Annotated in this window: 209 protein-coding genes, 7 tRNA genes, 3 rRNA genes, 6 pseudogenes and 1 riboswitch (2 of these 226 cut by a window edge); of the genes and pseudogenes, 87 read left to right on the forward strand and 138 right to left on the reverse strand. The window is 51.4% G+C overall.

Annotated elements, in window-relative coordinates; all coding sequences use genetic code 11:
- Positions 1-177 carry the start of a UDP-2,3-diacylglucosamine diphosphatase gene (lpxH, locus tag MON37_RS09485; protein ID WP_039409522.1) on the reverse strand. The gene continues 531 nt to the left of window position 1, outside the view, so the window shows 177 of its 708 coding nt (coding positions 1-177); the start codon lies at positions 175-177; the stop codon falls past the left edge of the window.
- A gap of 156 nt (positions 178-333) precedes the next feature.
- Between lpxH and MON37_RS09490 the strand changes: the two genes are divergently transcribed.
- Positions 334-1,299 (forward strand): IS30 family transposase, encoded by a 966-nt coding sequence (locus MON37_RS09490; protein WP_242883630.1) that lies wholly within the window; start codon positions 334-336, stop codon positions 1,297-1,299.
- A gap of 52 nt (positions 1,300-1,351) precedes the next feature.
- Here the strand turns inward: MON37_RS09490 and MON37_RS09495 are convergent.
- The 7 genes and pseudogenes from MON37_RS09495 to rpsT form a co-directional block, all read right to left on the reverse strand.
- Positions 1,352-2,266 (reverse strand): annotated as a pseudogene (locus MON37_RS09495) (PIG-L deacetylase family protein); the annotation flags it as partial.
- Between the two features lie 146 nt (positions 2,267-2,412).
- Entirely contained in the window at positions 2,413-3,420 is a 1,008-nt protein-coding gene (locus MON37_RS09500) for an IS5 family transposase (RefSeq protein ID WP_242883637.1), read from the reverse strand.
- A 30-nt stretch (positions 3,421-3,450) separates the two neighbouring features.
- The gene (locus MON37_RS09505; protein WP_242883638.1) at positions 3,451-4,002 is read right to left on the reverse strand and encodes a hypothetical protein; all 552 of its coding nucleotides are present in this window, start codon (positions 4,000-4,002) and stop codon (positions 3,451-3,453) included.
- A 566-nt stretch (positions 4,003-4,568) separates the two neighbouring features.
- On the reverse strand, positions 4,569-6,377 hold the full coding sequence (gene aspS, locus MON37_RS09510; RefSeq protein ID WP_039407696.1) for an aspartate--tRNA ligase: 1,809 nt from the start codon (positions 6,375-6,377) through the stop codon (positions 4,569-4,571).
- A gap of 62 nt (positions 6,378-6,439) precedes the next feature.
- A complete protein-coding gene (locus tag MON37_RS09515; RefSeq protein WP_039407693.1) occupies positions 6,440-7,141 on the reverse strand; it encodes a DUF502 domain-containing protein in 702 nt (233 codons plus the stop codon).
- Positions 7,142-7,299: 158 nt separating this feature from the next.
- The gene (locus tag MON37_RS09520) at positions 7,300-8,520 is read right to left on the reverse strand and encodes a phospholipase A (protein WP_039407690.1); all 1,221 of its coding nucleotides are present in this window, start codon (positions 8,518-8,520) and stop codon (positions 7,300-7,302) included.
- Between the two features lie 240 nt (positions 8,521-8,760).
- Positions 8,761-9,024 carry a 30S ribosomal protein S20 gene (gene rpsT, locus MON37_RS09525; RefSeq protein WP_039407687.1) on the reverse strand — a complete coding sequence of 88 codons (264 nt, stop codon included), beginning with the start codon at positions 9,022-9,024 and terminating at the stop codon, positions 8,761-8,763.
- Between the two features lie 303 nt (positions 9,025-9,327).
- Between rpsT and MON37_RS09530 the strand changes: the two genes are divergently transcribed.
- Complete coding sequence (locus tag MON37_RS09530; RefSeq protein ID WP_039407684.1) at positions 9,328-10,470, forward strand: extracellular solute-binding protein; 1,143 nt, start codon at positions 9,328-9,330, stop codon at positions 10,468-10,470.
- Between the two features lie 105 nt (positions 10,471-10,575).
- On the opposite strand, the gene MON37_RS09535 is transcribed toward MON37_RS09530, so the two are convergent.
- The 5 genes from MON37_RS09535 to MON37_RS09555 form a co-directional block, all read right to left on the reverse strand.
- Positions 10,576-13,305 carry a lactoferrin/transferrin family TonB-dependent receptor gene (locus MON37_RS09535; RefSeq protein ID WP_039407681.1) on the reverse strand — a complete coding sequence of 910 codons (2,730 nt, stop codon included), beginning with the start codon at positions 13,303-13,305 and terminating at the stop codon, positions 10,576-10,578.
- 86 nt (positions 13,306-13,391) lie between these two features.
- Positions 13,392-15,170: a transferrin-binding protein-like solute binding protein gene (locus MON37_RS09540; protein ID WP_039407678.1), complete on the reverse strand. Its 1,779-nt coding sequence runs from the start codon at positions 15,168-15,170 to the stop codon at positions 13,392-13,394.
- A 137-nt stretch (positions 15,171-15,307) separates the two neighbouring features.
- Entirely contained in the window at positions 15,308-16,216 is a 909-nt protein-coding gene (locus MON37_RS09545) for a transposase (protein ID WP_242883830.1), read from the reverse strand.
- A 152-nt stretch (positions 16,217-16,368) separates the two neighbouring features.
- On the reverse strand, positions 16,369-17,373 hold the full coding sequence (locus MON37_RS09550) for an IS5 family transposase (protein ID WP_242883640.1): 1,005 nt from the start codon (positions 17,371-17,373) through the stop codon (positions 16,369-16,371).
- A gap of 157 nt (positions 17,374-17,530) precedes the next feature.
- Complete coding sequence (locus tag MON37_RS09555) at positions 17,531-17,791, reverse strand: helix-turn-helix domain-containing protein (protein WP_107986463.1); 261 nt, start codon at positions 17,789-17,791, stop codon at positions 17,531-17,533.
- Positions 17,792-18,238: 447 nt separating this feature from the next.
- Between MON37_RS09555 and ilvB the strand changes: the two genes are divergently transcribed.
- The 5 genes from ilvB to MON37_RS09580 all read left to right on the forward strand — a co-directional run bounded on the left by ilvB (position 18,239) and on the right by MON37_RS09580 (position 23,043).
- Positions 18,239-19,966: a biosynthetic-type acetolactate synthase large subunit gene (gene ilvB / locus MON37_RS09560; RefSeq protein ID WP_039407734.1), complete on the forward strand. Its 1,728-nt coding sequence runs from the start codon at positions 18,239-18,241 to the stop codon at positions 19,964-19,966.
- Positions 19,967-19,977: 11 nt separating this feature from the next.
- Positions 19,978-20,469 (forward strand): acetolactate synthase small subunit, encoded by a 492-nt coding sequence (ilvN, locus tag MON37_RS09565; RefSeq protein WP_003766119.1) that lies wholly within the window; start codon positions 19,978-19,980, stop codon positions 20,467-20,469.
- Positions 20,470-20,531: 62 nt separating this feature from the next.
- A complete protein-coding gene (locus tag MON37_RS09570; RefSeq protein WP_003674893.1) occupies positions 20,532-20,825 on the forward strand; it encodes a putative quinol monooxygenase in 294 nt (97 codons plus the stop codon).
- Positions 20,826-20,898: 73 nt separating this feature from the next.
- Positions 20,899-21,912 (forward strand): ketol-acid reductoisomerase, encoded by a 1,014-nt coding sequence (ilvC, locus tag MON37_RS09575; RefSeq protein ID WP_039407737.1) that lies wholly within the window; start codon positions 20,899-20,901, stop codon positions 21,910-21,912.
- Between the two features lie 165 nt (positions 21,913-22,077).
- Positions 22,078-23,043 (forward strand): IS30 family transposase, encoded by a 966-nt coding sequence (locus MON37_RS09580; RefSeq protein ID WP_242883531.1) that lies wholly within the window; start codon positions 22,078-22,080, stop codon positions 23,041-23,043.
- An 87-nt stretch (positions 23,044-23,130) separates the two neighbouring features.
- On the opposite strand, the gene MON37_RS09585 is transcribed toward MON37_RS09580, so the two are convergent.
- On the reverse strand, positions 23,131-23,466 hold the full coding sequence (locus tag MON37_RS09585; protein ID WP_039409615.1) for a hypothetical protein: 336 nt from the start codon (positions 23,464-23,466) through the stop codon (positions 23,131-23,133).
- A 303-nt stretch (positions 23,467-23,769) separates the two neighbouring features.
- Here MON37_RS09585 and MON37_RS09590 point away from each other — a divergent pair, with 303 nt between their 5' ends.
- The 3 genes from MON37_RS09590 (at position 23,770) to MON37_RS09600 (ending at position 27,801) form a co-directional block, all read left to right on the forward strand.
- Positions 23,770-24,621 carry a mechanosensitive ion channel family protein gene (locus tag MON37_RS09590; protein ID WP_003766621.1) on the forward strand — a complete coding sequence of 284 codons (852 nt, stop codon included), beginning with the start codon at positions 23,770-23,772 and terminating at the stop codon, positions 24,619-24,621.
- 32 nt (positions 24,622-24,653) lie between these two features.
- Positions 24,654-25,520, forward strand: a complete 867-nt coding sequence (locus MON37_RS09595) for a hypothetical protein (protein ID WP_039409619.1) — start codon at positions 24,654-24,656, stop codon at positions 25,518-25,520.
- Between the two features lie 244 nt (positions 25,521-25,764).
- Positions 25,765-27,801, forward strand: coding sequence for a M3 family metallopeptidase (locus tag MON37_RS09600; protein ID WP_039409622.1), 2,037 nt, complete (start codon positions 25,765-25,767; stop codon positions 27,799-27,801).
- A gap of 249 nt (positions 27,802-28,050) precedes the next feature.
- Here MON37_RS09600 and MON37_RS09605 read toward each other — a convergent pair whose 3' ends face one another.
- From MON37_RS09605 to grpE, 3 genes are all read right to left on the reverse strand, one after another.
- A complete protein-coding gene (locus MON37_RS09605) occupies positions 28,051-29,583 on the reverse strand; it encodes a helicase HerA-like domain-containing protein (protein WP_039409624.1) in 1,533 nt (510 codons plus the stop codon).
- Between the two features lie 176 nt (positions 29,584-29,759).
- Complete coding sequence (gene dnaK, locus MON37_RS09610; protein WP_039409629.1) at positions 29,760-31,691, reverse strand: molecular chaperone DnaK; 1,932 nt, start codon at positions 31,689-31,691, stop codon at positions 29,760-29,762.
- A gap of 303 nt (positions 31,692-31,994) precedes the next feature.
- Complete coding sequence (gene grpE, locus MON37_RS09615) at positions 31,995-32,558, reverse strand: nucleotide exchange factor GrpE (protein WP_039409633.1); 564 nt, start codon at positions 32,556-32,558, stop codon at positions 31,995-31,997.
- A gap of 171 nt (positions 32,559-32,729) precedes the next feature.
- Between grpE and cysE the strand changes: the two genes are divergently transcribed.
- Complete coding sequence (cysE, locus tag MON37_RS09620) at positions 32,730-33,548, forward strand: serine O-acetyltransferase (RefSeq protein ID WP_003759048.1); 819 nt, start codon at positions 32,730-32,732, stop codon at positions 33,546-33,548.
- A 120-nt stretch (positions 33,549-33,668) separates the two neighbouring features.
- Here cysE and MON37_RS12525 read toward each other — a convergent pair.
- The 5 genes and pseudogenes from MON37_RS12525 to pmbA form a co-directional block, all read right to left on the reverse strand.
- Positions 33,669-33,731: pseudogene (locus tag MON37_RS12525) on the reverse strand (transposase); the annotation flags it as partial.
- Positions 33,732-33,975: 244 nt separating this feature from the next.
- On the reverse strand, positions 33,976-34,587 hold the full coding sequence (locus MON37_RS09625) for a phosphatase domain-containing putative toxin (protein WP_197067789.1): 612 nt from the start codon (positions 34,585-34,587) through the stop codon (positions 33,976-33,978).
- An 83-nt stretch (positions 34,588-34,670) separates the two neighbouring features.
- A complete protein-coding gene (dusA, locus tag MON37_RS09630) occupies positions 34,671-35,675 on the reverse strand; it encodes a tRNA dihydrouridine(20/20a) synthase DusA (RefSeq protein WP_039409636.1) in 1,005 nt (334 codons plus the stop codon).
- 135 nt (positions 35,676-35,810) lie between these two features.
- Positions 35,811-36,980, reverse strand: a complete 1,170-nt coding sequence (locus MON37_RS09635; protein ID WP_039409639.1) for a glycosyltransferase — start codon at positions 36,978-36,980, stop codon at positions 35,811-35,813.
- 86 nt (positions 36,981-37,066) lie between these two features.
- Positions 37,067-38,398, reverse strand: coding sequence for a metalloprotease PmbA (pmbA, locus tag MON37_RS09640; RefSeq protein ID WP_039409642.1), 1,332 nt, complete (start codon positions 38,396-38,398; stop codon positions 37,067-37,069).
- A gap of 67 nt (positions 38,399-38,465) precedes the next feature.
- On the opposite strand from pmbA, the pseudogene MON37_RS09645 reads away from it, so the two are divergent.
- Both MON37_RS09645 and yjgA read left to right on the forward strand, forming a co-directional pair.
- Positions 38,466-38,579: pseudogene (locus tag MON37_RS09645) on the forward strand (IS5/IS1182 family transposase); the annotation flags it as partial.
- A 97-nt stretch (positions 38,580-38,676) separates the two neighbouring features.
- Positions 38,677-39,207: a ribosome biogenesis factor YjgA gene (gene yjgA, locus MON37_RS09650; protein ID WP_039409645.1), complete on the forward strand. Its 531-nt coding sequence runs from the start codon at positions 38,677-38,679 to the stop codon at positions 39,205-39,207.
- A 361-nt stretch (positions 39,208-39,568) separates the two neighbouring features.
- Here the strand turns inward: yjgA and putA are convergent, their stop codons facing one another.
- Complete coding sequence (gene putA / locus MON37_RS09655; RefSeq protein ID WP_039409648.1) at positions 39,569-43,174, reverse strand: bifunctional proline dehydrogenase/L-glutamate gamma-semialdehyde dehydrogenase PutA; 3,606 nt, start codon at positions 43,172-43,174, stop codon at positions 39,569-39,571.
- A gap of 276 nt (positions 43,175-43,450) precedes the next feature.
- The gene (gene putP / locus MON37_RS09660) at positions 43,451-44,977 is read right to left on the reverse strand and encodes a sodium/proline symporter PutP (protein WP_039409650.1); all 1,527 of its coding nucleotides are present in this window, start codon (positions 44,975-44,977) and stop codon (positions 43,451-43,453) included.
- 516 nt (positions 44,978-45,493) lie between these two features.
- On the opposite strand from putP, the gene ubiB reads away from it, so the two are divergent.
- From ubiB to tyrS, 4 genes are all read left to right on the forward strand, one after another.
- Positions 45,494-47,005 carry a ubiquinone biosynthesis regulatory protein kinase UbiB gene (gene ubiB, locus MON37_RS09665; RefSeq protein ID WP_039409653.1) on the forward strand — a complete coding sequence of 504 codons (1,512 nt, stop codon included), beginning with the start codon at positions 45,494-45,496 and terminating at the stop codon, positions 47,003-47,005.
- Between the two features lie 569 nt (positions 47,006-47,574).
- Complete coding sequence (gene ychF, locus MON37_RS09670; RefSeq protein WP_039409657.1) at positions 47,575-48,666, forward strand: redox-regulated ATPase YchF; 1,092 nt, start codon at positions 47,575-47,577, stop codon at positions 48,664-48,666.
- Positions 48,667-49,043: 377 nt separating this feature from the next.
- Positions 49,044-50,918 (forward strand): acyltransferase family protein, encoded by a 1,875-nt coding sequence (locus tag MON37_RS09675; RefSeq protein ID WP_039409660.1) that lies wholly within the window; start codon positions 49,044-49,046, stop codon positions 50,916-50,918.
- A 60-nt stretch (positions 50,919-50,978) separates the two neighbouring features.
- On the forward strand, positions 50,979-52,274 hold the full coding sequence (tyrS, locus tag MON37_RS09680) for a tyrosine--tRNA ligase (protein ID WP_039409663.1): 1,296 nt from the start codon (positions 50,979-50,981) through the stop codon (positions 52,272-52,274).
- A 67-nt stretch (positions 52,275-52,341) separates the two neighbouring features.
- Here the strand turns inward: tyrS and MON37_RS09685 are convergent, their stop codons facing one another.
- Positions 52,342-53,763, reverse strand: coding sequence for a sulfatase-like hydrolase/transferase (locus MON37_RS09685; RefSeq protein ID WP_039409665.1), 1,422 nt, complete (start codon positions 53,761-53,763; stop codon positions 52,342-52,344).
- A 58-nt stretch (positions 53,764-53,821) separates the two neighbouring features.
- Between MON37_RS09685 and MON37_RS12530 the strand changes: the two are divergent.
- A pseudogene (locus MON37_RS12530) lies at positions 53,822-53,887 on the forward strand (transposase); the annotation flags it as partial.
- Positions 53,888-54,301: 414 nt separating this feature from the next.
- Here the strand turns inward: MON37_RS12530 and MON37_RS09695 are convergent.
- The 10 genes from MON37_RS09695 to MON37_RS09745 all read right to left on the reverse strand — a co-directional run bounded on the left by MON37_RS09695 (position 54,302) and on the right by MON37_RS09745 (position 68,334).
- Positions 54,302-54,781 carry a pilin gene (locus tag MON37_RS09695; protein ID WP_039409668.1) on the reverse strand — a complete coding sequence of 160 codons (480 nt, stop codon included), beginning with the start codon at positions 54,779-54,781 and terminating at the stop codon, positions 54,302-54,304.
- A 95-nt stretch (positions 54,782-54,876) separates the two neighbouring features.
- Entirely contained in the window at positions 54,877-55,365 is a 489-nt protein-coding gene (locus MON37_RS09705; RefSeq protein WP_039409671.1) for a pilin, read from the reverse strand.
- A gap of 1,265 nt (positions 55,366-56,630) precedes the next feature.
- A complete protein-coding gene (recG, locus tag MON37_RS09710; RefSeq protein ID WP_156122153.1) occupies positions 56,631-58,673 on the reverse strand; it encodes an ATP-dependent DNA helicase RecG in 2,043 nt (680 codons plus the stop codon).
- Positions 58,674-59,022: 349 nt separating this feature from the next.
- A complete protein-coding gene (gene asd, locus MON37_RS09715) occupies positions 59,023-60,138 on the reverse strand; it encodes an aspartate-semialdehyde dehydrogenase (protein ID WP_039409676.1) in 1,116 nt (371 codons plus the stop codon).
- Positions 60,139-60,321: 183 nt separating this feature from the next.
- Positions 60,322-63,804, reverse strand: a complete 3,483-nt coding sequence (smc, locus tag MON37_RS09720) for a chromosome segregation protein SMC (RefSeq protein ID WP_039409679.1) — start codon at positions 63,802-63,804, stop codon at positions 60,322-60,324.
- A gap of 125 nt (positions 63,805-63,929) precedes the next feature.
- Positions 63,930-65,642: a flotillin family protein gene (locus tag MON37_RS09725; protein ID WP_039409681.1), complete on the reverse strand. Its 1,713-nt coding sequence runs from the start codon at positions 65,640-65,642 to the stop codon at positions 63,930-63,932.
- 473 nt (positions 65,643-66,115) lie between these two features.
- The gene (locus MON37_RS09730) at positions 66,116-66,520 is read right to left on the reverse strand and encodes a hypothetical protein (RefSeq protein ID WP_003759835.1); all 405 of its coding nucleotides are present in this window, start codon (positions 66,518-66,520) and stop codon (positions 66,116-66,118) included.
- 130 nt (positions 66,521-66,650) lie between these two features.
- Positions 66,651-67,316, reverse strand: a complete 666-nt coding sequence (locus MON37_RS09735) for a YqiJ family protein (RefSeq protein WP_003767067.1) — start codon at positions 67,314-67,316, stop codon at positions 66,651-66,653.
- A gap of 239 nt (positions 67,317-67,555) precedes the next feature.
- Positions 67,556-68,038, reverse strand: coding sequence for an OsmC family protein (locus MON37_RS09740; protein WP_039409687.1), 483 nt, complete (start codon positions 68,036-68,038; stop codon positions 67,556-67,558).
- Positions 68,039-68,106: 68 nt separating this feature from the next.
- A complete protein-coding gene (locus MON37_RS09745) occupies positions 68,107-68,334 on the reverse strand; it encodes a hypothetical protein (RefSeq protein WP_003743669.1) in 228 nt (75 codons plus the stop codon).
- A 128-nt stretch (positions 68,335-68,462) separates the two neighbouring features.
- Between MON37_RS09745 and MON37_RS09750 the strand changes: the two genes are divergently transcribed.
- Both MON37_RS09750 and MON37_RS09755 read left to right on the forward strand, forming a co-directional pair.
- Positions 68,463-68,807, forward strand: coding sequence for a hypothetical protein (locus MON37_RS09750; protein WP_009312448.1), 345 nt, complete (start codon positions 68,463-68,465; stop codon positions 68,805-68,807).
- A gap of 49 nt (positions 68,808-68,856) precedes the next feature.
- Entirely contained in the window at positions 68,857-69,306 is a 450-nt protein-coding gene (locus MON37_RS09755) for a PepSY domain-containing protein (protein ID WP_039409690.1), read from the forward strand.
- 93 nt (positions 69,307-69,399) lie between these two features.
- Here the strand turns inward: MON37_RS09755 and MON37_RS09760 are convergent, their stop codons facing one another.
- From MON37_RS09760 to MON37_RS09785, 6 genes are all read right to left on the reverse strand, one after another.
- Positions 69,400-69,855: a hypothetical protein gene (locus MON37_RS09760; protein WP_039409692.1), complete on the reverse strand. Its 456-nt coding sequence runs from the start codon at positions 69,853-69,855 to the stop codon at positions 69,400-69,402.
- A gap of 1 nt (position 69,856) precedes the next feature.
- Positions 69,857-70,519 carry a PspA/IM30 family protein gene (locus MON37_RS09765; protein WP_039409695.1) on the reverse strand — a complete coding sequence of 221 codons (663 nt, stop codon included), beginning with the start codon at positions 70,517-70,519 and terminating at the stop codon, positions 69,857-69,859.
- Between the two features lie 42 nt (positions 70,520-70,561).
- A complete protein-coding gene (locus MON37_RS09770) occupies positions 70,562-71,353 on the reverse strand; it encodes a hypothetical protein (RefSeq protein ID WP_242883642.1) in 792 nt (263 codons plus the stop codon).
- A 50-nt stretch (positions 71,354-71,403) separates the two neighbouring features.
- Positions 71,404-71,694: an NTF2 fold immunity protein gene (locus tag MON37_RS09775; protein ID WP_039409697.1), complete on the reverse strand. Its 291-nt coding sequence runs from the start codon at positions 71,692-71,694 to the stop codon at positions 71,404-71,406.
- A 101-nt stretch (positions 71,695-71,795) separates the two neighbouring features.
- Positions 71,796-72,566 (reverse strand): DUF3304 domain-containing protein, encoded by a 771-nt coding sequence (locus MON37_RS09780; protein ID WP_039409701.1) that lies wholly within the window; start codon positions 72,564-72,566, stop codon positions 71,796-71,798.
- Positions 72,567-72,693: 127 nt separating this feature from the next.
- Positions 72,694-73,194 (reverse strand): hypothetical protein, encoded by a 501-nt coding sequence (locus tag MON37_RS09785; protein ID WP_003759852.1) that lies wholly within the window; start codon positions 73,192-73,194, stop codon positions 72,694-72,696.
- Between the two features lie 190 nt (positions 73,195-73,384).
- On the opposite strand from MON37_RS09785, the gene tldD reads away from it, so the two are divergent.
- From tldD to MON37_RS09815, 6 genes are all read left to right on the forward strand, one after another.
- The gene (gene tldD / locus MON37_RS09790; RefSeq protein ID WP_209323773.1) at positions 73,385-74,881 is read left to right on the forward strand and encodes a metalloprotease TldD; all 1,497 of its coding nucleotides are present in this window, start codon (positions 73,385-73,387) and stop codon (positions 74,879-74,881) included.
- A gap of 280 nt (positions 74,882-75,161) precedes the next feature.
- Positions 75,162-75,497: a hypothetical protein gene (locus MON37_RS09795; RefSeq protein ID WP_141764181.1), complete on the forward strand. Its 336-nt coding sequence runs from the start codon at positions 75,162-75,164 to the stop codon at positions 75,495-75,497.
- Between the two features lie 127 nt (positions 75,498-75,624).
- Positions 75,625-77,898: a Tex family protein gene (locus tag MON37_RS09800; RefSeq protein WP_039409707.1), complete on the forward strand. Its 2,274-nt coding sequence runs from the start codon at positions 75,625-75,627 to the stop codon at positions 77,896-77,898.
- A 281-nt stretch (positions 77,899-78,179) separates the two neighbouring features.
- Positions 78,180-79,145 (forward strand): IS30 family transposase, encoded by a 966-nt coding sequence (locus MON37_RS09805; protein WP_242883644.1) that lies wholly within the window; start codon positions 78,180-78,182, stop codon positions 79,143-79,145.
- A complete protein-coding gene (locus MON37_RS09810) occupies positions 79,145-80,194 on the forward strand; it encodes a Fic family protein (RefSeq protein ID WP_039408238.1) in 1,050 nt (349 codons plus the stop codon). The genes MON37_RS09805 and MON37_RS09810 overlap by 1 nt, the downstream gene beginning before the upstream one ends.
- Positions 80,195-80,323: 129 nt before the next feature.
- Complete coding sequence (locus MON37_RS09815; RefSeq protein WP_039408241.1) at positions 80,324-80,665, forward strand: hypothetical protein; 342 nt, start codon at positions 80,324-80,326, stop codon at positions 80,663-80,665.
- Between the two features lie 53 nt (positions 80,666-80,718).
- Here the strand turns inward: MON37_RS09815 and MON37_RS09820 are convergent, their stop codons facing one another.
- The 4 genes from MON37_RS09820 to MON37_RS09835 form a co-directional block, all read right to left on the reverse strand.
- A complete protein-coding gene (locus MON37_RS09820; RefSeq protein WP_039408243.1) occupies positions 80,719-81,561 on the reverse strand; it encodes a class II glutamine amidotransferase in 843 nt (280 codons plus the stop codon).
- Between the two features lie 192 nt (positions 81,562-81,753).
- Complete coding sequence (locus MON37_RS09825) at positions 81,754-82,422, reverse strand: hypothetical protein (RefSeq protein ID WP_039408245.1); 669 nt, start codon at positions 82,420-82,422, stop codon at positions 81,754-81,756.
- Between the two features lie 331 nt (positions 82,423-82,753).
- Positions 82,754-83,092 (reverse strand): iron-sulfur cluster insertion protein ErpA, encoded by a 339-nt coding sequence (gene erpA, locus MON37_RS09830; protein WP_003680162.1) that lies wholly within the window; start codon positions 83,090-83,092, stop codon positions 82,754-82,756.
- 208 nt (positions 83,093-83,300) lie between these two features.
- Positions 83,301-83,993, reverse strand: coding sequence for a S24 family peptidase (locus MON37_RS09835; RefSeq protein WP_039408255.1), 693 nt, complete (start codon positions 83,991-83,993; stop codon positions 83,301-83,303).
- Positions 83,994-84,287: 294 nt separating this feature from the next.
- Here MON37_RS09835 and MON37_RS09840 point away from each other — a divergent pair, with 294 nt between their 5' ends.
- The 5 genes from MON37_RS09840 (at position 84,288) to MON37_RS09860 (ending at position 91,769) form a co-directional block, all read left to right on the forward strand.
- Positions 84,288-84,566: a hypothetical protein gene (locus MON37_RS09840; RefSeq protein ID WP_039408258.1), complete on the forward strand. Its 279-nt coding sequence runs from the start codon at positions 84,288-84,290 to the stop codon at positions 84,564-84,566.
- A 312-nt stretch (positions 84,567-84,878) separates the two neighbouring features.
- Positions 84,879-85,844, forward strand: coding sequence for an IS30 family transposase (locus MON37_RS09845; protein ID WP_242883537.1), 966 nt, complete (start codon positions 84,879-84,881; stop codon positions 85,842-85,844).
- Positions 85,845-86,108: 264 nt separating this feature from the next.
- Positions 86,109-88,418 carry a DNA topoisomerase IV subunit A gene (parC, locus tag MON37_RS09850; protein ID WP_039408423.1) on the forward strand — a complete coding sequence of 770 codons (2,310 nt, stop codon included), beginning with the start codon at positions 86,109-86,111 and terminating at the stop codon, positions 88,416-88,418.
- Positions 88,419-88,582: 164 nt separating this feature from the next.
- Complete coding sequence (locus tag MON37_RS09855) at positions 88,583-90,172, forward strand: sensor histidine kinase (protein ID WP_003765319.1); 1,590 nt, start codon at positions 88,583-88,585, stop codon at positions 90,170-90,172.
- A complete protein-coding gene (locus MON37_RS09860; protein ID WP_039408427.1) occupies positions 90,165-91,769 on the forward strand; it encodes a sigma-54-dependent transcriptional regulator in 1,605 nt (534 codons plus the stop codon). The genes MON37_RS09855 and MON37_RS09860 overlap by 8 nt, the downstream gene beginning before the upstream one ends.
- A 231-nt stretch (positions 91,770-92,000) precedes the next feature.
- On the opposite strand, the gene MON37_RS09865 is transcribed toward MON37_RS09860, so the two are convergent.
- Entirely contained in the window at positions 92,001-92,603 is a 603-nt protein-coding gene (locus MON37_RS09865; protein WP_039408430.1) for a DUF4112 domain-containing protein, read from the reverse strand.
- Between the two features lie 384 nt (positions 92,604-92,987).
- On the opposite strand from MON37_RS09865, the gene rffG reads away from it, so the two are divergent.
- The 3 genes from rffG (at position 92,988) to rfbA (ending at position 95,457) form a co-directional block, all read left to right on the forward strand.
- Positions 92,988-94,052: a dTDP-glucose 4,6-dehydratase gene (gene rffG, locus MON37_RS09870; RefSeq protein WP_039408432.1), complete on the forward strand. Its 1,065-nt coding sequence runs from the start codon at positions 92,988-92,990 to the stop codon at positions 94,050-94,052.
- Between the two features lie 53 nt (positions 94,053-94,105).
- The gene (locus tag MON37_RS09875; protein ID WP_242883648.1) at positions 94,106-94,477 is read left to right on the forward strand and encodes an adenosylhomocysteinase; all 372 of its coding nucleotides are present in this window, start codon (positions 94,106-94,108) and stop codon (positions 94,475-94,477) included.
- Between the two features lie 113 nt (positions 94,478-94,590).
- Entirely contained in the window at positions 94,591-95,457 is an 867-nt protein-coding gene (gene rfbA, locus MON37_RS09880) for a glucose-1-phosphate thymidylyltransferase RfbA (protein WP_039408434.1), read from the forward strand.
- A gap of 152 nt (positions 95,458-95,609) precedes the next feature.
- On the opposite strand, the gene folD is transcribed toward rfbA, so the two are convergent.
- Positions 95,610-96,461, reverse strand: a complete 852-nt coding sequence (gene folD, locus MON37_RS09885; RefSeq protein WP_039408437.1) for a bifunctional methylenetetrahydrofolate dehydrogenase/methenyltetrahydrofolate cyclohydrolase FolD — start codon at positions 96,459-96,461, stop codon at positions 95,610-95,612.
- Positions 96,462-96,701: 240 nt separating this feature from the next.
- Here folD and MON37_RS09890 point away from each other — a divergent pair.
- The 3 genes from MON37_RS09890 (at position 96,702) to MON37_RS09900 (ending at position 96,975) form a co-directional block, all read left to right on the forward strand.
- A tRNA-Pro gene (locus MON37_RS09890) sits at positions 96,702-96,779 on the forward strand.
- A gap of 27 nt (positions 96,780-96,806) precedes the next feature.
- A tRNA-Arg gene (locus MON37_RS09895) sits at positions 96,807-96,883 on the forward strand.
- Positions 96,884-96,899: 16 nt separating this feature from the next.
- Positions 96,900-96,975: transfer RNA gene (locus MON37_RS09900), tRNA-His, on the forward strand.
- A gap of 210 nt (positions 96,976-97,185) precedes the next feature.
- On the opposite strand, the gene MON37_RS09905 is transcribed toward MON37_RS09900, so the two are convergent.
- A complete protein-coding gene (locus MON37_RS09905; protein ID WP_039408441.1) occupies positions 97,186-97,434 on the reverse strand; it encodes a GlsB/YeaQ/YmgE family stress response membrane protein in 249 nt (82 codons plus the stop codon).
- Positions 97,435-97,636: 202 nt separating this feature from the next.
- Between MON37_RS09905 and MON37_RS09910 the strand changes: the two genes are divergently transcribed.
- The gene (locus tag MON37_RS09910) at positions 97,637-98,170 is read left to right on the forward strand and encodes an isochorismatase family protein (protein WP_039408444.1); all 534 of its coding nucleotides are present in this window, start codon (positions 97,637-97,639) and stop codon (positions 98,168-98,170) included.
- A gap of 18 nt (positions 98,171-98,188) precedes the next feature.
- Positions 98,189-98,686, forward strand: coding sequence for a GNAT family N-acetyltransferase (locus MON37_RS09915; protein WP_039408447.1), 498 nt, complete (start codon positions 98,189-98,191; stop codon positions 98,684-98,686).
- 83 nt (positions 98,687-98,769) lie between these two features.
- Here MON37_RS09915 and MON37_RS09920 read toward each other — a convergent pair whose 3' ends face one another.
- Both MON37_RS09920 and MON37_RS09925 read right to left on the reverse strand, forming a co-directional pair.
- Positions 98,770-99,186, reverse strand: coding sequence for a ClpXP protease specificity-enhancing factor (locus MON37_RS09920; RefSeq protein WP_039408450.1), 417 nt, complete (start codon positions 99,184-99,186; stop codon positions 98,770-98,772).
- A 19-nt stretch (positions 99,187-99,205) separates the two neighbouring features.
- A complete protein-coding gene (locus tag MON37_RS09925; RefSeq protein ID WP_016686519.1) occupies positions 99,206-99,811 on the reverse strand; it encodes a glutathione S-transferase N-terminal domain-containing protein in 606 nt (201 codons plus the stop codon).
- A 160-nt stretch (positions 99,812-99,971) separates the two neighbouring features.
- Here MON37_RS09925 and MON37_RS12535 point away from each other — a divergent pair.
- Together MON37_RS12535 and MON37_RS09930 are read left to right on the forward strand one after the other, a co-directional pair.
- Positions 99,972-100,079 (forward strand): annotated as a pseudogene (locus MON37_RS12535) (IS5/IS1182 family transposase); the annotation flags it as partial.
- A gap of 228 nt (positions 100,080-100,307) precedes the next feature.
- Positions 100,308-101,285, forward strand: a complete 978-nt coding sequence (locus tag MON37_RS09930) for an IS30 family transposase (protein ID WP_242883650.1) — start codon at positions 100,308-100,310, stop codon at positions 101,283-101,285.
- Between the two features lie 38 nt (positions 101,286-101,323).
- Here the strand turns inward: MON37_RS09930 and dapD are convergent, their stop codons facing one another.
- Positions 101,324-102,145 (reverse strand): 2,3,4,5-tetrahydropyridine-2,6-dicarboxylate N-succinyltransferase, encoded by an 822-nt coding sequence (dapD, locus tag MON37_RS09935; protein ID WP_036491649.1) that lies wholly within the window; start codon positions 102,143-102,145, stop codon positions 101,324-101,326.
- 11 nt (positions 102,146-102,156) lie between these two features.
- On the opposite strand from dapD, the gene MON37_RS09940 reads away from it, so the two are divergent.
- From MON37_RS09940 to MON37_RS09950, 3 genes are all read left to right on the forward strand, one after another.
- Positions 102,157-102,306: a hypothetical protein gene (locus MON37_RS09940; protein WP_155259015.1), complete on the forward strand. Its 150-nt coding sequence runs from the start codon at positions 102,157-102,159 to the stop codon at positions 102,304-102,306.
- 98 nt (positions 102,307-102,404) lie between these two features.
- Positions 102,405-105,095, forward strand: coding sequence for a bifunctional [glutamate--ammonia ligase]-adenylyl-L-tyrosine phosphorylase/[glutamate--ammonia-ligase] adenylyltransferase (glnE, locus tag MON37_RS09945; RefSeq protein WP_039407623.1), 2,691 nt, complete (start codon positions 102,405-102,407; stop codon positions 105,093-105,095).
- A gap of 90 nt (positions 105,096-105,185) precedes the next feature.
- Positions 105,186-105,698 (forward strand): SH3 domain-containing protein, encoded by a 513-nt coding sequence (locus MON37_RS09950; RefSeq protein WP_039407626.1) that lies wholly within the window; start codon positions 105,186-105,188, stop codon positions 105,696-105,698.
- 124 nt (positions 105,699-105,822) lie between these two features.
- Here MON37_RS09950 and pgi read toward each other — a convergent pair whose 3' ends face one another.
- Positions 105,823-107,451 (reverse strand): glucose-6-phosphate isomerase, encoded by a 1,629-nt coding sequence (pgi, locus tag MON37_RS09955; protein WP_039407629.1) that lies wholly within the window; start codon positions 107,449-107,451, stop codon positions 105,823-105,825.
- Between the two features lie 297 nt (positions 107,452-107,748).
- On the opposite strand from pgi, the gene MON37_RS09960 reads away from it, so the two are divergent.
- The 4 genes from MON37_RS09960 (at position 107,749) to MON37_RS09975 (ending at position 113,804) form a co-directional block, all read left to right on the forward strand.
- Positions 107,749-108,786, forward strand: a complete 1,038-nt coding sequence (locus tag MON37_RS09960; protein WP_039407632.1) for a LacI family DNA-binding transcriptional regulator — start codon at positions 107,749-107,751, stop codon at positions 108,784-108,786.
- Positions 108,787-109,005: 219 nt separating this feature from the next.
- Entirely contained in the window at positions 109,006-110,337 is a 1,332-nt protein-coding gene (locus MON37_RS09965) for an MFS transporter (protein WP_039407636.1), read from the forward strand.
- Between the two features lie 167 nt (positions 110,338-110,504).
- A complete protein-coding gene (locus tag MON37_RS09970) occupies positions 110,505-112,613 on the forward strand; it encodes a TonB-dependent siderophore receptor (protein ID WP_039407639.1) in 2,109 nt (702 codons plus the stop codon).
- 375 nt (positions 112,614-112,988) lie between these two features.
- The gene (locus MON37_RS09975; RefSeq protein ID WP_039407642.1) at positions 112,989-113,804 is read left to right on the forward strand and encodes an alpha/beta hydrolase; all 816 of its coding nucleotides are present in this window, start codon (positions 112,989-112,991) and stop codon (positions 113,802-113,804) included.
- Between the two features lie 1,014 nt (positions 113,805-114,818).
- Here MON37_RS09975 and MON37_RS09980 read toward each other — a convergent pair.
- Together MON37_RS09980 and MON37_RS09985 are read right to left on the reverse strand one after the other, a co-directional pair.
- Positions 114,819-116,594: an extracellular solute-binding protein gene (locus MON37_RS09980; protein ID WP_039407645.1), complete on the reverse strand. Its 1,776-nt coding sequence runs from the start codon at positions 116,592-116,594 to the stop codon at positions 114,819-114,821.
- 95 nt (positions 116,595-116,689) lie between these two features.
- The gene (locus MON37_RS09985) at positions 116,690-117,919 is read right to left on the reverse strand and encodes a YihY family inner membrane protein (RefSeq protein ID WP_039407648.1); all 1,230 of its coding nucleotides are present in this window, start codon (positions 117,917-117,919) and stop codon (positions 116,690-116,692) included.
- 136 nt (positions 117,920-118,055) lie between these two features.
- Here MON37_RS09985 and wrbA point away from each other — a divergent pair, with 136 nt between their 5' ends.
- Positions 118,056-118,658: an NAD(P)H:quinone oxidoreductase gene (gene wrbA, locus MON37_RS09990; RefSeq protein ID WP_039407650.1), complete on the forward strand. Its 603-nt coding sequence runs from the start codon at positions 118,056-118,058 to the stop codon at positions 118,656-118,658.
- Between the two features lie 113 nt (positions 118,659-118,771).
- Here the strand turns inward: wrbA and MON37_RS09995 are convergent, their stop codons facing one another.
- Both MON37_RS09995 and MON37_RS10000 read right to left on the reverse strand, forming a co-directional pair.
- Positions 118,772-119,395: an alpha/beta fold hydrolase gene (locus MON37_RS09995; protein WP_039407653.1), complete on the reverse strand. Its 624-nt coding sequence runs from the start codon at positions 119,393-119,395 to the stop codon at positions 118,772-118,774.
- A gap of 229 nt (positions 119,396-119,624) precedes the next feature.
- Positions 119,625-120,848 (reverse strand): sugar MFS transporter, encoded by a 1,224-nt coding sequence (locus tag MON37_RS10000; protein WP_009311112.1) that lies wholly within the window; start codon positions 120,846-120,848, stop codon positions 119,625-119,627.
- 251 nt (positions 120,849-121,099) lie between these two features.
- On the opposite strand from MON37_RS10000, the gene MON37_RS10005 reads away from it, so the two are divergent.
- The 4 genes from MON37_RS10005 to MON37_RS10020 all read left to right on the forward strand — a co-directional run bounded on the left by MON37_RS10005 (position 121,100) and on the right by MON37_RS10020 (position 124,830).
- A complete protein-coding gene (locus MON37_RS10005; RefSeq protein ID WP_003758204.1) occupies positions 121,100-121,510 on the forward strand; it encodes a YqaA family protein in 411 nt (136 codons plus the stop codon).
- Between the two features lie 104 nt (positions 121,511-121,614).
- Complete coding sequence (locus MON37_RS10010) at positions 121,615-122,808, forward strand: amino acid aminotransferase (RefSeq protein WP_039407657.1); 1,194 nt, start codon at positions 121,615-121,617, stop codon at positions 122,806-122,808.
- 102 nt (positions 122,809-122,910) lie between these two features.
- On the forward strand, positions 122,911-123,714 hold the full coding sequence (locus MON37_RS10015) for a glycosyltransferase family 2 protein (RefSeq protein WP_039407660.1): 804 nt from the start codon (positions 122,911-122,913) through the stop codon (positions 123,712-123,714).
- A gap of 150 nt (positions 123,715-123,864) precedes the next feature.
- Positions 123,865-124,830: an IS30 family transposase gene (locus MON37_RS10020; protein ID WP_242883537.1), complete on the forward strand. Its 966-nt coding sequence runs from the start codon at positions 123,865-123,867 to the stop codon at positions 124,828-124,830.
- Positions 124,831-125,150: 320 nt separating this feature from the next.
- Here the strand turns inward: MON37_RS10020 and MON37_RS10025 are convergent.
- A tRNA-Lys gene (locus MON37_RS10025) sits at positions 125,151-125,226 on the reverse strand.
- 170 nt (positions 125,227-125,396) lie between these two features.
- On the reverse strand, positions 125,397-126,476 hold the full coding sequence (gene apbC, locus MON37_RS10030; protein ID WP_039408355.1) for an iron-sulfur cluster carrier protein ApbC: 1,080 nt from the start codon (positions 126,474-126,476) through the stop codon (positions 125,397-125,399).
- Between the two features lie 178 nt (positions 126,477-126,654).
- On the opposite strand from apbC, the gene queA reads away from it, so the two are divergent.
- Entirely contained in the window at positions 126,655-127,698 is a 1,044-nt protein-coding gene (queA, locus tag MON37_RS10035) for a tRNA preQ1(34) S-adenosylmethionine ribosyltransferase-isomerase QueA (protein WP_039408340.1), read from the forward strand.
- Positions 127,699-127,896: 198 nt separating this feature from the next.
- On the opposite strand, the gene MON37_RS12345 is transcribed toward queA, so the two are convergent.
- From MON37_RS12345 to MON37_RS10060, 6 genes are all read right to left on the reverse strand, one after another.
- Positions 127,897-128,124, reverse strand: coding sequence for a hypothetical protein (locus tag MON37_RS12345; protein WP_039408352.1), 228 nt, complete (start codon positions 128,122-128,124; stop codon positions 127,897-127,899).
- A gap of 289 nt (positions 128,125-128,413) precedes the next feature.
- Positions 128,414-129,172 carry an iron ABC transporter ATP-binding protein gene (locus tag MON37_RS10040; RefSeq protein WP_039408349.1) on the reverse strand — a complete coding sequence of 253 codons (759 nt, stop codon included), beginning with the start codon at positions 129,170-129,172 and terminating at the stop codon, positions 128,414-128,416.
- A 71-nt stretch (positions 129,173-129,243) separates the two neighbouring features.
- A complete protein-coding gene (locus MON37_RS10045) occupies positions 129,244-129,867 on the reverse strand; it encodes an FmdE family protein (RefSeq protein WP_039408338.1) in 624 nt (207 codons plus the stop codon).
- A 58-nt stretch (positions 129,868-129,925) separates the two neighbouring features.
- Entirely contained in the window at positions 129,926-131,791 is a 1,866-nt protein-coding gene (locus tag MON37_RS10050) for an acyltransferase family protein (protein WP_039408336.1), read from the reverse strand.
- Between the two features lie 161 nt (positions 131,792-131,952).
- Complete coding sequence (locus tag MON37_RS10055) at positions 131,953-132,951, reverse strand: iron chelate uptake ABC transporter family permease subunit (RefSeq protein ID WP_052242828.1); 999 nt, start codon at positions 132,949-132,951, stop codon at positions 131,953-131,955.
- Positions 132,941-133,915 carry an ABC transporter permease gene (locus MON37_RS10060; RefSeq protein WP_039408344.1) on the reverse strand — a complete coding sequence of 325 codons (975 nt, stop codon included), beginning with the start codon at positions 133,913-133,915 and terminating at the stop codon, positions 132,941-132,943. The genes MON37_RS10055 and MON37_RS10060 overlap by 11 nt, the downstream gene beginning before the upstream one ends.
- Before the next feature lie 11 nt (positions 133,916-133,926).
- Here MON37_RS10060 and MON37_RS10065 point away from each other — a divergent pair, with 11 nt between their 5' ends.
- Positions 133,927-134,130 carry a hypothetical protein gene (locus MON37_RS10065; protein ID WP_141743153.1) on the forward strand — a complete coding sequence of 68 codons (204 nt, stop codon included), beginning with the start codon at positions 133,927-133,929 and terminating at the stop codon, positions 134,128-134,130.
- Between the two features lie 218 nt (positions 134,131-134,348).
- The gene (locus MON37_RS10070; protein ID WP_039408333.1) at positions 134,349-135,116 is read left to right on the forward strand and encodes a HesA/MoeB/ThiF family protein; all 768 of its coding nucleotides are present in this window, start codon (positions 134,349-134,351) and stop codon (positions 135,114-135,116) included.
- Positions 135,117-135,329: 213 nt separating this feature from the next.
- Here the strand turns inward: MON37_RS10070 and MON37_RS10075 are convergent, their stop codons facing one another.
- The 4 genes from MON37_RS10075 to MON37_RS10090 all read right to left on the reverse strand — a co-directional run bounded on the left by MON37_RS10075 (position 135,330) and on the right by MON37_RS10090 (position 138,951).
- Positions 135,330-136,115: a cytochrome c1 gene (locus MON37_RS10075; RefSeq protein WP_003765585.1), complete on the reverse strand. Its 786-nt coding sequence runs from the start codon at positions 136,113-136,115 to the stop codon at positions 135,330-135,332.
- A gap of 14 nt (positions 136,116-136,129) precedes the next feature.
- Positions 136,130-137,479 carry a cytochrome b gene (locus MON37_RS10080; RefSeq protein WP_003776257.1) on the reverse strand — a complete coding sequence of 450 codons (1,350 nt, stop codon included), beginning with the start codon at positions 137,477-137,479 and terminating at the stop codon, positions 136,130-136,132.
- 18 nt (positions 137,480-137,497) lie between these two features.
- Positions 137,498-138,079 (reverse strand): ubiquinol-cytochrome c reductase iron-sulfur subunit, encoded by a 582-nt coding sequence (gene petA, locus MON37_RS10085; protein ID WP_003761390.1) that lies wholly within the window; start codon positions 138,077-138,079, stop codon positions 137,498-137,500.
- Positions 138,080-138,201: 122 nt separating this feature from the next.
- Entirely contained in the window at positions 138,202-138,951 is a 750-nt protein-coding gene (locus MON37_RS10090; RefSeq protein ID WP_009310941.1) for a Nif3-like dinuclear metal center hexameric protein, read from the reverse strand.
- Between the two features lie 231 nt (positions 138,952-139,182).
- On the opposite strand from MON37_RS10090, the gene MON37_RS10095 reads away from it, so the two are divergent.
- The 8 genes from MON37_RS10095 to MON37_RS10130 all read left to right on the forward strand — a co-directional run bounded on the left by MON37_RS10095 (position 139,183) and on the right by MON37_RS10130 (position 145,690).
- A complete protein-coding gene (locus MON37_RS10095; protein ID WP_039408327.1) occupies positions 139,183-140,121 on the forward strand; it encodes a LysR family transcriptional regulator in 939 nt (312 codons plus the stop codon).
- A gap of 248 nt (positions 140,122-140,369) precedes the next feature.
- Positions 140,370-140,906 carry a KdsC family phosphatase gene (locus MON37_RS10100; protein ID WP_039408324.1) on the forward strand — a complete coding sequence of 179 codons (537 nt, stop codon included), beginning with the start codon at positions 140,370-140,372 and terminating at the stop codon, positions 140,904-140,906.
- Positions 140,903-141,484 carry an LPS export ABC transporter periplasmic protein LptC gene (lptC, locus tag MON37_RS10105; RefSeq protein ID WP_039408321.1) on the forward strand — a complete coding sequence of 194 codons (582 nt, stop codon included), beginning with the start codon at positions 140,903-140,905 and terminating at the stop codon, positions 141,482-141,484. The genes MON37_RS10100 and lptC overlap by 4 nt, the downstream gene beginning before the upstream one ends.
- Positions 141,465-141,995, forward strand: coding sequence for a lipopolysaccharide transport periplasmic protein LptA (gene lptA, locus MON37_RS10110; RefSeq protein WP_003766057.1), 531 nt, complete (start codon positions 141,465-141,467; stop codon positions 141,993-141,995). The genes lptC and lptA overlap by 20 nt, the downstream gene beginning before the upstream one ends.
- Before the next feature lie 92 nt (positions 141,996-142,087).
- Positions 142,088-142,822: an LPS export ABC transporter ATP-binding protein gene (gene lptB, locus MON37_RS10115; RefSeq protein ID WP_039408319.1), complete on the forward strand. Its 735-nt coding sequence runs from the start codon at positions 142,088-142,090 to the stop codon at positions 142,820-142,822.
- A 250-nt stretch (positions 142,823-143,072) separates the two neighbouring features.
- Complete coding sequence (rpoN, locus tag MON37_RS10120; protein ID WP_039408316.1) at positions 143,073-144,425, forward strand: RNA polymerase factor sigma-54; 1,353 nt, start codon at positions 143,073-143,075, stop codon at positions 144,423-144,425.
- A gap of 66 nt (positions 144,426-144,491) precedes the next feature.
- The gene (gene hpf, locus MON37_RS10125) at positions 144,492-144,806 is read left to right on the forward strand and encodes a ribosome hibernation-promoting factor, HPF/YfiA family (RefSeq protein ID WP_003757098.1); all 315 of its coding nucleotides are present in this window, start codon (positions 144,492-144,494) and stop codon (positions 144,804-144,806) included.
- 443 nt (positions 144,807-145,249) lie between these two features.
- Positions 145,250-145,690 carry a hypothetical protein gene (locus tag MON37_RS10130; RefSeq protein ID WP_039408313.1) on the forward strand — a complete coding sequence of 147 codons (441 nt, stop codon included), beginning with the start codon at positions 145,250-145,252 and terminating at the stop codon, positions 145,688-145,690.
- A gap of 219 nt (positions 145,691-145,909) precedes the next feature.
- On the opposite strand, the gene MON37_RS10135 is transcribed toward MON37_RS10130, so the two are convergent.
- The 5 genes from MON37_RS10135 to MON37_RS10155 form a co-directional block, all read right to left on the reverse strand.
- Entirely contained in the window at positions 145,910-146,653 is a 744-nt protein-coding gene (locus MON37_RS10135; RefSeq protein ID WP_039408310.1) for an ABC transporter ATP-binding protein, read from the reverse strand.
- Between the two features lies 1 nt (position 146,654).
- Positions 146,655-147,587, reverse strand: coding sequence for a FecCD family ABC transporter permease (locus MON37_RS10140; RefSeq protein WP_039408307.1), 933 nt, complete (start codon positions 147,585-147,587; stop codon positions 146,655-146,657).
- Positions 147,588-147,814: 227 nt separating this feature from the next.
- Positions 147,815-148,603 carry a heme/hemin ABC transporter substrate-binding protein gene (locus tag MON37_RS10145; RefSeq protein WP_039408305.1) on the reverse strand — a complete coding sequence of 263 codons (789 nt, stop codon included), beginning with the start codon at positions 148,601-148,603 and terminating at the stop codon, positions 147,815-147,817.
- 85 nt (positions 148,604-148,688) lie between these two features.
- Positions 148,689-148,916 carry a hemin transporter gene (locus tag MON37_RS12350; RefSeq protein ID WP_308019708.1) on the reverse strand — a complete coding sequence of 76 codons (228 nt, stop codon included), beginning with the start codon at positions 148,914-148,916 and terminating at the stop codon, positions 148,689-148,691.
- Positions 148,917-149,180: 264 nt separating this feature from the next.
- Positions 149,181-150,146: an IS30 family transposase gene (locus tag MON37_RS10155; RefSeq protein WP_242883531.1), complete on the reverse strand. Its 966-nt coding sequence runs from the start codon at positions 150,144-150,146 to the stop codon at positions 149,181-149,183.
- A 92-nt stretch (positions 150,147-150,238) separates the two neighbouring features.
- Between MON37_RS10155 and MON37_RS10160 the strand changes: the two genes are divergently transcribed.
- The 3 genes from MON37_RS10160 to ileS all read left to right on the forward strand — a co-directional run bounded on the left by MON37_RS10160 (position 150,239) and on the right by ileS (position 154,338).
- Positions 150,239-150,589 (forward strand): helix-turn-helix domain-containing protein, encoded by a 351-nt coding sequence (locus tag MON37_RS10160; protein WP_242883573.1) that lies wholly within the window; start codon positions 150,239-150,241, stop codon positions 150,587-150,589.
- Entirely contained in the window at positions 150,493-151,389 is an 897-nt protein-coding gene (locus MON37_RS10165; protein ID WP_242883576.1) for an IS3 family transposase, read from the forward strand. Before MON37_RS10160 ends, MON37_RS10165 begins: the two co-directional genes overlap by 97 nt.
- 156 nt (positions 151,390-151,545) lie before the next feature.
- Positions 151,546-154,338: an isoleucine--tRNA ligase gene (gene ileS / locus MON37_RS10170; RefSeq protein WP_039408365.1), complete on the forward strand. Its 2,793-nt coding sequence runs from the start codon at positions 151,546-151,548 to the stop codon at positions 154,336-154,338.
- Between the two features lie 237 nt (positions 154,339-154,575).
- Here the strand turns inward: ileS and miaB are convergent, their stop codons facing one another.
- Together miaB and MON37_RS10180 are read right to left on the reverse strand one after the other, a co-directional pair.
- Positions 154,576-155,904: a tRNA (N6-isopentenyl adenosine(37)-C2)-methylthiotransferase MiaB gene (gene miaB / locus MON37_RS10175; protein WP_003743791.1), complete on the reverse strand. Its 1,329-nt coding sequence runs from the start codon at positions 155,902-155,904 to the stop codon at positions 154,576-154,578.
- A 203-nt stretch (positions 155,905-156,107) separates the two neighbouring features.
- Positions 156,108-156,515: a hypothetical protein gene (locus tag MON37_RS10180; RefSeq protein ID WP_003758897.1), complete on the reverse strand. Its 408-nt coding sequence runs from the start codon at positions 156,513-156,515 to the stop codon at positions 156,108-156,110.
- A gap of 212 nt (positions 156,516-156,727) precedes the next feature.
- Here MON37_RS10180 and hemL point away from each other — a divergent pair, with 212 nt between their 5' ends.
- On the forward strand, positions 156,728-158,011 hold the full coding sequence (hemL, locus tag MON37_RS10185; RefSeq protein WP_039408367.1) for a glutamate-1-semialdehyde 2,1-aminomutase: 1,284 nt from the start codon (positions 156,728-156,730) through the stop codon (positions 158,009-158,011).
- Between the two features lie 480 nt (positions 158,012-158,491).
- Positions 158,492-159,457, forward strand: coding sequence for an IS30 family transposase (locus MON37_RS10190; protein ID WP_242883652.1), 966 nt, complete (start codon positions 158,492-158,494; stop codon positions 159,455-159,457).
- Positions 159,458-159,538: 81 nt separating this feature from the next.
- Here MON37_RS10190 and MON37_RS10195 read toward each other — a convergent pair whose 3' ends face one another.
- Positions 159,539-160,471, reverse strand: a complete 933-nt coding sequence (locus MON37_RS10195; RefSeq protein WP_039410561.1) for an AEC family transporter — start codon at positions 160,469-160,471, stop codon at positions 159,539-159,541.
- Positions 160,472-161,141: 670 nt separating this feature from the next.
- On the opposite strand from MON37_RS10195, the gene MON37_RS10200 reads away from it, so the two are divergent.
- Complete coding sequence (locus tag MON37_RS10200; protein ID WP_039410565.1) at positions 161,142-163,373, forward strand: YadA-like family protein; 2,232 nt, start codon at positions 161,142-161,144, stop codon at positions 163,371-163,373.
- 150 nt (positions 163,374-163,523) lie between these two features.
- Here the strand turns inward: MON37_RS10200 and MON37_RS10205 are convergent, their stop codons facing one another.
- Positions 163,524-164,489, reverse strand: a complete 966-nt coding sequence (locus MON37_RS10205; protein WP_242883654.1) for an IS30 family transposase — start codon at positions 164,487-164,489, stop codon at positions 163,524-163,526.
- Between the two features lie 200 nt (positions 164,490-164,689).
- Here MON37_RS10205 and MON37_RS10210 point away from each other — a divergent pair, with 200 nt between their 5' ends.
- Both MON37_RS10210 and MON37_RS10215 read left to right on the forward strand, forming a co-directional pair.
- On the forward strand, positions 164,690-166,003 hold the full coding sequence (locus MON37_RS10210; RefSeq protein WP_039409833.1) for an NCS2 family permease: 1,314 nt from the start codon (positions 164,690-164,692) through the stop codon (positions 166,001-166,003).
- 343 nt (positions 166,004-166,346) lie between these two features.
- Positions 166,347-167,312 (forward strand): IS30 family transposase, encoded by a 966-nt coding sequence (locus tag MON37_RS10215; RefSeq protein WP_242883656.1) that lies wholly within the window; start codon positions 166,347-166,349, stop codon positions 167,310-167,312.
- Here MON37_RS10215 and MON37_RS10220 read toward each other — a convergent pair.
- From MON37_RS10220 to MON37_RS10230, 3 genes are all read right to left on the reverse strand, one after another.
- Positions 167,283-168,302: an IS5 family transposase gene (locus tag MON37_RS10220; RefSeq protein WP_242883658.1), complete on the reverse strand. Its 1,020-nt coding sequence runs from the start codon at positions 168,300-168,302 to the stop codon at positions 167,283-167,285. The two genes, MON37_RS10215 and MON37_RS10220, sit on opposite strands and share 30 nt — an antisense overlap.
- 149 nt (positions 168,303-168,451) lie before the next feature.
- Positions 168,452-168,916, reverse strand: a complete 465-nt coding sequence (locus MON37_RS10225) for a type IV pilin protein (protein ID WP_039410813.1) — start codon at positions 168,914-168,916, stop codon at positions 168,452-168,454.
- Positions 168,917-169,089: 173 nt separating this feature from the next.
- Positions 169,090-169,380, reverse strand: coding sequence for a ComEA family DNA-binding protein (locus MON37_RS10230; protein WP_039410811.1), 291 nt, complete (start codon positions 169,378-169,380; stop codon positions 169,090-169,092).
- Between the two features lie 235 nt (positions 169,381-169,615).
- On the opposite strand from MON37_RS10230, the pseudogene MON37_RS12540 reads away from it, so the two are divergent.
- Positions 169,616-169,723, forward strand: a pseudogene (locus MON37_RS12540) (IS5/IS1182 family transposase); the annotation flags it as partial.
- Positions 169,724-169,827: 104 nt separating this feature from the next.
- On the opposite strand, the gene rrf reads toward MON37_RS12540, so the two are convergent.
- From rrf to MON37_RS10260, 6 genes are all read right to left on the reverse strand, one after another.
- Positions 169,828-169,941: ribosomal RNA gene (rrf, locus tag MON37_RS10235) — 5S ribosomal RNA — on the reverse strand.
- A 93-nt stretch (positions 169,942-170,034) separates the two neighbouring features.
- Positions 170,035-172,926, reverse strand: a 23S ribosomal RNA gene (locus tag MON37_RS10240).
- Positions 172,927-173,356: 430 nt separating this feature from the next.
- A tRNA-Ala gene (locus tag MON37_RS10245) sits at positions 173,357-173,432 on the reverse strand.
- Between the two features lie 5 nt (positions 173,433-173,437).
- Positions 173,438-173,514, reverse strand: a tRNA-Ile gene (locus tag MON37_RS10250).
- A 101-nt stretch (positions 173,515-173,615) separates the two neighbouring features.
- A 16S ribosomal RNA gene (locus MON37_RS10255) occupies positions 173,616-175,156 on the reverse strand.
- The 16S, 23S and 5S rRNA genes sit together here with 2 tRNA genes alongside, the layout of an rRNA operon.
- Before the next feature lie 442 nt (positions 175,157-175,598).
- Positions 175,599-176,405: a cytochrome C assembly family protein gene (locus MON37_RS10260; protein WP_039405622.1), complete on the reverse strand. Its 807-nt coding sequence runs from the start codon at positions 176,403-176,405 to the stop codon at positions 175,599-175,601.
- Between the two features lie 116 nt (positions 176,406-176,521).
- On the opposite strand from MON37_RS10260, the gene ffh reads away from it, so the two are divergent.
- Positions 176,522-177,892: a signal recognition particle protein gene (gene ffh / locus MON37_RS10265; protein WP_039405619.1), complete on the forward strand. Its 1,371-nt coding sequence runs from the start codon at positions 176,522-176,524 to the stop codon at positions 177,890-177,892.
- A 126-nt stretch (positions 177,893-178,018) separates the two neighbouring features.
- On the opposite strand, the gene MON37_RS10270 is transcribed toward ffh, so the two are convergent.
- The gene (locus tag MON37_RS10270; protein WP_039405616.1) at positions 178,019-178,606 is read right to left on the reverse strand and encodes a YdcF family protein; all 588 of its coding nucleotides are present in this window, start codon (positions 178,604-178,606) and stop codon (positions 178,019-178,021) included.
- A gap of 332 nt (positions 178,607-178,938) precedes the next feature.
- On the opposite strand from MON37_RS10270, the gene MON37_RS10275 reads away from it, so the two are divergent.
- Both MON37_RS10275 and MON37_RS10280 read left to right on the forward strand, forming a co-directional pair.
- On the forward strand, positions 178,939-179,511 hold the full coding sequence (locus tag MON37_RS10275; RefSeq protein WP_039405613.1) for a TMEM165/GDT1 family protein: 573 nt from the start codon (positions 178,939-178,941) through the stop codon (positions 179,509-179,511).
- A 10-nt stretch (positions 179,512-179,521) separates the two neighbouring features.
- Complete coding sequence (locus tag MON37_RS10280; RefSeq protein WP_039405609.1) at positions 179,522-180,145, forward strand: TIGR01621 family pseudouridine synthase; 624 nt, start codon at positions 179,522-179,524, stop codon at positions 180,143-180,145.
- Between the two features lie 128 nt (positions 180,146-180,273).
- Here the strand turns inward: MON37_RS10280 and MON37_RS10285 are convergent, their stop codons facing one another.
- The 4 genes from MON37_RS10285 to tpiA all read right to left on the reverse strand — a co-directional run bounded on the left by MON37_RS10285 (position 180,274) and on the right by tpiA (position 182,082).
- Positions 180,274-180,501, reverse strand: coding sequence for an integrase arm-type DNA-binding domain-containing protein (locus MON37_RS10285; RefSeq protein WP_239650757.1), 228 nt, complete (start codon positions 180,499-180,501; stop codon positions 180,274-180,276).
- Between the two features lie 338 nt (positions 180,502-180,839).
- Positions 180,840-180,925 (reverse strand) — tRNA-Leu (locus MON37_RS10290).
- A 13-nt stretch (positions 180,926-180,938) separates the two neighbouring features.
- A complete protein-coding gene (gene secG, locus MON37_RS10295) occupies positions 180,939-181,301 on the reverse strand; it encodes a preprotein translocase subunit SecG (RefSeq protein ID WP_039405607.1) in 363 nt (120 codons plus the stop codon).
- Between the two features lie 7 nt (positions 181,302-181,308).
- The gene (tpiA, locus tag MON37_RS10300) at positions 181,309-182,082 is read right to left on the reverse strand and encodes a triose-phosphate isomerase (RefSeq protein ID WP_003759302.1); all 774 of its coding nucleotides are present in this window, start codon (positions 182,080-182,082) and stop codon (positions 181,309-181,311) included.
- 183 nt (positions 182,083-182,265) lie between these two features.
- On the opposite strand from tpiA, the gene MON37_RS10305 reads away from it, so the two are divergent.
- The 3 genes from MON37_RS10305 (at position 182,266) to MON37_RS10315 (ending at position 183,952) form a co-directional block, all read left to right on the forward strand.
- Positions 182,266-182,769, forward strand: a complete 504-nt coding sequence (locus tag MON37_RS10305; RefSeq protein ID WP_099048406.1) for a GAF domain-containing protein — start codon at positions 182,266-182,268, stop codon at positions 182,767-182,769.
- Positions 182,770-182,871: 102 nt separating this feature from the next.
- Positions 182,872-183,528, forward strand: a complete 657-nt coding sequence (locus MON37_RS10310) for a protein-L-isoaspartate O-methyltransferase family protein (protein ID WP_039405600.1) — start codon at positions 182,872-182,874, stop codon at positions 183,526-183,528.
- Positions 183,529-183,625: 97 nt separating this feature from the next.
- A complete protein-coding gene (locus MON37_RS10315) occupies positions 183,626-183,952 on the forward strand; it encodes a rhodanese-like domain-containing protein (protein WP_019270395.1) in 327 nt (108 codons plus the stop codon).
- 68 nt (positions 183,953-184,020) lie between these two features.
- On the opposite strand, the gene MON37_RS10320 is transcribed toward MON37_RS10315, so the two are convergent.
- The gene (locus MON37_RS10320) at positions 184,021-184,248 is read right to left on the reverse strand and encodes a SlyX family protein (RefSeq protein ID WP_003742919.1); all 228 of its coding nucleotides are present in this window, start codon (positions 184,246-184,248) and stop codon (positions 184,021-184,023) included.
- Positions 184,249-185,622 carry a Na+/H+ antiporter family protein gene (locus MON37_RS10325; RefSeq protein ID WP_039405590.1) on the reverse strand — a complete coding sequence of 458 codons (1,374 nt, stop codon included), beginning with the start codon at positions 185,620-185,622 and terminating at the stop codon, positions 184,249-184,251.
- Between the two features lie 223 nt (positions 185,623-185,845).
- Between MON37_RS10325 and MON37_RS10330 the strand changes: the two genes are divergently transcribed.
- Entirely contained in the window at positions 185,846-186,811 is a 966-nt protein-coding gene (locus MON37_RS10330; protein WP_242883531.1) for an IS30 family transposase, read from the forward strand.
- Positions 186,812-187,024: 213 nt separating this feature from the next.
- Here the strand turns inward: MON37_RS10330 and MON37_RS10335 are convergent, their stop codons facing one another.
- The 39 genes from MON37_RS10335 to MON37_RS10525 all read right to left on the reverse strand — a co-directional run bounded on the left by MON37_RS10335 (position 187,025) and on the right by MON37_RS10525 (position 217,529).
- Positions 187,025-189,649 (reverse strand): sel1 repeat family protein, encoded by a 2,625-nt coding sequence (locus MON37_RS10335; protein ID WP_242883660.1) that lies wholly within the window; start codon positions 189,647-189,649, stop codon positions 187,025-187,027.
- A 45-nt stretch (positions 189,650-189,694) separates the two neighbouring features.
- Positions 189,695-192,484, reverse strand: a complete 2,790-nt coding sequence (gene polA, locus MON37_RS10340; protein ID WP_039408208.1) for a DNA polymerase I — start codon at positions 192,482-192,484, stop codon at positions 189,695-189,697.
- A gap of 206 nt (positions 192,485-192,690) precedes the next feature.
- Entirely contained in the window at positions 192,691-193,479 is a 789-nt protein-coding gene (locus tag MON37_RS10345; RefSeq protein WP_039408205.1) for a thiazole synthase, read from the reverse strand.
- A gap of 60 nt (positions 193,480-193,539) precedes the next feature.
- A complete protein-coding gene (gene thiS, locus MON37_RS10350) occupies positions 193,540-193,734 on the reverse strand; it encodes a sulfur carrier protein ThiS (RefSeq protein ID WP_039408203.1) in 195 nt (64 codons plus the stop codon).
- Positions 193,735-193,840: 106 nt separating this feature from the next.
- Positions 193,841-194,458 carry a thiamine phosphate synthase gene (gene thiE, locus MON37_RS10355; RefSeq protein ID WP_039408200.1) on the reverse strand — a complete coding sequence of 206 codons (618 nt, stop codon included), beginning with the start codon at positions 194,456-194,458 and terminating at the stop codon, positions 193,841-193,843.
- Between the two features lie 16 nt (positions 194,459-194,474).
- The gene (locus tag MON37_RS10360) at positions 194,475-195,122 is read right to left on the reverse strand and encodes a nuclease-related domain-containing protein (RefSeq protein WP_003768442.1); all 648 of its coding nucleotides are present in this window, start codon (positions 195,120-195,122) and stop codon (positions 194,475-194,477) included.
- Positions 195,123-195,262: 140 nt separating this feature from the next.
- The gene (locus MON37_RS10365) at positions 195,263-195,721 is read right to left on the reverse strand and encodes a methyltransferase family protein (protein ID WP_039408196.1); all 459 of its coding nucleotides are present in this window, start codon (positions 195,719-195,721) and stop codon (positions 195,263-195,265) included.
- A 51-nt stretch (positions 195,722-195,772) separates the two neighbouring features.
- Entirely contained in the window at positions 195,773-196,867 is a 1,095-nt protein-coding gene (locus MON37_RS10370; protein ID WP_039408194.1) for an FAD-dependent oxidoreductase, read from the reverse strand.
- A 107-nt stretch (positions 196,868-196,974) separates the two neighbouring features.
- Positions 196,975-197,084: riboswitch (TPP riboswitch) on the reverse strand.
- Positions 197,085-197,504: 420 nt separating this feature from the next.
- Complete coding sequence (gene rplQ, locus MON37_RS10375; protein WP_039408189.1) at positions 197,505-197,882, reverse strand: 50S ribosomal protein L17; 378 nt, start codon at positions 197,880-197,882, stop codon at positions 197,505-197,507.
- A gap of 24 nt (positions 197,883-197,906) precedes the next feature.
- A complete protein-coding gene (locus MON37_RS10380) occupies positions 197,907-198,893 on the reverse strand; it encodes a DNA-directed RNA polymerase subunit alpha (protein WP_003775857.1) in 987 nt (328 codons plus the stop codon).
- A 25-nt stretch (positions 198,894-198,918) separates the two neighbouring features.
- Entirely contained in the window at positions 198,919-199,539 is a 621-nt protein-coding gene (gene rpsD, locus MON37_RS10385) for a 30S ribosomal protein S4 (RefSeq protein WP_039408185.1), read from the reverse strand.
- Between the two features lie 15 nt (positions 199,540-199,554).
- Positions 199,555-199,950 carry a 30S ribosomal protein S11 gene (gene rpsK / locus MON37_RS10390; protein ID WP_002216249.1) on the reverse strand — a complete coding sequence of 132 codons (396 nt, stop codon included), beginning with the start codon at positions 199,948-199,950 and terminating at the stop codon, positions 199,555-199,557.
- A gap of 19 nt (positions 199,951-199,969) precedes the next feature.
- Positions 199,970-200,332: a 30S ribosomal protein S13 gene (gene rpsM / locus MON37_RS10395; RefSeq protein WP_003749295.1), complete on the reverse strand. Its 363-nt coding sequence runs from the start codon at positions 200,330-200,332 to the stop codon at positions 199,970-199,972.
- Between the two features lie 65 nt (positions 200,333-200,397).
- Positions 200,398-200,511 (reverse strand): 50S ribosomal protein L36, encoded by a 114-nt coding sequence (gene rpmJ / locus MON37_RS10400; RefSeq protein ID WP_003697674.1) that lies wholly within the window; start codon positions 200,509-200,511, stop codon positions 200,398-200,400.
- Between the two features lie 19 nt (positions 200,512-200,530).
- Entirely contained in the window at positions 200,531-200,749 is a 219-nt protein-coding gene (gene infA, locus MON37_RS10405) for a translation initiation factor IF-1 (RefSeq protein WP_002215452.1), read from the reverse strand.
- Positions 200,750-200,753: 4 nt separating this feature from the next.
- Positions 200,754-202,058, reverse strand: a complete 1,305-nt coding sequence (gene secY / locus MON37_RS10410; RefSeq protein WP_039408167.1) for a preprotein translocase subunit SecY — start codon at positions 202,056-202,058, stop codon at positions 200,754-200,756.
- Positions 202,059-202,071: 13 nt separating this feature from the next.
- Positions 202,072-202,506, reverse strand: a complete 435-nt coding sequence (rplO, locus tag MON37_RS10415; protein WP_003749291.1) for a 50S ribosomal protein L15 — start codon at positions 202,504-202,506, stop codon at positions 202,072-202,074.
- 1 nt (position 202,507) lies between these two features.
- Complete coding sequence (gene rpmD, locus MON37_RS10420; protein WP_003759717.1) at positions 202,508-202,693, reverse strand: 50S ribosomal protein L30; 186 nt, start codon at positions 202,691-202,693, stop codon at positions 202,508-202,510.
- Positions 202,686-203,204 (reverse strand): 30S ribosomal protein S5, encoded by a 519-nt coding sequence (rpsE, locus tag MON37_RS10425; protein ID WP_003742903.1) that lies wholly within the window; start codon positions 203,202-203,204, stop codon positions 202,686-202,688. The genes rpmD and rpsE overlap by 8 nt, the downstream gene beginning before the upstream one ends.
- A gap of 17 nt (positions 203,205-203,221) precedes the next feature.
- On the reverse strand, positions 203,222-203,575 hold the full coding sequence (rplR, locus tag MON37_RS10430; protein ID WP_009175230.1) for a 50S ribosomal protein L18: 354 nt from the start codon (positions 203,573-203,575) through the stop codon (positions 203,222-203,224).
- A gap of 13 nt (positions 203,576-203,588) precedes the next feature.
- Positions 203,589-204,122 (reverse strand): 50S ribosomal protein L6, encoded by a 534-nt coding sequence (gene rplF, locus MON37_RS10435; RefSeq protein WP_039408163.1) that lies wholly within the window; start codon positions 204,120-204,122, stop codon positions 203,589-203,591.
- A 13-nt stretch (positions 204,123-204,135) separates the two neighbouring features.
- Positions 204,136-204,528 (reverse strand): 30S ribosomal protein S8, encoded by a 393-nt coding sequence (rpsH, locus tag MON37_RS10440; protein WP_003742898.1) that lies wholly within the window; start codon positions 204,526-204,528, stop codon positions 204,136-204,138.
- A 14-nt stretch (positions 204,529-204,542) separates the two neighbouring features.
- Entirely contained in the window at positions 204,543-204,848 is a 306-nt protein-coding gene (gene rpsN, locus MON37_RS10445; RefSeq protein ID WP_003684736.1) for a 30S ribosomal protein S14, read from the reverse strand.
- Between the two features lie 2 nt (positions 204,849-204,850).
- Complete coding sequence (gene rplE, locus MON37_RS10450) at positions 204,851-205,390, reverse strand: 50S ribosomal protein L5 (protein WP_003684750.1); 540 nt, start codon at positions 205,388-205,390, stop codon at positions 204,851-204,853.
- Between the two features lie 9 nt (positions 205,391-205,399).
- Complete coding sequence (rplX, locus tag MON37_RS10455) at positions 205,400-205,723, reverse strand: 50S ribosomal protein L24 (RefSeq protein WP_039408157.1); 324 nt, start codon at positions 205,721-205,723, stop codon at positions 205,400-205,402.
- A gap of 11 nt (positions 205,724-205,734) precedes the next feature.
- On the reverse strand, positions 205,735-206,103 hold the full coding sequence (gene rplN, locus MON37_RS10460; RefSeq protein ID WP_002215434.1) for a 50S ribosomal protein L14: 369 nt from the start codon (positions 206,101-206,103) through the stop codon (positions 205,735-205,737).
- 225 nt (positions 206,104-206,328) lie between these two features.
- The gene (rpsQ, locus tag MON37_RS10465) at positions 206,329-206,592 is read right to left on the reverse strand and encodes a 30S ribosomal protein S17 (RefSeq protein WP_003707145.1); all 264 of its coding nucleotides are present in this window, start codon (positions 206,590-206,592) and stop codon (positions 206,329-206,331) included.
- On the reverse strand, positions 206,592-206,783 hold the full coding sequence (gene rpmC / locus MON37_RS10470; protein ID WP_003675882.1) for a 50S ribosomal protein L29: 192 nt from the start codon (positions 206,781-206,783) through the stop codon (positions 206,592-206,594). The genes rpsQ and rpmC overlap by 1 nt, the downstream gene beginning before the upstream one ends.
- Positions 206,783-207,199: a 50S ribosomal protein L16 gene (gene rplP / locus MON37_RS10475; RefSeq protein ID WP_003675880.1), complete on the reverse strand. Its 417-nt coding sequence runs from the start codon at positions 207,197-207,199 to the stop codon at positions 206,783-206,785. The genes rpmC and rplP overlap by 1 nt, the downstream gene beginning before the upstream one ends.
- The gene (gene rpsC / locus MON37_RS10480; RefSeq protein WP_003675878.1) at positions 207,183-207,878 is read right to left on the reverse strand and encodes a 30S ribosomal protein S3; all 696 of its coding nucleotides are present in this window, start codon (positions 207,876-207,878) and stop codon (positions 207,183-207,185) included. Before rpsC ends, rplP begins: the two co-directional genes overlap by 17 nt.
- Positions 207,879-207,887: 9 nt before the next feature.
- The gene (gene rplV / locus MON37_RS10485) at positions 207,888-208,217 is read right to left on the reverse strand and encodes a 50S ribosomal protein L22 (protein WP_003675877.1); all 330 of its coding nucleotides are present in this window, start codon (positions 208,215-208,217) and stop codon (positions 207,888-207,890) included.
- A gap of 8 nt (positions 208,218-208,225) precedes the next feature.
- Positions 208,226-208,504 carry a 30S ribosomal protein S19 gene (gene rpsS / locus MON37_RS10490; protein ID WP_002215422.1) on the reverse strand — a complete coding sequence of 93 codons (279 nt, stop codon included), beginning with the start codon at positions 208,502-208,504 and terminating at the stop codon, positions 208,226-208,228.
- A 5-nt stretch (positions 208,505-208,509) separates the two neighbouring features.
- Positions 208,510-209,343 carry a 50S ribosomal protein L2 gene (gene rplB, locus MON37_RS10495; protein ID WP_003742892.1) on the reverse strand — a complete coding sequence of 278 codons (834 nt, stop codon included), beginning with the start codon at positions 209,341-209,343 and terminating at the stop codon, positions 208,510-208,512.
- 5 nt (positions 209,344-209,348) lie between these two features.
- Complete coding sequence (gene rplW / locus MON37_RS10500; protein ID WP_002231529.1) at positions 209,349-209,663, reverse strand: 50S ribosomal protein L23; 315 nt, start codon at positions 209,661-209,663, stop codon at positions 209,349-209,351.
- Positions 209,660-210,280, reverse strand: coding sequence for a 50S ribosomal protein L4 (rplD, locus tag MON37_RS10505; RefSeq protein WP_002218573.1), 621 nt, complete (start codon positions 210,278-210,280; stop codon positions 209,660-209,662). The genes rplW and rplD overlap by 4 nt, the downstream gene beginning before the upstream one ends.
- Positions 210,280-210,924 carry a 50S ribosomal protein L3 gene (gene rplC, locus MON37_RS10510; protein WP_003675875.1) on the reverse strand — a complete coding sequence of 215 codons (645 nt, stop codon included), beginning with the start codon at positions 210,922-210,924 and terminating at the stop codon, positions 210,280-210,282. Before rplC ends, rplD begins: the two co-directional genes overlap by 1 nt.
- Before the next feature lie 313 nt (positions 210,925-211,237).
- The gene (locus MON37_RS10515; protein WP_039408057.1) at positions 211,238-212,485 is read right to left on the reverse strand and encodes an AmpG family muropeptide MFS transporter; all 1,248 of its coding nucleotides are present in this window, start codon (positions 212,483-212,485) and stop codon (positions 211,238-211,240) included.
- 167 nt (positions 212,486-212,652) lie between these two features.
- The gene (locus tag MON37_RS10520; RefSeq protein WP_039408054.1) at positions 212,653-213,867 is read right to left on the reverse strand and encodes an MFS transporter; all 1,215 of its coding nucleotides are present in this window, start codon (positions 213,865-213,867) and stop codon (positions 212,653-212,655) included.
- A 629-nt stretch (positions 213,868-214,496) separates the two neighbouring features.
- Positions 214,497-217,529, reverse strand: coding sequence for an Rne/Rng family ribonuclease (locus tag MON37_RS10525; RefSeq protein WP_203026006.1), 3,033 nt, complete (start codon positions 217,527-217,529; stop codon positions 214,497-214,499).
- 567 nt (positions 217,530-218,096) lie between these two features.
- Between MON37_RS10525 and MON37_RS10530 the strand changes: the two genes are divergently transcribed.
- The 3 genes from MON37_RS10530 (at position 218,097) to rsmG (ending at position 220,069) form a co-directional block, all read left to right on the forward strand.
- Positions 218,097-219,095, forward strand: coding sequence for an RluA family pseudouridine synthase (locus tag MON37_RS10530; protein WP_039408047.1), 999 nt, complete (start codon positions 218,097-218,099; stop codon positions 219,093-219,095).
- Between the two features lie 201 nt (positions 219,096-219,296).
- On the forward strand, positions 219,297-219,449 hold the full coding sequence (locus MON37_RS10535; protein WP_156122130.1) for a hypothetical protein: 153 nt from the start codon (positions 219,297-219,299) through the stop codon (positions 219,447-219,449).
- Positions 219,446-220,069 (forward strand): 16S rRNA (guanine(527)-N(7))-methyltransferase RsmG, encoded by a 624-nt coding sequence (gene rsmG / locus MON37_RS10540; protein ID WP_039408044.1) that lies wholly within the window; start codon positions 219,446-219,448, stop codon positions 220,067-220,069. Before MON37_RS10535 ends, rsmG begins: the two co-directional genes overlap by 4 nt.
- A 96-nt stretch (positions 220,070-220,165) precedes the next feature.
- Here the strand turns inward: rsmG and MON37_RS10545 are convergent, their stop codons facing one another.
- The 4 genes from MON37_RS10545 to MON37_RS10560 form a co-directional block, all read right to left on the reverse strand.
- Positions 220,166-221,131 carry an IS30 family transposase gene (locus MON37_RS10545; RefSeq protein ID WP_242883663.1) on the reverse strand — a complete coding sequence of 322 codons (966 nt, stop codon included), beginning with the start codon at positions 221,129-221,131 and terminating at the stop codon, positions 220,166-220,168.
- A gap of 180 nt (positions 221,132-221,311) precedes the next feature.
- Complete coding sequence (locus MON37_RS10550) at positions 221,312-222,736, reverse strand: alanine/glycine:cation symporter family protein (RefSeq protein WP_039410619.1); 1,425 nt, start codon at positions 222,734-222,736, stop codon at positions 221,312-221,314.
- A gap of 331 nt (positions 222,737-223,067) precedes the next feature.
- Complete coding sequence (locus tag MON37_RS10555; protein ID WP_029609416.1) at positions 223,068-223,286, reverse strand: hypothetical protein; 219 nt, start codon at positions 223,284-223,286, stop codon at positions 223,068-223,070.
- A gap of 18 nt (positions 223,287-223,304) precedes the next feature.
- Entirely contained in the window at positions 223,305-223,964 is a 660-nt protein-coding gene (locus MON37_RS10560) for a C40 family peptidase (protein ID WP_019271019.1), read from the reverse strand.
- Positions 223,965-224,134: 170 nt separating this feature from the next.
- Between MON37_RS10560 and MON37_RS10565 the strand changes: the two genes are divergently transcribed.
- Both MON37_RS10565 and hslO read left to right on the forward strand, forming a co-directional pair.
- The gene (locus tag MON37_RS10565; RefSeq protein WP_039410614.1) at positions 224,135-225,778 is read left to right on the forward strand and encodes an ABC1 kinase family protein; all 1,644 of its coding nucleotides are present in this window, start codon (positions 224,135-224,137) and stop codon (positions 225,776-225,778) included.
- A 159-nt stretch (positions 225,779-225,937) separates the two neighbouring features.
- On the forward strand, positions 225,938-226,843 hold the full coding sequence (gene hslO / locus MON37_RS10570) for an Hsp33 family molecular chaperone HslO (protein WP_039410611.1): 906 nt from the start codon (positions 225,938-225,940) through the stop codon (positions 226,841-226,843).
- A gap of 87 nt (positions 226,844-226,930) precedes the next feature.
- Here hslO and mscL read toward each other — a convergent pair whose 3' ends face one another.
- Both mscL and fabI read right to left on the reverse strand, forming a co-directional pair.
- Positions 226,931-227,380, reverse strand: a complete 450-nt coding sequence (gene mscL, locus MON37_RS10575) for a large conductance mechanosensitive channel protein MscL (protein WP_039410607.1) — start codon at positions 227,378-227,380, stop codon at positions 226,931-226,933.
- A 294-nt stretch (positions 227,381-227,674) separates the two neighbouring features.
- Complete coding sequence (fabI, locus tag MON37_RS10580; protein ID WP_003761373.1) at positions 227,675-228,463, reverse strand: enoyl-ACP reductase FabI; 789 nt, start codon at positions 228,461-228,463, stop codon at positions 227,675-227,677.
- Positions 228,464-228,664: 201 nt separating this feature from the next.
- Between fabI and orn the strand changes: the two genes are divergently transcribed.
- Both orn and MON37_RS10590 read left to right on the forward strand, forming a co-directional pair.
- Entirely contained in the window at positions 228,665-229,213 is a 549-nt protein-coding gene (gene orn, locus MON37_RS10585; protein ID WP_039410603.1) for an oligoribonuclease, read from the forward strand.
- A 373-nt stretch (positions 229,214-229,586) separates the two neighbouring features.
- Positions 229,587-230,686: the 5' portion of a tetratricopeptide repeat protein gene (locus MON37_RS10590; RefSeq protein WP_242883666.1), read on the forward strand. 184 nt of this gene lie beyond the right edge of the window; the window shows 1,100 of its 1,284 coding nt (coding positions 1-1,100); it begins with the start codon at positions 229,587-229,589; its stop codon lies off the right edge, out of view.

Raw genomic sequence — 230,686 nt, forward strand, 5'->3', positions numbered from 1 at the left:
AACAGTATCCGTCAATTCGGAATGTTCGTCGTCCCCTATCCAAAAATCAAATAGGTCGCCCAAAATATAAACCGCCCTCGCAGACGGTGCTTTTTCGCGCATGAAACGCAAAAACAGCTCGGTCAACTCAGGACGGGTTTCACTCAGGTGTAAATCAGCAATAAAATAAGTCGGCATAACGGCTGCAATATATGAAATCTCAAGCCATTATAAATTTTCAGACGACCTTTGTATATTTAAAGGTCGGCGGATTCGCATTTGAAGTGCAACTTTCCATAACAGAAAAAGGCCAGTATGCGGTAGCATACGGCCTTTCCTGCAAGAAAGATTGCCATGAGCTACACACAACTGACCCAAGACGAACGATACCATATCCAATACCTGTCCCGCCACTGCACCATCGCCGAAATCGCCAAACAGCTCAACCGCCACAAAAGCACCATCAGCCGAGAAATCAAGCGGCACTGCATCCAAGGACAGCAATACAGCGCCGAAAAAGCACAGAAGCAAAGCCGGCTGACCAAACAGCACCGGCGAAAACCCTATAAGCTCGATTCGCAGCTGGTTCAACACATCGACACCCTTATCCGCCGCAAACTCAGTCCCGAACAAGTATGTGCCTACCTGCATAAACACCACGGGATCACACTCCATCACAGCACTATTTACCGCTACCTCCGCCAAGACAAAAGCAACGGCGGCACTTTGTGGCAACACCTCAGAATATGCAGCAAACCCTACCGCAAACGCTACGGCAGCACATGGACCAGAGGCAAAGTGCCCGACCGCGTCGGCATAGAGAACCGACCTGCTATCGTCGACCGGAAAACCCGCATCGGCGATTGGGAGGCCGACACCATCGTCGGCAAAAATCAGAAAAGCGCGTTATTGACCTTGGTCGAACGCACTACCCGCTACACCATCATCTGCAAATTAAAGAACTTAAAAGCCGAAGACACTGCCCGGGCGGCCATTAGGGTATTAAAGGCATATAAAGCCAGAGTCCACACCATCACCATGGATAACGGCAAAGAGTTCTACCAACACACCAAAATAGCCAAAGCATTGAAGGCGAGAACCTATTTTTGCCGCCCTTACCATTCTTGGGAGAAAGCGCTGAGTGAGAACACCAACGGACTCATCCGGCAATATTTCCCCAAACAAACCGATTTCCGAAACATCAGCGATCGGGAGATACGCAGGGTTCAAGATGAGTTGAACCACCGGCCGAGAAAAACACTTGGCTACGAAACGCCAAGTGTTTTATTCTTAAATCTGTTCCAACCACTGGTACCCTAGTGTTGCACTTGAAATCCGAATCCAAGGTCGTCTGAAAACATTTCGGATTCAATCAATGCAGATGATTCTTCCCGCCTCGAGAAATAATTTTCTGGTAAGTCTCCTGATTGTGGACATCACTGATAGGAACAACATAAAAAAACTCATTACTGCGGACAAATCGGTTGATCAGATCCGAACGGATAGAGGTAAGATCGTGATACAGCAGGCTCAGACCTCTACGTAATACATGTTTCCAATCCATGTAGTTACGCGCATTCGGACGAATATCGTTCATCGCATCCAATGCCAACAATTTATGGTTTTGCGTTTTTTTATCAACGGGATGGGAATAAATTGAATGGAAATACAACATATCGCTACTGTCTTCTTCGCTAAAAAACGGCGGCAGACTCAACGCAGCACCGACATTCCCCAAAGGATAATCGTCGGTCAAATAGTGAACCGTATATAAAAACAGCGAACCGTTAGTGTAATTCAACTTTCTCAATGCCTCGACAGCGGCGATGGTAGTACATTGATGATCGGTATGGACATCAATATTCGGCGAAGGCGTAACGATAACATCAGGACGGAATGATTCGATGACGTAAGCCATATTGTCCACCAAATCATGCCAATTCGAACCACCGTGCAAACCCTCTGATATAACAGACTTATTGGCTCTCCGGAAAATACCCACATCTGCCGTTTCCAGCTTCGCAGAAGGAATTTCACGTTCAGGGTGGTTGTATAAAGTTTTCAGCGTTGTATCAAAAAAACCGAGCTGCAAAATGTTTTCAGACGATACCCCTGCCAAAAGCGGAACGGTCAGACTGTTCCAGACCCGCATCCGCCCCTTTTCCAAATATTGCTCCTTAGTTTCCGTTGGGCATTGTTTGCAGAAAAGGTTTTCATAATGGAAACGCCCCGCTTCGCTTGCCGTTACCGTTACCACCATCGCATTTGCAGCATGAGACCTTTGCAAAATTCCTTTTCCCCCGACAACCGAAACCCCAAACACAGGTTTTCGGCTGTTTTCGGCTGTTTCCGCCCCCAATCACTCCTTAATTCTACCCAAATACCCCCTTAATCCTCCCCGGATACCCGATAATCAGGCATCCGGGCCGCCTTTTAGGCTGCAACAGGCACACTTAGCCTGTTGGCCGCTTTCAACAGGTTCAAACACATCGCCTTCAGATGGCTTTGCGCACTCACTTTGAGCAGACCAAAATAGGCTGCCCGGGCGTAGCGGAATTTACGGTGCAGCGTACCGAAGCTTTGTTCGACCACATAACGGGTCTTCGACAAATATCGGTTGCGTTTGGTTTGCGCTTCCGTCAGCGGACGGTTGCGGCAGGCTTTGCGCATAATGCCGTCTAACAACTGATGCTCTTTCAGATGTTGCCGGTTTTCCTTGCTGTCGTAGCCTTTGTCGGCATAGACGGTCGTACCTTCGGCAATGCCTTCCAACAAAGGGGACAGATGGTTGCACTCATGGGTATTGGCAGGAGTGATGTGCAGTTTCTCGATATAGCCTTCCTCATCGGTACGGGTATGTTGTTTGTAACCGAGTTTGTAGAGGCCGTTTTTCTTTGTCCAACGGGCATCTTTGTCCTTACTCGGTGTGGTTTGGCCGCTGACTTGTCCTTCCTCGTCGACTTCTATGGCCTGACGCTGTTTGCTGCCGGCGGTCTGAATAATGGTGGCGTCAATGACGGCGGCGGATGCTTTCTCTACTTTTAGGTTTTTTTCGGTCAGTTGGCGGTTAATCAGTTCCAGCAATTCGGACAGGGTGTCGTCTTGCGCCAGCCAGTTGCGGTAGCGGCATAAGGTGCTGTAATCGGGGATGCTCAGTTCGTCAAAACGGCAAAATAGGTTGAAATCGATGCGGGTGATGAGACTGTGTTCGAGTTCGGGATCGGAGAGGCTGTGCCATTGTCCGAGCAGGACGGCTTTGAACATGGACAACAGTGGATAGGCGGGACGGCCGCGGTGGTCTCGAAGGTAACGGGCTCTTTGACGATTCAGGTATTGTTCGATCGGTTGCCAATCAATCACCTGATCCAACTTCAATAATGGGAAGCGGTCGATGTGTTTGGCGATCATGGCTTGTGCGGTTTGCCGGAAGAAGGTGCTCATGGGAAATCCCCTAAATGTCTTGATGGGAATTTAGGGGATTTTGGGGAATTTTGCAAAGGTCTCAGCATATTTTTCATACAGGCCGTAAGCTGCCAACTCCGCATCGTCAGCGTGCGGCGCAAGCACTAGGATTTTTTTATCATCCAAAGACATACGCGGATAAACAGTCAGTCTGACTTCCTGATTTTCCAACGATATCCTTCTGCCCCGCAAAAAAATTTCCCGACTTTCAGCATCGAACATATCGCTGAAGTTCAAATATCTCACCCCCCTACCACCGTATTCGATGTAATGTTTCCAAATACCTTTACGGGTTTCAATCTCAATATAGGGCAACAACCATTTCCCCAGCCAAGAAGTTTCAACGCTTACCGCAGCCAAGACCGTATCATTAATATCCACTTCTTGAGGTAGTTTTATAACTCCACCCTCCAATCGCGCTACAAAATGCCGGGGTAAACAGTCATAGCGATAATCCTGCGTAACGTTATAGGCAAAGCGTTTAATATGCATCCTCATGATAATCATCAAGAAGCACATTATCCCAAGAACCAACACCGCAAATATTGTAAATAACAACATTATTCACCTCTAAAATTATTTTTCATAATATTACATTCCAACTTCATCCCTTTGGATTTATTACTTAACAGTCTCCGCTAAACAAATAACATAAAAACTCAAAAACAAACGCGATATGGCGAAATTTTCTTATATTTTACGAAGTTATACAAGTATTAAAAATCAAAATAACAAAAAAATAAACAACCTTAACATTGGATTTGTTAAAAAATATTAACTGTAATAAATATTACATGATGCAAAACGTCCTATTTATATAAGTCCTTCCTGCAAATAGCGCATAATCATAAGAATAATAACAATCCTAGATTCAATATCAGACAACCTCTTTTACCACGATGCACTCCCCTTTTTTCCCTGCTTACAAAAATCAGCAACGGCTTTCGAATACATACAAATCAAACAGATAAAACTCCCCAAAGCATGAACCATGCAGCAAATCCGAATTAAAAAGCTCTTTTCCGCAATACTTTGCTACCAACAATGAAAAAGGTCGTCTGAAACCCGTGTAATTAGGTTTCAGACGACCTTTCAATCATTAGGTGTTGCCCACCTGCTTTTAAAAATTACGCTTCTTTATTTTCGGTCGCTTTTTGACGCAGGCGCAAGCTCAATTCGCGCAGTTGTTTGTCGTCCACCGCATTCGGCGCGTTGGTCAGCAGACATTGGGCGCGTTGGGTTTTCGGGAAGGCAATCACGTCGCGGATGGATTCGGCGCCGGTCATCAGCGTAACCAAACGGTCGAGACCGAATGCCAAACCGCCGTGCGGAGGAGCGCCGAATTTCAGGTTGTCCAAGAGGAAGCCGAATTTTTCCTGTTGTTCTTCAGGGCTGATTTTCAGTGCGGCAAAGACTTTTTCCTGCACGTCGGCACGGTGGATACGGATAGAACCGCCACCGATTTCCCAGCCGTTCAACACCATGTCGTAGGCGCGGGCCAGGCAGTTTTCAGGATCGGACGCCATCAGGTCTTCATGGCCTGGCTTGGGCGAGGTGAACGGATGGTGCATGGCTGCCCAGCGGTCGCCGTCTTCGTCGTATTCGAACATCGGGAAATCGACGACCCACAAAGGTTTCCATTCGTCCACGAAGTAGCCGTTTTCCGCGCCGTGTTCCAAGCCGACTTTGATACGCAGTGCGCCGATGGCTTCGTTCACGACTTTGGCTTTGTCTGCGCCGAAGAAGATGATGTCGCCGTTTTGTGCGCCAGTACGCTCGATGATTTCTTTCAGGGTGTTTTCGGACAGGAATTTCACGATTGGAGATTGCAGGCCGCTGTCTTCGCCGTTGGAAAGGTTGCTGACGTCGTTCACTTTGATGTACGCCAAACCTTTCGCGCCGTAGATGCCGACAAATTTGGTGTATTCGTCGATTTCTTTGCGGCTGAATTTCGCGCCGTTCGGTACACGCAGAGCGACCACGCGGCCACCTTTCATGTCGGCTGCGCCACGGAATACTTTGAATTCTTCCGTTTTCATCAGGTCGGTCAGCTCGGTGAATTTCAGGTTGATGCGCATATCGGGTTTGTCGGAGCCGTAGTAGAACATGGCTTCCGAGTAAGGCATACGCGGGAAATCGCCCAAGTCCACGCCCAATGCGTCTTGGAAGACTTGTTTTGCCATGCCTTCGGTAATGTCCATGATTTCATCCTCGTTCAAGAACGAGGTTTCTAAGTCGATTTGGGTGAATTCAGGTTGACGGTCGGCGCGCAAGTCTTCGTCGCGGAAGCACTTGGTGATTTGATAGTAGCGGTCGAAACCCGCCACCATCAACAGTTGTTTGAACAATTGCGGCGATTGCGGCAGCGCGAAAAACTCGCCCGGATGAACGCGGCTCGGCACGAGGTAGTCGCGCGCGCCTTCAGGCGTGGAGCGGGTCAGCATCGGGGTTTCGATGTCGATGAAACCTTGCGCGTCCAGATAACGGCGAACGCCCATGGCGACTTGATAACGCAGGCGCAGGTTGCGCTGCATCACCGGACGGCGCAGGTCGATGACGCGGTTGGTCAGGCGCACGTTTTCGCTGATGTTTTCATCGTCGATTTGGAACGGCGGCGTAGCAGCGGCGTTCAATACTTCGATTTCTTTGGCAAGAATTTCGATTTTGCCGGAAATCATTTTGTCGTTGGTTGTGCCTTCGGGACGGTTGCGCACGCGGCCGGTAATGCTCAAAACGTATTCGTTGCGGGCGGAATCGGCAGTGGCAAACGCTTCGGGCGTGTCGGGGTCAATCACGACTTGGACAATGCCTTCGCGGTCGCGCAGGTCGATAAAAATCACACCGCCGTGGTCGCGTCGGCGGTGTACCCAGCCTTTGACGGTTACGGTTTGGTCTAAGTATTGCTCGCTGATCAGGCCGCAATAGTTGGTACGCATAAAATCACCTTTTTATATTGTTCAATTTGAAAAGAAGGAAAAGGTCGTCTGAAAAAGACACCTTAATTGTTTTGTTCTGTATCGCCGTTTTCAGACGACCTGTGTTCTGCCAAAGCCTTGACCCGAACTTCATCCGGCATCACCATACCCAGCGAAATCACATATTTCAATGCTTCGTCTACGCTCATATCGAGTTCGCGCACGTCGCTCTTTTTCACCATGATGTAATAGCCGCCGGTCGGATTGGGCGTGGTCGGCACATAGACGGAAAGATAGTCGTCATCGTGCGGCAGGCTGCCTTTGAGTTTGTCGGGGATGTGTCCTGAAACAAAGGCGATCGTCCAAATGTTGGGCTGCGGGAACGGAACCAATACAGGCGTTCTGAACGAGCGGCTGCTGTCGGAAAGCAGAGACTCGGATACTTTTTTGACGCTGGAATAGATGGACTTGACGACGGGAATCCGTCCCAGCAGGCTGTCCCATGCGGCGAGAATTTGGCGTCCTAAAACGTTGGCGGCGAACACGCCGGTCAGAAACAAGACGACAATGGCGGCAATAATGCCCAAGCCGGGAATGTTGAATCCCCAGAAATATTGAGGCTGCCATTGCTCGGGCAGCAGACTGATCAGCCGGTCGGCGGCAGATATGATATAGCTGACCGCCCAAATGGTTACGGCTATCGGCAGCCACACCAGCATGCCTGTAATCAGATATTTTTTTAATGCCTTGGCAACTTTTCCGCCTTCGGCCGTTTGTTCTGTCATCTTCTGTGTTATTCCGACAAATATCGCCCAAACGTTGCATTATACGCGTTTGGGCGATAGGAAACGAGTGTTTTTAATATGGGAAGGGTGTTTGTTTTGCTTTCAGACGACCTATGTACAACATGATGTAAAAGGTCGTCTGAAAACGGGGTTGGGCGTCAAATTCCGTCCCAGTCGTTGAACATCAGGCCGATGCCGATGCCGTTTTGTTTGTGGTTGTAATCAATCAGGCTTTCGCCGTAGCCGTGAAAGCCGCGCACGACGCCTTTGAGTTTGCCTTTAATCGGGAAAGTGTAGGCGGCTTCAACCGCGCCGTGTCCGGTTTTGGGATTGTAGCGCAGCAGGGACGAAATATTTTGTTTGTCGTTCAGACGGTATTGCAGCTTCAAATCGCCATGACCCATGTAGTCGGTAATGTCGGGATTATCGTTGTTTTCACCGGTCTGATCGAATGCGCGCATCCACACGCGCGGGATAACGGTCAGCTTGCCCCATTCCATCCCTGCCATCGCGTAAACGCGGTTCCATGAGCGGGATTCGGGGCGGCTTTGTCCGTTGGATTGGTGGACAAAACCTGCACCGACCATGCGCAGTTTTCCGCCGAACGGTAAATCTGCCTTCACGGGCTGGGTCAGGAAAATTTCGGGTTCGTAATCGGTATTGCGGAACGGCGCGGATTTTCTGCCTTGGTTATAAATCTGCCAATCGGATTTTTGGGTGTAGCCGAACCACAAATCCGCGCGGGTTTTAAACAAATCTTCGGCGATTTTGCTTTTGAACGAAACTTGAAGTTTGGTTTCTATGTGTTTCTGTTCGCTGAATTTTTCCTGATTGGTCGTGCCGCGCGAAGGGGAGTGGGGATGAAGGTTGGGCGAGCTGTTGTACCATGCGGGCATCAGGTACATAGGATTGTGTTCGCGCACGCTCAATAAGCCGCGCGAGTCGTTTTTGTCCAAATCGTACATCAGGCTCAACGGCGTGTAGGCATCGGCAGTAGTACGCAGATTGTCTTCCGAAAGGGTGGATTGTTCTTTATTTTCGTCAAACACAATCGTCGCCGCTTTTTTCTCGCGGCTGGTGCTGATGGTTTTGGGTAAATCGACCGGTGCTTTGGCGGTTTCTTCGCGAATGACGGGCAGCGGGGCTTGCGGCGGCAGTTGTGCCGAATAAATGCTGTCGTAACACGCCAAACGGGTGGCATTGTCTTGAATGGAAGTGCATTGCAAAGCCGTGTCGGCGTAGGCGGCAGGGGCGGCTGCGCCGCCGACAAGAATAAGCATCAAAGCGCGCCGACATTTGGCTAATGACGGTTTTTTGTTCTTTATGGCATCGCTTTGCGCCAAATTGTGTTTCAACATCTTGTTCATCATTTCATTCATGGGGTTGCCGATTGGATGTTTTCAGACGACCTTTTGCCTGGAAATCGAGATTAATCGTGTGAAAAACAGATCAAACCGCATTTTACCGCCTTGCGCCTGCTTTACGACAGGTCGTCTGAAAAGTTTACATCAACTTGCATCACATACGGCAATGCCCCTGAAAGGTTAAGACCTCAGGGGCATCGTTATCTGCTTGCCCGTCCCGACGTGATCAAACACCAAGACGATAGACGAAAAAGATTAAGCCAATGCTTTTACTTTGGCAGACAGACGGCTCTTATGGCGGGCTGCTTTGTTTTTGTGGAATACGCCTTTGTCAGCGATACGGTCGATGACTTTGACGGACTCTTGGTAAACTACTTGAGCAGCAGCTTTGTCGCCGGCTTCAACTGCTTTCAACACTTTTTTCACTGCGGTACGGAATGCAGTACGCAGGCTGGCGTTGTGGGCGCGTTGTTTAACCGATTGGCGGGCACGTTTGCGGGCTTGTACGCTGTTTGCCATATTAAATATCTCCTGAAAAAATAAATTCTGTAAACGCGCAATTTTAAAGACAGATTTCTCTATATGCAAGTATTTTCTCTGTTTGCGCGCGCAAATCGCCCGTATTTTGCCCAAAAACGACATCTTGTGCAACGCCGTTTTCCCGAGTCTAAGAAATCGTGCCTTATTTCAATAAAAATCAGTCAGATATTGCTTTGAGTTCTCACCTACTTCCATTACAATAGCCCCGCTTTGCGCCGGGGTATTGATGGGGTGCAGAGTGTTCATTTTCTGTTAACAATCTTTCATCAGGAATATGCCCGTATGAAAAAATCCGTATTAGCCGTATTGGCGGCATTATCGCTGGCCGCTTGCGGCGGTGGCGAGAAAAAAACCGAGCAACCTCAAGCAGGCAGCGCGCCTGTTGCCAATGCCGAAGCAGCCGCCACCGATACTTTGAACATCTACAACTGGTCGAACTACGTTGACGAGAGTACCGTTGAAGACTTCAAAAAAGCCAATAATCTGAAGCTGACCTACGACCTTTACGAAAACAACGAAACCCTCGAAGCCAAAATGCTGACCGGCAAATCCGGCTATGACTTGGTCGTTCCCGGTATCGCTTTCCTGCCCCGTCAAATCGAAGCGGGTGCTTATCAGAAAGTCAATAAAGACCTGATTCCCAATTACAAAAACATCGATCCCGAATTGTTGAAAATGCTGGAAACTGCCGATCCGGGCAACCAGTATGCCGTTCCTTATTTCTCCGGTGTCAACACTTTGGCGATTACGGCGAAGGGTAAGGAGCTTTTGGGTGGTAAGCTGCCTGAAAACGGTTGGGATTTGCTGTTCAAGCCCGAATACACCAACAAGCTGAAATCATGCGGCATCGCCCTGTGGGATACGCCGAGCGAAATGTTCCCGATTTTGTTGAATTACTTGGGTAAAGATCCTAAAGGTACAAATCCTGATGATTTGAAAGCAGCGGCGGAAGTGCTAAAAACCATCCGTCCCGATGTAAAACGTTTCAGTCCGTCTATTATTGACGAATTGGCGCGCGGCGACATCTGTCTCGCAGCGGGTAACGGCGGCGACTTGAACTTGGCGAAAGCCCGTTCCGAAGAAGTGAAAAACAATGTCGGTATTGAAGTCTTGACGCCGAAAGGCATGGGCTTCTGGATCGAGTCTTGGTTGATTCCTGCTGATGCGAAAAACATCGCCAATGCCCACAAATACATCAACTACACGCTTGATCCCGAAGTGGCTGCGAAAAACGGTATTGCCGTTACCTTCGCGCCGGCCAGCAAACCGGCACGCGAAAAAATGCCTGCCGAGCTGGTGAACACACGTTCTATTTTCCCGAACGAGCAAGACATGAAAGACGGTTTCGTGATGCCTCAAATGAGCGCAGATGCGAAAAAACTGTCTGTCAACTTGTGGCAAAAAATCAAAGTCGGCTCCAATTAATCCGGAATATTCAAAAACGCCGTCTGAAATTCTTCAGACGGCGTTTCTAATTTTACCGCAATATCCGTGCCGTTCACCTATTGCCTTGATGCACGGTTACTTAGGTTAAAACTTCATCTCCAAAGTCAGGGTGTAATTTCGTCCCGGTGCGGCGTAGCGGTTATACCTGCCGACATTATTGTGCCTATTGACCGCTCCTTCGGCAGTCTGCCTTACAGACTCCCAAGTGGTATACCGGTAGTTGAAGAGGTTATACACGCCTGCGCGCAGGGTCAGGTGTTTCTTGATATTGTAATATCCGGAAACATCCGTAACATGCCAAGGCCGCGTCCGCCGTGATGCTGCTTTTTTAGCATTGGCATTACCGTTCAACAGCGCCTGGCTGCCTAGCAGTTCGTCAACAGATTTTGCCTTGGAATAAGTAAACATCGTATTGATGCCCCATATTCCGTCAGGATGGTCGTAACCCAAACCCAATACATATCGTGAAGGTTGGACGGCATCAAAGAGATATGAAGTTACAAACGTCCTGTCGGCGCGTATATCGGCATCTTTGACCTTGATACGGTTATAGGCAAGCGTGGAATACAACCCGTCCGGCAACCCGCCCCATACACCGTGCCAATCGATTTTACCCAAAATATTGATACCGGCTATCCGTGCATTTTGAGCATTTCGGTATCCGGGGTCGCCAGAAGCCGAAGTTTGCCCGTTTTGAGTTCGGGTTTCATAACCGAATGCAATCAGGTCGCGATAAGCATTGTTGAAATAGCTGGCTTCCAAATTGCCGAAGTCCCCTTTAAATACAATACCTGTCTCTCTATTAAAGGATTTTTCCGGTTTCAGATCCAACGTTTTCAAAGACTCCCCAGCTCTCCAGCCGTACATTTCGGCAAACGACGGTAGACGGAAGCCCGTAGAAGCGCGATAAGTCAAATCCATCCAGGTGAAAGGCTTGAGGACTACGCCTGCGTTCCAAGAAAGGTTGCGGTGAGTGCCGGTAGAGACACTCTTATCTTCCGAATGCGTACTGCGGTAATCGTAACGTATACCTGCTCCGACATCCGCCCACCTGCCCAAACGAACATTGTCTTGAACGGCTGCATAATAACCGTTGCCGCCGATATTCCTCGGTGTGCAGTCTGTATAGGTGTTATTGCCGAAACGGCATATCGGCGATGTATTGACCGTGGTCTTGCCGATAGACACCCAATACGGTTTGCCTTGGCTTCCGTTGGGTGACTGCGCCCCTTCCGGGATTTTCGATCCATATGCCTGAACTGCGTTTTGAAGATAATAATCGCTGTGGGACAATTGCGACTTAAAGCGGTCGTACCCTAGATTGATACTCAGATTGTGACGAATTTTGGCCGTATCAAATGCCTTTTTAAATACTGCTTGGAACAGGTTTCGGCTTTCTTCATAAATCATCCGGTCGGATTTATAGAAGGAATACGGTTTATTGCCGTCGGGACGGCAATTTTTATCCGAACCGTCGTGAGAGCAATGCGTCTGCTGCAAACGGTTGTCCAAATCTATACCTTGCCGGTCATAAGAAAGTCGGGCGTAATCGGCCCAGGTATCCTTGTCAGCATTATGGTAAACATATTCGACCCCGTACCGGTTTTTAGTATGGCGTTCATCATAAAACACGCCGGTACCGTAACCGATACCCTGCAATGTACCGCCCTCTCCCTGAACAAACAGCCTTTCGGCCTTATTATTGCCCGAATATTTGCCAAAGCCGCTCGGCGTACCGTTTCTCCGGACACTTTCATTCAGATCGGCCTCGGTAAAATAGGCAGGAACAGTCATATCCCGTGTATCAAAGGTCTGCTGCGTACGTTCAAGAACGGCTCCGACATAATGGCGGTTGTCCAAATGCCAACCCGGTCGGAACAGCCATGATTGTCTGCCATACTCAAGCGGGTCCGCAAGGAAGCGGCTGGGGCCGGTATAATCCTGCGTGCTGGCGGTTTTGCGCTCATCTTTGGCCAAAGCATCTTTTTTCGCATTGTCTTTACAGGCCGCATATCCATTGGAACACTCCTCTTCGACAATGAAATTTGCGTACGGATGGGTATCCTCGACCGGCATCAGCCGGTTGAAACTTTGCACACCTTTACCAGCATCTTTATGCGCGTGGATTTCCTTCCCCCGCCGTTTAGTATAAATAAGGAGGGCTTCCGCGCCGCCGCTGCGTCCTGCAAGCGCAAGGGACTGTGTCAGGGCATGGTCTTTTCCAGAATAGGCAGTTTTACTCTGAATGCCCCACTGTTTTCCCTCTCCGATAATGTCGGCTGCGGTTTTGGTTTGAAATGCGACCGAACCTGCCAATGCGCCGTTTCCGTATTCTGATGAATTCGAACCCTTGCTGATTTCAACGGCCTTAACGTTTTCATACTCAATTTCATTGATTGCGCCGCTGCTGCCCGCCGTCCTCGTCCCACCCAATGCCGCCTGCGCGGTGTAGGACTGTATTTGCGAAACGCCGTCTACCGTTAAGGAAACGCGGTTTTTATCCATGCCACGTATTGAATAGCCGGAACTTGCGCCCCGACCCTGTTCGACCACGGCAATACCCGGATCGTAACGGGTCAGGTCTCGGATATTCAAAACCTGTTCTTTACTTAGCGTCTCGGAAGATTTAACCAGCTTGCCCAGCCCGGTTACTTCGTTATCACGGCGGGTTTTCTGTTTTTTCGCATTGACCTGCACGGTATCGAGCTGCTTTTCCCACACTTGTCCGGACGGTAAAACATCCGCATAAGCAGGCAGCGCAGTCATCAGCGACAGGCATAAAATATTTAATCGGAACAAATGTTGCTGTTTCATATCATTTCTCTACTTACTGCCTTCAGACGGCATTTAAAGCCGATATGCCGTCTGAAGAATTTTCCTCTGTCAACCGGCAGCCCAGTTTACCGGACAAGCTGTTGGCGTTTCGTACCGAATACCACTGCCGACTTGCCGCTTTCTCCCTCCAATGTATTTCCGGAGAACGATCCGCCCATCTCAATGGCGTTTTTGCCGTAGAAGCCGCCGGACACATCTGCACGGATATTCGTCCGTTTCGGATCGATGGTATTTTTCGGATCTAATGCAAAGCCGTTTTCACCGGTTTTCGCCACACCTGAAAAACCGTTGCCCTGAATCGTGGCAGTGATGGTGAATACGGGGGCAATGCGGTCTTTCGCCGTCAGCATACCGTTGAGGGTTTTCTCGGCAAAATTAACTTTAAACTCCGCCCGGTTACCGCCTTCCTTATTGGAAGGTTCGGCACTCCAGCTCGTACCATTAACAATAGTACCCGACCATGTACCGCGATATACCGCCTCTCCCGCCGTTACAGGCATATCGGAAACCGGCGTACGGCTGCCCTGCAGGAACATATCGTGCGAACCGCCGTGTTCCAACACCCCGAAATGCAGGTAATCCAAATTGGAGCAGCATACCGACACCTTCACACCGTCTTTCTCAAATATATGCTGGAATGCCGTCTGAGTGCCTTCGGACGGCACAAGCGCAAGCTCTACGCCGTCAATCAGCAGTTTGGCCACGTTGCCGAAGCTGTCTATCTGTTTTTTCACAAAATCCGCACCGATGCGGTAAGCGTCCATAAAGGTTTCAGCCAATGGTTTTTCTGCACCGTCTTTCTGTTTCGCGCTGAATACGGCAAGCACTTTCTTATCGTTTGCCAAAAACTTGCCGCCCAACTCATCGCCCTGAGGCCCGTAGAAACCACCTTCCAGACTATCAGAATCAGAAACGAAGGGATGACCGTTCCCAGTATCTTTATCTGCAGCCAACGCCTTACCTTTGAAACGGTTACCGTGCAGGTTAGCCTGAATGTCGTAACGTTTAATTTGTTTGGCTTTATTTTCGGTTTCGTTATGGGTAATCCGGTTATTGCGGTAGAGCACGCCGGTCATGGTCTTGGCGGCGAAATCCACCTCAAACTCGCTGGTCAGCCCAAAATCGGTCTGACCTTCCGGTGCCTCGCTTTTATTGCGCAACACATCCGCTTCCTCGGCAGACAAAGCCCCGTACCTATCGCCCGCTTGCGAATTACCCAACTGGGAAAACTTCTGTTTTTCCTTGGCATCGGTTACATAATCCCAAGTGCCTTTGTAAATCGACTTGCCCATCGGCAGAGCTTGGGAAGGATTGCTGCCTTTATAGAAAAGGTAGCCGTCCGCGCCGGAAAGGGCGATATTGTTTTTGAAATCGATTTTATTGGCACCGTTGCGGTAGATATAGCCCGAGCGGACATATTGGAAATCCGTGTATCCTTCCACACGGCTTTTGCCGTCGCCCGTTGTGATGGATTCGTTCAGCGTACCCTTATCCATCGCAAAAATCTCATTCTTTTGGGGAAACTCACCCGGCTCACCCGCACCTAATTTCTCCCAATCCGCTTCTGATAATGCCTTATGATCTTCTTTATTTTTCGGGTGCCAGTTCCGACGCGGTATTTTGGCTGCAAAACCGTAAACCGGACGGTCGTTTTCCGCCGCCTGCGCTTCATCGGGTTTTGCCGGTTTTTCAGTCTGTTCGTCTTGGTATTTCGGTGCTTCGGACTGCGGGTTGTGCTGTTTCGTTTCCACGCTGTCCAAATCGAAACTGCCGCCGCCCGCGCAGGCAGAAAGCAGCAGCACAGGCAGGATACCGGCTGCTTGGGCAATAAGTGAATTTTTCATATCAACTTTTTTAAAAATGATAATAGTTTATATTTTATTAACTTAAAATGTAATTTGCAAACATTTTCTGACGTACCTTCACAAAAAACACCCGCACATCCTTACTCCGGATATGCGGGTGTTTGAGCAAACCTTGCCTAACCCAAAGACACCATTTCAATCTGCTCCATCGTCCTACCCAGAAAACGTTCGCCTATCGTTCTGAATTTCAAAGGAATATCGCTGACATAAAAACGATAGTCGGGATTATTGTTGTCAGTATTGAGTAATTCCTCCTGCGCAAGGACGCGTGCTGTTTCTTCAGCCGTCGTAATTGTAGAATCAACCAACGCGACATTACCCGCCTCCCTACCGATTAAGGGCTTGAGCAAGGGAAAGTGCGTGCAGCCCAACACCAGCGTATCGATGCCGTGTGCAAGCAATGGTTTGAGGTATTCGCATACGGTCAGGTGGGTAACTTCATGTTCCAACCAACCTTCCTCATCGGTACGGGTATGTTGTTTGTAACCGAGTCTGTAGAGGCCGTTTTTCTTTGTCCAACGGGCATCTTTGTCCTTACTCGGTGTGGTTTGGCCGCTGACTTGTCCTTCTTCATCGACTTCTATAGCCTGACGCTGTTTGCTGCCGGCGGTCTGAATAATGGTGGCGTCAATGACGGCAGCGGATGCTTTCTCTATTTTTAGGCCTTTTTCGGTCAGTTGGCAGTTAATCAGTTCCAGCAATTCGGACAGGGTGTCGTCTTGCGCCAGCCAGTTGCGGTAGCAGCATAAGGTGCTGTAATCGGGGATGCTCAGTTCGTCAAAACGACAAAACAGGTTGAAATCGATGCGGGTGATAAGGCTGTGTTCGAGTTCGGGATCGGAAAGGTTGTGCCATTGTCCGAGCAGGACGGCTTTGAACATGGACAAAAGGGGATAGGCGGGACGGCCGCGGTGGTCTCGGAGGTAACGGGTTTTTTGACGATTCAGGTATTGCTCGATCAGTTGCCAATCAATCACTTGATCCAACTTCAATAGTGGGAAGCGGTCGATGTGTTTGGCAATCATGGCTTGAGACCTTTGCAAAAAAGCCCTTCCTTCGACAGCCGGAACCCAAACACAGGTTTTCAGCTGTTTTCGCCCCTAATTACGCCTAATTTTACCCAAATACCCCCTTAATCCTCCCCGGATACCTGATAATCAGGTATCCGGGTCACCTTTTAGGCGGCAACAGACACACTTAACCTGTTAGCTGCTTTCAATAGGTTCAAACACATCGCCTTCAGATGGCTTTGCGCACTCACTTTAATCAGCCCGAAATAGGCTGCCCGGGCATAGCGGAATTTACGGTGCAGCGTACCAAAGCTTTGTTCGACCACATAACGGGTCTTCGACAAATATCGGTTGCGTTTGGTTTGCACTTCCGTCAGCGGACGGTTGCGGTGGGCTTTGCGCATAATGCCGTCCAGCAACTGATGCTCTTTCAGATGTTGCCGGTTTTCCGCACTGTCGTAGCCTTTATCGGCATAGACGGTCGTACCTTCAATGCCCTCCAGCAAAGGCAACAGGTGGTTGCACTCATGGGTATTGGCGGGGGTGATGTGCAGTTTCTCGATATAGCCTTCCTCATCGGTACGGGTATGTTGTTTGTAACCGAGTTTGTAGAGGCCGTTTTTCTTTGTCCAACGGGCATCTTTGTCCTTACTCGGTGTGGTTTGGCCGCTGACTTGTCCTTCTTCATCGACTTCTATGGCCTGACGCTGTTTGCTGCCGGCAGTTTGAATAATGGTGGCGTCAATGACGGCGGCGGATGCTTTCTCTACTTTTAGGTTTTTTTCGGCCAGTTGGCAGTTAATCAATTCCAGCAATTCGGACAGGGTGTTGTCTTGCGCCAGCCAGTTGCGGTAGCGGCATAAGGTGCTGTAATCGGGGATGCTCAGTTCGTCAAAACGGCAAAACAGGTTGAAATCGATGCGGGTGATGAGGCTGTGTTCGAGTTCGGGATCGGAAAGGCTGTGCCATTGTCCGAGCAGGACGGCTTTGAACATGGACAACAGGGGATAGGCGGGACGGCCGCGGTGGTCTCGGACGTAACGGGTTCTTTGACGATTCAGGTATTGTTCGATCGGTTGCCAATCAATCACTTGATCCAACTTCAATAGTGGGAAGCGGTCGATGTGTTTGGCAATCATGGCTTGTGCGGTTTGTTGGAAGAAGGTGCTCATGAAAAATCCCCTAAATGTCTTGGTGGGAATTTAGGGGGTTTTGGGGAATTTTGCAAAGGTCTCGGCTTGTGCGGTTTGCCGGAAGAAGGTGCTCATGGAAAATCCCCTAAATGTCTTGGTGGGAATTTAGGGGATTTTGGGGAATTTTGCAAAGGTCTCAGCACAACTCTTCGATAAGCTCTGCCTGTGTTTTTTCGTGATCGGGTTTGTCGGCGATGAAGGGGTTTTTGCGGTGTTCGGTCATGGTTTTGGATTGGGGATGTTCGAGTGCGCCGATACCGCCTTCCTGATAGGCGCGTATCCATCGCCGCAGGTGGGTTCGGGAGATGCCGTAGTGGTCTGCGGTACGCTGTTGGCTGCGTATGTGCAGGTAGTGGAGTACGGCTTGGTATTTGAAGTGTAATGTATATTTGCTCATAAAAAAACTGCACCTTGGTGGTTGGAGGGTATGTCTCCAACTTTTGGGGTGCAGTTCAGTTTTCAGACGACCTTTTCTTATGAATCAAACTGAGAAAGCACCTTTCAATCCTACATTCAAAATGTCAACAATTTTATGGACAAAGATACAAAAACCAAGAAACCCAAATCATATTTATCCTATAAAAATCAAAAAACAATCTTCACAATATTCAAACAACGTTAAAAGATGAAAGATTTTGTCTTGATTGAATAGACGGTTTGCGTTATCGTTTGCATTCTTTCATTCATAAACTCTGTGTTTCATTCGAATTGATTGGACAGTTTGACTGTCGCCGTGTTTCTTCAATGCGCGTACCCTAAACCGCTGCTTGGAGGGCTTGCATTACAGGTGCTGTGGCGAGGCGGGTTGCCCCTATTGGTTTGAAACCATATAAAAGAGGTCATTATGCAATTATCAGGCGCACAAATCATAGTGCAAAGTCTCAAAGCCGAAGGTGTAGAGTATGTTTTCGGCTATCCGGGCGGCGCAGTCATCGAAATCTACGACGCTATTTTCCAACTCAATAAATTCAAGCACATCCTGGCACGCCACGAGCAGGCGGCGGTACACGCGGCAGATGCGTATGCGCGCGTCAGCGGCAAAGTTGGCGTTGCGCTGGTTACTTCCGGACCGGGCGTGACCAATGCGTTGACCGGCATTGCCACCGCATACAGCGACTCTATTCCGATGGTGGTCATCAGCGGACAGGTCGGCAATTCGCTCATCGGTACGGATGCGTTTCAAGAGGTGGATACGGTCGGCATTACCCGTCCGTGCGTCAAACACAATTTCTTGGTAACCAACGTCAACGAGCTTGCCGAGACCATTAAAAAAGCATTCCAAATCGCCGCCAGCGGCCGACCCGGCCCGGTCGTGGTCGATATTCCCAAAGATGTAACGCAGGCAATGGCGAAATTCAGCTATCCGCAGGAAGACATCTTTATCCGCTCTTACCAACCTGTCGTGCAAGGCCATATCGGGCAGATTAAAAAAGCCATCCAAATGTTGGCTTCCGCCAAACGTCCGGTCGTTTATTTCGGCGGCGGCGTGGTATTGGGCAATGCTTCGGAAGAGCTGACTAAGTTCGTCCGCATGACGGGCGCACCGTGTACCGGCACACTGATGGGGCTGGGCGCGTACCCTTCAAGCGACCGCCAATTCTTAGGCATGCTGGGGATGCACGGCACTTACGAAGCCAACCTTGCCATGCAAAATGCGGATGTCGTGTTGGCAGTGGGCGCGCGTTTTGACGACCGTGTCGTATCCGTTCCGTCCAAATTCTTTGAAAAAGCCAAAAAAGTCATTCATATTGATGTTGACCCGTCCAGCATCGCCAAACGCGTCAAAGTCGATATTCCGATTGTCGGCGACGTGAAAAACGTGTTGACTGAAATGATCGGCTTGTGGGGCAAACAAGATACGACTCCTGCGTCCGATTCTTTAGACAAATGGTGGAAAAGCATCGAAGAATGGCGTTCGCGCGACTGTCTGTGGTTTGACAACGACAGCGAAATCATCAAGCCGCAATACGTCGTGCAGAAACTTGCCGAAATCACCAACAACTCCGCCATCATCACTTCGGACGTAGGACAACACCAAATGTTCGCGGCGCAATATTATCCGTTCGAACGCCCGCGCCAATGGCTCAATTCCGGCGGCTTGGGTACGATGGGTGTAGGTTTGCCGTATGCGATGGGCGCGAAACTTGCCGCCCCCGATCAAGACGTGTTCTGCATTACCGGCGAAGGTTCGATTCAGATGAACATCCAAGAATTGTCCACCTGCTTCCAATACCGCATTCCGGTAAACGTCGTTACCCTCAACAACGGCTACCTCGGCATGGTCCGCCAATGGCAGGAGCTGTATTACGGCAACCGCGAATCGGAAACCTATTTCGATTCTCTGCCCGATTTCGTCAAACTGGCGGAAGCATACGGACATATCGGCATCCGCGTGGACAAAAAATCCGATGTTGAAGGCGCGCTTTTGGAAGCGGTCAAACAAAAAGACCGTCTGGTATTTATCGACTTCTTGACCGATAAGAAACAAAACGTGCTGCCCATGGTCGGCAACGGCAAAGGTTTGGACGAAATGGTCCTGCCGCCGCATATGCGCGAAAACCCGAAAGCGTAAGGAGAACGACAATGCGACATATCTTATCTGTTCTGATGGAAAACGAATCAGGCGCGATGAGCCGCGTGGTCGGCCTCTTCTCCGCTCGCGACTATAACATCGACTCCTTGGCAGTAGCCCCGACCGAAGACAAAACCCTTTCACGCATGACCATCGTTACCCATGGCGACGAGCAAGTCATCGAACAAATCACCAAGCAACTCAATAAATTGATTGAGGTGGTCAAAGTGGTCGATTTGAACGAAAGCCGTTTTGTCGAACGCGAATTGATGTTGGTAAAAGTCCGCGCCGTCGGCAAAGACCGCGACGAATTTTTACGCCTGACCGAAATCTACCGTGGCAGCATCATCGACGTAACCGACCGCAGCTACACCATCGAAATCACAGGTTCGACCGACAAACTCGACTCCTTCCTCGAAACCGTCGGACGCGCCCAGATTTTGGAAACCGTACGCACAGGCGCAGCCGGCATCGGCCGTGGCGAGCGTATTTTGAAAATTTAACGCCGTCGGTTTTTCAGACGACCTAGGAGGTCGTCTGAAAACAAAAACGGCAGGAGAGATTGATGTCAAACATTAAAATCGTCGCGCTGGTTACCGTCAAACCCGAATACACGGAAACGCTGAAACCCTTGTTCCAAAGCCTGGTCAAAGCCAGCCGCGCGGAAGAAGGCAACATCAGCTACGATTTGCATCAGGAAATCGGCAAACCCGAACGTTTCGTCTTCGTCGAAAACTGGAAATCCCAAGCAGCCATCGACGCGCACAACGCCAGCGAACATTTCCAAGGTTTCGTCAAAGCCATCGACGGCAAAACCGATGCGCTCGAAATCGTTTTGATGGAAGAACTCTCCGTTTAACCCTTTACCCTCAATCCAACCGTCCGGCATCCTCAACACAAAGCCGGAATCCATTTTACCCAAAGGAAATCAAATGCAAGTTTATTACGATAAAGACGCCGACCTGTCCCTGATCAAAGGCAAAACCGTCGCCATCATTGGCTACGGCTCACAAGGCCACGCCCACGCAGCCAACCTGAAAGATTCAGGCGTAAGCGTAGTAGTCGGCCTGCGCCAAGGCGGCTCTTGGAAAAAAGCAGAAGCAGCCGGCTTCGAAGTATTGTCCGTAGCCGATGCCACCAAAAAAGCAGACGTAGTGATGATTCTGCTACCCGACGAAAACCAACCCGTCGTATACAAGAACGAAATCGAGCCCAATCTGAAACAAGGCGCGGTACTCGCTTTCGCGCACGGCTTCAACGTACACTACAACCAAATCGTACCGCGCGCCGACTTGGACGTGATTATGGTCGCCCCCAAAGGCCCCGGCCATACCGTACGCAGCGAATTCCTGAAAGGCGGCGGCGTACCTTCGCTGATCGCCGTTTACCAAGATAAAAGCGGCAAAGCGCGCGACATCGCCCTGTCTTACGCAGCAGCCAACGGCGGCACCAAAGGCGGCGTGATTGAAACCAACTTCCGCGAAGAAACCGAAACCGACCTCTTCGGTGAACAAGCCGTATTGTGCGGCGGCGTGGTCGAATTGATCAAAACCGGCTTCGAAACCCTGACCGAAGCAGGCTACGCGCCCGAAATGGCATACTTCGAATGCCTGCACGAAATGAAGCTCATCGTTGACCTGATTTACGAAGGCGGCATCGCCAACATGAACTACTCCATTTCCAACAACGCGGAGTACGGCGAATACGTTACCGGCGTGGAAGTCATCAACGACAAATCCCGCGAAGCCATGCGCAACGCCCTCAAACGCATCCAAACCGGCGAATATGCCAAAATGTTCATCCAAGAAGGCGCCGTCAACTACGCCAGCATGACCGCCCGCCGCCGCCTGACTGCCGACCACCAAATCGAAAAAGTCGGTGCGCAACTGCGCTCCATGATGCCTTGGATTGCCAAAAACAAACTGGTCGACCTGGACAAAAACTAATTCGATTCGATTCAGTAATAAGAAAACCTGCCCGACGATTCGGGCAGGTTTTTTGTCATACACAGCGTAAAAAGGTCGGCGGATTCGCATTTGAAGTGCAACTTTCCATAACAGAAAAAGGCCAGTATGCGGTAGCATACGGCCTTTCCTGCAAGAAAGATTGCCATGAGCTACACACAACTGACCCAAGACGAACGATACCATATCCAATACCTGTCCCGCCACTGCACCATCGCCGAAATCGCCAAACAGCTCAACCGCCACAAAAGCACCATCAGCCGCGAAATCAAGCGGCACTGCATCCAAGGGCAGCAATACAGCGCCGAAAAAGCACAGAAGCAAAGCCGGCTGACCAAACAGCACCGGCGAAAACCCTATAAGCTCGATTCGCAGCTGGTTCAACACATCGACACCCTTATCCGCCGCAAACTCAGTCCCGAACAAGTATGTGCCTACCTGCATAAACACCACGGGATCACACTCCATCACAGCACCGTTTACCGCTACCTTCGCCAAGACAAAAGCAACGGCGGCACTTTGTGGCAACATCTCAGAATATGCAGCAAACCCTACCGCAAACGCTACGGCAGCACATGGACCAGAGGCAAAGTGCCCAACCGCGTCGGCATAGAGAACCGACCTGCTATCGTCGACCAGAAAACCCGCATCGGCGATTGGGAGGCCGACACCATCGTCGGCAAAAATCAGAAAAGCGCGTTATTGACCTTGGTCGAACGCGTTACCCGCTACACCATCATCTGCAAATTAAAGAACTTAAAAGCCGAAGACACTGCCCGGGCGGCCATTAGGGTATTAAAGGCATATAAAGCCAGAGTCCACACCATCACCATGGATAACGGCAAAGAGTTCTACCAACACACCAAAATAGCCAAAGCATTGAAGGCGAAAACCTATTTTTGCCGCCCTTACCATTCTTGGGAGAAAGGGCTGAATGAGAACACCAATGGACTCATCCGGCAATATTTCCCCAAACAAACCGATTTCCGAAACATCAGCGATCGGGAGATACGCAGGGTTCAAGATGAGTTGAACCACCGGCCGAGAAAAACACTTGGCTACGAAACGCCAAGTGTTTTATTCTTAAATCTGTTCCAACCACTGGTACCCTAGTGTTGCACTTGAAATCCGAATCCAAGGTCGTCTGAAAACCCAAATGTTGTTCAGACGACCTTTCTTACACCTAAACTCTAAAACTGCTTACTTCACAATCTCAACCGGACCGTGATCGTCGCAGTGGTCGCCGTGTTGGTGGTGCAGGCGGCCGTTGACGATGTAGTCGGTGTGATCGCCGTGCGGTACGGCTTCATGGCCGCAACCTTCGCCGTGAACGTGGCCTTTGCAGGTATCGACGGGATGGCAGCCGTCGGGATTGGTTTCATTGACGCTTAAGCTGTGTTCGTCGTAATGGCCGTTGTGTTCGTGGTGCAGATGACCGTCGTGCAGATAGTCGGTGTGGTCGCCGTGTTTGATGGCGGTATGGCCGCAACCAGCGCCATGGGTATGGTCGTGATGATCGTGGATTTTGCAAGTCATTTTGATTCCTCGTTATCGATGGTTAATTCAAACCCTTTAGGTTACGGTCTCTATGTTATCCTTTTTTGGCAGTTCAGTAAACAATTTCTTCTTTATTAACATAGTGTTACGGTATATCATTATAGACTTTAAAGGTCGTCTGAACGCGCCATTTCGATGTTATGACTCTTGCGGATGTTTCAGACGACCTCCCCATTCGTTATCATTTATAATGTCATTTTTTAGGCGGCTCGGCAGTCCGTTCCGATAATGCGTATAGGTCGTCTGAAAACAATATCAAGATAAATATAGGATTTTTACACTATGTGGGACACAGTACGGCAATGGCTGCATACTCTGCCAGTACGCGAGGAAGTGGTGGAATCGGTGCTGATGGTCATGGCGCTGCTGGTTTTGCGGGGCGTTTTGCTGAACCTGTATCTGCGCCGCCACCCGCATTACAGCATCGAGGAAAAACGCCGCTCCTTGGTACTCAGCCGCAATCTGACGCTGATTTTAACGATTTTCGGGCTGGCGGTAATTTGGGCGACTCAAATCCAGACGCTGGCGCTGTCGATGTTTGCCGTAGCGGCGGCGATTGTGGTGGCGACGAAGGAACTGATTATGTGTTTGTCGGGCAGCATCTTGCGCTCGGTAACGAAACAATATTCGGTCGGCGACTATATTGAAGTGAACGGCCTGCGCGGGCGTGTGGTCGATATTAATCTTTTGAACACGTTGATGATGCAGATCGGCCCGAACCCGCTGGTCGGGCAGCTTTCGGGTAAAACGCTATCGTTTCCCAACAGCCTGCTTTTGAACCATTCCGTCCGCCGCGACAATATCTTGGGCGATTATGTGATTCATACGGTGGAAATTCCCGTGCCGATTCATTTGGATTCGGATGTGATTGTAGGTCGTCTGAAAGCCGTATTGGAGCCTTTGTGCCAACCTTATGTACCCGCCATCCAGCGGCATTTGGAAAACGTGCAGGCGGAGAAGCTGTTCATCACCCCTGCCGCCCAGCCGCGCGTAACCCGCGTGCCGCATGACGACAAGGTGTACCTTATCATCGTGCGCTATGCCTCGCCCGTGGCGAAGCGTTTAGAAATCCAGCAGGCGGTGCTGGATGAGTTTTTGCGCGTACAATACCGCCTGCTAAACCCTCAAGCTTAACCCCATAATCTATTAACAATCAGGAAAATACTATGTTGCCCGAATCCGCCCTTACGCAAATGTACCCCGTCATCATGACCCCCAGCCACGACGGGAAATATTTCCACAATTACGTCCTTTCGCTGCTCAATATCGTCCACACCAGCGCGCAAAACGGCTGGCCGCTGCAAGTAATGATGCAGCGCGGCGAGAGCCTGATTACCCGCGCGCGCAATAATTGCGTGGCGACCTTCTTGGAAAACAAAGAATGGACGCACCTCTTCTGGATAGACTCCGACATCGGTTTTTCCGCCGAAGCGTTCTACCGCCTGCTTTTGGCGGATAAAGACGTGGTAGCGGGCATTTATCCGTTGAAACGGGAAAACTGGCCGGACGAAGGCGTTCCTGCCGGCACGACCCAAGCGGATTTCGAGCGGATGTACACCGCCTACACCGTCAACACAGGCGATAAAAACGAAAACGGCGAAATCGTCCTGCGCGTCGATGAAGAAGGCTTTATGAAAGTCGATGACGCGCCGACCGGATTCATGGTCATCAAACGCAGCGTGTTTGAAAAAATGATGGCCGCCTACCCCGAGCTGAACTACATCTCCGACAGCGACTACAAGCGCGAAGACAAAGGGCTGCACTACCGCTTCTTCGACTGCATGGTCGATCCCGAAAGCAAACGCTACCTTTCCGAAGACTATACGTTCTGCCGCCTGTGGCAGCAAATCGGCGGCGAAGTTTATGTCGATGTACAATCCAACCTGACCCACCAAGGCGCGAAAATCTACCGCGGCGCGTTTGCCGATTCGTTGCAAACCAATGTCGCACAAGCCGTATTCGCCCCCGCCGGCACACCGATGAGCCTCGACCTCGCCGCCCCGCTCAAATCCAACCCGCGCGGCGCGGAATAGCGTAAAAACAGGGAAAGACGCTTTAAGCCTGACGCGATGGCACTATATCTCCCCTATCGTTTGCCCCGTCGTTTTCAGACGACCCCGAATCCAAACAGGTCGTCTGAAAACACAATCGGTTCGCCCGAACGGCAAACCTAAAACCCAGACACACATTATCCCCATTTTCCCATTGACTCAGGCGGCAGCCATTTTTCAGACGACCTCCGTCCGAACCCGCCACCCACACAAAGGAATCCCATCCATGACCGACAACGTACTGCTCCATTTGGGCGAAGAACCCCGTTTCGACGCCATCCAAACCGCCGACATCAAACCTGCCCTGCAAACCGCCATCGCCGAAGCGCGCGCGCAGATTGCCGAAGTCAAAGCCCAAACGCACACCGACTGGGCAAACACCGTCGAGCGTCTGACCGACATCACCGAACGCGTCGGCAGGATTTGGGGCGTGGTGTCGCACCTCAACTCTGTGGTCGACACACCCGAACTGCGCGCCGTCTATAACGAACTGATGCCCGAAATCACCGTCTTCTTCACCGAAATCGGACAAGACATCGAGCTGTACAACCGCTTCAAAGTAATCAAAAACTCCCCCGAATTCGAGACCCTCTCTCCCGCACAAAAAACCAAGCTCAACCACGACCTGCGCGATTTCGTCCTCAGCGGCGCGGAACTGCCGCCCGAACAGCAGGCAGAACTGGCGAAACTGCAAACCGAAAGCGCGCAACTCTCCGCCAAATTCTCGCAAAACGTCTTAGACGCAACCGACGCCTTCGCCCTCTACTTTGACGACGCCGCACCGCTTGCCGGCATCCCCGAAGACTCGCTCGCCATGTTTGCCGCCGCCGCGCAAAGCGAAGGCAAAACAGGCTACAAAATCGGTTTGCAGATTCCACACTACCTCGCCGTCATCCAATACGCCGACAACCGCGAACTGCGCGAACAAATCTACCGCGCCTACGTTACCCGCGCCAGCGAACTTTCAGACGACGGCAAATTCGACAACACCGCCAACATCAACCGCACGCTCGAAAACGCCCTGCAAACCGCCAAATTGCTCGGCTTCAAAAACTACGCCGAGCTATCATTGGCAACCAAAATGGCGGACACGCCCGAACAAGTCCTCACCTTCCTGCACGACCTCGCCCGCCGCGCCAAACCCTACGCCGAAAAAGACCTCGCCGAAGTCAAAGCCTTCGCCCGCGATCGCCTGAACCTCGCCGACCCGCAGCCGTGGGACTTGAGCTACGCCAGCGAAAAACTGCGCGAAGCCAAATACGCATTCAGCGAAACCGAAGTCAAAAAATACTTCCCCGTCAGCAAAGTCCTGGCAGGCCTGTTCGCCCAAATCAAAAAACTCTACGGCATCGGATTCGCCGAAAAAACCGTTCCCGTCTGGCACAAAGACGTGCGCTACTTCGAGCTGGAGCAAAACGGCAAAACCATAGGCGGCGTCTATATGGACCTCTACGCCCGCGAAGGCAAACGCGGCGGCGCGTGGATGAACGACTACAAAGGCCGCCGCCGCTTCGCCGACGGCACGCTGCAACTGCCCACCGCCTACCTCGTCTGCAACTTCACCCCGCCCGTAGGCGGCAAAGAAGCCCGCCTCTCCCATGACGAAATCCTCACCCTCTTCCACGAAACCGGCCACTGCCTGCACCACCTGCTCACCCAAGTAGACGAACTGGGCGTATCCGGCATCAACGGCGTCGAATGGGACGCAGTCGAGCTGCCCAGCCAGTTTATGGAAAACTTCGTCTGGGAATACGACGTCTTGGCACAAATGTCCGCCCACGAAGAAACCGGCGTTCCCCTGCCGAAAGAACTCTTCGACAAAATGCTCGCCGCCAAAAACTTCCAACGCGGCATGTTCCTCGTCCGCCAGATGGAGTTCGCCCTCTTCGACATGACCATTTACAGCGAAGACGACGAAGGCCGTCTGAAAAACTGGCCGCAGGTTTTAGACAGCGTGCGCAAAGAAGTCGCCGTCATCCAACCGCCCGAATACAACCGCTTCGCCAACAGCTTCGGCCACATCTTCGCCGGCGGCTACTCCGCAGGCTATTACAGCTACGCCTGGGCAGAAGTCCTCAGCGCCGACGCCTACGCCGCCTTTGAAGAAAGCGACGACGTCGCCGCCACAGGCAAACGCTTCTGGCAGGAAATCCTCGCCGTCGGCGGCTCCCGCAGCGCGGCGGAATCCTTCAAAGCCTTCCGCGGACGCGAACCGAGCATAGACGCACTGCTGCGCCACAGCGGCTTCGACAACGCGGCTTGATGGTAAGGTTGAGGTAAAAACATAGCGGATTCAATATAAAATTCCTGAATCGTCATTCCCGCGCAGGCGGGAATCCAGAACGTAAAGTTGAAGAAACCGTTTTACCCGATAAGTTCCTGTGCGTGCAGCTCTAGATTTCCGCCTGCGCGGGAATGACGACGAAGATATTTTTATTTGAAATTTACTATAAAAGGTCGTCTGAAAACCGATCGTCAGGCCTTCAGACGACCTTTGCCTTCTTTTTACGCCTTATTTTTTAAACATGTTTTTAATAATGCCCATCACGCTGCGGGAGATGGCGTTGGTCACTTGGCGGTTGATTTGGCTGCCGATGGCGTCGGCGACGTTGTAGCCCAAGCCCTGTCCTGACTTTTTACGCCCGCCGCTCAAGCCGCCGAGCAGTCCGCCGAGTATGCCGGGATCGGCATTGGCGGCTTCTTTTTCAGCGGCTTTTTGCGCTTTTTCCTGCTCTTTTGCCGCTGCTGCCGCCTCTTTCTCCGCCGCAGCCTGACTGTCGGCTTCGGCTAAGGCTTCAAAGGCGGAATAGTTGTCCACCATGTCTTTATAGGTCGGATACAAATCATCGTTTTGGAACAAGCGGTTGCGCTCTTCTGCGGCAAGCGGGGTCAAGGAAGATTGCGGCGGCAGGACGAGCGCGCGTTCTACCGGCTCGGGCATACCTTTTTCGTCGAGGAAGGAAACAAGTGCTTCGCCGACGCCCAGTTCGGCAATCGCTTCGGCAACTTTGATATTCGGATTGCTGCGGAAGGTTTCGGCAGCGGCTTTAACCGCTTTCTGGTCGCGCGGCGTGAAGGCGCGCAGGGCGTGTTGCACGCGGTTGCCGAGCTGTCCGAGGATGGTGTCGGGCAAATCGAGCGGGTTTTGGGTCACGAAATACACGCCCACGCCTTTGGAACGGATCAGGCGCACGACTTGTTCGACCTGCTCCACCAGCGCATTGGCGGCGTTGTCGAACATCAAATGCGCTTCGTCGAAGAACATCACGAATTTCGGTTTGTCCAAATCGCCGACTTCGGGCAAGGTTTCAAACAACTCCGCCAACATCCACAACAAAAACGCGCTGTACATACGCGGCGAGCGCATCAGTTTTTCCGAATTGAGGATATTGATGACACCTTTGCCGTTGTCGGTCTGCATCCAATCTTGCAGGTTGAGCGACGGCTCGCCGAAGAATTTTTCCGCACCTTCGTTCTCCAGCGTCAAAAGCTGGCGCTGAATCGCGCCGATACTGGCGGCGGAGACGTTGCCGTAGTGCGTGCGGTATTCCGAGGCGTGGTCGGAAACGTGTTTCAGCATACTGCGCAGGTCTTTCAAATCCAGAATGTGCCAGCCTTTATCGTCGGCAACTTTAAACACGAGATTCAGCAGGCCTTCCTGCGTGTCGTTCAGGTTCATCAAACGCGCCAGCAACAGCGGACCCATTTCCGAAACGGTTACGCGCACCGGAATGCCGGTTTCGCCGTAAACATCCCAAAAGCGCACGGGGAAACTTTGCAGCCATTGCTCGCCCAGACCAAACTCGGCAATGCGTTCGCCCACCTTGCCGCTGGCAGCACCCGCTTGCGCGATGCCCGACAAATCGCCTTTGACGTCAACCAAAAATACAGGAACGCCCTCACTACTGAAGGCTTCCGCCATACGGCGCAGGGTTACGGTTTTACCCGTACCGGTCGCACCGGCGATCAAGCCGTGGCGGTTCGCCATTTTGCCTTGGATTTCAAGTGTCTTATCGCCCGCGCGCGCGATGGGGAATGTCGTCATGAAGGTTTCCTTTGATTGGATGGTTTGAAAAATAAGGCTATTTTCTTATGTTTCCACACACAGGGCAACAGATAGGCAGAAGGTCGTCTGAAAAGTTTTCAGACGACCTTTTACTATAAATAATTCAAACAAAAAGCGCGAACCTTGCGATTCGCGCTTTTTTCAGACGGTCTCAATTATTTCTTGTCGTCTTTTACTTCTTCAAAGTCGGCATCTACCACGTCGTCGTCTTTCTTGGCGGAAGACGGTTCGGCTTGTGCGCTTTCGCCTGCTTGGGCTTCGGCTTGCGCTTGTGCGTAAACCATTTCGCCCAGTTTTTGGCTGGCTGCGCCCAGTGCTTCGGCTTTGGCGTCGATGGCGGCTTTGTCGTCGCCTTTCACGGCTTCTTCGGCTTCTTTCAACGCGGCTTCGATTTTTTCTTTCTCGGCTGCGTCGAGTTTGTCGCCGTAGTCGGCCAAAGATTTTTTCACGGAGTGAATCAGGGCTTCGGCTTGGTTGCGTGAAGCGACCAATTCAGTCAGTTTTTTATCTTCCTCAGCATTGGCTTCGGCATCTTTCACCATGCGTTCGATTTCTTCTTCGCTCAAGCCTGAAGAACCTTGGATGGTGATGTTGGCGGCTTTGCCTGTGCCTTTGTCTTTGGCGGAAACGTGCAGGATGCCGTTGGCGTCAATGTCGAAGATGACTTCGATTTGCGGCATGCCGCGCGGTGCGGGTGCGATGTCGCCCAAGTTGAACTGACCCAAAGATTTGTTGGCGGAAGCACGTTCGCGTTCGCCTTGCAGCACATGGATGGTTACTGCGCTTTGGTTGTCTTCGGCGGTAGAGAACACTTGCGACGCTTTGGTCGGGATGGTGGTGTTCTTCTGAATCAGCTTGGTCATCACACCGCCCATGGTTTCGATACCCAAAGACAGGGGTGTTACGTCCAGCAGCAATACGTCGCTGCGGCCGCCGCTCAATACTTCGCCTTGAATCGCTGCGCCTACGGCAACGGCTTCGTCAGGGTTCACGTCTTTGCGCGGTTCTTTGCCGAAGAAGTCTCTTACGGCTTCTTGTACTTTCGGCATACGGGACTGACCGCCGACCAAAATCACGTCGTCGATGTCGCTGGTGCTCAAGCCGGCATCTTTCAATGCGGTGCGGCAAGGCTCAATAGAGCGGGCAATCAGGTCTTCAACCAGGCTCTCGAATTTGGCGCGGGTAATTTTCATTGCCAAGTGTTTCGGGCCGGTTGCGTCCATGGTGATGTACGGCAGGTTGATTTCGGTTTGCTGGCCGCTGGACAATTCGATTTTGGCTTTTTCGGCAGCCTCTTTCAGGCGTTGCAATGCCATCACGTCTTGTTTCAAATCAATGCCTTGGTCTTTTTTGAACTCGGCGATGATGTAGTCGATGAGGCGTTGGTCGAAGTCTTCACCACCCAAGAAGGTGTCGCCGTTGGTTGCCAATACTTCGAATTGTTTGTCGCCGTCGAGGTTGGCGATTTCGATGATGGAAATATCGAAGGTACCGCCGCCCAAGTCATATACGGCTACTTTGCGGTCTTTGTTGTCGCCTTTGTCCATACCGAATGCCAAAGCGGCTGCGGTCGGCTCGTTGATGATGCGTTTTACATCCAAACCGGCGATGCGGCCTGCGTCTTTGGTGGCTTGACGTTGGCTGTCGTTGAAGTAGGCCGGAACGGTAATCACGGCTTCGGTTACTTTCTCGCCCAAGTAAGATTCGGCGGCTTCTTTCATTTTACGCAGGACTTCTGCGGAAACTTGCGGCGGAGACAGCTCTTTGCCTTGTGCTTTCACCCATGCGTCGCCGTTGCTGGCTTTGATGATTTCGAAAGGCATGGATTCGATGTCGCGTTGGACTTCTTTGTCTTCGAATTTATGACCGATCAAACGTTTGACGGCGTAGATGGTGTTTTTAGCGTTGGTTACGGCTTGGCGTTTGGCCGGTGCGCCGACGAGGACTTCGCCGCCGTCCAGATAAGCGACGACAGACGGCGTAGTGCGTGCGCCTTCTGCGTTTTCAATAACTTTGGTTTGACCGTTTTCAGAGATGGATACACAAGAGTTGGTTGTACCTAAGTCGATACCGATTACTTTTGCCATATTGATGTTGCTCCTAAAAAGATTTTTCTAAGTTAATAATCGTGTGGAACATTTTGTTCCGTTGACCTGTAAATAAGGTTGCCCGATATTTTTTCAAGGGTTTTGTTGAAATTTTTTTTATATAAAATTCAAGAAGTTAAACTATTTATCCACAGGACGGTATTTTGTTTTTCAGACGACCTTGTCTTTCTTTTCCGATTGGGCATCATCGGAATGATTTTCCAAAAGCGGGATTGGGGCTTGAGGGACGGGGAAGGGTCGTCTGAAAATTTTATGCTTGATAAACTTTATCAAGCGGTGCCTTCAGGATTCTTGTTTCGCCACGACAACCATTGCGGGACGTAATACGCGGTCGGACAGGGTGTAGCCTTTTTTCATGACGCTGACGATGGTGTTCGGCTCTTGCTCGCTGACGACCGCCTGCATTGCTTGATGTTGGTGCGGGTCGAGTTTGCCGCCGGGCTGCGGGTTGATTTCTTTGATGTGCGTGGCGTCAAACGCTTTTTGCAATTCGTTCAGCGTCATTTGCACACCCATTTTCAGCACGTCGAAATTACCGCTTTGGTCGAGCAGCGCCATTTCGAGATAGTCTTTGACCGGCAGCATTTCGGCGGCGAATTTTTGTCCGGCAAACTTGTGCGTATCGGCGATTTCCTGTTGATGGCGGCGGCGCAGGTTTTGCTCGTTCGCCAGGCCGCGCAGTTCGCTGTCTTTCAACTGCCCTTCCAACTCGGCGATACGTGCCTGCAATTCTTCGTAAGTCGGCGGTTCGGCAGCTTCGGGTTGTTCGGTATTGGGCTTTTGGGCGGCTTCTGCGTTTGCCGCCTCTTCGGTTTCGTGTTGATATTGTTCGTGATGTTCGCTCATTTCATGCATCCTTTGGAATGGTTTGAATCGAATGCTACTTTATATAAGGTCGTCTGAAAAAACTTCAAGCACACGGAAACCATCATAAGCATATTCCGCAATGCGCTATCGCAAATCGTTGATAAAAGGTAAGATACACCGACACCATCCTATTTTCAGACGACCCCCGACATGAAAAAAGACCACCTGAACACAACCGATTTCAACCTCTGGCATACCATCCGCGAAGAAACCGCAGCCGCAGCCGCAGCCGAGCCGATGCTGGCGAGCTTTTTGCACCAAACCGTATTGCGCCACGATTCGCTCGATTCCGTCCTTGCCTACCACCTTTCCAGCAAACTCGGCAGCCCGATTATGGACGTGCGCGCCCTGTTTGAAATCTACCAGCAGGCATTGGGCAGCGACGCGCGCATCAGCAATTGCGTCGAAGCCGATTTGAAAGCCATTTACGAACGCGACCCCGCGTGCGACGAATATTCGCTGCCGCTCTTGTATTTCAAAGGTTTCCACGCCATTCAGGCGCACCGCATCAACCACTGGCTCTATCAAAACGGCCGAAAAACGCTGGCGTATTTCCTGCAAAATCGTATGTCGGAAGTCTTCGGCGTCGATATTCACCCCGCCGCCCGTTTCGGTCATGGGCTGATGCTCGACCACGCCACCGGTTTCGTTGCCGGCGAAACCGCCGTGTTGGGCAACAATATTTCCATCCTGCACGGCGTAACGCTCGGCGGCTCGGGCAAGGAAGGCGGCGACCGCCATCCGAAAATCGGCGACGGCGTGATGATCGGCGCGAACGCTTCGATATTGGGCAACATCCGCATCGGCGACAATTCCAAAATCGGCGCAGGCAGCGTGGTCGTTGCGGACGTACCGTCGTCAATCACCGTCGTCGGCGTGCCTGCCAAACCGGTGGGGCGTTCGGTCAAAACCCCATCGGCGGACATGGACCAGAGTTTGCAGGGTACGGCGATGGATTTTGTGATTTGAACTGAATCGCCTGATAAGGCCGCAGATATAGTGGATTAACTTTAAACCAGTACGACGTTGCCTAGCCTTAGCTCAAAGAGAACGATTCTCTAAGGTGCTGAAGCACCAAGTGAATCGGTTCCGTACTATCTGTACTGTCTGCGGCTTCGTCGCCTTGTCCTGATTTAAATTTAATCCACTATATAAAAAGGTCGTCTGAAAACCTGATGGATAAGGTTTTCAGACGACCTTTTTATATACGGCTGACACGCTTATTTTTTTGATACGACGCCCGCTGTTAACCGCCATTCCTCATAGGATTGAATCTAATTTTGAATTGAAGATTTCCGATGGATTCCCGTCTGAGCGGGAATAATGCACCAATAAATATGTTGTCTCTAAAAATCAGCTTGGCAGCCAGAGTCGGTATTGGATGTATAAGTCAGCGTTATTGCCCCGATACTGCATTCCGTTCGTTGCTGCGCAGGCGTTCCAAATGGTTTTTGACTTCCTGTACTTTTGCTTCGGTAAACAGGTTGGCGATATTTTTCCAAATGCTGTGATAACCGTAGGGACCGTGCTGCATTTCGGCTTTTGCCTCTTCAATCTGCCAGCCTTGGTAAAGGATGCGGTACATTCCGGCAATCAGCCCCGTCCTGTCCGCACCGTGGTAGCAATGGATGAGGACTGCGCCGTTTTGTTGCTGTTTTTCAATCAGGTACAGGATTTCGGCGATGTCTTTAGGTTTGACGTTCCACGACAGCAGCGGGCGGTTGATGATGTTGATGCCGTATTGCTTGAGATAGTCGTCGTCATTGCGGTCGAAAAAGCGCAGATTGACGACGCTTTTGATACCCTGCTGTGAAATGGTTTCGCCGTCCTCGGGGACGGGCTGTTCGCTGCGGTAGAGTTTGTCGTCGATACGGTAAAGGTTGGCATCTTGCTTGACGGATACTGCCCAAAGTCGGGTATTCATGGTTCGTGTTTCTTGAGTGGATGAGGCTTGGCAGGCGGCAAGCAGGAAGGCTGAGAAGATAATCGGTATGGTTCGTTTCATCATAGGGATGGATTCAAAAGGTAAAAAGGTCATCTGAAAAAGGAATCTGTTTTCAGACGACGTGTTTGATGTTTGAGAAAATCGCTTTATTCCCATACGTTCGCCCGCTCGACCTCTTTCCACGCGTCGAGAATCAGGCTGCCGTCGTTGTCTTTCAACAGCGTCGCGTCGGAAAGCATACGCCGCCAGGTGCGGGCGTTTTTCAGGCCGTGCATCAGCCCGAGGCTGTGGCGGACGATGTGGCGCAAGATTGTGTCGCGTCCGGCTTGGATTTGGGCTTGACTGTATGTGTAGAGGCGCTGCACCAAATCGGCGTATTCAATCGGGCTGCGGGTATCGCCGTAAAACAGCCTGTCCCATTCGTGCATGACCATCGGGTTGTGATACGCCTCGCGTCCGACCATTACGCCGTCAACGTGTTGCAGGTGTCCGGCGATTGCTTCGTTGGTGGTGATGCCGCCGTTGATGATGATTTCCAGATCGGGAAACTCTTTTTTCAAGCGGTAAACGTAATCGTATTTCAACGGCGGAACGTCGCGGTTTTCTTTGGGGGAGAGTCCGTCCAGCCATGCGTTGCGGGCGTGGACGATGAAGGTTTTGCAAGCGGTTTTGTCGCGCAGCGTGCCGACGAAATCGGCGACGGTTTGGTATTCGGTCTGCCTGTCGACGCCGATGCGGTGTTTGACGGTAACGGGGATTTTGACCGCGTCCTGCATGGCGTTGAGGCAGTCGGCAACCAGCATGACTTCGTTCATCAGACACGCGCCGAACGAGCCTTTCTGCACGCGCGGGCTGGGGCAGCCACAGTTGAGGTTGACCTCGTTGTAGCCGTATTCTTCGGCGGCTTTGGCCGCTTTCGCCAAATCGGACGGGGCGCTGCCGCCCAGTTGCAGGGCGACGGGCTGCTCGCCTTCGTTGAACATCAAAAAGCGGTCTTTATCGCCATAAACGATGGCACCGGAATTGACCATTTCGCTGTAAAGCCATGTGTTGCGGGTAATCTGGCGGGCGAGGTAGCGGTAGTGGCGGTCTGTCCAGTCGAGCATGGGGGCGACGGAAAGGCGGCGGGACGGGAGGTTGGTTTGAGACATTATGTAGTGTGTAAACAGTGTTTCAGACGACCTTTGTTCTTGAAGGTCGTCTGAAAAGGAAACGGATTAAACGGATACCAAGACGGCGGAAAACCGATGCTCCAGTTGGCTTTATAGCAAAGCTTAAGGTTGCTTTTACTTTTCTCCGACGATTTGTTCAAATGTGCGGATTAAGCTTGAAGCGATAACCTCCTCGCTAAACTCCGCCAAACAATCTCGACGCAGTTTTTCATGATCGAAGCGTTCGCGATTTTCATACATTTCAATCAATGCACCGGTAAGCGCGGGGATATTTTCGGTCGGCACCAAAATACCGTTCTCGGGTGTAACGATGGATTGCGGACCGCCGCACATGGTGGCGATGACGGGCAAGCCCTGAGACAACGCTTCAATAAACACGACCCCGAAGGTTTCCGTGCGGCTGGCAAGGACGAAAGCGTCGCTTTGGCGCATCAAATCCAATACTTCGTCCGTAGTGAGCGCGCCGAGGAAGCTGACGGCATGCGTAATGCCCAACTCTTGTGCCAAACGGCGCAAATTGGCGGCTTCCACGCCGTCCCCGCCGATTTTCAATTTGAGGAAAGGATATTTTTCCAATGCTTTCGCAAAGGCCGGCAGCAGGAGGTCATGCCCTTTCAGATGGCGCAGATGCGAAACGGTACAGAAGGTGTAGTCTTGGTTTCCTTTATCGGGAAACGTGAAATCCCGTGCGAAATTGTCGCCCAGTACGTTGGGCAAGTATTCCCATTCCAAACCGTATTTTTCCTTCAGCAGGCGGCTGAAATCGCGGCTGACGGCAAAACGCGCGGCACTATGTTCGGCAGCGAGGCGCATGATCGGCCATTGGTGAGGCCGTATGAGGTTGCGGGTAATGGTGCTACTGTGTTCGGTAATGACGTAGGGAATACCGTAAGTCTTATAAATTTCGTAAGCGAGGATACCCGCGTAGTTCATGGAGTGTGCATGAACAATATCGGGGCGGCCGTTTTCACGCACATACCGCGCAAATGCCTTCATCCCCGCGCGCACCCAGCGGATGCGGTCCAAATCAATAACAGGAAAACGGGGGAAAAAATACATACTGTCGTAAGCATAGGTATTCAACCCGCCCTGATTGTGTTTCCGGATGCCGTACGGACCGGTAAAAATAGATTTGGTATGGACGCGCAAATAGCGGAACATCGGCGCAATCACCCCGACTTTCAAACCTTTTCGCTGCAAGGCTTGTGCTTGAAGACGGAAAAAGATTCCGTCCACATCGGTTTCAGTTTTGGGATACCAAGAAGGAATAACGGCAACGTGCATGAAAAAACTTTCGTAATAATCAATCTGAGGTCGTCTGAAAAAACATTCGCCGTTTTCAGACGACCTTTTTAATAACCGGGTAAAACCTACTCCCCCGCCACGGTCATGCTCTCGATCAGCACCGAACCGATTTTGTTGGAAGAGCGGCGCAGCGCGTCGTTGGCAGTGCCGACGATGCCGAGGTACATATCCTGCAAGCGGCCGGCGATGGTGATTTCTTGGACGGGGTGGCTGATGACGCCGTTTTCCACCCAAAAACCCGCCGCGCCGCGCGAGTAGTCGCCCGTGATGGTGTTCACACCCTGACCCATCAGTTCGGTAACCAACAATCCCGTGCCCATTTCTTTCAGCAGGTCGGACTGCGTTTCGTGCGTATGGTTCAAATAAAGGTTGTGTGCGCCGCCGGCGTTGCCCGTGGTCTGCATACCGAGCTTTCTCGCGCTGTAACTGCTGAGGAAATAGCCTTCGACAATGCCGTCGCGGATGACGAAACGCGGCCGCGTGGCGACGCCTTCGGAGTCGAAATAGGTGCTGCCGAAGGCGCGGGGGATGTGCGGTTCTTCGCGCAGGCTGAGGAAATCGGGCAGGACTTTTCTGCCTATGCTGTCGATCAGGAAGCTGCTTTGGCGGTAGAGCGCGCCGCCGCTGAGTGCGCCGACGAGGTGTCCGATAAGGCCGCCTGCGACGGTGGTATCGAAGAGGACGGGATAGCCGCCTGTCGGGATGCTGCGGCTGTTCAGACGACGTAAGGTGCGCTCGGCGGCGGTTTTGCCGATTTGCTCGGGGCTGTCCATATCTTGATGGCGGCAGGCGGCGTCGTACCAGTAGTCGCGCTGCATACCGTTTTCGTCGGCGGCAACGATGCTGCACGAAATGCTGTGGCGCGTGCCTTGTTGGTGGGCGGTAAAACCGTGGGTGTTGCCGTAAACGTATTGGTAATGTCCGGTCTGAACGCCTGCGCCTTCGGAGTTTTCGATGCGTTCATCCGCGCTCAGGGCGGCTTGTTCACATTGTTTTGCTAACTCGATAGCGGCTTCCGTGCTTAAATCCCATTCGTGATAACGGTCAAGGTTGCCGACGTGTTGCGCCATCAGCGAAGCATCTGCCAGACCTGCGCAATCGTCTTCGGCGGTATAGCGGGCGATGTCGATAGCGGCTTTGACGGTGTCTTGCAAGGCTTTTTCGGAGAAGTCGGCGGTGCTGGCGCGGCCTTTGCGTTTGCCGACGTACACGGTAATATCCAGCGATTTGTCTTGCTGGAACTCGATTTGTTCGATTTCGCCCAGCCGTACGCTGACGCTTTGTCCAATGGATTCGCTAAAGTCGGCTTCGGCAGCCGCCGCGCCCATGTTTTTTGCCAAATCCAAGGCGTGTCCGCATAAGCCGGTCAGCTCGGAGGCGGTGTGGTTAAACAGCATAAAAGGTTTCCTGACAGAGGTTTGCGGCATTTTAACCGTTTTCAGACGACCTCGGCAAAAATACCGCCGCAGAAGATATAGTGGATTAAATTTAAATCAGGACAAGGCGACGAAGCCGCAGACAGTACAAATAGTACGGCAAGGCGAGGCAACGCCGTACTGGTTTAAATTTAATCCACTATAAAAGATCGTCTGAAAACGCCGTTTCAACAGGGCGTTGACGTGAAACCTGCCCGAACGTGCTAAAATACCCGAAACAAAATTAAAGGTTTATCAAAATGTTTGAAAACGAAGACGAATGGGTCAGCAAAACCCAAATGAAAAAGCAGATGAACGATTTGCAGGCTTTGGGCATGGAGTTGACCAAACTCTCGACCGATACGCTGAAAAAAATCGGCTTGGACGAAGACTTGTACGAAGCCGTTGTTACCTACAAAAAAATCACGTCCAACGGCGCGCTCAAACGCCAAAGCCAATTCATCGGCAGGCTCATGCGAGACACCGACCCCGCGCCCATCGAAGCCTTCCTCGCCAAACTGCGCGGCGAAAATACCGCCCACAACGCCTTCTTGCAACGCGTCGAACAAGCTCGCACGCGCCTCTTGGCGGACGACAACGCAATCACCCAATTCATGGCGGACTTCCCCCATGCCGACGCAGGCAAATTGCGCACCTTAATCCGCAACACGAAAAAAGAGCAGGAACAAAACAAACCGCCGAAAAACTTCCGCGCCCTCTTCCAAGAAATCAAATCCGTCATGGAAGGCAGTCAGAGCGATTTGGAAGAAACGCAGGATTGGGCAGAATAAATATCGAGGTCGTCTGAAAATGGGTTGGGGGTTCAGACGACCTTTTTTCATACTTCCGGATAAACTTTATCATCAGCCCATAAAAGTCGTCTGAAACCGCCGTTGCCGTCATTCCCGCGCAGGCGGGAATCCGAGTCTTTGCATTGCGGAAATATCTCAAAGCTGCTGCAACTTCAAATTTCCGAATTCCCAGCCGTACGGAAATAACGACGATAGGTTAACCATCCATACCTGACGGAAAAACAGTATCTGCCCTGCTTATTTAATTTACAGAAAAGGTCGTCTGAAAACGGACTTAGCGGGTTTTGCTAACGTTTTCAGACGACCTTTGTTCAAACGCTCTGGCGTTTATTCAGTCCTTTTAGTCAGAAACGGCCATCAGGCTGGCGTTGCCGCCGGCGGCTGTGGTGTTGACGCTGCAAGAAATTTCTTCAAACACTTGCAGGATGTCCAAGCCTTGTTCGGACGGGAGGATGCGGATGAGTGCGCCGTCGCGTTTTGCCAGCTCTTCCTTGCGGCTGCTGTCCAGCGGGCTTAGGGCGGCGACGTGATGCACGCCTGTGTTTTCAGGTTTGCTGTTGACTTGCAGCAGGCCTTCGAGGTCGGCGGTGTAGGAGGCAAGCGGGCTGTCGGGTTCGACGACGGTTACGATGCCTGCGGCAGCAAGTTCGGTCAGGGCGCAGAAGGCTTGCAGGAGGCTGCCGCCGTGTACCCAGACGCGTTTGGGCGCGCGCCAGCTCATGGCGTTGCGTTCGCCGGTCGGTCCGACCAAGACGGATTCTGCTTGGCGCAGGGTGCGGATGCGGGCGTGTCCCAATGCTGATGCCGCTGCTTTTTTCTCTTCCGCATTAAACGGCAGCTTGTGAATCAGGGCTTCAAGGCGTTTGAGCGCGGCTTCGTCCGCTTGTCCGATGCGGCTCAACGGCGGGGCAACCCATTCGGGGATGCGGGTCAGTTTTTGCAGGTAGAACGAACCGCCTGCTTTCGGACCTGTACCTGACATACCGTGTCCGCCGAACGGTTGTACGCCGACGACGGCGCCGACGATGTTGCGGTTGACGTAAACGTTACCCGCTTCGATGCGTTCGCGGATGCGTTTGACCGTACCTTCGATACGGCTGTGTACGCCGCTGGTGAGCGCGTAGCCTTTGCTGTTGATTTGGTCGATGATTTGGTCAAGTTCGTCGGCACGGTAGCGGACAACGTGCAGGACGGGACCGAAGACTTCGCGGGTGAGTTCGTTCAAATTGTTGAGTTCGAACAAAATCGGCAGCACGAAAGTAGATTTTTCAGGATCAACATCGGAGGCGGCTTTGACTTCGTGGTAAGACTTGGCAACGCCTTTCATTTTGTTGATGTGCGATTGCAGGTTTTGCTGCGCTTCGGCATCGATGACGGGGCCTACGTCGGTGGTAAGTTGAACGGGTTTGTCGACGACCAATTCGTCCATCGCGCCTTTGATGATGGCGAGCATCTTGTCGGCGACATCTTCTTGAACGCAAAGGATACGCAGTGCGGAGCAGCGTTGTCCCGCGCTGTCGAAGGCGGAGTTGAGCACGTCCAAGCAAACTTGCTCGGGCAGCGCGGTGGAGTCAACAATCATGGCATTCTGACCGCCGGTTTCGGCAATCAATACGGGGCTGTCGTCGCGTTTGGCAAGGGCTTTGTTAATCAGTTGCGCCACTTCGGTCGAGCCGGTGAAAATCACGCCGCCGATACGCGGATCGCCCGTCAGCGCTGCGCCGACGTCGCCTGCGCCGAGGACAAGTTGCAAGGCGGAAGTCGGGATGCCTGCTTCGTGCATCAGGGAAACGGCGTAGCTGGCAATCAGGCTGGTTTGTTCGGCAGGTTTGGCGATGACGGTGTTGCCCGCCGCCAATGCGGAAACGACTTCGCCGGTAAAGATGGCGAGCGGGAAGTTCCACGGGCTGATGGCGACGATGGCGCCGACGGCTTTGGCATCTTTGGGCAGGGTGTTTTCGGCTTCGCCTGCGTAGTAGCGGCAGAAGTCGACGGCTTCACGCACTTCGGCGACGGCGTTGTTCAGCGTTTTACCTGCTTCGCGCACGGCAAGCATCATCAGCGCGGGGGTGTGCTGTTCCAGCAAATCGGCAAAGCGGCGCAGGCATTCGGCGCGCTCGGCGGCTGGCGTCGCGCTCCATTCAGGAAACGCGGCAACGGCTGCACCGACGGCTTCTTGGGCAAGCGCGGCATCGGCAAAGCTGACTGTGCCGACGATGTCGTCGTGGTCGGCGGGGTTTTTAATCGGTTGCGCTTCGCCGACATCGCGGGCTTTGCCGTTGATAATGGATGCGGCGTGGAAGTCTTGCGCGGCGGCGCGGTTGAGTTTTTCTTGAAGCTGTTGCAACACGGTTTCGTTGCTGAAATCGACGCCTTGAGAGTTCAGACGACCCCTGCCGTACAAATCGCGCGGCAGCGGCAAGGCGTTGTGCAGGTGGATGCCTTGTTCGGCGATGGTGTCGAACGGGCTGCGGATCAGCGTGTCGATGCTGATGTTTTCATCGACGATTTGGTTGACGAACGATGAGTTCGCGCCGTTTTCCAACAGGCGGCGCACCAAGTAGGCGAGCAGGGTTTCGTGTGTACCGACCGGGGCGTACACGCGCACGCGGCGGCCTAAGTTTTGCGGGCCGACCACTTGGTCGTACAAGGTTTCGCCCATGCCGTGCAGGCATTGGTGTTCAAAGTCTTTGCCTTTGCCCATTTGGTAAATCGCGCCCAAGGTGTAGGCGTTGTGGGTGGCGAATTGCGGGAACACGGCGTCTTGCGCGTCCAGCAGTTTGCGCGCGCAGGCGAGGTAGGAGATGTCGGTATGGACTTTGCGGGTGTAGGTCGGATAGCCGTCCAAGCCGTCCACTTGCGCCCATTTGATTTCGCTGTCCCAGTACGCGCCTTTAACGAGGCGGATCATCAGTTTTTGGTTGTTGCGGCGGGCAAGGTCAATCAGATAGTCGATGACGAAGGGGCAGCGTTTTTGATATGCCTGAACGACAAAGCCGATGCCTTTGTAACCGGCTAAATCGGGGTCGGAAACGAGTGCTTCCATCAAATCCAAAGACAGCTCCAAACGGTTGGCTTCTTCGGCGTCGATGTTGATACCGATATCGTATTTTTTACCCAAAAGGAACAGTTCTTTCAGACGAGGTAGGAGTTCGCTCATGACGCGTTCGTGTTGGGCGCGGGAGTAGCGCGGATGGATGGCGGAGAGTTTGACGGAAATACCGTTGCCTTCATAAACGCCTTGTCCGGCGGCGTCTTTGCCGATGGCGTGAATGGCTTGAACGTAGTCGTTGTAATAGCGGTCGGCATCTTCTTGGGTGTAGGCGGCTTCGCCCAACATATCGAAGGAGAAGCGGTAGCCCATTTTTTCGCGCTCTTTGCCGTTTTGCAGCGCTTCTTCAATGGTTTGTCCGGTAACAAACTGCTTGCCCAACAAGCGCATGGCGTAGTTCACGCCTTGGCGGATCAGGGGCGCGCCGCCTTTACTGACGAGGCGGTTCAGAGCCGAACCCATCTGCTTGTCGCTCGGCGCGGTCAGTTTGCCGGTAATCAGCAAGCCCCATGCGGCGGCGTTGACGAACAGGGACGGGCTGTTGTTCAAATGGCTTTTCCAGTTGCCTTCGGAAATTTTGTCGGCAATCAGGCGGTCGCGCGTCGCATTGTCGGGAATGCGCAGCAAAGCTTCCGCCAGACACATCAGCGCAATGCCTTCTTCGCTGGAGAGCGAAAACTCGTGCATCAGCGCATCTACCCCGCTGGCTTTGGTGCGGCTGGCACGAACCTGCGTAACCAAACGGCGCGCGAGTTCGGACGCCGCCCGACGCTCCTCATCGCTCATCTGGGCGCGTTGCAGCATATCCTGAACGGCTTCGATTTCGTCGCGGCGGTAAGCATCGGTAATCGCTTGGCGCAGTGGCGTTTGTGTCGGAAAAGCAAAGTCAAACATTTTAAGGTTCTCCAAAGTTTTTATGATGATTTTCAGACGACCCCATCCCTTTTCGAGGTCGTCTGAAAAGATTTAAAGCATATAGATAATATCTTAATAAATTTATAAGGGTCGGACAAGCAATTTATCTTAAAAACAGGATTTTTTGCTTTGATAAAAAGCAGATAAAGCCCAAAGAGTGCATTATCCGCATGAGCATCAATATAAAAATAAAACCTGATTTCCTGTATAAAAATTCAGACGACCTACGGTCAACGGCAGGTCGTCTGAAAACACTTATTTCGCCTCGCGGTATTCTGCATCCGCTTTTTCAAAACGTTCTTGGATTTCACGAGACGGCTCTTTGTCGACAAGTGAAACGATAATAGCGACCACCAAGCAGGCAATGAAGCCGGGGACGATTTCGTACATGGTCAAAAGACCGGTTTCATGTGCTGCCAAAGCAGGTTTTTTGACCCACTCCGCCCACGCCACCACAGTCAGCGCGCCGGCAATCATGCCCGACAAAGCGCCGTATGCCGTGATGCGTTTCCACAATACCGACAGAATCACAATCGGACCGAACGCCGCGCCGAAGCCTGCCCACGCATAAGACACCAAGCCCAAAACTTTGCTTTCGGGGTCGGACGCAATCAGGATGGAGATCACAGCAATCGCCAACACCATCAGACGACCCACCCACACCAGCTCTTTTTGCGGCGCATTTTTACGCAAAAAGCCTTTGTAGAAGTCTTCGGTAATCGCGCTGGAGCAAACCAAAAGCTGGCAAGACAAAGTGGACATGACCGCCGCCAAAATCGCGCTCAAAATAATGCCTGCAATCCAAGGGTTGAACAATAAAGTAGAAAGCGCGATGAAGATACGTTCGTGGTTGCCATGCATGGAAGCGGTTTGGTCGGGATTGGCACCAAAATACGCAATGCCGAAATAGCCGACCGCCACTGCGCCTGCCAGACACAACACCATCCAAGTCATACCGATGCGGCGTGCGGACACCAGTGATTTCGCGCTTTCAGCCGCCATAAAGCGCGCCAAAATGTGCGGCTGACCGAAATAGCCCAAGCCCCATGCGGCGGTGGAAATTATGCCGATGACGGTCGTGCCGGCAAGCAGGCTGTTATATTCTTTGCCCGTACCTGCGGCAACGCTTTGAATCGCGGCAGACATTTGATCTGCACCACCCAGACCCAGATACACCATTACCGGCGTCAAAATCAGCGCAAAAATCATCAAAGAAGCTTGCAGCGTATCCGTCCAGCTTACCGCCAAAAAGCCGCCCAAGAAGGTATAGGCAATGGTCGCACCCGCACCCAGCCACATCGCCTGATTGTAAGTCATGCCTTCAAACAGGCTTTGGAACAAAGTTGCACCCGCCACAATGCCCGAAGCACAATAAATCGTGAAGAAAAACAAGATAATCAGCGCGGAAACCACTTTCATCAAATGTCCGCCCGCGCCGAAGCGGTGGAAGAAATAATCAGGCAGCGTCAGCGCATTGTTGGCATATTCGGTATGTACGCGCAGACGGCCCGCCACCAAAAGCCAGTTGAAATACGCGCCGATCACCAAACCGATGGCAATCCAAGCCTCATTCAAACCGCTCAAATAAATCGCGCCGGGCAAACCCATCAAAAGCCAGCCCGACATATCGGACGCACCCGCCGACATCGCCGTAACAAACGGACCCAAGCTGCGCCCGCCCAAAATATAATCATCGAAATTGCGCGTGGAGAAATACGCGGCCAGACCAATCAAGAGAACGGCAATCAGATAGATTGCAAAAGTGATATACATGGGATTCATGTACTATTCCTCATCTAAAACTTCAAAATCACGGGCTGATGAAATTGCAGGCAATCCACGCCCAAACATTTTTCTAATTAAAATACAGCGGAAATTCTCGCGTTTTTACGGATACGCGGAACAAATCATTTTCAATTACAACAAGATAAGTAAAAAAATCCTATTGATTTGTAAATAATCCAATCCAGCATACCGTAAAAATTCCCACTTGCAAAGGCAGCGCAAACAGGTTCACCGCACAATGCGGACACGCCAATCAAAATACCATGTAAAACAAAATATTATGAAAATCTATTAAAAAATCTTGTTTTCAAACCTTGAAACTATCTTTCCTAATACCAAAACAATCCGCACAATTTTTCAGTAGTTAAACAACACCCAAAACGGACCAACCCAAATTCCGCCTTAAAACCACCTTGCTTCATTTTCAGACGACCTTTTCAAAAACCAGCCCGCCAACGGCCTGCCGTTTCCTATATAATCCCCGCATTACCGACTGTCGCGCACTATATCGTCATGAAACGGCTCAAACGCATCAAAACCATCCTCCGCACGCTTTACCTCTACCGCCTCGCCGAGCTGTTTGCCGTGCTTGTCCGTCCGGGCTGGGCGCGGACGCTGTTGAAAATGCTGCCGCAGTCGTCTGAATTGGAAAACGAACCGCCTGCCGTCCGCCTGCGCCTTGCCCTAGAAAACCTGGGGCCGATTTTCATCAAATTCGGACAGGTTCTCTCCACACGCCCTGATTTGATTCCGCATGATTACGCGGTCGAACTGGCAAAGCTGCAAGACCAAGTCCCGCCGTTTGACGCGCAGCTTTCACGCTCGCAAATCGAAAAATCGCTGGGGCAATCCATCGAAACGCTGTACGCGGAATTTGAAACCGAACCCGTCGCCAGCGCGTCCATCGCCCAAGTACACAAAGCCCGCCTGCATTCGGGCGAACAAGTGGCGGTCAAAGTTTTGCGCCCCAACCTTTTGCCCGTGATCGAACAAGATTTGTCGCTGATGCGCTTCGGCGCAGCTTGGGTCGAGCGTCTGTTTGCCGACGGCAAGCGTTTGAAACCGCGCGAAGTAGTGGCGGAATTCGACAAATATCTGCATGACGAGTTGGACTTGATGCGCGAAGCCGCCAATGCCAGCCAGCTCGGTCGCAACTTCCAAAACAGCAATATGCTGATTGTGCCCAAGGTATTTTACGACTACTGCACCAGCGACGTACTGACCATCGAATGGATGGACGGCACGCCCGTATCGGAAATTGCCAAACTCAAAGCCGACGGCATCGATTTGCACAAACTTGCCGATTACGGCGTGGAAATCTTCTTCACACAAGTCTTCCGAGACGGATTTTTCCATGCTGATATGCACCCCGGCAACATTCTGGTTGCCGCCGACAACCGCTACATCGCCCTCGATTTCGGCATCGTCGGCACGCTGACCGACTACGACAAACGCTATCTCGCCATCAACTTCCTCGCCTTTTTCAACCGCGATTACCACCGCGTCGCCACCGCCCACATCGAATCGGGCTGGGTGCCCGCCGACACGCGCGCGGAAGAATTGGAAGCCGCCGTCCGCGCCGTGTGCGAACCGGTGTTCAACAAACCGATTTCACAAATTTCCTTCGGCTTGGTGCTGATGCGCCTGTTTGAAGTCAGCCGCCGCTTCAATGTCGAAATCCAGCCGCAGCTTGTGTTGTTGCAAAAAACGCTGCTCAACATCGAAGGCTTGGGACGGCAGCTTGATCCCGATTTGGACCTGTGGAAAACCGCCAAACCGTTTTTGGTGAAATGGATGAACGAACAGGTCGGCCCCAAAGCCCTTTGGCGCAACCTCAAAAACGAAGCCCCCGACTGGGCGCAAATCATCCCTTCCCTGCCCCGCAAAATCAGCGCGCTGGTTGACGAAAACCGCCAACAGGAAATGCGCGATGCCTATATCCATTTGGTCAAAGTACAGCAGCGGCAAAGCATGTGGCTGGGCGTGATTGCGATTGTGTTGCTGCTGATTTTGCTGTTTGATTAAAAATCTATATACACAAAAGGTCGTCTGAAAACGAAATAGTGGTTTTAGAAAAACTCGCTATCCGCATTTTCAGACGACCTTTTATTATGAATTTGCATAAAACGCACATCTCAACCGTAGCGTGGGCTCCGCCCACGAAAATCAGGATATTTTGCCCCTCGTCCCAAACAAAATTGACCAACATAATTTCTCGTGGGCAAAGCCCACGCTACTTTTCTACTCGTTACCAAGGTCGTCTGAAAACACGGATTGCAGCCAGGCAAGCCCGCTATGACCGTTTTCAGACGACCTTCTATTGCGAGTTTGGATAAAATACCCGCCGCACCCGTAGCGTGGGCTCCGCCCACGAAAATCAGATATTTTGCCCCTCGTCCCAAACAAAATTGACCAACATAATTTCTCGCGGGCAAAGCCCACGCTACTTTTCCACTCGTTACCAAGGTCGTCTGAAAACGCCAAACCGTTCTCACCGTATAAAACCACGCTTTTCAGACGACCTTTACAGTTTTTGAGTCATTCCCCGATATGCTATAATCCGCCGTTAAACTTTTATCTTTTCAGGAAAAACCATGAGCTTGAAATGCGGCATCGTCGGCCTGCCCAACGTCGGCAAATCCACCCTCTTTAACGCGCTGACCCAATCGGGCATCGAAGCGGCGAACTATCCCTTCTGCACCATCGAACCCAACGTCGGCATCGTCGAAGTGCCCGACCCGCGCATGGCGGAGCTGGCGAAAATCGTCAATCCGCAAAAAATGCAGCCCGCCATCGTCGAGTTCGTCGATATTGCCGGTTTGGTTGCAGGTGCAAGCAAAGGCGAAGGCTTGGGCAACCAGTTCCTCGCCAACATCCGCGAAACCGACGCCATTGTCAACGTCGTGCGCTGCTTTGACGACGACAACATCGTCCACGTTTCCGGCAAAGTCGATCCGATTGCCGACATCGAAACCATCGGCACCGAATTGGCACTTGCCGATCTCGCCAGCGTCGAAAAAGCCATCGTCCGCGAAGAGAAACGCGCCCGCTCAGGCGACAAAGACGCGCAAAAACTGGTCGAACTGTGCAAAAAACTGCTGCCGCATCTGGACGAAGGCAAACCCGTCCGCTCCTTCGGTTTGGACGCAGAAGAACTCGCCATGCTCAAACCGCTGTTCCTGCTCACCGCCAAACCCGCCATGTACGTCGGCAACGTTGCCGAAGACGGTTTTGAAAACAATCCGCACCTCGACCGCCTGAAAGAATTGGCTGAAAAAGAAAACGCCCCCGTCGTTGCCGTTTGCGCCGCGATGGAGAGCGAAATCGCCGAATTGGAAGAAGACGAAAAAGCCGAATTCCTCGCTGAAATGGGCTTGGAAGAACCCGGCCTGAACCGCCTGATTCGTGCCGGCTACAATCTCTTGGGCCTGCAAACCTACTTCACCGCCGGCGTCAAAGAAGTCCGCGCTTGGACCATCCACAAAGGCGACACCGCCCCGCAAGCCGCCGGTGTCATCCACACCGACTTCGAACGCGGCTTCATCCGCGCCCAAGTCATTTCCTACGACGACTTTGTCTCACTCGGCGGCGAAGCCAAAGCCAAAGAAGCCGGCAAAATGCGCGTGGAAGGCAAGGAATATGTCGTGCAGGACGGGGATGTGATGCACTTCCTGTTTAACGTATAAACCCAATGCAACAGGTTTTCAGACGACCTCCCGATACTTTTTGAGTCGGGCAAGGTCGTCTGAAACCTGTTCTGAACAATTATTCGGGTTCACCTTGCCATGGAAATGGAAGCGTATAAAAACTCAAACCCGATTAAGCCCTATCTCATTAATTATAAAAATAAAATATTAAATCCACATCTTAAAACTATCACCTGAGTTTTCAATCTAACTACCCAATCAACCCGACGCCATCAACAATTATTCTAAAGCAGCCTACCCACACACTCCATACCTGATTTGAGTAACCAACCGTAATCCGATATACCATTAACCCTTATCAAAATTATCTTTCAGACGACCTCTGCATTGCCGGCTCTATTTAAAGTAAAAATATTATGAGTAAAGTCTTATCTTACCGTCCTGACATTGATACATTGCGCGCCATGGCCGTCTTATCCGTCGTAGCTTTCCATATCGAAAAGAACTGGTTGCCGGGCGGTTTTCTCGGTGTCGATATTTTCTTCGTGATTTCAGGCTTTTTGATTACGATGATTATCCATCGTGAAATGAGTCAGGGAATTTTCTCTTTTAAAACGTTTTATATCCGCCGCATCAAACGGATTCTGCCTGCATTTTTTGCCGTATTAACAGCAACTCTGATAGGCGGCTTTCTTTTATTCACCAAAGATGATTTCTTTCTTTTGTGGAAGTCCGCAGTGGCTGCTTTAGGTTTCGCATCCAATCTGTATTTCGCAAAAGGACAAGGCTATTTCGATCCGGCACAGGAAGAAAAGCCTCTGCTCCATATCTGGTCTTTATCGGTCGAAGAACAATACTACTTTGTCTTTCCGATATTGCTGCTGCTCGTCGTCCGCAAAAGCTGGCGCGTTCAGTTTGGCTTTCTCATCGCGTTATGTGTGTTAAGCCTTGCCGCTTCCTTTATGCCTTCTTCACTGGATAAATATTACCTCCCCCATCTGCGTGCCTGCGAAATGCTGGTCGGGTCGTTAACCGCCGTATGGATGCAATATCAACAACAGCAGAAACTTTCTATCGGCAAACAATATGCTGCCGCAGGTACTTTATTTTCCGTCTGCATACTGTTTGTCTGTCTGTTTGCCTACACGGAACAAACCGCTTATTTTCCAGGCCCTGCCGCTTTGATTCCTTGCCTGGCTTCGGCAGCACTGATTTATTTCAATCATTTCGACCACCCGCTTAAAAAATTTTTCCAATGGAAAATCACCGTTGCCATCGGCTTGATTTCCTATTCACTTTATCTGTGGCATTGGCCTATATTGGCCTTTATGCGCTATATCGGTCCGGACAACCTGCCTCCTTATTCAACAGCGGCAGCGATCGTCCTGATGGTGGTACTTTCCTTGATTTCTTATTTCTGCATAGAAAAACCGTTTAAAAATTGGAAAGGCTCGTTTGTACAATCTGCCTCGTGGATTTATGCCCTCCCCATGCTGATTTTGACCGTAGGCTCTTTTTTCGCGATGAAGTTGCCGTTTATGGCGCAATATGACCGTATGGGATTGGCACGCTCCTACACTTCCTGTCATAACAATACCGACAAACAATGCCTTTGGGGAGATACGGAAAAACAGCCGGAATTACTGATTTTGGGCGACTCTCACGCCGACCAATACAAAACATTCTTTGACGCCGTGGGCAAAAAAGAAAAATGGTCTGCCACCATGGTTTCTGCCGACAGTTGCGCCTATGTAGAAGGCTACTCAGCCCGAGTGTTCAAACAAAATGCCTCCTGTCGTGCCTTTTATCAGTATGCAAAAGAGCATCTGCCTCGATATTCAAAAGTGCTTTTGGCCATGCGCTGGGGCAACCAAATGCCGGAAAACAGCAATTCTATTTCTTATGATGCTGATTTCTTTCAAAAATTCGACACCATGCTGCAAACACTATCTTCTGAGAAACAAATTGTTTACCTCATGACGGACAACCAAACCTTGTCTTACAACGCCCTGCGCGCCTATATGCTGTCTTCCCGTATACCGGGTTACCGCCAAAACCTGCATTCGGACGATGAAGCGACCACGAAAGGCAATCTCCGTATTAGGGAACTGGCAGCCAAATATCCTAATGTCCATATCATCGATGCCGCAGCCCTTATCCCGAAAGATTTTAAAATCGACGGATTGCCAGTTTACTCGGATAAAGACCATATCAACCCTTACGGAGGAATAGAATTGGCGAAGCGTTTTTCCAAAGAGAATAAACTCCTCGATACGCACCATAGCCATTGATCCGATTAAATTTGTTACAATTAGCGGTTTGCAAAACCGCTAATTTTTTGAAAGATACCGATGAGCGTCATCCAAGACCTACAATCGCGCGGCCTTATCGCGCAAACTACCGACATCGAAGCCTTAGACGCTTTGTTAAACGAACAAAAAATCTCCCTCTACTGCGGTTTCGACCCGACCGCCGACAGCCTGCATATCGGCCATTTGCTGCCCGTATTGGCATTGCGCCGTTTCCAACAGGCAGGACATACGCCGATTGCTTTGGTGGGCGGCGCGACCGGTATGATCGGCGACCCCAGCTTCAAAGCGGTGGAGCGCAGCTTGAATTCCGCCGAAACCGTTGCAGGCTGGGTAGAAAGCATCCGCAACCAACTGAAACCGTTTTTGAGCTTTGAAGGCGAAAACGCCGCCATTATGGCGAACAATGCCGACTGGTTCGGCAGCATGAACTGCCTCGACTTCCTGCGCGACATCGGCAAACATTTTTCCGTCAACGCCATGCTGAACAAGGAATCCGTCAAACAGCGTATCGAGCGCGACGATGTGGGCATTTCCTTCACCGAGTTCGCCTACTCCCTGCTGCAAGGCTACGACTTTGCCGAATTGAACAAGCGTCATGGCGCGGTTTTGGAAATCGGCGGCTCCGACCAATGGGGCAACATCACCGCCGGTATCGACTTGACACGTCGTCTGAATCAAAAACAAGTATTCGGTCTGACCCTGCCGCTGGTCACCAAATCCGACGGCACCAAATTCGGCAAAACCGAAGGCGGCGCGGTATGGCTGAACGCGAAGAAAACCTCGCCGTATCAGTTCTACCAGTTCTGGCTGAAAGTTGCCGATGCCGATGTATATAAATTCCTGAAATACTTCACCTTCCTGTCCATCGAAGAAATCGACGCCATCGAAGCGAAAGACAAAGCCAGTGGCACCAAACCCGAAGCGCAACGCATCCTCGCCGAAGAAATGACCCACCTGATTCACGGCGAAGCCGCCCTGCAAGCCGCGCAGCGCATTTCTGAAAGCCTGTTTGCCGAAGACCAAAGCAGCCTGACTGAAAGCGACTTCGAGCAGCTTGCCCTCGACGGTCTGCCCGCATTTGAAGTTTCAGACGACCTCAACGTCGTTGAAGCCTTAGTCAAAACCGGCTTGGCATCTTCCAACAAAGAAGCGCGCGGTTTTGTGAACAGCAAAGCGGTATTGCTCAACGGACAAGCCGCCGAACTGAACAATCCGAACCACGCTACCGAACGCCCCGACGATGCCTATCTGCTGACCGATGCGCACAAACGCTTCGGCAAATACACCATCGTACGGCGCGGCAAACGCAACCACGCGCTCTTGGTTTGGAAATAAACCTTAAATGACAAAGGTCGTCTGAAAACACTTTTCAGACGACCTTTCCCATATTTCACCAAATAACTCAATCCTTCACTTTAAAATGTAACCAGGCAACCTGCTCCTGTTCCAAATATTTGATTGTTTCACCAATATTCTTTACAGGAGGCGGATGGTCACCGACAACAATGACTTCTACCCCCTTCATCTCCGGGCGTTTGACCAATTCTGCCAAGCCGTCGAAAAATTGAGTATGCAAACTGAAATTACGGCATAAATCTGTATCGGTAGGCAGGCCATATTGCTCACACTGCAAACGATGGTCAAACAAATCCGATTCAGGATAATCCGCATGGCTGGTCAGCGTCATCCAATAGAATAACCCTTTGTTATATTTTCCAAAGAATGATGAAACCTCATCAAACAACACACTGTCGCATACCCCGCCAAATGCCGAGCAAGTCTTTTTACCGATCATATTTTCGGCTGTTTTTACCTCCTCAAAACCTGCTTTCGGATACCAACTGAAGCGATCATAAAGCGCGCTGCTCGCCCCATGCAGGGCAAAGGTCCGATAGCCTTCTTTCTTCATAAGATTGGGCAGGCATTGGGCAAACTTCTCATCCGGAGCGCGGCGCAACCCAAAACCATGTACCCTGCTGTAAGAACAAAGCTCCCGCATCTCACCCTCCACAGTCGCTCCGATAAAATTAAAACTGCCGCCTTCCCAAACCGAAAAACGATCTTTTTGCTCCGATAACTTAGCAAGTACCGCATCCTGCAAAGCCTGCTTGTCGGGCTGTCCCCAAGATTCTGCAACTATCATAAGAATCTTGTCCGATTGTGGCTTCAGCAAATGCGATGCCGCCCTTTGCTGATTTTTCAAAGGCATAAATACAGGACTATGTAACCCCTGTCTGATAAATTCAGCATTCTGGCTGCTCGAATAAAGCAGATACTGACTTTTCGCATAATAAAAATTATTCGCCCCGAAAAGATTAAACTGCGCCGAACGCTCGTAATACTGCAAATGCCCGGTAAAATAAGCCGCAATCAAAAGCGGAGCAACCAATACCGAAACATGGAAAAAATCAGTTTTATCAGCCGTTTTGGACAAGATCAAAGGCATCAGCAAAAAATACAACAGCAAACTGCCCGTCAATACCTGATAAAGCAAAGGTGCCTTCATAATAAAGGGCGCAAGGTATATAGCCCCCAGCAAATCCATAAACGGGAACTGCTGCATCACCAGCATCAACACATCAAACAGCAGCGCAACCCAAAAAAGCAGCACCCCCGCCCATTTGGCGGGTTTCCACCCGAGCGCAAACAAAACCGCCGCTGCAATATAATCCATATTGATAATCGGACGCGCCGTTCCTGTAAGTCCTGCCAAAATCCAAAAAAGCAGATTCGGCAATACAACGAGCAATAGCGCATAAGCAAAATACTTCAGACGCAGCGACGGCAATCTAATTTGCTTTGATAAGAGAGAAGAAGGCTCCATCAGCAAACCCCTAGAAAAATCAATAATGATGAAAAAACGAAGCAAACGCCATGCCAAACAATATAGTGGATTAAATTTAAATCAGGACAAGGCGACGAAGCCGCAGACAGTACAGATAGTACGGAACCGATTCACTTGGTGCTTCAGCACCTTAGAGAATCGTTCTCTTTGAGCTAAGGCGAGGCAACGCCGTACCGGTTTAAAGTTAATCCACTATAAAACAGGGAACAAGAAGCATCCTCGACCATGTAAAAGGTCGTCTGAAAACACTTTCAGACGACCTTTTAGCAGATTAGCTTTTCAAACCCCACATTGCGGATATTCAAATTTTGTTGGGCAGCATCTGCGTGCCTCAACTGTAGTGTGGGCTTTGCCCACGAATCATGCCGAAATTTTAGACGACCTTTTCTCTGATATCATCCGTGGGCAAAGCCCACGCTACGCCGCTTTGTCGCCAGAGGCACGCACCCATGCAACGCAGCAGCCGTATAGGTGCAGCCACACACGCTATTGGCAGAAATACGACCCGCGGCTTGTTCTAAGGCGTTTTTTTCGTTCCAGTCTTACAAGAAACAGGAAGGAAATATTCGTCCATTGTGCCGCTGCAAGACCATACGGTATTACCCACAGCATTTTGACCCGGCTTCAGCTTAGAAAAACTTGGAATCAGGTAAATTTCTTTTCCCTTGATCGGTACTGCTGCCTTCTGCCCAATACCCGCGACAATCGTACCATCTCCTTCAATACGGACAATATTCACATAATTTCCCGCATCCTTTTTTTGAGGGACGGTTACCGTAATCGGCAAACTTCCCTTATCGGCAAAAGCCTCCTCAACTTCCGTCTTCATACTGGCAGCCAGCATAATACCCTCGCCAACTTGGGCGCGGGCAACATAATTTTGATACGCAGGAAGAGCAACCATCGCAAGAATTCCAATGATTCCAATAACTATCATGAGTTCTATTAATGTAAAACCTGCTTGTCGGATAGATAACTTATTATTATGTGGGCTCATCGGTTTTCCCGTGATATAAATTTATTCTTTATAAATATGAGACAAGACGGATAAATCCGTCTTGTCTTTTTTAAGCTTTCAATTTACCTGTCGAATTAATTGTTACCTGTTGCAGGTGTTGCAACATCAGGGCGGCAGGCAGCAGGACGGTATTTGGTATCGATAGTACCACCGCAAGTCCACGTGAAAGAACCAGGATTTTTAGCAGCAGAAGCAGCTGCTGCAGAAGTTGCCGGAGTTAAAGTCAACGTTTTGCTCGTCAAAGCAGAGTTAACATTTTTGGCTTTCATGGTAGCAGTAATAACACCGTTTCCACCAATGGCAACAGAGTCTACATATTTACCGGTAATCTTAGAGGAAGCAGCTACGCCGGCAGCTTCATTAGACGTAGGATAAGCACCTTTATCGGCAAAGTATTCGATTACGGCAGCTTTTTGACCTTCAGCCAAAGAGAATGCTTCAGAAACTTGGGCACGGGCGGTGTAGTCTTGGTAAGCAGGCAGAGCGATAACTGCCAGAATACCGATAATTGCGATTACGATCATCAATTCGATCAGGGTGAAACCTTTTTGGATTGCTTTCATTTAATAAACTCCAGTTTAAAAAGTGTTGTGAATAAAAAAATGTTTGTTGTTAAAAAATCCGTAATGTGTTTGGCTCTGCTTGTTTATGAGTAAAACCATCAAGTAGAAGGAATATACAGCTTCCCGGTTCGGGCTTCGTTGCTTCGTTTCCCTTGCCGGACGTAATGTATCAAGCAGGGGATGTGCCAAGTCTGGATTTTTTTGGATTTTTTGTGAAAATATTTTGTAATTTTATGTTTTTAATAGGTTTAAATTTGTTTTGAAGGATTTTTCGGGCAGATTTTGGCTTTTTTATGACGTGGGATTTTTTGGGGGGATATGACGTGTTTTGTCATTTTTGAGAAGAAAAGGGAAACGTTTTATGTCATATGACGCATTTCGTCACTTTCATACCTATTTTAATAATATTGAAATGGATTTGATAAGCGGTATCGTTTTTAGATAAGCGGTATTTTGAAGTTTTTTATATTTTTAATATGATGATTTTATGTTATTTTTTTATACAAATTTGATAGGCGGATTTTAATTCGGATAAACGGTAATTTTCAAAATCGAATTATAGATATTTAGTTTATTTTTGAACGTTTGATTTGACTAAAAACGTCGTCTGAAAATATGGCGGGTTTCGCCGGTAAAACATAAACGCCCTGTCGAGACCAATATTTCTGCAAACCGCATCCGTGGGCAAAGCCCATACTGCGGTAATCGCTGAATATTTCTGAAAATCAAAGGTCTGGATTCCCGCCTGCGCGGGAATGACGGCGCGGCTGGCAGGGATGTGGGAACTGTTTTTTTCAGACGACTTGCGGGTATCTGCAATCGGCATCCGTAGCGTGGGCTTTGCCCGCGAGAATATATAAAGACCCGCCGCAACTGATATTTCTGCAAACCATATTCGTGGGCAAAGCCCACGCTACGTCCATCGTTGAATATTTCTGAAAGCCGTAGGTCTGGATTCCCGCCTGCGCGGGAATGACGGCGCGGCTGGCAAGAGATATGAGAGGAATTTTTCAGACGACTTTATAGATTTCCGCAAGCAACTGCCGTAGCGTGGGCTTTGCCCGCGAAAATATATAAGAGACCCGCCGCAACTGATATTTCTGCAAACCATATCTGTGGGTAAAGTCCATACTGCGGTAATCGTTGAATATTTCTGAAAGCCGTAGGTCTGGATTCCCGCCTGCGCGGGAATGACGGTGTAGCAGGCAGGAATGTGGGGACTGTTTTCATAGGTAAAAATAGTGGGATTGGATTTTCAGATGACCTCACACGCCCAAATACCCTTCCCTGCTGGCAAGCCACCTTGCCAGATGCGCTTCGACGATTTCGGGGTTTTGTTCAATCAGCAAGGGGGCGATTTCGCGCGCCTGTTCCAAGAGATGCAGGTCTTCTTCGAGGTTGGCGAAGCGCAGCATGGGGACGCCGCTTTGTCGCGCGCCGAGAAATTCGCCGGGGCCGCGGATGTTGAGGTCTTGGCGGGCGATTTCGAAGCCATCGGTGTGTTCGTAGATGACTTTCAGCCGCGCTTTGGCGAGTTCGCTCAAGGGTTCGGCAAACAGGAGGACACACACGCTTTCCGCCGCGCCGCGCCCTACCCGTCCGCGTAATTGATGCAGCTGCGCCAAGCCCATGCGCTCGGCGTGTTCGATCACCATCAGGGCGGCATTGGGCACATCTACGCCGACTTCGATGACGGTGGTGGCGACCAAGACGTTCAGACGGCCTGCGGCAAACTGAGCCATGACTTCGGCTTTTTCGGCGGCTTTCATGCGCCCGTGTACCAAGCCGATGTTGAGTTCGGGCAAGGCTGCCTGAAGCTGCTCGAGGGTTTCAGTGGCGGTTTGCAGTTGCAGGGTTTCGCTTTCTTCAATCAGCGGGCAGACCCAGTATGCCTGCTGCCCTTTGCGGCAGATGTTGAGGACGAAGCCTTCGACTTCGGCGCGGCGGACGTTGTTGACGAGGCGGGTTTTAATCGGGGTGCGCCCGGGCGGCAATTCGTCGATGACGGACACGTCTAAGTCAGCGAAGAAACTCATGGCGAGCGTGCGCGGGATGGGTGTGGCGGACATCATCAGCTGGTGGACGTCGCGCCCTTTGTTTTTGAGGGCGAGGCGTTGGGCGACGCCGAAGCGGTGTTGTTCGTCCACAATCACCAAGCCCAGATTTTGAAACTCGACGTCGTCTGAAAACAGGGCGTGCGTGCCGACGGCGATTTTGACGGTGCCGTCGGCGAGTTTGGCTTTGGCTTCGTCTTTGGCTTTTTTGCGCTGGCTGCCGGAGAGCCAGACGACTTCGAGTCCTAAAGGTTCGAGCCATTGTTTGAACTTGATGAAATGCTGTTCGGCAAGGATTTCGGTCGGCGCCATCACAGCCGCCTGCGCGCCGGATTCGATGGCGGTCAGCGCGGACAAGGCGGCGACGATGGTTTTGCCGCTGCCGACATCGCCTTGCAGCAGGCGGTGCATGGGGTGGGTTTGCGCCATGTCGCGGCGGATTTCGGACACGACTCGTTCTTGTGCATCGGTCAGGGCAAACGGTAAGGCGTGGCGCAGGGCTTGGGTCAATGTGCCGTCGCCGCCCAATGCCGCCGCCGTGCCGCTGACACGCTTCTGCCGCGCCAAGCGCATGGAAAGCTGTTGCGCCAAAAGTTCGTCAAATTTGAGCCGTTGCCATGCAGGCAGCGTGCCGTCTGAAAGTTGATGAATGGTGAAACTCGGCGGCGGCGAATGCAAAAGGCGCAGGCTTTCGGCGAGGTGCGGCAGTTTCAGACGACCCAATAAGGCATCGGGCAAGGTGTCGTGCAGCGGCGTAACGTCCAACGCCGTCTGAATGATGCGGCGCAAAGTGGGCTGGTTCAAGCCGTTTACGGTTGGATAAATCGGCGTGAGGCTTTCCGCCAAACCGCTGCCCTCGGCATCGCGGATTTTGGGATGAATCATCTCGTCGCCGTAAAACCCGTGTTTGATTTCGCCCACGGCGCGGATGCGTTTGCCGGCCGCCATCTGCTTCTGATGGCTGGCGTAAAAGTGGATGAAGCGCAGAAAAAGGACGCTGCCGGAACCGTCGGCGATTTGGACAATCAGCTGCTTGCGCGGTTTGAACGTTACTTCCTGATGGATGACCTCGCCCTCGACCTGACACGGCACGCCGATCGGCGCGTCTTTAATCGGCATGATGTGCGTCTCGTCCTCGTAACGCAGCGGCAGATGCAAAACCAAATCCCACGCGGTATGGAGGTTGAGTTTGTCGAGCTTCTTGGCGGAAACGTCGGTAATTTTGAGCTGTTTCTGAGTTTCGGGCGTCATCATGGCTTTGTCCTTTAATGGCGCGTATTTTAGCTGAAAATGTAAGAAGGGGTCGTCTGAAAGGACGTTCAGACGACCTTGGAGGCATTGCACAGGTGGGTTTGATAATTTGCCCATGCCGTCATTCCCGCGCGGGAGGGAATCTCGATTTCGGGGTTTCAGAAAAATTTACAAAGTTGCCATGATTTCAAATCTCTAGATTCCCGCCTGCGCGGGAATAACGGCATAAGGTTTCTATGTAAATCACTATAAACCGTCAAATTTAAGAATCCGTCCACCCCTGCTACTTTCAGACGACCTTGATAAAAAAAGCAACGGATAAACCGTTGCTTTTTTGTTTGACCTGCAAATCTTACAGACTGCCCAACACGATGCGCAACACGCGGCGCAGGGGTTCGGCTGCGCCCCACAAGAGCTGGTCGCCGACGGTGAACGCGCTGATGTATTCGCCGCCCATGCCCAGTTTGCGGATGCGTCCGACGGGGACGGACAGCGTGCCGGTAACTTTGGCGGGCGTCAGCTCGTGGATGCTGGCTTCTTTTTCGTTGGGGATGACTTTCACCCAGTCGTTCGCGCCTGCCAAAATCGCTTCGATTTCGGAAACGGGCAGGTCTTTTTTCAGCTTCAGGGTGATGGCTTGGCTGTGGCAGCGCATAGAGCCGATGCGGACGCACAAGCCGTCGATTACGGTCGGATTGTCGCTGCGGCCGAGGATTTTGTTGGTTTCCACACCGCCTTTCCATTCTTCTTTGGACTGGCCGTTGCCCAAATCCACGTCAATCCACGGAATCAGGCTGCCGGCGAGCGGTACGCCGAAGTTGGCTTTCGGATAGTCTTCGCTGCGCAGGAAATCGGACACTTTGCGGTCGATGTCGAGAATCGCGCTGTAAGGATCGGCAAGCTCGTCCGCCACTTGGGCGTGAATCGCGCCCATGCCGCTGATGAGTTCGCGCATATTTTTCGCGCCCGCGCCGGATGCGGCTTGGTAGGTCATGCTGGTCGCCCATTCGACCAAATCGTTTTGGAACAGGCCGCCCAGCGCCATCAGCATCAGGGAGACGGTGCAGTTGCCGCCGATGTAGTTTTTCACGCCGTTTTTGAGGCCGTTGTCGATGACGTTTCGGTTGACTGGGTCGAGGACGATAATCGCGTCGTCTTTCATGCGCAGGGATGACGCCGCGTCAATCCAGTAGCCGTTCCAGCCGCTGTCGCGCAGGGGTTGGAACACGGATTTGGTGTAATCGCCGCCTTGGCAGGTTACGATGATGTCCATTTTCGCCAGTTCGGCAACGTCGTTCGCGTCCAATAATGTTTTCGCCGCCTGACCGAAATCAGGTGCCGTGCCGCCGACGTTGGATGTGGTGAAGAAGAACGCTTCGGGAATATGGGCGAAGTCGTTTTCTTCTTTCATACGCTGCATCAAAACCGAACCGACCATACCGCGCCAGCCGACGAAACCTACTTTCATGTTGAGCTCCTTAGGGGGAAATTGTTAACAAATTTCTGAATAGGGAAAAAGGAAGAGTTTTAAACCTGTTTGAGGTAAATGTAAAGTTTTTTATAGCATCTCTAGAAAGAAATAAAAGGTCGTCTGAAATACACTTTCAGACGACCTTTCCGTATCAAACTCAATCAAAATTCCCCCACCTCATCACGGTTCCGCCATTTCCAACGCCTGTTTGATGTCCACGGCAACGACGCGCGATACGCCTTTTTCCTGCATGGTTACGCCGACCAGCTGCTCCGCCATTTCCATGGTCAGGCGGTTGTGGGAGATGTAGAGGAACTGGGTTTGCGCCGACATTTCTTTGACCAGGTTACAGAAACGCGAGGTGTTGGCATCGTCCAGCGGGGCGTCGACTTCGTCCAGAAGGCAGAAGGGGGCGGGGTTGAGGCTGAACAGGGCGAACACGAGGCTCATGGCGGTGAGGGCTTTTTCGCCGCCGGAGAGGAGGTGGATGGTGCTGTTTTTCTTGCCGGGCGGGCGCGCCATGATGGACACGCCGGCGGTCAGGAGGTCGTCGCCTATCATTTTGAGGGTGGCTTCGCCGCCGCCGAACAGGGTGGGGAAGAAGGTTTGGACTTTGCCGTTGACGGCATCGAAGGTTTCTTTGAAACGCTCTTTGGTTTTGTCGTCGATTTGGGCGATGGCTTCTTCCAAAAGGGTGATGGCGGCCTGCACGTCTTCGCTCTGGCTGCGGTAGTAGCCGTCGCGTTCGCGCGCTTCTTCGAGTTCTTGCAGGGCGGCGAGGTTGACGGCGCCGAGGGCTTCGATTTGCTGGGTGAGGCTGCCGATGCTGCTGTTCAATACTTTCGGCGATTCTTTCGCCAACGCTTCGAGCGCGTCCAAATCGGCGGCGCGTTCGGTCAGGTTTTGATGGTAGCGTTTGGCGTTGATCATGGCTTCCTGCTGCTGCAACAGGGCGGTTTGGGTGGCGGCCTGAAGCTGCGGCAGCTTGGTTTGCAGGGTTTGTACGCGGGCGTATTGTTCCCTGCCCTGCTCCTGAATCTGCGCGAGTTTTTCCTGCACGGCGATGTATTCTTCGTCCAGCGTGTGTACGGCTTCGGTCAGCTCGTCGAGCTTGATGTGCTGCTCGTCGTTTTGGAACTCGGTTTCATAGGCGAGGGCAAGCTCTTGCTGGCGTTCCTGCCAGTCCAGGGTTTGCTGTTCGAGCCGGGCGATTTGCTGCTGGTAGTTTTGTTTTTGCTGGTTGAGTTTGTGGACGGCGACTTCGGCCAGCCCGTATTGGCGGTTGGCTTCCAACAGGGCAAGCTGCGCCTGTTTCAGACGGCCTTGCTGCTCTTGGCGGCTGTACGCGGTGGTTTGCTGTTGGTGTTCGAGTTCGGCGGCGGCTTCTTGCAAAGTAACGATGTCGTCTGAAAGCCCGTCGGACGTGTGTTGCAACACGGTCTGTTCTTCCGCCAACTGCGCCAGTTCGCGCTCGATGTGTTCGCGGCGGATTTGCCCTTGGTTGGTACGCGCCAGAAGTTCGGCGGCGCGTTGCTGCGCCTGGCTGTATTGGCGCGTGTGTTGCTGTTGCTGCTGCATCAGGTTTTTGTGCTGCACTTCGGACGAGCGCACGGTAGCCTCCGCCTGTTTGAACGCGGCTTCGGCGGCGAAAAGTTCGGGGGCGAGGTTTTCCAGTTCGGAAGCGATGCCGTCGAGGCGCGCTTTTTGGGCAATCAGGCTTTCCTGCGCGGGTTTGGCATAGAGCAGGACGCTGACTTTGTCGACCTGATGGCCTTCGGGCGTGAGCCAGATTTGGTGTGCGCCCAAATCGCTTTGATGCGCGAGGGCGTAGCTCAAATCGGGCGCGCACAATACGCCGTCGAGCCAGTGGTGCAACGCCGTCTGAAACGGCGGCTGCGCTTGGATTTGGTTCAGCAATGCCTGTACGGGCAGGGATTTTTTGATGCCGCCGGAGAGGTCGTCTGAAAGCCATGCCGCCTGCCCCTGCGGCAAAGGTGCGGGCGGAACGAAGCCTTGCGGCACGGCGCGGGCGTGCAGGCGTTCGGCAAGGATGACGGACAAGGCGTGCTGCCACTCGGTGGGCGCGGTGATGTGTTGCCACAGCTGCTGCGCGGCGGCGTGGTCGGTTGCCTGCCAGAAGTCGGCGGCTTCCTGCTGTTGCGACAGGATTTGCGACAACGCCTGCTGCTGCGCCTGCAAGGTGATGTGTTGCTGCTTCAGGCTTTGGAAGCGGTTTGAGGTCGTATGAAACGCTTCGCGGGCGGCGTGTAAGGCTTCTTCGGCGGCAATGATTTGTTCTTCGTAATGCTCTTGCTGGCTTTGCAACAAGGCGGCGGCTTCCTGCGCGGCGGCGGTTTCGGCTTCGTCGGGCAGGTTCAGGGCTTGGTTTTCCTGTTTCAGACGACCTTTGCGCTCTTCGTGCTTGGCAACGGTTTGTTCGGCATGGGCAAGCTGCTGCTGCTTCAACGCCAGTTCGCGGCGGATGCGGTTTGCCTCGTCCTGCTGGGTTTGGAAGGCGGCGTTAAGCGTGGCTTGGGCTTCTTCCAATTCAGGCAGACGCTCTTCGTGTTCGGCAACCTGCATCGCCCATTCCGCCAATTCGGTTTGCTTTTCCTCGGCCTGCAACTCGTTTTCTTCAAGCTGCACGCGGATTTGCTGCTGCTCCTGATGGATGCGCTGCATCTGCGCCTGCGCCGCCTGCTTGTCGCGTTCGATGCGTTGGTGCAGGTTTTGCTGATGGCGGATTTGCTCTTCCAAACGGGCAATCTGTTCGCGCAACACGCCGCGTTTGTTGCTCAATTCGTGTACCGCCTGCTGCTGCGACTGTTCGGCAGTCTGCAAGGCGTGTACTTCGTCGTTTAACGCCTGAACCTGCGCGGCGGTTTCGTCCTGCTGCGCCTGCAAAGACTGATGCTGCGCGGTCGCCTTGTCGGCGGCGGCAAGCGATTGCTGCCATTGGGCGTAATCGAGCAAATCCTGTTGTTGGTTCAACTGCGCGGTCAGGGATTTGTAGCGTTCGGCGGTTTCCGCCTGTTTCTCCAGCTTTTCCACCTGCCGCGCCAACTCGTTCTGCAAATCGCCCAAACGCTGCAAATGCTCGCGCGTGTCTTTCAGACGGCCTTCCGTCTCCTTGCGGCGTTCCTTATATTTGGACACGCCCGCCGCCTCCTCGATATAGGCGCGCAACTCCTCCGGCCGCGCTTCGATGATGCGCGAAATCATCCCCTGTTCGATAACGGCATAACCGCGCGCCCCCACGCCCGTACCCAGAAACAAATCGGTAATGTCGCGGCGGCGCACGGTCTGATTGTTGATGAAATAAGTCGATTCGCCCTGACGCGTCAGCTGCCGCTTGATGCTCACCTCGGCATACTGCCCCCACGCCCCCTGCAAACTGTGGTCACTGTTGTCAAACACCAGCTCCACCGAAGCCCTCGGCGCGGGACGGCGCGTCGCCGCACCGTTAAAAATCACGTCCTGCATACTCTCGCCGCGAAGCTGCTTCGCCGAAGCCTCGCCCAACACCCAGCGCACCGCGTCAATCACATTCGACTTGCCGCAGCCGTTCGGCCCGATAACCGCAACAAGCTGCCCCGGAACATGAATCGTGGTCGGGTCGGTAAAAGATTTGAAGCCGGAGAGTTTGATGTGGGTCAGGCGCATGGGACAAGGACGGGGAGAAAAAATAAAGTGGGATTTTATACTAAAACATCTGACAAAAGGTCGTCTGAAACCCTGTTTCGAGGTTTCAGACGACCTTTGCTTTCAGACCTTCTTAACGGCGCGGCTTATTCCTTGCCGATGCCTTTATCCAGCCCTTGCGTCAGACCGTTGATGTCGCCGCCGTTCAGGCCCAATTCTTTCAAGAGGCCGTCAACCAGCGGGGCTTGGCTGCGGTAGCGCAGGGCGCTGTTGACCATTTGGTCGGCGAGGCTGGCTTGTGTGGTTTGACCGTCCGACACGCCTTCGGAGCCGTTGGCAGCGCCGCTGAATCCGCCCAAGCCGTTGACTTGCAGAATCTTGATGTCGTCAATGTTTTCCATCGGACGCACGGATTCGCGGATGATGTCGGGCAGGTGTTTCAACAGGGCGAGGCGCACTTGCATTTCGACTTGCTCGACGCTCAGCACGTTGGCGGCTTCGTTCACGGCGCGGGTACCTTCGGCATCGACTTTGTATTGCTGCTCTTGCGCTTGTGCCAGCAGGACTTTGGCATCGGCTTCACCTTTGGCTTGCAGGCGTTGTTTCTCGGCTTCGGCTTCGGCGGCGATGCGCACGGCTTCGGCGCGGTCTTGCGCGGCCTGTTTCTCGGCTTCGGCGGCGACGGTGAGCGAAATCGCGTCTTTTTGCGCGGCTTCTTCGGCGGCAATCAGTTCTACGGCTTTGGCACGTTCGGCGCGTTCGGTTTCGCGTACGGTAATCACGCTCTCTTCTTCACGAACGGCGGCGGCACGGGCTTTGTCGGCCTCGGCTTTGGCTTCGGATTCGGCACGCGATTTTTCGGCAACGGCAATGGCGCGGTCTTGTTCGGCAAGCTCGATGGCTTTGCGGCGCTCGACCTCCGCCTGCTCGACGGCTTGGGCTTTGCGGATGTCTTCGTTTTTAATGTCGCGTTCGGCAGCGATGCGTTTCAAATCCACTTCGCGTTCGGCGGCGATTTTGGCTTCTTCCGCTTCGCGTTTTTTCTGCGCTTCCTGCTCGGCGATGCTGGCTTCCTGTTCGGCGCGGCGCACGGCGATTTCGCGTTCTTGTTCGAGTTTGGCGTATTCTTCTTCGCGCGAGATTTTCAGGCGTTGCTGCTCGGCTTCGAGGTTTTTGGTTTTAATCGCCAAATCGGTGTCTTGTTCGATTTCGTTGCGTTTTTTGCGGCGGCCTTCGATGGTTTCGGTCAGTTTGGTCAGACCTTCCGCGTCAAAGGCGTTTTGCGGGTTGAAAAACTCAAAGCTGGTCTGGTCGAGGCCGGTCAGGGAAACGGTTTCGAGTTCGAGGCCGTTTTTAAACAAGTCTTCGCTCACGACTTGTTGCACTTTCTGAACGAAATCAACACGTTTCTCGTGCAGCTCTTCCATCGCCATTTCGGCGGCGACAGCGCGCAGGGCATCAACGAATTTACCTTCGACGAGGTCTTTCAATTCGTCGGGCGACATAGTTTTCATACCCAGCGTTTGCGCGGCGGTGGCGATGCTCTCGGCGCTGGGTTTGACGCGGACGTAAAACTCCGCCATCACATCGACGCGCATCCGGTCGCGGGTAATCAACGCCTGCTGCGCCGCGCGGCGCACCTCAAGACGCAATGTGTTCATGTTGACGGGGATGATTTCGTGCAGCACGGGCAGCACCATCGCGCCGCCGTTCATGATGACTTTTTCGCCGCCGAAGCCGGTACGGACGAAGGAGACTTCTTTGCTGGCGCGGCGGTACAGGCGGGTGAGGATGAGGCCGAGTACAAACAGCGCGATGAGTATGACGCCGGCGATGATGCCGATGGAAACTAAGTTCATGGGTTTTCCTTTCTTGTTGTCGATATACCCTTGAGGGGCGTGGGTTCAGACGGTTTTTTTAGGGTTTGGGGTCGTCTGAAAAGGTTAAAAATAGCGGTTTTAAAGGTAGGTCGGATTCTTGAATCCGACAATTTCGGTTATGTGCAATACGGCTGAAGCGGAGCGGTTCGTCGGATTCAAGAATCCGACCTACCATTTCTGTTTTTTGCAAACCGTAGCGTGGGCTTTGCCCGCGACCTACTGTCGTTTGAATCAAACGATCATCCGAGATGTTTGCTTCGTGGGCGAAGCCCACGCTACGGACTACTTGAGGGGCGTCGGTTCAGACGGTTTTTTGGAATTTAGGGTCGTCTGAAAAGGTTAAAAATAGCAGTTTTAAAGGTAGGTCGGATTCTCGAATCCGACAATTTCGGTTAGGTGCAATACTGATGAAGCGGGGCAATCTGTCGGATTCAAGAATCCGACCTACCGAGCTAATTATCAACCGTATGAAAAGCAGTCAAAAACTCATTTCTTTTTAATAAGAACATCTTATGTTCAGGGGCATTCAAAGGCTTTTTATTTTCGGAGAATGCTGGAGCAATGCAACCCCATTCACCATTTCGTGCAAAATAAATAACAAAATCAATCTTAATTTCTCCCCATTGATTCGATACTTCTTGCTTCTTACCCTTATTGGCATCTACTGTTTTGATTTGGATACGGAAATAACGTTTTCCGTCCGAAATTAAAATATCCGTTTTATGCCCATGATCCAAAACGGGGGTAAAAACCTGCCACCCATCTTGCATTAACCAAACAACCACCTGATTCTCAAAAGATGTATTCAACAAAGCCTGCTTAAGTCCGTCAGAAATTGCGTCTAATCTTCTTGGCATTTCATTTTTCCTTTTTGTGAGTTAAACGATAAATTTTTTTAAATTATGCTGATAGTGGTCATTTGAAAAACGGACTGTTCAAGTATGTAACTAATTAAGGTATGTACAGGAACTTCATTTTCAGACGACCTCAATCCACCAAGCTCCCGCTCGGATTCAAAATTGCCTTAAACGTATTTCCCTCCAGCGACACCAGCAACACCGCGTCGCCTTGTTTCAACACTTCGTCGGAATCCGGTTCTGCCATCACATAATGCTGTTGACCATATACATCCTTCACCCGCACCTGCGCCGCGCTGCCTGCCCGCGCTTCGCCCAGCACCACTGTGCCTATGCGTCCGATTAGGCTTTCCTGCGAAACGGCGGTGGTTTCGTCTTTGGGCATGATTTTGTACAGTCCGCCCGCCGTCAGGCGCACCAGCGGCAGCGAAAGGAACCACACGGCTACTGCCGCCAGCCATCCGTTCAGATAGCTACCGAACACGGCGGCAAAGGTCGTCTGAAACAGGTAGCCCGTCAGTCCGTACACGGCAAGGAACACCACCATCAGCATCAACACCGGCACACGACCGACATACAGCCAGCTCAGAAACCTGACGAACACGCCCGCGTCCGCTGCGTCCAGCCCGACTTCGGCGTGCGCGGTTTCGGTCAGACTGTCGGGCAGCAGATTGTCCAGCCAGTCGCTGATGCCGCCCGCCAGCATGGAGATGACTTCCAACACGCCGAGTAAAACCATCAGCGCTATGGCGATGCCGAAGATTTCTGTTTCGGGGGCGTTGATTAAATTCCACATATTCCGTTCCTTGTTCTGTCAACTTTCAGACGACCTTAAATAGACTGCTTGCGAAAATTTGAATGTTTGATTGTCGTCATTCCCGCGCAGGCGGGAATCCAGAAGTTTGAGATGACGGCAATCTTCAAATAATACTTCTAGAATCGAGGTCTGGATTCCCGCCTGCGCGGGAATGACGGCATTAGGTATGCCTTATTTGAATTTGACCTATCCGTGCATCCCAAACAGACATTCGGTTTTCAGACAGCCTCTTCGCTCTCAATCTCAGCGCGGCATTCAATTGGAAAGTTGACCGAATTGGCGATGAAACACAGGCGGTGCGCTTCGTGATGCAGTTCCAAAGCCTTGGCGCGGTCGTTTCCTGCGGCGATGGTAACGCGCGGCTTCAACACGGCGGAGACGAAACGCCCCGGGTTCCCGCCACCGCCTTCGTCCATTACTGCTTCGGCGTGGTCGGTGTAGGCGGTAACACAGATGCCCGCGTCGGCACACAAGTGCAGGTACCATAGTTTGTGACAGGCAGAAACGGCGGCCAACAGCATTTCTTCGGGGTTCCAGCGGCCCGCATCGCCGCGGAAGGCCGGGTCGGCGGAACCGTGCAGGTCGGGCTTGCCCTCGGCGGAAACGGTAAAATTGCGCAAATAAGCGGTGTAGGACGAAGTGCCTTCGCCGAGATTGCCCGTCCATGTTGTCGCGGTGCGGTAGGTGTGTTTTTTGCTCATTTTGACATTCCTTTCAATTATTTACTGTTCGCGGCAATAAAGACGGTATCCGCCTTGAAACGCCGACTCTAGTTGAGCCAGGCATAAGCCGATGCGCCCGCCGCCAAACTGATGCCCAGCCACAGCAGGATTTTGGTTTCCGCCCATACGTCATCCCAATACCGCCCCCGTAGCGCGCTGATGATGTCGGGGGTGCAATAGAATTCGACGCATTCGACAAATTCGTCCCAATCCTTAAACATCACAAAGTAAAGCAAGACGGCGGTTAGCAAGCCGATCAAAATGGCAAAAATCATGAAATTCCCCTATTTTTCAGACGACCTGTGCGTATCGTAAAGAAAGGTCGTCTGAAACCGCTCCTAACTTTTCCCTAAGTCCTGCGTGTTTAAATGTCTATACCGACAACAGACGCAAAGGGAACGAAATGAAACATTCTCAGTCGCAATATACAAAGCCGTCCAAACCGCTTTTGAAAAAACTGCTGCTTCCTGTCGCCGCTGTTTGCGCCATTTTTCTTGCAGCAGAAGGTTTCGACCTTTACGAAGACTACGCCCAATACCGCATGGAAACAGACCCGGCGTTCGCGCAACACCACGACCGCGCTTTGTCCATCCTGCACAGCAGGGGCTATGAGGTCCACGATTCCGACACCGACCTCTATTGGGCAAGACCCGTTTTGGAATTTGAGGCCTACAAAGGCAGCTTGGAATACAAAATCGTGATGTCTTATCCCGATTTAAACATTCTCGTAGAACGCGTCGATTTATAATCCGCTTCCGAATATTCTTTACTTACCCCACGTCCCGAAAGGATACGACATGAAAAAACTCTTACCGGTATTACTCTTAGGCAGTATCGCACTGACCGCTTGTGCCGCCCCTTATCCTTACGACTATTACGATGACGACTATCGTACCGACCGCTACGAGCAGCGTTATGACCGTTACGATGACCGCTATGATGATCGTTACGACGACCGCTATGAGCGCGATTACGACCGTAATGACGACTACCGTTACCGCGACGGCAAGTATTACGATGACGACTACATCGAACACCAAATTTACAGCGATCCGTCCTTCGAGCAAAAACGCGCACAAGTGATGCGGATTCTCGAACGACGCGGCTACCAAGTTCACGAAATCGAAGCCGACGACCGCCGCGGCCGCCCCGTATTGAAAGCCGAAGCCTTCAAAAACGGACGCGAATACGACATCGTTTTCTCATGGCCGGATTTACGCATCATCAGCGAACGCATCGACTACTGATCCGTTCCGCCATGCGCCGCAAGGGCAAACTCCGCGCGGCGTTTTTCTTTTCAGACGACCTTTCCGACAAAGAAGGTCGTCTGAAAACTTGGCTTATTTTATATAACGAAGAAATGCAATCAGATTTTCATAAAACATCCAAGCCCAAAAAACATACGCAATTAGAAACGGACGATGTTTGAGGAAATTTTTAAACTTTATCCGGCTATGGCATTTCTCCTCTAATAAATCTAAGAGTTTTTGCCGCTCCGACTCTTCACAACCTTCCAAAATCTCTACTTTCAGCATTTCTATGGCTTTTTTGATATGGATTTTCCATCCATCCACGATCAATTTGTCACCATATTTTGCTTTCAAGTCATTCATGATAATAACAGCATAGAATCCCACGATTAAAATAGCAGCAACTATTGCGGGGATGGGGTGATTATCACTAAGAGACCAAACCGCAACAGTCGACAACAGCAACCATGCAGCATGGTGATTCAACATCTTATGGTAGAAAGCAATCTGCTCATCAAGCTCATAAACTCTGTCAGCAAAAAACATATTATTTCCCTGCCTTCAACGCCGCCAACCGTTCGGCAATACGGTTGTTGCGGCTCAAATCTTCCAATTCCTTCAATTTTGCCAACTGCGCCGCATCGGTGCTGCTGTGTACCGCGTTCTGACGACCCATCACGCGGTCGAAAGCGTTGCCGCTTTTTTCGGCATCACGGGCGATGCGGTTGAGGTCGCTGCCGCCTGCCGCTTTGCCTGCGCCCGTGCTTTGCTGCGCGGCACGCCAGTCTTGCAACTGCTGCTGCATCTCGCGTTTTTTCGCCTGCAAGGCGGCGATAAAGCCTTCAAGTTCTTTTTCCTGCGCGGCACAGTCGGCGATGGTGTTTTCCAAAACAGGCAGACGTGCTTCGATGTCCATTTGTTCGGCGATACCCGCCTCGGCAAGATCGTCGCGCCCAGCGGCTACGGCGGCTTGCAGGTTGGCATCGATGGCTTCGTGGCGGTTGCTCTCGTCCGCCATTTTCTTGGCGGCAAGGTGTTTCTGCGCCAACACCTTGCCCAATTCGGCACGCACCTCGTCCACTGCCCGCTCGATTTCGCGGATGCTCTCGTTCATTGCCACCTCAGGCGCAAGGTTTTCCGCCGCATCAATCAGGGCATGAAAACCGCCGCTCACCAGACGGCCCACTCTGCGGGATAGGGTTTCGCTCATTTGGATTTTCCTTTCTTTATGAAATCATGAGAAATATTGTGTTTAGCCGGCATCCGATTGCGCCAACCAGTCGTAACATTGCTCCCATGACAATGTTTCGTTTTCGTCTTCTTTGCCTTCCAGCAGGGCTTGTTCTAAAGCTCGTCTGAATGTGGCGCGGGTATCCGGGTGGGTAAACCAAGCCGACAGTCGGGCTGCGAATTGCGTTCTATTCGGACAATGCTCGGGCAGATAGCAGACTTTGTACCAATCCGGCTCATCGCTTCCATACGGAATCTCTAAATACAAGTCGACAAATTCGCGTAAAGCTGCCGTTTTATCCGCCTGCTCCGTCCACACTGCCAGCAGTTCGTCGACAACATCCAATCCGGCAAATTGAAACATATTCAGCCAAACAACCAAGCAGCCTTCGTAGCGGGGCGCAGTCAGTTGCGAGTCAAACCAAGCGACGGCGAAACGTTTTAGCCAATCGATTTCTTCTTTTTTCCAGCATTCGGGAAAATCGCAACACAACTTATCGAGCAACGTTTCATCAAGCGATCGGACATCTTCCTCGTTAACCAAAGCCTGCAAAATACGCGGCAGAAAATGTTTCATGTCGAGAGCCGTCGCGGCTCCGTCGTCCAAAGGCACGCTGCCCAAATACGCCTGCAACATATCAACAGGAATCTCGCGTAACGGATATTCCAACAACGCCTGTTGAAAATCTTCGGGAGAGCAGCTATTGCAAGTGCAGATATTCAGCGGGAAGCGCACGCTGTAAGGTGCAAATAATTTGTATGCTTCTGCTATCCATTTTTCCATCTTTGTTGCCTTGCCTTTGATATTGGACATGGGTATTCAGGATTGAGGGGAAAGCCTTTCAGACGACCTCAAACCTTGCACTACTTGCTATGCGTGATTTCTTCCAGCCGACCGTTTGCTCCGATAACGGCGCGGAAATTGCCGCCCAGCACTTTAGGTGGTTTTCCGCTGATAATCCAATGTTCCCCGTCTTTTTTCACCCGATACGGCTTTTGCGCTTGAGCGGTTTGTTCGCCGTAATGCTGCGTCACATAAATTTCAGTCAGCCGCAGGACTTGCTGCTCGGTAACAGGTTGTGCGCCGCCGTCCGCACTCACCGCCAAAGAGGGATAGATGAACATACAGGTCAGAAGCCAATGGTGGATTTTCATTTTGTTGAAGGGGTTCTATATGTATTGATATTATTTAACTCATTTGGACTTAATACAAAAGGTTGCTCTCTGCATTTCTCAGCCATTTTTGCCATCTAGTTTTACTCTCCATATTCTGGTGAACGCCAGTTGATTCTACACATTTCCTTATTGGAAACTTCTGGATATTCAAGACCTGCCAAACATTTTTTCTCCCAGTCTAAACATTCCTGTTTACTTGCAGAAACAGTAACTACTTTTTCTGGGTGACCCTCTAATACATGGCGACAATCTTTTCTCATTATTTCCGCAAACTGATCATCCACATTCTCATAATGCGGCAAATACATATAGCAGAACTTCTTCTCATTCTTTGCCATACATGCCGTCAGCGGATCTGCCTTCTCACGCCCCTTCCAACCCGCTTCACCAGCCATTGCGCTACCTAATACGAATTCCACCTGATGGTTCGGGTAAAACGCCACCGTAATGTCTTCGGGTTTCGTATATTCAGGCAACTGCGCCGTATAACGGTACGTCGTCTCGTCGTCAATCACACCCGACCCTTCCTGCCATAAAACGGTATATTTCAGATCCGGACGCCACTTGACGGGAAGGTCCGCGCAACAATTAATGCCGCCTCCCGCAAGTGCGGTCAGGTTGTCACCGCCAACGGGATAATAACCGTCCATATCGATGGGGTTGTTCGGATTCTCCTTGATTTGCGGATCGGCTTTACCGCCCACGTCATAAAGGCTGAAGGTAACGCCCCTATCGGCATTGTAATTGACGCTGCGGACGGAAACAGGGACGCTGCCGGACGGTTTGGGTTCAGCCTGCGTGCAGGATGACAAAAATAGGGAAAACAATAACAAGTAGGGGTAGGGTTTCATTAAGTATTCCTTAAAAATGGGAACAGTAACCTGAAAAAAGATGTCAGACAGCTTCTTGACAATCAAATCTACTCATTAAAACCATGTCATCTGTACCCCATATTTCAGTCAGCCCTTCCTTCACGCCTCAAACCTCGCCCGCCTGCTGCACAATCTTCGCCAGTTTCAAAGTGTTTTCAAGCTGTTGCAGCACGGTATCGTCGTATGCCGCGCCTTTGCCGGTTACGGCGAGCTGCAAGATGCTGTCGGTGAGGCGGACGATGCGCCACATCAGTTCGCGTTCGTATTTTTTCAAACTGTCTAGGTCGGCTTCTTCGGGCAAGTCGGCGGCAAGCGTCGCGCCCAAGTCGGGCAGCTGTTCAAACAAGCGCGCCACGATATGCGAATGCACCCCCGCCTGCTTTTCCGCGTGCAGCACGTCATGTTTCGCCGCTTGGAAAAACTGCTCCTGCGCCGTCAGCGCGGAACCGTAATCGCGCGTCTGAGTATGCGCCAAACGCGCCTGCTTGAGCAGCTCGCGGATTTTTTCAGACGGCGTATTCGCGCCTTCGATTTTTAATTCGGCAATAAAATCAGCGTCTTCCTGAGTAATTCGCACGCTAACTGGGATACGGTTTGTCGCATTCATATTCGTTTGATTTGTTTTGTATTCATTTGAATACAAATGTACAACATGAAATGACAATATGCAATGTTCAAAACAGTTTAATTATGTAAATACCGGTCCATCTGAGAAATCATCCCTATCCGCCCCTTGTTTTCAGACGACCCTAACCCCTTATAAATACAAACAATCGACATATCCAAAGCCATAACAAATGCCGTATAATCAAGCCCCCAGTTTCCCCAGCCTTGAAGGTCGTCTGAAAACCATGCACTCAACTTACGCTACCGTACAGCGCGATTTACTCGAAGCCAATCACCTTTCTCCCGAGCTGCTCGCCAAAAGCCTGAGCATCATCGGCGCGCATCACGTCGATTACGCCGACATCTACTGCCAGCGCACTGCTTTTGAAAGCTGGCATTTGGAAGAGGGCATCGTCAAATCGGGCAGCTTCCAAATTGATCAGGGGGTGGGCGTGCGCGCTGTTTCGGGCGAAAAAACCGCTTTTGCCTATGCGGACAGTTTGTGTATCGATTCGATCAACCGTTCCGCCCAAGCCGTCCGCGTCATCGGCGCGGCAGGCGGCGAAGCTTCTGTCAAAGTGCCGTCCGCCGCATACGGCAAATCCGTCCATGCGGTGCTGAATCCCATTATCGGTCTCGATTCTGCCGCCAAAGTTGCCTTATTGAACAAAGTGGAAACGCTTGCCAAAGCCGCCGATCCGCGCATCGTGCAAGTGATGGCGGGGCTGACTTGCGAATACGACATGATTTACATCGCCCGCCTCGACGGCAGGCACGCCGCCGACATCCGTCCGATGGTGCGCCTGAACGTTACCGTCATCGCCAAACAGGGCGACCGGCGCGAACAGGGCAGCGCGGGCGGCGGCGGTCGCTACGACTTGGCTTATTTTGATGAAACTTTGGTGCGGCAGTTTGTCGATTCCGCCGTCAAACAAGCCCTGATTAATCTCGAATCCCGCCCTGCACCCGCAGGCGAAATGACCGTTGTCTTGGGCAACGGCTGGCCGGGCGTGTTGCTGCATGAAGCCGTCGGACACGGTTTGGAAGGCGATTTCAACCGCAAAGAAACCAGTGTCTTTTCAGGCAGAATCGGCGAGCGCGTTGCCACCAAAGGCGTTACCGTCGTTGATCAGGGTGACATTGCCGACAGGCGCGGTTCGCTCAATATCGACGACGAAGGCAATGAAACACGCCGCACCGTATTGATTGAGGACGGCATCTTGGTCGGCTATATGCAGGACGAAACCAACGCCCGCCTGATGGGTACGCAATCCACCGGCAACGGCCGCCGCGAAAGCTACGCCTCCGCCCCTATGCCGCGCATGACCAATACCTTTATGGAAAACGGCGGCTACGAACCCGACGAAATCATCGCGTCCATCGACAAAGGCATTTACGCCGTCAATTTCGGCGGCGGACAAGTGGACATCACCAGCGGCAAATTTGTCTTCAGCGCATCCGAAGCATGGTGGGTCGAAGGCGGCAAACTGCAATATCCTGTCAAAGGCGCGACCATCATCGGCAACGGCCCCGAAGTTTTGAAACACGTCTCCATGATAGGTAACGATACTGCGTTGGATAGCGGTGTCGGTGTGTGTGGCAAAGACGGGCAGAGCGTTCCTGTCGGCGTCGGACAACCGACCTTGCGGATTGATGCTGGGTTGACCGTTGGCGGTAGCGAGATTTAAGGCAGGTAGCAAAGTCAAACGTCGTCTGAAAACTGTATTTAGGGTTTTCAGACGACGTTTTGTAACATATTCAAGCCAACCTATATTCCCACGCACGCAGAAATAGCGGCAAGTTTGCCGTTTTAACCGCATTTCCTATTCAGAACCATTATCCACCATGAAACACCAAAATAAAATTTCTGCCTTTTTTAACACCTTATCCATCATCTTATGGATAACATCGCTTTTTTGCACTGTCTTTTTCTACGGAGAAGGGGAAGCCCATAACGGCATCTATATCTTGACGCTAGGTTCCCTCTTCAGCTGGTTTATGGGCTTCTTCAATATTGGTTATTTTGCCGTCTATGCCAATTATTTTTGGATGGCGGCAGTCATTCTGTATTGGTATCAAAAACAAATCGAAATATGGATGATGAAATGGCTGCTCGTATTTATGTGGGTCCTCGCCATACTGACTTTCTCGCTTACTACGATTCACAAAAATTCCGAAGTTATCGGCATTACTGGCTACGGTGCCGGATTCTACTTGTGGTTTGCCGCCCTCTTCTGCGCCACCATCGGCATCTTGTTAGGAAAGGACTGGCTAAAAAAACAGAAAAAGAAAACGACAGCCTAATGCCTCACGATAAAAGTCGTCTGAAACCGATTTGACATGTATTCCAAACCGATTTCCATTTTCAGACGACTCCTCCACCCTTCTCTGCCATTGATATAATAATCACTTTTTCAGACGACCTTTCCCCATGAACATCACCCAAATCCTATCCCAAGAACTCTCCGCTACCGCCGCGCAAATCACCGCCGCCGTCGAGCTTTTAGACGACGGCGCGACCGTGCCCTTTATCGCCCGCTACCGCAAGGAAGCCACGGGCGGGCTGGACGATACGCAGCTGCGCCAGCTTGCCGAGCGGCTGCAATACCTGCGCGAGCTGGAAGAGCGCAAAGCCGTTGTTTTAAAAAGCATTGAAGAGCAAGGCAAGCTTTCAGACGACCTCAGGGCGCAAATCGAAGCCGCCGACAACAAAACCGCGCTGGAAGACCTGTATCTGCCCTACAAGCCCAAACGCCGCACCAAAGCGCAAATCGCGCGCGAACACGGTTTGCAGCCGCTGGCGGACGTGCTGCTTGCCGAGCAGCCGCAGGACGTGGAAGCCGCCGCGCAAGGCTACCTGAACGAAAACGTCCCCGACGCCAAAGCCGCGCTGGACGGCGCGCGCGCGATTCTGATGGAGCAGTTTGCCGAAGACGCGGAACTCATCGGCACGCTGCGCGACAAGCTGTGGAACGAAGCCGAAATCCACTCGCAAGTCGTTGAAGGCAAAGAAACCGAAGGCGAAAAATTCAGCGATTATTTCGACCACCGCGAACCCGTCCGCGCCATGCCCAGCCACCGCGCGCTGGCGGTTTTGCGCGGCCGCAACGAAGGCGTGTTGAACATCGCGCTCAAATACCAGCCCGACGACACGCCGATTACCCAGCAAAGCGAATACGAGCAAATCATCGCCCGCCGTTTCAAGATTTCAGACGGTCACAAATGGCTGCGCGACACCGTGCGCCTGACTTGGCGCGCGAAAATCTTTTTGTCGCTGGAACTCGAAGCCTTAGGCCGTCTGAAAGAAGCCGCCGATACCGACGCGATTACCGTGTTCGCTCACAATCTCAAAGACTTGCTGCTCGCCGCGCCCGCCGGACGGCTGACGACTTTGGGTCTCGACCCCGGCTACCGCAACGGCGTGAAATGCGCCGTGGTGGACGACACGGGCAAGCTGCTGGATACCGTCATTGTCTATTTGCATCAAGAAAACAATATGTTGGCAACGTTGTCGCGCCTGATTAAGCAGCACGGCGTGAAGCTCATCGCCATCGGTAACGGCACCGCCAGCCGCGAAACCGACAAAATTGCGGGCGAACTGGTGCGCGGAATGCCGGAAATGGGGCTGCACAAAATCGTCGTTTCCGAAGCCGGCGCGTCGATTTATTCCGCGTCCGAACTGGCGGCACGCGAGTTCCCCGACTTGGACGTTTCCCTGCGCGGCGCGGTGTCCATCGCCCGCAGGCTGCAAGACCCGCTCGCCGAGTTGGTCAAAATCGACCCCAAATCCATCGGCGTGGGCCAGTATCAGCACGACGTGAACCAAAGCCAGCTCGCCAAATCGCTGGACGCGGTGGTCGAAGACTGCGTGAACGCTGTCGGCGTGGACGTGAATACCGCCTCTGCCCCGCTCTTGGCGCGGATTTCCGGTTTGAATCAGACCCTTGCCCAAAACATCGTCGCCTACCGCGATGAAAACGGCGCGTTCGACAGCCGCAAAAAACTGCTGAAAGTACCGCGTTTGGGCGAAAAAACCTTCGAGCAGGCGGCTGGCTTTTTGCGGATTAACGGCGGCAAAGAGCCGCTGGACGCGAGCGCCGTCCACCCCGAAGCCTATCCCGTCGTCGCCAAAATGCTGGCGCAACAAGGCATTACCGCCGCCGAACTCATCGGCAACCGCGAGCTTGTGAAGCAAATCAAAGCGTCCGACTTCACCGACGAACGCTTCGGCCTGCCGACCATTCTGGACATCCTGTCCGAACTGGAAAAACCCGGCCGCGACCCGCGCGGCGAGTTTCAGACGGCCTCTTTTGCCGAAGGCATTCACGAAATCAACGACTTGCAAGTCGGCATGATACTCGAAGGCGTGGTTTCTAACGTCGCCAACTTCGGCGCGTTTGTGGACATCGGCGTCCATCAAGACGGCTTGGTGCACATCTCCGCCCTGTCCAATAAGTTCGTCCAAGACCCGCGCGAAGTGGTGAAAGCCGGCGACGTGGTGAAAGTGAAAGTGCTGGAAGTCGATGCCGCCAGAAAACGCATCGCGCTGACCATGCGGCTGGATGACGAAGCGGGCGGCGCAACCAAAGGCAACAGGCCGTCTGAAAGCAAACACTCTGAACGCCGCAACCGCAAACCACAACGCAACGACCGCGCCCCGACCAATTCGGCGATGGCAGATGCGTTTGCGAAGTTGAAGCGGTAACATTAGTCTGAAGTGCTATTTAAAGTAAAACCGTTTTGAAACAAATAAATAAAATTAAATTGTAAAAAAAATCCCGTTTTTTTATCATATCGAAGCGATATAGCAAAAAAATGGGATTTTTTTATTAATTAACCGAAAACCTAAAATGTACTCGATCGAACAATTCCCTCCCGAAGCAGACCTCGAAACGGTCGGCGGATTCGCATTTGAAGTGCAACTTTCCATAACAGAAAAAGGCCAGTATGCGGTAGCATACGGCCTTTCCTGCAAGAAAGATTGCCATGAGCTACACACAACTGACCCAAGACGAACGATACCATATCCAATACCTGTCCCGCCACTGCACCATCGCCGAAATCGCCAAACAGCTCAACCGCCACAAAAGCACCATCAGCCGCGAAATCAAGCGGCACTGCATCCAAGGACAGCAATACAGCGCCGATAAAGCCCAACGGCAAAACCGGCTGACCAAACAGCACCGGCGAAAACCCTATAAGCTCGATTCGCAGCTGGTTCAACACATCGACACCCTTATCCGCCGCAAACTCAGTCCCGAACAAGTATGTGCCTACCTGCATAAACACCACGGGATCACACTCCATCACAGCACCATTTACCGCTACCTCCGCCAAGACAAAAGCAACGGCGGCACTTTGTGGCAACACCTCAGAATATGCAGCAAACCCTACCGCAAACGCTACGGCAGCACATGGACCAGAGGCAAAGTGCCCGACCGCGTCGGCATAGAAAACCGACCTGCTATCGTCGACCAGAAAACCCGCATCGGCGATTGGGAGGCCGACACCATCGTCGGCAAAAATCAGAAAAGCGCGTTATTGACCTTGGTCGAACGCGTTACCCGCTACACCATCATCTGCAAATTGAAGAACTTAAAAGCCGAAGACACTGCCCGGGCGGCCATTAGGGTATTAAAGGCATATAAAGCCAGAGTCCACACCATCACCATGGATAACGGCAAAGAGTTCTACCAACACACCAAAATAGCCAAAGCATTGAAGGTGAAAACCTATTTTTGCCGCCCTTACCATTCTTGGGAGAAAGGGCTGAATGAGAACACCAACGGACTCATCCGGCAATATTTCCCCAAACAAACCGATTTCCGAAACATCAGCGATCGGGAGATACGCAGGGTTCAAGATGAGTTGAACCACCGGCCGAGAAAAACACTTGGCTACGAAACGCCAAGTGTTTTATTCTTAAATCTGTTCCAACCACTGGTACCCTAGTGTTGCACTTGAAATCCGAATCCAAGGTCCCTGTCTTGAAAAAACTGAATTCCGCACATCGTTATCTGGCCGAATTAAAAGGCATCTGCCGCAGCATTCCCAACCAAGGCATTCTGATTAACACGCTGTCTTTGCAGGAAGCCAAAGACAGTTCTGAAATCGAAAATATCATTACCACCCATGACGAACTGTTCCGTGCAGGAATATCGGCAAGCCAGTCTAGTCCTGCCATCAAAGAAGTGCAGAATTATGCTTCAGCACTGCATTGCGGCTTCGACCTTATCCAAGAACACGGAATGCTGACCAACAATCATATTTTGACGATACAGGCCGAGTTGGAAAAGAACCGTGCCGGATTCCGTAAACAGTCGGGGACGATGCTGAGAAACGACCGTACCGGCGAAACCGTCTATACGCCGCCGCAACATACGGACGACATCATCCGCCTGATGAGCAGATTGGAAGCATTTATCAACGACGACAACACGGAAAAACCTATCGACCCGCTTATCCGCATGGCGCTGCTCCATCACCAGTTTGAAAGCATTCACCCGTTTTACGACGGCAACGGCAGAACAGGCAGGATTATCAATGTGCTGTATCTGGTTTTAACCGGATTGCTGGATATTCCCGTCTTATACCTCAGCCGCTATCTGGTTCGGAACAAAAACGAATATTACCGCCTGCTGCAACACGTACGCGATACGGGTGAATGGGAAGATTGGCTGCTGTATATGCTGGAAGCCGTGGAACAAACCGCCAAGGACGGCATCGATACCGTGCAGCAGATCCATCAGGCGATGCTGGACTACAAACACCGCATCAGGGAAAACTTCAACTTCTACAGCCAAGACCTGATTAACCACCTGTTCAATCATCCCTACACAAAAATCGATTTCCTGATGAAAACGCTGAAAGTTTCCCGCCCCAGTGCCGCCAAATACCTGGACGAACTGACAGAAGGCGGATTCCTGCACAAAGAAAAGATAGGCAGAAGCAACTACTATATCAATATCGCGCTGATGAATATTTTATTACCAACTGATTGATAACATTTGAAACTTACCCAATATCGAATCAATATATTGCTTACCTGACGCCCGATGGCTTATCGATACGAACAGGCGTATAGTTTGAGATATTGCAAACCCATCATCACCACTCAAGGAGTCTAAACCATGAAACCTGTTTTGTTTGCTGCGCTGATTTCCTGTTTTTCCGTTGCTGCCTATGCGGCTTGTACCGACAGCCAGCAACAGTGTGTGATTTATAAAAACGGTAATGTCGCGGCTGAAGGCGGCTGTACGGTCAACAAGTGTCAGAATGCCGATGCGCAGGTGTTGAAATGGAAGCTGAAAAACGGTAAAGCCGTAACCGTGGAGATCGGGAAAAACGGCAAGGTTTTGGTGAACAAAAAACCGGGAGCGAAGGCGAGCAACAGCAACGCGGCGGGCATGGGCTTGACGTGTTATGCCGCCGATGCGGATAAACGTGAGCAGTTCTGCTCGACCAATTATTGATAAAAGCGACATAAAAAAGGTCGTCTGAACATTTTTCAGACGACCTTTCATATTTATACGGACACGCCGACTGCGCGGGCGATTGCCAACCCCTCTTCCGCACTCATGTAAACAGGGCTTTCGGGGCGGTCGCTGCGGACAATATCACCGTCTCGAAACATGACCAATTCATCAACGGCTAATTGCGACCAAGTTTCGTCGCGGGTCAAGGGCAATGTGGCAATAACGGAGACTTTGTCATTCGGGGTGGTAACTGCGGAAAAATCAATCATCACGTCATCATCCAAAAGCCGTGCCTTGCCGAAAGGAGCTTTACGCACGATATAGTGCAGCAGCGTACTGGCATGGGCAAACAGGCAGTCTCCGTTGGACATCACAAAATTGAACAATCCGAAGCGGCGAATTTCGTGAGTTAGCGCAGCAACGGCATCAAACAAAGTATCGGAATCAGGTTTCTCAGCAAAGCGGCTGCGAAGCCGGTTGAGGATATAACAAAATGCACGTTCGGAGTCGGTCGTACCGACAGCATGGTAATACTCGCCTTGTTCCGGATAAAAATCAATCAAATGCCCATTATGCGCAAAGAGCCAATATTCGCCCCACATTTCGCGCATAAAAGGATGGGTATTGGCCAAAGAGGTCTGCCCTTGCGAGGCTTTACGGATGTGGGCAATGACGTTTTCAGATTTAATTTGATAGGCGCGAACCAGGTCGGCAACCGGGGAATTTGCGCTGGGCTTGTCATCGTGGAACAAGCGTACACCTTTCCCTTCAAAGAAACCGATACCGAATCCATCTGCATGATGGTCGGTAATACCGCCGCGGCGGCGGAAGCCTTCAAAGGAAAACATAATGTCCGTTGGGGTATTACAATTCATGCCGAGCAGTTGGCACATGATTTTGACCTTTATTGCTTTAATAGGAATGGAACAATCGGATTATGGTACATTGGACAGTCCGTTTCAATAGACACGATACAGCATCCTCATAAAATCAATATAACTCTTCATAGCAGGACATCCCAATAATAAAAACCGGATTTCAAAATGAAATCCGGCCTACGATATATTCAAATTTAAAAGCATTCATCAAAGATATTTGGCTGCCAAATATCCTGCCGCTACCAAGCCGAACATAGCCAACACACCCAAAACAGAAACTAGAACAATCATATTGCGCTTGGAAGTAAGGGCTTCCAGTCTAGGATCCTGCCCCAACTCCTGCCGCAATTTGCTTTCAAGTTCGGCACGGATTTCTTTCCGCATCAACTTTTCTTCCCGCTCTTTTTCAAGTTGCAATTTGTGAGCGATTTCAGCTTGTTTTTTATGCTCAAACGCCACCTTTTCCTGCCACTCAATACGTTTACGCTGGATGATTTGCTCGGTTGCACTGGCAAAATGGAAATGGCAGACGGCACATTCCTCTGCTGCCACATCCTCCGTAATCGTCATACAAACGGGACATTGCTTTAAAGACGCTTCCTCGTTTTTACCTTCGTCCTCACTTACCTGCAACTCCATGGACTGACGCACAATAACATCAAGCCCCAAGTAGTTGAAATACTGCTGCGCATTCTCGCGCTCATCCTGCGTACAATTCTCGGCAATAATCGCTTGCGGACGTTCAGAAAGTGCCTGAACCAAATCTTCTGCTTCTTTTTCCGGCAAGTTATCATATAGGCATGCATTGATACGCTCATGATCAACATCTGGCGGATAAGAAACATAAACATCGTAAAGTTTGTCAGAGTTTTTCATTGTTATCCTAGAACAAACCGAACTTTTAATCCCATTCACGGAAACCGGCTTGATTTTGCTTATACCATGATACACGGCAGCGATCCGTCAACCTATCATCTGACTTAGACACTACTCCCGAAACTTCCTAAATTACCCAACTATCTGATAATTAGCTTTGGGTATGCAACCTATCGGCACTAAGCCGAATGTAAATCAAATAACAGATAGTACATGAGTAAATATTCCCAAAGGGAATTATAGATTATAAGACAGATGATTTTTATTGGAAAGCAATTACAAACGAAAGGCCGTTTGTATAAACAAACGGCCTTTTTTATCTACATATGGTTCAAACTGAGAAGGATGAACCACAACCGCAAGTCGTTTCCGCATTCGGATTACGAATAACAAATTGCGATCCTTGCAAACTTTCAGTGTAATCAATTTCCGCACCAACCAAATATTGGTAGCTCATCGGATCCACCAAGAAAGTTAGGCCGTTTTTCTGAATTTCAAAATCGTCATCATTTTTGATTTCATCAAAAGTAAAACCATACTGGAATCCCGAACAACCTCCGCCATTAACAAACACGCGCAATTTCAAATCGGGATTGTTTTCTTCTGCAATCAAATCGGCAACCTTGGTACAGCAGCTATCAGTGAAAATAATTGGACTTTCGTCTGACATGATGTGTTTCCTTTTATATGAATATTTTCGATATTGTCCTGCAAACCTTAACCTAAAGCAAGTCTGCCCTCAGATTGACCGGCATCAAGAGTTACAGCTTCACGGACTTCTCCATGCAAGATGGAGTCCGCCTCTATATTTATCAATAGAGATAAAAACCATAAACCACTACTTAACAAGTCGTCTGAAAATACAAGGACTACACCATTCAAATATTTCGCCCGAACCACTCGACACGCCCGATAATGGCAACATCGTCAGTCAAATTATTCAAATCAATTTCAAAAGTCGGATAAGCCTCATTGGCGGAAATCACATTCACCACTCCGCCTGGCATCAGCTGTAATCGTTTTACCAACAAATTCTCATTAAGCCTCAAAACGTACAGCCCATCCTTCGGCGCAGTCTCAGCATGATTGATTAAAATAGTATCCCCATCATTCAAAACCCCTTCCATAGAATCCCCCTTGACCGAAATAACGGAAAGGTTTTTAGTATCACGAGTAACATAATTTTCTACCCAATACCGACGGAATGCCATGGTAAAAACAGGTTTTTCATCACCTACTAACCGCCCATGTCCGGCGGCAGCCTGAATATCATAACGCGGAACAAAGACAAACTCGTCGATATCAACCGGATTACCCAATGTATCATAAGCAACTGCAGTAGAAGACGGAACTTGCACATTAGGGAACGGACTCCCCTCCCCAGTCAACAGCCAGTCAATACTGCAACCTTTCAGTTGTTTGATTTTTTTTAGAGTTTCCGATTTCGGCAAGCCGCCTTCGTTCCAAATCCTACTAAATCCCGCAATGGTCATATCAATGTCTGCGGCAATTTTGGCTTGGCGCGCTTCGTCTTTCCACAAAAACACCAATCTGTCTTTAAATGTATCCATATCGATCCTCAGGCTGAAATGCGCCTCCTACAATGAAGCACTTGTGGGTTTATTTTACCTTAGTTTTATTAAAAATGTAAGAAAAATATTAGTTGAATTAAGAAAAAGTATTGCATTTTTTGTTTTTGCTTAGTATGATTCTTCTAACGCTTCAAACAAGCCAGGCCTTCCTCAGCCATAATCAGGTAGAACATGGCATATATTACGATGATTGTAATCAGATTTTCATGAAGCAAAGGCTGTTTGACACAAGCAAGTAAGAAAAATCTTAGTTTCATTTGATTGGAGGATATAATGACCCGTTACCGTAAAAATGCATGGCTCGCCGTTACTGCCTTCGTTTTAGGATTTTTGGCATTCCCTTACAGTTATTCAGAAGCCCATCAATCTTCCGAACAACATCTCTCTGCCGAGATGTGCGACCGCCTTAGCGGAATGGCCTCCGACAAAATGGACGGTATCCAATTATCCGTCGCCCAAGAATGCGATACACTCGAAGCCTCACACGATTGGGAACAACAATACGGCGGGTTGAACGAACACGAGATAATTGCAGGCATTGTGTACGAATAACTGCTGCATTTCCGGAACTGTGCAGTTTTATAGAATGCCGATACCTACTTTTTCAAACCAAAGCTTTTCAGACGACCTTCTATGTCGTCTGAAAATACTTTCTCCGACCCAACTAGGCATTTATATCCAACGTACAGGCATGAGGCTAACAAACCGGTTGGATCCGTACTGAAATATTGACCACTACTGTATATTTAAGGGTAGTCTGAAAATTTTCAGGCGACGGCGGATTCGCATTTGAAGTGCAACTTTCCATAACAGAAAAAGGCCAGTATGCGGTAGCATACGGCCTGTCCTGCAAGAAAGATTGCCATGAGCTACACACAACTGACCCAAGACGAACGATACCATATCCAATACCTGTCCCGCCACTGCACCATCGCCGAAATCGCCAAACAGCTCAACCGCCACAAAAGCACCATCAGCCGAGAAATCAAGCGGCACTGCATCCAAGGACAGCAATACAGCGCCGAAAAAGCACAGAAGCAAAGCCGGCTGACCAAACAGCACCGGCGAAAACCCTATAAGCTCGATTCGCAGCTGGTTCAACACATCGACACCCTTATCCGCCGCAAACTCAGTCCCGAACAAGTATGTGCCTACCTGCATAAACACCACGGGATCACACTCCATCACAGCACTATTTACCGCTACCTCCGCCAAGACAAAAGCAACGGCGGCACTTTGTGGCAACACCTCAGAATATGCAGCAAACCCTACCGCAAACGCTACGGCAGCACATGGACCAGAGGCAAAGTGCCCGACCGCGTCGGCATAGAGAACCGACCTGCTATCGTCGACCGGAAAACCCGCATCGGCGATTGGGAGGCCGACACCATCGTCGGCAAAAATCAGAAAAGCGCGTTATTGACCTTGGTCGAACGCACTACCCGCTACACCATCATCTGCAAATTAAAGAACTTAAAAGCCGAAGACACTGCCCGGGCGGCCATTAGGGTATTAAAGGCATATAAAGCCAGAGTCCACACCATCACCATGGATAACGGCAAAGAGTTCTACCAACACACCAAAATAGCCAAAGCCTTGAAGGCGAAAACCTATTTTTGCCGCCCTTACCATTCTTGGGAGAAAGGGCTGAATGAGAACACCAATGGACTCATCCGGCAATATTTCCCCAAACAAACCGATTTCCGAAACATCAGCGATCGGGAGATACGCAGGGTTCAAGATGAGTTGAACCACCGGCCGAGAAAAACACTTGGCTACGAAACGCCAAGTGTTTTATTCTTAAATCTGTTCCAACCACTGGTACCCTAGTGTTGCACTTGAAATCCGAATCCAAGGACCCTTAATGTCTAAAATTCTATAAACTTCCCGCCAATGCCCAATCAAAACTCAGTACAAACTGCCCTTCTCTAACAGAAACCCCATTTTTATAGTGGATTAAATTTAAATCAGGACAAGGCGACGAAGCCGCAGACAGTACAGCTAGTACGGCAAGGCGAGGCAACGCCGTACTGGTTTAAAGTTAATCCACTATACTTTACAATATCGCCCTTTACCTTTATTTCCAGCTTCCTTATGAACGAACACGTTTCCGTCCCATCCCCTGTCGGCGAAGACTACCTGCTCTTAGGTCAATACGCCGAACGCGCCTATCTCGAATACGCCATGAGCGTGGTCAAAGGCCGCGCGCTGCCTGAAGTTTCAGACGGCCAGAAGCCCGTGCAGCGGCGTATTTTGTTTGCCATGCGCGATATGGGTTTGACCGCGGGAGCGAAGCCGGTGAAATCGGCGCGCGTGGTCGGCGAGATTTTGGGTAAATACCACCCGCACGGCGACAGTTCTGCCTATGAGGCGATGGTACGGATGGCGCAGGATTTTACCTTGCGCTACCCCTTAATCGACGGCATCGGCAACTTCGGTTCGCGCGACGGTGACGGGGCGGCGGCGATGCGTTACACCGAAGCGCGGCTCACGCCGATTGCGGAATTACTGTTGTCCGAAATCAATCAGGGGACGGTGGATTTCGTGCCGAACTACGACGGTGCGTTTGACGAACCGCTGCATCTGCCCGCCCGCCTGCCTATGGTGCTGCTCAACGGTGCGTCGGGCATCGCGGTGGGCATGGCGACCGAAATTCCGTCGCACAATCTGAACGAAGTCACGCAGGCGGCGATTGCGCTGTTGAAAAAGCCGACGCTGGAAACCGCCGACCTGATGCAGTACATCCCCGCGCCTGATTTTGCCGGCGGTGGTCAAATCATCACGCCGGCAGACGAATTGCGCCGGATTTATGAAACCGGCAAGGGCAGCGTGCGCGTGCGTGCGCGTTATGAAATCGAAAAGCTGGCGCGCGGGCAATGGCGCGTGATCGTGACCGAACTGCCGCCGAACGCCAATTCCGCCAAAATCCTTGCTGAAATCGAAGAACAGACCAACCCGAAACCGAAAGCAGGTAAAAAGCAGCTCAACCAAGACCAGCTCAACACCAAAAAGCTGATGTTGGATTTAATCGACCGCGTGCGCGACGAGTCCGACGGCGAACATCCCGTGCGCCTTGTGTTCGAGCCGAAATCCAGCCGCATCGATACCGATACCTTCATCAACACGCTGATGGCGCAGACTTCGCTGGAAGGCAATGTGTCCATGAACTTGGTGATGATGGGGCTGGACAACCGTCCCGCGCAGAAAAACCTGAAAACGATTTTGCAGGAATGGCTGGATTTCCGCGTCGTTACTGTAACACGCCGTCTGAAATTCCGTTTGAACCAAGTGGAAAAACGGTTGCATATCCTTGAAGGTCGTCTGAAAGTCTTTCTGCACATTGATGAAGTGATTAAAGTCATCCGCGAATCAGACGACCCTAAAACCGATTTGATGGCGGCGTTCGGGCTGACCGAAATCCAAGCCGAAGACATTTTGGAAATCCGTCTGCGTCAGTTGGCACGTTTGGAAGGTTTCAAACTCGAAAAAGAATTGAACGAATTGCGCGAGGAACAAGGTCGTCTGAATATCCTTTTGGGCGACGAAAACGAAAAACGCAAGCTGATTATCAAAGAGATGCAGGCGGACATGAAGCAGTTCGGCGACGCGCGCCGCACGCTGGTGGAAGAAGCCGGACGCGCCGTGCTGACACAGACCACCGCCGACGAACCCATCACGCTGATTCTGTCGGAAAAAGGGTGGATACGCAGCCGTGCCGGGCACAACCTTGATTTGAGCCAAACCGCCTTCAAAGAAGGCGACCGCCTCAAACAAACCATTGAAGGCCGCACTGTTTTACCCGTCGTCATTCTCGACTCATTGGGCAGGACCTATACCCTCGATGCCGCCGAAATCCCCGGCGGACGCGGCGATGGAGTGCCGGTTTCATCGTTAATCGAGCTGCAAAACGGCGCCAAACCCGTCGCCATGCTTACCGGACAGCCCGAACAACACTACCTGCTCTCAGGCAGCGGCGGCTACGGCTTCATCGCCAAACTGGGCGATATGGTCGGGCGCGTGAAAGCGGGCAAAGTGGTGATGACTGTGGACAGTGGCGAAACCGTCCTGCTCCCGATTGCCGTCTATGCTTCCTCGCTCATCAACCCCGACTGCAAAATCGTACTGGCTAGCAGCGACCACCGCCTCTTGGCGTTCTCGATCGGCGAACTCAAAGTCATGCCTAAAGGACGCGGTTTGCAGTTGATGTCGCTGACCGACGGCGCGTCTTTGGAACACGTCCTCGTAACCACGGCTGCGGAATTCATCGTTGAAACCGTCGGCAAGCGCGGTGCGGCGCATCAGGAAAAATTGCGCATTTGCGACATCGAGGGCAAACGCGGCAAAAAAGGGAAGGTTTTGGACATCTCAGGTCGTCTGAAAACCTTATCCGCAGCTTCCGAATAAGCAACAGAGGAAACGATAACACATTGAAAACCTAGAAAACACGGTCGTTTTATGTTATGCTGACAAAATTAAAAAAATATTTACGACCGTCTGCGGAAATATTGCAGAACGATTTCAAAAACAGGTACTAATAATGATAAAAATAAACAAAAAGGGTTGCGGATATGAGTAAGTCCGGCTTTCAGGAACTGGGAAACCTGAGCGAGCGGATACCCGGTTTAATCAATATTGCCCGCATTGCCATCGTGCTGCCGCTGTTGGTCATGCATGCTTTCGGCGTTTACAGCAATGGCACCCATATCGGCATGTCATTCCCTCCCGTCGAATTTTACAGCTGGGCAGCGCTGTATTCTTTCCTCATCTTGTTATCCGTCGCCCGTCCGGACTGGCAATGGCAGACTTTGGATTTGCCCAATGCCAGCGCAGTCGTCGATATTTCGATGATGATGATACTGGTGTATATCGCCGGCGGAGTCGATTCGGGCTTCGGCATCCTTGTCCTTCCTTTCGTCGCGACGTCCTGCCTCCTCAGCTACGGACATTACCCCATGCTGTACGCAGGCTACGCGTCCATGCTGTTCTTCTTCAATCTGCTGCTCGACGGCAGCATCCGCCTGCATCCGTTTGATTGGGATACGCAGCCCCTGATTACTACGGTCCTGCTCTGCGGCGCGTGTTACCTCGTTGCCATGCTGACTTCGTTCGCCGCCCGCTATCTGGAGCAGGCGACTGAATCCGCCAGCCGCCATCAGCTTGCCTACCGCCGCATCAGCGGGTTGAACCGCCTCGTTCTCAACCGCGTGCAGGAAGCCGTTATCGTTATCGACAGCACCCAGCGCGTCTGGCTTTTCAACAAACAGGCAAAAACCTATTTCCCCGGTTTGGTGGTTGACCAGCAGGAAGTCGTGTTCGGCGAATTGGTTACACGCTGGCAATATCACCCCGACAAACCGTTTGAAACCGATATCCACATCTTCCAACACGCCATGCACGTCCGCGCCGTCCCGCTGATTCAGGAACAGACGGAACTGCTCATGCTGTATGTCCGTTCGCTGCGTGAAGTCGCGGCAGAGGCCATGTCCACCAAGCTCACCTCGCTCGGACAGCTTACCGCGAACCTTGCCCACGAAATCCGCAACCCGATGTCCGCCATTCGTCACGCCAGCGATTTGCTGCAAGAAAGTGATGACGATGCCGAACCCGATCCCGTTAAAGCCAAGCTTTGCGGCATCATCGACAGCAACATCCAACGCATCGACAAAATGTTGGAAGACATCTCCCTGCTCAACAAACGCGACAACATCAGCCGCGAGCCGATCAACCTGATGAAATTCTGGCTCGACTTCAAACAAGAGTTCACGCTCAACAATTCCGAAGCCATCGGCTGCCTGCGCATGAACATGGACGGCAACAACCTTACCGTCCTCGCTGATGTGATGCACATCCAACAAATCATGTGGAACCTCTGCAATAACGCATGGCGGCACAGCCGTCAGGACGAAAACGCGATTACCGTCCTGATTCGCCCCAGCGGCAGGATGCATATTTCCATCGTCGTTGCCGATAACGGCAAAGGCATTTCGCCCGAAGTCCGCAACCATCTCTTCGAGCCGTTCTACACCACTGAAAAACAAGGTACGGGATTGGGATTGTACGTTGCCCGCGAACTGGCACACGCCAATATGGGTCAACTCCATTACCACCCCGAAATGAACGGATTCGAACTGATTTTACCGAGAGAACACAATGAGTAAGCTGCAAGACCCAGTATTGGTCGTCGACGACGAGGCCGACATCCGTGACTTGATGGAAATGACGCTGATGAAGATGGGGTTGCGCGTGCAGACCGCCGTCGGCGTAGAAGATGCCAAAGACAAACTCGACAACAACGACTATTCCCTCGTCTTGACCGATATGCGGATGCCCGACGGCTCCGGCCTCGAAGTCGTCCAATACATAGACGAACTCATGCTCGACACCCCTGTCGCCGTCATTACCGCTTTCGGTAATGCCGACCAAGCGGTTGAAGCGCTTAATGCGGGCGCGTTCGACTACCTGCAAAAGCCGATTACCCTTTCCCAACTGCGTTCGCTGGTTAAATCCGCCGTCTCTGTTTCCAACAGCACCGACGAAATTGCCCAGCCGCCAACCGAAAAACCGTCCGCGCCCGTCGCTGCCGCATTCAACAAGCCCAAAACTCCGCCCAAGCCGCCCAAACGCGACTTGAGCGGTTCTGTCTCCGTGCCCGAAAGCCTGCGTTCCATGAAAGAACGCTTTGCCACCGGCGAAATCGCCATGCGTGCGAACGAAGACGTGCCTGAATTGGGCGGCGAAGAAGATATGCCGCGGCTGCTCGGCAGTTCGCCCCAAATGGTCGAAGTCCGCCACCTGATCCGCCGCCTCGCCCGCAGCGGCGTGCCCGTTTATATTTCCGGCGAATCGGGTACCGGTAAAGAACAGGCGGCGCGTACCATCCACGAATTGTCCGATCGCGCCGACAAGCCTTTTATCGCGGTCAACTGTGGCGCGATTCCTGAAAATCTGATGGAAAGCGAGTTCTTCGGCTACAAAAAAGGCAGTTTTACCGGCGCCGACCAAGACCGTCTCGGCTTCTTCCAACACGCCGACGGCGGAACGCTGTTCCTCGACGAAGTTGCCGACTTGCCGCTAGCCATGCAAGTCAAACTCCTGCGCGCCATCCAAGAAAAAGCCGTGCGCCGCATCGGTGATGCCCGCGAAACTTTCGTCGATGTCCGCATCATCTGCGCTACCCACAAAAACCTTGAAGCCCTTGTTGATAGCGGTGCATTCCGTCAAGACTTATATTACCGCCTCAACGTCGTTACCCTGCACATGCCGCCCCTGCGCGAAATGCGTGAAGACTTGGGCGCGCTGATTCTGTACCTGCTCTACAAACACCGCCACGGTACGCAAACCTACAAACTCAGCCCCAAAGCGCAAGAAGCCCTGCTGCATTACAGCTATCCCGGCAACTTCCGCGAACTCGAAAACATCCTCGAACGCGCCGTCGCCCTGACTGTCGGACAAGTTATCCAGTTGGATGATTTGCAAATCCAAAACACGACGGCGCCCAAAAACGACCATCCAAACCTCAGCCTTGACGACATCGCCGATTCCGAAACACGAAAAGGTGAAACGTTGGATCACCAACCGCTTCCGCCGTTTGACCCGCGCACCATGCAGATTCAAGATTACCTTGACCAAATCGAGCGCGGCATTATCGAACAAGCGTTGCAGCAAACCCGTTACAACCGCACTCAGGCTGCCAAGCTTTTGGGCATCAGCTTCCGTTCCATGCGCTACCGTATGGAACGTTTGGACATCAATTAAATCGGTGCTTTGCCATTGCCTGCACGTTTAGGAAGCAAAACCTAAACGTATGTTTTAGATATAGCAGGTTAAGTTTAAATTAGGACAAAATCGCGGATAGTATAGACAGTAGGAAACCAGTCAACTTGGTACGCTCATACTTAGAGAGTCATTCTCTCTATACTGAGACATTGCAACACAATATTGATTTAAACTTAACCTGCTATATATCTCCATTCAGATCACAAACATTCAAAACCAACCGGCAACAGCGTGAAACAAATAAGTCATACCGCTCCACGCCCATTTACTTACTGCAACCGTTATCCAGCCCATCAAAACCAACACAATCAAACCAAAAAAATCAGGCATATGCAGATAAAACCAAGCCGCAACAGGTTTGCGCCAAAAGTCTGATTGCTGCTGTTTCTTCTCCAAAGCCGCGTGCATAAACGGACGCTCCAAATGTATGTCGTAGTCAATGCCATACTCACTGCGTACATGCTCATTGATGACTTTCAAAGTACGGCGGCTCGGCTGCAAGAAAATATCGATAAGCGTACCGACAACAGGAATCATGCCAAGCACCATATCGGCAAAAGCAAGATATATGGCAGGACGCATTTTATGTTCCGGCACGCCCAACTCCCGCCCCATACGAAAAGCCTTCATCGTCAGAAAAAGCCCGGCAATATCCCCGACCAAAGGAATCAGCGACAGTATGGCATCAACGCCGATTCCCTGCTTGGTAAAAGGAATACAAAACAAACTATCCATAGTGTTGGCATATTTAGCCAAATCACGTTCCCGTCGGATGATTTCTTGACGTTCATAAGGTATAGGTGTGTGCTTCATTATGATTTTATTGTAGTAGGTTAATAACAGAGTTTTAAACAACAAAATTTATTTTGATAAATCTTTATGTAATATTGCCAATAGCATTTTATACAAATAATCATATCAGGGACAATGCCAAATTCGGCCATTTTTTAGGTGTAATATCAACTTAAAGTTCAAATAGTAGAACTGTGCAGCCACGCCATTAAAAATAGAATGACAGTAGGCGCTTAGGATATACCACAATAATCATAGAATATACATTTATGATATTCTTAGAATTAAATGATTTGATTTCATTAAAATAACAAAATAATGCCATAATATTCAGCTATGTTTAAGATACAAAAAAATATATATACAGTTATAATTCGAGGCTGTACTGTATCTTAGAACCATCCCATGAAAAAAATCCTTGTTACCGGCGGCGCGGGCTTTATCGGCTCGGCAGTGGTCCGCCACATCATCCAAAATACCGAAGACTCCGTCATCAATCTTGATAAGTTAACTTACGCAGGCAATCTCGAATCGCTAACCGACGTAGCCGACAGCCCTCGTTACGCTTTTGAGCAAGTGGACATTTGCGATCGTGCCGAACTTGACCGCGTGTTTGCACAACACCAGCCCGATGCCGTCATGCACTTGGCAGCGGAAAGTCATGTCGACCGCTCTATTGATTCCGCCGGCGAATTCATCCAAACCAACATCGTCGGCACGTTCAACCTGCTCGAAGCCGCGCGCGCCTACTGGCAGCAAATGTCGTCTGAAAAACGAGAAGCTTTCCGTTTTCACCATATTTCCACCGACGAAGTCTATGGTGATTTGCACGGTACGGACGATTTGTTTACCGAAACTACGCCCTACGCCCCGTCCAGCCCCTATTCCGCTTCCAAGGCTTCCAGCGACCATCTCGTGCGTGCATGGCTGCGCACTTACGGCCTGCCGACCATCGTAACCAACTGTTCGAACAACTACGGTCCGTACCACTTCCCTGAAAAACTCATTCCATTGATGATTCTGAACGCGCTCGACGGCAAGCCCCTGCCCGTGTACGGCGACGGGATGCAAATCCGCGACTGGCTGTTTGTCGAAGACCACGCCCGCGCGCTGTATCAGGTTGTTACCGAAGGCGTTGTCGGAGAAACCTATAATATCGGCGGGCATAATGAAAAAGCCAATATCGAAGTGGTCAAAACCATCTGTGCACTGCTGGAAGAACTCGTTCCCGAAAAACCAGCCGGTGTGGCGCGCTACGAAGATTTGATTACCTTCGTGCAAGACCGCCCTGGCCATGACGTTCGCTACGCCATCGATGCCGCCAAAATCGGCAGGGAACTGGGCTGGAAACCGCAGGAAACGTTCGAATCCGGCATCCGCAAAACAGTGCAATGGTATTTGAACAATAAAACTTGGTGGCAAAATGTATTGAACGGCAGCTACCGCTTGGAACGTCTGGGCAAGCTGTAAACCATACCTGCCCTACATTGCAAACAACAGGCATCATCGAAAAAGGTATTTCCATGCATTCTCTGTCCCGTATAGTCTTATCGGCAACTTTGACCTCAGCCTTGTTCGTCTCTATGCCAGTTCTGGCAAAAGAAACGCGACATCATGCCGCACAAACGACTGTTAAAAAGATGACAAAAGCCGATGGCAGCACTATTGAGCGGGCAGTTGTCATCATTGAAGACGACACTATGCGCGGCATTGGCGCCGAAAACCGCTGGATTGCAGAAAATATGCCGGGATACCACAAAGTCGGACAAGCCCTGTTGCAGCAAAACGGCGGAGTCTATGACCGTATTGATGTGCAAAATGAAGCAGGCGACATCCGTTCCGTTTACTTCGATATCAAAAGCTTCTTTGGTATGGTAAACGGCAAGCCTCTTTAAAACCAAAGGTCGTCTGAAAACATTAGCCATGCACAAACTATGTTTTCAGACGACCTTAAAATCCATTTCACACATTTTGCTGATTTCAACAATCAGACAAACAAAGGACCCCCATGAAAGGCATCATCCTTGCCGGCGGCAGCGGCACGCGCCTCTACCCCATCACGCGCGGCGTATCCAAACAGCTCCTGCCCGTGTACGACAAACCCATGATCTACTATCCCTTGTCCGTATTGATGCTGGCCGGAATACGCGAAATCTTGGTCATCACCACCCCCGAAGACAATCCCTCTTTCAGACGACTGCTCGGCGACGGCAGCGATTTCGGCATCTCCATCAGCTACGCCGAACAACCCAGCCCCGACGGCTTGGCACAAGCATTCATCATCGGCGAAGAGTTTATCGGCAACGACAACGTCTGCTTGGTCTTGGGCGACAATATTTTCTACGGCCAATCGTTTACCCAAACCCTGAAACAAGCTGCCTCCAAAAAACACGGCGCCACCGTGTTCGGCTACCAAGTCAAAGACCCCGAACGTTTCGGCGTCGTCGAATTTGACGAAAACTTCAATGCCTTATCCATCGAAGAAAAACCGAAACAGCCCAAATCCGACTGGGCGGTAACAGGCTTATATTTCTACGACAACCGCGTCGTAGAATTTGCCAAGCAAGTCAAACCCTCCGCACGCGGCGAACTCGAAATCAGCACGCTCAACCAAATGTATCTTGACGACGGTTCATTGTCCGTCCAGCTTTTAGGACGCGGCTTTGCATGGTTGGACACCGGTACGCACGAAAGCCTGCACGAAGCCGCCTCATTCGTCCAAACCGTGCAAAACATCCAAGACCTACAAGTCGCCTGCCTCGAAGAAATCGCTTGGCGCAACGGCTGGCTTTCAGACGAGCGCTTGGAAGAACTCGCCCACCCGATGGCAAAAAACCAATACGGTCAATATCTGCTGCACCTGTTGAAAAAATAAAAAAAGGTCGTCTGAAATCGTAAGGGACAATCATGTACCGACTGATTTCAGACAACCTTTACCACGACATCAAAAAGCCAAGCCGGAACACGCGGGATACCGTATCCCTCCCGTGTATTCCGGCTTGGCTTTTCCATAACAATTTATATCATTCAGTCATGTAGTGCAGCCGCGTGCAAGGTATTTTCCAAAAGCGTCGCAATCGTCATCGGGCCGACGCCGCCGGGAACAGGAGTAATCATGCCAGCCCGTTCTTTTGCCACATCAAACTCCACATCACCGCACAAACTGCCATCTTCCAAACGGTTGATACCGACATCAATCACAACCGCACCGGGCTTAATCCAACTGCCTTTAACAAAATTCGGGATACCCACACCGACGACCAAAATATCCGCCGCAGCCACTTCATCAGCAAGATTTTGCGTCGCACTGTGACATACCGTTACCGTCGCACGTGCCAACAATAGTTCCAAAGCCTGGGGTCTGCCTACAATATTTGAAGCGCCGACAACAACCGCTTTTTTCCCTTTTGGATCGACCCCGTATTCTTCCAAAAGCGTCATTACACCTTTGGGCGTACATGGCCGCATCAGCGGCATTTTCACCACCAGCCGTCCTATATTGTAAGGATGGAAGCCGTCCACATCTTTATGTGGAACAATATTTTCCAGAACGGCCTGACTGTCGATATGTGCCGACAACGGAAGCTGCACCAAAATACCGTCCACAGCATCATCCTCATTCAGCCGCCCGACCAAATCCAACAACTCTTCTTGGGAAGTCGATTCGGGCAGCTCATAAGACAAAGAACGGATACCGCATTTTTCGCAAGCCAGCTTTTTATTGCGGACATATACCGCACTGGCAGGATCATTACCCACCAGAATGACCGCCAAACAAGGTTCGCGCAAACCATCTTCCTGACGCTTTACCACCGCTTCGGCAACTTTTGCCAATCTTTTGACCGACACCTCTTTACCGTTGATTAATTGTGCAGCCATAAACCTTCCTTCCCAATCAAAATGAACAATATCGGCGATTATCGCATTTTTAAACCGGTTTGACACATCCCGTAAAACCACATTCCTGCACATTCAAACTCATATTCCCATTCTGTTTCCTGGCATACTCATAAAAATAAATCTTAATAAAAAATAGAAAGATAGGAAAATAAATAAAAACAAACTTAAAAATACAGTTGACCTTTCACCAACCTATCTGTATAGTTTCATTCTTCAAGTCGGGGCGTAGCGCAGCCCGGTTAGCGCATCTGCTTTGGGAGCAGAGGGTCGTGAGTTCGAATCCCACCGCCCCGACCAATAATGCTTTAGCACGAATCGGCATGAGCGCCCGTAGCTCAACCGGATAGAGCACCGACCTTCTAAGTCGGGGGTTACAGGTTCGATTCCTGTCGGGCGTGCCAAAATTTTAGTTTTACGGTGGCTGTAGCTCAGTTGGTAGAGCCCTGGATTGTGATTCCAGTTGTCGTGGGTTCGAGCCCCATCAGCCACCCCAAAATAAAAGACCTGCATAAAATATGCAGGTCTTTTACTTTTTATATTGTTCCATTATCTATACCCCCATTTTTCTTTCAAATATATAAAGTTCAAACCAAAAAGCCCAAGCTGCCGTTCCCGCTTGTACGGGAAATAACAACATGGGCTTTTCCATTTCAATCCTAAATGCAGACCGATATTCCGGCCTGCTTTAATCATCTATATCAGATTAGCGGTTTTTCAAAAACCGTGTATAAACCGCCAAAATGATTACGGCGAAAATGGTTGAGGCAATCCATCCGGCAGGTTCACCCACGTGATACCAACCTAATTTTTGCCCCACAAATCCTGCCAACGCCGACCCGCCAATACCCAACAGAGTCGTCATAATGAATCCGAAATTTTCCTTACCCGGATGCAGGAATTTTGCCAAAGCACCAATGATGAAACCGATAATAATCGTAACGATCCATCCCATAGTATTACCTCCGTGTGATATGCAAGTTGTTTTAATTGGCTTTCCTTAGAAAGGCCTCTGTATAATACAGAACAGTTTGACCGACCGTCTTACCTCTCCCTCTTGTTTTTCTTAAAATAAACAGACTTTAAGTACTTTTACCGTTTTGATGCAGCATATACACAAACAACCTCTTCCCAAGGTCGTCTGAAAGGAAATCCAAATGAACACGGAAAATACGCTTTGCCTGATTGTCGATATTCAAGAACGCCTGCTGCCCGCATTGCACGGCAGCGAACAAATGGTCGAACATTGCCGCATCCTGCTGCAAGGCTTGTCGGCTCTAAACATACCGTTTGCAGCAACGGAACAATATCCGAAGGGTTTGGGTAAAACGACTCCCGCCATATCCCTGCTTCTGCACAATACGCCGATATTTGAAAAGACCCGTTTTTCCGCCGCATCACCCGAAGTCATGGCTATTCTGAAAGAGAAACAAATCGAAAACATCATCTTAATCGGTGCGGAAGCGCACATCTGTATGCTTCAGACGACCTTGGACTTGCTCAAGCACAATATCCGCGTCCACATTCCTTACGAATGCACCACCTCCAGAAACGCGCTTAACAAAGACAATGCCTTGCAGCAGATGCTTACTGCCGGAGCCGCCGTATCCAACGTTGAGAGCCTATTATTCAACCTGATGGGTGATGCGAAACATCCTGCCTTTAAAACCATTTCCAAACTCATCCAATAGCCGTCAGGTCGCCTGAAAATGGAATATACGATTACTCTAGCGAAAACAGAAGACCTGCCCGACATTGTCGAAATCTACAACAGTACGATTGAAGCGCGCCAATCCACCGCCGATTTATCGCCCGTCGGCATCGAAACCCGCAAGCCTTGGTTTGAAGCACATTCCGGCAAACGCCCGCTTTATGTCTTGAAAAACCATAGCGGCGAATTGCTGGCATGGGGCAGCTTCAGCGATTATTATCCGCGCCACGCGTATCACATCAGTGCGGAAATCAGTATTTATGTCCGACACAATATGCGCGGGGTCGGCGTGGGTAAAATCCTGCTGCGCAATATGTTGGAGCGCGCGCCCTCCTTGGGTATTAAAAATGTTTTGGCCGTGATTTTCGGACACAACCACCCCAGCCTGCATCTTTTCCACTCGTTCGGTTTTCAAGAATGGGGCAGATTGCCCGCAGTGTGCGATTTGGAAACATTTGAAGCGGATGTGGTTATCTTGGGCAAACGGATAACGTAATTTCCTCTAAAGAACCCAACCTGAAAGATCATGCGTATCAGTAAAAAGGTCGTCTAAAATCTACTTTCAGACGACCTTTCGTTTTATTTGACGAACTTCAATACCTTGCCCGACTTGGCAGGCTCGCCGTCAGTCGGCTTATCTGCCGCCGGCTCCTGCTGCGCCTCCTTACCGGAAGCATCCACTTCGTAAGGCTCGACTTCGAACCCCATCCCCTCCCCGCTTTCGCGTGAAAAGATACTGATGACATGGCCAACGGGAATCCAAATATCGTGCGCCACGCCGCCGAAACGGGCGGAAAAGCTGATCCAATCGTTATCGATATTCAGATTATGGCTGGCTGTCGGGCCGATATTTAGTACGATTTCATTGTCGCGGACATATTGCATGGGTACGCGGGTATGTTCGTTAACCCAAACGACCAGATGCGGCGTTTGGCCATTGTCTGTACACCATTCATATAAGGCACGAAGCAGATAGGGTTTGGTCGAAGTCGTCATGGTATCTCCTTTCGGAAGCTTATCTGCGCATGGCTTTCTCGGCGGGCGTCAGTGCTTCGATGAAAGCCTCGCGTTGGAAAATGCGCTCGGCGTATTTCAACAAAGGCGCGGCGGATTTGCCGAGCTTGATGTCGTAATGATCAAGCCGCCACAACAAGGGAGACAGCGCTACGTCAATCATAGAAAAATCTTCGCCGAGGATGTATTTGCTCTTCGCAAAAGCAGGAGCCAGCATTGTCAGCCCGTTACCGATGGCTTCGCGCGCTTTAGCCTGTTCTTTGTTGGTCGCGTTGGGGTTTTCCAAAACATGGACGAAGTTGAACAATTCTTTTTCCATGCGGAACAACACCAAACGCCCGCGTCCGCGCATCACGGGATCGCCGGGCATCAGTTGCGGATGCGGGAAACGTTCGTCGATATATTCGTTGATGATGTTGGACTCGTGCAAGATGAGGTCGCGTTCAACCAAAACAGGTACTTGATTGTACGGATTCATTACGGCAAGGTCTTCGGGCTTGTTGAAAATATCGACATCTTTGATTTCAAAATCCATGCCTTTTTCGTACAACACGAAACGGCAGCGTTGGCTGAACGGGCAGGTAATGCCTGAATATAAGGTCATCATGGTAATTGGGCTCCTGTATCCGGTTTCAGACGGCATGCGCCTGATACGACCGTTAAACAAATTAATCGCAGAATTATACGCGATTGCATACAACAATTCTAGAAAAACAGGGTAATATATTGTTTTAAATTATATTTTTTGACTTCCCCATCTTAAGTCATATAGTGGATTAAATTTAAATCAGGACAAGGCGACGAAGCCGCAGACAGTACAAATAGTACGACAAGGCGAGGCAACGCCGTACTGGTTTAAATTTAATCCACTATACAACGCAATATCGCTGCATTCCGTATAAACAAAGAGGTCGTCTGAAAACCCGAAATCCGGTTTTTCAGACGACCTTTTTCTATTCAAACAGGGAAACCGTTTGCCTGAAGCCCGTTTATGTTTCGGGCTGTTTCAGACGACGGCGGATTCGCATTTGAAGTGCAACTTTCCATAACAGAAAAAGGCCAGTATGCGGTAGCATACGGCCTTTCCTGCAAGAAAGATTGCCATGAGCTACACACAACTGACCCAAGACGAACGATACCATATCCAATACCTGTCCCGCTACTGCACCGTCGCCGAAATCGCCAAACAACTTAACCGCCACAAAAGCACCATCAGCCGCGAAATCAAGCGGCACTGCATCCAAGGACAGCAATACAGCGCCGATAAAGCCCAACGGCAAAGCCGGCTGACCAAACAGCACCGGCGAAAACCCTATAAGCTCGATTCGCAGCTGGTTCAACACATCGACACCCTTATCCGCCGCAAACTCAGTCCCGAACAAGTATGTGCCTACCTGCATAAACACCACGGTATCACACTCCATCACAGCACCGTTTACCGCTACCTCCGCCAAGACAAAAGCAACGGCGGCACTTTGTGGCAACATCTCAGAATATGCAGCAAACCCTACCGAAAACGCTACGGCAGCACATGGACCAGAGGCAAAGTGCCCGACCGCGTCGGCATAGAAAACCGACCTGCTATCGTCGACCGGAAAACTCGCATCGGCGATTGGGAGGCCGACACCATCGTCGGCAAAAATCAGAAAAGCGCGTTATTGACCTTGGTCGAACGCACTACCCGCTACACCATCATCTGCAAATTAAAGAACTTAAAAGCCGAAGACACTGCCCGGGCGGCCATTAGGGTATTAAAGGCATATAAAGCCAGAGTCCACACCATTACCATGGATAACGGCAAAGAGTTCTACCAACACACCAAAATAGCCAAAGCATTGAAGGCGAAAACCTATTTTTGCCGCCCTTACCATTCTTGGGAGAAAGGGCTGAATGAGAACACCAACGGACTCATCCGACAATATTTCCCCAAACAAACCGATTTCCGAAACATCAGCGATCGGGAGATACGCAGGGTTCAAGATGAGTTGAACCACCGGCCAAGAAAAACACTTGGCTACGAAACGCCAAGTGTTTTATTCTTAAATCTGTTCCAACCACTGGTACCCTGGTGTTGCACTTGAAATCCGAATCCAAGGACCTCCCCTTTTCTGTTCGCCGGTTAAATACCGCGCAGCAATTCGTTGACGCTGGTTTTGGCGCGGGTTTGCGCGTCTACGCGTTTGACGATAACGGCGCAGTAGAGGCTGTGGCTGCCGTCTTTGGAAGGCATGCTGCCGGACACGACAACCGAGCCTGCCGGTACGCGGCCTTGGTAGATTTCGCCGGTAGTGCGGTCAAAGATTTTAGTAGATTGTCCGATGAACACGCCCATAGAAATCACGCTGCCTTCTTCGACAATCACGCCTTCGACGATTTCGGAACGCGCACCGATGAAGCAGTTGTCTTCAATGATGGTTGGGCTGGCTTGCAGGGGTTCGAGTACGCCGCCGATGCCGACGCCGCCGCTCAAGTGGACATTTTTACCGATTTGGGCGCAAGAACCGACAGTCGCCCAAGTATCGACCATCGCGCCTTCGTCAACGTATGCGCCGATGTTGACATAAGACGGCATCAATACGACGTTTTTAGCAACAAAGCTGCCGCGGCGCGCAACGGCACCGGGTACGGCGCGGAAACCGGCGGCGCGGAATTCGTCTTCAGACCAGTCGGCAAACTTGGTCGGCACTTTGTCGAAGTATTTGTTTACGCCGTCGTTGAGGACTTCGTTGTCTTGGATGCGGAACGACAACAACACGGCTTTTTTCGCCCATTCGTTGACTTTCCATTCGCCCACGCCCAAGCGTTCGGCGACGCGCAATTTGCCTGAATCGAGTTGGCGGATGGTTTCCAACACGGCTTCTTTGACTTCGGGGGTAACGGTGGTCGGGGTGATGTCCGCACGGTTTTCAAAGGCGGTTTCAATGATGTTTTGCAAAGACATGGGGATTCCTTTTGAAGAGGGTAAAAGGTCGTCTGAAAAATTCGGATGACCTGCAAACAGGCGGTATTTTGCCATGTAAACGCTTTGCCGTCAGCTTTTGCAAAGGTCGTCTGAAAGGTGTTTTACTGTTTCAGACGACCTCCAAGATTGCTATGATATAGTGGCTTGACTTTAAACCGGTACGGCATTGCCTCGCCTTGTCCTGATTTAAAGTTAATCCACCATACCATTCCCGTCATCCTTCCAAACGGAATCCGAAATGTCCGACAACCGCCTCGACACCGCCCGCCGCCATTCCCTGTTCCTCGCCCGCCAGCTCGACAACGGCAAACTCAAGCCCGAAATTTTCCTGCCCATGTTGGACAAGGTTTTAACCGAAGCGGATTTCCAAGCCTTTGCCGATTGGGACCAAATCCGCGCGGAAGAAAACGATGAAGAATTGGCGCGGCAGTTGCGCGAGTTGCGCCGTTATGCGGTGTCGCAGATTATCGTGCGCGATATAAACCGTATCAGCGATTTGCACGAAGTTACCCGCACGATTACGCTGTTTGCCGATTTTGCCGTCAATACCGCGCTGGATTTCGCCTACGCCTATTATCGGGACATGTACGGCACGCCGATCGGGCGTTATACCAAATCGCCGCAGCATTTGAGCGTGGTGGCGATGGGCAAGGCGGGCGGCTATGAGTTGAACGTGTCTTCCGACATCGATTTGATTTTCATCTATCCCGAATCTGGCGACACCGACGGCAGGCGCGAACGGGGCAATCAGGAGTTTTTCACCAAAGTCGGACAAAAACTGATTGCGCTGCTGAACGACATCACCGCCGACGGGCAGGTGTTCCGCGTCGATATGCGGCTGCGGCCGGACGGCGATTCGGGCGCGCTGGTGTTGAGTGAAACCGCGCTGGAGCAATACCTGATTACGCAGGGGCGCGAATGGGAGCGCTATGCGTGGTGCAAAGGCCGCGTGGTTACGCCGTATCCGAACGACATCAAAGCACTGGTGCGCCCCTTTGTGTTCCGCAAATATCTGGATTACAGCGCGTATGAAGCAATGCGGAACCTGCACCGCCAAATCCGCAGCGAAGTCAGCAAAAAAGGCATGGCGGACAACATCAAACTCGGCGCGGGCGGCATCCGTGAAGTCGAATTTATCGCCCAAATTTTCCAAATGATACGCGGCGGCCAAATGCGCGCGCTGCAACTGAAAGGCACACAGGAAACGCTGAAGAAACTTGCCGAGCTGGGCATCATGCCGTCTGAAAACGTTGAAACCCTGCTTGCCGCCTACCGCTTCCTGCGCGACGTTGAACACCGCCTGCAATACTGGGATGACCAACAAACCCAAACCCTGCCCTCCTCGCCCGAACAGCAGCAACTGCTCGCCGAAAGCATGGGTTTCGACAGCTACGCCGCCTTTTCAGACGACCTCAACGCCCACCGCGCCAAGGTCAATCAGTTGTTCAACGAGATTTTGAGCGAACCCGAAGAGCAAACGCAAGACAACAGCGAATGGCAATGGGCATGGCAGGAAAAACCCGACGAAGAAGAACGGCAAGGTCGTCTGAAAGAACACGGGTTCGATGCCGAAACCATCGCCGCAAGGCTCGACCAAATCCGCAACGGTCATAAATACCGCCACCTTTCCGCCCACGCCCAGCCGCGTTTTGACGCCATTGTGCCGCTGTTCGTACAGGCGGCGGCCGAGCAAAACAACCCGACCGATACGCTGATGCGGCTGTTTGACTTCCTCGAAAACATCAGCCGCCGATCCGCCTATCTCGCCTTCCTCAACGAACATCCGCAGACCTTGGCGCAGCTGGCGCAGATTATGAGCCAAAGCTCATGGGTGGCGGCGTATCTGAGCAAATATCCGATTCTGTTGGACGAACTCATCAGCGCGCAGCTTTTGGATACCGCGTTCGACTGGCAAGCCCTCGCCGCCGCCCTTTCAGACGACCTCAAAGCCTGCGGCGGCGACACCGAAGCGCAAATGGACACCCTGCGCCGCTTCCAACACGCCCAAGTCTTCCGCCTCGCCGTCCAAGACCTCGCCGGACTGTGGACGGTAGAATCCCTCTCCGACCAACTCTCCGCCCTCGCCGACACCATCCTCGCCGCCGCCCTGCCGTGCGCGTGGGCGGACATGCCCAAAAAACACCGCGACACCCCGCAATTCGCCGTCGTCGGCTACGGCAAACTCGGCGGCAAAGAACTCGGCTACGCCTCCGACCTCGACCTCGTCTACCTCTACGACGATCCCCATCCCGACGCAGGCGACGTATACAGCCGCCTTGCCCGCCGCCTGACCAACTGGCTTTCCGCCGCCACCGGCGCAGGCAGCCTCTACGAAACCGACCTGCGCCTACGCCCCAACGGCGACGCCGGCTTCCTCGCCCACAGCATCGCCGCCTTCGAAAAATACCAGCGCGAAAACGCCTGGACGTGGGAACACCAGTCCCTCACCCGCGCCCGCTTCATCTGCGGCACACCCGAAATTCAGACGGCCTTCGACCGCATCCGCACCGAAATCCTCACCGCCGAGCGCGACCAAACCGCCTTGGCAGGCGAAATCATCGAAATGCGCGAAAAAATGTTCCCCACCCATCCGCCTGCCGACAGCAACGTCAAATACGCGCGCGGCGGCGTGGTCGACGTCGAATTTATCGTCCAATACCTCATCCTTGCCCATGCCCGAAAATATCCGCAACTCCTCGACAACTACGGCAACATCGCCCTCTTGAACATCGCCGCCGACTGCGGCCTCATCGACAAAACCCTCGCCGAACAAAGCCGCACCGCCTACCGCTTCTACCGCCAGCAGCAACACAACACCAAACTGCGCGACGCGGAAAAAACCGAAGTAACCGACGAATTGCTGGCACATTACGGCAATGTCAGGAAATTGTGGCGGGAAGTGTTCGGGGCAGAAGTGAAGTTCGGATAAGCAGGCGGACGTATTCAGCGTCAAAAGCTGCACGGCAACACAATTTACCGCCACAGCAAACGCACTCTAAACATATAAGGAAAACCAACCATGAAGAAAATGGCACTGTTTTTAACGGTTTTACTGTCGTCGGCAGCAGCCAAAGCCGCTGATTACTTTTTGCCTCATACCGAATGCGATGGCTCTGCAAACGTTCGTGTTGCTCCTGATACACGCAGCAAAATCATGACGGTACTGAATTATGAAAGCAGAAAACACAAAATACTCAGGAAACAGGGTAAATGGTTTCATATTCAATTAGATGGAATCCGTACAGGCTACGTCCATCAAAGCCAAGGTTTTATCGTGCACAATTATGTTGTCGCCAGCCCTGACGGATCGGCAAACGTCCGTAACAACAGCTACCCCGAAGAACCGATCAGCCAAGGCGAAATCATCAAAACACTCCCAAACGGAACGCGTGTACAGATTGCCCCAACTTTCAGAAAAGGCGACTGGTTGTGGTACAGCAATCAGGGGGCTTACACAGAAAAAAACGAAGACGGTAACAATGTATCAATTCAAGGATATATCCACAAAAGCCAGCTAAAACGTATAGATTAATCGTTCCACTCGCGACAATCAGCCGTAGTATGAGCATCATCCGAGTTACTCTGCCCATAACAGAGCAAAAGGTCGTCTGAAAACCCGATGTAGGTTTTCAGACGACCTTTTATGTTTGAACTGCCTATCGGTTTTGGCTGGCGCGGTAGAAGGCGATGAGGCCGTTGGTGGAGCTGTCGTGCTGCGGGTTGCCGCGTTCGAGTTCGGGTTCGATGGTTTTGGCGAGTTCTTTGCCGTATTCGACGCCCCATTGGTCGAAGGGGTTGATGCCCCAAACCGCGCCTTGGACGAAGGTGCGGTGTTCGTATGCCGCCATGAGCATGCCGAGGCGGCGGGGGTCGGTGGCGCTGAGGAGGAGGCTGTTGCTCGGGCGGTTGCCGGGGAATTCTTTTTGCGGGGCGAGGCGTTCGCGTTCGGCTTCGGGCAGGTCGGCAAGCTCGGCGCGGGCTTCTTCGAGGGTTTTGCCTTTCATCAGGGCTTCGGCTTGGGCGAAGGCGTTGGCGACGGTGAAGCGGTGTTGGCGGTTGATGCCGTAGGCGGTGGTCATGGGGACGATGAAGTCGCAGGGGATGAGCCGTGTGCCTTGGTGGAGGAGTTGGAAATAGGCGTGCTGGCAGTTGACGCCTTCTTCGCCGAAGACGATGCCGCCTGTGGTGTGAGGGACGGGACGGCCGTCGGCAGTGCGGTTTTTGCCGAGGCTTTCCATGTCGAGCTGGTTGAGCCACGAGGGGAGGTGGCGCAGGTTGTGGCTGTATGGGACGGCGGTTTGTCCGTCGGCGTGCTGGAAGTTGTTGTACCAGATGCTGATGAGCGCCATGAGGACGGGGATGTTGCGGCGGTAGGGGGTTTGGAAGAAGTGGGTGTCCATGGCGTGCGCGCCGGCGAGGAGTTCGCGGAAGCGGTCTGTGCTGACGGCGACCATGACGGGCAGGCCGATGGTTGACCAGACGGAATAGCGTCCGCCGACCCAGTCGAACATGGCGAAGACGTTGTCGGGTGCGATGCCGAAGTTTCGGGCGGCGGCAACGTCGGAGGAAATGGCGCAGAAGTGGCGGTAGATGCCGGATTCGGGCAAACCTGCATCCCGATACCATGCGCGGGCGGCGTAGGCGTTGAGCAGGGTTTCGGGCGTGCGGAAGGATTTGCTGGCGATGCTGAATACGGTGGTTTCGGGTTTGAGGTGGGCGAGTGTGCGGCTGATGTCGGCGTCGTCTGAATTGCTGACGAAGTGGACGCGGATGTTTTGGCGGTAGGCTTTGAGGGCTTCTACGCACATTCTGGGGCCGAGGTCGGAGCCGCCTATGCCGATGTGGACGAAGTCGGTGATGGGTTTGTCGGTGATGCCTCTGTGGCTGCCGTTGTTGAGTGATTCGGCGAAGGCGAGGGCGCGGTCGAGTTCGCGGTGGATTTTGGGGAGGATGTTTTCGCCGTCAACGTAAACGGGCGCGGCGTCGGGCGGCAGGCGCAAGGCGGTATGGAGGACGGCGCGGTGTTCGCTGAGGTTGATTTTTTCGCCGTTTTGCATGGCGTGCATTTGTCCGGCTAGGGGCGAGGCTTCGGCAAGGCGGCACAAAAGTTGCAAAGTGTCTTCGCCGAGGCGGTTTTTGCTGTAATCGAAGAGGAGGCCGTCGAGGGTTTCGTGCATATTGCCGAAGCGGTCGGGTTCGGCGGCGAAGCGGTCGCGCAGGTGGAGGTGTTGTGTGTCGAGCCGGTGTTGTTCAAGGGCTTGCCATGCTTCGGTAAATGCGGTCATCGGGTTTCCTTCGGGATTGGGTTCGCTCCGCTCATTTGGCGGGATGTGATTTAGTTATAGATTGTACCGCGGCTGATTGGTTCGCTACTTAATGATTTTTTTGTAGTTTAATGTAGTTTAACAAGACGGCGCGGGTTTGCCGGATACGGGTAAGCAATTCAGTTAAGAATTGTATGCAATATGCAAATGATGTGCTTGATTTTCATCAAAGTTTTTTAAAATTTTCAGTATGACACCGATGTCAGGTGTGATATGCTTCGTAATCAAATGAAACAGGGATGAGGCGGGAGTCGTAAGATGGCTACAATTTATGATGTTGCTGCTTATGCGGGCGTCTCACCCAAAACGGTCAGCCGCGTCATCAACGGCGATGCGCCGGTCAGCGATAAAACCCGTGCAAAAGTCGAAACAGCAATTGCCGCTTTGGGTTATATCCCGTCTTCGGCGGCGCGGGTGATGCGGTCGAACCGTTCGGACTTGGTCGGACTGATTACCGGCGCCATCTCGCGCACGGGCGAATACGGCGGAGTACACGGTCTGCCGGATATGTTTTTAATCAAAGGTATCCAGCAGAAAATCCGCGAAGCGGGCAAAACGCTGATTATTGCGGATACGGACAACCGCTACGAGCAAATCGACCCTTTGGTCAGGACGTTTATGGAACACCGCGCGGAAGGCATTTTGTATGTAACCGAATCGCACCGCGAAATCGTCCTGCCCGAAATGCCCAACCGCTGCCCGATGGTTTTGGTCAACTGTTTCGACGCGGCGGGTACGCCGTCGGTTTTACCGGACGACGAGCGCGGGCAATACGATTTGGTACGCAACATCATCCGTCACGGACACCGCCGTATCGCCTACATTACTTTACAGGCGGGAGCAGAAGCGACGCGGCTGCGTTTGGCGGGCTACCGCCGCGCTTTAGACGAATCGGACATGGTGTTCGATCCTGACTTGGTGCAAACCGGCATCACCGACTTTGCCAACGACAGCGAGCCTTTGATTGCGGCAGTATTGAAATTATTGTCGCTTGCCGACCCGCCGACGGTCATTTGCTGCGGCAACGACGAAATGGCGGTCCGCGTTTACGGCATTTTGAGGACGCGCGGCGTACGCGTTCCGGAGCAGGTATCGGTGGCAGGTTACGACAACCACAGCGCGATTGCCGAAACCCTGTTCCCGCCGCTGACCAGCACCGAGCTGCCCTATATGCGCATGGGCGCGCTGGCGGCGGAAATCCTGTTCGACATTATCGAGACCAAAGAAACCGCCCGTCCGCCCGTTCGGGTTGTCGGAGAAACGATTTGGCGGCAGTCGGTCACGGCATTGAAGTAAAACATTCTTTCAGACGACGTCTGCTTTATGAGGCAGACACAATACGACAACAAAAGGTCGTCTGAAAACACAAACAACGCATCACGCTATCCATTTGCAACGTATCAATACGATACGCCAAAGAATAAAGAAAGCGGCCCAACCGCTTCGATTATGCAGTGTTTCCCGCAGTTTGTTGTTCCATGTTTTCTTCTTACAAAGTCCAGGAGTCGCTTCAAAATGAAGATTTCCCCACAAGTATCGATGACGCTTCGCCAGATTATGCTGATGAACTTCGGCTTCTTCGGCATCCAATACAGCTTCGGTTTGCAGCAAACCGCCATCAACCCGATTTTCAGTTTCTTACATGCCGACCCCGGCCAACTGCCTATTCTGAATATGGCAGGTCCGATTACCGGCTTGCTCGTTCAACCCCTTATCGGTGCCATGAGCGACCGCACCTGGATTCCCGGCTTGGGACGCCGCCGCCCGTATTTCTTAATCGGAGCCATCGGTTGCAGCCTCTGCCTCTTCATCTATCCGCACGTTACCGCATTGTGGGTTGCCGTATTGCTGCTGTGGCTCTTGGACATCAGCAACAACACCGCCATGGAACCCTTCCGCGCCTTCATCGCCGATACCGTCCCCGAACACCAACAATCCACCGGCTTTTTGATGCAGTCCGTGTTCACCGGCTTGGGCATTACCCTTGCCAACGTATCGCTCTACATCTTCCAACAAATCGGCTGGCTGCAACAAACCTCCGAAGCAGGTATCCCCTACTGGGTATTCGGCTCGTTCTATATCGGCGCCGTCTGCTCCATCGGCTCTGTTTTAGTAACCGTATTGTCCACGCCCGAACACGAACCTTCTCCCGAAGAAATGGCGGCAATCAAAGCCCAACCTAGAGGCCCCGTCCACGCCGTCAAAGACATCGGCACAGCCATTAAGGAAATGCCTACTCCACTGTGGCAGCTTGCCTCCGTTTACCTCTTCCAATGGTACGCCCTCTTCATCTACTGGCAATACATCTCCCACAGTATCGTCAAATCCGTCTGGGGTTCGACATCTGCCGACCAGGCTGCCTATGAACAGGCAGTGGCATGGACCGGTTTGGTCAACGGTTTTTACAATGTCGTAACCTTCGTTTCCGCCTTCGGACTGATGTGGATGGCGCGTAAATATGCCGCGAAATATGTCCACGCCTTTGCCGTTATCCTGGCATCGCTCGCCCTCTTAACCATCCCGCACATCACCAATAAATACCTGATGTTCGCCCCGATGATCGGCTTCGGTATCGGCTGGGCAAGTATGATGGGCGTGCCGTTTATGATTGTCGTACACTCCATCCCGAAAGAACGCTACGGCGTGTATATGGGCATCGTCAACATGATGATTGTGATTCCGATGCTGATTGAAACCGTTACCTTCGGTTGGATCTATGACACCTTCCTCGGTGCAAACCCGTCCAACGCCATGACCTTCGCCGGCGTCTTCCTCGCCATCGCCGCCGTACTGACCCTGACCATCAAAACGTCAAACAAACCTTATGGCGTAGAATCGGCAAGCTGATTCAAGCAGTTGCGACAAGGTCGTCTGAAACCCAAATTGAGGTTTTCAGACGACCTTGTCGCATATTCACAAAAGATTGTCGGGAAAACGATAGTTTTTTTCCACAATGTCAGTCATCAAAAATATAAAATACAACAATTCTCATTTGTAAAAGACCGGAGAAATTGATGTTCCGTCCCAACTTGACCGCTGCCGCCGTTGTGGCCGCTTTATCTTCCACTGTATTTGCCGCCGAAACGGCCGAGCTGGATACTGTCCATGTTCAGGGGCAGCGTTCGTATAACGCGATTGCCACCGAGAAAAACGGCGATTACAGCTCGTTTGCCGCCACTGTCGGCACAAAAATCCCCGCATCTTTACGCGAGATTCCGCAATCCGTCAGCATCATCACCAACCAGCAGGTAAAAGACCGCAACGTCGATACCTTTGACCAGTTGGCGCGCAAAACGCCGGGTCTGCGCGTGTTGAGCAATGACGACGGACGCTCGTCGGTTTATGCGCGCGGTTACGAATACAGCGAATACAACATCGACGGCCTGCCCGCACAGATGCAGAGTATCAATGGTACATTGCCCAACCTGTTCGCCTTCGACCGCGTCGAAGTGATGCGCGGTCCGAGCGGCTTGTTCGACAGCAGTGGCGAGATGGGCGGTATTGTGAATTTGGTGCGCAAACGCCCGACCAAAGAGTTCCAAGGCCATGCGGCGGCAGGGTTCGGTACGCACAAACAATATAAAGCCGAAGCCGATGTTTCAGGACCTCTGAACGCCGACGGCAGCGTCCGCGGCCGTGTGATGGCGCAGACTTCGGGCGCGTCTCCCCGTCCTGCCGAGAAAAACAACCACCACGAAACCTTCTATGCGGCGGCGGATTGGGACATCAACCCCGACACGACTTTGGGCGTAGGCTATCTCTACCAACAACGCCACCTCGCTCCATACAACGGTCTGCCCGTCGGCAGCAGCGGCAATTTGCTGTCCCTGCCCAACCACACCTTTGTCGGCGCGGATTGGAACAAATTTAAAATGAACAGCCATGACGTGTTCGCCGATTTGAAACATTATTTTGACGACGGCGGATACGGCAAAATCGGTATGCGCTATTCCGACCGCGATGCCGACTCTAACTACACTTTCGCCGCCAACAAACTTTCTGCCGACAATAAGGCAAACGTCGTCGGCTTAGGCACGGAAATCAAACAAAAAGCCTTCGCAGTTGACGCAAGTTACAGCCGTCCGTTTGCCTTGGGCAACACCGCAAACGAACTCGTCGTCGGCGCGGACTACAACCGCCTGCGCAGCACCAACGAACAAGGCCGTGCAGCCGTTGCGCGTAATGTTGCCTTGGGCGATTTCCACTCTGTTCCCTATGTCAACCTGATGCAGAACGCCCGTGCCGGCGCGCGCGGTTACAGCCATACCGTCGCTACCGAAAACCTTGACGAATTCGGCATTTACGGCAAATCCGTCTTCCATCCGGTCGACAGACTGTCGCTCATCGGCGGCTGGCGTTTGGGACACTACAAAATCGAAGCGGGCGACGGCGACGAGTTGCACAAAGCCAGCAAAACCAAGTTCACCGGCTATGCAGGCGCGGTTTACGACCTGAACGACAACAACAGCCTCTACGCCAGCTTCTCCCAACTCTACACGCCGCAAACCAGCCTCGGCACTGACGGCAACCTGCTCAAACCGCGCGAAGGCAACCAGTTTGAAGTCGGCTACAAAGGCAGCTACATGGACGACCGCCTCAACACCCGCGTCTCCCTCTACCGCCTGAAAGACAAAAACGCCGCCGCACCGCTGAACCCGAACAACCGCAACACCCGTTATGCCGCATTGGGCAAACGCGTGATGGAAGGCGTTGAGACCGAAATCAGCGGCGCGATTACACCGAAATGGCAAATCCACGCAGGTTACAGCTATCTGCACAGCCAAATCAAAACCGCCGCCAACTCGCGCGACGACGGCATCTTCCTGCTGATGCCCAAACACAGCGCAAACCTGTGGACGACTTATGAAGTTACGCCCAAGCTGACCCTTGGCGGCGGCGTGAACGCGATGAGCAGCATCTCCTCTGCGGCAGGGCTGCGTGCAGGCGGCTACGCCACCTTCGACGCCATGGCGGCATACCGTTTCACGCCTAAGCTGAAGCTGCAAATCAACGCCGACAACATCTTCAACCGCCACTACTACGCCCGCGTCGGCAGCGCGAACACCTTCAACATTCCCGGCTCGGAGCGCAGCCTGATGGCGAACCTCCGCTACGACTTCTAAAAACGGGAAAAGCAAAAGGAAAACAAATCACCGCCAAAAACCAGAAGACCAACACATTACGGAAACAGACCGGACAGGCAGGGAACACCACCTGTCCGGTTTTATCATTTATGTCCATGTATTCAAATATAGTGGATTAACAAAAATCAGGACAAGGCGACGAAGCCGCAGACAGTACAGATGGTACGGAACCGATTCACTTGGTGCTTCAGCACCTTAGAGAATCGTTCTCTTTGAGCTAAGGCGAGGCAACGCCATACTGGTTTAAAGTTAATCCACTATAGAAAAAACAGCAGACGCAGCCCAAAGGTCGTCTGAAACATCCGACAACCCGATAACACAACACACCCCACCAACACAACCGACAACCCCGCCATGACCTCACGCACCGCACACTGGCAAGCCGCCCGCCTGCTGCAAGCCGAAGAAACCCACATCCGATCCGAGCACACCGGCCGCAGCTACCGCATCCAAACCGCCGCCATCGGCAACCCGCCCCCACAAGGCTATCCCGTCCTCCATATCCTCGACGGCGACGCCTTCTTTCCCGCCGCCCTCAGCATGGCGCAATCCCTGCTCATCAACCCAATGACCCGAAGCCGCGCCGCCTGCCTCATCGTCAGCATCGGCTACCCCAACGGCGAAGTCCGCGACCTAACACAGCGCGCCCTCGACTACACCCCGCCCCTGCCCGAAACCGCCACCGAAGCAGAACGCCGCCAATACGGACAAGCAGACCGCTTCGCCACCTTCCTCGACCACGAACTTGCCCCGACCCTTGCCGCCAAATACCCCGTCAACCCCAAAGAACAAGCCCTGTTCGGACACTCCTTCGGCGCATTGTTCGGACTCTATTCCCTCTTCACCGCCCCCGACCGCTTCAAACACAACCTGCTCGCCTCCCCCTCCGTCTGGTGGCACAACCGCCGCGTCCTCGACTTCCTCCCGTCCGCCCTTCCCACCGACACCGCCGTCCGCATCAGCGTCGGCGAACACGAAGGCCGCAGCAACCGCCCCGAACAAATCGGCAGAGAAATGGTCGCCCAAGCCAAACTGCTTGCCGGCACCCTCCAACACCTCGGCGCAGACGCACAATTTACCCTCTACCCCAACGCCAACCACGGCAACACGCCCTTCTACGCCCTCCCCGACCACATCGAATACCTCCGCCAAGCGTGGCAGAAGAAATAAACCGGCAGAAACGACAAGCCGTATGCCCAGCAAACAGGAATACGGCTTGAGTGATGGCAGTTGGGGATTTTCAGACGACCTTGGATTCATCTTTTATGCAATCAACGCAGGTTTTATTCAATTAAATTGGAAATCCAACCCGTAGCGTGGGCAGCGTCCACGAAATCTATCATCCAATAATCAAAATCAGACAACAGCCGAATGGGTATCCATTTTGGCTTTCATCTCGTGGGCAAAGCCCACGCTACTCGTTGTGGCAACGACAACCTGTCCCTTCCCCCGTCCGGCGGGGGAAGGTTAGGATGGGGGTGGCTTTTGAGGTTTAGGTAAAGCAAATTCGTGCAAACCGTAGAGCCACCCTCTCCCCAGCCCTCTCCCGCCAGACGGGAGAGGGGGCAGGTTGCAGGTAAAAATAAGGTCGTCTGAAAACCCTGAGAGTTGAGTTTTAGAGAAACTCGTTCACTCTCGTTTTCAGACGACCTTGTTTATTCAATCAAAACAGACTTGAGATAACCCAAGTAGCGTGGGCTGCGCCCACGAAATCTGCTGTTTAATAATCTGAATCAAACAACAGCCGAATGGGCATTCATTTCGGCTTTCATCTCGTGGGCAAAGCCCACGCTACTCGTTGCCGCAACGGCAACTTGTCCCTTCCCCCGTCTAGCGGGGGAAGGTTAGGATGGGGGTGGCTTTGTGGGTCTAAGTCAAATAAATTCGTACAACCCGTAGAGCCACCCTCTCCCCAGCCCTCTCCCGCCGGACGGGAGAGGGAGTAGGTTGCAGGTAAAAATAAGGTCGTCTGAAAACTTTGAGATTTGAGTTTTAGAGAAACTCGTTCACGCTTGTTTTCAGACGACCTCGTTTATTCAATCAATACAGGCTTGGGACAACCCAAGTAGCGTGGGCTGCGCCCACGAAATCTGCTGTTTAATAATCTGAATCAAACAACAGCCGAATGGGCATCCATTTCGGCATTCCTCTCGCGGGCAAAGCCCACGCTACGGATTTCCGCCGCTATTTCCACCACCCGCTACTCAGCGAAAAAAATACCGGGTCGTAATATTTCGGCAGTTGTTGCGGGATGCCGAGGTTGTTGCGGTAAACGACGCGGTAGCGGTCGGCGTACCAGGCGGGAACGATGATGTATTGGTGGCGGATGGTGCGGTCTAGCGCCCGGGAGGTGGTTTTCAGCTGTTCGCGGTTGGTAAAGCTGCCGAAATGTTTGAGCAGCTTTTCGACTTCGGGGCGGCACACGCCGGCGAGGTTTCGGCTGCCGGGGATTTTGGCGGCTTCGCAGCCAAAATAATCGTATTGTTCGTTGCCGGGGCTTTCGCTGTTGGCATAGACGGTAATGGTCATGTCGAAGTCGAAATCGTTGAGCCGCCTTTGGTATAAGGCGGGGTCGGTAACGCGGATGTTCATGGTTACGCCGATTTTGGCGAGGTCGCGTTGCCATTTGGCGGTAATGCGTTCGTAGGTTTTGGAGGCGGTCAGGAACTCAAAGGTCAGGGGTTTGCCTTGGCTGTCGGTCAGTTTGCCGTTTTTATAGCGGTAGCCTGCTTTTTCCAAGAGTGCGCGGGCTTTGAGCAGGTTGGGGCGTATGCCTGTTTTCGGGTCGGTTTGAGGCGGCTCGGGGACGGGTTGGTTCAGGACGGCGGGATCGAGGGTGTTGCCGAGGGACTGGAGCAGTTTCAGTTCCGCGCCTTGCGGTTTGCCTGTCGCCGCCATCTCGCTGTTGGTGAAGAAGCTGTTGCTGCGGCGGTATGCGCCGTAGAAAATGCGCGCGTTGATGCTTTCAAAGTCGAAACTCTCGACCATCGCCTGCCGCACGAGGATGTTGTCGAACGGGGCGCGGCGCAGGTTCATGACGAAGCCCTGCATGCCGGCATCGCTTTTCTGTATCCATTCGTGTTTGCCCATGCCGCGTTTGGCGAGCATTTCGTCGGAATAGCCCCGCGCCCAGTTTCGGGCGACATTTTCGTAAACGAAGTCGTATTGTCCGGCTTTGAGGCCTTCGAGGCGGACGCTGTTGTCTTTGAAATATTTGAAGCGGACGGTGTCGAAATTATATCTGCCTTTGCGGGTCGGCAGGTTTTGCGCCCAGTAGTTTTTGTCGCGCGCGTATTCGCTCATGCGCCCGATGTCTGCTTTGACGAAACGGTAGGGGCCGGAGCCGATGGGCATTTTGTTTGCGCCTTTTTCCAGCCCTTCGGGGTAGCTTTTATGAGAAAACACAGGCAGTTGCCCTAATGCCATGTGTAATTCGGCATTGCGCTGTTTGAAGCGGAAAACGACTGTCCTGTCGTCGGGCGTTTCGACTTCGGCTACGTCGCTCCAGTATATGCGATAGAAGGGATTGGCGGCTTTGTCTTGGGTAAGCAGGCGGAAGGAGGCGGCTACGTCTTTGGCAAGGACGGGGTCGCCGTTGTGGAATTTGGCTTTCGGGTTGAGCCTGAATGTTGCCGACAGCCCGTCTTCGGCAAGTGAGAAGTCTTCCGCCAGCAGCCCGTACATGGAGAAAGGTTCGTCCCAACTGTTGTCCGTAAGCATGTCCACGGTCAGATTGAGGACGCCGGCTTCTTTGTCGCCTTTGAGGGTAAACGGGTTGAACGTATCGAAGCCGCCCTGTATCGGTAGGGAAAACACGCCGCCTTTGGGCGCGTCGGGATTGACGTATTCGTAGGCGCGAAAGTCGGCGGGATATTTCGGCTCCTGCCCCAAACCCAAACCGTATGCGGCAAAAGCAGTGGCAGTGGAGAAGGAAAGCAGGAGGAGGACGAGGGTTTTCATAAGGTTCCAAACCGAGCAGGACGATGAAGCCCGATTATAGCAAAAGGTCGTCTGAAAACCGTTTTCAGACGACCTTTTATCTGTTTTAAAAATACTCAAGACTGCTGCCGTTTTTTCGCCTGAGCGTCAAACTCCGCCAGCGTCATGTTCAAAGTCTGCAAACACGGCGTCATCACCGCATCGACGGCTTGGTTCACATGATCCCTTTCCACAGGCGACGGGCGGTAAACGAAGAGCTTGAAGAGTTCGCTCAACTCAATCGAATCCGCCCCCGTTTTCAACACCCAGCCCTGACGGCCGTTGTAGATATAGCCGTGCCGCGCCAGCTTTTCCAAAAGCTCGCCCAACTCATCGTAGCCCATATTGATATGTCGTCTGAACTCCTGAACAGGCAAGGCTTTGCCCTCTTTTTGCGCCGCATCCAAAAGCAGCAGGATTTTCAACACATCGTCAAACCGCCCGCGCGAATCGAAGCCCCTGCGGAACGCCTCACCCTGCCAATAAGACAGCGACGAAGTCAGCACCGCGCCGCCCAACACCAGCGTCCACAGCAAATTCAGCCATACCAGGAAAAACGGCACGGCGGCAAACGCCCCGTAAATCGAGCGGTAGCCGTCGAAATTGCCCATATACCAAGCAAACAGGAAACGCGCCGTCTCCAAGCAAAACGCCGTGACCAAAGCCCCGATAAACGCATGATGCCCGGGCACGAAGCGGTTGGGTACGAAACGGTACAACCCCCACAACAAAAGCGTTGCGAAAAACAGCGTGCCTAAGGTTTGAAGTAACCCCACCACCCATTGCGGCGCAAACGAAGCCAGCGCAGATTCCTGCACCGACCCGACCATAAAAGAAATCCCCACGCCCAAAGACAGCGGCCCAAACGTCAGCAACGCCCAATACACCAAAAACTGCATCATCCAAGGCCGCTGCGAATTGACCCGCCAAATCCGGTTGAACGCATTATCAATCGTCCGAATCAGCATCAGCGACGTCACCACCAGCATCACACTGCCAATCGCCGTCAACTTCCCCGCCTGATTGCGGAACGCATTGATATAATCAAACACCATGTCCGCACCCTGCGGCACAATAGTCTGATTGACGAACGAAACAAAAGAATCCGACCAACGGTCGAACACAGGAAAAATCGAAGCGACCGCCACCATCACCGTCAATACCGGCACCAAAGCCAGAAGCGTCGTAAACGTCATACTCGCCGCAGCCTGCGGCACACGCTCCTCATCGAAACGCCGGACCACAAACCACGCAAACGCAAACGCCTTACTGTTCGACAAACCTTGCCACCATTTCAAAAACGGCATAATCTTTCCCGAAAAAATAACGAATTAAAAATAAAAAACAGAAAACGCCCGCAGCACATACCACGTCGTCTGAAAACACAGCCTCAGCGAAATTAACACCTATTTCCCACCAACCCCATTGTAACGGAATACCCAAATGAACCCAAATCCCCTCAAAATCCTCGTCCTCTACTACTCCCAAAACGGCAGCACCCTCAACCTCGCCCGCCAAATCGCACGCGGCATCGAAAGCGTCGCAGGCTGCGAAGCCGTATTGCGCACCGTCCCCAAAGTCTCCACCGTCTGCGAAGCCGTCGAAAAAGACATCCCCGACAGCGGCGCCCCCTACGCCACCGCCGAAGACCTCAAAACCTGCGCCGCCCTCGCCCTAGGCAGCCCCACCCGCTTCGGCAACATGGCAGCCGCCATGAAATACTTCATCGACAGCACCATCCCCCTGTGGCTTGGCGCAGAACTCGCCGGCAAACCCGCCACCGTCTTCACCAGCACCTCCTCCCAACACGGCGGACAAGAAACCACCCTCCTCACCATGATGCTCCCCCTCCTGCACCACGGCATGATCATCAGCGGCATCCCCTACACCGAATCCGCCCTCGGCAGCACCCAAAGCGGCGGCACCCCCTACGGCGCATCCCACGTCGCCGGACACGACGGCAAACCCGTCCTGACCGCCGAAGAAAACGACATCGCCTTCGCACAAGGCAAACGGCTGGCAGAACTCGCCGTCAAGTTGGCTTAAGGCGGGCAGTTTAGAAATCCAATCTGCCAAAAACTAAAAGGTCGTCTGAAAACCTGATTTCCAAGTTTTCAGACGACCTTTTTATTATTCTCAAATCCCGTCATCCCAGTTTTTTAGCCATGATTAAACCGCCCCTCGCGCAAAAATGTTGCGGTCTGCTCAGCAGTAATGTGTTTAAACAGCATACCGCTGTGGCTGACGGGCAAGATAACGTGGTCGCGCATATTCGGGCAGCGGGTTTCGCTGACCAAAACCGTACCGTCGTGTTCGCCGTGCAAACCCAATACGCGCCCCAGCCCGAGCGGCTTGTTGCCGGCGATGCTGCCCAGCTCGATATGTTCGGGCAAATCGGGCGTGCCGCCGTCGAGCGCATCGCGATAAGCGCCGCCGAGTACGGGGGTTTTCAACCCGAGCCGGAACACCCTTTGCGCCGCCCGGCTGCCTTGGTGGGGCGTGCCGAAGGTAACGATGCGCCCGGTGATTTTTTCAGGGTGGGCGGCGGCAAAGTGGCGCAACACCAGCCCGCCCAGACTGTGTCCGGCAAAATGCAGAGGCTCGCCCGTATCGTGTTTTTCAACAAATTCCGCCAACGCCTGCGTGTGCTGCTGCATGGTGTGCCAGACGCTGTAATAACCGAACAGGGCAACGTCAAAGCCCTGCTTTGCCAGCATATCCGCTAAAGGTTTCATCACCCAAGAGTGCATGTGCAGTCCGTGTAATAAGATGATTTTCGACATGAAGACCTCCTGTATTTTGCCATAAGCATTATGCCATAAGTAAGTCATGCCGTATTGCGGACGCGTTTTGTCTTTTGAAAACGGGCTTAAGCTCCGGTTAAAATCTGTTGCCGTATTTTCAGACGACCTCTGTTGGAACGGATCAGGTTTAAAAGTCCGCCGCAAAGCAAAAAGGTCGTCTGAAAACCTGATTTCCAAGTTTTCAGACGACCTTCTGTTCAAACCATGCTTACTCGTCGGCTTTATAACCTTTGAGGGCAAAAAAGACGATGTAGAGGTAGCACACGGCTGATACGACAAAAGACGACATCAGGCTGTAAGTATCGACCGCCCAACCTTGTACGACCGGAACAATCGCACCGCCGACAATGGCAGTACAGAGTACGCCTGAAGCAGCATTGGTGAATTTACCGAGATTTTTGGTCGCCAGCGAGAAGATGGTCGGGAACATGATGGAGTTGAAGAAACCGATGGCAAGCAGCGACCACATGGCGACGTCGGCATTGCCTTTACCGGTCATCATGGCGATGATGAGCAGGACAACAGCGATAGTGGCATTGAAGGCAAGGTAGCGGTTCGGCGCGATTTTCGCCATAACTGCCGAGCCGAGGAAGCGTCCGACCATGGCGCCACCCCAGTAGAACGACAGGTATTGGGCGGCGGAAGCATGATCCATCCCTTTCAGGAAGCCCAAGACATTGACCATCAATGAGCCGATGGATACTTCGGCACCGACGTAGCAGAAAATACCTGCCGCACCAAGGACGAGGTGTTTGTATTGCCACACGCTGCTTTTGCCGTCGTGGTTGTGTTCGCTTTCTTCTTCGGCGATTTTGCGCGCGTCAGGCAGGCGGATCATCTTCACGAAGACGGCGAGGATAATCAACAGACCTGCCAAACCCAAGTAAGGGATTTGAACGGAGGAAATCTGTTCGGCTTTGCTGGCGGTCTGCGTCGCATCCGCCAGAATCAGGAACGCGCCGATTTGCGGGGCGATGGTCGTACCCAATGAGTTGAATGCCTGCACCAAAGTCAGCGTAGCGGATTCTTTGCCCGGTTTCGCCAACAAGGTTACATACGGGTTGCCTGCAACCTGCAATAGGGTTACGCCTGAAGCAAGAATGAAGAGCGCGCCCAAGAAAGTCGGGTAAGAGTGACTGCCCGCAGCGGGATAAAACAGCAAGCATCCGACGGCGGTCAGCAAGAAGCCGCCGATGACGCCGTTTTTATAGCCGATTTTACCGACGAGATGCCCCATCGGAATCGACATGATGGCATAGGCGGTAAAAAAACAGAATTGAATCAGCATCGCCTGAACATAAGTCAGCTCGAAAATTTCTTTCAGATGCGGAATCAGGATGTCGTTCATGCAGGTGATGAAACCCATCATGAAGAAGAGCGTGGTCAGGACGACCAGCGCGGAATTATGGTTTTGTTGTGATGGCGCAGACATGATTTGCCTTTCGATTTATTGGAATTGACCGTACAAACAGTTAATATCCGTTAATAACGGGCCGAATCATACTGGCTTTTGCCATTCTTGCAAACACTGGAAATGCGCCGACTACATAGAGTTTCAGCAAGATTCTGTCCGATAACGCATTTTTATAGACAGAATCCGTCTGAATTTTACAATTAACCTACCCGCAAACGACTTAAAATCTTATTTCAGACGACCTTTGACCTGACGCAAACTTATCCGCCATGCCCCTCATTTACGCCTATCTCGGACTCGCCGCCTCCGCCTTTACCTCCGCCACCATCCTGCCCGGCACGTCCGAAGCCGCCTTCGCCGCGTTTATCTACACCTATCCCGAACAGGCATACGGCGCGTGGTTGTGCGCCGGACTGGCAAACGGCTTGGGCAGCATGGTTTCCTATTGGATGGGGCGGCTGATTCCGTCCAAGAAAAGGTCGTCTGAAAAGACCCTGCGCCTGCTCCGACGCTGGGGCACCCTGCCCCTTTTGTTTGCCTGGCTGCCCGTCATCGGCGACGCGCTGCCCATTGCCGCAGGCTGGCTCAGGCTCAACCCCTACACCTCCGCACTCATGCTCCTGACCGGAAAAATCCTGCGCTACGGCATCATCCTCGCCGGTATCAAAGGCATGATGTAAACCATTTGCGCAAAACCTGCCGCATTCATTTTCAGACGACCTGAAACAGCGTAAAATCCCAAAGGAAATATCCCGTCCCTTCATTTTTTGCAAAGCGAGAAACCATGTTCTTCAAGCACATCGAAGCCGCCCCCGCAGACCCCATCTTAGGCTTGGGCGAAGCATTCAAAGCCGAAACCCGTCCCGAAAAAGTCAACCTCGGCATCGGCGTTTATAAAGACGCATCCGGCGCGACCCCCATCGTCAAAGCCGTCAAAGAAGCCGAAAAACGCCTGCTCGAGAGCGAAACCACCAAAAACTACCTCACCATCGACGGCGTTGCCGACTACAACGAGCAAACCCAAATCCTTCTTTTCGGCGCAGACCACGAAATCGTCGCCAGCCGCCGCGCCAAAACCGCCCAAAGCCTCGGCGGCACAGGCGCATTGCGTATTGCCGCCGAGTTCGCCAAACGCCAGTTGAACGCACAAACCGTCTGGATTTCCAACCCCACCTGGCCCAACCACAACGCCATCTTCAAAGCCGTCGGCATCCAAGACAAGCCTTACCGCTACTACGACGCCGCCAAACACGGCCTAGACTGGGACGGCATGATTGAAGACCTGAGCCAAGCGCAAAAAGGCGACATCGTCCTCTTGCACGGCTGCTGCCACAACCCCACCGGTATCGACCCTACTCCCGAACAATGGGAAACCCTCGCCAAACTCTCCGCCGAAAAAGGCTGGCTGCCCCTGTTTGACTTCGCCTACCAAGGCTTCGGCAACGGCCTCGAAGAAGACGCATACGGCTTGCGCACCTTCCTGAAATACAACAAAGAATTGCTCATCGCCAGCTCCTATTCCAAAAACTTCGGCATGTATAACGAACGCGTCGGCGCATTTACCTTAGTCGCAGAAGACGAAGCAACCGCTGCCCGCGCCCACAGCCAAGTCAAAACCATCATCCGCACCCTCTACTCCAACCCAGCCTCACACGGCGCGAACACCATCGCCCTCGTGTTGAAAGACGCGGATTTGAAAGCACAATGGATTGCCGAACTCGACGAAATGCGCGGCCGCATCAAAGCCATGCGTCAAAAATTCGTCGAACTGCTCAAAGCCAAAGGCGCAAATCAGGACTTCGATTTCATCATCGAACAAAACGGCATGTTCTCCTTCAGCGGCCTCACGCCCGAACAAGTCGACCGCCTGAAAAACGAGTTCGCCATCTACGCCGTGCGCTCCGGCCGCATCAACGTCGCCGGTATTACCGATGACAACATCGATTACCTGTGCGAAAGCATCGTGAAAGTGTTGTAGTCCGCATCAGGCAATACCAAAAGGTCGTCTGAAAACCTAAATACCGTTTTCAGACGACCTTTCCCCACCTTTTGACACAACAACCCCTTAAAGCATCACATTATGAGACCCACACTAGACGTCATCATCCCCTGCTACAACTCCGCCGCCACCCTTCAAGCGGCTGTCGAAAGCGCCGTTTCCCAACCCGCCGTCGAAAACGTCTGGCTGATTGACGACGCCTCCATCGACGACACACGCCTTATCATGAGCGACCTCACCGCCATCCATCCGAAAGTCCGTTGCGAATACATGCTCGAAAACGGCGGCGCCGCCAAAGCCCGCAACTGGGGCGCCATGCAAAGCCAAGCCGACTTCATCGCCTTCCTCGACGCCGACGACGTCTATGAAAACAACGTCCTCAACGCCACCTACCTCGGCTTGGAAGCCTACTCCTACCTCAGCCTGGTCCGCCTCAAATTGCGTCCCGTCGGCTTTCCCGAACACTACCTCAACCACCCGCAATTCCCCACCGCATGGGAAAGGCTGCAAATGACCGGCGGCGGCAACACCGTATTCCGCCGCAGCATCTTTCTCGCCTGCGGCGGCTTTCCGCAAGACGAACTCTTCCGAATCTTCGGCGGCGAAGATGCCGCACTCAGCATCGCCCTGACCCGCAACAGCGTCGTCGGCTACCTCTTTGAAGAACGCGATCCCGCCGTCAGACACAACTACCGCCCCGGCATCCACGCCGAGCGCCTGCTCGATGCCGAACTTTTCGGCAAAACCATCCCCGGACTGACCATAGACCACCAAAACGAAGCCGAAGCCGTCACCCGCCGCATCGGCCGCCGCCTTCAAGAAGTCAAAGCACACTCAACCTTCGAAGAAGCCGGCACCATGCCGCTCTACCCCGAGTACGAATAAGCAGGCATCAACGCCAAAACCCGTCCGAACGGTTGCATCACATTGCTTAAAGCAAAAAGGTCGGCGGATTCGCATTTGAAGTGCAACTTTCCATAACAGAAAAAGGCCAGTATGCGGTAGCATACGGCCTTTCCTGCAAGAAAGATTGCCATGAGCTACACACAACTGACCCAAGACGAACGATACCATATCCAATACCTGTCCCGCCACTGCACCATCGCCGAAATCGCCAAACAGCTCAACCGCCACAAAAGCACCATCAGCCGAGAAATCAAGCGGCACTGCATCCAAGGACAGCAATACAGCGCCGAAAAAGCACAGAAGCAAAGCCGGCTGACCAAACAGCACCGGCGAAAACCCTATAAGCTCGATTCGCAGCTGGTTCAACACATCGACACCCTTATCCGCCGCAAACTCAGTCCCGAACAAGTATGTGCCTACCTGCATAAACACCACGGGATCACACTCCATCACAGCACTATTTACCGCTACCTCCGCCAAGACAAAAGCAACGGCGGCACTTTGTGGCAACACCTCAGAATATGCAGCAAACCCTACCGCAAACGCTACGGCAGCACATGGACCAGAGGCAAAGTGCCCGACCGCGTCGGCATAGAGAACCGACCTGCTATCGTCGACCGGAAAACCCGCATCGGCGATTGGGAGGCCGACACCATCGTCGGCAAAAATCAGAAAAGCGCGTTATTGACCTTGGTCGAACGCACTACCCGCTACACCATCATCTGCAAATTAAAGAACTTAAAAGCCGAAGACACTGCCCGGGCGGCCATTAGGGTATTAAAGGCATATAAAGCCAGAGTCCACACCATCACCATGGATAACGGCAAAGAGTTCTACCAACACACCAAAATAGCCAAAGCCTTGAAGGCGAAAACCTATTTTTGCCGCCCTTACCATTCTTGGGAGAAAGGGCTGAATGAGAACACCAATGGACTCATCCGGCAATATTTCCCCAAACAAACCGATTTCCGAAACATCAGCGATCGGGAGATACGCAGGGTTCAAGATGAGTTGAACCACCGGCCGAGAAAAACACTTGGCTACGAAACGCCAAGTGTTTTATTCTTAAATCTGTTCCAACCACTGGTACCCTAGTGTTGCACTTGAAATCCGAATCCAAGGTCGTCTGAAATCTTGTTTTCAGACGACCTTTATTCATATAGTGGATTAACTTTAAATCAGGACAAGGCGACGAAGCCGCAGACAATACAGATAGTACGGAACCGATTCACTTGGTGCTTCAGTACCTTAGAGAATCGTTCTCTTTGAGCTAGGCGAGGCAACGCCGTACTGGTTTAAAGTTAATACACTATAACAAACAAACCCGTATCAAAACCGTAACGGGCAGGCTGTAACAATCTCAAAACATACCGGCAAATAAAAAAGCCCGGACATTTGTCCAGGCTTTTTAAATTTGGTGGGTCGTGAGCGATTCGAACGCTCGACCAACGGATTAAAAGTCCGCTGCTCTACCGACTGAGCTAACGACCCGATAAGCTGCGAATTATAGAAGGCGGCACTTTTCGTGTCAAGCAATTTTCTCAAAACAACAAGATTAAATCTTTAAATATTTGATTTTCCGATTATTCGCTTTAGCATAATCTTCAGCACTACAAAGTCGTCTGAAACTGTTTGAAAGGCTTTCAGACGACCTCTGCCCGTTATTCCACTACGATTTTTGGGAAGCGGCTGCTGAAATCTTTGCCTTTGTCTGCAATGGTCAGGGCGATTTGGAAGGCTGCGTCGGTGTAGATTTTGGCAATGGCGGGATGTTCGTCAAACAACTGTTTCGCCGCGCCGCCGTCCATTGCTTCGCGTACGGGCAGGCTTAACGGAAGCTGTCCGAGCAGCGGGACATTCAGACGACCTGCCAAGTTTTTGCCGCCTTCCGAACCGAAAATAGCTTCGGCGTGGCCGCAGTTGGAGCAGATATGTACCGACATGTTTTCCAGTACGCCGAAAATCGGAATATTGACTTTGTGGAACATATCGACTGCTTTGCGCGCGTCAATCAGGGCAATGTCTTGCGGCGTGGTAACGACGACTGAACCGGTTACGGGGATTTTCTGCGACAGGGTAAGCTGGATGTCGCCTGTACCCGGCGGCAGGTCGATAAAGAGGTAGTCCACTTCGTCCCACTCGCTTTGGAACATCAACTGCTGCAAGGCTTGGCTGACCATCGGGCCGCGCCAAACAACGGCTTGATCGGTATCGACCAAAAAACCGATAGACATCACTTGGATGCCGCTGTCGGCTTCGACGGGAACCAGTTTTTTGTTTTGTTGGTCGGGTTTGCGGTCTTGCACACCCAACATGGTCGGCTGGCTGGGGCCGTAGAGGTCGGCATCCAGCACGCCCACGCGTGCACCCATGCGTGCCATGGCGGTGGCGAGATTGGCGGTGGTGGTGGATTTGCCGACACCGCCTTTGCCGGATGCAACGGCAATGATGTTTTTGACGCCTTTGATGGTGGCGACGCCGGGCTGTACTTTGTGCGTTGTGATTTCAGTGTCAATGCTGAGGTGGATATGCGCATCGCCCGTGATGCCGATGACGGCTTCTTGCAGGCTGTTGGCGATGTCGGCGGCGATATGCCCGACGGGGAATCCGAATTTCAGTCCGATATGGAGGCCGTCGGAACGTTCTTCCAATAGTTTGACGGCTTTTTCGCTGCCGAGCGTGCGTTCGGTACCGGGGATTTTTACTGCTTCGATTGCGGCGGAAATGGCGGGGATATTCATGTTGTTCTCTCTGATGCGGTGGCGTTTGAAACAGAACGAATGATACCGTATTGCCTTGTTCGGACGCAAAATATTGCGGGCTTGGCGTTTCAGACGACCTTTCGCATGAAATGCCAAGCCCGCGGGGAAATGCGTATAATGACCGCCTGACAAAATTTGTAAGCATCAAAATAAGATTATGGACATTTCCGATTTCGATTTCACCCTGCCCGACCGATTAATTGCCCAGCATCCGCCCGAAGTGCGCGGCAGCAGCCGTCTTTTGGTCGCACTGCCCGATATGCCGCTGCAAGACCGCGTGTTCGGCGATTTGCCTGATTATATTGAGGCGGGCGACGTTTTGGTGTTCAACAACACCAAAGTCATGAAAGCGCGGCTGTTCGGGCAAAAAGAGAGCGGCGGAAAAATCGAGGCCTTAATAGAGCGCGTTTTGGACAACCACACCGCGCTGGCGCACATCCGCTCGTCCAAATCGCCCAAACCCGGCACGAAGCTGATTTTTGAAGGCGATATTTGTGCCGTCATGGTGGAGCGTGCGGACGAACTGTTTTGCCTGCGCTTTGAAGGCGAACAAACCGTTTACGAACTTCTGGAGCAAAACGGCCATTTGCCGCTGCCGCCTTATATCGAACGCGCTGCCGGCGCGGATGACGACACACGCTATCAAACCGTCTATGCCAAACATCAGGGCGCGGTCGCTGCGCCGACGGCAGGTTTGCATTTTACAGACGAGCTTTTAGGTCGTCTGAAAGCCAAAGGCGTGGAAACAGCGGAAGTCACCCTGCACGTCGGCGCGGGAACGTTCCAGCCCGTGCGCGTGGACAAAATCGAAGAACACAAAATGCACAGCGAATGGTTTGACGTACCGCCCGAAACCGTCGCCGCCATCGAAGCCGCCCATGCGCGCGGAAACAAAGTTTGGGCAGTCGGCACCACTTCCATGCGCGCCCTCGAATCCGCCGCGCGCGAGACAGGTCGTCTGAAAGCGGGACAGGGCGACACCGATATTTTTATCACGCCGGGCTACCGCTTCCGCGTCATCGACCGCCTGATTACCAATTTCCACCTGCCCAAATCCACGCTTCTGATGCTCGTCAGCGCGTTTTCGAGCATGGAACACATCCGTTCGGTATACCGCCATGCGGTCGAACATGAATACCGGTTTTTCAGCTACGGGGACGCGATGGTTTTGGGGCGGAGAGAAATGGACATCGAGGATTAAAAGATACTGCTCCTCCTGCCGCCCTTCCCGCCCTGGAAATTTGCTTTTGAATCCGGCAACGGTTTTTAAACGCTTATTTCGTAAAATTTCCTATGGATTCCCGCCCGCGCGGGAATAACGGCAGGAACCTTATTATTTCGGTTCGCCATCAGTCTCCCGGTTCAATATGAAACCGGCTTTAATGCATGAAGTCGAACTTCAATTATTTGCATCTTCCTTTTCTTGATTGGTTTTCCTGAAAATTCGTCTAACAAAAACATAGGGAAGAAATATTGAAAGAAAATTCAAAGTCCCCTGAATAAAATTCAAATTCCAACTGTATTTATTGATATAGCCGAGAAGGAACATATCGGATAAAAAATATAGAAATTGATAACAAGCTATGACCAATATGACGAAAAATATAAACTGCTTCCAGTTTTTCATAGAATACCTCACACCATTTCCAAAAGTTCCGACGCTGCCAACGATAAATCCCTTCCCTTGCTGCTTCATGCTTTTCCTGATTGAAGCCCGTCAGTAGGTTTTTCAATAACAAATATTCATTATTGCCGATGCATTCTAAAGCTTTTTCAGACTCATCCGTACTTATTCCCCATCAAATACCCTTTACATTCAGCCGCAGCTTGATGTCGTCTGAAAACGGGGTTACGTTGAGGTTGATGATGGAAGGTCGTCTGAAAACTTTTCAGACGACCTTTTCCACATCCTCATCTCAAACGTGATGGATAACCAGCTTCTTGCCCTGATAGTCCAATACGTCCACATCTATATCAAACAAATCTTTAATATTTTCAGCGGTAAAGATGTCGTTCGGCGCGCCGGTCATGGCGACTTGCCCGTTTTTCATGGCGACGACGTGGTCGGCGTAGGCGGCGGCTTGGTTGATGTCATGCAGGACGACGACGGTAGTGCGCTTGTGTTCGCGGGTCAGCCGTTGGAGCAGCTGCATGAGGGCGCGGGCGTGGTACATGTCGAGGTTGTTGAGCGGTTCGTCCAAGAGGACGTAATCGGTGCTTTGGCAGAAGACCATGGCAATCATGGCGCGTTGGCGTTGTCCGCCGGAGAGTTCGGTCAGGTAGCGGTTGGCGAAGCTGTCCAGTTTGAACTCGGAAAGTGCGTTTTCGACGATGGCGAGGTCTTCGGGGGTCGGCCTGCCTTGGTGGTAGGGATAACGCCCGAACATGAGCAGGTCGCGTACGGTGATGCGGCTCATGACGCTGTTTTCTTGGGTTAGGATGGAGAGCGTTTTTGCCAGCTCGGCGGTGGGCGTGGTCGAAACATCTTTGCCGGCGTAGCTGATGCTGCCCTGTTCCAGCGGGCGGAGGCGTGCCATGAAGGAGAGGAGCGTGGATTTGCCTGCGCCGTTGGGACCGATGAGCGCGGTGATGCCGCCTTCGGGGATGTCTAGGCTGACGTTGTTGAGGATGGGGTTGCCGCCGATGTGGAAGCTGACGTTGCGGATGGTAATCATGATGGGTGTGATGTGTGGATTTGTTTTCAGACGACCTCCGAACATGAGAGGTCGTCTGAAAAGGATGGGCTTCAGATTTCGCGAACGATGACGAATTGGGGATTGTCTGCCAAATCAATCAAGAAGGCTTTGACACGCGCCTGCCAGAGTTCGCCAAAGCGTTTGAGTTCTTCTGCGGTGGCGATACCGCTGACGGCTTTGGGCATGATGTCGCGCATTTCGGGGGCGAAGGGCTGCATGGCGGCGTTGAGGCTGACGGCGACGGTTTTGCCGTTGTCTTTGCGGCGCAGGGTCAGCGTGCCTTCGATGTCGGCATCGAAACTCAACAGGTTGCGGCGGGCGAAGCGTCCTTGCGGGCCGACGCCGCCGAAGCCGGTTTCGGGAGCGGCGCCGGTTAAGAGTTGGACGACGGATGCGGTAACGCCGACCGTGCCTTCGTCGCGCGCGCCCTGCATGGCGGCTTCGATTCCGCCGCGCTGCGGCAGATCGCTGCCGTAAAGTGCTTTCAAGCCTTTAAGCGTCATGAGGTACGCGCCTGCGACGGTGGGGCAGGAGTGTCCGCACAGGCGGACGGCATCAGCGTAGCGATACTGCATGATGCCCTCCTCTGCCGCGCCGAGAAATTCGGCGAGCGCGTCTTGGACGGTCAGCGTCGGGGCTTGCTCGAAAAATTCGGGAAAGTGTTCTTGAGTCATACGGTATCCTTTTGCTTTAAAGAGGTCGTCTGAATCTGTTTTCAGACGACCTTTGTGCTTATTTCAACAGGGTGCGTTTATCGTTGATAAACATTTCGGCAATTTTACTTGAACCGAACGGGTTGAGGTGGTTGGTATCGAAATACACCGGCAGCCCGTCTATGAGTTTGTCCGCGGGGATGTACTGCATAAAGTCAACCCACTGCACGCCGCGGTGCTGCTTCACGATTTTTTCGACTTCGTCTTCCGACTTGGCGGAATCGAGGACCTCTTCTTTTTTATCCTCTGAAACATAATTGATGTCGATGCCGAGCTTTTGTCTCAGATAATAACGCCGCAACGGCAACTGCCCGTCCATAGGCGTATCGGCCAAAACGTACACTTTTTTTCCCGCCTTCACCAAATCCTCCAGCATTGTGTTGAACCGTTCCAAAAATTCCGGTTTGGCGGTATGGAGGAACCAGCGTTGCGAAATGATGATGACAGGATAGTCTTTGGTTTTTTGTTCGATAAACCTGTTATACGGATTGCAGCGGTCAGCGCGGCGGTCGCTGTCGGGCAGGACGAATCCGAACGCGGTGGCGCAGCTGTTGGACGTGATAACGTCTGCCGACCAGCCTTCTTTTTTGCCGACGATGTCGAGGAACGGGCTCAAATGGGCGGCATGCGAGTCGCCGATGACCAAAACTTCAGGTTTTTGGTTTGCCGCGCCGACGGCGCAGTCGGTTTTGGTCAGCGTGTCCGCGCAAATTTTGCTTTCATCAGCCTTGTACAAACTGCTTTCAAACGCGGCGGGTTTGGCGGTCATCAGGTAGGTTGCTGCAGGAATCAGCAGCGCGAAATAAGCCGCCATGCTCCATTTGAATTTCGCCGTCGTAAAATTCTTCGCCTTCCGCGCCGGTGTTTCCACAAAATAATAAGACAACACCGACAACAGCAGCATGATGATGACAGCCAATGCCGATGCGGCAAGCGGCAGCTGGGCGTCCATATAAATGTAGCGCATGAGCGCCAACACCACCCAGTGCCACAAATACAGCGAATACGAAATCAGGCCGATAAACACTACGGGCTTGAGGCTCAACAGTTTGGACGTATTGAAACCTTCCTGCATCTGCAATGATTTGCCCGAATAAATCAAACCGCCGACCGCTAGACAGCAAAGCAGCCGTTCGATGTTTCCCGCGCCGGGCAGGACGCCGTAGGGCAACACCAGAGTGGCGGCGATGACCGCCATCATCAGCCATCCGAATAGCGGCGTACTGGCTTTATCGTTTTGTTCGGCAGGCGGAATGAAGGCAAAAAGCGAACCGACAAGCAGCTCATAAGCGCGCACATGCGGCAGGAAATACGCCTCCATGCCCAAAGTCGGCAACAGCGCGGAAAACAGGCTGATGACAATCAGCAAAAGGATAAACGTCCGCACATTGCGCCGTTTGCTGAGACGGAAAAACAAAATCAGCAACGCGGGGAAAATAAAGTAAAACTGTTCTTCCAACGACAGAGACCAAATGTGCTGCAACGGCTTTTCCGTCGCATCCGCATCAAAATAGCCGCCGCGGCGGGCAAAGAACAGGTTGGCGGCAAACAGCAAGGCATAGACGGCGGATTTGACGTATTGGCGCAAATCGAAAGACAAAAAGAAAATGGCGGCAACGACCGTCGTGCAAAGCAATACACAGGCAAAGACAGGCAAGATGCGTTTGGCGCGGCGTTTGTAAAACTCAAGAAACGAAAAACTGCCGTCGCGAATCTCGCGGCTGATAATGGTCGTGATCAAATATCCCGACAACACGAAAAACATATCCACACCCAAAAAACCACCCGGCAGCCATTGGGGATCGATATGAAATACGATGACGGATAAAACGGCCAATGCCCGTATCCCGTCCAAATCAGGACGGTATTTCAACACTTTACTCATAACTCATACCTGATAGTAATCTCAGTGATGTTTACTATGAGTATAAACTCAATATTTAGTTTCACGCCCCCTATTAAATTTAAAGGGTGTACAAAATCAAAATACAGTCTGGAAATGATGAATTACCGCCTGAATTCAGGCTGGAAAAGTTTTCAGACGACCTACCGCTTGCGTTTCAGCACCAAATATAAAAACACCAGCCCGCCCGCAAATTCAACCACTACGCTCAACACCGCCTTCATGCCGAGCAGGTGTTCGAACACGGTTTGCCCGCCGACCAGCAGGATGCCGCCGACGCACACCGTCATCGGCAGCCGCACGCTATGGCGCACGCTCGGGGCAAAATGGTTGGCAAGCGCGGCAGCCAGCAGGCCGAAGAAGCTGACCGGCCCGACCACCGCCGTCGCCGTCGCCACGAGCGCGGCAATCCAAAGCAACAGCCACAAAGTATTGCGCGTGTAGTTTATGCCCAAATTAATCGTTTGGTCGCGTCCCAAAAGATGGACGTCCAGACGGTGCCGCTCGCGCCAAACCACCACCGCACTCGCCAGCAGAATCAGCGCGCCCACGCCCAAAAGCTCGCTGTGGACCGTATTGAAGTTCGCAAACATATTCGCCTGCGCCGCCGTAAATTCCTCCGGATCAATCATGCGCGTCAGCAGCGAAGAGAGGCTGCGGAACAAAATCCCGAAAATCACGCCGATTAAAATCATGCGCGACAAATCGCGTCCGCCCTGTCGGATGAGCGTGTAAAACAAAAGCAGCGAGCCGCCCATCATCATCACCAGCTCAAAGCCGAACTTGCCCGTCAGCGGCAGCGACGTATAGCCCACCCCGCCCAAAGCAAACAGCAAAAGCGTTTGCAAAAACACATACAGCGAGTCGAAGCCCAAAATCGAAGGTGTAAGGATCGGGTTGTTCGTCAACGTTTGGAAAAGCTGGGTCGAAACCCCGACCGCATACGCCACCAGCAGCAAAGCCGCCAGCTTGGTCAGCCGCAGTTGCAACACAAAATCCCAATCGCCTTGGATGTTCAAAGTCAGGAACAAGGTGCAACAAGCGAGCAGCAAGACAAACGCCGCCCACAGCGGACGGGAAGAACCCTGCATAAACGCAACCTTGTTCGGGCGAAGCGCGCTACGCTTGTTTTCAGACGACATGGGCAGGCTTCCTCAACAAAATCCACAAGAACAACACCGTACCCAACACACCGAACACGGTTGAGACCGGAATCTCAAACGGGAACACAATCACGCGCCCCAAAATATCGCACAAAAGCACCAGCGACGCGCCGAGCAAAGCCACCGCAGGCAGACTTTGGCGCAGCTTGTCGCCCATCAGGCGGCTGATGATGTTCGGCACGACCAGCCCGATAAACGGAATATTGCCGACCGTTACCAACACCAGCGACGTAATCAATGCGACAATCACCAAACCTACCCACAACACCGCCGTCCGGTTCAGACCCAGATTCACGCTCACCGTCTCGCCCAAGCCCAAAATCGTCAGTTGGTCGGCAATTAAATACGCCGCCAACGCCAAGCCGCCCGTCAGCCACAGCAATTCGTAACGCCCCAACAGCACGCCCGAAAAATCGCCCTGCTGCCACACGCTCAACATCTGCATCATCTCAAACTCATACGCGATAAACGTCGCCACCGCCTCGATAACGCCGCCGAAAATAATCCCTACCAGCGGCACCATCAACTGCGCCGTCGGCGGCAAACGGCGTATCAGCATCATAAACACCAGCATCCCCGCCAACGCCGCCGCAGCCGCCACCGACATTTTCGCCGTCAGCCCGGCAGCCGGAAACATCAGCGTCATCACCAACACACCCAACGCCGCGCTCTGACTTGCGCCCACCATAGACGGCTCGACAAAACGGTTGCGCATCAAAATCTGCATAATCATCCCCGCCACCGCCATCGATGCCCCCGTCAGCACAATCGCAAACGTGCGCGGCAGGCGGCTGACCAGCATCAATTCCGTGCTGTCAGACAAAGTCCAGCGAAACACATCCGCCCAGCGGAAATCGCCGACGCCCACCGACAGGCTGACGAGAAACAGCACCGCCAGCACAAAGCAGTTGATTAAATTTAAAGATAAAGGTTTGACGGACATAAGGAAAAAATGTGAAATATTTAAAACACGGCAACAGCCATGTTCGGCAATGTAATGCATCTTCGCCCTCTTACAGCATGAGAGGACACTTTGAATTTCGGCGTCTTTTAAAACAATCTCATCCTAAATACCTCATCGCTTCAGGATATGGCAAAGGACAAAATTGCTGTTATGGCAATCAAGGTCGTCTGAAAATAAATCAGGCAACACCTTAATAAAATTCTGATACAAACCAAAAATCGTGCTAACGATAACATTTACTACAAAAAGAGACAATATTTATTCGAATAATAACCATTCTTGATGAAAACAAAGTTTGCTGGCATAGAATCCCATTAATAGGAATCTCCGTTTCCGCACAAATCTACTGTATCTTTCCAAATCCCATTTGCTATAAAATTCCCCGATACAACCTCTTTCAGACGACCTCATCATGAACGACCACCAACTGCTCCGTTACAGCCGCCACATCCTTCTCGACGAAATCGGTATCGAAGGACAGGAAAAAATTCTTGCCGCCCGCGTCCTCGTCGTCGGCTGCGGCGGGCTGGGCGCGGCAGCACTGCCGTACCTTGCCGCATCAGGCGTTGGCAAACTCATCATCGCCGACCACGACACCATAGACGATACCAACCTCCAACGCCAAACCACCTTCACCGAAGCCGACATCGGACAAGCCAAAGCGCAAGTGATGGCAGGTCGTCTGAAAGCCGTCAACAGCGCGTGCGACATTACCGCACTGACCGAAAAGCTGGACGAAACACGCCTGACCGAGCTCATGCATACCGCCGACATCGTCCTCGACTGCACTGACAACTACCCCACCCGCCAAGCCATCAACCGCGCCGCCGTCGCCACCCGTACCCCGCTGGTTTCCGGCGCTGCCGTGCGTTTTGAAGGACAAATCGCCGTGTACCGCACCGATTTGCCTGACAGCCCTTGCTACGCCTGCCTGTTTGACGGAGATACCGCCGACGACGGCGCCTGCGCCCTGTTCGGCGTATTTTCCCCGCTGGTCGGCATCATCGGCGCCACCCAAGCCGCAGAAGCCCTCAAACTCCTCACCGGCGTAGGCGAACCGGCACACGGCAAACTGAAAACTTACAACGCACTTACCGGCAAATGGCAAGAATTCCTCTTCACTCAAAATCCCGACTGTAATGTGTGTTCTAAAGCCAAATCAGACGAACCGTACAGATGATTGCTTGAATACTTAACTTAGGTATTCCGGTCAGTTTAAACAAACATTAAAAACATTATCAGCCGCCATTTCCTGCCGACTCATCATCACTGCCACACTGTAAAGGTTGAAAGGTCGTCTGAAATTATCCGAAATGTGCAAAGTCCAAACTATTAATTCTTTAATCATAAAAAAAGGCAAACCCGATTGGGTTTGCCTTTTTTATTACAAGACTTAATGAACGTCTTTCCAATATTCTTTTTTCAGGAAGTATGCCAGAGGCAGCATCACTGCAAGCAAGAACATCAACACGATATAGCCTGTACGTTTGCGCTGAAGCTGCGCCGGTTCACCCATGTAAACCAAATAGTTCACCAAGTCGCGTACATAAGCATCGTACTCTGTTTGGACGACTTTGCCGTTTGGCAAACGACGGCTGTGCGCACCGGTAGATTCCCAATAGAGCTTGGGTTTCAATTCGCCATGTTCGTCTTTCACCATGACCGGCTGACCTTTTGCATCCAGCTCAACCGCTTGAACGCCTTGTTGCTCCCACAAGGGATGAGGCATGCCGACTTTGTCGAATACGACATTGTTCCAACCGTTCGGACGGGTCGGGTCTTTATAGAAGCCGCGCATATAGGCATACAGATAATCCGCGCCTTTAGAACGGGCAATCAGTGTCAGATCCGGAGGAGCCGCACCAAACCATTTGGCAGCATCTTTAGGATTCATCGCCGCCAACATGACATCACCGACGTTGTCTGTCGTAAACATCAGGTTTTTCTTGATTTCTTCGTCAGTCAAACCGATGTCTTTCAGACGGTTGAAGCGCATACCGCTTGCCGAGTGGCAGGATAAGCAGTAGTTGGTGAAAATTTGAGCACCGCGCTGCAAGCTGACTTGGTCGCGCAGGTCAATCTCGACTTTTTCATAGTGTCCGCCACCGCTGGCGACGGCGGCACTCATAGGCACTGCCAATAACAAGGCAGCAAACCAGTTTTTCAGGGTATGTTTCATTTTCGCTGCCCTCATCAGATATTGGTTGCAAACAGGTAAGCACCCACTGCGGTAATACCGACATAAACAAAGAACATGATTTTTTGTTTAGTGGTGCTCATGGTTACGCGTTCCGGAACCGGTTTGTTTGTATCCAGTTTGGTATAGAACGGCATACCCAGGAAAAATGCAAAATAGACGACGGACAGAATGCGCGCAACCAAAGTACGGGTATCGGTTGCTACCATCGCACCCAAAATACCCAAACCGATAAAGGCAATGATGAACAGAACCAACGCAGTTTTGAAGATTGGGCCGCGATAGCGGACGGATTTCACTTCACCTTTATCCAACCAAGGCAACAGGGCAATCAGGACAACTGCCGCGCCCATACCGATTACACCCCAAACCTGAGTACCGAGGAATGAAGGAATCGCACGCAAAATGGCGTAGAACGGGGTAAAGTACCATACCGGTGCAATGTGCGGCGGTGTTTTCAGCGCATTTGCTGCATCAAAGTTCGGGGCTTCAAGGAAGTAGCCGCCGCCTTCAGGAGCGAAGAACAATACGGAGCAGAAAACGATCAGGAATACGACAACGCCCAAGATGTCTTTGACGGTGTAGTACGGATGGAAAGGAATGCCGTCGAGCGGAACGCCGTTTTCATCTTTGAGTTTCTTGATTTCCACGCCGTCAGGGTTGTTCGAACCCACTTCGTGCAAGGCGATGATGTGTGCCACGACCAAACCGAGCAACACCAGCGGTACGGCAATAACGTGCAGTGCGAAGAAGCGGTTCAGGGTAACGTCGGAAACGTTGAAGTCGCCGCGAATCCAAGTGGATAAATCAGGACCGATAACAGGGATGGCGGAGAACAGGTTAATAATCACCTGCGCGCCCCAGAAGGACATTTGCCCCCAAGGCAACAGGTAGCCCATAAAGGCTTCGGCCATCAATGCCAAGAAAATCAGGGAACCGAAAATCCACACCAATTCGCGCGGTTTTTTGTACGAACCGTAAATCAGGCCGCGGAACATGTGCAGGTACACGACGATGAAGAAGAAAGATGCGCCGGTAGAATGCATGTAGCGGATAATCCAGCCGCCGGACACGTCGCGCATGATGTACTCTACTGCGGTAAAGGCAGCAGGCAGGTGATAGGCATTCAGGTTGCCGTCCGGTTTGTAGTTCATGGTCAGGAAGATACCGCTGACGATTTGAATCACGAGGACGAGCAGAGCCAAAGAGCCGAAGTAGTACCAGAAGTTGAAGTTCTTCGGCGCGTAGTATTGAGCCAAATGCTCATTCCACATTTTAGACAGAGGGAAACGAGCGTCCGTCCAGTCTAACAATGCTTTTGCTTTGCTATTGGTTTGGTTTGCCATAATTATCGTTCCTTATTTTTAGTCTTCGCCTACCAAGACTGTCGTATCGCTCAGATATTTGTAGGGCGGAACAACCAGGTTGGTCGGTGCAGGAACACCTTTATATACGCGGCCTGCCATGTCGAATTTCGAACCGTGGCAAGGGCAGAAGAAACCGCCTTTCCAGTCTGCACCCAAATCCGCGGGGGCAACGTCAGGACGGTAGGTCGGCGAACAGCCCAAGTGGGTACAGATACCGATGGCTACAAGGATGTTCGGCTTAATCGAACGGGTCTCGTTTTTAGCATATTCGGGCTGTTGATCCGCATCGGAATTAGGGTCGGCAACCGCGCCGTTCAAACTTTTCAGGTCTTTGAGCTGCTGATCGGTACGGTTAACCACCCAAATCGGTTTACCTTGCCATTCGGCAGTCAACATTTGTCCGGATTCGATTTTGCTGACATCGATTTCGACGGCAGCACCTGCGGCCTTGGCTTTTTCCGACGGGAAAAAGCTTGCCACGAAAGGCGTAGCTACGCCCAAAGCCGCCACACCGCCCGCGCCGCACGTAGCCAGCGTCAGAAAGCGGCGGCGACCGCTATTGATTTCTTGATTATCCATTATTCAGTCGTCCTAAAATTTTGGGAATACCGAGCCATTAAACGATGTAATTCTACCTAGTTTGCCGTGATACTCAAAGCATTATTTAAATTAAGGTAAATTTTCATGACGATTATCAAGGCTTAAGCGGGATTATCTTCGTCGAAATGACAGACTTCCAACTCAAAATGCTGTGCCACGGCTTCGCCCAGGGCGCGGATGCCGTAACGCTCCGTCGCATGGTGTCCCGCGCTGACAAACGCAACGCCTGTTTCATTGGCAAGGTGAAACTGCGCCTCCGAGATTTCTCCGGTCAGATAGGCATCAACGCCTTCGTCTATGGTCGTCTGAAAAAATCCCTGCGCACCGCCGGTACACCATGCGATGCGTTTGATTTCGCGCGACATATCGCCGACGGCTACGGGCTGCCGCCCCAACGCTGCAGCAATGTGTTGCAACCATTCAGCCAAAGTCTGCGGCGTTTTCAGACGACCTATATTCAACAGGTTCTGTTCGCCGAACCGCCTTTCGACTTCCCAACCCAACTTATCGGCAAGCTGCGCGTTGTTGCCCAACACTGGGTGTGCATCCAGCGGCAGGTGGTAGCCCGCCATATTGATTTGGTGTTGCAATAATGTTTCGATGCGCACTTTTTTCCAGCCCGTAATCGTTACCGGCTCGCTTTTCCAAAACATCCCGTGGTGCACCAAAAGCATATCCGCGCCCTGCTCTGCAGCAAAATCGACCGCCGCCTTGCTTGCCGTTACCGATGTCGCTATTTTGCCGACTTCCGCCCTGCCCTCGACCTGCAAACCGTTAGGCGCATAGTCTTTGAACATGCCGACCTGCAACACCTCGTCGCACCACGCCAAAATATCATTGCGTTTCGCCATATCATTCCTTTCAACACATAGCGGATTGAGTTTCACAGGACAAAGCGAAGCAACGCCATCCCTGTTTCAAATCAATTCACCGCATTCATACAAAATCGGACGCACATTCTAACCGCAAACCCTGACGCGTCCCAATCCCCACGCCGTTCAACACGCGCCCGCATTTACACCCCGGCATGAAATATTTTAATATTGCCCGTTTCAAGAGGTCGTCTGAAAGCGTAAAAACCAATGGATTCCATCATCGAACTGCGCCATCTCAAAACCCTGCTGGCACTCGAAGAAACCGGCAGCGTATCCCTTGCCGCCAAGCGCGTCTTCCTGACCCAATCCGCCCTTTCGCACCAAATCCGCGCGCTTGAAAACTATTACGACACCCCCCTGTTTGAGCGCAAATCCACGCCCTTGCGTTTTACACCCGCCGGCGAACGCCTGTTGAGGCTCGCACGCGAACTCCTCCCGCAAGTTTCCGCCGCCGAGCGCGACCTCGCCCGCATCATCGAAGGCGAAGCAGGCGAATTGCGGCTAGCTGTCGAATGCCACACCTGTTTCGACTGGCTCATGCCCGCGATGGGCGAATTCCGCCCCATGTGGCCGCAAGTCGAATTGGACATCGTTTCCGGCTTTCAGGCAGACCCCGTCGGACTCCTGCTGCAACATCGCGCCGATCTCGCCATCGTATCCGAAGCCGAAAAACAAAACGGCATCAGCTTCCGCCCCCTGTTTGCCTACGAAATGGTCGGCATCTGCGCCCAAGACCACCCGCTTGCCGCCAAAACCGTTTGGGAAGCAGAAGACTTCATCGGTGAAACCCTCATCACTTATCCCGTTCCCGACGAAATGCTCGACCTGCCCAAAAAAATATTGTTACCCAAAGGCATCAACCCACCGCGCCGCCGCAGCGAACTGACCATCGCCATTATCCAACTCGTCGCCAGCAAACGCGGCATCGCCGCCCTGCCCTACTGGACCGTCATGCCCTATCTCGAAAAAGGCTACGTCGTCCACCGCCAAATCACCACCAACGGCCTGCAAAGCGAACTCTATGCCGCCACACGCACCGAAGACGCCGACAAAAGCTATCTCGACAACTTCTGCCAAATCGTCCGCGAACGCAGCTTCGCCGACCTCCCCGGCTTGAGCGAACTGAAAATGCACGGGCACGATTAATGTTTTCTTGAAACACGGTGTTACAGTATCAAATCAATCTGGCTTCAATATCAAAAGGTCGTCTGAAAACCCAAATCTCAGGTTTTCAGACGACCTTTACCCGACAGACACATATTATAAAGCTATTTATAAAGCAGCCCCATGACCGTTAAACCGCATTAATCCCCACAAACACAGGCTAACCGTTTTCAGACGACCTTTATGTTAGAATAGGTCGTCTGAAACCTAGCAATCCGCAAGGAAACACTATGCAAACCTTAGACCCCGAGCTGCAACAGCGCGCGGCGCATATCAAGCTGCTGATATTGGATGTGGACGGCGTTTTGACCGACGGCCGCATCTTTATCCGCGACAACGGCGAAGAAATCAAATCGTTCCACACGCTGGACGGACACGGCTTGAAGATGCTTCAGGCAAGCGGCGTGCAGACTGCGGTTATCACAGGTCGGGACGCGCCCTCCGTCGGTATCCGCGTCAAACAGTTGGGCATAAATTACTACTTCAAAGGCATTTCGGACAAACGTGCCGCCTATGAAGAATTGCGTGCGAAAGCGGGCGTAGAAGAAGGCGAGTGCGCCTTTGTCGGCGACGATGTGGTCGATTTGCCGGTGATGGTGCGCTGCGGATTGCCGGTTGCCGTCCCCGACGCGCATTGGTTTGCGCTGCAACACGCCGCCTATATTACGAAACATGCGGGCGGCGCGGGCGCGGTGCGCGAAGTGTGCGACCTGATTATGCGCGCGAAAGGTACGCTGGGCGCGGCTTTGAACGAGTACAGCAAATGAAAGTAAGATGGCGGTACGGAATCGTATTCCCTTTGGTGCTGGCGGTCGCGCTCGGCGGATTGTCGGCATGGCTGGGGCGTATCAGCGAAATCGACATTGAAGAAGTCAAACTCAACCCCAACCAGCCGCAATATACGATGGACGGCATAGACGGGCGGCGGTTTGACGAACAAGGTCGTCTGAAAGAGCATCTGAGCGCAAGAGGAGCGAAACAATTTCCCGAAAGCAACGACGTCCATTTCGAGCTGCCGCACCTCGTCTTCTTCCAAGAAGGCAGCCGGCTTTACGACGTCGGCAGCGACGAGGCCGTGTACAACACCCAAACCAAACAACTCCTGTTCAAACACAACGTCGTCCTGACCAAAGCCGCCGATGCCAAGCGGCAGGCGGGCGTCGTCAAAACCGATCTCCTACACGTCGATACCGAATCGCAATACGCCCAAACCGACACGCCCGTTACCTTCCAATACGGCGAATCGAGCGGCAACGCCGAAGGTCTGACGTATGACCACAAAAAAGGTTTGTTGAACTTCCCATCCAGAGTGAAAGCCACGATTTATGATACAAAAAATATGTAAGGCATGTGTTTTAACCGCATTTTTCGCCACCGCCCCCGCCTACGCCCTGCAAAGCGACAGCAAGCAGCCGATACAGATTGAAGCCGACCAAGGCTCGCTCGACCAAAACAACCAAAGCACCACCTTCACCGGCAACGTCATCATCAAACAAGGCACGCTCAACATCCGCGCCGGCAGCGTCAACGTCTCCCGCAACGACAAAGGCGAACAGTTTATGAAAGCCAGCGGCTCGCCCGTCCGCTTCAGCCAGACGCTCGACGACAACAAAGGTACGGTTAACGGACAAGCAAACAACGTAACCTACTCCTCCGCCATCAACCTCGTTACCCTGACCGGCAACGCCAAAGTCCAACGCGGCGGCGACGTTGCCGAAGGCGCAGTCATCACCTACAACACCAAAACCGAAGTCTATACCATCAACGGCAGCTCGAAATCAGGCGCCAAATCCGCCGCCAAATCCGGCAGGGTCAGCGTCGTCATCCAACCGTCCAGCACCCAAAAAACCAAATAACCCGCATCTGACAACACCAAAGGTCGTCTGAAAACCAACATAGCAAGTTCCCCAAACACCTTTTCAGACGACCTCCGAACCAAGAGTCATTTATGAGCGAAAACACCAGCCACCTCGTCGTTCAAAACCTGCAAAAAAGTTTCAAAAAACGCCAAGTCGTCAAAAGCTTCTCCCTCGAAATCGAAAGCGGCGAAGTCATCGGCCTGCTCGGCCCCAATGGCGCAGGCAAAACCACCAGCTTCTACATGATCGTCGGACTCATCGCCGCCGACGCAGGCAGCGTTACCCTTGACGGACAAGAACTGCGCCACCTGCCCATACACGAACGCGCCCGCCTCGGCGTCGGCTACCTGCCCCAAGAGGCCTCGATTTTCCGCAAAATGACCGTCGAACAAAACATCCGCGCCATTTTAGAAATCAGCACCAAAGACAAAAGCCTCATCGACGGCGAAGTCGAAAAACTGCTTGCCGACCTCAACATCGGCCACCTGCGCCACAACCCTGCCCCCTCCCTGTCCGGCGGCGAACGCCGACGCGTCGAAATCGCCCGCGTACTCGCCATGCAGCCGCGCTTCATCCTCTTGGACGAACCCTTCGCCGGCGTTGACCCCATCGCCGTCATCGACATCCAAAAAATCATCGACTTCCTCAAATCGCGCGGCATCGGCGTACTCATTACCGACCACAACGTACGCGAAACCCTCAGCATCTGCGACAGAGCCTACATTATCAGCGACGGCACCGTCCTCGCCTCCGGCAAGCCGGATGATTTGGTCAACAACGAACAAGTCCGCTCCGTCTATCTCGGCGAAAACTTCAAATACTGATTTCAAATACTGACCATGACAAACCGCACAAGAAATTGTGCGGTTTTTTTAAAATGACGAAACCACCCAAAGTGAGTTGACGCATGCAGTGTAAAGTGTTGAAATACACATATCGAATAAAAAACAAAACGGCGTTCCCCAAAACGCCAAACACACCATAAAACCTTTTCAGACGACCTCTTTGCCATCGAACCAAACTCGAGGACAAATGCCGTCCGAAATATAAAAAACAATCAACATACATTGCACCATGACCTTACTCGGCCTCAAACTTAGGCAGACCCAACAACTCAACCAACGTCTGCAACAATCCCTGCGCATCCTGCAAATGTCCGGTATCGAACTCGAACGCGAGATCGAAGACTGGTTGCAGGACAATCCCCTGCTCGAACGTCCCGAAGCCGACGAATTTGCAGACGCAGAGTTCAATCACGGTACCACCATGCCGCGCAGCAACCACCTCGGCGGCGACGATGCCGAAGATGCGTGGCTCAACATCGCCAAAGAAGAAGATTTCAACCAATACCTGCACGCCCAAGTGTGCGAACACCCCCTTTCCGACAAAGAAGCCGCCTACGTCCACATCCTTATCGACTTCCTGGACGACCAAGGCTATTTCACCGACAGCATTCAAGACGTTATCGACAACACGCCCTTGGAATGGATGCTGGACGAAGACGAGCTGCAAAACGCCCTCGACCTTTTGCAGACCTTCGACCCGCCCGGCGTTGCCGCCGCCGACCTGACCGAATCCCTGATGCTCCAACTCATGCGCCTGCCCGCCAGCCCCGCGCGTCAGGCGGCCGCCCACCTCATCCAAAGTTCGCTGCACGATTTGGGCAAAAACCGCAAACAAAACATCATCCGCTTCCGCAAACTCTTTCCCGAAATCGACAGCGAAACCATAGAAGCCGCACTCGACATCATCGCCACGCTCAACCCCTACCCCGCCTACGGTTTCGCCTCCTCCGAACCGACCGCCTACATCCAGCCCGACGTTTGGGTCAAAGAAGGCAAAGACGGCTGGAAAGTCATCGGCAACGAAGCCGCCTGGCCCAAACTGCAACTCAACCGCGAATACTGCGAACTCATGAAATCCGCAGAAGACGGCGCACCCGAGTGGAAAGAAAAAATCAACGAAGCCAAGCAGCGCATCGACTCCCTCGAACTGCGCAAAAGCACCGTCATCCGCCTTGCCGAATACATCGTCAAAAATCAGGAAGACTTCTTCATCTTCGGCGAAATCGGACTCGCACCCATGCTCATGAAAGACGCCGCCGCCGAATTGGGGCTTGCCGAAAGCACCATTTCGCGCGCCGCCAACCAAAAATATTTGTCTTGCCCGCGCGGACTATTTGCGTTACGCTATTTCTTCACACAGGCAGTCAATTCCGAAGGCGACAAAGAAGGCCTGAGCCAAGGCGCGATTAAAGCCGTTTTGGGGCAGATTATCGAAAACGAAGACAGCAGCAAACCCCATTCCGACGAAACCCTTGTCCGCCTCCTCAAACAACAGGGCATAGACATCGCCCGCCGCACCGTCGCCAAATACAGGGAATCGCTCGACATCCCGCCGGCACACAAACGCAAACTTACCGAATGACAGTTTTAAACCGCAGTTTTCCCGTTCCGTTTCTGACGGACTGAACCCCACCGAAGGAGCTGTATTATGAATCTGAAAATCACCGGTCTGAATTTCGACGTTACCGAGGCCATCAAAAACTACGTTTCCGAAAAATTGGAACGCATCAACCGCCACGCAGCCAACGCCATTTCCGTTACCATTACCCTTTCCGTGGAAAAACTCAATCAACAGGCTGAAGCAGATATCCATCTGGCGGGCAAAGACCTCCACGTCGAGGCCGTTGAACAAGATATGTACGCCGCCATTGATGTTCTGATGGACAAGCTCGACCGTGCGGTGCTGAAACATAAAGAAAAAAGCGGTGATGTCCGCAACACGGTAAAACCTGCCGCAGAATAGTTCACAATCCTAAAGGTCGTCTGAAAACCTATTTTCAGACGACCTTTACATTAAATTTCCTTTTGCGGTACCAACCCGCACATCACCCCATTTCATCAACCCGCTTCTGAGTTTCTTACCCATAGTGGATTGAATTTAATAGAACACGGCAAAGCCGCCCCATTCCATTAAAACCCATCCACATATGACCCAAAATCCAACACATCCCACCTCAATGCCTTATCCCGCCACCCGCCCACTTGCATGAAAACGGAATGAAAGATAACATTCCCCTCCTTGCAGCTGGGATAAAATATATGTTGCAATCGCCGGGCAGTCGGGTAAAGGTGCAAAATGATTCTACACAGCGTCACCGCTTTAACATTCAGCACATTTTAAAACATTAGAAATTAAAACCGCCCGCTGCCGACCTATTCATTTACTTTCATTCAGGTAGTTTATTCATGGATCAAAATAACACTCCACACCCTAATGTACCCAACGACACTGCTGTCATGACCGTCAAGGATTGGATCATCACATTCCTGATACTCGCCATTCCTATCGTAGGCCTTGTCATGATATTTGTCTGGGCATTTGGGGACGGTAACAAAAACCGCAAACACTTCATGCAAGCTTATTTGTGGCTTATGCTGGTTTGTTTCATTATCATGATTCCACTAGTATTTTTTGTAATGACACGCTTTCCTGCCGCAGTAATGCAGCAACAAAATTTTGGGCAGCCTGCATATGAAGCACCAATGAACAACATGCCTTCTGAAAAATTTGATACCAACAGCCTCCCTGAGCAAGAACCATCTGCCGACGACATGTCGGAACAAGAAAACGAAGCTGCCTCAGAAGTTTCTGAAGAAGTTCCCGAAAACGCCGAAGCTGCCCAATAATCAGAATTTGCCCCGGCAAGTCAAAAGGTCGTCTGAAACAGATTTCAGACGACCTTTTAGCATGAATCAATACTGACTAATATAGTGGATTAAATTTAAATCAGGACAAGGCGACGAAGCCGCAGACAGTACAGATAGTACAGCAAGGCGAGGTAACGCCGTCCTAGTTTAAAGTTAATCCACTATAACTCACGATACACCCGCTTTTCAGACGACCCCTCACAAAGTCTCCGCTTGAAACCACGTTTTGCCGTTGGCGGTGCATTCGAGGATGCGCCAGTCGTAGGTTTGGCTGAGGCGTTCGGCGTCCATGATGTCGGCGGTTGCGCCTGCGGCGGTGATGCTGCCGTTTTTCATCAGCGTGATGTGGCCGGCGTAGTGGGCGGCAAGGTTGAGGTCGTGCAGCACCATGACGACGGTCATGCCTTGTTCGGGCAAGGTGGTGAGGTGCTGCATCAGGCTGTGTTGATAGCGGACGTCGAGATGGTTGGTCGGTTCGTCGAGGAAGAGGACTTCGGCATCCTGCAACAGCGCGCGGATGACGGCGGCGCGTTGCTGTTCGCCGCCGGAGAGGGTTTGGATGCGTTTGTGTCGCAAGTCGGCGAGGTCGAAATGCTCGAGCAGGGCTTGGGCGCGTCGGGTGTCTGCCTGTTTGGGTCGCCGATACCAAGCGAGTTTGGGGTATCGCCCGATGAGGACGTATTCGGACAGGGTCATGGGGAGGTTGAAGTGTTCGTGTTGACCGACCCAGGCGATTTTATGCTGTCTGAGCGCGTCCTTCATGGGTGCTCCACACCAGCTTGCTTGCGGATGGTAGAGGAACTGTTTGAGCAGGGTGGACTTGCCCGCGCCGTTGGGGCCGATGACCGCGCTGACGGCGCATTGGGGAAATTCGGCGCGATCCAAAGACAGGATGGTGCGTTTTCCGGCTTTGACGGTGCAGTTTTCGATGAGCAATGCCATGTCAGCTCCTTTGGTCTTTGACAATCAGCCACAGGAAAAACGGTCCACCCAAAATGGCGATGACGATGCCGACAGGCAGGTCGATGGGGTACACCACCCAGCGGGCAAACGTATCGGCGAGCAACATGAAAATCGAGCCGACGGCGGCGGACAGGATAATCAGGCGGGTGCGCGATCCGCCGACTGCCTGCGCCAATACGTTGGGTATCATCATGCCGACGAAACCGATAATACCGCCGAGCGAGACGGCGGCGCCGGTCATCAAAGCCGCGCCGATGATGGTTGCCACGCGGGTGGCGGCGACGCTGATGCCCATGGTGTGCGCCGTTTCGTCGCCCAAGAGCAGATAGTCGAGACGGCGTCCGACGGCGGTCAACACGACCAAACCCGCCAACATCACGCCGCCTGCGTAAGCAGGCGAAACAAAACCTGCTTCGGAGAAGCTGCCCGAGAGCCAAGTCATGGCGCTGCGCAATGCCATGTCGTCTGAAAGGAAGAGAATCAGACTGACCAATGCGCCGCACAAAGCGCTGACCACAAAACCCATGACCAACAGCCCCAGCTTGCCGCCGCCGACCAGACGGTGTCCGAGCAGAATGAGGATGCAGACGGCAAACGCGCCCGCAAATGCCGCCAGCGGTACGGCGATGTTCCAGCCCATCGCAATCGCCAACACCACGCCCATCGCTGCCCCGCCCGACGTACCAATCAAGCTCGGGTCGGCAAGCGGGTTTTCAAACAATGCCTGCAACGCCGCGCCGCTGGCGGAAAGTGCCGCACCGACCAGCAAAGCGACAAAAATACGCGGCAGGCGGATTTCCATCAACACGGGATCGGCGGCAAGCGGATTGCTCCACCCGCCCTCGCCCACTCCGGCGCAAAACCAGATCAGAAACAAAGATAAAACCGGCAACGCCGGAAGCCATTTTTTCATGTTGTGATTCTTTGAAGAGTATTTCAGCAGCGGCTGCGAAACGCCGACGGATTCGCTGTTGCCCGTTTTCAGACGACCTGTTCACAATAAACGAACGCAGAACGCGGCTGCCGTCATGTGTCCCCGTTCCGAAACAACGACGGCAAAAGAAGGTCGTCCGAAACCGACAAAAAACCGGATTGCCCATCTGACTTCATGCCATCACGCAACTTTCAGACGACCGCGCCTTATTTCCCTAAATCATGCAGCTTGCTGACGATGTCGGGCGTGTAGAGGCCGTAGCGCATATAGTCGTCCGCCTGCCAGAACAAGATGCGTTTGTTTTTCCCGGCGGGGCTGGAAGCGATTTCGGGGCGCGTCATGATTTTGTCGAGGCCGCCGAGGGCTTTTTCATTGTGTTTGGCGATGATGATGACGTCGGGTTTCGCATTGAGCCAGCCTTCACGCGAAAACGGTTTGAGTCCGTCCACCGAAGCCGCCGCGTTCGTCCCGCCGGCTAAGCGGATAAGCACGTCGCCGACAGTATTTTTACCCGCAACATAACGTCCGTCGTAGCTCAAGATGTAGCGTTTGCCGTTGGCAGGCTGCGCCTTGATGCTGCTTTTAAACTGCTGCGCCAAAGCCTGCGCCTGCTTTTCCTTGCCCAACAATTTGCCGATGCGGGCGAAACTTTGCTGGTATTGCTCCAGCGTTTCGTTTGAATTGACGTTTTCCGCTTTGACACCGGCGCGGCTGAGTTGGGCGTAAATACCGTCAGGTTTCGCCATCCAGCTTCCGATGACCAAATCAGGCTTTTTGGCGATGATGGGTTCGGCGGAGAAATTGCGGTAAAAGCCGATGGACGGCGTGTTTTTATAGGCGGGGTTGCGGTTGAACTCGTGGATGCCGACGACTTCTTTGTCTGCACCGAGTTTCGCGGCGATGTCGGCAACGTCGGGCGTCAGGATAACGACACGCTGCGCGGCGGCATGGGCGGCAAGCAGGGTCAGGACGGCGGCGAAGATGTGTTTTTTCATAATGTTTCCGTATGGTTTGCGGGGTTTGGAGGTCGTCTGAAAACCCAAAACAAGGTTTCAGACGAGGTGTTTGTTCAAAGAAAGATTACAGCCCGTACGTTTGGCGCACTTCGGCAATCAGCGCGCGCCACGCTTCGGATTCCGCCTCCGCATCGGCGGGTCTGCCAAACAGTTGCAGCACCAAATTGCGGCGGTCGTCATAGGCCTCGATGCTGTGGACAATGCCGTTGCTGCCCGGACGGCGGAAGAACCAAAGTTCGGCGAGCTTGGCATCGTCGAGAGTTTGGTATCGTCGAGGAAGATATCTAGAGATTTAATGATACGGATTATCATTTTATTTCAATTTATGGTCAACCTTCATCAAAAAGTAACGAAAAATCAAAGCAAATCGAGACAATGCCGCCTCGGTTTAATGTGAATCCGTCAAACCGCAAAATTTACGGCAAAACCGACTCCTCCACCCTTGCGCCGAGCATCGGCCTTTCGTCCAAACCCCTTATAAAAACAATACAATTCGGCTACAATAGCCCTTTGCATTTTTTTCAGACGACCTTGGATTCGGATTTCAAGTGCAACACTAGGGTACCAGTGGTTGGAACAGATTTAAGAATAAAACACTTGGCGTTTCGTAGCCAAGTGTTTTTCTCGGCCGGTGGTTCAACTCATCTTGAACCCTGCGTATCTCCCGATCGCTGATGTTTCGGAAATCGGTTTGTTTGGGGAAATATTGCCGGATGAGTCCATTGGTGTTCTCATTCAGCCCTTTCTCCCAAGAATGGTAAGGGCGGCAAAAATAGGTTTTCGCCTTCAATGCTTTGGCTATTTTGGTGTGTTGGTAGAACTCTTTGCCGTTATCCATGGTGATGGTGTGGACTCTGGCTTTATATGCCTTTAATACCCTAATGGCCGCCCGGGCAGTGTCTTCGGCTTTTAAGTTCTTTAATTTGCAGATGATGGTGTAGCGGGTAACGCGTTCGACCAAGGTCAATAACGCGCTTTTCTGATTTTTGCCGACGATGGTGTCGGCCTCCCAATCGCCGATGCGGGTTTTCTGGTCGACGATAGCAGGTCGGTTCTCTATGCCGACGCGGTTGGGCACTTTGCCTCTGGTCCATGTGCTGCCGTAGCGTTTGCGGTAGGGTTTGCTGCATATTCTGAGATGTTGCCACAAAGTGCCGCCGTTGCTTTTGTCTTGGCGAAGGTAGCGGTAAACGGTGCTGTGATGGAGTGTGATCCCGTGGTGTTTATGCAGGTAGGCACATACTTGTTCGGGACTGAGTTTGCGGCGGATAAGGGTGTCGATGTGTTGAACCAGCTGCGAATCGAGCTTATAGGGTTTTCGCCGGTGCTGTTTGGTCAGCCGGCTTTGCTTCTGTGCTTTTTCGGCGCTGTATTGCTGCCCTTGGATGCAGTGCCGCTTGATTTCGCGGCTGATGGTGCTTTTGTGGCGGTTGAGCTGTTTGGCGATTTCGGCGATGGTGCAGTGGCGGGACAGGTATTGGATATGGTATCGTTCGTCTTGGGTCAGTTGTGTGTAGCTCATGGCAATCTTTCTTGCAGGAAAGGCCGTATGCTACTGAACTGCACCCCAAAAGTTGGACATCCCCCCTCCAACTCACAAGGTGCAGTTTTTTTATGAGCAAATATACATTACACTTTAAATACCAAGCCGTACTCCACTACCTGCATATACGCAGCCAACAGCGTACCGCAGACCACTACGGCATCTCCCGAACCCACCTGCGACGATGGATACGCGCCTATCAAGAAGGCGGCATCGGCGCACTCGAACATCCCCAATCCAAAACCATGCCCCAACACCGCAAAAACCCCTTCATCGCCGACAAACCCGACCACGAAAAAACACAGGCGGAGCTTATCGAAGAGTTGTGCTATATGCGCGCAGAGGTCGCCTACCTAAAGGAGTTAAAAGCCCTCAGCCAAAAGCGGACCGAAAAGGACAAAGCCAAACCGTCCAAACACTGAGGGCGCAACACCCGCTCAAATACCTGCTGCACATCGCAAACCTGCCCAAAAGCAGCTTTTACTACCATCACCAAGATCGACCCGATCCCGACGAGGCCGACAAAGCCCTCCTTGTCGAAACCTACAAACGGCATAAAGGACGCTACGGACAAAGGCGCATTGCCGCAGCATTGGATTGGAACCGCAAAAAAGCAGCGCGGTTGATGAAGCAGTTGGAACTGAAAGCCCTCATACGGGCAAAAAAAGCCTACCGCCATCCCGCCATGGGCGAGATATCGGAACACCTCCTCAAACGCCTATTCACAGCCGAAAAGCCCAACGAGAAATGGCTGACCGACGTGACCGAACTCAAAGGAAAGGACGGCAAACTGTACCTCTCGCCAATCTTGGACCTGTTCAACCGAGAAATCGTCGCCTACGCCATGAGCCGCAATGCTAACAGCGAAATGGTGAAGGAAATGCTCGAAAAAGCCGCACCCCGGCTGACCGGCGAAGGAACGATGCTTCATTCGGACCAAGGCGTGCTGTACCGTACGGCGGGATATAGGGAATTGCTTGCGGAGCATTCCATGGTTCAAAGCATGTCGCGAAAGGCGAACTGCTGGGACAATGCGCCGATGGAAAGCTTCTTTGCGGTGTTGAAGACGGAGTGTTTCTATAACGCAGGAGAATTGACGGTGGACGAATTGATGAAGCAGATAGATGACTATATGGATTACTACAACCGGGAGCGTTGCAGTCTGAAATTGAAAAAGCTGAGTCCTGTCGCATACAGAACCCAGCTTGCACAGAGCGCCTGAAAAGGCTTTTATGAGTGTCCAAGATTTGGGGGCCAGTTCATACCGCATACTGGCCTTTTTCTGTTATGGAAAGTTGCACTTCAAATGCGAATCCGCCGACCTTGTTTGCAAAACGTCGTCTGAAACCGAAATACCGAAACCATAGAGAATCACAACATGACCGATTACAGCAAAACCGTAAACCTGCTCGAAAGCCCGTTTCCGATGCGCGGCAACCTTGCCAAGCGCGAGCCTGCGTGGCTGAAAAGCTGGTACGAGCACAAACGCTATCAAAAACTGCGCGAAATCGCCAAAGGCCGTCCGAAATTCATCCTGCACGACGGCCCGCCGTATGCCAACGGCGACATCCACATCGGTCATGCCGTCAACAAAATCCTCAAAGACATCATTATCCGCAGCAAAACCCAAGCCGGTTTCGACGCGCCTTATGTGCCGGGCTGGGACTGCCACGGTCTGCCCATCGAAGTGATGGTGGAAAAGCTGCACGGCAAAGACATGCCCAAAGCGCGTTTCCGCGAATTGTGCCGCGAATATGCCGCCGAACAGGTTGCCCGCCAGAAAAAAGACTTCATCCGTCTGGGCGTGTTGGGCGACTGGGACAACCCCTACCTGACCATGGATTTCAAAACTGAGGCGGATACCGTGCGTATGCTCGGCGAAATCTACAAATCGGGCTATCTCTACCGCGGCGCAAAACCGGTTCAATTCTGCTTGGACTGCGGCTCTTCGCTGGCGGAAGCGGAAGTGGAATACAAAGACAAAGTATCGCCTGCGATTGATGTCGGCTATCCGTTTAAAGACACCGCCGCGCTTGCCGCCGCATTCGGTTTGTCCGGCATCGAAGGCAAAGCGTTTGCCGTCATCTGGACGACCACGCCTTGGACGCTGCCCGCAAGCCAAGCCGTATCTGCGGGGGCGGACGTGGTTTACCAACTGATTGATACGCCCAAAGGCAAATTGGTATTGGCGAAAGATTTGGCGGAAGACACGCTCAAACGCTACGGTTTTACTTCAGACGACCTGAAAGTATTGGCAGAAACCACCGGCGACAAGCTGGAAAACCTGCACATGAATCATCCGTTCCTCGAACGCGATATTCCCATGCTCAACGGCGAACACGTTACCACCGACGCTGGTACGGGCTTGGTGCACACCGCCCCCGCACACGGTTTGGAAGACTATGCCGTCTGCAATAAATACGGTATCGAGCTTTACAACCCCGTCAACGCCGAAGGCAAATACATCAGCGAAACGCCGCGCGTCGCAGGCATGAGCGTTTGGGAAGCGAATCCCGTCATCCTGCAATGGCTGGAAGAAACCGGCAACCTCTTGGCCAGCAGCAAAATCGAACACAGCTACGCCCACTGCTGGCGCCACAAAACCCCGCTGATTTACCGCGCGACGGGTCAGTGGTTTATCGGCATGGACAAAGCCGGAAGCGACGGCAAAACCCTGCGCGACAAAGCCATCAAAGCCGTGGACGACACCGAATTCTTCCCGTCTTGGGGTCGCGCACGCCTCGAAGCCATGATCGAAGGCCGCCCCGACTGGGTCGTTTCGCGCCAACGCTATTGGGGCACGCCGATGACCTTCTTCGTTCACAAAGAAACGGGCGAGCTGCATCCGAACTCCGCCGAACTTTTGGAAAAAATCGCCCTGAAAATCGAAGAAAAAGGCATTGAAGCATGGTTCTCCCTCGATAAAAGCGAATTGTTGAGCGCGGAAGATTGCGAAAACTACGACAAACTTTCCGACACGATGGACGTATGGTTCGACTCCGGTTCGACCCATTATTCCGTCTTGAAACAGCGCGAAGAATTGGACTGGCCCGCCGACCTCTACCTCGAAGGCAGCGACCAACACCGCGGCTGGTTCCAATCCTCCATGCTGACCGGCTGCGCCTCTTCAATGGGCCGTGCCCCGTACAAACAGCTTCTGACCCACGGTTTCGTGGTTGACCAAAACGGCCGCAAAATGTCGAAATCCATCGGCAACGTCGTCGCGCCGCAAGAAGTCTATAACGAATTCGGCGCGGACATCCTGCGCCTGTGGGCGGCATCCACCGATTACAGCGGCGAATTGGCAATTTCCAAAGAAATCCTCAAACGCGTAACCGAAAGCTACCGCCGCATCCGCAACACCTTGAGCTTCCTGTTTGCCAACCTCAGCGATTTCGACCCGTTCGAACACACCGTACCGCAGGCAGACATGGTCGAAATCGACCGCTACGCCTTAGTATTGGCGCGTCAGCTGCAAGAGCGTCTGGCAGGCGACTTCTATCCGCGCTATGCCTTCCACTTCGCCGTGAAAGACATCGTCGCCTTCTGCTCGGAAGACTTGGGCGCGTTCTACCTCGACATCCTGAAAGACCGCCTCTACACCACCAAAGCCGACAGCCACGCCCGCCGCAGCGCGCAAACCGCCCTGTATCACATCACGCGCAGCCTAGTTCTCTTGATTGCACCGATTTTGTGTTTCACCGGCGAAGAAGCGTGGGACATCATCGGCGGCGGCGAAGAAGACAGCGTCCTCTTCCACACTTGGCACGAGTTCCCACCCATCAACGAGAAAGCCGAAGCCGAACTGGTGAAAAAATGGACGGCAGTCCGCGAAGCCCGCGAAGCCGTAACCGCCGCCATCGAGCCTTTGCGCGCCGACAAAACCGTCGGTTCGTCCTTGCAGGCAGAAGCCGAAATCACCGCGCCGGAAGCCACCGCCGACTACCTGAACGCCTTGGGCGAAGAATTGCGCTTTGCCCTCTTGGTGTCCAAAGTCGAAGTCAAAACCGGCAGCGAACTTGCCGTTACCGCCAAAGCCAGCGACGGCGAAAAATGCGAACGCTGCTGGCACTACACCCACGATATCGGCTCAGTCGCAGGCCATGAAACCATCTGCAAACGCTGCGCCGAGAATGTCGACGGCAAAGGCGAAGAGCGGCATTACGCTTAAGTGCTGCCGACATTTGATTTTCGAAGTGGATTTTTGTTTGAAAAGCGGCAAAATCAAGCTGGAAACCGCAGCAAGATTGGATACCTTGCGAGAATTTCCAACGCGGAAGATGCCACTTTAAGAACAAAAAGATACAGAAATTATTGAATATCGACAGACTCTCAGGTCGTCTGAAAAAAGGTCGTCTGAAAACCAAGATACAAGTTTTCAGACGACCTTTGCTATGGCGAAACGGCTTTACGCTTCAACCGGTTTGCCGCGCAGGGAGAAGGTGTAGGCTTCGGTGATTTCCAAATCGATCATTTGGTTGATCATATCGGGCGTGCCGGTGAAGTTGACCACGCGGTTGTTGGCGGTACGGGCTTGAAGCTGGTCGGGGTCTTTTTTGGAGATGCCTTCGACCAGACAGCGTTGTACGGTACCTATCATGGTTTGGTTGATGCGGGCGGTTTCGGCTTCGATGACTTCGTTCAGGGCTTCGAGGCGGCGCACTTTTTCGGCGTGCGGGGTGTCGTCCGGCAGGTTGGCGGCAGGTGTGCCGGGGCGCGGGCTGTAAATGAAGACGAAGCTCAAATCGAAGGCAATGTCTTTCACCAGCTTCAGGGTTTGCTCGAACTCGCGCTCGGTTTCGCCGGGGAAGCCGACGATGAAGTCGCTGCTCAGGCACAAGTCGGGGCGGATGGCGCGCAGTTTGCGGATGATGGATTTGTATTCCAAGGCGGTGTAGCCGCGTTTCATCGCGCTCAATACGCGGTCGGAACCGCTTTGAATCGGCAGGTGCAGGTGCGACACCAGCTTGGGCAGGTCGCGGTAGCACTCGATAATCGAGTCGGTAAACTCGCGCGGGTGGCTGGTGGTAAAGCGCATACGCTCGATGCCGGGGATTTCGTGGACGATGCGCAGCAGGGTGGCGAAGTCGCAGATTTCGCCGTCTTCCATTTCGCCGCGATAGGCGTTGACGTTTTGTCCTAACAGGTTGATTTCTTTAACGCCTTGCTGGGCGAGGTTGGCGATTTCGGTCAAAACGTCGTTCAGCGGGCGGGAGAACTCTTCGCCGCGGGTGTAGGGGACGACGCAGAACGAGCAGTATTTGGAACAGCCTTCCATGATGGATACGAATGCTGCGCCGCCTTCGACGCGGGCGGGCGGCAGGTGGTCGAATTTTTCGATTTCGGGGAAGGAAATATCGACTTGCGACAGGCCGCTGGTTTCTTTATCCACAATCATTTTGGGCAGGCGGTGCAGCGTTTGCGGGCCGAAGACGACGTCCACATAAGGCGCGCGTTTGATGATGTTTTCGCCTTCTTGGGAGGCGACGCAGCCGGCAACGCCGATGATGAGGTCGGGATTTTTTTCTTTGAGCGGGCGCACTCGGCCTAAGTCGGAGAACACTTTTTCCTGCGCTTTTTCGCGCACGGAGCAGGTGTTGAAGAGGATGATGTCGGCTTCGTCAGCTTCGGTCACTTGTTCGATGCCGCCGTTTTCCTCGGCGAGTACGGCGAGCATTTTTTCACTGTCGTATTCGTTCATTTGGCAGCCGAAGGTGCGGATAAATACTTTTTTCATGGTTTGTGTCTTTCTCAGGTAGCCCGTAATTGCGGGGCTGATTGTTATGGAAATCTTGATTTCAGACGACCTTGGGGAAGGCTTGGCGGGTCGTCTGAAACACTGATTCGTCAGGGCGCAAAAATGCGCGGTTGCGCTGCTGCGGCTGCAACAGCCAACCACGCGGTGTGTGCTTGGGTCGTCTGAAACGGGCAGGCGGCGGCTTATTGCGCGTCTTGCTTAATCTCGTCGCGGACTTCTTTTTGCGCGGTAAAACGGGAGGCTTCGTCGTCGGTCAAAACCCATACTTCGCGCACGAGGGCGTTGGTGTCGTTGTGTTTGAAGGCGATGGTTTTGCCGGTTTTTCCCGCCAGCCGCCCCATCGGGATGAAGCGGTCGTTTTCGTCGTGGATTTTGGTGAAACGGGTAATCTGCAGCTTGGCGGAATTGCCGTCGGCAAGGCCCAGCGTCAAGAGGCGCGTCCATGAGAAGCCGCCACGGCTCACTTTCAGATAAGGCAGTTCGACCTGTTTCAAAACCGCCGCGTCCATATCGCTCGGCAGCTTGCGCTGGGCGGCGTAGGAGACGGTGGAAACCAAAAGGGTAAGCATTAAAATGAATCCGCGTAACATGATGTTTTCTTTATGGTATAAATGGGTGCGGATTATAGCACAAACGCTTCAAATATGAACAGAGTGATTGTTTTTACAGAACAATTTTCATTTTCAGATACGGCGTTGCGCCGTGGCGGTTTGGGCTTTTGGGGTCGTCTGAAACGGCTGGCGCGGGCAATCTGATGATAAAATACCGCTTATTTTTCAGACGACCTCAGAAAGAACCCGCTATGAACCGTAACGAAATCCTGTTTGACCGTGCCAAAGCCATCATCCCCGGCGGCGTGAATTCTCCCGTCCGCGCATTCGGCAGCGTCGGCGGCGTGCCGCGCTTCATCAAAAAAGCCGAAGGCGCGTATGTTTGGGACGAAAACGGCACGCGCTACACCGATTACGTCGGTTCGTGGGGGCCTGCGATTGTCGGACACGCGCACCCCGAAGTCATCGAAGCCGTGCGCGAAGCCGCGTTGGGCGGTTTGTCATTCGGCGCGCCCACCGAAGGCGAAATCGTCATCGCCGAAGAAATCGCCAAAATCATGCCGTCCGTCGAACGGCTGCGCCTCGTCAGCTCCGGCACCGAAGCGACCATGACCGCCATCCGCCTCGCACGCGGCTTTACCGGACGCGACAAAATCATCAAGTTCGAAGGCTGCTACCACGGCCATTCCGACAGCCTGCTCGTCAAAGCCGGCAGCGGCCTGCTCACCTTCGGCAACCCGTCTTCCGCAGGCGTTCCCGCCGATTTTACGAAACACACCTTAGTCCTCGAATACAACAACACCACCCAACTCGAAGAAGCGTTCGCCCGCAACGGCGACGAAATCGCCTGCGTCATCCTCGAACCCTTCGTCGGCAATATGAACCTGGTCCGCCCGACCGAAGCCTTCGTCAAAGCCCTGCGCGAATTGACCGAAAAACACGGCGCGGTGTTGATTTACGACGAAGTGATGACCGGCTTCCGCGTCGCGCTCGGCGGCGCGCAGTCGCTGCACGGCATCACGCCCGACCTGACCACGATGGGCAAAGTCATCGGCGGCGGTATGCCGCTTGCCGCGTTCGGCGGACGCAAAGACATCATGGAATGCATTTCCCCGCTGGGCGGCGTGTATCAGGCAGGCACCTTGTCGGGCAACCCGATTGCCGTCGCCGCAGGCTTGAAAACGCTCGAAATCATCCAGCGCGAAGGCTTCTACGAAAATCTGACCGCCTTGACCCGCCGCCTCGCCGACGGGCTTGCCGCCGCCGCCAAAGCGCACGGCATCGAGTTCACCGCCGACAGCGTGGGCGGTATGTTCGGCCTGTATTTCGCCGCCCATGCCCCGCAAAACTACGGCGACATGGCGCGTTCCAATATTGACGCCTTCAAACGCTTCTTCCACGGCATGCTCGACCGCAACACCGCCTTCGGCCCGTCCGCCTACGAAGCAGGCTTCGTCTCCGCCGCGCACACGCCCGAGCTGATTGACGAAACCATCGCCACCGCGCATCAAGTGTTCGCGGAAATGGCGAAATAAGGCGAAGCGCATCCGCAGAAGCAGGTGTGATTTATAGTGGATTAACTTTAAATCAGGACAAGGCGACGAAGCCGCAGACAGTACAGACAGTACGGAACCGATTCACTTGGTGCTTCAGCACCTTAGAGAATCGTTCTCTTTGAGCTAAGGCGAGGCAACGCCGTACTGGTTTAAAGTTAATCCACTATACATAGCAAAGGTCGTCTGAAAACCTAGATTTAGGTTTTCAGACGACCTTTTAAATTTGAAGCGATACCCGAAAATACCTTATCGCCTCCCGCAAGTCTGATGTCGGTATTCAACAACGCTGTAATCAGGAAGCAGCCGCATCGAAGGCCAACATTCTGCGGCATACAGGAAACAAAAATCATATCTGCTTTAAAGGCAAGGTCGGCGGATTCGCATTTGAAGTGCAACTTTCCATAACAGAAAAAGGCCAGTATGCGGTAGCATACGGCCTTTCCTGCAAGAAAGATTGCCATGAGCTACACACAACTGACCCAAGACGAACGATACCATATCCAATACCTGTCCCGCCACTGCACCATCGCCGAAATCGCCAAACAGCTCAACCGCCACAAAAGCACCATCAGCCGAGAAATCAAGCGGCACTGCATCCAAGGACAGCAATACAGCGCCGATAAAGCCCAACGGCAAAACCGGCTGACCAAACAGCACCGGCGAAAACCCTATAAGCTCGATTCGCAGCTGGTTCAACACATCGACACCCTTATCCGCCGCAAACTCAGTCCCGAACAAGTATGTGCCTACCTGCATAAACACCACGGGATCACACTCCATCACAGCACCGTTTACCGCTACCTCCGCCAAGACAAAAGCAACGGCGGCACTTTGTGGCAACACCTCAGAATATGCAGCAAACCCTACCGCAAACGCTACGGCAGCACATGGACCAGAGGCAAAGTGCCCGACCGCGTCGGCATAGAAAACCGACCTGCTATCGTCGACCAGAAAACCCGCATCGGCGATTGGGAGGCCGACACCATCGTCGGCAAAAATCAGAAAAGCGCGTTATTGACCTTGGTCGAACGCACTACCCGCTACACCATCATCTGCAAATTAAAGAACTTAAAAGCCGAAGACACTGCCCGGGCGGCCATTAGGGTATTAAAGGCATATAAAGCCAGAGTCCACACCATCACCATGGATAACGGCAAAGAGTTCTACCAACACACCAAAATAGCCAAAGCCTTGAAGGCGAAAACCTATTTTTGCCGCCCTTACCATTCTTGGGAGAAAGGGCTGAATGAGAACACCAATGGACTCATCCGGCAATATTTCCCCAAACAAACCGATTTCCGAAACATCAGCGATCGGGAGATACGCAGGGTTCAAGATGAGTTGAACCACCGGCCGAGAAAAACACTTGGCTACGAAACGCCAAGTGTTTTATTCTTAAATCTGTTCCAACCACTGGTACCCTAGTGTTGCACTTGAAATCCGAATCCAAGGTCGTCTGAAAGCCTGAATTCAGGCTTTCAGACGACCTTGCCTTGCCCTCCCCTTTTAAACCATCGCTTGATACAACGCAATCATCAGCGGCATGGTGATGACGCACAGCAGCGTGGTGATGCCGTAAATTGCGCTGGCCTTACGGGCGTTCTGACCATAAACCATCGCCATTTGGGTAACAGTGGACGCGGCTGGGCTGACGGTGGCGAGGAAGCTGATAAGGACGACGGTATCGCTGTGCCCGCCGAGGTGCGCGATGCCCGAAATTTTGACAAACACCAGCAGAATCAGCGGGATAAGCATCAGACGCAGGAAGGCAACGAGGTAAATCCGTTTGGAGAGGACGATTTCTTTAAGCGGCAGCGAGGCAATCAACATTCCGGCAACGAGCATGGCGACCGGACCTATCATGCTGCCGACGGTGGCGAGCGTGTTGTCGATGATGTGCGGCAGTTTGATTTGGAAGGCAAACATGAACACGCCGATAAAGATGGAAAGGATGTTGATGTTGGTCAGTACGGTTTTCCACGCAAGATTGCCACGCCCGCAAAGCAGCAGGCGCAAGTGCGTCCAGAAAAGGAACATTTGGACGATGATGAAGCCGCTGGTGTAAATCACCCATTGCGGTCCGAAAATGGACATCACCAGCGGGATGATGAGGTTGCCGGAATTGGTGTAAACCGTGGCAGCGTGTTCGAGCGTATCGAGCTTGAACAGGATTTTGAAAAGCCTGCCCAGCGCGATCAGCAGGATGTGGAACTCGACCGCCAAGGCGACCGAGAGTTTCAACCCGTCAACGATGTCGGGCGTGTTCTCGATTTGGAAAGCGTGAATCATCACCGACGGGCTGATGAGGTAGAGCGCGATGACGGAGAGCGTGCGGCTGTGTTCGGAGGTCAGAAGCTTGAATTTCACCAACGCCATGCCCATCAGGACGATCAGGGTCAGCTCGGTGATTTTGCCGGCGAGGAGCAGGGCGGTTTCCATAGCTTATCCGTATCCGTATCTGAATATAGAAAAGGAATTTTATAGCAAATCGCAGCTTTCGTTATCCATAAAGCCCCGGTTTTCCAAGCTATATCGCCATCACTATGCAGACCCCTATAAATAAAAGGCAAAAGGGTCGTCTGAAACCTATTTAAGCCTTATGCCAGAATACCAGAACCTTGCCGACAACAAGTACATCATCCTCATACGCAAGAGAAATTCTTTACAAAAATTAAAACATTTACTTGTAGTAGTAAAATGCCAAATGCATCCTAATAGTCAAATAAAAATACCGTTCGTCGCTTTTTCCCCACAAATTGATAAAAATAGAAATTTAAAATATTTTCTACCAAACAAGGTAATACCCATCAAAAAACCCAAAAATCAAATTAAAATATCATATATTTCATATACTTATTATTCTATTGCAATTTATTGCATCAAAATACATTTCAAAAAAATCGAAGAATACAGACCTATGCGCCCCTGTTCCCACTATAAAAAATGACACAAGCCTTGATTTTTAATTTCGTACTTTTACAATATGCATTGAAACTTTTCTTGGCGATTATTAAGTTCCAGCCCGAAACGGCATAATCCTTTTACAGTTTACGGGGAGCCGCCGGAAAAGCATCAACGTCCCTACACCCACCATACAAAGGTAAAAAACATGAAAAAATTCAATGTAAAAGTATTGAGCATGGCTGTTACAGCAGCCGTAGCAAGCGGCGCAGCGGGAGCGGCTGAACAAAACTTTGCAGCAGCGGTTGGCGGCAAAGACGATCAAGGTCAAGCAGCGTTTTTTACTGTCTTCGGCGAAGGCACAACATATGATAAAGGTACCGGTAAGCTGACTTTCAAAAAAGATAGCGATGCCCTGCTTTTGAAAACCTTAGAGTTAGAACAAACCATTAATGGTTTTGCATCTGGTTCAAATTTCATCACAACTGATGCTAATGGCAACAAAACCGTCCGCGAAGCCACTAATGAAGATGTTGAAGCCGATGAGTTTAAAGGACTGGGCTTGAAAGAAGTTGTCGCAGCACACGATGAAGCATTGGGTGACTTGACTGAAACCGTCAACGAAAACAGCGAAGCATTGGTGAAAACTGCAGAAGTCGTTAATACCATCAGCGCAGATGTAAATGCCAATAAAGCAGCATTGGAAGAGCAAAAAGAAGCTAACGAAGGCTTCAACAATGCTATTGCCAGCTTGGACAAAGACATCGGTGATCTTGCCTCGGCAGGTAAAGCTGCGATGGAAGCTTTAGAAGTTAACCGCCAAGACATTGATGCCAACAAAACAGCAATCGAAACTAAAGCTGATAAAGCTGACTTCGAAGAATTGGCAAAATACACTGCCGACATGGGCAAAAAAGTTAACGACATCGGTGATGAAGTAACTGCCCTGAGCGATGCAACTAACGCAGCCATCACTCGTCACGATAAAGACATCATTGACTTGGCACAAGCAGGTCTAAAAGCAACTGAGGCTTTGGAAGCCAACCGTAAAGATATTGATGCCAATAAACAAGGCATCGTTGACTTGGCGAAGGGCTTGCAGCTTGCTGCAGAAGCTGTAGAAGACAATCGTAAAGAAATTGATGCCAATAAAGCGGCAATTGAAACTAAAGCCGACAAAGCTGACTTCGAAGAATTGGCAAAATACACTGACAATATGGGCAAAAAAGTTAACGACATCGGTGATGAAGTAACTGCCCTGAGCGACGCAACTAGCGCGGCTATTACTCGTCACGATAAAGACATCGTTGACTTGGCACAAGCAGGTCTGAAAGCAACAGAGGCTTTGGAAGCCAACCGTAAAGATATTGATGCCAATAAACAAGGCATCGTTGACTTGGCGAAGGGCTTGCAGCTTGCTGCAGAGGCTGTAGAAGACAATCGTAAAGAAATTGATGCCAATAAAGCGGCAATTGAAACTAAAGCCGACAAAGCTGACTTCGAAGAATTGGCAAAATACACTGACAATATGGGCAAAAAAGTTAACGACATCGGTGATGAAGTAACTGCCCTGAGCGATGCAACTAACGCAGCCATCACTCGTCACGATAAAGATATCGTTGACTTGGCACAAGCAGGTCTAAAAGCAACTGAGGCTTTGGAAGCCAACCGTAAAGATATTGATGCCAATAAAGCGGCAATCGCTGAAAATACTGCCAAACTTGAAGAGCAAAAAGAAGCTAACGAAGGCTTCAACAATGCTATTGCCAGCTTGGATGAAGACATCATTACTTTGAAAAAAGCAGATTTGGCTGCAGCTGATGCTTTGAAGGCTCACCGCACAGATATCGATGCCAACAAAGCAGCAATTGAGACCAAAGCTGATAAGACTGCTGTAGAAAGCGTAAGAACAATAGCTGTTGAAGCTCAAAAATCAGCTCAAGCGGCAAAAGGTGCTGTTGAAGTTGCCCAAAAATCTGCCGAAACTGCTGACAGCCACGCCAAAGCTGCACAAACCGCTGCTGCCAAAGCTCAAGAAAGTGCCGATACCAATGCGGTACAAATTGCAGCCAATACTAAGCAAATCGATACTAACAAAACCGATATTGCTGCATTGCAAACTGCAAATGGTCAACACGCTGCAGGTATTGCTAAAAACTCAGCACGCATCGATAGCCTGGATAAAAACGTAGCGAACCTGCGTAAAGAGACCCGCCAAGGTCTGGCAGCACAAGCAGCCCTCAGCGGCCTGTTCCAACCTTACAGCGTCGGTAAATTCAATGTTACTGCTGCTTTGGGTGGTTTCAAATCTGATACCGCAGTTGCTGTGGGTGCAGGTTATCGCTTCAATGAAAACTTTGCAGCTAAAGCCGGTCTTGCAGTGGGTACCTCTTCAGGCGGCTCTGCATCTTACAACGTAGGTTTGAACTACGAATGGTAATATTCTTCGTAGAACTGACCTAAATTGACCCGCAGCTTCGGCTGCGGGTTTTTTATGCATTTAATCTTTGAAAGAAAAAATGCCCAAAGGTCGTCTGAAAACCCAACTCTGATTTTCAGACGACCTTGGATTCGGATTTCAAGTGCAACACTAGGGTACCAGTGGTTGGAACAGATTTAAGAATAAAACACTTGGCGTTTCGTAGCCAAGTGTTTTTCTCGGCCGGTGGTTCAACTCATCTTGAACCCTGCGTATCTCCCGATCGCTGATGTTTCGGAAATCGGTTTGTTTGGGGAAATATTGCCGGATGAGTCCATTGGTGTTCTCATTCAGCCCTTTCTCCCAAGAATGGTAAGGGCGACAAAAATAGGTTTCCGCCTTCAATGCTTTGGCTATTTTGGTGTGTTGGTAGAACTCTTTGCCGTTATCCATGGTAATGGTGTGGACTCTGGCTTTATATGCCTTTAATACCCTAATGGCCGCCCGGGCAGTGTCTTCGGCTTTTAAGTTCTTCAATTTGCAGATGATGGTGTAGCGGGTAGTGCGTTCGACCAAGGTCAATAACGCGCTTTTCTGATTTTTGCCGACGATGGTGTCGGCCTCCCAATCGCCGATGCGGGTTTTCTGGTCGACGATAGCAGGTCGGTTTTCTATGCCGACGCGGTCGGGCACTTTGCCTCTGGTCCATGTGCTGCCGTAGCGTTTGCGGTAGGGTTTGCTGCATATTCTGAGATGTTGCCACAAAGTGCCGCCGTTGCTTTTGTCTTGGCGGAGGTAGCGGTAAACGGTGCTGTGATGGAGTGTGATCCCGTGGTGTTTATGCAGGTAGGCACATACTTGTTCGGGACTGAGTTTGCGGCGGATAAGGGTGTCGATGTGTTGAATCAGCTGCGAATCGAGTTTATAGGGTTTTCGCCGGTGCTGTTTGGTCAGCCGGCTTTGCCGTTGGGCTTTATCGGCGCTGTATTGCTGCCCTTGGATGCAGTACCGCTTGATTTCTCGGCTGATGGTGCTTTTGTGGCGGTTGAGCTGTTTGGCGATTTCGGCGATGGTGCAGTGGCGGGACAGGTATTGGATATGGTATCGTTCGTCTTGGGTCAGTTGTGTGTAGCCCATGGCAATCTTTCTTGCAGGAAAGGCCGTATGCTACCGCATACTGGCCTTTTTCTGTTATGGAAAGTTGCACTTCAAATGCGAATCCGCCGACCTTTTCTCAAACCATTTCAACCGAAATGTTGACAATTTTTCACCCGATAACAAAGCGTTTTCAGTATAATACCGCCCGCAAATTTCCTTTTTTTTGAAAAGCATAAATCATGACTACTTCAAATCAAAATGTGCTGGAGCGTATATTCAATTTACGCGCAAACGGCACGAATGTACGCACGGAGCTGATGGCAGGTCTGACCACCTTCCTCGCCATGTGTTACATCATCATCGTCAATCCGCTGATTCTCGGCGAAACAGGCATGGACATGGGCGCGGTATTCGTCGCCACCTGCATCGCTTCCGCCATCGGCTGCTTCGTGATGGGCTTCGTCGGTAACTATCCGATTGCGCTCGCACCGGGCATGGGTTTGAACGCGTACTTTACTTTCGCCGTCGTCAAAGGCATGGGCGTGCCTTGGCAGGTGGCTTTGGGTGCGGTATTCGTTTCCGGCATCATTTTCATTTTATTCAGCTTTTTCAAAGTGCGCGAAATGCTGGTAAACGCGCTGCCTATGGGGTTGAAAATGTCGATTGCCGCCGGTATCGGGCTGTTTCTGTCGCTGATTGCGCTCAAAGGTTCCGGCATCATCGTCGCCAGCGACGCGACTTTGGTGAAGCTGGGCGACATCCACCAACCTGCTGCACTTTTGGTATTGGCAGGCTTCGCTATGGTGGTGGCTTTGGGGCATTTCCGCGTCAAAGGGGCGATTATCCTGACCATTCTGACGATTACCGCCATTTCCACCCTGCTGGGTTTGAGCGAGTTTAAAGGCGTGGTCGGCGAAATTCCGAGCATCGCGCCGACTTTCATGCAGATGGATTTCAACGGCTTGTTTACCCTCAGCATGGTCAGCGTGATTTTCGTCTTTTTCCTAGTTGATTTGTTTGACTCCACCGGCACGTTGGTCGGCGTTTCCCACCGAGCAGGCCTGCTGGAAGACGGCAAACTGCCTCGTCTGAAACGCGCCCTGTTCGCCGACTCAACCGCCATCGTCGCCGGCGCCGCGCTGGGTACGTCTTCAACCACGCCGTATGTCGAAAGTGCGGCGGGTGTTGCCGCAGGCGGCCGCACCGGTCTGACTGCCGTAACCGTCGGCGTATTGATGCTGGCGTGTCTGATTTTCTCACCGCTGGTGCAGAGCATTCCCGGTTTCGCCACCGCGCCTGCCCTGCTCTACGTCGGCGCGCAAATGCTGCGCAGCGCGCGTGAAATTGACTGGGAAGACATGACCGAAGCCGCCCCCGCTTTCCTGACCATCGTGTTCATGCCGTTTACCTATTCGATTGCAGACGGCATCGCCTTCGGCTTTATCAGCTATGCAGTGATTAAACTTTTGTGCAACCGCGTGAAAGACGTACCACCTATGGTGTGGATAGTTGCCGTATTATGGGCGTTGAAATTTTGGTATTTAGGGGGCTAATTGCTCCATCTGCAGAAAGGTCGTCTGAAAACAAGTTTTCAGACGACCTTTTATATATAATGAGACCTTTGCAAAAAAACCCTTCCCCCGACAGCCGAAACCCAAACACAGGTTTTCGTCTATTTCCGCTCCTAATTGCTCCTGATTTTACCCAAATATCCCCTTAATCCTCCCCGAATACCCGATAATCAGGCATCCGGGCCGCCTTTTAGGCAGCAACAGGCACACTTAGCCTGTTAGCCGCTTTCAACAGGTGGCGGATTCGCATTTGAAGTGCAACTTTCCATAACAGAAAAAGGCCAGTATGCGGTAGCATACGGCCTTTCCTGCAAGAAAGATTGCCATGAGCTACACACAACTGACCCAAGACGAACGATACCATATCCAATACCTGTCCCGCCACTGCACCATCGCCGAAATCGCCAAACAGCTCAACCGCCACAAAAGCACCATCAGCCGAGAAATCAAGCGGCACTGCATCCAAGGACAGCAATACAGCGCCGATAAAGCCCAACGGCAAAACCGGCTGACCAAACAGCACCGGCGAAAACCCTATAAGCTCGATTCGCAGCTGGTTCAACACATCGACACCCTTATCCGCCGCAAACTCAGTCCCGAACAAGTATGTGCCTACCTGCATAAACACCACGGGATCACACTCCATCACAGCACCGTTTACCGCTACCTCCGCCAAGACAAAAGCAACGGCGGCACTTTGTGGCAACACCTCAGAATATGCAGCAAACCCTACCGCAAACGCTACGGCAGCACATGGACCAGAGGCAAAGTGCCCAACCGCGTCGGCATAGAGAACCGACCTGCTATCGTCGACCAGAAAACCCGCATCGGCGATTGGGAGGCCGACACCATCGTCGGCAAAAATCAGAAAAGCGCGTTATTGACCTTGGTCGAACGCACTACCCGCTACACCATCATCTGCAAATTAAAGAACTTAAAAGCCGAAGACACTGCCCGGGCGGCCATTAGGGTATTAAAGGCATATAAAGCCAGAGTCCACACCATCACCATGGATAACGGCAAAGAGTTCTACCAACACACCAAAATAGCCAAAGCCTTGAAGGCGAAAACCTATTTTTGCCGCCCTTACCATTCTTGGGAGAAAGGGCTGAATGAGAACACCAATGGACTCATCCGGCAATATTTCCCCAAACAAACCGATTTCCGAAACATCAGCGATCGGGAGATACGCAGGGTTCAAGATGAGTTGAACCACCGGCCGAGAAAAACACTTGGCTACGAAACGCCAAGTGTTTTATTCTTAAATCTGTTCCAACCACTGGTACCCTAGTGTTGCACTTGAAATCCGAATCCAAGGGTTTAAACACATCGCCTTCAGATGGCTTTGCGCACTCACTTTACACAGACCAAAATAGGCTGCCCGGGCGTAGCGGAATTTACGGTGCAGCGTACCGAAGCTTTGTTCGACCACATAACGGGTCTTCGACAAATATCGGTTGCGCTTCGTTTGCGCTTCCGTCAACGGACGGTTGCGGTGGGCTTTGCGCATAATGCCGTCTAACAACTGATGCTCTTTCAGATGTTGCCGGTTTTCCTTGCTGTCGTAGCCTTTGTCGGCATAGACGGTCGTACCTTCGGCAATGCCTTCCAACAAAGGGGACAGATGGTTGCACTCATGGGTATTGGCAGGAGTGATGTGCAGTTTCTCGATATAGCCTTCCTCATCGGTACGGGTATGTTGTTTGTAACCGAGTTTGTAGAGGCCGTTTTTCTTTGTCCAACGGGCATCTTTGTCCTTACTCGGTGTGGTTTGGCCGCTGACTTGTCCTTCCTCGTCGACTTCTATGGCCTGACGCTGTTTGCTGCCGGCAGTCTGAATAATGGTGGCGTCAATGACGGCGGCGGATGCTTTCTCTACTTTTAGGTTTTTTTCGGCCAGTTGGCAGTTAATCAGTTCCAGCAATTCGGACAGGGTGTCGTCTTGCGCCAGCCAGTTACGGTAGCGGCATAAGGTGCTGTAATCGGGGATGCTCAGTTCGTCAAAACGGCAAAACAGGTTGAAATCGATGCGGGTGATGAGGCTGTGTTCGAGTTCGGGATCGGAGAGGCTGTGCCATTGTCCGAGCAGGACGGCTTTGAACATGGACAACAGGGGATAGGCGGGACGGCCGCGGTGGTCTCTAAGGTAACGGGTTCTTTGACGGTTCAGGTATTGTTCGATCGGTTGCCAATCAATCACCTGATCCAACTTCAATAATGGGAAGCGGTCGATGTGTTTGGCGATCATGGCTTGTGCGGTTTGCTGGAAGAAGGTGCTCATAGGAAATCCCCTAAATGTCTTGGTGGGAATTTAGGGGATTTTGGGGAATTTTGCAAAGGTCTCATAATAAGTAGTGGCTCAGACTCTACTTAATTAATATTAGTTTAAATAGATGTACAAACCATTCAGTAATAACTGCACAAACCCTCTTAAAGCCGATATACGGAACAGTTTTTATCTGCACCAGAAAAATAGTTTTTCTTAACATCATCACAAGAACTAGCAGTACTCTCACAAATAAAAGTCGTTAGAGATTCATTAATCTTTATTACCCTAGGTTCTTTATTTTTATCCAATGCAACTGCCTTTAAAGTAAATTTCCCATCTAACGCGCCCCTTGCAAGCCCATGAGGATAAATACAAAAGTTTTCTAAACTCCGAGAGTTAGGCAAATCAGGCCACGCTGTAGAAGTTTTCTTGAAACTACCATTCTGCTGATAAAATCGTTCCATAAACTGAGCACTCTCAACAAGCGCTGCCAGAGCCTGACGTATTTCAGAGTCTCTAATATATTTTTGATAGCTTGGATAAGCTATTGAAGTTAAAATCCCAATTATTGCAATTACAAAGATTAATTGAGTAAGAGAATACCCTTTACAATTTTCTTTATTCATCATTTATTACCTATTAATAATTTCATCACCCAATTTTAATATATATCCTTTCATAATAAGATCTTTTGGGTTTACAACACTTACTTTCAGACTAACTAAAGCCGCCCATATTTTCTTCCGAGCAGAATAGAAGCCTACATCTCAAACTCCTTGTCCTAATGCTTCCGGTTAATTTACTTTTGAATAGTGTTTTTAGCTTTTGGGTTGGCAGGTGCGGGAGCGACGGTTGCTTCGGTCTTCAGTTTGGAGAAGATACCCTCGCCGATGCCTTTGACGTTTTTGAGCTCCTCAACCGATTTAAAGGCACCGTGCTGCTGACGGTAGTCCGCAATGGCTTTGGCTTTGGCCGGACCGATGCCGGGCAGGGCTTCCAATTCGGACGGGGAGGCGGTATTGATGTTGACGGCGGCCAGCGACAGCGAGGCGGTCAGAACGGAGAGTGCGGCAAAGAGGAATTTTTTCATAAGGGCGTTTTCCTATCATTTCGTTAATATGGACGGCATCGCCGTGGAGGCGTTACCACTAAATATTTTATTATCATATGCTTTTCATCATTTTAACTCAAACAATTTTAAATATTTCCAACTTCACTATCCCCAAATGTATTTATTCTGCAACATTCCCCAACTTACTTCAATTCCGGAGCGGCCTCCTCCCACATCAATAAAGCCCATCCTTCTGCAACCGGATCATCCGGAATATAGTGGATTAAATTTAAATCAGGACAAGGCGACGAAGCCGCAGACAGTACAGATAGTACGGCAAGGCGAGGCAACGCCGTACTGGTTTAAAGTTAATCCACTATATTACCCCACTCCACCTCACCGCCGCCATACAGGGTAATGATGTTCGCCAAACCGAAACGATACAAAGTAAAAGCCCCCGACATCTGTCGGGGGCTTAGAATAGGTGTTTGGCAGTGACCTACTTTCGCATGGAAGAACCACACTATCATCGGCGCTGAGTCGTTTCACGGTCCTGTTCGGGATGGGAAGGCGTGGGACCAACTCGCTATGGCCGCCAAACTTAAACTGTACAAATCGGCAAAGCCTTAATCAATATATTCGGTGATGACTGAATCAGTCAGTAAGCTTTTTATTTGAAGTTCTTCAAATGATAGAGTCAAGCCTCACGAGCAATTAGTATGGGTTAGCTTCACGCGTTACCGCGCTTCCACACCCCACCTATCAACGTCCTGGTCTCGAACGACTCTTTAGTGCGGTTAAACCGCAAGGGAAGTCTCATCTTCAGGCGAGTTTCGCGCTTAGATGCTTTCAGCGCTTATCTCTTCCGAACTTAGCTACCCGGCTATGCAACTGGCGTTACAACCGGTACACCAGAGGTTCGTCCACTCCGGTCCTCTCGTACTAGGAGCAGCCCCCGTCAAACTTCCAACGCCCACTGCAGATAGGGACCAAACTGTCTCACGACGTTTTAAACCCAGCTCACGTACCACTTTAAATGGCGAACAGCCATACCCTTGGGACCGACTACAGCCCCAGGATGTGATGAGCCGACATCGAGGTGCCAAACTCCGCCGTCGATATGAACTCTTGGGCGGAATCAGCCTGTTATCCCCGGAGTACCTTTTATCCGTTGAGCGATGGCCCTTCCATACAGAACCACCGGATCACTATGTCCTGCTTTCGCACCTGCTCGACTTGTCGGTCTCGCAGTTAAGCTACCTTTTGCCATTGCACTATCAGTCCGATTTCCGACCGGACCTAGGTAACCTTCGAACTCCTCCGTTACTCTTTGGGAGGAGACCGCCCCAGTCAAACTGCCTACCATGCACGGTCCCCGACCCGGATTACGGGTCTGGGTTAGAACCTCAAAGACACCAGGGTGGTATTTCAAGGACGGCTCCACAGAGACTGGCGTCTCTGCTTCTAAGCCTCCCACCTATCCTACACAAGTGACTTCAAAGTCCAATGCAAAGCTACAGTAAAGGTTCACGGGGTCTTTCCGTCTAGCAGCGGGTAGATTGCATCTTCACAACCACTTCAACTTCGCTGAGTCTCGGGAGGAGACAGTGTGGCCATCGTTACGCCATTCGTGCGGGTCGGAACTTACCCGACAAGGAATTTCGCTACCTTAGGACCGTTATAGTTACGGCCGCCGTTTACTGGGGCTTCGATCCGATGCTCTCACATCTTCAATTAACCTTCCAGCACCGGGCAGGCGTCACACCCTATACGTCCACTTTCGTGTTAGCAGAGTGCTGTGTTTTTAATAAACAGTCGCAGCCACCTATTCTCTGCGACCCTCCGAGGCTTACGGAGCAAGTCCTTAACCTTAGAGGGCATACCTTCTCCCGAAGTTACGGTATCAATTTGCCGAGTTCCTTCTCCCGAGTTCTCTCAAGCGCCTTAGAATTCTCATCCTGCCCACCTGTGTCGGTTTGCGGTACGGTTCGATTCAAACTGAAGCTTAGTGGCTTTTCCTGGAAGCGTGGTATCGGTTACTTCATGTCCGTAGACACTCGTCGTCACTTCTCGGTGTTAAGAAGACCCGGATTTGCCTAAGTCTTCCACCTACCGGCTTAAACAAGCTATTCCAACAGCTTGCTAACCTAACCTTCTCCGTCCCCACATCGCATTTGAATCAAGTACAGGAATATTAACCTGTTTCCCATCGACTACGCATTTCTGCCTCGCCTTAGGGGCCGACTCACCCTACGCCGATGAACGTTGCGTAGGAAACCTTGGGCTTTCGGCGAGCGGGCTTTTCACCCGCTTTATCGCTACTCATGTCAACATTCGCACTTCTGATACCTCCAGCACACTTTACAATGCACCTTCATCGGCCTACAGAACGCTCCCCTACCATGCCAGTAAACTGGCATCCGCAGCTTCGGTTATAGATTTGAGCCCCGTTACATCTTCCGCGCAGGACGACTCGACCAGTGAGCTATTACGCTTTCTTTAAATGATGGCTGCTTCTAAGCCAACATCCTGGCTGTCTGGGCCTTCCCACTTCGTTTACCACTTAATCTATCATTTGGGACCTTAGCTGGCGGTCTGGGTTGTTTCCCTCTTGACAACGGACGTTAGCACCCGCTGTCTGTCTCCCGAGGAACCACTTGATGGTATTCTTAGTTTGCCATGGGTTGGTAAGTTGCAATAACCCCCTAGCCATAACAGTGCTTTACCCCCATCAGTGTCTTGCTCGAGGCACTACCTAAATAGTTTTCGGGGAGAACCAGCTATCTCCGAGTTTGTTTAGCCTTTCACCCCTATCCACAGCTCATCCCCGCATTTTGCAACATGCGTGGGTTCGGTCCTCCAGTACCTGTTACGGCACCTTCAACCTGGCCATGGATAGATCACTCGGTTTCGGGTCTACACCCAGCAACTGTTCGCCCTATTAAGACTCGGTTTCCCTACGCCTCCCCTATTCGGTTAAGCTCGCTACTGAATGTAAGTCGTTGACCCATTATACAAAAGGTACGCAGTCACACCACATGGGTGCTCCCACTGTTTGTATGCATCAGGTTTCAGGTTCTATTTCACTCCCCTCCCGGGGTTCTTTTCGCCTTTCCCTCACGGTACTGGTTCACTATCGGTCGATGATGAGTATTTAGCCTTGGAGGATGGTCCCCCCATATTCAGACAGGATTTCACGTGTCCCGCCCTACTTTTCGTACGCTTAGTACCACTGTTGAGATTTCGAATACGGGACTATCACCCACTATGGTCAAGCTTCCCAGCTTGTTCTTCTATCTCGACAGTTATTACGTACAGGCTCCTCCGCGTTCGCTCGCCACTACTTGCGGAATCTCGGTTGATTTCTTTTCCTCCGGGTACTTAGATGGTTCAGTTCTCCGGGTTCGCTTCTCTAAGTCTATGTATTCAACTTAGGATACTGCACAGAATGCAGTGGGTTTCCCCATTCGGACACCGCGGGATCATAGCTTTATTGCCAGCTCCCCCACGCTTTTCGCAGGCTTACACGTCCTTCATCGCCTATCATCGCCAAGGCATCCACCTGATGCACTTATTCACTTGACTCTATCATTTCAAGAACTTCTCTGACTTTGCCTGATATTCCGTTGACTAGAACATCAAACTTGAATTTCCTACTCTGATAAAGCTTACTGCTTGTTGTGTCTTAATCCCGCCTTTTGTCTTTCGGGATTAAGTCGATACAATCATCACCCAAATACTGTACCTGTTTTTCTTTTCCTGTTCAGGAGACAACTGACCGTTTGCAATCGGTCAATCATCAAAAACAGACACATTGTCTTTGTTTGTTGATTTCGGCTTTCCAATTTGTTAAAGATCGATGCGTTCAATATTGCTATTTACTTCGCAAATCAAAATGAGCTGATTATTATAGCAGCCTTTCTTTTTCCGTCAAACTGATTCGTCAGCAGACTTCTCTTTAGAAAAAAAGAAAGCAGTTACACTGCCTTTTAACTCGCTTTGATTTGGAAAGTATTGGTGGAGGCAAACGGGATCGAACCGATGACCCCCTGCTTGCAAAGCAGGTGCTCTACCAACTGAGCTATGCCCCCGTTCTTGGTGGGTCTGGGAGGACTTGAACCTCCGACCCCACGCTTATCAAGCGTGTGCTCTAACCAGCTGAGCTACAAACCCGGATTCTCTTCTTAAGCGAATCTTGTCTTCACTCAAGCATTTTTCCGCATCTTCTACAGTTTACCGATAAGTGTGAATACGACAGCCTCTTCTTTCTCTAGAAAGGAGGTGATCCAGCCGCAGGTTCCCCTACGGCTACCTTGTTACGACTTCACCCCAGTCATGAAGCATACCGTGGTAAGCGGGCTCCTTGCGGTTACCCTACCTACTTCTGGTATCCCCCACTCCCATGGTGTGACGGGCGGTGTGTACAAGACCCGGGAACGTATTCACCGCAGTATGCTGACCTGCGATTACTAGCGATTCCGACTTCATGCACTCGAGTTGCAGAGTGCAATCCGGACTACGATCGGTTTTGTGAGATTGGCTCCACCTCGCGGCTTGGCTACCCTCTGTACCGACCATTGTATGACGTGTGAAGCCCTGGTCATAAGGGCCATGAGGACTTGACGTCATCCCCACCTTCCTCCGGCTTGTCACCGGCAGTCTCATTAGAGTGCCCAACTTAATGATGGCAACTAATGACAAGGGTTGCGCTCGTTGCGGGACTTAACCCAACATCTCACGACACGAGCTGACGACAGCCATGCAGCACCTGTGTTACGGCTCCCGAAGGCACTCCTCCGTCTCTGGAGGATTCCGTACATGTCAAGACCAGGTAAGGTTCTTCGCGTTGCATCGAATTAATCCACATCATCCACCGCTTGTGCGGGTCCCCGTCAATTCCTTTGAGTTTTAATCTTGCGACCGTACTCCCCAGGCGGTCGATTTCACGCGTTAGCTTCGCTACTAAGCAGTCATGCTGCCCAACAGCTAATCGACATCGTTTAGGGCGTGGACTACCAGGGTATCTAATCCTGTTTGCTACCCACGCTTTCGGGCATGAACGTCAGTGTTATCCCAGGAGGCTGCCTTCGCCATCGGTATTCCTCCACATCTCTACGCATTTCACTGCTACACGTGGAATTCTACCTCCCTCTGACACACTCTAGTCACCCAGTTCAGAACGCAGTTCCCAGGTTGAGCCCGGGGATTTCACATCCTGCTTAAGTAACCGTCTGCGCCCGCTTTACGCCCAGTAATTCCGATTAACGCTCGCACCCTACGTATTACCGCGGCTGCTGGCACGTAGTTAGCCGGTGCTTATTCTTCAGGTACCGTCATCAGACAGGGGTATTAACCCCGCCCTTTTCTTCCCTGACAAAAGTCCTTTACAACCCGAAGGCCTTCTTCAGACACGCGGCATGGCTGGATCAGGCTTTCGCCCATTGTCCAAAATTCCCCACTGCTGCCTCCCGTAGGAGTCTGGGCCGTGTCTCAGTCCCAGTGTGGCGGATCATCCTCTCAGACCCGCTACTGATCGTCGCCTTGGTAGGCCTTTACCCCACCAACTAGCTAATCAGATATCGGCCGCTCAAACAGCGCAAGGCCAAATGGTCCCCTGCTTTCTTCCTCAGAATATATGCGGTATTAGCTAATCTTTCGATTAGTTATCCCCCACTGCTCGGTACGTTCCGATATGTTACTCACCCGTTCGCCACTCGCCACCCAAGAAGCAAGCTTCTCTGTGCTGCCGTCCGACTTGCATGTGTAAAGCATGCCGCCAGCGTTCAATCTGAGCCAGGATCAAACTCTTATGTTCAATCTCTAACTTTTTAACTTCTGGTCTGCTTCAAAGAAACCAACAGGACAATGTCTAAAACATCATCTTGTCTGTCTTTCAAACAGTGTGAGGCTGTCGCACTCACACTTATCGGTAATCTGTTTTGTTAAAGAGCAAAAACGAATTATAAAGCATTTCATCTCGTTGTCAATCAAAACTTTTCTCGAAACCTCGAAAAATCAGACCAACTGTGATATACTTACCTGTTCGTTACAATCACCGCCAAAGCAGCGAAGAACCGAACTATACCCCTACCCTCAAAAACCGTCAACTCCCAAATAACAAAAAATTCCACAAAACCTAACAACAACCTGAAATACAAAGACTTTTATTTCAAATCAAAAACACCAAAGGTCGTCTGAAATCCCTTTCAGACGACCTTTATTAATCCAAATGCACTATTACCCGAATAACTCTCATCTTAACGCTGCAGCAAGATTTCCAATACAAACTTGCTTCCTACATAAGCGAACATTAGGCTGACAAACCCGATGATTGTCCAAACGGCTGCTTTTTTTCCCCGCCATGCCGTCATACTGTGCTTAAGCAGCAACGAACCATAAATTATCCATGAGAGGATGCCGAATACGGTTTTATGGGTAAATGTAACAGGTTTACCAAATACAGCCTCTGCAAAAAATGTCCCGCTGACAACCGAATAGGTTAATAAGATAAAACCTACCCACATCCCCTGGAACATGAGCTTTTCCAAACTCAGTAAAGACGGCAGAAAACCGGACAAACTGGAAACACGTCGCCTATGCAGGTTACGGTTGAGCAGCAAAATCAAAACGGCAAACAAGGTCACAATACCGAATAAACCGTATGCCAGCAACGATGTACCAATGTGCGACATAAACGGCAAATCATTGATTTGGTAACCAACATATTTACCCGGAAACAGCGCACCCAATAATAAGGTAAACGCTGCGCAAGGATATAAAAGCAGCTGCAATCCGCGCAGACGATAGAAAAAACTACCAACGAAATACACCAGTAGCATTAACCATACAATTAAACTGACGGAATAACCGAAGCCCATAATCAATACTTTGTCTTGAATGACGGGCATGAGCAATACGGCACCGTGCATAGTTAACGCGGCACCCAAAACTGCCAGTTCGGCTTTTAGGGGATAATCTTTAATATCTCGGGTCTTGTGGTTGAACCAAACGAATATACCCAATCCGGCATACACCAGTATCAGGCAAATCAGGATAGTCGGCATAACAAACTTTCTTGGCGCGCATACATAACCGCACGCGATAGTGTAAAATAATCTCAATTTTATTTTAGCAAAGAATGCCCCGAACAGGGCAGCTATTATCATTACCAAGGACAAGCATGTTAGACAACTTAACCAACCGCTTTAGTAAAGTTTTCAAAAATATCCGCGGTCAAGCAAAACTGAGAGAAGACAACATCAAAGAGGCGCTGCGGGAAGTCCGCCTTGCCCTGCTCGAAGCGGACGTAGCCCTGCCCGTCGTAAAAGAATTTGTCAACAACGTCAAAGAAAAAGCCCTCGGGCAGGAAGTTGCCGGCAGCCTGACCCCTGATCAAGCCTTTATCGGCGTCGTCAACCAAGCCCTGATCGAATTGATGGGCAAGGAAAATTCCTCTTTGGACTTGGCAGCTGTACCGCCTGCTGTCGTTTTAATGGCAGGTCTGCAAGGTGCCGGTAAAACCACCACCGTCGGCAAACTCGCCCGCCTGCTGAAAAATGAACAGAAGAAAAAAGTCTTGGTCGTTTCAGCCGACGTGTACCGCCCTGCCGCTATCGAACAGTTGCGCCTTTTGGCTGAGCAAGTCGGCATTGACTTCTTCCCTTCCGACTCCAATCAGAAACCTGTCGAAATTGCCACTGCTGCGATTGATTATGCAAAAAAACACTTTTACGACGTCTTGATGGTCGATACCGCCGGACGCTTGGCAATTGACGAAGAAATGATGAATGAAATCAAAGCACTGCACGCAGCCGTCAATCCCGTAGAAACTTTATTCGTCGTCGATGCCATGTTGGGTCAAGACGCTGTAAACACCGCCCAAGCATTTAACGAAGCCTTGCCGCTGACCGGCGTCATCCTGACCAAAATGGACGGCGATTCACGCGGCGGCGCGGCATTGTCTGTGCGCCACGTCACCGGAAAACCTATCAAATTTATCGGTATCGGTGAAAAAATCACAGGACTCGAGCCCTTCTACCCAGACCGCATCGCCAGCCGTATCCTCGGTATGGGCGACGTATTAAGCCTGATTGAAGATGTCCAAAAAGGCATAGACGAAGAAGCTGCCGCCAAAATGGCGAAAAAGCTGCAAAAAGGCAAAGGCTTCGACCTCAATGATTTTAAAGAACAAATCCAGCAAATGCGCAATATGGGCGGGCTGGAAAGCCTGATGTCAAAAATGCCGGGCGAACTGGGTCAGATTTCCAAACAAATTCCCGAAGGCACGGCAGAAAAAGCCATGGGTAAAGTCGAAGCCATCATCAACTCCATGACACCCAAAGAACGCGCCAACCCAGCCCTGCTCAAAGCCAGCCGCAAACGCCGCATTGCTGCAGGTGCCGGCACCAGCGTAGAGGAAGTCAACAAAATGCTTAAACAGTTCGAACAATCACAACAAGTCATGAAAATGTTCAGCGGGAAAGGACTGGGCAAACTGATGCGTATGGCAAAAGGCATGAAGGGCATGAAAGGAATGTTCCCCGGAATGTAATCGGCAGGAAATATAAGGGAGGTCGTCTGAAAACTGAAATTGGGTTTTCAGACGACCTCTTCATATTGAGATTCTAGTCAGTCAAAAGCATGGCCATCTACTATTATAAAAAATAATAGTCAGCCCCTAACTGTAAAGTGCAACCGCCTTTACCCATGCAAGCACCTCCCGAGACAGTTTGCGCAAATAATTTACCGTCGAATCACCGCACGCCCCTGAAGCATACAATTCAACAGTTTTACCCTGCCAATAACGCTTGGCAAGCCAAGAGGCACGCGCAAGATGAAAAGCATCGCTGACAATGATGATTTCGTTCGCATCCCGTAGCTTCGGTACACTCAGCACAATATTTTCATATGTACTTTCCGAATGTTCTTCCAATCGTATTTTTTCGGACGGTACGCCCATTTCCACGGCCATATCGCGCATAGTTTGAGCTTCATTGCTGCCGTCCCCGTCCGTTCCTCCGCTCATCAGCAATTCACCCACCTTACCTTGCCGATACAGCCTGACACCAGCTTCAACCCGCGAGCGCAAACAAGGATTCGGTTTTCCTCTGCGGTTAACAGCATTACCCAAGACAACAGCAATATCGGCAGAAGACAGGGTTTCAGACGACCTTTTTTCCACATTGACTGCACATAGATGCAGCCAGCTCAAAACAGCACACCATACCAAAAGACAAACGATGCACAATATCCAATACTTTTGCATTAATACTCCGGTGGATTTTGACCTTTGGGCATCATAGCATAATCTCTTTCACCATCTTCCAAGGTTTCAGACGACCCCCTTAGCCGCCAATTACTTATTGCATCCCTCCCCTTCCATCTTTATAATGCGCACACTCTTACGGGAGTAGCCATCTGATTTTCACTGACAATCAGAGCCGTTATCAACATAATTGACCGAGTTCGACAAAGATCGGTCATGGTGGCGGCATCTTCCTGACAACAGGAAGACAGGCAAGACGTAAGCGTTGTCCATACCCTTGCGGGCGGTATGTGCAACGCTTTTTGTTTTTGCCCGCTTCGGTTGAGTATCTTATGGAAGCATTTTTCTCTTCAATGTTGGGCGTTGCCATTGCCGAAATCGGCGATAAAACGCAACTGCTCGCCCTTTTCCTTGCCGCTCGTTTCGCCCAGAAAAACGCGGTAGTCTCCGGCATCTTCATTGCCACTTTACTGAATCATTTGGTCTCCGCATTTATCGGCGTATGGCTGGCGGAAACCGTTTCCCCAGATACCGTCAAATGGACGGTCGGCATCAGTTTCATCGCGGTCGGTTTGTGGCTGCTCCTACCCGATAAAGATGAAAATCCCGACAGCCGTTGGCTCAAATACGGCGCGTTCGGGGCGACGGTTTTTCTGTTTTTCATGGCGGAAATCGGCGACAAAACCCAAATCACCACGGTCTTGCTGGCGGCAAAATACCAATCCTTATCCATGGTCGTACTCGGCAGCGTTACCGGATTGATGTTGGCAACTGTCCCAGTGGTTTATCTGGGCGATATGCTCATGAAAAAAATCCCCGCCAAAGCCGTGCGGATTTCCGCCTGCGTACTGTTTTGCGTATTGGGCGCCATCACTTTGTCCGGTGGCGGCATTATGTTGAAATAGGTCGTCTGAAATGTGGGAAATCTTATTTAGGCATCCGGATTTTGTCGCCATCAACAAACCTTGCGGCGTATCCGTACATCAGGAAGAGGGCGAAGTCAGCCTGACGCAGACGCTGGCGGCGCAGCTCGGTCTTGAGCAGGTTTGGCTGCTGCACCGCTTGGACAAACTGACCAGCGGCGTGCTGCTGTTTGCCCTGAACCCGCAAAGCGCGTCGGCGCTGGCGCAGCAATTTGCCGCCAAAACCATGCGTAAAACTTATTTGGCGCTGGGAACGGACAAGCCGTCTAAGAAACAGGGTTGGATCAAAGGTGATATGGAAAAATCGCGGCGCGGCACATGGAAACTGATGCGCAGTATGGAAAATCCCGCCGTGACCGAGTTTAACAGCCATAGTTTAGAACCCGGCTTGCGTTTGTTCGTCCTACATCCACATACGGGCAAAACCCACCAGCTTCGTGTCGCCATGAAAAGTTTGGGTAGTCCGATTTTGGGCGATACGCTCTACGGCGGGAAGCCTGCATCGAGGATGTTCCTTCATGCGTGGAAAATAAAATTTGATTATCAGGATCAGACGTTTGAAATCGTCGCGCCCTTGAGTGAGGAATGGCCGCCATTGGATCTCATTTATGAATAAATCCAAAATATCTGACAAGGTTTCGTGTATCGCATCAGATAATCGAAAATAAAAAACCGCTAAGAAAGCGGGTAGTTAGGGCAACACCTTTCAAAGTCGAAAATAATACCGGCGGCGTGGTTTTCTTTTCAACGGTGTAGATTGTCGGTATGCCAGCGGCGGGCGATTGATTCAAAGGTATTTAAAGCGGCGGCTTGCCGTTCGCGTTTTTCCTGTTGCTTGGCTTCGCTGGGGTCTTGCCCCGATACAAGCAAACGGCGGGCGTTTTCAGCGGCTTGGCGGGCTTCTACCAGTGATATGGTCGGATATTTGCCGATAGTAAATGTTTTCTCTTTTGCCGTTATGCGAAAAGTCAAACCGCCATAACTTCCCGCCGCTCGTATTGATATACAGATACAAGCCCTTGCCGTCATTCAGCTTGAACGGTTTTTCGGCAGGCTTGGCGTTTTTGATTTATCGGTCGTTCAGCTTCATTTTTACGGTATTTTTTCGAGGTATTTTTCAGATACCGCAAAAGATACCGTAAATTTTAGGTTGCTTCAATTAGGCTGAATTAGACGAAATTATACAATCAGGAAGAAGACAATAGGATAGCAATCAGCCTGAAAGCCTTGTATTTATTGAGATTGGTTGATGGCATTAGACAGGATTAAACGAAAAAAAACGCCTAGAATTTCTAAGCGTTTTTGTATGTTGGTGCCGACAGCGAGATTTGAACTCGCACAGCCTACGGCCACTACCCCCTCAAGATAGCGTGTCTACCAATTTCACCATGTCGGCATTTTGAAAACTTTTATTTCTGCTGCTGAGGAGCGGGTGCAGCAGGTGTGGGTTGGTTTTCAGCGGGAGCGGCAGGTTTCGGAGCCTGCTGGGTTTGTTTCACATTGCTGAAATCCAAACCGTGTTTGTTTGTATGGGTATGGATATAAACCATTGCCATGCAGGTTGCGAAGAAGAAAGTCGCTGCGATGGCGGTTGCGCGGCTCAGGAAGTTTGCGTTGCCTGCGGAACCGAATACGCCCTGTGCGCTGCCGCTGCCTGACCCGAAGGTCGCGCCTGCGTCCGCGCCTTTGCCGTGTTGCAGCAATACTAACACAACCACCGACAAAGCGGAAATAATATTAATAATCCAGATAAGGGTTTTAAAGGCTTCCATATGTTTTCTACGAGGCTTGTGCTGCGTTGATGATGGCGGTAAATGAGTCATATGATAATGACGCGCCGCCAACCAATGCGCCGTCTACATGAGGTACTGCGAAGATGTCGGCTGCATTGTCTGCTTTCACACTTCCGCCGTAAAGAACGCGGATTTTAACATCGCTTCCGCACAAAGACAAGATTTCTTTGTAGATGAATGCGTGCATGTCGGCAATTTGTTCTACGGTGGCGACTTTGCCGGTGCCGATTGCCCATACCGGTTCGTAGGCGACGGCGATGTTTTTGGTGTTCAGTCCATGCAATACGGAGAGTTGGTGGGCGATGACTTCGTGTTCTTTGCCGGCTTCGCGCTCCTCAAGGCTTTCGCCGACGCACAATAGGGGAATCAGACCTACGTTGAGGACGTTTTCCATTTTGCGGCGTTGGATTTCGTTTTTCTCACCGAAATAGAGGCTTCGTTCGGAGTGTCCGATGAGGACGATGTCTGTGCCGATGTCGGCGAGCATTTCTGCGGAAACTTCGCCTGTGTAGGCGCCGTTGTTGGGGAAGCGGCTGACGTCTTGGGCGCAGGTGAGGATGCGGTTGTTGAGGACAATCTGCATGGCGTTGTGCAGTTGCAACAGGTAAACGGTCGGGGCGGCGAGGCCGATTAGGACGCGTTCGGCGGTGGGCATGATGCGGAAGCGGTGCATGAGTGCGTTGTTGTTTTGGAGTCGGCCGTTCATTTTCCAGTTGCCGATGACCCATTTTTGATCCCACATTCCGATTTGGTGATACATCTTTTTTGCTCCGTGTTGTGTTTCTTTGGCTGTACGCTGCGTGTAGCGCGATGTAACGTGAAGTTTAGTGGATATGCGACGGGTTAGCAACTTGAAACGGGATGCCCGGGGTCGTCTGAAATGCTGTTTCAGACGACCTGTTTTATAATAACTGCTTGATATACACATATATAGGACATGGCTATGCACGCGCTTCATTTTTCGGCTTCGGACAAGGCTGCGCTTTATCGGGAGGTATTGCCGCAGATTGAGTCTGTGGTGGCGGACGAGACGGATTGGGTGGCGAATTTGGCGAACACGGCGGCGGTTTTGAAGGAAGCGTTCGGCTGGTTTTGGGTGGGTTTTTATTTGGTCGATACGCGTACGGACGAATTGGTTTTGGCGCCGTTTCAGGGGCCTTTGGCGTGTACGCGGATTTCGTTCGGACGCGGGGTGTGCGGTCAGGCTTGGGCGAAGGGCGAGACGATGGTCGTCAAAGATGTCAATGCGCATCCCGACCATATTGCCTGCTCGTCTTTGTCGCGTTCGGAAATTGTGGTTCCGCTGTTTTCAGACGACCTCTGTATTGGTGTGTTGGATGTGGACAGCAAGCATTTGGCACAGTTTGATGAAACGGATGCTTTGTATTTGGGCGAACTGGCGAAGATTTTGGAGAAGCGGTTTAAGGCTTCGCGTCAGGCGGCTTGAGACCGAAAAAACGGGCGGGCGGCGCGCGCTGAAGTTGGCGCGGCGGGAGTGTGGTTTTATAATGTCTGCCATTGCTAAAACAATTATTTAACGGAGCACAAAATGGATTTTGAAAAAGCGCGGTTCAATATGGTCGAACAGCAAATCCGTCCGTGGGATGTATTGGATTTTGACGTTTTGGACGCGTTGGAGGAAATTCCGCGCGAGCGTTTCGTGAGCGAGTCTTTGCAGGGTTTGGCGTATGCCGACATGGAGCTGCCGCTTGCCAACGGACATAAGATGCTCGAGCCGAAAATCGTAGCGCGGTTGGCTCAGGGCTTGAAGCTGACGCAAACCGATACGGTTTTGGAAATCGGTACGGGTTCGGGCTATGCGACCGCGCTTTTGGCGAAACTGGCGGGTAAAGTGGTTTCAGACGACCTCGATGCCGAGCAGCAAAACCGCGCCAAAGCAGTGTTGGACGGCTTGGCTTTGAACAATATCGATTATGTGCAAAACAACGGGCTGACCGAGCCTTCCGCGGGCGCGCCGTTTGATGCGGTTTACGTCGGCGGCGCAGTGGACCGCGTGCCTGAAGTGTTGAAAGAGCAGTTGAAAGACGGCGGCCGCATGGCAGTCATCGTCGGCCGCCGGCCGGTACAGCGCGCGCTGTTGATTACGCGCAAGGGCGACGAATTTGAAGAAAAAGTCCTGTTCGACACGCTGGTCGCGCATTTGGACGACAAAGAAAACCGTCCTTTCGGCGATTTCGATTTTTAATCTTTTGAAATCAAAGGTCGTCTGAAAACCAGCCGGACATGGCGAAACGTTTTCAGACGACCTTTCATCGTTTCCATCATTTCACACACACAACATCATGACGATCCCGCAACTCACCCCGCTGCAACTGCAACAATGGCAGGAAGAAGGCCGCGCGTTCCATCTGCTGGACGTGCGCACCGACGAGGAAACCGCCGTCTGCGCCCTGCCTGACGCCATCCATATCCCGATGAACCTGATTCCGCTGCGCCAAAACGAGCTGCCCGACGACGATTTGCCGATTGTCGTTTACTGCCACCACGGCATCCGCAGCCTGCATACGGCAATGTATCTGGCGGACGCGGGTTTTGAAAATCTGTTTAACCTGCAAGGCGGGATTGATGCTTGGGCTTTACAGGTGGATGGGGCGATGGCGAGATATTGATAACGCTAAAAGGTCGCCTAAAAACCTTGATTCAGGTTTTTCAGACGACCTTCTTTCATATTTCCGCTTCAATAATGCGGCGGAATTTCATCACGCAGGCTGTAAGGTTCGCGCTCTCCGTTTGCGCCTTTGTCCTGCATTTTCTGATAAAGCAGCCTTAACTGCGCCTGCTGTAAATCCAGAGTCTGCTGCATTTTCGCCACCGTATCGTTCAGGCTGCCGATTAAGTCTTCCTGAAGCGCGGTTTGGATTTCCAGCTCGGTGATGCGGTGTTCCAATTCGTCCATTTCGCTCATTTACAGCACCATCGCGGCAATCCAGCCCGCAATCATCAGCGGGATATTGTAGTGGATAAAGGTTGGGATGACAGAGTCGCGGATGTGGTCGTGTTGCCCGTCGGCGTTCAAACCCATGGTCGGGCCGAGCGTCGAGTCGGACGCTGGCGAACCGGCGTCGCCCAATGCACCTGCCGTACCGACGATGGCGACGGTTGCCAGCGGCGAGAAGCCGAGGCTGATACACAGCGGCACATAAATCGCGGTAATAATCGGCAAAGTGGAGAAAGAAGAGCCGATACCCATAGTAACCAATAATCCGACAAACAACATGGCAAATGCCGCCATGCCTTTATTGCCGCCGAAAAGTTGCATACTGTGTTCGACCAGCGGTTTGATTTCGCCTGTCGCGGTCATGACTGCCGCAAAGCCTTGCGCCGCAATCATGATGAAACCGACCATCGCCATCATTTTGATGCCTTCGCCGAACACATCGCTGGCGGCATCTCGGTTCATCACGCCGAGCATCATAAAGACGGCAAACCCCAGCATCGCGCCCAACACCAGCGAATCTTCATACATCAACTGAATCGCAAAGCACACGCCGATTGCCACCGCCGCCACCAGACTGCGGTAAGCCGAAGGCTGGGGCTGTTCGGATGCTTCGCGGTTGTCTTCCGTATCGACGGTATTGGTTTGATAAATGCGTGATTTGCGGTAGTGGACAAACGCCGCCAGCAGCCCCGTCACCATACCCAGCGCAGGAATCGCCATCGCATGCATGACGCTGATGCCTTTTACGTCCATACCCGCAGATTTGATGTTGCCCAAGAGGATGTCGTTCAAGAAAATCGCGCCGAAGCCGTAAGGCAGGAACATATAAGTCGTCACCAAACCGAACGTAATCACACACGCCACCAGGCGGCGGTCGACTTTCAGACGGTTAAACACCAGCAAAAGCGGCGGAATAATCATCGGAATAAACGCGATATGGATAGGCACGACGTTTTGACTCATGATGCCCATCGCCAAAATAATCAGCAACAGCGTCCATTTCACCGAACTTTCGCCTTTCGCGGCATCCTGACTGTTGTTGAGTTTGCGGATAATGCCGCCCGCAAGCTGCTGCGGCAGCCCCGAATAGGTAATCGCCATCGCGAACGCACCGAGCATCGCATAAGACAAAGAAATCCGCGCGCCGCCCTTCAAACCTTCGTTAAACACGGGAATAATCCCCGACTGCGTAACATTGCCTGCCGCATCCACGACGTTTTCCAGCGGCATTCCCGCCACCAGTCCGCCGACGAACGCACCGACAGTCAGGCTCAATACGACGTGTACCCGCGACAGCGACAATACGAGCATCACGATTACTGCAATCACTACGGCATTCATGCCTTGTTCTCCGTTTCAGACGACCTGTCGTCATCTATTCATATATTAAAAGAAACATCATAACCTAACATGATTTAACGGGCTAGGGCAAGCCGCCTTTCAGACGCCCCTACCCCGCTGCCCAAAATAAAGGTCGGCGGATTCGCATTTGAAGTGCAACTTTCCATAACAGAAAAAGGCCAGTATGCGGTAGCATACGGCCTTTCCTGCAAGAAAGATTGCCATGAGCTACACACAACTGACCCAAGACGAACGATACCATATCCAATACCTGTCCCGCCACTGCACCATCGCCGAAATCGCCAAACAGCTCAACCGCCACAAAAGCACCATCAGCCGCGAAATCAAGCGGCACTGCATCCAAGGACAGCAATACAGCGCCGAAAAAGCACAGAAGCAAAGCCGGCTGACCAAACAGCACCGGCGAAAACCCTATAAGCTCGATTCGCAGCTGGTTCAACACATCGACACCCTTATCCGCCGCAAACTCAGTCCCGAACAAGTATGTGCCTACCTGCATAAACACCACGGGATCACACTCCATCACAGCACCGTTTACCGCTACCTTCGCCAAGACAAAAGCAACGGCGGCACTTTGTGGCAACATCTCAGAATATGCAGCAAACCCTACCGCAAACGCTACGGCAGCACATGGACCAGAGGCAAAGTGCCCAACCGCGTCGGCATAGAGAACCGACCTGCTATCGTCGACCAGAAAACCCGCATCGGCGATTGGGAGGCCGACACCATCGTCGGCAAAAATCAGAAAAGCGCGTTATTGACCTTGGTCGAACGCGTTACCCGCTACACCATCATCTGCAAATTAAAGAACTTAAAAGCCGAAGACACTGCCCGGGCGGCCATTAGGGTATTAAAGGCATATAAAGCCAGAGTCCACACCATCACCATGGATAACGGCAAAGAGTTCTACCAACACACCAAAATAGCCAAAGCATTGAAGGCGAAAACCTATTTTTGCCGCCCTTACCATTCTTGGGAGAAAGGGCTGAATGAGAACACCAATGGACTCATCCGGCAATATTTCCCCAAACAAACCGATTTCCGAAACATCAGCGATCGGGAGATACGCAGGGTTCAAGATGAGTTGAACCACCGGCCGAGAAAAACACTTGGCTACGAAACGCCAAGTGTTTTATTCTTAAATCTGTTCCAACCACTGGTACCCTAGTGTTGCACTTGAAATCCGAATCCAAGGTCGTCTGAAAACAAGTGAAACAAGTTTTCAGACGACCTTGGATGGGTTTTGGGTTGCAAGCACCGCGTGCATGCGTACCGTACACACCTACACCCGATGCCCAGTTTCAGTAGGTCAGATTCTCGAATCTGACGGTTTTTGAGATGGCAGGCTTTTGTCGGATACAAGTATCCGACCTACTGCTGGCTAATCCTTCTTAATCGGCGGATTGGCATTAATCGGCAACGACGAGCGGGAAACTTTAACTTTTGGATAATGCTTCCGCATCAAGTGCTGAAAAACTTCCGCCTTGCGCTCTTTTCCGCTCTTTTCGTAATTCGTCCCCAAAATCACTTCGTCCACAATATCGCGTATATCGGCATAAGGCAGATAGACGGATTTTGTGGTTTCACAATATTTGATTTTGTCCGAACCGATTTGTTCGATTTTCAGCAGTCGGAACTCTTCTTCGTCACGGAAAGCAAAATCTTTAAACAGATAGCGGATATATTCTAAAGCCTTTCCGTCTTCATTTTTGATTTTATTAGAGTTTTTAATTAACTTCGTTAACGCTGCTCTAAGCTCCTTAATACGGAACTTATGCCATTTTAGATTTTTCCCAACTGGCTTTAGTCGAATACCGAATTTTGGTCTTCTTGTATAGGGTAGCCATATTGTGCATTTTTCCTTAGCAATATATTCATCGTAATAAGCGATATAAGCTACCTGATAAAGCGGCAGGTTATCATCTTCAAAATCTGAATTAGGTATATCTGCTTCTACTAGCTGTTCATCTGAATATCCATCTCTCCCTTTTTTTACCATGCTACGGAATGAGGCGGAAACATCAGATTCCTTCAGCCAATTTCCCTCTTTATTAAATACCAAGCAGCAGCCTGATGCTTCCACGCCGTTTTCTTTGCCATACAGGCGGAACTGGTTCAGATCGTTGACGCGGCTGGAAAAACAGGTAAAGAAAGCATTATGGACAGGACAATCAGCCTTGTTTTCCAATTCCAAATCCTGCAGATTCAAAAACTCCAACAGTCCTTCCCCTTCGGTCGGATCGTTCATATAAGTGGAGCTGCCGATTCTCATCGGACTAACCTTGTTATTGTCAACAGGATAGTTATCATCAGCTTTACCATTAGCTTTATCACTGACAATGCCGAATAATCTTTCGCATACTGAAGGCGAAGTGTAATGGGCAAGAGGAATTGACCCTAATTCCATAGGTGGGATATTTAAAACTGCCAGAATGGTGGAGATAGCATCGGTTAAGTTGTCTTTTTTATTTTGGAATAATTTTTCCCGTATACTCTGCTTTTTCTGATCAAAATAACTTTGCCATTCTTCTTGAAGAAAACAAATTTCTCTTAAGTATTGGCGAATAATCTTATCAGCTCTATTTCTTTCTAACTTATCCTTTAATTGAGACAAATTATTGAAGGAAAATAAAAAATATTCAAAAGCCTTTTCAGTTAACTCTTTGACCTTAGAAGAATCTTCATCTTTAATCTTAACTGCCTGATCGAAATAACAGCGGCCTAACCAAGATTGGGCATAGACTTGTTGTTGAAGGCTGTTTTGCTTGTCTGCCAGCTGCTCGGCAAGACTCAATTGCTGTTGGAAATGTTCAACTGCCTGTCCAAATAATTGTTCCGACTCCTTGCCTTTGGCTTTCATCGCCTGCTCAAAAGAGCAGCGGCCTAAACAAGATTGGACATAGATTTGTTGTTGAAGGCTGTTTTGCTTGTCTGCCAGCTGCTCGGCAAGACTCAATTGCTGTTGGAAATGTTCAACTGCCTGTCCAAATAATTGTTCCGACTCCTTGCCTTTGGCTTTCATCGCCTGCTCAAAAGAGCAGCGGCCTAACCAAGATTGGGCATTGATTTGTTGTTGAAGGCTGTTTTGCTTGTCTGCCAGCTGCTCGGCAAGACTCAATTGCTGTTGGAAATGTTCAACTGCCTGTCCAAATAACTGTTCCGACTCCTTGCCTTTGGCTTTCATCGCCTGCTCAAAAGAGCAGCGGCCTAACCAAGATTGGACATAGATTTGTTGTTGAAGGCTGTTTTGCTTGTCTGCCAGCTGCTCGGCAAGACTCAATTGCTGTTGGAAATGTTCAACTGCCTGTCCAAATAATTGTTCCGACTCCTTGCCTTTGGCTTTCATCGCCTGCTCAAAAGAGCAGCGGCCTAACCAAGATTGGGCATTGATTTGTTGTTGAAGGCTGTTTTGCTTGTCTGCCAGCTGCTCGGCAAGACTCAATTGCTGTTGGAAATGTTCAACTGCCTGTCCAAATAACTGTTCCGACTCCTTGCCTTTGGCTTTCATCGCCTGCTCAAAAGAGCAGCGGCCTAACCAAGATTGGGCATTGGTTTGTTGTTGAAGGCTGTTTTGCTTGTCTGCCAGCTGCTCGGCAAGACTCAATTGCTGTTGGAAATGTTCAACTGCCTGTCCAAATAATTGTTCCGACTCCTTGCCTTTGGCTTTCATCGCCTGCTCAAAAGAGCAGTGGCCTAACCAAAATTGGGCATAGGTTTGTCGTTGAAGCCTGTTTTGCTTGTCTTCCAGCTGTTCGGCAAGCTTCAATTGCTGTTGGTGATGTTTAACTGCCTGCTCAAACAACTCAGCTGCATCCTTTCCTTCGGCTTGCTTCGCCTGCTCTAAATAGCAACGGCCAAGCCAAAACTGAATATCGTTTTGCTCTTGAATTTGGCTATTTTTATCTTCAATTCCATCTAAAGCCTGATTCAGCTTTTCAATCGCTTCGTCAAATTTTTTGTTATTGAATAACGCTGCACTTTCTTCAATTAAATCTTGAACATTCATTACTTTATCCCTTTCTCAAAACAATCTGTTAAACGCCATAACATCTCAATGCGCCTCTTCCCAATTCATCCCCACGCCCACTTCCGCCACCAGCGGCACTTTCAACATCCCATCATCCACTTTCGCCATAATCTGCGGCAGTTTTTCTTTCACTAAATCTAGTTCGGCTTCGGGGACTTCCAGCACCAATTCGTCATGCACCTGCATAATCAGCTTGCTCTTCAGGTCGTCTGAAACCAGCCAGTGGGACACGTCTATCATGGCGCGTTTGATGAGGTCGGAGGCGGTGCCCTGCATGGGGGCGTTGATGGCGGCGCGTTCGGCTCCGGCGCGGGCGTTGGCGTTTTTGTTATGGATGTCGGGCAGGTAGAGGCGGCGGCCGAACAGGGTTTCGACGAAGCCTTGGGCGGCGGCTTGTTCTTTGGTGCGCTGCATGTATTCGGCGACGCCGGGGTAGCGGGCGAAGTAGCGGTCGATGAAGGTTTTGGCGGACAGGTTGTCTATGCCCAGCGATTTGGCGAGGCCGTATTGGCCCATGCCGTAAATGAGGCCGAAGTTGATGGTTTTGGCGTAGCGGCGTTGTTCGGACGAGACGTTTTCGGGGGCGATGCCGAACACTTCGGCGGCGGTGCGGCGGTGTACGTCTTCGCCGTTTTGGAACGCGGCGATGAGGGTTTTGTCGCCGGAGAGGTGCGCCATGATGCGCAGCTCGATTTGGGAATAGTCGGCGGAAACGATGACGCTGCCTTGCGGTGCGGTGAAGGCGCGGCGCACGCGGCGGCCTTCGGCGGTGCGGATGGGGATGTTTTGCAGGTTGGGGTTGTTGCTGGCGAGGCGGCCGGTGATGGCGACGGCTTGGGCGTAGGTGGTATGCACGCGGCCGTCTTTGGGGGAAATCATTTCGGGCAGTTTGTCGGTGTAGGTGGATTTGAGTTTTGCCAGGCTGCGGTTTTGCAGGATGATTTTGGGCAGGGGGTAGTCGGGTGCGAGCTGTTCGAGCACGGCTTCGTTGGTGGAAATGCCGCCTTTGGCGGTTTTTTTCAGGCCTTTGGTGGGGATGCCCATTTTGTCGAACAGGATTTCTTGCAGCTGTTTCGGAGAGTTGAGGTTGAACGGCTGGCCTGCGGCGGCGTAGGCTTCTTGTTCGAGCTTCATCAGCTCTGCGCCGAGTTCTGCGCTTTGGCGGGCGAGCTCGGCGCGGTCGATTTGTACGCCGTTGCGTTCCATTTCAAACAATACCTGCGCGACGGGCAGCTCCATTTTTTCATACATTTCAAGCTGTTTGGCGTCCATCTGCGCGCGCAGGTGCGCTTCGAGGCGCAGGGCGAAATCTGCGTCTTGGGCGGCGTATTCGGTTGCCTGCTCGATGGCGACGTCGGCAAAACCGATTTGTTTCGCGCCTTTGCCGCATAGCGATTCGTAGGTAATGGTTTCCAAGCCGAGCCAGCGTTCGGACAATTCGTCCAAGCCGTGTCCGAGATGGCTCTCGATGATGTAGGAAGCGAGCATGGCGTCGCCGGCAATGCCGTTCAGGGCGATGCCGTAGTTGGCGAAAACGTGTTGGTCGTATTTGAGGTTTTGCCCGATTTTTTTCAGGGCGGGGTTTTCCAAATGCGGTTTCAGACGACCTAATACGTCTTGCAAATCAAGCTGTTCGGGCGCGGCAGTCAGGCTGTGTCCTACGGGGATGTAAACCGCCTCCCCTGCTTGGAACGCGATGCTGATGCCGACCAGCGCGGCGTTCATCGCGTCTAAGGATGTGGTTTCCGTGTCGATGCCGATTTTGTCCGTCTGAGACAGTTTGTCCAACAAGGCGGTAAACTGCGCTTCGGTGGTAACGGCTTGATAATCCAGCTTTTCGGGGGCAACGGCTTTTTCAGGTAGCCTTTCAGACGACGTTTCCATGTCCAACGCCGCCTGTTCGCCTATCGTATCGCTGCCGAACAAATCGCCGTCTGCCGCTTCGTGCATACGGCTTTCCGCTTCTTTCAGCCAAGTGCGGAAGCCCCAGCGTTTGAAATCGACCGCAAGCTGCGACCATTTCGGCGAAGTGCGGCGCAGGCTTTCGAGGCCGTCTGAAAGCTCGGTGTGTAAATCTACATCGGTTTTAATCGTCACCAAGTCATACGAAAGCGGCAGTTGGGGCAGTGCAGCTTGCAGGTTTTCGCCGACCTTGCCCTTGATTTCCGCAGCGTGTTCCATCACACCAGCCAGCGAGCCGTAGGCTTCCAACCACTTCACCGCCGTTTTCGGGCCGCATTTTTCCACGCCCGGCACGTTGTCCACCTTGTCGCCCATCAGCGCGAGATAATCGCGGATTTGGTCGGGGCGCACGCCGAATTTTTCCTTCACGCCTTCAATGTCCAGCGTTTCGCCGCTCATTGTGTTCACCAGCGTTACGCGCTCGTTCACCAGCTGCGCCATGTCCTTATCGCCGGTGGACACCACCACATTCCAACCCGCTTCGCCAGCCATCGCCGCCAGCGTGCCGATAACGTCGTCCGCTTCGACTTGCGGAATGACCAACACCGGCCAGCCCATCAACCGCACCAAATCCGGCAAGGCTTCCGCCTGCGGGCGCAAATCGTCCGGCATCGGCGGGCGCGTCGCCTTGTAGTCGGGGAACATCTCGTGGCGGAAATTCTTGCCCTTCGCATCAAACACCACCGCGCAATAATCATGCACATAATCCGCCCGCAGCCGGCGCAGCATGTTCAACACGCCGTAAAGCGCACCCGTCGGCGCACCGTCAGGCGCGGACAACTGCGCCATCGCGTGATAAGCGCGGTAGAGATAAGAAGAGCCGTCAACAAGGAGGAGAGTGGGTTTGGACATGGTGAACCTGCTTGAAATGAGTGAAAAATAGATGGACGGATTATAAAGGAAAAGACAAGAGGTCGTCTGAAAGCAAGTTTTCATGGCATAACACGTTCCACTCAAAACGCCCTCCCCTTTCTACATCCATACCGTTAGACATTGCCGTAAAAAAGGTCGTCTGAAATTTCAGCCGACCTTTTCATATACCCGCAACACGCTATTCGTCAATATTCCGCCGAATGCCAAAACGGCTGCCCTACGGTCGGCGTACTGGCTTGCGCTTTGGTGCGCGCTTCGACCGGTTCGGCTTCAAATGCCAGCCGTCCGGATTCGACGGCGAGTGCGAAGGCGCGCGCCATGTTGACGGGGTCGCCGCTGCGGGAAACGGCGGTGTTCAGCAATACGCCGTCAAACCCCCATTCCATCACTTGCGCAGCCTGCGAGGGCAAACCCAAGCCCGCATCGATAATCAGCGGCGTGTCGGGCAGGCGTTCGCGCAGGACCTTCAGCGCATAGGCGTGAACCGCGCCCAAACCCGTGCCGATCGGTGCCGCCCACGGCATCAGCGCCTGACAGCCCGCGTCGAGCAGGCGGCGGCAGGCAATCAGGTCTTCGGTGCAATAAGGCAGCACTTTGAAACCGTCTTTAATCAGGATTTCCGCCGCTTCGACGAGTTGGAACACGTCGGGCTGCAAGGTGTCGTCGTCGCCGATGAGCTCGAGTTTGATCCAATCGGTCTCAAACACTTCCCGCGCCATCTGCGCCGTCGTTACCGCTTCCTGCACGCTTTGGCAGCCTGCGGTGTTCGGCAGCACGGGGACGCCGCTTTCTTCCAACAGCGACCAAAACCCCTGACCGTGCGCCTCGCCTCCGCTTCCCGCACGACGCAGCGAGACGGTAATCATCGCGGGGCGGGCGGTTTGGACGGATTGTTTGAGGATTTCAGGAGTCGGGTAGGCGGCCGTGCCGAGCAGCAGCCGTGAAGGGAAAGTTTCTCCGTATAGGGTGAGCATGATGGGTTCCTTTGTAAGGTTGTTTTTGGGGACAGGGGTCGTCTGAAAAGGTAAAACAGCTTATCCGCCAACTACGGGGCGCACAATATCGACTTTGTCGTTTTCGTTCAAAACCGTTTCCGTATACGCACCTTTGGCGACGAATCCGGTATTTACCGCGACGGCAAAAGGCTTTTGCGGCGCGGTTTGGGCGATGAGGTCGGCAACGGTTGTGCCGTGAAGTTCGACGGGTTCGCCGTTTAAGATGATGTTCATGTTTTCTCGATGTTTCTGTATTTATAGCGGGCTAAGTTTTGCCTACACGGTAAATCGAATCTTTTTCGCTTTCTCAGGTCGTCTGAAATTTGGTTTTCAGACGACCTTATTCATTCCACAAAGCCTGAAACGCTTTAACCACCGCTTCGGGATTTTCCGCTTCGGTAACGGCGCGGACGACGGCGAGTGAGGAAACGCCGGTGGCAAGTACGGCTCGGGCGTTGTTCAAATCAATGCCACCGATGGCGACGACGGGCGTGCCGCCTGCCTGTTTCACATATTCGCGCAGTTTGTCCAAGCCTTGCGGGGCGGTGGGCATTTGCTTGGTTGTGGTCGGGAAAATCGCGCCGCTGGCGACGTAGCTGGGATGTACGGACAGGGCGCGGTCGAGTTCGGCGACGGAGTGCGTACTCAAACCCAAACGCAAACCGGCGGCGGCGATGGTGGCAAGGTCAGCGGTGTCCATGTCTTCCTGTCCGAGATGCACGCCGTATGCGCCCGCTTCTATCGCCTCGCGCCAATGGTCATTGATGAAAAGCTGTGTGCGGCTGCCCTGACAGGCGGCGACGCAGCGGTCGATTTCGCGTTTCAATTCATCGCCGTACAAGGTTTTGCAGCGCAGTTGCACCGTGTCGGCACCTGCTTTGACCATGCGCTCCACCCAATCGGTGGTGGGAACGACGGCGTAGAATTTAAGCGGGGATTTTAGGGGCGGGAAGGTCATGGGGTGTCCTTTTAAGTTATCGCTGATGGCGTTCCTGCAGGCGTTCGGTATGCGCCCGCAGTTTTTCGCCGTCGGCTTGGTATTCATTTGAAGACAGCACGGCAGTTGCCGCTTCTATTTCCTGAGGCAGCAATAAGGTCGTCTGAAAACGTCTGATATAGGATGCTGCCTGTCTGATACGGCAGACATTCGGCGGCATTTGCGTTTTCAGTTCACAATCGCCGAGGAAAACCACCATCGAATGAAATTTTTCTTCCGGCAGTTGCAGCAGTTCGGATAATGCCTTGATGTGTGCGTAATTCTGGCGCAACGGATTTTGAAAGTAGTGTTTCTGCTTATAGACGACTTGTGTCCATTTCGATTGCTTCTCGCTGCCGAAAATCCAACCTGTGTAATTCTTGGTTTCTATGACAAATATCCCGAAAACCGAAACATAAATATGGTCGATTTGCGTCGTGCCGCTACGGGATGGAATAATCAAATCATGAAATTCGATATAGGTTTCTTCATCCAAATCTTTTCCGATTACTGAACGGACTGCCCGTTCACCTATGCGTCCTTTCACTTTGGGGTTTTGGAGCAGCGCTTTCAAAAGAAGCAGGGGAATGACGAGCAGGAAAATCCAAAAGATACCTGACAGGTTTCCTATTGCTTGTTCAATCATGACGTTTTCCTTTTTGTTTTATTGTTTAATGAAAGTGAGCCTGGTATAGCCATCTGATGAGGTCGTCTGAAAACATCAAGTATTCACATTCATGCCGTAGAGTAGAAGACGGGTGATACTTGATTGGAAGCTCCCCCTTCTTATAACCAACGGCGAACGCGCCGACAGTAAGACTCGTATTCTGCGCCGAATTTCTGCGCCAAAACGCGTTCTTCGGGCATGATTTGAAAGCGTGTCATATAGGCAACAAATGCAGCCAAAAACAACCACGGCAGCGGGTGCGCCAAATAGCCCGCCCATGCAACCAGCCAGCAGCCCATGCCTGCATACATCGGGTTGCGGCTGAAACGGTACACGCCGTCTGAAACGAAGTGTTCGGTTTGTTCGGGGTTGAACGGGCTGACGGTCGTGCGCACACGGCGAAACGCCCACACACCTAATATGCCTAACAAAGTCCCAAACGCCATCAAAACAACCGACAGCAATATAGGAAAGCGCGGCATTATGTCAGCCAGCGCAGAAACTTGGGCAGAAATGTACATCAACAACGCACAAATAAAACATATCGCCGGCGGCGGAATTTTGGTTTCTAAATTCATATTGTTACCTTTATAAAACTGATAGCGCGACGTTTTCAGACGACCTCAAACTTATTTTTCAATATACGCCAAACCGCTTTCTTCATCACGTTCGGGCACGTCTTTTCCGTCAAACAGTGCCACTGCCAATCTGACGGCGGCGGCGGTTACGGCGGGGGAAATCATGAAGCCGTGACGGAAAAGGCCGTTGATTTCAATCAGGCGTCGGGCGCGGCTGTAACGGATTTCGGGGTTGTGGTGGTTGAGCGTGGGGCGCAGGCCGGTGGCGATTTCGAGGATGTCGGCTTCGCCGAAGGCGGGGTGGACAGCATAGAGCGCGGACAAGAGTTCCAGTCCGGAACGTACGCTGGCGGGAGCTTGGCTTTCGCTTTCGATTTGGGTCGCGCCGATAATGAAGACGTGGTTTTCTTTCGGGGCGATGTAGAGCGGGTAACGCGGATGGAGCAGGCGCACGGGGCGGTTGAGCGTGATTTCGGGTGTATAAACCCGCGCCACTTCGCCGCGTATGCCGCGCAAGGTGCTGGTGTGTTCGGGGGCTTGGTTCCAGGCAGTTTTTGCGCCGTAGCCGCGGCAGTCGATCAGCCAGTCGTATTGGGCTTGCAGGTCTTCGGGGGCACATTCGTGTTCCCAATGGCAAGGGACGTTCAGCCCGTCCAAAGCGTCGGCAAGTGCAGACAAGATTTGCTGTCCGTCGAGCTGGCCTTCGGTCGGCAGGTAGATGCCGTCTGAAAAACGTCCGCCGAGTTGCGGTTCGCGTTTGGCGATGTCGTCGGCGCGCCAACGGACGATTTCGTCATCCGCTACGCCGCCGCGTTTGAGATGGCGGACGAACTCGCTGGATAATGGCTTGTCCTGCCCGTGCCACACAATCAGGCTGCCGTTTTCCTGCATCATGGTCGGCGTTTTCAGACGACCTCGTATGTTGCGCCACAGCGGAATGCTCTGCCTGCCCAGTTTGATGACTTCGGGCGTAGCCTCGACCGCCTCCGCAGCAGGCGCGAGCATGGCGGCGGCAACATAAGCGGCGGCGTGTTCGCCTTTGCGCCCGCCCTTGTCAAAGAGGGCAATGGATAAACCTTGTTCTGCAAGTTGTAAAGCAGTCAGACGGCCGCAGAGGCCGCCGCCGAGAATGGCGATACGGGGCATGGTGGATTCCTTTGTAGTATTGTGCAATTGGGAAGTCGAAAGATAAGACGGAAGCGGAATCCACCGAATGGCGGGAAAATGCGGGAAAGGGAACGGAAGCCTTTTCAGGCGTTTGACAGCTTGTTTCCTACGCAGGCATTACCCCGACAGGTTCTACGGATTCCGCTGGCGCGGTCTCAGCTGTTTGCAGGAACAAGCAGCACTCCGACAAGAAAATATGAAGTTTATACAGATTTATTTATTTTGGCAAAAGATTGTCTGAAAATACAAATTTTCATGAGACAAAATACTTTAAAAGGGATAATTTTTCCAAATCAATCTTGGCACTTAATCCAAATGAAACGCACTATTAAAGTAAAGGAATTTGTTCCAAAACACAAAATGGAAACATTAAATACAAACAAATAACGACAAATAGATAATTACCTAACTGCCTAATCTAAAATATATGGTGGATTAAATTTAAATCAGGACAAGGCGACGAAGCCGCAGACAGTACAGATAGTACGGCAAGGCGAGGCAACGCCGTACTGGTTTAAAGTTAATCCACTATAGTTTATAGTGTGCAATTCAAAATATTGATTTACCAATAAAAAAATGTCATCCGCAATGCGGATGACACTTAATTTTAAAGCAATTATTCGCTAACTGTATTAGCAGCTTTATCAACTAATTCAACGAGTGCTAATGGGGCATTATCGCCTTTTCGGAAACCATACTTCAGCACACGAACATAGCCACCATTTCGGGTAGCAAAGCGAGGACCCAATTCATCAAACAATTTAACCACAACATCACGATCACGAGTGCGGTCAAATGCCAAACGACGGTTTGCCAAGGAAGGTTTTTTACCCAATGTAATCAAGGGTTCTACTACGCGGCGCAATTCTTTAGCTTTAGGCAAAGTTGTCACAATAGTCTCGTGAGCCAACAATGAGTTCGCCATATTACGCAGCATTGCAGCACGATGGCTGCTTGTACGGTTTAATTTGCGGTTACCATTACGATGACGCATGTCATTATCCTTTAATCTTCAAACTTACGGCTTTTCTAAGCCTACAGGCGGCCAAGCTTCCAATTTAGAACCTAGTGTCAAGCCTTTAGATGCCAACACTTCTTTGATTTCATTCAAAGATTTACGACCCAAATTCGGAGTTTTAAGAAGCTCTGTTTCAGTACGTTGAATCAAATCGCCGATATAATAAATATCTTCAGCTTTCAGACAATTAGCTGAACGTACAGTTAATTCCAAATCATCTACCGGACGCAGCAGGATAGGATCAATAGGAGGAGCTTTTTCTTCAACTTCTTCTACTGGAGTACCTTGCAAATCAGCAAAGATAGACATTTGATCAATTAAAATACGAGCGGCACTACGTACAGCTTCTTCAGGATCAATAGAACCATCAGTTTCAATATCCAAAACCAATTTATCTAAATCCGTACGCTGCTCTACGCGTGCAGGTTCAACTTCAAAGCTAACACGACTGATGGGCGAAAAGCTCGCATCCAACTGAATTGCACCAATCTGGCGGTTTTCATCGCGCACAACACGACGACCGGAAACAGATTGATAACCACGCCCCTGCTCAACTTTGATTTCCATCTCAATTTGACCATTCTCGGCCAAATGACAAATAATATGCTCAGGATTTAAAATTTCCACATCATGTGGCAATTCGATATCGCCGGCAACTACTACACCGGCCCCTGACTTTCTCAAAGTTAACTGAACTTGGCCACGCCCATGCAGCTTAAATACAATACCTTTGACATTCAACAAAATATCGACGACATCTTCTTGAACGCCATCAACAGTAGAGTATTCGTGCAATACACCGGAAATGGCCACTTCAGTAGGAGCAAAACCATTCATGGATGACAGTAAGATACGACGCAAAGCATTACCTAAAGTATGACCAAAACCGCGCTCAAACGGCTGCATGGATACTTTTGCACGAGTGGTAGATAAAGTATCGACATCAATTTGACGAGGTTTCAAAAATTCGGTTGTGCTATTTTGCATTTAACTGTCCCTCACTGAGCTAGCGTTATTTAGAGTAGAATTCTACCACCAGCTGTTCATTAATATCGCCAGTTAATTCTGAACGATCTGGCATATTTTTAAATATGCCTTCCAATTTATCTGCATCAACAGAAACCCAGCTTGGTAAACCGATTTGAGTTGCCAGACTTAAAGCTTCCTGGATACGAACCTGTTTTTTAGCTTTCTCACGAACAGCTACAACATCACCAGCTTTAACTTGGAAAGAAGGAATATTTACAACCTGACCGTTAACGGTAATTGCTTTATGAGAAACCAGCTGACGCGCCTCAGCACGAGTCGAGCCAAATCCCATGCGATATACTACATTATCCAAACGAGACTCTAACAATTGCAGCAGCAATTCACCAGTAGAGCCTTTACGTCGATCTGCTTCTGCAAAATAGCGACGGAATTGACGTTCCAATACGCCATAAATACGACGAATCTTTTGCTTCTCACGTAATTGCAAACCATAGTCGGACAAACGCGGTTTTTTTGCGCCATGCTGACCAGGAGCGGAGTCCAGTTTACATTTAGAATCTAAAGAACGACGAGCGCTCTTCAAAAATAAATCAGTACCTTCACGGCGTGCTAATTTACATTTAGGGCCAATATAACGTGCCATGTTTCAATCACTCCTTTAAATACGACGTTTTTTAGGCGGACGGCAACCGTTATGAGGCAACGGAGTAACGTCGGTAATACTGGTAATTTTAAAACCAAGAGCGTTGAGTGCACGTACAGAAGACTCTCGACCAGGACCAGGGCCTTTTATACGAACTTCTAAATTTTTAACGCCATATTCTTGGGCAACTTTACCAGCTGCTTCTGCAGCCACTTGAGCTGCAAACGGTGTACTTTTACGAGAACCTTTAAAACCAGCGCCGCCAGAGGTAGCCCAAGACAATGCATTGCCTTGACGGTCAGTGATTGTAATGATGGTATTGTTGAAAGAAGCATGTACATGCACAATACCTTCGCTTACGGTTTTACGTACTTTTTTACGTACACGCGAAGCTGTGTTTGCTTTAGCCATTAATAAAATTCCTTAAAAATTATTTTTTACCAGCAATCGCTTTACGCGGACCTTTGCGGGTACGAGCGTTTGTGCGAGTGCGTTGACCACGACAAGGCAAACCTCGACGATGACGGAAACCACGGTAACAACCCATGTCCATCAATCGTTTGATGCTCATCGTTACCTCACGGCGCAAATCGCCTTCCACTTCATACTTGGCAACTTGTTCACGCAAAGCGTCTAATTGAGCCTCGTCCAAATCTTTTGCTTTTGTAGTGGGAGCAATATTTGCTGCCTCGCAAATTAATTTAGCACGAGTAGCACCGATACCATAAATAGCCTGCAAGCCAATTACGATATGTGCATTATTAGGGATATTTACCCCTGCAATACGAGCCATATTTTTTCCTTTAAACGGCAAAGTTCGTCACTATACCACAAAGTCTTGCTAAAAGAAAAGTTCCCTTAACCTTGACGCTGTTTGTGACGAGGATCAGTACAAATTACACGAACCACTCGATTACGACGGATAATCTTACAGTTGCGGCAAATTTTCTTTACAGACGGTTGTACACGCATTATCTTTCCTTATATCGTTTTATCTAGCTCGGAAGACAATCCGAGCTCGAGTTAAATCATAAGGTGTCAGTTCTACCGTCACCTTATCCCCAGGAGAGATCCGGATATAGTGCATACGCATTTTCCCGGAAATATGACCTAATACAATATGGTCATTCTCAAGCTTTACTTTAAAAGTTGCATTGGGCAAAGTCTCAAGGATTTCACCCTGCATCTGTATGGTATCTTCTTTAGCCATAAGCCTACTTACGTGATAAAGATTTCATATCTGGACGACTCATCAAATCTTCATACTGACTACTCATTACGTAGGAATTGATTTGCGTCCTAAAATCCATTGTAACGACAACCAAGATAAGCAAAGACGTTCCGCCTAAATAGAAAGGCACATTCAATGCTGTCGTTAAAAATTCAGGTATCAGACAGATTGTAGTGATATACAAAGCACCAAATAATGTCAGTCTCAGTACAACTTTTTCCAAATATCTAGAAGTTTGCTCACCTGGGCGAATACCAGGTACAAATGCACCACTTTTCTTCAAATTCTCAGCCATTTCTTTAGGGCTAAATACTAAAGCAGTATAGAAATAGCAGAAGAAGATAATAGTTGTTGCAAACAATGCAATATATAGAGGTTGCCCATGTTGTACCAGTGTCGATATTCTATGCAATATTGAATTAGTATCATTCAATCCAAACCAACCTAGAAGCGTTGATGGAAATAAAATAATACTAGATGCAAAAATAGGTGGAATGACACCCGCCATATTTAGCTTAAATGGCATATGAATACTTTGCCCTGACATCATACTAGAACCAAACTGCCTCTTAGCATAATGAATAGGAACCTTACGTTGAGCACTTTCAAAATATACTACAACATATATAAGCAATAATATTCCAAAAGTTATTAGAACAACAGTAAATGATTGAGACTTTGCCAATTCTAATAATCTAGCAATACCAGATGGAATACCCGATACAATACCTGCTGTAATAATTAAGGAAATACCATTACCAATACCTCGTTCGGTAATCTGCTCTCCTAACCACATTAGAAACATTGTACCTGTAACCAAACAAACAACTGTAGAAATATAAAACTCAAGCGTACTTGTTACAACTACACCTTGTTGATAAACAAATGTTGCAGCAGCAAAACTTTGAACTACAGCCAATAATACCGTCCCATACCTAGTATATTTCGTAATTATTTTCCTGCCAGCCTCTCCTTCTTTTTTTAAAGCTTTCAAAGAAGGGATAATCTCCGAAGCAAGCTGTACAATAATCGATGACGAAATATAAGGCATAATGCCAATTGCAAATATAGTAAAGCGCTCCAACGAACCACCCGAGAACATATTTAACATTCCGAATATGCCGTCACGAGCGCCTTGAAATAAATTAGCTAACGCAACAGCATCTACGCCCGGTACCGGTATATGAGCACCAATACGGAAAACGACTAAAGCTCCTAATAGAAACACTAGACGTTTTTTCAGATCTCCAAATTTGGATAATCCTGATAAAGATTGTTGATTAGCCACTATAGTGCAAGCCTTATTCTTCTACTTTGCCACCAGCAGCTTCAATTGCAGCTTTAGCACCTTTAGTAGCTTTTACACCTTTCAAGGTAACCGCTTTTGAAATTTCACCAGAAGCAATAACTTTTACATTAGAAGCAGTCGCAGGAATCAGACCAGCTTGTTTAAGAACCAAAACATCAATTTCGTTTACAGCAATCAGATTCAACTCACTCAAACGAACTTCAGCATTAGCGGCAGCAGTCAAAGATTTGAAACCACGCTTAGGTAGGCGACGTTGCAAAGGCATTTGACCACCTTCAAAACCTACCTTGTGGAAACCGCCAGCACGGCTTTTTTGACCTTTATGGCCACGACCACCTGTCTTACCCAGGCCACTACCAATACCACGGCCTACACGACGACTAGCGTGAGTAGCACCCTCAGCAGGTTGAATAGTATTCAAAAACATATTAAGACTCCACTTTCAACAAGTAGCTGATTTTATTAATCATACCACGGTTTTCAGGGGTATCTAAAACCTCTACTGTATGCTCACGATGACGCAAACCTAAACCACGAGCACATGCACGATGAGATTCAATTGTACCAATCAGGCTCTTCACCAATGTAACTTTAATCTTTTTTTGCTCAGTCATGGCTTGCTCCTAAAATGTCTTCTACTGTTAAGCCACGTTTAGCAGCAATATCTGCAGGTGTATACAACTTAGACAAGCCGTCTAATGTAGCTCGTACAATGTTATAAGGATTTGTAGAACCATGCACTTTAGCAGAAATGTTATGAATACCCATAGCATCAAAGACTAAGCGCATAGGACCACCTGCCTTTACACCACTACCTTCTTTAGCAGGTTGCATAAAGACTTTGGTAGCGCCATGACGTCCAATAACCTCATGATGAATCGTACCATTTTTTAGAGGTACTTTAATCATAGAGCGACGAGCCTGATCCATTGCTTTTTGAACAGCTACCGGCACTTCTTTTGACTTACCTTTGCCCATACCAATACGACCATCGCCATCACCAACAACTGTTAGCGCAGAGAAAGCCATGATACGGCCACCTTTAACTACTTTAGTTACGCGATTAACTGCGACCATTTTTTCAATCAGGCCGTCACCACGTTCTTCAATTTCATGTTTTGCCATCTGAAAGTCTCCAATTATTAGAAGCTTAAACCATTTTCACGTGCAGCTTCAGCCAAAGCTTTCACACGACCGTGATATTGGAAACCTGAACGATCAAAAGCAACTTTTTCTACACCTACTGCTTTAGCTTTCTCAGCAATGCGCTTTCCTACTACTGCAGCTGCCTCGACGTTGCTACCAGATTTCAGACTACCACGCACTTCAGCTTCCAATGTAGAGGCTTGAGCCAATACTTTATCACCTTCAGCACTAATTACTTGAGCATAAATATGATTATTGCTACGGAACACACATAATCTTACCATTTTCAAGTCCGCAATACGTGCACGGGTTTTGCGTGCACGACGGAGTCGGGTTGTATGTTTATCCATTAGTGAACCTCAATTATTTTTTCTTGGCTTCTTTCATCACTACTACTTCACCTACATAACGAACACCCTTACCTTTATAAGGTTCAGGAGAACGGAATGCACGAATTTCAGCAGCGACTTGACCAACTACTTGTTTATCTGCACCAGTCAAAACGATCTCTGTTTGGCTAGGAGTTTGAACAGAAACGCCTTCTGGCATTTCATATACGATTGGATGAGAAAAACCCAGAGACAAATTCAAAACTTTGCCTTGAGCTTGAGCGCGATAACCCACACCAATCAATTGTAGTTTTTTCTCAAAACCTTCTGAAACACCTTTGACCATATTATTAACTAATGCACGAGCAGTCCCTGACATAGCATTTGCCTGCTTACTGTCATTTTTTGCAGCAAAAGTCAATTTGCCATCGTTCAGTTCAATGGCTACATCAGAATGCAAAGGAAAGGACAACTCGCCATTCTTACCCTTGATAACCAATGCTTCTGTTCCAAATTTTACTTCTACACCAGCAGGAACAGTCACTGGGTTTTTTGCGACACGTGACATTTACTTTTCTCCACTAGGCTACGATGCACAACAACTCACCACCAACACCCTCAGAACGAGCCTTGCGGTCAGTCATCACACCTTTAGAAGTACTAACAATAGCGATACCCAAGCCATTCATAACATTAGGAATTTCGCTAGAAGCTTTGTAAATACGCAAACCTGGACGTGAAACACGTTTAATTTGCTCAATCACAGGGCGACCTGCATAGTATTTCAATTGAATTTCCAATACCGGCTTCGCATCAGCAGAAACCGAAAAATCCTCGATATAACCTTCTTCTTTCAAGACTTTTGCAATTGCACACTTTAATTTGGAAGAAGGCATGGCAACTACTACCTTATTGGCACGTTGCGCATTACGAATACGAGTCAACATATCGGAAATAGGATCATGCATACTCATTATTAATACTCCTATTACCAGCTAGCTTTAACAACACCCGGAATCTCGCCACGCATAGCGATTTCACGGATTTTAATACGACCCAAACCGAATTTACGGAAAGTACCACGAGGACGACCTGTCAAAGCACAACGACGACGTTGACGTACAGGAGCTGCATTACGTGGAATGGATTGGAATTTCAGACGAGCTTCAAAACGCTCTTCTTCAGTTGCATTCGCATCATTAATAACAGCAAAAATTGCCTCACGTTTGGCTGCAAACTTTTTCGCCAAAGCTTGACGTTTTAGCTCACGATTAATAAGTGCTTTCTTAGCCATGATTATCCTTTAAACGGAAACTTGAACAGTGACAATAAAGCTTTAGCTTCTTCATCAGTTTTTGCAGTAGTTGTAATAGTAATATTCAAACCACGCAAAGCATCAATTTTATCGTATTCAATTTCCGGGAAAATGATTTGCTCGCGAACACCCATATTGTAATTACCACGGCCATCAAAAGATTTGCCACTTACACCACGGAAGTCACGCACTCGAGGTAATGCAATAGTAATCAAACGATCCAAAAATTCGAACATTTGATCACGACGCAGTGTTACTTTGCAACCCACAGGATAATTATCACGAATTTTAAAGCCAGCGATAGATTTACGAGCAACAGTAACTACTGGTTTTTGACCAGCAATTTTTTCCAAATCAGATACAGCATGCTCCATAACTTTTTTATCAGCAACAGCCTCTCCAACCCCCATATTTAAAGTGATTTTTTCAATACGAGGAACTTCCATTACTGACTTGTAACCAAACTGTTTAACCAATTCAGGAACAACTGTATCTTTATAAAACTCTCTCAAACGAGCCATGTTATCTCCTTATGCTCCAATAACAGAGCCATTTGATTTGAAGAAACGAACGCGCTTCACTTTGCCTTCATTTTCAATCAGTTTAATACCAACACGGTCTGCTTTATTAGTTTCAGGATTCAGGATTGCAACATTAGAAATATCCAACGGCATTTCTTTCGAAACAATACCACCCTCAATACCACGCATCGGATTAGGTTTTTGGTGACGTTTAACAACGTTAACACCTTCAACAACAACTTTACCATCCAATACGCGAACTACTTGACCTTGCTTACCTTTATCCTTACCAGTGATCACAACAACTTGGTCACCTTTAATGATTTTATTCATCGCGCTATTCCTTATAACACTTCAGGCGCCAATGAAACGATTTTCATAAATCGCTCAGTACGCAACTCACGGGTTACCGGACCAAAAATACGGGTACCCAGAGGTTCAAGTTTATTGTTTAACAACACGGCGGCGTTGTTATCGAATTTAATCAACGCACCATCAGGACGACGCACACCTTTAGCAGTACGAACAACAACTGCATTGTACACATCACCTTTTTTGACACGACCACGCGGGGCCGCATCTTTAACTGCGACTTTAATAATATCGCCAACAGAAGCGTAGCGACGCTTAGATCCGCCCAATACCTTGATACACATCACGCGACGCGCACCAGAGTTATCAGCCACATCTAAGATGGTCTGCATTTGAATCATATTAGTACCTTTAAATTAACCAACTTAATTTACCATTTTCATATAGCTCGCTCACCTATTTGAATTAAGCTAACTAAATGAAACCATCACGGTTCTAGTAAACCAGTCTTGGATCCCGAAGGGAAGAAACTTCCAGAAGAAACTGAAAGATAAGAAACGAAGTTTACACGCAAATTCACTTTGGCGCAACACTTCGTTTCTTATTGAAGCCAACTGTCTTAAATTTTAAACAGTACGTGCTTTTTCAACCAGTTCTTTAACAACCCAAGATTTGGTTTTTGACAGTGGACGTGATTCCGCAATTACTACTACATCACCAATTCCATATTGATTATTTTCATCATGGGCATGGATTTTAGTTGATAAACGGATGATTTTACCGTACAGAGGGTGTTTCACTTTACGCTCAACCAGCACTGTAACAGTTTTGTCCATTTTGTCGCTTACCACTTTGCCTTGCAAAGTACGAACATTTTTATTTTCGCTCATTACTTAGCACCTTTTTCAGTTAAAATGGTTTTAATACGAGCAATATCGCGACGTACACGTTTTAATTCGCTTGGTTTACCCAATTGACCAGTTGCGTTTTGCATACGTAAGCCAAACTGAGCTTTCAACAAGTCCAACAAATCTGCATTTAATTGCTCAATAGATTTGTCTTTCAATTCATTTGCTTTCATTATTGACCTACCTGTCTTACTACAAAGGTCGTAGGAATAGGCAATTTGGCAGCAGCCAATTCAAATGCTTCACGAGCCAAAGCCTCTGGAACACCGTCCATTTCATACAACACTTTGCCTGGTTTGATTTCGGCAATGTAATATTCCACGTTACCTTTACCGCCACCCATACGAACTTGAATAGGTTTTTCAGTAATTGGTTTATCAGGGAATACACGAATCCAAATACGACCACCACGTTTAATGTGGCGAGTCATTGTACGACGAGCAGCTTCGATTTGGCGGGCAGTCAAACGACCACGACCAACGGCTTTCAAACCGAACTCACCGAAACTTACTTTGTTACCGCGAGTAGCAATACCAGTATTGCGACCTTTTTGTTGCTTGCGGTATTTCAGTCTAGTTGGCTGCAGCATTACGTCCACCTGCCTTTCTTTGTTTCTTTTCATGCTCAGGCTTAGCCGAAGTCTTTACATTGCCTTCAGTATAGACCCAAACTTTCAAACCCAGCACGCCATAAGTAGTATGAGCTTCGCTAGTTGCATAATCTACGTTTGCACGCAAAGTATGCAGCGGTACACGACCTTCGCGATACCATTCGCTACGGGCAATATCTGCACCGTTCAGACGACCAGAGGTCATAATCTTGATGCCTTTTGCACCTGAACGCATAGCATTTTGCATTGCGCGCTTCATAGCACGGCGGAATTGAACACGTTTTTCTAATTGCTGTGCAATACCATCAGCAATAATTTGCGCATCCAATTCAGGTTTACGGATTTCTTCAATATTAACATGAACGGGCACACCCATCAGGGCTTGCAAATCACGTTTCAGAACTTCGATATCCTCACCTTTTTTACCAATTACAACACCCGGACGGGCAGAGTGGATGGTAATACGTGCAGATTTTGCAGGACGTTCAATAACTACGCGACCAACAGAAGCATTCGCCAATTTTTTACGCAGGTAGTTACGAACATCAATGTCTTGTTTCAAAACAGCAGAAAAGTCGGTGCTTTTAGCAAACCATTTTGAAGCCCAGTCTTTAGTTACCGCCAGGCGAAAGCCTGTAGGGTTAATCTTTTGTCCCATAGCTTTTCCTTAGTTGCCCACTGTCACGTTGATATGACAAGTTTGTTTTTCAATGCGGTTACCGCGACCTTTGGCACGAGCTTGGAAACGTTTCAAGCTTGGACCTTTGTCAACAAAGATAGTTACCACTTTCAACTCATCAATGTCGGCACCGTTATTGTGCTCGGCATTAGCAATAGCTGATTCCAATACTTTTTTAATCAACTCAGCACCTTTTTTAGGGCTGAAAGTCAAAATATTCAAAGCTTGGGCAACGTCTTTACCACGAATCAAATCAGCTACCAAACGAGCTTTTTGAGCTGAAATACGGGCATTTTTATGTTGTGCATTTACTCTCATGATTCACCTTATTTCTTTTTAGCCTTTTTATCAGCCAAGTGGCCTTTAAAGGTACGGGTCAATGAGAATTCACCTAATTTATGACCAACCATGTTATCGCTGATAAACACAGGCACATGGGTGCGGCCGTTGTGCACAGCAATGGTCAGACCGATAAAATCAGGCAGAATGGTAGAACGACGAGACCAAGTTTTAATCGGGCGCTTGTCGTTGCTTGCACGAGCAGCATCTACTTTTTTCAGCAAATGCAGGTCTACATATGGGCCTTTTTTCAATGAACGAGCCATACTAATTAACCTTTATTTGAGTAACGACGACGAACAATCATGTTATCCGTGCGTTTGTTATTACGAGTGCGGTAGCCTTTAGCAGGAGTACCCCATGGGCTAACCGGTTCGCGAGCTTCACCGGTACGACCTTCACCACCACCATGCGGGTGATCGACAGGGTTCATGACAACACCACGAACGGTCGGACGAATACCGCGCCAACGATTGGCACCGGCTTTACCGATTTTCTTCAGGCTTTGCTCTTCGTTACCGACTTCACCGATGGTTGCACGGCAATCTACGTTGATTTTACGAACTTCGCCAGAGCGCAGACGGACTTGAGCGTATGCACCTTCTTTAGCCAACAATACCGCAGAAGCACCGGCAGAACGTGCAATTTGAGCACCTTTGCCAGGTTTCATTTCGATACAGTGGATAGTTGTACCAACGGGGATGTTGCGGATCGGCAGGGTGTTACCTACTTTGATGGCAGCTTCAGCACCGGAAACCAATACAGCACCGGCTTGAATACCGCGAGGAGCGATGATGTAGCGACGCTCACCGTCTGCATAGCACAACAGTGCAATGAAGGCAGTACGGTTAGGATCGTATTCAATACGCTCTACTTTTGCAGGGATACCGTCTTTGTTACGTTTAAAGTCTACAACACGGTAATGGTGTTTATGACCGCCCCCTTTGTGACGGGTGGTGATATGACCATTATTGTTACGACCGGCAGTAGAATTTTTCTTTTCGAGCAAAGGTGCATAAGGCGCACCTTTGTGCAAACCTTCTGTTACCACGCGAACCATGCCGCGACGGCCTGCAGAAGTTGGCTTCATTTTAACAATTGCCATTTTGTTTATTCCTTATCTGCAGCTGCAGCAGCGGCTTCCAAATCCAACTCTTGACCGGCAGCCAAGCTTACATAAGCTTTTTTAACATCGCTGCGGCGGCCCAAAGTACGACCAAAACGCTTAGTTTTACCTTTAGTGGTAACGGTAGTTACAGAAGCAACTTGAACACCGAACAGCAGCTCAACAGCCGCTTTGATTTCAGGTTTGGTTGCATTTGCCAAAACTTTAAACGTCATTTGGTTGCGTTTTTCAGCCAATACGTTGCTTTTTTCAGAAACGATAGGTGCCAAAATCACTTGAGTCAAACGTTGTTGATTCATACCCATTGCTCCTCTAATTGTGCAACTGCATCTTTAGTGATGATTACTTTTTTGTAACGCAGCAAGCTGTAAGGATCAACTTGTTGAGCTTCCAAAACCAACACGTTTGGCAAGTTGCGTGAAGCCAAGTAAACATTCTCATCGAGCTGTTTGGTTACAAACAGCACTTGCTCCAGACCCAGATTTTTCACTTGTTCAGCAAAAACTTTGGTTTTAGGAGTTTCAGCAGTCAACGCTTCGATCGCAAACAAACGCTCGTCACGGGCCAATTGGGACAGGATAGTCGCCATACCGGCACGGTACATTTTACGGTTTACTTTTTGAGTGAAGTTTTCGTCGGGTTTGTTCGGGAACGCACGACCACCTTTACGCCACAGCGGAGAAGAAGTCATACCGGAACGGGCACGGCCGGTACCTTTTTGGCGCCATGGTTTTTTGGTTGAGTGTTTTACTTCGGCACGGGTTTTTTGAGCACGGTTGCCAGAGCGGGCGTTTGCCAAGTAGGCATTTACCAGCTGATGAACCAACGCTTCATTGTATTCGCGAGCGAACAAAGCATCAGAAACAGACAGACTGCCTGAAACTTGTCCTTTAGCGTCAATTACTTTCAATTCCATTACGCACCTACTTTCACGCTAGGACGAACTACAACATCGCTGTTGACCGCACCCGGAACAGCACCCTTAACCAACAGCAGTTGGCGTTCTGCATCAACACGGACAACTTCCAGTTTTTGGACAGTTGCTTTGGTGTTGCCGTATTGACCGGCCATGCGTTTACCGGGGAACACGCGACCTGGGTCTTGCGCCATACCGATAGAGCCTGGAACACGGTGAGAACGGGAGTTACCGTGGGAAGTGCGTTGGGCACCGAAGTTATGACGTTTGATCGTACCGGAGAAACCTTTACCTTTAGAGGTACCGGTTACATCAACCAGTTGACCGACTTCAAACATAGAAACGGTGATTTCGTCACCGGCTTTCAATTCAGCCAGTTTTTCTTCAGTCAAAGCAAACTCGATCAAACCGCGACCGGCTTCAACACCTGCTTTTGCAAAGTGTCCGGCTTCGGCTTTGTTGACACGGTTAGCTTTTTTCTGACCAAAGGTAACTTGAACGGCGGTATAGCCGTCAGCATCTTTGGATTTTACTTGTGTAACGCGGTTGGCAGACATATCCAAAACGGTTACCGGAACAGAAACACCCTGTTCGTCGAACACGCGGGTCATACCAACTTTGCGTCCAACCAGACCTAAAGTCATGATTATTTTCCTTTTAAAGTAAAGGGGCGGGCTACGATTGGCCTGCCTTCGGACAATGATAAAACTTGGCACAAATGTACCAAGTCCGCCATTATAATCGACAAATCAAGCAAATACCAATATTTTTTTAACACAGGGGCTTACTCGTGCTTTTTATCTCTATAAATCTATATTTCGCCGTCTATATATCCGAGGGAAGCGGTGTGTTGTTTACACACAAATCACCTTCCATATTTAACAAAAGGCCGTCTGAAAACCACAATCAATGGTTTTCAGACGACCTTTTATCCTACCGATACATTCAAACAACGGTCTATTTCGCTTTATCTCCGTTCCAAGGTGCAACTTTAAACAGCAACAACATGCCTGGAATCCCCAATATGAAACACAGCCAGAAGAAATTGACGTAGCCCATCGCTTCAATCAGAAACCCTGCTGTCGCATTCATAAACGTACGCGGTACGGCGGATAGGCTGGACAGCAGCGCAAACTGCGTGGCGGTAAATGCGGTATTGGTTTGTTGCGCCATATACGACACAAATGCCACCGTACCCAAGCCGACACCTACTGCCTCGGCAGCAATGACGACTGCCAACATGGTTCGTTCTGATGCACCCACATGCTCGAAATGTCCGAAACTTGCCAGCCACGCAAAACCTAAAATCGTCACCCATTGCACCAAACCCAAAAGCCACAATGCACGGTTCACGCCTAATTTGTTTACCCAAATGCCGCCGATAATCCCGAAAATCACCGCCGGCCACAATCCCGCGTTTTTCGCAATCAGTCCGATGTCGGTCTTGGAGAAACCCATGTCGATATAAAACGGTGTTGCTAAGGCGGTTGCCATGCTGTCACCCAGTTTATACAGCAAGATAAACGCCAAAATAATCAGTGCCTGCGTAACGCTTTGACGGGTAAAGAAATCGCGGAACGGCTCGATAACGGTATCTTTCAATCCTTTTGCACCGACGGGTTGTTGTGCTGGTTCTCGCGCGACAAATAAAGTAGCCAATAAACCCGGAATCATGAATAGCGCGGTAATGACGAATACAGATGACCAAGGCATCCTATCGGCTAAAATCAGACTTAATGAAGCCGGAATCAGAGAGGAAATACGATAAGCATTTACATACAGCGAGTTACCCAAAACCAACTCTTCATCGGACAACACTTCTCGGCGGAAAGCATCGATCACAATATCCTGACTGGCGGAAAAAAACGCCACTACCAAAGACAGCCCCAAAATAATCGACAAATGTTCTTGCGGGCGGACAAACGCGTAGGCAGCCAAAAGCAACAAAAGCGCGATCTGCATCACCAACATCCAACCGCGCCGCAAACCTAAAAACGGCAGGCGTACAGAGTCCATGAGCGGAGACCAGATAAATTTCCAAGTGTAGGGAAAACCGATCAGGGCAAACAGGCCAATGGTTTTCAAATCAACATGTTCGCTGCGCAGCCATGCCGGAATCAGGCTGTATAGGAAATAAAGCGGCAGTCCCGATGTGAAGCCCGTAAAAATACAGATCAGCATATTGCGCGAAAAAGTCTGCTGCATAGTGCTTGGTTGGGAATCAGTCATAATGGATGAGCAACATCAAAAAGAAAGGCGCATTGTAACAAATCCTGTTCAAACAAACTTTAAACTATGCATAATAATCAAAAAGGTCGTCTGAAAACCCGAAATCCGATTTTCAGACGACCTGTCTTGGTTGCGTCAGCGGTTTACGCCGCTTTCTTTTCGCGTATCGGCAGGTTCAGCAAAGCCGCCGTCCCCGCCAACACCGCGTCGGCATACCACATCCAGCCGTAATCGTTGAACCGGTAAATCACGATGCCGCCGATATACGAGCCTAAAAAGCCGCCGATTTGGTGGCTCAACATCGTCAGTCCGAACAGCGTCGCCAGATAGCGCGTGCCGAACAGTTTGCCCGTAATCGCAGCGGTCGGGGCGACGGTAGCGAGCCAAGTGAAGCCCAGCGCGGCGGCGAAAATGTAGAAATTGACGTCGGTTCTCGGGGCGGCAAGGTATATCAGCACCATCGCCACACGCGAGGCGTAGAGTCCGAACAAAACATATTTGCCCAAAAACCGCCCCGTACACCAGCCCGAAAAAATGCAGCCCGCAATGTTCGCCAAGCCGATAATCGCAATCGAAGTCGAAGCGACCGAAGCAGGCAAGCCGCAGAGCGCGATTTCGTTGGGCAGGTGGGTCACTAAAAACGCGATGTGGAAACCGCAGGTAAAAAAGCCCAAGTGCAGCAGGATGTAGCTGCGGTCTTTAAACGCCGCTTTGACTGCCTGCCCCAGCGATTGCCCGTTTTCAGACGACGTGTGGTGCGTGGCGACAGCGTTTTTGCCGCCCGCCAGCCACCACGAAATCGGCAGGATTAAAAGCGCAATCCCGCCCCAAACATAAAACGTCCCCGTCCAGCCGACGGCGGGCAACACCAGCAAACCCTGCACCAGCGGCGCAAACAGAAACTGCCCCGCCGAACCGCCTGCGTTGACCAGACCCGAAGCCAAACCGCGTTTGTGCGGCGGCACTTTCGCCGCGACCTGCCCCATGATGATGGAGAAACCACCCGCGCCCGTTCCGAATGCAAAAAGCAGCCCGATTGCCAGCATCAGCCCCCAATAAGTCGGCATCTGCGGCACCATCAGGCAGGCACAGACCAACAGCAACGCGCCGCCGCCCAAAACCTTAAACGCGCCGAAGCGGTCGGCAAGCGCGCCGGAAAGCGGCTGGGACACGCCCCACATCAACTGGAAAACGGCAATAATCAGGCTGAACTCTTGGATACTCAGCTCGGTAGAGTCGACGACGGGGCGGACAAACAGTCCCATAGTCATGCGCATACCGATGGTAATCAGCAGGATGGCGGCGGCAGCGGCGGTCACCAGCCAAAGGTTGGGGGATTTTTGCTGTGTGTGGGTCATGGTTATGGTTTGTTTCTATTGGAAAATGCCGTTCAATCAACCGGCAAAACGACGGATTTTAACAAACGGGCTGACGCAGGCTAAATAACTCCTGATGCTTTGGATATAGCCAAAACCTCTATCCGCGCCGCATTGACCGTTCTCCTTTACCTGCAAGGCAGGACATGGAACATGGACGGAAATTCAGTGCGTAAAGAACGGCAAAGGTCGTCTGAAAACCCGAAATCCGATTTTCAGACGACCTTCAACCGAGAATCCCCCAACCAACCCGTACCCGCGGCTTGAAATGACACTCTCGGACAGTTGATTAAGGAGAAGTAGCATGAAAATAATCAGGGATATTGCGATATGGATAGCGATAACGGTTTGGATTAATTTTTATCCCGACCGTTACCGCTACGATACCGTTCCGCAAGGACGGCACGGATACTGGCACATCAATCATCCTTGGTATCCCTATGCCCGTTTTTTGTTGCCGCTGCTTCTTGCTGTCTGGATTGCCTATAAACATTGTCAAAAAAGAAAATAGGTTGGACTGCATACAAAAGGTCGTCTGAAACCGGATTTAGGGTTTCAGACGACCTTTTTGTCGATTCGGGCATCTTAACGATGCCCTCTTCTTTCAGCCTTCAGTCTTTACGCGTTTCCACCAAGACCATTTCGGTGGCAGCAACGGGTTCGGCTTCGACTTTCGGCACGTCCGCGCGGCGCAGGCCGGATTCGGGTTCGGGCTGCACCTGTTTGGCAAAGGCGGCGACGGCTTCGGGATTGGTTTCGACAAACACCAAACCGCCTAAGTCGGGCATCGCGGCAACGGCAGGGACAGTTTCTTCCGGCTCGGTCGCTTCCGCTTGGCCTGCTTCCGGCGCAGTTTGCGGTTCGGATTCTGCTGCTTGGGAGGCTGCGGCGGCCGCTGCTGCTGCGGCAAGGGCTTCGATGGCGGCGGCGGCTTCGCGTTCGGCTTTCCAAACGACCAGCTCTTCCTCCATTTCAACGACGGCTTCGGCTTCACCTTCGGCAGGGACGGCGGTCATCGGTTGGTAGCCGTCTTCGGTTTCGATGGCGAACACGGAAGTCGGGGTTTCTTCAACGCTGCCGATGGCGGAGTCGATGATGCTGCATTCGTCGTCGGTGCTGTCTTCGATCAGGATGCCGCTGTCCGCTTCTTCGCCTTCGATGGAGAACACGAAGGCTTCTTCAGTGGCCGCAACGGGTTCGGAAACGACGACAACCAAAGGCTCGCCGCTATCCTCGGGAGCGGGGATGGTTACGGCAAACGGTTCTTCTTCGACAGGCTCACCCATGACGTGCGCGGCGGCAAAGCGGACTTTGTCGGCGGTATCGTGAATATTCAGGTACTGCTCGATTTTGGCGGCAGACGGAATATTGCGTTTTTTACCGTTTTGACGGCGGTCGCGCTGATTGTTGCGTTCGCGGCGGTCGCGTTGGTTGTTGCGCTCGCGTTGGCGGCGTTCGTTGCCTTTCGGTGCATCGTTATCGGCGGTTTGCACGCCCTCTTCCGCTACGCTGTCCACTGCTTTGGACAAGGTTTCTTCCGCGCGGATGTCCGCTTGTTCGCGGTTGCGTTCGTTACGGTTGTTGTTGCGGCGGCGTTTGCTGCCTTGTGCCTGCTCGCCCGAACGGGATTCGTTTTCAGACGACGTTGCGGCGGCGAGTGCTTGGACTTCGAGGTTTTCGGCTTCCGCGGCGGCGTTGCGCTCGTTTTGGCGGTTGCGGCTGCGGCGGTTGTCTTTGGCGTTGCGGGTTTCGTTTTCCGCTGCCTGATTGTCCGCTGCTTTGTCTTTGAAGTCCGCCACTTCGCGCACTTCTACCTTGCTGCCGTCGTGCCTATTGTTGCGGCGCGGGTTTTGGCGGCGGTTGTTTGCGCGGCGGTTGCCGGAATTACCGTTGCGGTTGTTGCCGTTTGAAGTGCGTTTTTCCGCCACTTCGGCAACAGGCGCGGTTTCGGTTGCGGTATTGCCGCCGAAAATGCGTTTGAGCCATGCTTTGAAGGTATCCCACCATGAACCGCTTTTCTGCTCGGATACGGTCGGGGCAGGCTGGGTATGGCGCACGCCTTTGACGGCGGGTTCGGGACGGGCGGCTTTGGCTCTTTCGCTGCCGAAAGGTTTGGCGGATTCGTCTTCTTCCGGCTCGACAACGCGTTTGTAGCTCGGTTCGCCGTCTTCTTCTACGTCGTCGATGCGGATGCGGTTGATTTCGTAGTGCGGGTTTTCCAAGTGGATATTCGGAATCAGGACGACGTTGACGTCCAAACGCTCTTCCATCGCAAACAGCTCGGCGCGTTTTTCGTTCAGCAGGAAGGTGGCGACATCGACGGGCACTTGCGCATGCACTTCGCCGGTGTTGTCTTTCATCGCTTCTTCTTGAATGATGCGCAAAACGTGCAGGGCGGTCGATTCGATGCCTCGGATCACACCGGTACCGGCGCAGCGCGGGCAGGCGACATGGCTGCTTTCGCCCAAGGCGGGTTTCAGGCGTTGGCGGCTCAATTCCAAGAGGCCGAAGCGGGAAAGTTTGCCCATTTGCACACGGGCGCGGTCTTTTTTGAGCGCGTCGCGCAGGACGTTTTCAACATCGCGCTGGTGCTTGGGGTTTTCCATGTCGATGAAGTCGATGACGACCAAACCGCCCAAGTCGCGCAAACGCATTTGGCGGGCGACTTCTTCGGCGGCTTCCATATTGGTTTTGAAGGCGGTGTCTTCAATGTCCGCGCCGCGTGTCGCGCGGGCGGAGTTGACATCGATGGAAACGAGGGCTTCGGTGTGGTCGATCACAATCGCGCCGCCGGAAGGCAGGCTGACGCTGCGGGCAAACGCGCTTTCGATTTGGTGTTCGATTTGGAAGCGGGAGAACAGCGGCGTGTGGTCTTCATAGAGTTTCAGACGACCTACGTTGCTCGGCATGACGTAGCTCATAAACTCGGCAACTTGGTCATAAACCTCTTGATTGTCCACCAGAATTTCGCCGATGTCGGGGCGGAAATAGTCGCGGATGGCGCGGATGAGCAGCGAGCTTTCCATGAAGAGGAGGTAGGGTTCGTGGTGCGCCTTGCCGGCTTCTTCGATGGCCTGCCAAAGCTGTTTGAGGTAGTTCAAATCCCATTCCAACTCTTCCGCGCTGCGGCCGATGCCGGCGGTGCGGGCGATGATGCTCATGCCGTTCGGAATGTCGAGTTCTGCCATAGCGGCTTTGAGTTCTTGACGCTCTTCACCTTCGATACGGCGGGATACGCCGCCGCCGCGCGGGTTGTTGGGCATCAATACCAAATAGCGTCCGGCAAGGCTGATGAAGGTGGTCAGCGCCGCGCCTTTGTTGCCGCGTTCGTCTTTTTCGACTTGGACGATGACTTCCATGCCTTCTTTGAGCACGTCTTGAATGCGCGCCCTGCCGCCTTCGTAATCTTGGAAATACGAACGCGATACTTCCTTAAACGGCAAAAAGCCGTGGCGGTCGGTTCCGTAATCTACGAAACACGCTTCCAGCGACGGCTCGATGCGGGTGATGATACCCTTATAAATATTACCTTTGCGCTGCTCTTTACCCAGCGTTTCGATGTCCAAATCCAAAAGGTTTTGCCCATCGACAATGGCAACGCGCAGCTCTTCGGCCTGCGTTGCATTGAACAACATTCTTTTCATAATCATTACCTCGCACAGGCGGGCAGCCTTTTCAGACGACCTGCCTGCTCTTTGTCAGACACTCTGCGAGGCGGGCGGGATTGGGCATAGCCCGCGCCCCTTTTCGGCGCGGAATGCAGAAACCCGGATGAGCAATCAGTTTTTGAATTGAAGTCCGCAAGGTTGCACGCCGCCCAAAACAATGCGGCCGTGTGCGGAAGGATACGGATAAAGAAGGCAATAAAGAACAATGCGGCGGAACGCTCCGTCCGCCGCCGAAGTCCGGACGGTACAGGTCCGGCTTGGAAAACAGGTAGCCGACATCTTCTTATTATCGTTATGCCGGAAGTTTCGAACGGTGCGGCGCGGCAGGTTTGTCAAACACCCGCCCCTCGTCTTATGCCCGGTCAAATCGGCAAAATCAAATCAAACTTAATCACGTTCCTGCGTTTACGGGCTTTGGCATAAACGCAGGGAAAATGCTTTGCAGAGTGCGTTTTTAATATAAAATCTCGTTTTAACAATACCATCCGTCCCATACGGCCTGTTTGTACAGGTTTCTGCCGAAACGGATGTTCGGGATTATAGATGAAAACGCACGCAATAAGCAAAGATTCAGTCAGCCTGATTACCGTCGCCGAACACGAAGCCGGACAACGCCTTGATAACTATCTGATAAAAATCCTCAAAGGCGTACCCAAAAGCCATATCCACCGCATTATCCGCGCCGGAGAAGTGCGCCTGAACAAAAAACGCTGCAAGCCCGACAGCCGCATCCAGACAGGCGACCTGCTCCGCATCCCGCCCGTGCGCACCGCCGAAAAACAAAGGTCGTCTGAAAACCGCGCCCAAGCCGTACCCGCGCGCGAATTTACCATCATCTACGAAGACGACGCATTGCTCGTCATCGACAAACCCGCAGGCACCGCCGTCCACGGCGGCAGCGGCGTGAGCTTCGGCGTCATCGAACAAATCCGCCGCGCCCGACCCGAAGCCCGCTATCTCGAACTCGTCCACCGCCTCGACAAAGACACCAGCGGTCTCCTGATGATCGCCAAAAAACGCAGCGCGCTCGTCAAACTGCACGAAGCCATCCGCAACGACCACCCCAAAAAAATCTACCTCGCACTGGGCGTAGGCAAACTGCCGAACGACAGCTTCCACGTCAAACTGCCCCTGTTCAAATACACTGGCGCACAAGGCGAAAAAATGGTGCGCGTCAGCGAAGACGGACAATCTGCACACACCATCTTCCGCGTGCTCAACCGTTTTTCAGACGACCTCCTGCACCAAGTCGGCCTCTCGCACCTGACCTTGGTCGAAGCTACCCTGAAAACGGGGCGCACCCACCAAATCCGCGTCCACCTCCAGTCGCAGCACTGCCCCATCGCCGGCGACGAACGCTACGGCGACTACCAAGCCAACAAACGCCTTCAGAAGCTCGGTTTGAAACGGATGTTCCTGCACGCCGCCGAGCTGCACCTCGACCACCCGCTGACAGGCGAAAAACTCATCTTAAAAGCCCCGCTGCCACAAGATTTGGCACAATTCGTCCTGATGCTGGAAAACGCAGGAAAGGTCGTCTGAAACCCGTAGCGTGGGCTCTGCCCGCGACATGAGTGTAAAAACGACGGACAAATTCGAATCATCAGGCAGCAAGTTTCGTGGGTGTAGCCCACGTTACAACTCGCTCAAAAAATTAAATACCAACCGCTCCTCGAAAACACCCAAAGGTCGTCTGAAACCCGTAGCGTGGGCTTTGCCCGCGACATGAGTGCAAAGACACGGATGGATTCAGATTATCAGGCGGCAAGTTTCGCGGGCGTAGCCCACGCTACAACTCCCCATTCCGACAACCTTATCCCCGCCCGCCCACGCCTTTCAGACGACCTTTTTTTCCGCTACCATAACGCCCGACACAAACACGGACAAACACCATGACCCCGACACAGCAACTCCAATTAGGCATACAGGCATTAGGTTTGGACCTATCCGCAGAACAGCAAACCCTGCTGCTCGCCTATACCGGCTTGCTCAAAAAGTGGAACAAGACCTACAACCTCACCGCCCTACGCGACGAAGCGCAAATGGTCAGCCACCACCTGCTCGACAGCCTGACCCTGCTCCCCTACCTCCAAGGCGCGCACACTATGCTGGATGTCGGCTCCGGCGGCGGACAGCCCGGCATTCCCGCCGCCATCTGCCGTCCCGACCTCAACATCACCCTTCTGGACGCCAACACCAAAAAAACCGCCTTCCTGCAACAAGCCATCATCGAACTCGGACTAAGTAACGTCCGCGTCGTCAGCGGCCGCGTCGAAGCCGTTCAAGACTTCCAAGCCGACATCATCACCAGCCGCGCCTTCGCCGAACTCGCCGACTTCGTCAACTGGACGGCACACCTGCTGAAAGACGGCGGCCGCTGGGTCGCCATGAAAGGCGTGTACCCCGAAGAAGAAATCGCCAAACTCCCCGACACCGTCGCCGTCGAACGCGTCGAAGCCCTCCACGTCCCCTGCTTGGATGCAGAACGGCATATGGTGGTTTTGAAGAAGGTTTGAGCCTTCCGAACGTTGAGTCTGAATATTGCAAAGGTCGTCTGAAAACCCGAAACAGGGCTTTTCAGACGACCTTGGATTCGGATTTCAAGTGCAACACTAGGGTACCAGTGGTTGGAACAGATTTAAGAATAAAACACTTGGCGTTTCGTAGCCAAGTGTTTTTCTCGGCCGGTGGTTCAACTCATCTTGAACCCTGCGTATCTCCCGATCGCTGATGTTTCGGAAATCGGTTTGTTTGGGGAAATATTGCCGGATGAGTCCATTGGTGTTCTCATTCAGCCCTTTTTCCCAAGAATGGTAAGGGCGGCAAAAATAGGTTTCCGCCTTCAATGCTTTGGCTATTTTGGTGTGTTGGTAGAACTCTTTGCCGTTATCCATGGTGATGGTGTGGACTCTGGCTTTATATGCCTTTAATACCCTAATGGCCGCCCGGGCAGTGTCTTCGGCTTTTAAGTTCTTTAATTTGCAGATGATGGTGTAGCGGGTAGTGCGTTCGACCAAGGTCAATAACGCGCTTTTCTGATTTTTGCCGACGATGGTGTCGGCCTCCCAATCGCCGATGCGGGTTTTCCGGTCGACGATAGCAGGTCGGTTCTCTATGCCGACGCGGTCGGGCACTTTGCCTCTGGTCCATGTGCTGCCGTAGCGTTTGCGGTAGGGTTTGCTGCATATTCTGAGGTGTTGCCACAAAGTGCCGCCGTTGTTTTTGTCTTGGCGAAGGTAGCGGTAAACGGTGCTGTGATGGAGTGTGATCCCGTGGTGTTTATGCAGGTAGGCACATACTTGTTCGGGACTGAGTTTGCGGCGGATAAGGGTGTCGATGTGTTGAATCAGCTGCGAATCGAGTTTATAGGGTTTTCGCCGGTGCTGTTTGGTCAGCCGGCTTTGCCGTTGGGCTTTATCGGCGCTGTATTGCTGCCCTTGGATGCAGTACCGCTTGATTTCTCGGCTGATGGTGCTTTTGTGGCGGTTGAGCTGTTTGGCGATTTCGGCGATGGTGCAGTGGCGGGACAGGTATTGGATATGGTATCGTTCGTCTTGGGTCAGTTGTGTGTAGCTCATGGCAATCTTTCTTGCAGGAAAGGCCGTATGCTACCGCATACTGGCCTTTTTCTGTTATGGAAAGTTGCACTTCAAATGCGAATCCGCCGACCTTTTTATGTGTTCGAAAGCATAAGCACAGGCGTTTTGCCATTTCAGTCCGCTATAAAAAACCGCCCCATTACAGGGCGGTTTTTTGATTTACCAAATATCGGATTTGATTTTGCGTTTCAAACCCGGATGTTCGGAAAGTTTGAAGACGGGGTCTTTGCCCATTTTCAGTTTCGACGTGTAGTCCCTCAACAGCAGGAAGGCAAGCGGAGAGAGGAGCAGGATGGCGACCAGGTTAATCCATGCCATCGTACCCATCGCCATATCCGCCATATCCCAAACCAGCGGCACGTTGGCGACTGCGCCGAAATATACCCAGCCCAATACCATCATACGGAACAAGGCGGTCAGCAGCCAATGGCTTTTGATGAACTGCACGTTTGATTCGGCATAGGCATAGTTGCCGATGACGGTAGAGAAGGCAAACATAAACAGGATGATTGCCAAGAAGTCTGCGCCCCATGCGCCGACTTGGCTGATAATCGCTGCTTGGGTGAGCTCTGCGCCGCTCAAATCGCCATAAGGTTGTTGATAAACCAAAACGATAAACGCCGTGCAGGAACATACGATAATCGTATCGACGAATACGCCCAGCATTTGAATCATGCCTTGGGAAACAGGGTGTTTGACTTCGGCTGCCGCAGCGGCGTTAGGTGCAGAACCTTGACCTGCTTCATTGGAATACAGGCCGCGTTTGATACCGATCATCATGGTTTGCGAAATCAAGCCGCCGAGCAGGCCGCCGCCGGCTGCTTCAAAGTTGAACGCGCTGTCAAAAATCTGACCGAAGACGTGGGGAATCAGGCTGATGTTTGTGATGATGATGTAGAGCGCCATCAGCAGATATAAAGTCGCCATCAGCGGAACAAGCATTTCGGCAAAGCGGGAAACGCGGCGGATACCGCCGAAAATAATCGGCGCAGTCATGATGACCAATGCGACGCCGACCGCATGTTCGTCCCAGCCCCACGCGGCTTTGGCGGTTACGGCGATGGTGTTGGTTTGAACGGCTTCATAAACGAATCCGAAGCAGAAAATCAGGCTCAATGCAAATACGATGCCCAACCATTTTTGACCCAAACCTTGGGTAATATAGTAAGCAGGACCGCCGCGGAAATGATGGTTGTCGTAATCGCGGATTTTGAACAACTGCGCCAGCGAAGATTCGACAAACGCCGAACTCATACCGATCAATGCGGTGATCCACATCCAAAATACCGCGCCCGGCCCGCCGCTACTGATGGCAATCGCCACGCCCGCGATGTTGCCCACGCCTACGCGACTGGCAAGTCCGGTAACGAAAGCCTGAAACGGCGTAATACCGTGCGGATCATCGCCTTGTTTGCGGCCGCCGAGCATTTCTTTGATACTGCGTCCGAGCAGACGGAATTGTACGAAACCGGTGGCAAGTGTGAAGAACAGACCTGCACCCAACAATACATACACCAGCCCTGCCCACATCGGATCGTTGATTTTCTGAACCCATTGGTGCAGTGATTCGGTAAAATTATCCATAAAAAGCCTTTCTAGATACGGCTCTCCGAAGGGATAATCCTGTCAAAGTGCCGCAAAGCTGTTTTCAGACGACATCGGGACAACACCCAACGCCAAAACGCGCTATTCTAGCAGACTGTTGACAAACTGAAAAAACTTTACAGTTTCAGCATTGGCATAATCTTGATAAATATCATAGAGTTTCTTTGCATTACACTACACAGGCTCCGATTTGGGCAAGCAAAAAAGGTCGTCTGAAAGCATATTGCAGCTTTCAGACGACCTTGCTGTTTTACGGTCCATAAAAAACGGCATGGCAAAAGCCATACCGTTGTAGGGAATATATTGTCGACTAAGCTTTCCGATATGGGTTTTCCACACCTTCAATCAAGGCTTGCAGGTATTCGCGCAACTGTTTTTCACTGCAGCCCATCAGAAGCGCGTCTTCAAATGCGTCTTGTGCTGCTTGATAAAGCTCGGTCATGTTTTCCGTCATGACTTTCACTTTTTCAGTGCAGGATACGATTTGCCCGTCGTCGTCGTACCATTTTGGCATTTCAGGCATACTCACGTTGTTGCTTTCCTAGACTTAATTGAGAAAACGGGACGGATCGTTTTTCTTCACGCGGCGTGCAAAGGCGTATTTAGCGTTCCAGTATTTGTTGCTGAGGCTGGTGATTTCAATGCGTTTGCCGGTACGCGGAGCGTGGATGAAACGATCGTTGCCGATGTAGAGTCCGACATGGGAAATCCTGCCGCGTCCCATCGTGCGGAAAAATACCATATCGCCCGGCTGTAATTCACCGCGGGATACGCCGACGCCCATTTTTGCCTGTTCGGCGGAGGTGCGGGGGAGATTCAACCCCATTGAGCGTCTGAAGATATGCTGCATGAAGCCGCTGCAATCGAAACCGGTAGATGCTGATGTGCCGCCGTAACGGTAGGCAACACCTAAAAGCCCCATTGCGCTACCGATGAGTTCGTCGGCACTGTCTGAACTTCTCGATGCACGGACGGGTGCTGCCGAAGCTGAAGGAATGGAATGTACAACGGGAGTTGCCGCGCGCGCGGGTTGGAAATTTATCTGCGGAGCCTGTGCGGGGGCAGGCTGTTTTGCATCTTCAAATTGGTTTAAAACCTGCTGCCTGTTTTTAACGAACACGTCCAGTTCGTCGGCGTTTGCAAAATGAATGCCGGACAGCATACAGGCCGAAACCAATAGTGCCGCCAGCCTGGATAAGGCTTTCATGTTTGACTGATTCCATTTTCAGACGACCTGTCTGCCGCCTGCTATTATGTTATTCTGTATCTGGGATATGCAGGCGATTGTATATAAAAAACAGGATGTTTGGCAAAAAAGCGTCTGTTATATTGCGTTAAAGCGTTGTTTATAAAAAAATTTGCGAAGACACTCAACCGATGATGATACCCACTCTGCTCGCTATGCGCGACTTTTCCAGAATGCGCGAAATTATTACCGTACTGACGAAATACGGCTTGGGCGGCTTTGTTCAGCGTATCCGTTTGAGCGCGGCGGGCGGGGACGAAGTGCATCCCGACAGCCGTTATATGAGTACGCCGCGACGCTTTCGCAAAGCGTTTGAAGAGCTGGGGCCGACCTTCGTCAAACTCGGTCAGGTATTGTCCACGCGGGTCGATATTTTCGGGGCGGAGTGGATTGAAGAGTTTGAACAACTGCAAAGCAACGTCGCGCCGATACCGTCGTCTGAAATCTATACTTTGGTCGAAGCCTATCTGGGCAAACCCGTTTCCGAAGTGTTCCGCAGCATAGACCCGAAACCCGCAGGCAGCGCGTCGGTAGCGCAGGTACACCGTGCCGAACTTTTAGACGGAACCGCCGTCGCCGTCAAAGTCAAACGTCCCGACATCGAGCCGGTCATTCAGGCGGATTTGCGGATTTTGAACCATCTTGCCAGACTGATGGAATCCGAAATCCCCGAAGTGCGCCGTTACCAGCCGGTATTGATGGTCGCCTATTTTGCCAAAAGTCTGGCGAAGGAAACCGATTTATCAGTAGAGCTGCGCTATATGCAGCGCTTCGGTCAGACCTTTTCAGACGACCCCTTGGTCCGCATTCCCGCCGTCTATCCCGACATTTCCAACCGGCACATCCTCGTACAAGACTACATCGGCGGCACGCTCCTGAAAGACGCCGACCTCGAAACCATGCCCCACACCTTGCGCAGCGCTCTTGCCGGACGGATTACCGACACCCTCTTCACCATGATGCTGCGGCAAGGCTTTTTTCATGCCGACCCCCATCCGGGCAACATCTTCATCAACGACAACGGCGGCATCACCTTCATCGACTTCGGGCTGGTCGGACACCTCGGCAACACCCGCCGCCGCGAAATCCTCAACCTCATTAACGCCCTGACCAACAACGACGCACTGCTCATCCAATACGTCCTCAGCGACTGGGCGCAGGGCGATTTGCCCGATGAAAACCTGCTCGGCGCAGACGTTTTGGAAATGCTGCTCAACTACGAACACACCGCCGTCCGCGACCTGCGCGTCAGCCAAGTCATCAACGACATCACCTCCATCATGCGCCGTCACGGACTGACCCTGCCCGGCGACCTCGTGATGCTTTTCAAAACCCTCATCACCCTCGAAGGCGTCGTCAAACGGCTAGACGGCAGTGTCGAACTGCTCGAACGCGCCAAGCCCATCACCGAAGCCGCCGTCAAAGAACAAGCCTCCGCCGCCCACATCGCCCGCAATGCCAAAACGCAACTGCGCACCCTGTTGCAAATGGCAGGGGCGCTGCCGCAAGACTTCTTCAGACTGACCAGAATGCTGCAAAAAGGCAAGCTCGGCGTTACCCTGGACCTCAAGCACTCAGACCGCATCAGCCATCAAATCGACAGCGCCGCCAACCGCCTGACCATGGGCATCGTAACCGCCGCCTTGATTATCGGCTCGTCCATCGTCATGAGCATAGAAACCGGCCCCAAGTTTATCGGCTTCGTCGGCTACCTGATCGCCTTCGCCAACAGTCTGTGGATTATCTGGTCGGTGTGGCGGTCGGGGAAACACTAGCCTCACGTTTTCTCAAATCATCAATCAGCTCAAGAACAAAAAGGTCGTCTGAAAACCAAGGGCGCAGGTTTCGCCAAAACGTTTTCAGACGACCTTGATTTCCCTGCGGACGCAACCATATAGCCGTCAACCCGTCATCCAGATATAACAGAGGAATTTATGCCGCAAACCCAGATCAACCACGCAGACATCCGCACCCGCTTCATCTTCGACGATATGCCCGTTCGCGGCCTGCACGTCCGCCTTGAAAACGTATGGACACACATCGTCGGACAAAAACACTATCCCGCCGCCATCCGCCGCGCCTTAGGCGAACTCCTTGCCGCAGGCGCGCTTCTGTCCGGCAACCTCAAAACCGACGGCACGCTCATCGTTCAAGTTCAAGGACAAGGTCGTCTGAAAATGCTCGTCGTCGAGGCTACTTCCGACCAAACTGTCCGCGCCACCGCACGCTGGGACGAAACCGCCGACATCAACGACGACGAAAGCCTGACCGACCTTCTCGGCAGCAACAGCGTCTTCGTCCTCACCCTTCAGCCCAAAGACGCAGAACCTTGGCAGGGTGTCGTCCCGCTCGAAGGCAGCAGCATCGCCCAAATGCTTATCAACTACACCAAACGCTCCGAACAGCTCGATACCCAAATCGTCCTTGCCTCATCGGACGATGCCTGCGGCGGACTTTTGGTGCAACGCCTGCCTGAGACAGAACCTGACGCGGCATCATGGGAACACGTCAGCACACTGGTTCAAACCCTGACTCCCGAAGAACTGACCGGACTGGACGCACAACACGTCCTCTACCGTCTCTTCCACGAAACCCCTCCGCGCGTCTTCGATCCCGAAAATATCGAATTCGCCTGCACCTGTTCGCGCGGAAAAGTCAGCGATATGCTGCTTATGCTGGGCGGCGAAGAAGTCGGCGGCGTGGTCGCCGAACAAGGCAGCATCCAAATCGACTGCGACTTCTGCCATGCCAAATACGTCTTTGACGAAACCGATGTCAACGCCCTCTTCGGTGCCGATGTCGTCAACGCCGTCCTAGACGAAGCCAAGCGTCTGCAATAAACATCAACACTTAATATTAATTAAGCAAAGGTCGTCTGAAACCGATTTTAGGTTTCAGACGACCTTTTATTTCAAATCTTCAAAAGATTATTTTTTGTTCAGAGAGTCGCGGATTTCGCGCAACAGCAATACTTCTTCGCTAGGCTCTGCAGGTGCTTCTTCTGCTGCAGCAGTAGCTTCGGCTTTTTTCATAGCGTTCAGTGCTTTGATAACGGTGAAAATCGCAGCAGCAATGATCAGGAAGCTGATGATGGCGTTGATGAACAGACCGATGTTCAGAGTAACGGCACCGGCTGCTTGAGCGGCTGCCAAGCTGGCATAGCCGCCTTCCGGAGCGGCTTGTGCGCCGTCTTTCAGGGTGATGAACAGGTTGGAGAAGTCAACGCCGCCGATCAACAGACCGATAGGGGGCATGATTACGTCGTCAACCAAAGATTTAACGATGCCGCTAAACGCAGTACCGACGACCATACCGACTGCCAAGTCGATAACGTTGCCGCGCATAATAAATTGTTTGAATTCTGAAGCAATAGACATAAATGTCCTCCTGTATGTTTGTGGATAATTTTGTGGATAATAGAGTGAAATTTTTAAAAAAGCGCATCCGAAGCGACGGACGGGCTTTTCCAAACCGGCAGGCATGGTATCGTGTTATTTGTTAAACAAATGTTATAAAAGTTAAAATTTGTTTTTATGACAAAATTCCCGAAATATGCCGCCTTTTATATGAAAAAAGAACCGTCTGAAATCAGAGTGTAACTTTTTTACACCACTTATTCAGACGGATTTTTGCGTAATAAGTTGTCGTTTTCTACGAAATATTACAAATAATTACGCCTCTTCATCGTTCAGGGCGTTGATGCTGTAACCGCCGTCAACATAAGTGATTTCGCCGGTAATGCCTGAAGAGAGTTCGGAGAGCAGGAAGGCGGCGGTGTTGCCGACTTCGTCGATGGTTACATTGCGACCGAGCGGGTTGTGGGAAGCGACGTGTCCCAAAAGTTTGCTGAAATCGGCAATGCCGGAGGCAGCGAGGGTTTTGATCGGACCGGCGGAAATGCCGTTGCAACGGATGCCTTCTTTGCCCAAGCAGGCGGCGGTAAAGCGGATGCCTGCTTCGAGGCTGGCTTTTGCCATGCCCATGACGTTGTAGTTGGGAATCGCACGAACCGCGCCCAAGTAGCTCAGGGCGACGATGGCGGAGTTTCTGCCGCGCATCATCGGACGGGCGGCTTTTGCCAATGCGGGCAGGCTGTATGCGGAAATTTCGTGTGCGGTGTTAAACGCTTCGCGGCTGATGCTGTCGAGGAAGTCGCCGCTCAAGGCTTCTTTCGGTGCGAAGCCGATGGAGTGGACGAGGCCGTCCAAGCCGTCCCAATGTTTGCCCAAATCGGCGAAAACTTGGTTGATTTCGTCGTCGCTGGCGACATCGCAGCGGAACACGAGTTCGGAACCCAATTCGGCGGCCATTTTGCGGACGCGCTCTTCCAGTTTGTCAACAACGTAAGTAAACGCCAAATCCGCGCCTTGTTCGCGGCAGGCTTTGGCAATGCCGTAAGCGATGGAACGCTCGGAAATCATGCCGGTGATCAGGATTTTTTTACCTTGCAGAAAACCCATTTTTTGTCCTTTAAAGTGTGGTATTGCGGTTTGATGAAACTGGGCATTATAGCAAACTGGGGCGGTTTCGGTATAGAAAACAAGAGATAACCTGTCGTCCTGACGGAAAACGAAGGTCGTCTGAAACTTTTTCAGACGACCTTTGCACGTCAAATCCCTTATAATGCCGCCCATTGTTTTCAACGAAAAAGGTCGTCTGAAATGACTCAAAACGCAAGCAACCTCTGCTGGCTCGATATGGAAATGACCGGGCTTGACCCCGAACGCGAACGCATTATCGAAGTCGCCATGATTATCACCGACTCCGATTTGAACGTCTTGGCGCAGTCCGAAGTTTATGTCGTCCACCAAAGCGACGAACTGCTCGACGGCATGGACGAATGGAACACCGCCACCCACGGTCGTACAGGATTAACCCGGCGCGTGCGCGAATCGCAACTCACCGAAGCGGAAGTGGAGCAGAAACTGCTGGACTTTATCGCGCAATGGATTCCCGAAAAAGCCACGCCTATGTGCGGCAATTCCATCCATCAAGACCGCCGCTTCATGGTCAAATACATGCCGCGCCTCGAAGCGTATTTCCACTACCGCAATCTGGACGTATCCACCCTGAAAGAACTCGCCAAACGTTGGAATCCGCCCGTTGCCAAAGGCGTGATAAAACGCGGTTCGCATCAGGCTTTGGACGACATTCTCGAAAGCATCGAGGAAATGCGCTACTACCGCGAAACCTTCTTGAAACTGCCTTAAATCCTTGCCAATACAAGCAACAATACAAAAAGGTCGTCTGAAAGCCTTAAACCCATTCTTTCAGACGACCTTTTTACATTTTGAAAGTCTGTGTAGCGCGCTTACGTCAGTCATACACCCTCCCGAAATCTACGCATCTCCTGCCAAATGCTACCGTATCAATGCGGCAAACCGACAAAAATACCGGTTCCAAATTTCAAGATTCTGAACAAACGCTGACACACAATTACAGAAAACAGTATAATACACTACTCAAAATGCCTATTCCGATGCCATGACCATCATTCCCAAACGATTATCGCTGCAAGATATCGTCCCGACAGAACCCCCTTTCGAGGGCAATCTTCGGGACTTTTTGCCTTTGCAGCAAATCATGAAAGACGGGAACGAAGAAGCGGTATACCGTATGTGCGGCATGCTGCTTGGCGGCAAGGAAAACCGCAGGGCATTATCAGGCGTAGAATACATCGCATCCAGAGAGTTTCCGGATACGGCATACAGGTTGCTGCACTGGAGCGACCGTTTCGGACTGTCTGCCGACAAACTGCTGGATGCTTACGCAGATTTCGGTGAACGCGGGTTCTTAGCGGCGCAAACCGCGCTGATGCGTTATTACGCAGAACGCAACGACCTGCAATTTCTCTATTGGGCACAATGCGCCGCCCCGCAATCCCCTGAAGCGCAATACCTTATCGCGCGGCAGTATGCCCTGGCGGATAATTGGGAAAAGGCGCTAAATTGGTACAACCAGGCAGCCTCCCAGGGCTGGTCGCAGGCATGCCTGCAATTAGGGAAATCCTTCCTTTACGGCTGCGGCGTTTCTGCCGATTCTGCGCAGGCAGAAGTCTATTTGGAATATGCCGCCGAACACGGCTGGGTCGAAGCACAAATCCTGCTGGCAGATTTATTGGCTGCAAAAGGAAACCAAGACGCCCTGTCTTGGTACAGGCTTGCCGCCGTTCAGGGCAATGCGGCGGCACAAACCGCCCTGGCACGGCAATATCTGACCGGCAAGCTGACCGACCGCGACCCGTTACAGGCATTCAAATACGCCAGAACCGCCGCAGACAGGCAGTTTCCGGACGCGTTATGCCTGATGGGCGACCTCTGCCGCTACGGACTGGGCATACGCCCCGACTTATCCGCCGCGCAACAATACTACCGCCACGCCGCCGCATTGGGCAGCATGGCCGCCGTACAGAAGCTGCTCAGCGAGGCCGCCCTGCACCAACCCGAACATTACGAAAAACTCAAATCCGAAGCCTTGCAGCGTCAGGAAACCGAGCAGCTTTGCCGCTCTGCCGCCGCCTGCCTTGACGGCATCGGACAAAAAAAAGACTACGCGCGCGCACGACAGCTTTATCTGGAAGCCGCCGTCTGCAATCATGCCGATGCAGCAGCCGGTTTGGGCAAAATCTATTATCACGGTCTGGGCATTCCTGCCGATGCTGGTTCGGCGGCGTACTGGTTCGG

Source organism: Morococcus cerebrosus (genome assembly GCF_022749515.1).
Taxonomy (GTDB): domain Bacteria; phylum Pseudomonadota; class Gammaproteobacteria; order Burkholderiales; family Neisseriaceae; genus Neisseria; species Neisseria cerebrosa.

What these genes read in the sequence shown, in the direction of transcription:
- MON37_RS09740 (WP_039409687.1), bottom strand. Translation starts at nt 68,038, where the DNA reads ATGAGCAAAAAACACACCTACCGCACCGCGACAACATGGACGGGCAAT.
- MON37_RS10010 (WP_039407657.1), top strand. Translation starts at nt 121,615, where the DNA reads ATGTTCTTCAAGCACATCGAAGCCGCCCCCGCAGACCCCATCTTAGGC.
- petA (WP_003761390.1), bottom strand. Translation starts at nt 138,079, where the DNA reads ATGGATAATCAAGAAATCAATAGCGGTCGCCGCCGCTTTCTGACGCTG.
- MON37_RS10315 (WP_019270395.1), top strand. Translation starts at nt 183,626, where the DNA reads ATGACGATCCCGCAACTCACCCCGCTGCAACTGCAACAATGGCAGGAA.
- MON37_RS10520 (WP_039408054.1), bottom strand. Translation starts at nt 213,867, where the DNA reads ATGACCCACACACAGCAAAAATCCCCCAACCTTTGGCTGGTGACCGCC.
- MON37_RS10360 (WP_003768442.1), bottom strand. Translation starts at nt 195,122, where the DNA reads ATGATTGAACAAGCAATAGGAAACCTGTCAGGTATCTTTTGGATTTTC.
- ubiB (WP_039409653.1), top strand. Translation starts at nt 45,494, where the DNA reads ATGAAACGGCTCAAACGCATCAAAACCATCCTCCGCACGCTTTACCTC.
- MON37_RS09950 (WP_039407626.1), top strand. Translation starts at nt 105,186, where the DNA reads ATGAAGAAAATGGCACTGTTTTTAACGGTTTTACTGTCGTCGGCAGCA.
- glnE (WP_039407623.1), top strand. Translation starts at nt 102,405, where the DNA reads ATGTCCGACAACCGCCTCGACACCGCCCGCCGCCATTCCCTGTTCCTC.
- MON37_RS09755 (WP_039409690.1), top strand. Translation starts at nt 68,857, where the DNA reads ATGAAAAAACTCTTACCGGTATTACTCTTAGGCAGTATCGCACTGACC.
- dusA (WP_039409636.1), bottom strand. Translation starts at nt 35,675, where the DNA reads ATGTCTCAAACCAACCTCCCGTCCCGCCGCCTTTCCGTCGCCCCCATG.
- MON37_RS09825 (WP_039408245.1), bottom strand. Translation starts at nt 82,422, where the DNA reads ATGAAAAACTCTGACAAACTTTACGATGTTTATGTTTCTTATCCGCCA.
- MON37_RS09980 (WP_039407645.1), bottom strand. Translation starts at nt 116,594, where the DNA reads ATGAAAACCCTCGTCCTCCTCCTGCTTTCCTTCTCCACTGCCACTGCT.
- MON37_RS10015 (WP_039407660.1), top strand. Translation starts at nt 122,911, where the DNA reads ATGAGACCCACACTAGACGTCATCATCCCCTGCTACAACTCCGCCGCC.
- MON37_RS10075 (WP_003765585.1), bottom strand. Translation starts at nt 136,115, where the DNA reads ATGAAACATACCCTGAAAAACTGGTTTGCTGCCTTGTTATTGGCAGTG.
- MON37_RS09605 (WP_039409624.1), bottom strand. Translation starts at nt 29,583, where the DNA reads ATGACGACATTCCCCATCGCGCGCGCGGGCGATAAGACACTTGAAATC.
- MON37_RS09725 (WP_039409681.1), bottom strand. Translation starts at nt 65,642, where the DNA reads ATGAACTTAGTTTCCATCGGCATCATCGCCGGCGTCATACTCATCGCG.
- lptC (WP_039408321.1), top strand. Translation starts at nt 140,903, where the DNA reads ATGAAAGTAAGATGGCGGTACGGAATCGTATTCCCTTTGGTGCTGGCG.
- fabI (WP_003761373.1), bottom strand. Translation starts at nt 228,463, where the DNA reads ATGGGTTTTCTGCAAGGTAAAAAAATCCTGATCACCGGCATGATTTCC.
- MON37_RS10530 (WP_039408047.1), top strand. Translation starts at nt 218,097, where the DNA reads ATGAAAACGCACGCAATAAGCAAAGATTCAGTCAGCCTGATTACCGTC.
- MON37_RS10135 (WP_039408310.1), bottom strand. Translation starts at nt 146,653, where the DNA reads ATGGCATTGCTCATCGAAAACTGCACCGTCAAAGCCGGAAAACGCACC.
- MON37_RS10045 (WP_039408338.1), bottom strand. Translation starts at nt 129,867, where the DNA reads ATGACTCAAGAACACTTTCCCGAATTTTTCGAGCAAGCCCCGACGCTG.
- MON37_RS09805 (WP_242883644.1), top strand. Translation starts at nt 78,180, where the DNA reads ATGAGCTACACACAACTGACCCAAGACGAACGATACCATATCCAATAC.
- rpsN (WP_003684736.1), bottom strand. Translation starts at nt 204,848, where the DNA reads ATGGCTAAGAAAGCACTTATTAATCGTGAGCTAAAACGTCAAGCTTTG.
- dapD (WP_036491649.1), bottom strand. Translation starts at nt 102,145, where the DNA reads ATGTCTTTGCAAAACATCATTGAAACCGCCTTTGAAAACCGTGCGGAC.
- MON37_RS09765 (WP_039409695.1), bottom strand. Translation starts at nt 70,519, where the DNA reads ATGAGCGAAACCCTATCCCGCAGAGTGGGCCGTCTGGTGAGCGGCGGT.
- MON37_RS09960 (WP_039407632.1), top strand. Translation starts at nt 107,749, where the DNA reads ATGGCTACAATTTATGATGTTGCTGCTTATGCGGGCGTCTCACCCAAA.
- ilvC (WP_039407737.1), top strand. Translation starts at nt 20,899, where the DNA reads ATGCAAGTTTATTACGATAAAGACGCCGACCTGTCCCTGATCAAAGGC.
- MON37_RS09635 (WP_039409639.1), bottom strand. Translation starts at nt 36,980, where the DNA reads ATGCACGTTGCCGTTATTCCTTCTTGGTATCCCAAAACTGAAACCGAT.
- MON37_RS09550 (WP_242883640.1), bottom strand. Translation starts at nt 17,373, where the DNA reads ATGAGCACCTTCTTCCAACAAACCGCACAAGCCATGATTGCCAAACAC.
- MON37_RS09705 (WP_039409671.1), bottom strand. Translation starts at nt 55,365, where the DNA reads ATGAAAGCAATCCAAAAAGGTTTCACCCTGATCGAATTGATGATCGTA.
- secG (WP_039405607.1), bottom strand. Translation starts at nt 181,301, where the DNA reads ATGGAAGCCTTTAAAACCCTTATCTGGATTATTAATATTATTTCCGCT.
- lptB (WP_039408319.1), top strand. Translation starts at nt 142,088, where the DNA reads ATGAGCGAAAACACCAGCCACCTCGTCGTTCAAAACCTGCAAAAAAGT.
- MON37_RS09780 (WP_039409701.1), bottom strand. Translation starts at nt 72,566, where the DNA reads ATGAAACCCTACCCCTACTTGTTATTGTTTTCCCTATTTTTGTCATCC.
- tldD (WP_209323773.1), top strand. Translation starts at nt 73,385, where the DNA reads ATGCCGTATAATCAAGCCCCCAGTTTCCCCAGCCTTGAAGGTCGTCTG.
- rpmJ (WP_003697674.1), bottom strand. Translation starts at nt 200,511, where the DNA reads ATGCGTGTACAACCGTCTGTAAAGAAAATTTGCCGCAACTGTAAGATT.
- MON37_RS10195 (WP_039410561.1), bottom strand. Translation starts at nt 160,471, where the DNA reads ATGGAAACCGCCCTGCTCCTCGCCGGCAAAATCACCGAGCTGACCCTG.
- yjgA (WP_039409645.1), top strand. Translation starts at nt 38,677, where the DNA reads ATGTTTGAAAACGAAGACGAATGGGTCAGCAAAACCCAAATGAAAAAG.
- MON37_RS10080 (WP_003776257.1), bottom strand. Translation starts at nt 137,479, where the DNA reads ATGGCAAACCAAACCAATAGCAAAGCAAAAGCATTGTTAGACTGGACG.
- hslO (WP_039410611.1), top strand. Translation starts at nt 225,938, where the DNA reads ATGCCGCAAACCCAGATCAACCACGCAGACATCCGCACCCGCTTCATC.
- parC (WP_039408423.1), top strand. Translation starts at nt 86,109, where the DNA reads ATGAACGAACACGTTTCCGTCCCATCCCCTGTCGGCGAAGACTACCTG.
- rplV (WP_003675877.1), bottom strand. Translation starts at nt 208,217, where the DNA reads ATGAGAGTAAATGCACAACATAAAAATGCCCGTATTTCAGCTCAAAAA.
- MON37_RS12345 (WP_039408352.1), bottom strand. Translation starts at nt 128,124, where the DNA reads ATGAAAAACTGGAAGCAGTTTATATTTTTCGTCATATTGGTCATAGCT.
- MON37_RS10260 (WP_039405622.1), bottom strand. Translation starts at nt 176,405, where the DNA reads ATGCCGACTATCCTGATTTGCCTGATACTGGTGTATGCCGGATTGGGT.
- MON37_RS09985 (WP_039407648.1), bottom strand. Translation starts at nt 117,919, where the DNA reads ATGCCGTTTTTGAAATGGTGGCAAGGTTTGTCGAACAGTAAGGCGTTT.
- MON37_RS10070 (WP_039408333.1), top strand. Translation starts at nt 134,349, where the DNA reads ATGAACGACCACCAACTGCTCCGTTACAGCCGCCACATCCTTCTCGAC.
- MON37_RS09530 (WP_039407684.1), top strand. Translation starts at nt 9,328, where the DNA reads ATGAAAAAATCCGTATTAGCCGTATTGGCGGCATTATCGCTGGCCGCT.
- MON37_RS10550 (WP_039410619.1), bottom strand. Translation starts at nt 222,736, where the DNA reads ATGGATAATTTTACCGAATCACTGCACCAATGGGTTCAGAAAATCAAC.
- MON37_RS09590 (WP_003766621.1), top strand. Translation starts at nt 23,770, where the DNA reads ATGTGGGACACAGTACGGCAATGGCTGCATACTCTGCCAGTACGCGAG.
- MON37_RS09535 (WP_039407681.1), bottom strand. Translation starts at nt 13,305, where the DNA reads ATGAAACAGCAACATTTGTTCCGATTAAATATTTTATGCCTGTCGCTG.
- MON37_RS10370 (WP_039408194.1), bottom strand. Translation starts at nt 196,867, where the DNA reads ATGCCCCGTATCGCCATTCTCGGCGGCGGCCTCTGCGGCCGTCTGACT.
- MON37_RS10145 (WP_039408305.1), bottom strand. Translation starts at nt 148,603, where the DNA reads ATGAAAAAACACATCTTCGCCGCCGTCCTGACCCTGCTTGCCGCCCAT.
- MON37_RS10310 (WP_039405600.1), top strand. Translation starts at nt 182,872, where the DNA reads ATGGATTTTGAAAAAGCGCGGTTCAATATGGTCGAACAGCAAATCCGT.
- MON37_RS10305 (WP_099048406.1), top strand. Translation starts at nt 182,266, where the DNA reads ATGCACGCGCTTCATTTTTCGGCTTCGGACAAGGCTGCGCTTTATCGG.
- MON37_RS10270 (WP_039405616.1), bottom strand. Translation starts at nt 178,606, where the DNA reads ATGCAAAAGTATTGGATATTGTGCATCGTTTGTCTTTTGGTATGGTGT.
- MON37_RS10100 (WP_039408324.1), top strand. Translation starts at nt 140,370, where the DNA reads ATGCAAACCTTAGACCCCGAGCTGCAACAGCGCGCGGCGCATATCAAG.
- MON37_RS10000 (WP_009311112.1), bottom strand. Translation starts at nt 120,848, where the DNA reads ATGTCTGCGCCATCACAACAAAACCATAATTCCGCGCTGGTCGTCCTG.
- MON37_RS09785 (WP_003759852.1), bottom strand. Translation starts at nt 73,194, where the DNA reads ATGAATGCGACAAACCGTATCCCAGTTAGCGTGCGAATTACTCAGGAA.
- MON37_RS10055 (WP_052242828.1), bottom strand. Translation starts at nt 132,951, where the DNA reads ATGTCGTCTGAAAACAAGCGTAGCGCGCTTCGCCCGAACAAGGTTGCG.
- MON37_RS09580 (WP_242883531.1), top strand. Translation starts at nt 22,078, where the DNA reads ATGAGCTACACACAACTGACCCAAGACGAACGATACCATATCCAATAC.
- MON37_RS10220 (WP_242883658.1), bottom strand. Translation starts at nt 168,302, where the DNA reads ATGAGCACCTTCTTCCAGCAAACCGCACAAGCCATGATCGCCAAACAC.
- MON37_RS10190 (WP_242883652.1), top strand. Translation starts at nt 158,492, where the DNA reads ATGAGCTACACACAACTGACCCAAGACGAACGATACCATATCCAATAC.
- MON37_RS09855 (WP_003765319.1), top strand. Translation starts at nt 88,583, where the DNA reads ATGAGTAAGTCCGGCTTTCAGGAACTGGGAAACCTGAGCGAGCGGATA.
- MON37_RS09515 (WP_039407693.1), bottom strand. Translation starts at nt 7,141, where the DNA reads ATGACAGAACAAACGGCCGAAGGCGGAAAAGTTGCCAAGGCATTAAAA.
- MON37_RS09820 (WP_039408243.1), bottom strand. Translation starts at nt 81,561, where the DNA reads ATGTGCCAACTGCTCGGCATGAATTGTAATACCCCAACGGACATTATG.
- MON37_RS09815 (WP_039408241.1), top strand. Translation starts at nt 80,324, where the DNA reads ATGAAACCTGTTTTGTTTGCTGCGCTGATTTCCTGTTTTTCCGTTGCT.
- infA (WP_002215452.1), bottom strand. Translation starts at nt 200,749, where the DNA reads ATGGCTAAAGAAGATACCATACAGATGCAGGGTGAAATCCTTGAGACT.
- MON37_RS10060 (WP_039408344.1), bottom strand. Translation starts at nt 133,915, where the DNA reads ATGTCCGTCAAACCTTTATCTTTAAATTTAATCAACTGCTTTGTGCTG.
- MON37_RS09835 (WP_039408255.1), bottom strand. Translation starts at nt 83,993, where the DNA reads ATGGATACATTTAAAGACAGATTGGTGTTTTTGTGGAAAGACGAAGCG.
- rpsC (WP_003675878.1), bottom strand. Translation starts at nt 207,878, where the DNA reads ATGGGACAAAAGATTAACCCTACAGGCTTTCGCCTGGCGGTAACTAAA.
- MON37_RS09730 (WP_003759835.1), bottom strand. Translation starts at nt 66,520, where the DNA reads ATGCCAAGAAGATTAGACGCAATTTCTGACGGACTTAAGCAGGCTTTG.
- MON37_RS10225 (WP_039410813.1), bottom strand. Translation starts at nt 168,916, where the DNA reads ATGAATAAAGAAAATTGTAAAGGGTATTCTCTTACTCAATTAATCTTT.
- apbC (WP_039408355.1), bottom strand. Translation starts at nt 126,476, where the DNA reads ATGAATATCCCCGCCATTTCCGCCGCAATCGAAGCAGTAAAAATCCCC.
- rplX (WP_039408157.1), bottom strand. Translation starts at nt 205,723, where the DNA reads ATGAATAAAATCATTAAAGGTGACCAAGTTGTTGTGATCACTGGTAAG.
- MON37_RS10330 (WP_242883531.1), top strand. Translation starts at nt 185,846, where the DNA reads ATGAGCTACACACAACTGACCCAAGACGAACGATACCATATCCAATAC.
- MON37_RS09505 (WP_242883638.1), bottom strand. Translation starts at nt 4,002, where the DNA reads ATGTTGTTATTTACAATATTTGCGGTGTTGGTTCTTGGGATAATGTGC.
- rpsH (WP_003742898.1), bottom strand. Translation starts at nt 204,528, where the DNA reads ATGAGTATGCATGATCCTATTTCCGATATGTTGACTCGTATTCGTAAT.
- pmbA (WP_039409642.1), bottom strand. Translation starts at nt 38,398, where the DNA reads ATGCTGTTTAACCACACCGCCTCCGAGCTGACCGGCTTATGCGGACAC.
- rplN (WP_002215434.1), bottom strand. Translation starts at nt 206,103, where the DNA reads ATGATTCAAATGCAGACCATCTTAGATGTGGCTGATAACTCTGGTGCG.
- rplO (WP_003749291.1), bottom strand. Translation starts at nt 202,506, where the DNA reads ATGTTTTTGAATACTATTCAACCTGCTGAGGGTGCTACTCACGCTAGT.
- rpsT (WP_039407687.1), bottom strand. Translation starts at nt 9,024, where the DNA reads ATGGCAAACAGCGTACAAGCCCGCAAACGTGCCCGCCAATCGGTTAAA.
- MON37_RS10160 (WP_242883573.1), top strand. Translation starts at nt 150,239, where the DNA reads ATGAGCAAATATACATTACACTTTAAATACCAAGCCGTACTCCACTAC.
- grpE (WP_039409633.1), bottom strand. Translation starts at nt 32,558, where the DNA reads ATGAGCGAACATCACGAACAATATCAACACGAAACCGAAGAGGCGGCA.
- MON37_RS10545 (WP_242883663.1), bottom strand. Translation starts at nt 221,131, where the DNA reads ATGAGCTACACACAACTGACCCAAGACGAACGATACCATATCCAATAC.
- rplR (WP_009175230.1), bottom strand. Translation starts at nt 203,575, where the DNA reads ATGGATAAACATACAACCCGACTCCGTCGTGCACGCAAAACCCGTGCA.
- polA (WP_039408208.1), bottom strand. Translation starts at nt 192,484, where the DNA reads ATGTCCAAACCCACTCTCCTCCTTGTTGACGGCTCTTCTTATCTCTAC.
- erpA (WP_003680162.1), bottom strand. Translation starts at nt 83,092, where the DNA reads ATGTCAGACGAAAGTCCAATTATTTTCACTGATAGCTGCTGTACCAAG.
- MON37_RS09695 (WP_039409668.1), bottom strand. Translation starts at nt 54,781, where the DNA reads ATGAGCCCACATAATAATAAGTTATCTATCCGACAAGCAGGTTTTACA.
- MON37_RS09490 (WP_242883630.1), top strand. Translation starts at nt 334, where the DNA reads ATGAGCTACACACAACTGACCCAAGACGAACGATACCATATCCAATAC.
- MON37_RS09685 (WP_039409665.1), bottom strand. Translation starts at nt 53,763, where the DNA reads ATGGAGCCTTCTTCTCTCTTATCAAAGCAAATTAGATTGCCGTCGCTG.
- rpsD (WP_039408185.1), bottom strand. Translation starts at nt 199,539, where the DNA reads ATGGCACGTTATATTGGCCCTAAATGTAAATTAGCACGCCGTGAAGGT.
- MON37_RS09995 (WP_039407653.1), bottom strand. Translation starts at nt 119,395, where the DNA reads ATGTCGAAAATCATCTTATTACACGGACTGCACATGCACTCTTGGGTG.
- MON37_RS10320 (WP_003742919.1), bottom strand. Translation starts at nt 184,248, where the DNA reads ATGAGCGAAATGGACGAATTGGAACACCGCATCACCGAGCTGGAAATC.
- MON37_RS09600 (WP_039409622.1), top strand. Translation starts at nt 25,765, where the DNA reads ATGACCGACAACGTACTGCTCCATTTGGGCGAAGAACCCCGTTTCGAC.
- rpsS (WP_002215422.1), bottom strand. Translation starts at nt 208,504, where the DNA reads ATGGCTCGTTCATTGAAAAAAGGCCCATATGTAGACCTGCATTTGCTG.
- MON37_RS10005 (WP_003758204.1), top strand. Translation starts at nt 121,100, where the DNA reads ATGCCCCTCATTTACGCCTATCTCGGACTCGCCGCCTCCGCCTTTACC.
- rfbA (WP_039408434.1), top strand. Translation starts at nt 94,591, where the DNA reads ATGAAAGGCATCATCCTTGCCGGCGGCAGCGGCACGCGCCTCTACCCC.
- ilvB (WP_039407734.1), top strand. Translation starts at nt 18,239, where the DNA reads ATGCAATTATCAGGCGCACAAATCATAGTGCAAAGTCTCAAAGCCGAA.
- rplP (WP_003675880.1), bottom strand. Translation starts at nt 207,199, where the DNA reads ATGCTGCAGCCAACTAGACTGAAATACCGCAAGCAACAAAAAGGTCGC.
- thiE (WP_039408200.1), bottom strand. Translation starts at nt 194,458, where the DNA reads ATGACCTTCCCGCCCCTAAAATCCCCGCTTAAATTCTACGCCGTCGTT.
- MON37_RS10205 (WP_242883654.1), bottom strand. Translation starts at nt 164,489, where the DNA reads ATGGGCTACACACAACTGACCCAAGACGAACGATACCATATCCAATAC.
- rplF (WP_039408163.1), bottom strand. Translation starts at nt 204,122, where the DNA reads ATGTCACGTGTCGCAAAAAACCCAGTGACTGTTCCTGCTGGTGTAGAA.
- MON37_RS10560 (WP_019271019.1), bottom strand. Translation starts at nt 223,964, where the DNA reads ATGAAAGCCTTATCCAGGCTGGCGGCACTATTGGTTTCGGCCTGTATG.
- rplD (WP_002218573.1), bottom strand. Translation starts at nt 210,280, where the DNA reads ATGGAATTGAAAGTAATTGACGCTAAAGGACAAGTTTCAGGCAGTCTG.
- rplQ (WP_039408189.1), bottom strand. Translation starts at nt 197,882, where the DNA reads ATGCGTCATCGTAATGGTAACCGCAAATTAAACCGTACAAGCAGCCAT.
- MON37_RS09585 (WP_039409615.1), bottom strand. Translation starts at nt 23,466, where the DNA reads ATGACTTGCAAAATCCACGATCATCACGACCATACCCATGGCGCTGGT.
- MON37_RS09915 (WP_039408447.1), top strand. Translation starts at nt 98,189, where the DNA reads ATGGAATATACGATTACTCTAGCGAAAACAGAAGACCTGCCCGACATT.
- MON37_RS09735 (WP_003767067.1), bottom strand. Translation starts at nt 67,316, where the DNA reads ATGTGGAATTTAATCAACGCCCCCGAAACAGAAATCTTCGGCATCGCC.
- MON37_RS09800 (WP_039409707.1), top strand. Translation starts at nt 75,625, where the DNA reads ATGAACATCACCCAAATCCTATCCCAAGAACTCTCCGCTACCGCCGCG.
- rplC (WP_003675875.1), bottom strand. Translation starts at nt 210,924, where the DNA reads ATGACTTTAGGTCTGGTTGGACGCAAAGTTGGTATGACCCGCGTGTTC.
- smc (WP_039409679.1), bottom strand. Translation starts at nt 63,804, where the DNA reads ATGCGCCTGACCCACATCAAACTCTCCGGCTTCAAATCTTTTACCGAC.
- lptA (WP_003766057.1), top strand. Translation starts at nt 141,465, where the DNA reads ATGATACAAAAAATATGTAAGGCATGTGTTTTAACCGCATTTTTCGCC.
- MON37_RS10040 (WP_039408349.1), bottom strand. Translation starts at nt 129,172, where the DNA reads ATGATTACCATCCGCAACGTCAGCTTCCACATCGGCGGCAACCCCATC.
- tpiA (WP_003759302.1), bottom strand. Translation starts at nt 182,082, where the DNA reads ATGTATCACCAAATCGGAATGTGGGATCAAAAATGGGTCATCGGCAAC.
- ychF (WP_039409657.1), top strand. Translation starts at nt 47,575, where the DNA reads ATGAGCTTGAAATGCGGCATCGTCGGCCTGCCCAACGTCGGCAAATCC.
- MON37_RS10090 (WP_009310941.1), bottom strand. Translation starts at nt 138,951, where the DNA reads ATGGCGAAACGCAATGATATTTTGGCGTGGTGCGACGAGGTGTTGCAG.
- MON37_RS09625 (WP_197067789.1), bottom strand. Translation starts at nt 34,587, where the DNA reads ATGATGAAACGAACCATACCGATTATCTTCTCAGCCTTCCTGCTTGCC.
- MON37_RS10325 (WP_039405590.1), bottom strand. Translation starts at nt 185,622, where the DNA reads ATGAATGCCGTAGTGATTGCAGTAATCGTGATGCTCGTATTGTCGCTG.
- putA (WP_039409648.1), bottom strand. Translation starts at nt 43,174, where the DNA reads ATGTTTGACTTTGCTTTTCCGACACAAACGCCACTGCGCCAAGCGATT.
- rpoN (WP_039408316.1), top strand. Translation starts at nt 143,073, where the DNA reads ATGACCTTACTCGGCCTCAAACTTAGGCAGACCCAACAACTCAACCAA.
- aspS (WP_039407696.1), bottom strand. Translation starts at nt 6,377, where the DNA reads ATGCGTACCAACTATTGCGGCCTGATCAGCGAGCAATACTTAGACCAA.
- MON37_RS09910 (WP_039408444.1), top strand. Translation starts at nt 97,637, where the DNA reads ATGAACACGGAAAATACGCTTTGCCTGATTGTCGATATTCAAGAACGC.
- MON37_RS09930 (WP_242883650.1), top strand. Translation starts at nt 100,308, where the DNA reads ATGAGCTACACACAACTGACCCAAGACGAACGATACCATATCCAATAC.
- MON37_RS10095 (WP_039408327.1), top strand. Translation starts at nt 139,183, where the DNA reads ATGGATTCCATCATCGAACTGCGCCATCTCAAAACCCTGCTGGCACTC.
- MON37_RS10200 (WP_039410565.1), top strand. Translation starts at nt 161,142, where the DNA reads ATGAAAAAATTCAATGTAAAAGTATTGAGCATGGCTGTTACAGCAGCC.
- MON37_RS09555 (WP_107986463.1), bottom strand. Translation starts at nt 17,791, where the DNA reads ATGAGCAAATATACATTACACTTCAAATACCAAGCCGTACTCCACTAC.
- MON37_RS09760 (WP_039409692.1), bottom strand. Translation starts at nt 69,855, where the DNA reads ATGTTTTTTGCTGACAGAGTTTATGAGCTTGATGAGCAGATTGCTTTC.
- MON37_RS09840 (WP_039408258.1), top strand. Translation starts at nt 84,288, where the DNA reads ATGACCCGTTACCGTAAAAATGCATGGCTCGCCGTTACTGCCTTCGTT.
- thiS (WP_039408203.1), bottom strand. Translation starts at nt 193,734, where the DNA reads ATGAACATCATCTTAAACGGCGAACCCGTCGAACTTCACGGCACAACC.
- MON37_RS09595 (WP_039409619.1), top strand. Translation starts at nt 24,654, where the DNA reads ATGTTGCCCGAATCCGCCCTTACGCAAATGTACCCCGTCATCATGACC.
- rpsQ (WP_003707145.1), bottom strand. Translation starts at nt 206,592, where the DNA reads ATGAGCGAAAATAAAAATGTTCGTACTTTGCAAGGCAAAGTGGTAAGC.
- dnaK (WP_039409629.1), bottom strand. Translation starts at nt 31,691, where the DNA reads ATGGCAAAAGTAATCGGTATCGACTTAGGTACAACCAACTCTTGTGTA.
- MON37_RS09865 (WP_039408430.1), bottom strand. Translation starts at nt 92,603, where the DNA reads ATGAAGCACACACCTATACCTTATGAACGTCAAGAAATCATCCGACGG.
- cysE (WP_003759048.1), top strand. Translation starts at nt 32,730, where the DNA reads ATGAAAAAAGACCACCTGAACACAACCGATTTCAACCTCTGGCATACC.
- miaB (WP_003743791.1), bottom strand. Translation starts at nt 155,904, where the DNA reads ATGAAAAAAGTATTTATCCGCACCTTCGGCTGCCAAATGAACGAATAC.
- MON37_RS09775 (WP_039409697.1), bottom strand. Translation starts at nt 71,694, where the DNA reads ATGAAAATCCACCATTGGCTTCTGACCTGTATGTTCATCTATCCCTCT.
- MON37_RS10180 (WP_003758897.1), bottom strand. Translation starts at nt 156,515, where the DNA reads ATGTTACGCGGATTCATTTTAATGCTTACCCTTTTGGTTTCCACCGTC.
- rpsE (WP_003742903.1), bottom strand. Translation starts at nt 203,204, where the DNA reads ATGGCAAAACATGAAATTGAAGAACGTGGTGACGGCCTGATTGAAAAA.
- MON37_RS10130 (WP_039408313.1), top strand. Translation starts at nt 145,250, where the DNA reads ATGGATCAAAATAACACTCCACACCCTAATGTACCCAACGACACTGCT.
- MON37_RS10020 (WP_242883537.1), top strand. Translation starts at nt 123,865, where the DNA reads ATGAGCTACACACAACTGACCCAAGACGAACGATACCATATCCAATAC.
- rpmC (WP_003675882.1), bottom strand. Translation starts at nt 206,783, where the DNA reads ATGAAAGCAAATGAATTGAAAGACAAATCTATTGAGCAATTAAATGCA.
- MON37_RS09540 (WP_039407678.1), bottom strand. Translation starts at nt 15,170, where the DNA reads ATGAAAAATTCACTTATTGCCCAAGCAGCCGGTATCCTGCCTGTGCTG.
- pgi (WP_039407629.1), bottom strand. Translation starts at nt 107,451, where the DNA reads ATGACCGCATTTACCGAAGCATGGCAAGCCCTTGAACAACACCGGCTC.
- MON37_RS10215 (WP_242883656.1), top strand. Translation starts at nt 166,347, where the DNA reads ATGAGCTACACACAACTGACCCAAGACGAACGATACCATATCCAATAC.
- MON37_RS10050 (WP_039408336.1), bottom strand. Translation starts at nt 131,791, where the DNA reads ATGAGTAAAGTGTTGAAATACCGTCCTGATTTGGACGGGATACGGGCA.
- MON37_RS09770 (WP_242883642.1), bottom strand. Translation starts at nt 71,353, where the DNA reads ATGTCCAATATCAAAGGCAAGGCAACAAAGATGGAAAAATGGATAGCA.
- MON37_RS10280 (WP_039405609.1), top strand. Translation starts at nt 179,522, where the DNA reads ATGTGGGAAATCTTATTTAGGCATCCGGATTTTGTCGCCATCAACAAA.
- rplW (WP_002231529.1), bottom strand. Translation starts at nt 209,663, where the DNA reads ATGAATCAACAACGTTTGACTCAAGTGATTTTGGCACCTATCGTTTCT.
- tyrS (WP_039409663.1), top strand. Translation starts at nt 50,979, where the DNA reads ATGAGCGTCATCCAAGACCTACAATCGCGCGGCCTTATCGCGCAAACT.
- ileS (WP_039408365.1), top strand. Translation starts at nt 151,546, where the DNA reads ATGACCGATTACAGCAAAACCGTAAACCTGCTCGAAAGCCCGTTTCCG.
- MON37_RS09845 (WP_242883537.1), top strand. Translation starts at nt 84,879, where the DNA reads ATGAGCTACACACAACTGACCCAAGACGAACGATACCATATCCAATAC.
- MON37_RS09920 (WP_039408450.1), bottom strand. Translation starts at nt 99,186, where the DNA reads ATGACGACTTCGACCAAACCCTATCTGCTTCGTGCCTTATATGAATGG.
- rplB (WP_003742892.1), bottom strand. Translation starts at nt 209,343, where the DNA reads ATGGCAATTGTTAAAATGAAGCCAACTTCTGCAGGCCGTCGCGGCATG.
- MON37_RS10365 (WP_039408196.1), bottom strand. Translation starts at nt 195,721, where the DNA reads ATGAATTTAGAAACCAAAATTCCGCCGCCGGCGATATGTTTTATTTGT.
- MON37_RS10230 (WP_039410811.1), bottom strand. Translation starts at nt 169,380, where the DNA reads ATGAAAAAATTCCTCTTTGCCGCACTCTCCGTTCTGACCGCCTCGCTG.
- putP (WP_039409650.1), bottom strand. Translation starts at nt 44,977, where the DNA reads ATGAATCCCATGTATATCACTTTTGCAATCTATCTGATTGCCGTTCTC.
- rffG (WP_039408432.1), top strand. Translation starts at nt 92,988, where the DNA reads ATGAAAAAAATCCTTGTTACCGGCGGCGCGGGCTTTATCGGCTCGGCA.
- MON37_RS10565 (WP_039410614.1), top strand. Translation starts at nt 224,135, where the DNA reads ATGATGATACCCACTCTGCTCGCTATGCGCGACTTTTCCAGAATGCGC.
- hpf (WP_003757098.1), top strand. Translation starts at nt 144,492, where the DNA reads ATGAATCTGAAAATCACCGGTCTGAATTTCGACGTTACCGAGGCCATC.
- MON37_RS10345 (WP_039408205.1), bottom strand. Translation starts at nt 193,479, where the DNA reads ATGCTCACCCTATACGGAGAAACTTTCCCTTCACGGCTGCTGCTCGGC.
- MON37_RS10275 (WP_039405613.1), top strand. Translation starts at nt 178,939, where the DNA reads ATGGAAGCATTTTTCTCTTCAATGTTGGGCGTTGCCATTGCCGAAATC.
- orn (WP_039410603.1), top strand. Translation starts at nt 228,665, where the DNA reads ATGACTCAAAACGCAAGCAACCTCTGCTGGCTCGATATGGAAATGACC.
- rsmG (WP_039408044.1), top strand. Translation starts at nt 219,446, where the DNA reads ATGACCCCGACACAGCAACTCCAATTAGGCATACAGGCATTAGGTTTG.
- MON37_RS09965 (WP_039407636.1), top strand. Translation starts at nt 109,006, where the DNA reads ATGAAGATTTCCCCACAAGTATCGATGACGCTTCGCCAGATTATGCTG.
- MON37_RS10155 (WP_242883531.1), bottom strand. Translation starts at nt 150,146, where the DNA reads ATGAGCTACACACAACTGACCCAAGACGAACGATACCATATCCAATAC.
- MON37_RS09545 (WP_242883830.1), bottom strand. Translation starts at nt 16,216, where the DNA reads ATGATTGCCAAACACATCGACCGCTTCCCACTATTGAAGTTGGATCAA.
- recG (WP_156122153.1), bottom strand. Translation starts at nt 58,673, where the DNA reads ATGATGACGCCCGAAACTCAGAAACAGCTCAAAATTACCGACGTTTCC.
- MON37_RS09925 (WP_016686519.1), bottom strand. Translation starts at nt 99,811, where the DNA reads ATGATGACCTTATATTCAGGCATTACCTGCCCGTTCAGCCAACGCTGC.
- MON37_RS09520 (WP_039407690.1), bottom strand. Translation starts at nt 8,520, where the DNA reads ATGAATGAAATGATGAACAAGATGTTGAAACACAATTTGGCGCAAAGC.
- MON37_RS09905 (WP_039408441.1), bottom strand. Translation starts at nt 97,434, where the DNA reads ATGGGATGGATCGTTACGATTATTATCGGTTTCATCATTGGTGCTTTG.
- MON37_RS10525 (WP_203026006.1), bottom strand. Translation starts at nt 217,529, where the DNA reads ATGAAAAGAATGTTGTTCAATGCAACGCAGGCCGAAGAGCTGCGCGTT.
- ilvN (WP_003766119.1), top strand. Translation starts at nt 19,978, where the DNA reads ATGCGACATATCTTATCTGTTCTGATGGAAAACGAATCAGGCGCGATG.
- wrbA (WP_039407650.1), top strand. Translation starts at nt 118,056, where the DNA reads ATGAACCCAAATCCCCTCAAAATCCTCGTCCTCTACTACTCCCAAAAC.
- hemL (WP_039408367.1), top strand. Translation starts at nt 156,728, where the DNA reads ATGAACCGTAACGAAATCCTGTTTGACCGTGCCAAAGCCATCATCCCC.
- rpsK (WP_002216249.1), bottom strand. Translation starts at nt 199,950, where the DNA reads ATGGCTAAAGCAAACACAGCTTCGCGTGTACGTAAAAAAGTACGTAAA.
- MON37_RS10335 (WP_242883660.1), bottom strand. Translation starts at nt 189,649, where the DNA reads ATGAATGTTCAAGATTTAATTGAAGAAAGTGCAGCGTTATTCAATAAC.
- asd (WP_039409676.1), bottom strand. Translation starts at nt 60,138, where the DNA reads ATGAAAGTAGGTTTCGTCGGCTGGCGCGGTATGGTCGGTTCGGTTTTG.
- MON37_RS10210 (WP_039409833.1), top strand. Translation starts at nt 164,690, where the DNA reads ATGACTACTTCAAATCAAAATGTGCTGGAGCGTATATTCAATTTACGC.
- MON37_RS10380 (WP_003775857.1), bottom strand. Translation starts at nt 198,893, where the DNA reads ATGCAAAATAGCACAACCGAATTTTTGAAACCTCGTCAAATTGATGTC.
- rpmD (WP_003759717.1), bottom strand. Translation starts at nt 202,693, where the DNA reads ATGACTGAGCAAAAAAAGATTAAAGTTACATTGGTGAAGAGCCTGATT.
- MON37_RS09875 (WP_242883648.1), top strand. Translation starts at nt 94,106, where the DNA reads ATGCATTCTCTGTCCCGTATAGTCTTATCGGCAACTTTGACCTCAGCC.
- queA (WP_039408340.1), top strand. Translation starts at nt 126,655, where the DNA reads ATGGACATTTCCGATTTCGATTTCACCCTGCCCGACCGATTAATTGCC.
- MON37_RS10515 (WP_039408057.1), bottom strand. Translation starts at nt 212,485, where the DNA reads ATGCAGCAGACTTTTTCGCGCAATATGCTGATCTGTATTTTTACGGGC.
- folD (WP_039408437.1), bottom strand. Translation starts at nt 96,461, where the DNA reads ATGGCTGCACAATTAATCAACGGTAAAGAGGTGTCGGTCAAAAGATTG.
- ffh (WP_039405619.1), top strand. Translation starts at nt 176,522, where the DNA reads ATGTTAGACAACTTAACCAACCGCTTTAGTAAAGTTTTCAAAAATATC.
- rpsM (WP_003749295.1), bottom strand. Translation starts at nt 200,332, where the DNA reads ATGGCTCGTATTGCAGGGGTAAATATCCCTAATAATGCACATATCGTA.
- MON37_RS09970 (WP_039407639.1), top strand. Translation starts at nt 110,505, where the DNA reads ATGTTCCGTCCCAACTTGACCGCTGCCGCCGTTGTGGCCGCTTTATCT.
- MON37_RS10140 (WP_039408307.1), bottom strand. Translation starts at nt 147,587, where the DNA reads ATGAAAAAATGGCTTCCGGCGTTGCCGGTTTTATCTTTGTTTCTGATC.
- MON37_RS09975 (WP_039407642.1), top strand. Translation starts at nt 112,989, where the DNA reads ATGACCTCACGCACCGCACACTGGCAAGCCGCCCGCCTGCTGCAAGCC.
- MON37_RS10535 (WP_156122130.1), top strand. Translation starts at nt 219,297, where the DNA reads ATGGATTCAGATTATCAGGCGGCAAGTTTCGCGGGCGTAGCCCACGCT.
- MON37_RS09500 (WP_242883637.1), bottom strand. Translation starts at nt 3,420, where the DNA reads ATGAGCACCTTCTTCCGGCAAACCGCACAAGCCATGATCGCCAAACAC.
- MON37_RS09750 (WP_009312448.1), top strand. Translation starts at nt 68,463, where the DNA reads ATGAAACATTCTCAGTCGCAATATACAAAGCCGTCCAAACCGCTTTTG.
- MON37_RS09860 (WP_039408427.1), top strand. Translation starts at nt 90,165, where the DNA reads ATGAGTAAGCTGCAAGACCCAGTATTGGTCGTCGACGACGAGGCCGAC.
- MON37_RS09675 (WP_039409660.1), top strand. Translation starts at nt 49,044, where the DNA reads ATGAGTAAAGTCTTATCTTACCGTCCTGACATTGATACATTGCGCGCC.
- rplE (WP_003684750.1), bottom strand. Translation starts at nt 205,390, where the DNA reads ATGGCTCGTTTGAGAGAGTTTTATAAAGATACAGTTGTTCCTGAATTG.
- MON37_RS09745 (WP_003743669.1), bottom strand. Translation starts at nt 68,334, where the DNA reads ATGATTTTTGCCATTTTGATCGGCTTGCTAACCGCCGTCTTGCTTTAC.
- mscL (WP_039410607.1), bottom strand. Translation starts at nt 227,380, where the DNA reads ATGTCTATTGCTTCAGAATTCAAACAATTTATTATGCGCGGCAACGTT.
- MON37_RS09570 (WP_003674893.1), top strand. Translation starts at nt 20,532, where the DNA reads ATGTCAAACATTAAAATCGTCGCGCTGGTTACCGTCAAACCCGAATAC.